This is a genomic window from Mycolicibacterium sp. lyk4-40-TYG-92 (genome assembly GCF_030209435.1).
GTDB lineage: Bacteria > Actinomycetota > Actinomycetes > Mycobacteriales > Mycobacteriaceae > Mycobacterium.
In genome coordinates, this window is the sequence record NZ_JARVRX010000013.1 from 1 (window position 1) to 199,700 (window position 199,700).

A 199,700-nucleotide genomic window follows, 5' to 3' on the forward strand; every position below is an offset into this window, starting at 1 on the left:
GCGCGGCCGGTGGCGTGCTGCTGCGTCCGTTCGCTCGCCTGATCGCCAAGACGGGTGACTCGGTGACCACTTACGGCGAACCTTGGAACATGAACTAGGCCAGATCGCCAGCGCCTAGGGCTTATGCTTGGCGCCGACGACGCATTCGGGGCGGCGTCGACAGACCAGACCACCTGGTTCTGTCGACGCCGCCCTGCGTCTTTTGTCAGGACAATCAAGCCCAGAAAGTGGGAATCATGAAGGCATTCAGTCGGGTGCTGGTGGCAGCGGTCGCGGCGACCTCGTCGCTGTTTTTGGGCGCGGGTACGTCCCATGCGGGTCTCGACAACGAGCTGAGTCTGGTCGACGGCCAGGATCGGACGCTGACGGTGCAGCAGTGGGACACGTTCCTCAATGGTGTGTTCCCTCTTGACCGCAACCGGCTGACGCGTGAGTGGTTCCATTCGGGCCGGGCGAAGTACAACTGCGCCGGAAAGGGCTGCGACGAGTTCGCGGGCACCTTGGAGCTGGGTTACCAGATCGGTTTCCCGTGGTCGCTGGGTGTGGGTATCAACTTCAGCTACACCACGCCGAACATCCTGCTGGATGACGTCAACCCGACCACGTTCGTCGGTGGTGGCGGCGGCATCATCACGCCGAACCTGTTCCCGGGTGTGTCGATCTCGGCGGACCTGGGCAACGGTCCGGGTATCCAGGAAGTGGCGACGTTCTCGGTGGACGTGTCGGGCCCGGCGGGCTCGGTCGCGGTCTCGAACGCGCACGGCACCGTGACCGGCGCGGCCGGTGGCGTGCTGCTGCGTCCGTTCGCTCGCCTGATCGCCAAGACGGGTGACTCGGTGACTACCTACGGCGAACCCTGGAATATGAACTAGGCCTGAAAAGGGTATGAGTAGGAGCGCACAGCCCTTCTGCTGAGCGCCAACGACGTACTTTGGGGCGGCGTTGACAGACCGAAATGGTCCGTCAACGCCGCCCCGTCGTTTTGCCGGGCATTGACAGTGAAGAGCAAGCCCGGGAGTGGAGAAATTGACGGCGTTCGGTCGCGTGTTGATGGCAGTGTTGGTCGTGGTCTCGGCCTTGTTCCTGGCAACGGGTACGTCGCACGCCGGGGTGGACAATGAGCTGAGCCTGGTCGACGGCCAGGACCGGACGTTGACGGTGCAGCAGTGCGACACGTTCCTCAATGGCGTGTTCCCCCTCGACCGCAACCGGCTGACGCGGGAGTGGTTCCATTCGGGCCGGGCCAAGTACAACTGCAACGGTCCGGGGTGCGACGAGTTCGTCGGCGCGTTGGAGCTGGGTTACCAGATCGGTTTCCCGTGGTCGCTGGGCGTGGGTATAAATTTCAGTTACCAGACGCCGAACATCTTGCTGGACAACGTAACTCCGGCGACGCTGACGGGCCAGGGGTGGGGCGGCATCATCACGCCGAACCTGTTTCCGGGCGTGACGATCTCCGCAGATCTGGGCAACGGCCCGGGCATCCAGGAAGTCACGACGTTCTCTGTGAATGTGTCGGGCCCGGCGGGTGCGGTCGCGGTCTCGAATGCCCACGGCACCGTGACCGGCGCGGCCGGCGGCGTGCTGCTGCGGCCCTTCGCGCGGTTGGTCTCCGAGACGGGCGATTCGGTGACCACTTACGGCGAACCGTGGAACATGAACTGATCCAAGCGGTTCCAACCGCCCTACGACGAAGCACCCGGCCAACTTGACCGGGTGTTTCGTCGTGTCGGCTACTGCGTGCTATCGGTTGCCTTCGTGGCAGCCGTATCGGTTGCCTTGTTGTCGAGCAGGTCGCGGATCTGCTTCAGCAACTCCACTTCCTCCTTGATCGCGTCTTCCTTGGCGGCCCGGAACTTGCTGTACGGCAGCACGACGACGAAGTAGATGACGGCGGCGACCAGGACAAAGTTGATCGTCGCGCTCAGGACGGCATTCCAGTCCATGTAGTTGTCGCCGAGTAGGTGGACGCGCAGGATCCCGTACGAGTGATCGCCACCGGCCCCGATGCTGGAGATCAGCGGCTGGATGACCTGGTCGGTGAATGCCTTCACCAGCGTGGTGAACGCGGCGCCGATGACGACGGCGACCGCCAGATCGACGATGTTCCCCTGGGCGAGGAACGCTTTGAAGCCCTTCAGCATGACTGCCCTCCCTGTGATGCATCCTGTACCCACGAACGGTAAGACTGACCTGGGCTTTGCGCAGCAGTCGGCGGCATCCCGATCGCAACAGATGCGATCCGGTGACGAAATCGAAATTGGCCGCGGGGCAAATATCCGTCAGTGCAGGGTGACGGTGATGGCCCGGTGCAGAGCCGCCCCGGCGACGGCGTTGGCGCTGTGCCGCGGCAGGGCGACGAGTACGACGCGTTCGTCGGCGCTCGTCGGTGACTTGCGGCGTTCGGACACCAGCACCACCCGGGCGTCGCTGGCGATCACCTCGGCCGGGGACTGATCGGCCGCCGCGCCGGTGTTCTCCGGCCCGGCGAGGACGTCGACCACGTCGCCGGCGCGCAGTAGGTCCGGGAGCGCGGCGTCGGCCAGATGCAGGGGCACCATGCGGGCGTCGGGCCCGGCGGCGGCCACCGTGAGCCGGGATCCGAGTAGCCGCACGTCGGTGATGACCTCGCCGCGGCGCGCCGGGGCGGCCAGAGTCGAGCCGACCGCGGCGCTCGATTCACGCAATGCGCCGTCGGGAACGCTTGGCGCGGAACGCGATTCGACGAGGACGTCGTCGGCCGTCAAGGCCGCGCCGGGGGACAGGTCGTGCTTGGCGACGACGACGGCGACCTGTCCGTCCCGAGGGTCGGGCCGAAATTCGATGACGGCGGCGAGGACCACCAACAATCCTGCGGCCACGCGGCGTGCGGCCGTGGTTCTGGCCCAATCGGGCCGCAGCTTCTGTATCAGCCGGCCGAGCAACGGCGCGTCGAGCGAATCCCCCATGCCCGTAACGGTAGGGATTCTGCGCCGGAAGCACAGGCCGGAAGGTTTCCGGCCTGTGGATAACTCAGCTGGACGCGGCGGCGGCCGGCGCGGCCGACTTCGTGCTGCTGCTGCTCGACGAGGACGAGGAGGACGAGTCCGACGAACCGGAGCTCGACTCGCTCTTGGCCGGCGCGGCTGCGGTGCTGGAGCTCTTCGAATCGCGGCTGTCGGTGCGGTAGAAGCCGCTGCCCTTGAAGACCACGCCGACGGAACCGAACAGCTTGCGCAGCCGGCCATGGCACTTCGGGCATTCGGTCAGCGCGTCATCGCTGAATGCCTGCACCGCGTCGAACCGGTTGTCGCACTCGGTACACGCGTAGGAATATGTCGGCACGTAAACCTCCGAGGTCGTCAAACTTGTTAGCACTCTACCGGCTTAAGTGCCAAAACAGCTATTCGGTACCGGGCATTCCCCGGCCGACTCGCGCAGTGGCCTGGTGCCAGGGTCAATCGCGTCCGGGACGACGGCGGCACACATAGCATTGTGTGCATGACTCGCATCATCGCCAAGGGTGGCTGTGACAACCCGGACTGCACCTGTGAAAACTGCAACTGTGGATCGGGCTGTACCTGCGGCAAGGACTGATTTTCTCCCGCAGCTTTAAATTCCCAGCGTGACGAGGCCCGTCCGCGGGGTCAGGGCATGCGTCATCGCGATGTCGTGCGGCTCGGCGGGGATTGCCGGCAGCAGGTCGTCGTCGTACACCACCGCCACGCGCAGTGCGTCCGGCGCGGCCAACGACAGGGACCGGTCGTAGAAGCCGGCGCCGCGGCCGAGGCGGACGCCCGCACGGTCGACGCCGAGCGCAGGGACCAGGATCACACCGGCCTGCCGGATGGCGTCGGGCGGCAGATGCGGCGTGGCCGGTTCGAGCAGCCCGAATGACGCTTCCGTGAGGTGCCCGGAGCGATACCAGCCCCAGCTCAGCGGGGTATCGACGTGGGTCACCGGCAACAACACGCGGGCGCCGGCGTCGACCAGTGCGTCGAGCATCGCCGGGGAACCCGGTTCGGTGCCGATCGGCACATATGCGCACACCACGACGCCAGGGCGCACCAATTCGGGCGCCCGGCGCGCGAGGGCTTCGGCGTCCGCCAGCCTCTGCTCCGGTGTCAGGGCACGACGCCGGCGCAGGATGGCGCCGCGCAGCTCACGCTTTCCGATCTCGGGCCTCACGATGACCACCGTGTCATATTTGCTCGCGTGGTGTTGTACACCTGTCCAGGTAATAGTCACTTCGGCGTTGCCGCTGACCGCGAAAAGGCGAACCTTGGTAGGGCAGATCGTGGCAATGCCGTTATCGTGTGAACAATGACGACACAGACTTCAGTGCCGATGCCGCGTACCGCGGTGGTCCCGGCGGCTGGTCTGGGCACGCGTTTCCTGCCTGCCACCAAGACCGTGCCCAAGGAGTTGCTGCCGGTCGTCGACACCCCCGGCATCGAGCTCGTTGCTGCAGAAGCCGCCGACGCCGGCGGCGAGCGACTGGTCATCGTGACCTCGGAGGGCAAGGACGGCGTCGTTGCGCATTTCGTCGAGGACCTCATCCTCGAAGGAACGCTCGAGGCGCGCGGCAAGCACGTGATGCTCGAGAAGGTCCGGCGCGCGCCCGCCTTGATCAAGGTGGAGTCGGTCGTGCAGGCCGAGCCGCTGGGCCTGGGCCACGCTGTCAGTTGCGTCGAGCCGGTGCTGCTGCCCGACGAGGACGCCATCGCGGTCCTGCTGCCCGACGACCTGGTGCTGCCGACCGGCGTGCTGGTAACCATGGCGAAGGTCCGCGCCAAGCGCGGTGGCTCCGTGTTGTGTGCCATCGAGGTGCCCGAGGACGAGATCAGTGCTTACGGCGTGTTCGACGTCGAGACGGTGCCCGACGCGGCCAACCCGAATGTGCTGCGCGTCAAGGGCATGGTGGAGAAGCCGAAGCGCGAGGACGCCCCGTCGCCGTTCGCCGCGGCCGGCCGGTACATCTTGGACCGCGCGATCTTCGACGCGTTGCGGCGCGTGCAGAAGGGTGTCGGCGGCGAGATCCAGTTGACCGATGCCATCGCGCTCCTCATCGACGACGGCCACCCCGTGCATGTGGTGGTGCATCGCGGGTCCCGACACGACCTGGGAAATCCCGGCGGCTACCTTAAAGCTGCGGTTGACTTTGCGTTGGAACGCGACGACTACGGCCCGGAATTGCGGCGGTGGTTGGTCGAGCGATTGGGTCTTGCCGAGCGCTGAGCGCCTGACACCGGCGGTACGGTTGGCCCGCACGTGCGCGAGCATGTGGTCAGCCACGGTGTAACAGGTATCCAGAAAGGCGAGCTGTGCGTTCGGTTGAGGACCAGCAGGCCCGGGTTGCGGCCGCGGCGGTGGCGCCGCGGCCGGTGCGGGTGGCGATAGCCGAAGCGCAGGGCCTGATGTGCGCCGAAGAAGTGGTCACCGAACGCCCGCTGCCCGGGTTCGATCAAGCCGCCATCGATGGCTATGCCGTGCGCAGCGTCGACGTGATGGGCGCGGATTCCGGCGGCGACGCCGATGTCACCCTGCCCGTGGTCTCGACCGTCGCCGCCGGTGAACGCACTCCCACCCGCCTGCAGCCGCGTCAGGCCGCGCGGGTGCAGACCGGTGCGCCGATACCCACCCTTGCCGACGCGGTGCTGCCGCTGCGCTGGACCGACGGCGGCGAATCGCGCGTGCGGGTCCTGCGCGGTGTGCGGTCCGGCGCCTACGTCCGTCGTACCGGGGACGACGTGCAGCCCGGCGACGTCGCGGTGCGTGCCGGCACCATCATCGGGCCGGCCCAGGTCGGACTGCTGGCGGCGGTGGGCCGCGAACGCGTGCTGGTCCACCCGCGGCCCCGGCTGACGATCATCTCCGTCGGCGGCGAGCTGGTCGACATCTCCCGTACCCCCGGCAACGGCCAGGTCTATGACGTCAACTCCTACGCGCTGGCGGCGGCCGGACGCGATGCCGGCGCCGAGGTGAACCGCGTCGGCATCGTGGATGCCGACCCTAAGGCCCTGCGCGATGTGGTGGAGGGCCAGCTGAGCCGGTCGGAAGTCGTGGTGATCGCGGGCGCTGTCGGTGGCGCGGCCGCCGAGGGCGTGCGCGCGGTGCTCGCCGAGTTGGGGGAGATGGAGGTCGCCCGGATCGCGATGCACCCCGGATCGGTGCAGGGTTTCGGCACGCTCGGGCGCGATGGCGTCCCGGTCTTCCTGCTGCCGGCGAACCCGGTGAGTGCACTGGTGGTGTTCGAGGTGATGGTCCGTCCGTTGATCCGGATGTCGCTGGGCAAGCGGCAGCCGATGCGGCGCGTGGTGCCGGCCCGGACGTTGTCGCCCATCTCATCGGTGGTGGGGCGCAAGGGATTTCTGCGTGGTCAGTTGATGCGTGATCAGGACACCGGCGAATATCTGGTGCAGGCGCTGGGCGGCGCGCCCGGCGCGTCGCATCTGCTGGCCACCCTCGCCGAGGCGAACTGCCTGGTGATCGTGCCCACCGAGGCCGAGCAGATTCGCACGGGCGAATCGGTCGAGGTGGCCTTTCTTGCACAGCGCGGCTGATTCGTGAACCTGCTGCGTTCGAGTGCGATGCATCCTGGCTGGCCGCTGTCGGTCGGCCCCATCCGGGTGCGGGCCGGGGTCGTGCGATTGCGGCCGGTGCGGTTGCGTGACGGTCCGGTGTGGAGCCGGATGCGGCTGACGGACCGCGCTCACCTGGAACCTTGGGAGCCCGTCGGTGAGGTGGATTGGACTGCGCGCCATGCTGTTTCGTCTTGGCCGGCGCTGTGCTCGGGCTTGCGGGCAGAGGCGCGGCGTGGGCGCATGCTGCCGTATGTCATCGAGTTGGACGGTGAGTTCTGCGGTCAGCTGACCATCGGCAACGTGACACACGGAGCGCTGCGGTCGGCGTGGATCGGCTATTGGGTGGCGCGTCAGTTCATCGGTGGTGGGATCGCGACGGGCGCGCTGGCGCTGGGTGTCGACCACGCCTTCGGTCCGGTGGGGCTGCACCGGATCGAGGCGACCGTCCGTCCCGAAAATGGTCCGAGCCGGTCGGTGCTGGCGCGGGTGGGGTTCCGCGAGGAGGGGCTGCTGCAGCGGTATCTGGAAGTCGACGGGGCGTGGCGGGACCATCTGCTGGTCGCTCTGACAGTGGAGGAGATGACGCAATCGGCGTCATCGGCGCTGGTCAGGGACGGCCGAGCGACCTGGGTCTGAGTGATTTGGGCACGATTTCTCGCGGCGGCCGCGGCAAATCGTGCACAAATCGCAAATAGGACTGTGTTGCAGATGTGACATCTGAGACTGATGTGCTTGTAAGTAGCGAATTACAGGTGTGTAATTGACCCTGGCGCGTCGGCTTCGGATGCGCTGGTCACGGACCTAATCTGATGGGGAAAGGAGCCGGCGACATGCCAAGCATCCCCCAATCCCTACTGTGGATATCCCTCGTTGTGTTGTGGTTGTTCGTGTTGGTGCCGATGTTGATCAGCAAGCGCGAGAACGTCCGCCGGACGAGCGATGTCGCATTGGCGACCCGCGTGCTCAACACGAACGGCAACAGCCGGCTGCGACGCCGCAGTGGACCCGCTGCGGGGCACTACAGCGACCCGCACTGGAAGCAGGACGACGATCTCAGCGCGTTCGAAGAGGACTTCGCGCGCAGCGATGCCACCACCGACTCGATCCCGGTCGCCGATCCGGAGGCTGATGCACCGCGTGCGGTGGTGCTCGCCGATGAGGTCGTCGTCGAGGAATCGGAGTACCTCGACGTCGAGGTCGTCGAGATGGACTCCGGTGCGTTGCCGATCGGCGCCTCCGGACGCATGAAAGCCGTTCCTGAGCCCGAAACCCAGCAACAGCCAACGCTTTTCGATGAGGTCGCGACGCCTACCATGGCGATCCGGACCGTCTCCGAAGCCGACTTCGACCCCGAGGAACCGCTCACGGACGAAATGGCGGCAGCAGAGCCCGAGGCAGCGCCTGAGCCGACCACCGACGTGCACGAGGCCGTCGCGGCTGACGAGGAACGGGCCGGGGAAGCGCCCGAGCCTGAGGCCGAAGCCGAGGACGGCACCGAACACGACTACGAGTACGTCGACGACACCTCGGGCGTCGAGGCGGCATCGGAGGCCGAGCCGAAGCTGGCCGATTCGATGTCCAAGGCGCGCCGTGTCCGGTACGAGTCGAAGGCCGCCGTCGCGGCCGCCGAACGCAAGTACCGCTTCCGTAGCCGCATGCTCTCGGGCATGGCCGTGGCCATCCTGGTCACGGGCGTCGTGGCCTTCACGCTGGCGTCGAGCATGTGGTGGTGGTTCTGCGGCATGGTCAGCGCGGCTTCCGTGCTGTACCTGGCGTACCTGCGCCGTCAGACGCGTATCGAGGAGCAACTGCGGCGCCGTCGCGCCCAGCGGATGATGCGGTCCCGGCACGGCGTGGAGAACACGCAGGACGAGGAGTTCGACGTCGTCCCCTCTCGCTTGCGGCGTCCGGGCGCCGCAGTGCTGGACATCGATGACGAGGATCCGATCTTCGAACACCTGGAATACACCCGGATGGCCAGGGACTACGACCTGCCCCGAGCGGCTGGGCAGTAGCTGGTTTTCATGTGACGGACCGGTGCTGGTAGCCTTTGCTTCCGGTACAAGGGGCTATAGCGCAGTTGGTAGCGCGTCTCGTTCGCATCGAGAAGGTCAGGGGTTCGATTCCCCTTAGCTCCACAGAGATTGAACTGATCTGCTTCTGTCGGATCAGCGAGCGCTCTCGTCGGGGCTGATGCGGCAGTCGGGGATCTCAAGGCAACCTGCGTGGTCGACGATCAAGCCGGCGCCGTCGAGTCTGCGCTGAATCCGTGGAAGTCTCACGCGTGAGCTGGTGCGGGTGCGCGAAATCCGTTCTCTCACGGCGAGACAAATTTGTAGCGATGTCTCAATGGAATGCGCAGCTCCCCGGGGTGCGGGGGCTGGGCGTGCACGCCCGTTCCGTTCGGCGCCTTTCAGCTTCGCTGCGCGGCATTGACCACCCGACCCGTGGTGCCGACCCTGAGAACCATGTTCTCGGGAAAGGTGCGCTGAATCGTGAACTTTCGGCAACGGGCCGTCGGCGGCGCCACGACGATGTTCTCGCCGCTCATCGCGGCCGGACGATTGAACGTGGCCGCGGCAATCGACACCCGTAGACGCGGATATGACGGGTGGACGGGTGCGATCAACACCGCCTACGACCCGTTGGACCCGGTCGTCGCCGCACAACCCCATGCGGCCTACGACGCCTTACACCGAAGCGGGCGTGTGCACTACAACCCGCGCCGGGCGACCTGGATCCTGCACAAGCTCGATGACGTCCGGGCGGCCCTGCGCGACACCGACCGAGTGACGAGCAGTCATGGCGTAACCCGGGTACGGATGGTCGCCGATCTCGTTGTGGTCACGGATGGCGAGCAGCACAGCCGTCTCAGAAAACAGGTTCAGCCGGCGTTCACCAAAGGCGCTCTGGACAGTTGGCGGGCCATCATCGACAAGCTTGCCGCCGACCTCGTCGACGATATGATCAATGCCGGGCCCTGTGATGCCGTCCAGCGGCTGACGATGCCCATGCCGCTCCGGGTGATCGCCGCCATTCTCGGTGTGCCCGAAAGCGATATCGCCGACTTCCGCCGGTGGTCGGACGAAGCCACCCAGATCATCAACTTCACCCCCACGATGAAAGGCGTCTCGGACACGACGCGATCGTTGCGCGCCGCATTCGCGCTACGTCGCTATTTCATGCGCCAACTCGCAGACGGGCACCTCAAGGATTCGGATACCGTCCTCGGTCGCCTGCTGGCGCACAATACCGACGGTGCGTTGACCGACAGCCAGCTGTTCTACATCGCGGTACTGCTGCTGATCGCCGGTAACGAGACCACGACCAACCTCCTCGGCGGAATGCTGCACACCTACGCCCACCACCCAGAGCAATTCGAGATGATCCGCGCCGACCCCGGCCTCATCCCGCAGGCCATCGAAGAACACGTCCGCTACACCAGCCCTATTCAGAATCTCTACCGCTACACCCGGGCTGACTATCAGGTCGGCGATGTCACCATCCCTTCGGGCTCGCGCGTGCTGCTGTCCTTCGGTGCAGCCAACCGCGACCCTCTCGCCTTCGACGAGCCCAACGACTTCCGCGCGGACCGAAACCCCCGCTCCCACGTCGGCTTTGGCTACGGCCCGCACCTATGCCTCGGAGCCCCGCTCGCCCGCATGGAGGCGCAGGCCGTCCTTCGTGAACTCGTCGACCGCGTGTCCGGAGTCTCGCTGGCCGGCCCCACGACCTGGTCGACCAACAGCTCACTGCGCGGTCCCACCCGCCTACCCGTCGTTCTTCACCCGAAGCGCGCTTCATGACCGGCGGGCGCACGCGATCGGAACGATGGGCACTGCTCGCGGGTTCGGCGCTCACCCTGTCCGGCATCGCGCACCTCGCGTGTCCCCGGGCATTCGAATCGGTCAACCGGATGGCTTTCGCCGACCACATCCGACGGCACGTACTGATCAACGGCAGCATCGAAACCGGCCTGGGGCTCTTGCTGCTGAACATCCGAACCCGCCGGGCCGCGGCGCGCGCCACAGTGCTCTATCTGACCTATTTCAACGCCAGCCTGCTGTACCGGCAGAAGTTCGATTCGCCTTAGCCGCAGGAGATTTGGGTTGTTCATGGTGTCGGAGACTCGCCGAGACCCAGCGTCAGCGAGGGTCCGGCGAAGCGCTCCACCAATTCGTATTCGGTTTGTTTGTCCTTGAGGGGCCAGTACCACAGCGCGAACGTGATGCGGATCAGCCATTGCGCGGCCAGCGGGTCATGACGTCCGAGCATCTCTTCGGCCAGTGTGGCGACAAGCGGTGATGCGGTGACAGCCCCGGTGTCGTGATCGGGCCGGATATCTCCCATGATCAGCTTTCCCAGCGGTTCGGCGCGCATGCATTCCAATGCGACGACGACGGCCGTGACGATGCGCTCCGTACCCTCTTTGCCCCTGATGGCGTGCCGGATGGTCGCGATGATCCGATCGGCGAAAAGCGATATGAGGCGCTCGAGGATGACCGCCTTGCCGCCGGCCCGACGGTAGATGGTCGCGGGAGAACAGTGCAGCTTTGCGGCCAGTGCTTCGATCGTGAACGCTTCGAATCCATTGCGCGAGACGAGTTCCGAGGCGGCCGAGAGAATGCGGTCCAGCGCCTCGGCGTTGCGGTCAGCTCCGAGTACCCAGTCCTGTCGTGGCATACCCGCGAGTCTGCATGAGTGCGGATCGAAAGGACATCGGTTCCGGCGCGATGCGACGAGTTTCGTCTTGCACAACCCTGCTCGCCGCGGACGCGCTGGTCGAAGCGGTTTCGGCGTAACGGTGACGGTTGCCGGCCGGTGGGCAGGTGTCAGGTTCTCGCGTGTGCTCGGAGTACGGCCAACCTTTCGCGATACTCCGTTTCGGTGATGTCGCCGTTCGCATATCGAACGGCGAGTATCTGTTGAGCGTCGGGTTCGGCAGGGCCGGAGTAACCGCTTCTTTGGTCGCCACCGGCGACGCGGATGAGCGCGACCATGCCGCCGAGCACCAGCGCCCAGAACAGGAACATGCCGATGGCCATCCCGGCGTAACCCCATCCGCCCATGTCGTGGCCGTACCAGAACATCATGATGCGCCGCTCCTTCCGTTCTGCGGACCATCGTCGCGCAGAGACGGAGCATCTCGCTGGGGCCAAAGGGACAGTGGTGATGGGACTTTCGGCACCCACAGCCGGCCTGACACCGGTCAGGCCATCGTCAGGGCCAGGACTACGCCGAAAACCACGGCGGGCGCCGTCATTCCGGCGAGAAACCGGAGCCCGAACCTACGACCGCCGGCGGTGAACGCCAGCACGGTCTTCACGATCAGGTTGGAGCAGAGTGCGGCCGCTATTGCGAGAAGCGCGGTGTCGGCGGTGATATCGCCCTTGGCGGCCAGGCTCGCGGCGGCGACCGCGCCGGCGTGCGCATCGGCCAGACCCGCGGCGAACGCGGCGAGCACGGTGCCTCCGGCGCCGAACACATCGGCACCCCACCGCCCGACAAGCAGGGCAAGGGTGAGCACCGCGGCCAGGATCAACGCCGGCCGGAGCGCGAAGGGACGGCTCGCGGGTGCCGCGGCGGTGTCCTGTTCTGGGGTCGGATTGTTCTCGGTGTGCCGCCCGGCTCCGCGGTAGACGACGGCGGCAATCGCGACCAGCACGAGGGCGCCGGCAGCGACCGGTGGCCACAGCCGCTGGAGCACTTGGGTGTCGACCACTCCTATCACGATGAGCAGCTGCACGAAGGTGGCCAGGCTGGCCAGCAGAGCGCTGGCCAGGGGCGCGCGGACGCTCGGTGCCGTGCGGCTGAGCCGGGCCATGGACGCCGTTGTCGCGGTCGCCGAGACGAACCCGCCGGCGATACCGGTGATCAGCAGGCCACGCTCGGGGCCGAGCGCTCGAACGCCGATGTAGCCCACCCAGCCGATGCCGGTGAGCAGCACCACGAGGAGCCAGACCTTTTCCGGATTCAGGATGCCGTACGGGCCGAGCCCGCGGTCCGGCAGCAGCGGCAGGACCACGAATGCGACGACGAGAAACTTGATCGCGTCTTCCAGTTCGACCTCGGTCATGATGTCGCGGGCGAATCGGTGGATGCGGTTCTTCGAGACGAGCAGGCCGGCGACAACGACCGCGAGGGCCACAGCAAGCGCCGGCCGGGAATAGGCAAGGGCGCCAAGGAGATAGGCGACGAGTGCGGCTGTGGCCGTGGTCGTTCCCGAGTCTTCCTCGCTGGTTCGGAAGTAGGCGAGTGCGATCAGCGCGCCGACGCCGAGAAATACCGCGACGACGACCCATTGGCCGAAATCCGCGGCGACCGCGCCGGCCAGCGAGAGTAGCGCGAACGAGCGTGACCCGGCGGGGAGCCTGCGGGTGTGACTGTGTTCGCGCTCCAGACCGAGCAGCAGTCCGACGGCGAGGGCTACCAAGAAGGGCTCGATCTGCTGCCAGCTCACGACGGTGCCCGGCTAACGCGCCGACGGGAACTGCGGAGTGCGCTTTTCGCGCAGCGCCGTATAGCCCTCGACCACGTCGGGTCCGAGGAACGTCAACATCTCGTAGGCCGCGGACTGGTCGAAGATGGGGCCGGCGCTGCGGAGCCAGTTGTTGAGCGCGCGCTTGGTGAGCCGGATCGCCTGTTGCGCACCGGTCGCCAGGTTGTCGGCGATCCGGAGCGCTTCGTCCAGAACCTCTTCGCGCGGAAGGGCTTTGGCGACCATCCCGATGCGCTCGGCCTCGACACCGTCGATCATCTCGCCCGTCATGAGGTAGTACTTCGCCTTCGCGGTCCCGGCCAGCAACGGCCAGATGATCGCGGCGTGATCGCCCGCGGCGACACCGAGCTTGACGTGGCCGTCGCCGATCCGGGCGTCCTCGGCGATGATCGCGACATCGGCCAGCAGCGCGGCCACGGCGCCCGCGCCGACCGCGACGCCGTTGATCGCCGACACGATCGGTTTGTCGCAGTTGATCATGTTGTAGACCAGGTCGCTCATCTCACCGAGCATGTGCGAGACGCGGTCGTAATCACCAGCCATGCGTTCGACCATGCCCAGGTCCCCGCCGGCGCTGAATGCCTTTCCCGCGCCGGTGATCACGGCCACCCGGGTTTCCGGATCGGCCGCGACGTCCTTCCAGATGTTGGCCAGCTCGGTGTGCATGCCTTCGTCGGCGGCGTTGTACTTCTCGGGCCGGTCCAGGGTGATCAGCAGGACGCCGTTGTCGCGGCGCGTCAGAGTCAGCTGTCGGTAGTCGTTGAACGCCATGCCGCGAGCCTACGATGGCCGGCGGGCCGCCCGGTTCAGATCGCTCGGCTGACGGGCACGGGCGGCTGGGCGGCACGGGACCAGGCCAGCGGATTCAGGTTCCGGTATGGATCGTCGGCCCTGATCTCCTGCAAGTCGGTCAGGATCTGTTCCAGCGCTTGCTGAGTCGTGGTCTTGACGGTCTCGACCCACCGGGTGTGGTCGGTCGTGCCGGCCGGTGCCGTCGTGCTGATCGGTTCGCCGAACTCCAGGTACATGCGCTGCGGGCGGGGGATCAGTGTCGGCCCGATGCCACGCACCAGCGGCATCGCCATGTCAGACCGTCCGCCCAGCCGTTCGCCGATGGACTGGCTCAGCCGGCCCAGCGTGCTGTCGCGTTCGAAGAGGGGCTCGTAGACGTCGTCGCTGCCGACCAGACCGACCGGCACGATCGGGTAGCCGCTCTCGATGGCGACTCGGGCGAAGCCGCTTCGCCCGTCCCATTTCAGCTGGTATTCCTCGCCCTTGAACTTGGGCATCTCGCGTCCACCGCCGGGGAAGACCAGCACGGTCTCGTTGTGTCGCATCAGCTCTCGCGCGGTGTCGGGGTGGCCGACCACACCGCCGAACGCTGCGACCAGATCGCCGCCGAAGCCCGTCATCTGCCCCAGCGCCCGCTCCGCCAGTGGGCGAACCCGCACACCGAGCTCGCGCCGGGTGTAGTACGGCATCAGCAGTACCTCGGCGAAACCGAACGCGGTGTGATTGCCGACCAACAGGAAACGGCCGTCGCGCGGTAGCCGGTCCAGCCCGGTGACGTACGGCCGGTACAGGTCGAGCAACGGGTCGATCGCGTCGCCTGTGGCACCCAACGCGTTTCGCAGCGCGCGCACGCGTGGGGGCTGGTTCATGATCGCGGCGATCTCGTCGTCCGTGACGGTCGGCCGGCCCTGCGGCGGTCCGAATCCCATCGTGGCTCCCGTCGGTGTCGTGGTGTTGGCACCAACGTACCGAGAGTTTTACTAGATCAGCTAATAAAATCCTGTGAACTTCGCAGGGCGGCACGCTCCTTCGGCGTCGTCGCGCCCCAGATGCCATAGGGCTCATCGGCTTCCAGGGCATGGCCGAGGCAGTCGCCGAGTACAGGGCAGTGCCGACAGATTTGTTTGGCGTGCTCTTCGTGCGCGACCCGACGGGCGCCACGATCGTCGTCGCCGGCGTAGAACACCTCGGCCGGCAGTCCGCGGCAGCGGGCATGCAACTGCCAGTCCCAGGCCGCGGTGGTGGCCGCGCCCCGGGTGTGGGACCCGGGGCGCGGCCGGTGCCGAGTGGTGCGGGACAGGCCGGAAGGGGAGGTGAATGTGTCGCCGCGGCAAGGGGATACCCGCGCCAAGATCATCGGCGGTACTTGCGGTTGAACTTCTCGACGCGGCCCGCGGTGTCCAGGATCTGCCGCTTGCCGGTCCATACCGGATGGGAGTCCGACGTGACGTCGACGACGATGAGGGGGTAGGTGTGAACCCCGTCGGCGGTCTGCCACTCGATGGTCCGGGAGCTCGTGGCGGTGGAGCGCGTCAGGAACGTGCGTCCGGTGGTGGCGTCCTGGAAGACGACGTGGTGGTAGTCGGGGTGAATGCCGGCCTTCATGGGAACCTCCGTCGACCAAGTGAAAATCGTTTTCATTAAGACGTGGCCGACGATACCCGACACCCGGGGGCTTGTCGAAAACAGTTTTCAATAGGCGCCGTCGCAACGGCACCACACGGCATGCCGTCCGCCGGTAACGTTTCCTGCGTGCCGGAAGCGACGACGGATGAACTGGCTTCGTTGGGGTTCTTCGCGAGCTGCCGTCGGGAGGACCTCGACCGGCTGGCACCGCTGTTGCGTCCGCTGACCGCCGAACCGGGCAAGGTGCTGATGACGCAGGGCGAAGTCGCGTCGTCGTTCATCCTGATCAGCGCCGGCAGCGTCCGGGTGACGCACGCCGCATCCGACGGTGAACTCGTCGTCCACAACATCGGCCCGGGCTTGATCGTCGGGGAGATCGCGCTGTTGCGCGGCGGCACCCGCAACGCCACCGTGGTGGTCACCGAACCGCTGGCCGGGTGGATCGGCGGGCATGACGCGCTGACCGCCATGCTCGACGTGCCCTGTATGGCCGAGCGGTTGGTGCGCACGGCGCGGCAGCGGCTCGCGGAGTTCATCACCCCACTTCCGGTGAAACTGAGCGACGGCAGTCAGATGTATCTGCGCCCCGTGCTGCCGGGCGACAATCCGCGGGTGCGCCAGGGGCCCGTCCATTTTTCGACCGAGACCATCTACCGCCGGTTCCAGACGGCCTACCAGCCCAGCCCGGCACTGATGGCCTACCTGTTCGAGGTCGACTATGTGGACCACTTCGTCTGGGTGCTGACCGACGGTGTGGACGGACCGGACGGGCCGATGGTCGCCGACGCGAGATTCGTTCGGCTGCACGAGAATCCGACCGTCGCCGAGGTGGCCTTCATGGTCGGTGACGACTACCAGGGCCGGGGGATCGGGACCTTCCTGATGGATGCGCTGGTGCCCGCCGCCCGGGGCTCGGGCATCGAGCGGTTCGCGGCGCGGGTGCTGTCCGACAACTTTCCGATGCGCAAGATCCTCGAGCATTACGGTGCCACCTGGGAGCGCGACGACCGCAACATGATCGTCACCGAGTTCGATGTCCCGAAACCGGACCAATTGTCGTTGTCGCACAAGCAGTATCGCGAGATCTACACGCTGGCGCAGCAAGTGATCAAGGCGGTCGGCTGATGACGGAATCGCTGTACTCCCGGCGCCCGCTGCTGAACAAGGACACCGCGGTGTGCATCTCGCTGGCTGCCCGGCCCAGCAACATCGGTACGCGCTTCCACAACTATCTCTACAACGAGCTGGGCCTCGACTTCGTCTACAAGGCCTTCACCACGACCGACATCGTCGCGGCTATCGGCGGCGTGCGGGCCCTGGGCATCCGCGGCTGTTCGGTGTCCATGCCGTTCAAAGAAGACGTCATCGCGCTGGTCGACGAGCTGGAAGAGTCGGCGCGGGTGATCAATTCGGTGAACACGATCGTCAACGACGCGGGCCGGCTGACGGCCTGCAACACCGACTACCTGGCCATCGCCCGGCTCATCGACGAGCACGGCCTGGACCCGGCGGCATCGCTGCTCATCCACGGTAGCGGTGGCATGGCCAGCGCGGTGGCGGCGGCCTTCCGGGACAAGGGATTCGAGGCGGGCACCATCGTGGCCCGTAATCCGGAGACGGGCGGCCGGCTCGCCGACCGGCTGGGCTACCGCTATACGGCGGACGCGTCAGGCGGCGCGGACATCGTCGTCAACGTCACTCCGATCGGGATGGCTGGTGGCGCCGAAGCCGACGACCTGTCCTTCGCGCCGGAGGTTATTACCAAGGCGTACACCGTGTTCGACGTGGTCGCGCTGCCGTCGGAGACCCCGCTCGTGCGGGCGGCGCGCGGGGCCGGGGTCGCGGTGATCACCGGCGCCGAGGTCATCGCCCTGCAGGCCGCCGAACAGTTCGAGCGGTACACCGGGGTGCGGCCGACCGCCGAGCAGGTGGCCGCGGCATCGGCGTTCTCCCGCGCCTGACTTCAGGCACGTCAGGGCACGGTGATCTTCATCGACTTGTCGATCGACGACGTCGCATCCATCAGCGGCCCGATGGTCTCCTTGGTGCCGCTGGCGTTGATCTGCAGCACGATCACGCCGTCCTTCGTCGGGATCGCCGCCGTCTTCTGTGCCATCAGCCGCTCCTTGCCGTCCTGGGTGTACATGCCACCCACCTGACATGCCTTGAACCCGGCGAGCGTGGCTTCGCAGTTGGTGCCGGCGTCCTGCCAGTTGTGCAGGTTCTGCAACTCGCCGGGTGCGTACTGCAATACCTCGTCGGCATTGGCGCCGGGCAACTTCGAGATCAGCACGATGATGGTCGGCGGGTCGGCCTTCATCGCGGGGTCATCGAATTTGCTTGCGCTCCAAGCCCATTTCGGCGTCAGAGGACCGGCGTCGACCCAGCCCTGGGGGAGCGGCATGGTCAGGGTCGGGGCCCCGGGGTCGCCGGGATGCAGCTGCTGCTCGGTGATGTTCTTCTCGTGCAGGTAGTCCCGGATGGTCTTCTTCGGGACCGCCGGTGCGCTCGGTGCCGCGGAGGTCGGTGCCGCCGCGGCGCTGGTGCTCGAGGCGCTGCTCGACGTCGACGACGGCGCCGGTTTCGAGTCCGAGTTGCAGGCACTCGCGCCCAGCGCAGTCACAGTCACGGCCAGCGCAACGCCGGCAACCCTCATCGGCAACATTTCCGTCTCCTGTCGTCGGTTGCAGACTACGGGGCGGACGATGCCGCTCGGGTCAGCTTCCGGTGCACCGCCGTGTCCGCAAAAGTCGTATCGGCGTGGCGCCGGACATCGGCCGGGGTCGGCGCGTTCGCCGTGCTATCAACAGCAAATGCGCGCACTCGCGTGGTCGGCAACGGTTCTGCTGTGCGTCGCGTGCGGGTCGACGACCCCGGCGACGCGGCCGACCACCCCGGCGGCCGCGAAACCCGCCGACCCCGCCGCGATCGGCCGGATGCGCCAACACCTGCCCAGAGACCTGCAGGGCTACGAGTTCGGTGCGTTGCCCGTGCCCGCCGCCCCGACGACTTTCTGGGGCATGCCCGCCGGGTCTGCCGCCGACCCGCCGGACTGCGCGGCGCTGGTGGCCGCGCCGGCTGACGGCGTTCGCGGCTGGTCTGCATCGGGACCCGGTGGCATCGTCTACGCGACCGCGGCACCGGCCGTCGCCCCGGCGCCCGAACTCGTCGGCGACTGCCACAGCTGGGCCCTGAGCACCGACCGGGCGCGCGCAGCCGTCGACCTCACCGACGCGCCCCAGGTCGCCGACGCCCGCACTCTGGGCCTGACGGCGCACATCACCACCAGCGTCGAAAACGGCGCGCAAACCCATTCGCACGCAACGACTTTGATCGCGTACGTCGACACGCTGGCGGTTTCGGTCACCGTGGTGACCGATCCCGGGGCCGTCGCGGCACCGCTGCCCGCGGACCTCCCGGCGACGTTGTTGGACGCGGCCGTGCGGTCGGTACGGGGCATTCCGGCCGTGGACGGGTTGGCCCGGTAGATTCGCCACAATGCGCAGAACGGTGCTCGCGGTGGCCTCCGCCGGTCTGGTGGCGGCATGCACGTCCCACTCCCAGGTGGTGGCCGCCGACCCCGATATCACGAAGATCCTCGATCTGAAGGGCACTTTCGGCCCGGACTACCAGGTCAAGACCGTCGCGCCGACGGGCATCGACCCGCGCGCGTTCGCCCCGCAGACCCTGCCACCAGGCCTGAAATTCGAGCCGCCGGACTGCGCGAAGTTCGCCTCCGGCATGGCCGTTTCCCCAGGTGCAAAGGGCAACATGACTGCCGTCACCGCGGAAGGGCAAGGCAACCGGTTCGTCATCCTGGCGGTGGAGACGTCAGAGCCGATCGCCCCGGCTGACCCGGGTGACGGCTGCAAGAAGGTCGCCTTCTCCGGCGCCGGGGTGCGGGGCCTGGTCGAAGAGGTGCCGGTCCCGCCCATCGACGAGGTGAAGACGCTGGGTACCCACCGTTTTCTCGAGACGGTGGCGGGCGGCAAGCCGGCGGCCGGCCAGCTGTACAACTACGTCGCGAGTTTCGGCCGTTTCCTGGTGATCGTCACCGCCAACTCGCTCGTCGTGCCGGACAAGCCTGTCGTGCCGGTGAATACCCAGAAGGCGACGGAGCTGCTGACCAAGTCCGTCGCGAGCGTCCGCGGCCAGTAGTCACCGCACGTTGCGCGGCCGGAACTGGAGGCTGATCCGGGGGCCCGTCGGGCGGGCGGTCTTGGGCACCGCGTGCTCCCAGGTGCGCTGGCAGGACCCGCCCATCACCAGGAGGTCACCGTGGCCCTGTGGCAGCCGGACGCTGGTGCGTCGTCCGCCGGAGGCGGACCGTGACTCGCGGTCGTCGGACGCGGTGGCCGCCCGGGGCCGCAGCGCGAAAACCCTTGTCGCGCCGAGGCTCAGCACCGCGACCATGGTGTCCTCGGTACGGCTGCGCCCGATGGTGTCGCCGTGCCAGGCGACGCTGTCGTTGCCGTCCCGGTACAGGCACAGGCCCACGGTGGTGAAGGGTTCGCCGAGTTCGTGGGCGTAGGCGTCGTTGAGCCGCACCCGCAGCCGCGCCAGCCCCGGATGCGGCGCCCGCTCCTGCGTGAGGTCGTGGAAGCTGACCAGCCGCGGCACGTCGAGCACCTTGTCGTACATCTGGCGCTGCTCGGCGCGCCAGGGAATGGCGGTCAGCAGCTCGTCGAAAAGCGTGTCGGCGCCCGTCAGCCAGCCGGCGCGGACGTCGACCCAGGCGCCGTCGTCGAGCCATCGCCGTTCGGCATGGTCGAACAGCGAACCCTGAACCGCCAAGGACACCCCGCGATCTTATCGCACAGGCGTTCGATACGCGCGGCCGCCACGTGACGATCAAGCGGCGAGGTACGAGCCGCGTTGAGGAGCGTGGCAATCGGCTAGCGCCACGAAGGCAGGACGATCTCCATGTTCCAGGTGGACGGCGAGATCGGCAGGCCGGTCAGGATCGGGTACATCCACGCGAAGTTGGTGATCACCAACGCCACGTAGAAGCACACGACCAGCAGCCCGAGGGTTCGTCGTTCCGGTTCCGTCGATCTCGGATACAGGATGTCGCCGAGGATCAGCGTGATCAGGATGATCAGGAACGGCGCCATGGGCGTCGCGTAGAAGAAGTACATCTGCCGGTCGATGTCGGCGAACCACGGCAGGTATCCCGCGGCGTAGCCGGTGAGAGCGGCGGCGTAGCGCCAGTCGCGTTTGACGAACGTCCGCCACACCGCCCACGCCAGCACCGGCACCGCGATGAACCACATCGCCGGGGTACCGGCCAGCATGACGGCCTTGACGCACGACTGCGCGCCGCAGCCCGGCACGTTGTTGTTGTCGATGGCGTACAGCACCGGCCGCAGCGACATCGGCCAGGTCCACGGCTTGGACTCCCAGGGGTGGTGATTGCCCGCGGCGTTGGTCAGTCCGGAATGGAAGCGGTAGACGTCGTGCGTGTAGTACCAGAGCGAGCGCAGCGTCGCGAACGGCCCGTCGCCGATGTTCCGGCCTTCCATGTGCCGGTCGATCGCGGTCTCCGACGCGAACCACGGTGCATACGACGCCAGGTACACGCCGACGGGGATCAGCGTCAGCGCCCACATCCCCGGCGCGACATCGCGGCGCAGCGTCCCCAGCCAGGGCCGCTGCACGCGGTACGCGCGCCGGGCCGCGACGTCGAAGGCGACGGTCATCAGTCCGAAGAACACCATGTAATAGAGGCCCGACCACTTCACCGCCAGCGCGAGCCCCAGCAGCACCCCGGCGCCGAACCGCCACCAGCGCACACCGAGTCGCGGGCCCCACACCGTCTCGGAGATCCGGCCCTCGGTCATCGCGACGTGCATCCGGGCGCGCACCTGGTCGCGGTCCACGATGAGCGCGCCGAACGCCGCGACGATGAACACCGCCTGATAGACGTCGAGCAGCGCGGTGCGGGCCGAGACGAAGCTGACGCCGTCGGCGATGATCAGCAGCCCGGCGATGCCGCCCAGCAGCGTCGAGCGCGTCATGCGCCGCACGATGCGCGCCACCAGCAGCACCAGGATGACGCCGCACACTGCGCCGGAGAACCGCCAGCCCACGCCGTTGTAGCCGAAGATCCACTCGCCGATGGCCATCAGCTGTTTGGCGACCGGCGGGTGCACCACCAGGCCGTAGCCGGGGTTGTCCTCGACGCCGTTGTTGTGCAGCACCTGCCAGGCCTGCGGCGCGTAGTGCTTCTCGTCGAAGATCGGGGTGCCTGCGTCGGTCGGGGAGCCCAGGTTGAGGAACCGGGTGATGACGGCCAGCGCGGTGATCACCGCGGTCATGGTCCAGCCCCGCAGCCGGTCGGTCGGGCCGAAATCGGCAGCGGGCGTCAGCGGCGCCGGACTGATCACGGGGACCTCGCGCTCGGCGTCGGAGGCGTCGAGAGCGGGGGCGGTCACGTCAGCGAGCTTAGGCTGTCCCGGTGACACCGGTATCTGGTCCGCCCGCGACATCAGTATCTGGTCCGCTCGCGGACGTCGGTCGACTGCTGCTCGCGGCCACTCCACTGGGCCAGCCCGGCGACGCCTCGGCCCGCCTCATCCAGGCGCTCGGGACTGCCGATGTGATCGCCGCCGAGGACACCCGACGGGTGCGTGCCCTGGCCGCGTCGCTGGATGTCAGGCCAGTCGGGCGCGTGGTCAGTTTCTTCGACCAGAACGAGGCGTCGCGGGTCGCGGGACTGGTCGAGTCGATCGCCGCGGGGGAGACCGTGCTGGTGGTCAGCGACGCCGGCATGCCGCTGATCAGCGACCCGGGCTACCGGCTGGTGGCGGCGTGCGCCGAGGCCGGGCTGCCGGTGTCGTGCCTGCCGGGACCATCCGCGGTGACGACGGCGCTGGCGGTGTCCGGGCTGGCATCCGACCGGTTCTGCTTCGAAGGCTTCGCGCCGCGCAAGGGCCGGCGGGCCTGGCTGGCCGGCTTCGCGACGGAGCGACGCACGTGCGTGTTCTTCGAGTCACCGCGCCGGCTGGCCGAGTGCCTGGCCGACGCGGTGTCCGCACTGGGGCCGGACCGGCGCGCCGTGGTGTGCCGCGAGCTGACCAAGACGCACGAGGAGATTCGTCGGGGCACCCTCGCGGAATTGGCCGAGTGGGCCGCCGAGGGAGTGCTCGGCGAGATCACCGTGGTGCTGGCCGGGGCGACGCCGGTGGCGGACATCGAGGCGTTGGTCGCGCTGGTGCAGGAACTGGTCGACGACGGGGCTCGCGTCAAAGACGCCTGCGCCCAGGTGATCGCGGAGAACCCCGGCGCCCCGTCCCGGCGCGACCTCTACGACGCCGTCCTCAAGTCCCGCGACTGACAGTTGTTCCGCGAGCCGAGCCGAGACTGACGGTGGCAGCGGCCTTGTGGAGGCACTCTTCCCATTCGCGGTCCGGATCCGAGTCGGCGGTGATGCCGCCGCCCACGCCCAGGACCGCGGCGCCGTCGGCGTCGAATTCCACCGTGCGGATCGCGACGTTCAGTTCGGTCCCGGCCAGTGGTGACGCCAGACCGACCGTACCGCAATAGATTCCGCGGTCGTAGGGTTCCCACTCGGCCAGGAGTTCGCGGGCGCGGCGTTTCGGCGTCCCGGTCACCGAGGCGGGTGGGAAGGCGGCGTCCAGCACCGCCGCCATCGGGGTCTCGACCGGAACCTGCGCGGCCACCGTCGACACGAGATGCCAGACGCCCGGTGCAGGTTCGACCGCCAGGAGTTGCGGGACCCGGACCGAACCGGTTGTCGCGACGCGGCTCAGATCATTGCGGACGAGGTCGACGATCATGATGTTCTCGGCGACGTCCTTGGCCGACGATGCCAGCTCCGATGGTGGATGATCGAGGGGCAGAGTGCCTTTGATGGGGCTGGAGGTGACGACCTCGCCGCGACGGCTGAGGAACAGCTCAGGGGACAGGGACGCCACCGCGCCCCACGCGCCCGCGACGAAAGCGGCCCGGGCGGGTGCGGTCCGCGCCACCGCGTCGACGAAAAAGTCGATGGGCGAACCGGATAGCTTCCCGGTGAAGCGGGTACAGACGCAGGCCTGATACACCTCGCCTGCGGCGATCGCGTCCAGGCAGGACAGCACTCCGGAGCGGTGGCTGGCGCGGTCGGGCCCACGCCAGTCGATGGCGTAGGGTGCGGGCGCCGCCGGTTCCAGGTCGGCCAGCCACGTGGGAAGCGGTGCCCCGGAGAGGCTTTCGTACCACCAGTGCCCGGCGGCGTCCTGGCGCAGTACCGAGTCCGACCAGCCGCCCGCGGCCGCCGGGATCCGGTTACCGCCGTCCGGATACGAGAGGTAGCCGAACCAGCCTCCGCCGATCACCTCACCGGAACCTGTTGGGGTGTCGAAGACTTCGGTGGCGGACACGGATTCGATGGCGACGCTCGGTGCGATGACGGCCGTCGCGCCGAACCAGTCGCCCAGCAGTGCGGCCGGTGGCGGCAGGCCGCGGCGCGCGGCAGCGTCGGCGACTGCCTTCAAGACCCCCGGGGCGTCACCCAGGTCGGCCAACCGCTCGACTCGCACGCCCCACAGCTTGTCAGACGGTCCGCCGGATCTCCCGCTCGACCAGCACGCCACCGAGCTTCTCGGGGTTGCGCACGGCGTAGAAGTGGCTGATCTTGCCGTCTTCCTCGATCTCGATCAGGATGACGCCCTCGAGCTTTTCGCCGAGGTAGAGCACCAGCGCCGGCGCGTTGTTGTACGTGGCGAGGTCGGCACGCGCCTCGGGATATCCCGATACGCCACGCATGAGTCCCAGCAGGAGTCGCCCGACCTTGTCCGGGCCGTACACCGGCCGCCGGGCGGCACTGACCTTGCCGTCGCTGTCCGCGGTCCACGTGACGTTCGGGGCCAGCAGCGTCATCAGACCGTCCAGATCGCCGGTCGCGGCCGCCGTCAGGAACTGGGTCGTCACCTCCGCGGACTTGGCGGTGTCGGGCGTGTACCGCTTGCGCCGGGCCTGGACATGCTCGCGGGCGCGGTGTGCGACCTGACGCACCGCAGCGCTGGATTTGCCCACGGCGCCGGCGATTTCGTCGTAGTCGAAACCGAAGACTTCCCGTAGTACGAACACGGCCCGTTCGTCGGGGCTCAGCGTCTCGAGAACCACGAGCATCGCCATCGAAACCGACTCGGCGAGAACGACATCCGACGAGGCGTCGCGCTCGTCGAGCAGCAGCGGCTCCGGCAACCACGGGCCGACATACTCCTCGCGGCGCCGCGCACCGGCCCGCAACGTGTTCAGTGCCTGCCGGGTGACCAACTGCGCCAGGTACGACTTGGTGTCCCGCACCGTATCGAGGTCGACCTCGGCCCACCGTAGGTAGCTGTCCTGCAGCACGTCGTCGGATTCCGTTGCCGAGCCCAGGATTTCGTACGCGATGGTGAACAGGAGGGGCCGCAGGTGGGTGAACCGCTCGGCGTGTTCACCCCCTGCGACACTGGCTGAGCCGGTCATGCGTTGACGGTCTCCGCCAGCTGTTCGGCACGCTTGCCGCCCGTGATCACGAATACCGAGCTGGGCTTGCGAGCGGTCCGGCGGATGCCCCACAGCGTGCCCTTGCAGATCGCTTCCTTCAGCTTCGCGGCGACCCGGCCGCCGATGTAGTAATTGGTGGAAGTGTCGTCCTTGCGGGCGATCTGGATGGTCGCCGTGTGCCGACCGAGGCTCACGCACGATCCGACGAACACGGGGTCGAGTGTCTTGGGCTCGGTGCCGGCGATCCGGCTCAACACGGTACCCACCGCCGTCACGGTGAGTGGGCTCGACGCCTGGCAGCTCATCCGCAGCGGCTGACCCGACGGTGCGGCGGCGTCACCGGTTGCGACGATGCGCGCATCGTCGATGCTGGTCATGGTCTCGTCAGTGAGCAGCCGGCCCGATTCATCGGTGCGCAGCCCGCTGGCGGCAGCCAGGTCCGGGGTGCCGAAGCCGGCGGTCCACACCGTGACGGCGCTGCTGATGAAGCGCCCGTCGGCCAGGGTCACCCGGTTGGCGGTGATGGAGCTGACGTCGCCTTCGACGACGGTCACGCCCAGCTTGGTCAGGGCCTTGGCCACCGAACGGCGTGCCGGCTCGCTCAGCGACGGTCCGAGCTTGCTGCCGACCAGCACGACGTTGCGGCCGGCTTCGGCGAATTCGGAAGCCGCCTCGATGCCCGTCAGGCCGGCGCCGATGACCACCAGCGGCGCGGACAGCGGTACGTCCTGCAGCCGGGCTGCCAGGCGCTCGGCCTGCTCGAATTCGGCCAGGGGATAGGCGAATTCGGCTGCACCCGGCACCGACGCCGGCACCGTTCCGGTGCTACCGACGGCGTAGATCAGGTAGTCGTAGTCGAGGGTGTCGCCGGACGCCAGCTCGACGGTGCGGCCCGCGGCGTCGATGCGCGTCGCGGTGTCGACCACCAGGCGCACGTCGTCAGCGAGAAGCGTGTCGTAGCCGACGGTGGCGTTGTAGTTTCCGGCCGCGTGCTGGTGCAGACGGATGCGCTCGACGAACTTGGGTCGCGGGTTCACCAGGGTGACGGCCACGTCGTCGCGCATCCGAACGTGATTGGCCGCCAGCGCGCCGGCGTATCCGCCACCGATGACGACAACGCGGTGGGGCTTCTGGTTTCCGGTCATCACTGCATCTCCTTCGGGGTTGGTTATGCCCTCAAGACACCGGCGGCGCCGAAAACGTGACACCATGTGGCGCAGGTCACACTAGCCTTTGTCGATCCTGCGGCTGTGGCGCAAAAGCCCCCGACTGGCCCACGCCGTCACTGTTCAGGTCAGACCACGCCGAGGGCCGACATCGCGTCGGCGACCCGAATGAACCCGGCGATGTTGGCTCCGGCCAGGTAGCTGCCCGGCTGGCCGTACTCGTCGGCGGTGCTCAGGCAGCGGTCGTGGATGCGGCCCATGATCTCGGCCAACCGCTGCTCGGTCTCCTCGAAGGTCCACGAGTCGCGCGACGCGTTCTGCTGCATTTCCAGCGCGCTGGTGGCGACGCCACCGGCATTGGCGGCCTTGCCGGGCGCGAACGCGACCTTGGCCTCGGTGAACAGCTTGACCGCCTCCGGGGTGCACGGCATGTTTGCGCCCTCGGCGACCACCTGGCAGCCGGACTCGATCAGCGCCTTCGCGTCGTCGCCGACCAATTCGTTCTGCGTGGCACACGGCAGCGCGATGTCGCACGGCAACTGCCAGATCGATTCATTCTCGACGAATCGAGCTGCGCCCCCGCGCATTTCGGCGTACTCGGAGATCCGGCCGCGGCGCACCTCCTTGAGCTCCTTCAACAGCTCGAGGTCGACGCCCTTCTCGTCAACGATGTACCCGCTGGAGTCCGAACAGCCGATGACGGTGCCACCGAGCGCATGGACCTTCTCGATGGCGTAGATCGCGACGTTGCCGGATCCGGACACCACGACCTGCTTGCCGTCGAAGGATTGCCCGGAACTGCGCAGGATTTCGTCGACGAAAAAGACCGTGCCATAGCCGGTGGCCTCGGTGCGGACCTGCGAGCCGCCCCACGTCAGGCCCTTGCCGGTCAGGACGCCGGACTCGTAGCGGTTGGTGATGCGCTTGTACTGGCCGAACAGGTAGCCGATCTCACGGCCGCCGACGCCGATGTCACCGGCGGGGACGTCGGTGTACTCACCGATGTGCCGGTAGAGCTCGGTCATGAAGGACTGACAGAACCGCATCACCTCATTCTTGGAGCGGCCTTTGGGGTCGAAATCCGACCCGCCCTTGCCGCCGCCGATGGGCAGACCTGTCAGTGAGTTTTTGAAAATCTGCTCGAAGCCGAGGAATTTCACGATGCCCAGGTACACCGACGGGTGGAACCGCAGACCACCCTTGAACGGGCCCAGTGCCGAGTTGAACTCGACGCGGAAGCCACGGTTGATCTGCTCGGCACCGGCGTCGTCGATCCACGGCACACGGAAGATGATTTGCCGTTCCGGCTCGAACAGCCGTCTGATGATGGCGGTGTCGGAGTACTCGGGGTGCTTGTCGACGACCGGGCCCAGGCTCGTCAGAACCTCGTAGACGGCTTGGTGGAATTCGATCTCGCCGGCGTTGCGGCGGGTGACTTCCTCGTAGACGTCGTGCAGCCGCTCGTGTAAGCCGTCCTGCGCCATATCTTTTCGTTACTCCTTGGTCTCCGCTTGATAGCGGGGAAATACGCCTTCGGGTGTCGGTAGCACCGTCCCCGGGGCCAGCCGGGTGCCCAGGGCACGGAAGTCCCGTGCCGAGGCGTCCTGCCCGAGAAGATCGAGCAGCTTCCCGCCGGACTCCGGCATCACCGGCTGCACCAGCAGCGCGGCGATCCGGACCGCCTCCAGCGTCGTGTACAGCACCGTGCCGAAGCGGGTCTGGTCCGACTCAGCGGGAGACTTGCGCAGCACCCACGGTTCTTCGGCCGAGAAATAGCGGTTGGCGGCACCCAGCATCTGCCAGATCGCTTCCAGGGCCAGATGCATGGCCGGCACGTCGTAGTGCGCCCGCACCTGCTCGAGCAGCGCGTCGGCCTGCTTCAGCAGCTCCAGGTCGGCGGCGGTGAATTCGCCTGGCTCCGGGACGATTCCGCCGAGGTTCTTGTTCACCATGGACAGCGAGCGCTGAGCCAGGTTGCCCAGTTCGTTGGCCAGGTCGGCATTGATGCGACCGATGATGGCTTCCTCGCTGTAGCTGCCGTCCTGACCGAAGGACACCTCGCGCAGGAAGAAGTAGCGCACCTGATCCAGGCCGAAGGCGTCGATCAGCGCGATGGGGTCCACCACGTTGCCCACCGACTTGCTCATCTTCTCGCCCTTGACGTTGATGAAGCCGTGCGCGAAAACCCGCTCCGGAAGGGCGATCCCGGCCGACATCAGGAACGCCGGCCAGTACACGCTGTGGAACCGGATGATGTCCTTGCCGATCATGTGCAGGTTCGCGGGCCAGTACTTTTGGAAGGTCTGCGACGCCTCGTCCGGAAAGCCCACGCCCGTCAGGTAATTCGTCAACGCGTCGACCCACACGTACATGACGTGCTCGGGGTGGCCGGGGACCGGAACACCCCAGTCGAACGTGGTGCGCGAGATCGACAGGTCCTTGAGCCCGCCAGAGACGAAGCTGACGATCTCGTTGCGTCGCACATCCGGCCCGATGAACTCGGGGTGCGCTTCGTAGTGCGCCAGCAGCCGCTCGGTGTAGGCCGACAGCCGGAAGAAGTAGGTCTGCTCCTCGGTCCACGTGACGGGCGTGCCGGTCTCGATGGCGAACCGGCCGGCCACACCGTCCACGTCACGTACTTCGGTCTCGTCCTCGGCGAAGAAGCGTTCGTCGCGGATGGAGTACCAGCCGGCGTAGGTGCCGAGGTAGATGTCCCCGGCCTCGTTCATCCGTCGCCAGATCTCTTTCGACGCCTCGTAGTGGTCGGCGTCGGAGGTCCGGATGAACCGGTCGAAGGAGATGTTGAGCTTCTCCTGCAGCGCCTGGAACACGTCGGAGTTGCGCCTGGCCAGCTCGGCCGCGGTGATGCCCTCGGCGGCCGCGGCCTCGGCCATCTTCTGGCCGTGGACATCGGTGCCGGTCAGGTAGCGGACGTCGAAGCCGTCGAGCCGCTTGAACCGGGCGATCGCGTCGGTGGCGATGTACTCATACGCGTGCCCGATGTGTGGTGCGCCGTTCGGGTACGCGATGGCGGTGGTGATGTAGAACGGGGCGCCTGGGGTGCGCGTCCCCGCGCCGGGGATGGATTGAGTCATTTGGGTCTCACTTTAGGGTGTCGCTGTGAGCGCTAAACGAGAGAAGCCGCCCGCCCCGGAACCACTGCCCGGCCTGCTCGACGCCCACACCCACCTGGACGCCTGTGGTGCGACCGACGCGGCGAGCATCAAAGAAATCCTGGATCGTGCCGAAGCCGTCGGTGTCGAGAAGGTCGTGACCATCGCCGATGACCTCGAGGCCGCCGAGTGGGCAGTGGGGGCGGCGCACGCCGATCCGCGCGTCTACGCTGCCGTCGCGCTGCACCCGACGCGCGCCAACGCCCTCGATGACCAGGCGAAACGCACCCTGGAACGCCTGGCCGCCGATCCGCGCGTGGTCGCGGTGGGGGAGACCGGCATCGACATGTACTGGCCCGGCAAGCTCGACGGCTGCGCCGACGAAGCGACGCAGCGCGACGCCTTCGCCTGGCACATCGACCTGGCCAAACGCGTCGGCAAGCCGCTGATGATCCACAACCGGGACGGCGACGCCGAGGTCCTCGACGTGCTCAGGTCGGAAGGCGCGCCGGAGACGGTGATCTTCCACTGCTTCTCGTCGGACGCCGCGATGGCGCGGACGTGCGCCGACCACGGCTGGCTCATGAGCTTGTCCGGCACCGTCAGCTTCCGGAACGCGCATGCGCTGCGTGAGGCGGCCGCGATCATCCCGGCGGAGCTGCTGCTCGTCGAAACCGATGCCCCATTCCTGACGCCGCACCCGTTCCGCGGGGCGCCGAACGAGTCGTACTGCCTGCCGTACACGGTCCGTGCACTGGCCGAGATCAGGAATTCTTCAGCGGTCGAAATTGCCGGGGTGACCTCGGAAAACGCTTCGAAAAGCTATGGACTGTATCATTAGTCCAAGTTGCCGCCTCCCGGGCGCGTTCGTTACCGTTCTGTGATTAACCCGGTCGAGGTGGCTTTTATGCGGTCACCGCGGCCGCTGCTCGGGGCCACCTCGGGCCCGAAAGACACGGGATTGACGCCTTGAACGTTCTGAACAAGTTGCATGATGCGCGCTCGCCGATGCTGCGCGGCGTAACCGGGGCTTTCCTTGCCACGCTGACCGTCGCCGGAGGGTTCGCCGTGGCGAACCACAAGACCGTCACCCTCACCATCGACGGCGCACCGATGACGGTGCAGACCATGAAGACCCGCATCGGCGACGTCCTGACCGAGAACGGTTTCTCCGTCGGCGAGCGCGACGACCTGTTCCCCGCGGCCGACCAGGACGTGCACGATGCCGACAACATCGTGCTGCGCCGCAGCCGCCCGCTCGATATTTCGCTGGACGGCCAGGGCACACGTCAGGTGTGGACCACCGCGGCGACCGTGCAGGACGCCCTCAAGCAGCTGTCCATGACCGACACCGCGCCCGTCGCCGCCGACCGCGCCACCCGTGTGCCCCTCGCCGGTATGTCGTTGCCCGTGGTCAGTGCCCGCAACGTGACCATCATCGACGGCGGCGTGCCGCGTCAGGTGCATCTGGCCGCTGCGAACGTGGCCGGGCTGCTGGCCGCCGCCGGCGTGCCGCTGGAGCAGCGCGACACCGTCGTCCCCGCCGCGGCGACCCCGGTGACCGAGGGCATGCAGATCGAGGTGACCCGCATCCGGCTGCAGCAGGTGACCATGGAATCGCCGCTGGCCCCGACCATGAACACGGTGCCCGACCCGGCGCTCAACATGAGCCGCAAGGTGGTCGACGACCCCGGCCAGCCCGGCACCCAGAACGTCACGTTCGCCGTCGCCACCGTCAACGGCGTCGAAACCGGCCGCCTGCCGGTCTCCAATCAGGTGCTGACGCCGGCGCGGGACGGCGTCCTGCGCATCGGCGCGAAGCCCGGTACCGAGGTGCCGCCGGTGACGCAGGGGGCTGCCTGGGATGCGCTCGCGCGATGCGAGTCGACCGGCAACTGGGCCATCAATACCGGCAACGGTTTTTACGGCGGAGTCCAATTTGATCAGAACACCTGGGAGCGGCAGGGCGGTCTGCGTTATGCTGCGAGAGCTGATCTTGCGACACGTGAAGAGCAGATCGCGATTGCTGAAGTGACGCGAGCCCGCCAAGGTTGGGGTGCCTGGCCAGTTTGTAGCGGGAGAATTGGGGCACGATGACGATCCGGCTACTCGGTCGAACCGAAATCCGGCATCTGGCAAAAGAGCTTGATTTCCGGCCGCGTAAGGCCTTCGGACAGAACTTCGTGCACGACGCCAACACGGTGCGCCGCATCGTGTCGGCCTCCGGGGTGAACCGGCAGTCCCACGTCTTGGAGGTGGGCCCGGGCCTGGGTTCTCTGACGCTGGCGCTGCTGGACCGTGGGGCGAAGGTGACAGCCGTCGAGATCGACCCGGTGCTGGCCCGCCAGCTGCCGACCACCATCGCCGAGCACTCTCACAGCGAGATCGCCCGGTTGACGGTGATCAACCGCGACGTGCTCGACCTGATGCCGTCCGACCTCGACGAGCAGCCGACCGCGCTGGTCGCCAACCTGCCGTACAACGTCGCGGTGCCGGCCATCCTGCATCTGCTCTCGGAATTCCCGACCATCCGCACCGTGATGGTGATGGTCCAGGCCGAGGTCGCCGAGCGGCTCGCCGCCGATCCGGGCACCAAGGACTACGGGGTGCCCAGCGCCAAGGTCCGGTTCTTCGGCAACGTCCGGCGCTACGGCATGGTTTCGCCGACGGTGTTCTGGCCCATCCCGCGCGTCTACTCGGGCCTGGTCCGGATCGACCGGTACGAGACGACGGCGTGGCCGACCGACGACAGCTTCCGCTCGCAGGTTTTCGACCTGATCGACATCGCCTTCGCGCAGCGGCGCAAGACCTCGCGCAACGCATTCGCCGAATGGGCGGGTTCGGGCAATGCCTCGGCAGAGCGCCTGCTGGCCGCCAGCATCGATCCGGCACGTCGTGGCGAGACCCTGGCGATCGCCGACTTCGTGCGGCTGCTGCAGCGTTCGGGCGAGCTGGATCGCGAGCAGCGCACCACCACGCCGGAGCCTGAACAGCAGGTCGACGCCACTCACTAGAGGCTGCCGGGCGGGCTTTTCCGCACTTGGTGTTGTGGCCCTCACCGCGGGCGTTACTGTCGTGGCGTGTCTACGTCGGATGGAAACACTGCTTCTGAGTGGGTACCCACAGGCTCGGTGACCGTCCGTGTGCCGGGCAAGGTGAATCTGTACCTCGGCGTGGGGGACTGCCGCGATGACGGCTACCACGAGCTCACCACGGTGTTCCACGCCGTCTCCCTCTTCGACGAGGTGACCGTCCGCACCGCCGACCTGCTGTCGGTGGAGATGTTCGGCGACGGCGCCGAGGGCCTGCCGACGGACCACCGCAACCTCGCCTGGCGGGCCGCGGAACTCATGGCTGAGCATGTCGGCCGTGCGCCCGACGTCGCGATCTCGATCAACAAGTCCATCCCGGTGGCCGGTGGCATGGCCGGCGGCAGCGCCGACGCGGCCGCCGTGCTGGTCGCGATGAACAACCTCTGGGAGCTGGGTGTGCCCCGGCGGGACCTTCACGCGCTGGCGGCCCAGCTCGGCAGCGACGTGCCGTTCGCGCTGCATGGCGGCACCGCGCTGGGCACCGGCCGCGGCGAGCAGCTGGCGACGGTGTTGGCGCGGAGCACCTTCCACTGGGTGCTGGCGTTTGCCGAGGGCGGGCTGTCCACGCCGAAGGTTTTCGCCGAGCTGGACAACCTGCGGGCAGACGGCCGCGAGGGCGGCCCGCTGCCGCTGGACGATCCCGAGCCGTTGCTGACCGCGTTGGCCTCCGGCGATCCGCGAGAGCTGGCGCCGCTGCTGGGCAACGATCTGCAGCCCGCGGCCGTCGGCCTGGACACCGGGCTGCGGCGGACGCTGCGCGCGGGCGTCGAGGCTGGCGCCCTGGCAGGCATCGTGTCCGGTTCCGGGCCCACCTGCGCGTTCCTGTGCGCGTCCGCCGAGGACGCGGTCGAGGTCGGCACCCAGCTCTCCGGCGCCGGCGTCTGCCGGACGATCCGCGTGGCCAGCGGCCCGGTGCACGGCGCGCGAGTGGTGCCGGCGCCCGGCAAGCAGGGCTGATCCCGGTGTGACTCAGCACTCAATTCGGCCAACAGTTTGTTAGCTACTTAAGAGTCTCTTAAGATGATCGATGGTGTATGCCAGCGGCCAGGCGTGGAACGCAATGGTTTCTCTCACCGGCGGTGTCGGTGAGCGGATGCGCAGCGCCGGAGTCATGGCAGCGGAGCCATCGATTCGAGATATAACCGCGGCCGAATTGTGCGTGCGCGCCTCTACAAGTGCGCCCGGCACCGGACGGACTATGGAACGACGGGCAGTGGCGCCTGACCTCAGGAGGTTGTCGTGAGCCGATTTACCGACAAGATGTACTACAACGCCCGTACATCGCAGCGGGGCATGGTCACCGGTGAGCCGCACGAGCCCGTGCGCCACACCTGGGGTGAGGTGCACGAGCGGGCGCGCCGCATCGCCGGTGGCCTGGCAGCGGCCGGCATCGGTCACGGCGACAAGATCGGCGTGCTCGCCGGATTCCCGGTCGAGATCGCCCCGACCGTGCAGGGCATCTGGATGCGCGGCGGCAGCCTCACCATGCTGCACCAGCCGACGCCCCGCACCGACCTGGCCGTCTGGGCTGAAGACACCATGAACGTCATCAGCATGATCGAGGCCAAGGCCGTCATCGTCTCCGAGCCGTTCCTGGTTGCCATCCCCGTGCTGGAGGAGAAGGGCCTGCAGGTCCTCAAGGTCGGTGACCTGCTCGCCGCCGAGCCCATCGACCCCGTCGAGACCGGCGAAGACGACCTCGCGCTGATGCAGCTGACCTCGGGTTCGACCGGGTCGCCCAAGGCCGTGCAGATCACGCACCGCAACATCTACTCCAACGCCGAGGCCATGTTCATCGGCGCCGAGTACGACGTCGACAAGGACGTCATGGTCAGCTGGCTGCCGTGCTTCCACGACATGGGCATGGTCGGCTTCCTCACCATCCCGATGTACTTCGGTGCCGAGCTGGTCAAGGTCACGCCCATGGACTTCCTGCGCGACACCCTGCTGTGGGCCAAGCTCATCGACAAGTACAAGGGCACCATGACGGCGGCCCCGAACTTCGCCTACGCACTGTTCGCCAAGCGGCTGCGCCGCCAGGCCAAGCCGGGCGAATATGACCTCTCCACCCTGCGGTTCGCGCTCTCGGGTGCCGAGCCCGTCGACCCCGCCGACGTCGAGGACCTCATTGACGCCGGCAAGCCCTTCGGCCTGAAGGCCTCGGCCATCCTCCCGGCCTACGGCATGGCCGAAACCTGCCTTGCCGTGTCGTTCTCGCCGTGCAACGCCGGCCTGGTCGTCGACGAGGTCGACGCCGACCTGCTTGCCGCGCTGCGGCGGGCCGTGCCCGCATCCAAGGGCAACACGCGTCGCCTGGCCTCGCTGGGTCCCCTGCTGCGCGACCTCGAGGCCCGCGTCGTCGACGAGGACGGCAATGTCCTGCCCGAGCGCGGTGTCGGCGTCATCCAGCTGCGCGGCGAGTCGGTGACCCCCGGCTACATCACCATGGCCGGCTTCCTGCCGACGCAGGACGAGAACGGCTGGTACGACACCGGCGACCTCGGGTACATCACCGAGGAGCAGAACGTCGTGGTGTGTGGTCGCGTGAAGGACGTCATCATCATGGCGGGCCGCAACATCTACCCGACCGACATCGAGCGGGCCGCGGGCCGCGTCGAGGGTGTGCGCCCGGGCTGTGCCGTGGCGGTGCGGCTCGACGCCGGGCATTCACGCGAAACCTTCGCTGTGGCAGTCGAATCCAACGCCTGGCAGGACCCGGTGGAGGTGCGCCGCATCGAGCATCAGGTGGCGCACGAGGTCGTGACCGAGGTCGACGTGCGGCCGCGCAACGTGGTCGTGCTGGGCCCCGGCACCATTCCGAAGACCCCGTCCGGCAAGCTCCGTCGCGCCAACTCGGTCGAGCTCGTCACCGGCTAGGTCTGCAAACAAGCGTGAAAACCCTTGATCTCCTTGGAGATCAAGGGTTTTTACGTTTTTCGCGCGGGTGGGATTGCTCGCTACGCTGAGCGAAAGCTGTGAACCCCGGGTAATCTCGCCCAAGTATTGACGAGAGGACCGGCGTATTCATGAGGCGTGTGGTTGCGGCGCTGGCGGTGGTGCTCGGCACGGGGGCCATTTCCGCGGTGCCGGCTTGCGCTGACGGCTCAGCTGGCGTGCTCGGGAAGCCGAACAACATGGCCGCTGCGGTCGGTTCCGGTGTGCGGGGCGGCACCATCGTCGGCTTCACCGCGACCGGGCCCGACGTCCATGCCGCCTCTGTCGCGGTGATCGCGGCGTGCAACCGGGCCGGTGCCGACCAGTGCACGAGCGACGAGGTCACCAACGACCGGTTGTGCATCGTCAACGTGCACGCCCCCGCGAGCGGCGTTGTGGCCGGTGGTGCCGGGCCCACGGTCGAGGACGCCCGCCGCGATGCGTTCAACCGGGCGGCGGCCAACAACACCCCTCTTGCTGCGGACTCACCCACGCTGGCCTCGTCCTGCCCGTGAACTGCGGCACTCACGCACCGGTCGTCACGAAATCCGTTGCATGGGTTGGTTCCTCGGTCATTTGGTGACGTTGCTCACCGGCATTTCTCAGACCGCCAGGTCACCGCATTTCGGCTGCTCACAGACATGTGAGTTTGCCCTGAGTTCATGGCGGGGTCACATGGCTGAAACATATAGTCGAACTAACATGCGGGGACAGAAGGCAGGCTGAGAGACAGACGGCCTTCCCCGAAAGTGAGAAGGTGACATGACTCATCAAGGCAAGCGCACGATGGCAGCTCTGCTGGTGGGCCTGGCCTCGGTCAGCGGCATCATGGCGCCCGTTGCAGGTGCCCGCCCGACCTGTCAGGACTCCGGCAGCACGTCGACATGTGAGACGAACGGCAGCGTGGCGATCAAGGCGACCCCGGGCGCCCGCTCATACGACGAAACCCAGAGTTCGCGCGTGGGCGCGCAGGGCCGCCGTAACTGCTACACCGATGCCGTTGACCGGCAACACATCTGCGGATAGTTCTTCGCGAACAATCGCGAAAACCCCCAAATTCGTTGGAATTTGGGGGTTTTCGTGGCTTTTCACCAAGAATGGTTACCAGGCGTGAACGGTGTTCTGTGCCGCCTCGACGCCGTGCTGCAGCAGCAATTCGGTTGCGTCGGCGGCTTGTTCGAGGATGGTGCCCAACTCGGGGCGTTCCTTCGAATTGAAGTTCTCCAGCACGAACGCCGCGGGGTCCTGTCGCCCCGGCGGGCGGCCGACACCGATGCGGACGCGTTGAAAGTCCTTGGTACCCAAGGCGGAAGCCACTGACCTCAGACCGTTGTGGCCGCCCTCGCCGCCGCCGAACTTGAGCCGGATACGGCCGAAGTCGATGTCCAGCTCGTCGTGGAGCACCACGACATCAGCCGGCGCGACGGAATAGAACTTCGCCAAAGGCCCGACGTGCCTACCGGATTCGTTCATGTAGGTGCGCGGCTTGGCGAGCACCACGGACCGGCCTCCCAGCCGGCCCGTGGTGACCTCTGCTCCGGATTTCTTGTGCACCTTGAATCCTGAGCCGATGCGCTCGGCCAGGATGTCGGCAACCAGAAATCCAACGTTGTGCCGCGTTGTTTCGTAGCGCGGCCCAGGATTGCCCAGACCGACCACCAGCAGTGGCTCGGCCAAAGCGGACTACTCCGACTCGGCAGCGGCTTCTTCGGCCGCCGCGCCCTCGGCGGCGGCCTCTTCGCCCGAAGCGGCCTCTTCGCCGGCGCCCTCGGACGCGAGATCCTCAGCGGTCGGCGCCGCGACGACGTTGATGACCAGCACCTCGGGGTCGGTCACCAGCGTGACGCCGTTGGGCAGTTCGACCTGGCCGGCCAGGATCTGGGTACCGGCCTCGATGCCCTCGACCGACACGGTCAGCGACTCGGGGATCGACTGGACGTCGGCCTCGATCTGGATGGTGTTGGTGTCCTGGGCCACCAGGGTGCCGGACTGGGCGTCACCCTCGACGACGATGCTCACGTCGACGGTGACCTTCTCGCCACGCTTCACGACGATCAGGTCGGCGTGCTGGATGTTGCGCTTGATCGGGTGAACGACGACCTGCTTGGTCAGCGCGAGCTCCTCCTTGCCGGCGATGTCGAGGGTCAGCACCGCGTTGGTACCCGAGTTACGCAGCACGGCAGCGTACTCGCGGGCGTTGATCTCGAGATGCTGCGGCTCGGTGCCGTGGCCGTACAGGACGACGGGCACGCGACCTTCGCGACGGGCCAGACGCGAGGCGCCCTTGCCGGTCCGGGTGCGGACCGCAGCGGTCAGATTGTTCGAGGTGGGGGCCGCGTTCTTGGCCATGTGAATTGCTCCTGATGCCGTATCTACTGGGTGGCACGGCCAGGGCTAGCGCGCAAGCGCTGAGGTTCCCGTCGATAACGGTGGCCTGAAATCAGACCGACCCTCGCCGTGATCGTCAGTCAGACTAGCGGAAACGCCCCTTACAGCGGAAATTCAGTGGCGGTGAGCTGGGCGGACAGGTCCCAGAGCGCGGTCGCGGTGCGTGCGGACCGGGCGGCCGGTTTGATCAGCTGGGTGGGGCCGGTCGGCCCGCGCATGCCGAATTTCGGACCGACGAACGTGTTGCCGGGCAGGTCCTGCGACGCCGCGAACAGCGTCTGACGGGCGCCGAAGGACGCGTCGGTCGCCAGCTTGTTGGCCGCGATGAAGATCTTGTCGCCCAATTCGCTGCCGGTCTGGCCCTGCAGGTTGGTGGCCGAATAGCCCGGGTGCGCCGTCAGCGCCCGCACCGGAGACCCGGCGGCCGACAACCGGCGCTGCAGATCCTTGGTGAACAGCAGGTTGGCCAGCTTTGACTGGCCGTAGCTCAGCCACGCCGAGTACGGCCGCGACTTCCAGTTCAGGTCTTTCAGACTGATGTAGCCCAGCAGGTGCAACATCGACGACACCGTCACGACGCGGTCGGTGATCTTGGGCAGCAGCAGATTGGTCAGGGCGAAATGGCCAAGGTGGTTGGTGCCGATCTGGCTCTCGAAACCGTCCTCGGTCACCGAGAAGGGCACCGCCATGATGCCGGCGTTGTTGATCAGGACGTCGACCTCGTCGACACCGGCGGCGAACTCACGCACCGAAGCCAGGCTCTGCAGATCCAGGGGACGGACCTCGACATCGCCGGTCATGCCCGCGGCCGCGGCGTCACCCTTGGCAGTGTTGCGGCAGGCCAGGATGACTTTGGCGCCCACGCGGGCCAGTTCGCGGGCGGTGACCTCGCCGAGGCCGCTGTTGGCACCGGTGACGATGACGGTGCGGCCGGCGAAAGAGGGCAGGTCGGCGGCGGTCCATTCGCTCATGACGGCGAGCTTAGTGCGGCGCGGTTACTTCGGTCCGACGGAGAAGCCCTTGATGATCGCCTCGATGTCGCCGGCCTGGTCCTTGGCCTGTTCGGCGTAGGTGGTGACGGTCAGCTGGATCAGGTAGTGGATACCCGGTCGCGGCGGGGACGGCTGAGCTATGACGATCCGGTTGTAGGACTGCATCCGGCTGTTGTTCAGGTCGTAGCTGCCCTCGATCATCGACGACGGGTAGCCCTGGAAATCCTCGCTGGAGCTGTAGAGCTTCTTGAAGTTGTCGGACAGCAGGGCGTCGGCGTCGGAATGCTTGAGCGCGTCCTTGACGTCGAAGTCGCCGGACAGCTGGAACACCATCAGCATCGCCAGGGGATAGGTGTCGTTCTTGGCGATGGTCACGGTGCCGGGCGAGTAGTTGAGGTTCTTGTAGGCGGTCCAGCCCTGCGGCCGCGGCAGCGCCACCTTGAGGTCGGTGAGCTGGTCGGGAATGACCTGTTTGCTCTGCACGCCGAGCTTGTTCAGGTAGTCGGGGAACGGGATCAGGCTGGCCTTGTCCACCGGAGTCGTGCTGGTGGTCGGCGTCGTCGACCAGATCGACTTGTAATCAGGCGTCTTCGCATCGCATGCGGCGAGGGTCAGGGCAGTCGCAGTGGACAGCAACGCCCCGACGATCCGCTGCAGGATCACAGAATCTCGCGGACCGCGTCGATCGGGCGGGCCAGCCGCGTGCCTTTGTCGGTGACGACGAACGGCCGCTCGATCAGGATCGGGTGCTCGGCCATGGCGTCGAGCAGCTGCGCGTCGCTGGCGTCGGCCAGATTGAGCTCGGTGTAGAGGGCTTCGCGCTTGCGCACCGCGGTGCGGATGTCGATGCCGGCATCCTCGATCATCGCCGCGAGCTCGGCCCGGGTCGGCGGCGTCTTCAGATACTGCACGACCTCGGGCTCAATGCCGTTCTCCCGCAGCAGATCCAGCGTCTTGCGGGAGGTCGAGCACTTCGGGTTGTGGTAAATCCGGGCCATTTAGGCGGATCCGTCGAAAAGGCCGGTGACCGAGCCGTTTTCGAACACCGCGCGGATGGTCGCGGCCACCAGGGGCGCGATCGACAGCACGGTCAGGGCCGGGAACTGCTTGTCCGGCGTGATGGGCAGCGTGTTGGTGACGATGACCTCGCGGGCGCCGCAGTCGGCGAGGCGCTGCGCCGCCGGGTCGGACAACACGCCGTGGGTGGCGGCGATGATGACGTCCTTGGCGCCGTCTTCGCGCAGCAGCTTGACCGCGCCGGCGATGGTGCCACCGGTGTCGATCATGTCATCGGTCAGGATGCAGGTCTTGCCCTTGACCTCACCGACCACGCGGTTGGCCTTGACCTGGTTGGGGACCAGCGGGTCGCGGGTCTTGTGGATGAAGGCCAGCGGGACGCCGCCCAGCGAGTCGGCCCATTTCTCGGCGACGCGCACGCGACCGGAGTCGGGGGAGACCACGACGAGGTCGGAGTCGCCGTACTTGTCACCGATGTAGCCGCACAGCAGCGACTGACCGCGCATGTGGTCCACGGGGCCGTCGAAGAAGCCCTGAATCTGGTCGGTGTGCAGGTCGACCGAGACGATGCGGTCGGCGCCGGCGGTCTTGAGCAGGTCGGCGACCAGGCGGGCCGAGATGGGCTCGCGGCCGCGGTGCTTCTTGTCCTGGCGCGCGTACGGGTAGAACGGCAGGATCGCGGTGATCCGCTTGGCCGACCCGCGCTTGAGCGCGTCGATCATGATGAGCTGTTCCATCAGCCAGTGGTTCAGCGGCGCGGGATGGCTCTGCAGCACGAAGGCGTCGCAGCCACGCACAGATTCGTCGAAGCGGACGAAGATCTCGCCGTTCGCGAAGTCGCGGGAAGTCTGCGGGGTGACCTCGATGCCGAGCTCTTTGGCGACCTGTTCGGCCAGTTCGGGGTGCGCGCGCCCCGAGAAGAGCATCAGATTTTTGCGGTTGTCGGTCCAGTCCGTGGCCACTGTGTGCTGCTTTCGCGGTGGGGGATCGATACGTCGTAATCGTACTTACCGGTAACCCCATCCCGTTGCCGGGTTACCGGATTGCCAACATCAGATGTCGGGATCAGCTTTCGCCGCGTGCTTTTCTGGCCGCTTGCGCGGCCTTCGAGTCGGGACGTTTCCGCTCGACCCAGCCCTCGATGTTGCGCTGCTCACCCTTCGAAACCGCCAGGGCGCCGGGCGGCACGTCCACGCGGACCACGGTGCCGGCGCCGGTGTAGGCGCCGTCGCCGACGCGCACCGGCGCGACGAACATGGTGTCCGAGCCGGTGCGCACGTGCGAACCGATGGTGGTGCGGTTCTTGTTCTCGCCGTCGTAGTTGACGAAGACGCTGGACGCGCCGATGTTGCTGTACTCGCCGATGTCGGCGTCCCCGACGTACGTCAGGTGCGGCACCTTGGTGCCGGTGCCGATCTTCGAGTTCTTCACCTCGACGAACGCGCCGAGTTTGCCGTCAGCACCCAGCTCGGTGCCCGGCCGCAGGTACGCGAACGGCCCGACGGTGGCGCCGGCGCCGATGACGGCCAGCTGTCCGTGGGTGCGGATCACCTTGGCGCCGTCCCCGACCTCCATGTCGGTCAGCGTGGTGTCGGGGCCGATGACGCAGTTGGCGCCGACGTCGGTGGCGCCCAGCAGCTGCGTGCACTGCTTGACGACGGTGTCCCGGCCGATGCTCACGTCGACGTCGATCCAGGTGGTGGCCGGGTCGATGATCGTGACGCCGGCACGCTGGTGCCCGGCGATGATGCGGCGGTTCAGCTCGGCTGCCACCTCGGACAGCTGCACGCGGTCGTTGACGCCGGAGACCTGCGCGCTGTCGTCGACGTGGTGGGCCCGCACGATCTGGCCGTCGCCGCGCACGATCGAGATGGCATCGGTGAGGTAGAGCTCCTGCTGGGCGTTGTCTGCACGCAGCCGGCTGAGTGCCGAGCGTAGGGCTCCCGCGTCGAACGCGTACACGCCGGAGTTCACCTCACGGATGGCGCGCTGGGATTCGGTGGCGTCGGCCTGTTCGACGATGCCGATCACCTCGTGGTCCTGCGTGCGCAGGATGCGGCCGTAGCCCGTCGGGTTGGTGACGGTGGTGGTCAGCACGGTGGCGGCCGCGGTGGCGGTGGCGTGGGTGTCGACGAGGCCCTCGAGGGTGTCGGCGTCGAGCAGCGGCACGTCGCCCGCGGTGACGACGACGGTGCCGGCGAAATCGTCGGGCAGTACCGACAGGCCGCAGCTGACGGCGTGCCCGGTGCCGAGTTGTTCGTCCTGGATGGCAACGGTGACGGTGCGGCCGAGGGCGCCGGCGATCTCGTGCACATGGGCGGTGACGCGCTCGCGTTCCTTGCCGACCACCACGACCAGGTGCGTCGGGTTGACCTTGGCCACGGCATGCAGCGCGTGCGCCAGCATGCTGCGGCCGGCCAGCGTATGCAGGACCTTCGGGATGTCGGAGCGCATCCGGGTGCCCGACCCGGCCGCCAGGACGATGACAGCGGCTTCGCCTCGAGTCACGTACGCCTCTCTCTGCGCGATGTCGCGCTTTGACTGCTTCGCGCTGTGCACTACTTGACTTGCTCCGTCGCCAGGACTCGAACCTGAACTATCTGAACCAAAATCAGAGGTGCTGCCGATTACACCACGACGGATTACTCGCCAGAGACTCTAGTGCAAGCGGATACGCTGGCGAGCATGGCAGCGGCGGAGAACGGAGCGCGCAGCCCTCGTGCGCGCATGACCGGCAGTGAACGCCGTCAGCAGCTCATCGAGATCGCGAAGTCGCTCTTCGCCGAGCGCGGCTACGACGGCACGTCCATCGAGGAGATCGCGCAGCGCGCCAACGTCTCCAAGCCCGTGGTCTACGAACATTTCGGCGGCAAGGAAGGCCTGTATGCCGTCGTCGTCGACCGCGAGATGTCCGCGCTGCTCGACGGCATCACGTCGTCACTGACCAACAACCGGTCCCGGGTGCGGGTCGAGCGGGTGGCGCTGGCGCTGCTCACCTACGTCGAGGAACACACCGACGGCTTCCGCATCCTGATCAGGGATTCGCCGGCGGCCATTACGTCGGGCACCTACTCGACGCTGCTCAACGACGCGGTCAACCAGGTGTCCTCGATCCTGGCCGGCGACTTCTCCCGGCGGGGCCTCGATCCGGAGCTGGCCCCGCTCTATGCGCAGGCGCTCGTCGGCTCGGTGTCGATGTCCGCGCAGTGGTGGCTGGACACCCGCGAACCGAAGAAGGAAGTGGTCGCGGCGCACCTGGTCAATCTGATGTGGAACGGCCTGACGCATCTGGAGTCGGATCCCGAGCTGCACGAGAACTGAGCTCCTGTTCGGCGGACGGGCCTAGCCGCAGTCGCGCAGCAGGAGGTCTGCGGTGGTCTCGCGGCGGATCAGCGGCCGCACCCGTCGGTCGCAGACGGCGATGACCGGTGGCCGCGTCGTCATGGTGAAGTTCGACGCCGTGCTGTGGTGGTAGGCACCGGTGCACGCGGTGGCGAGCAGATCGCCGGGGTGGACGTCGTCGGGCAGGTCCAGATCGTCGGCGATGACGGTGCCGTCGCGGCCGACGACGGTGGCGGGGCGGGTGAGCCCGAGTGGGTGCCGGTTGGCAAGGGCGACAGTGTAATTCGCGACGGGCGCCGAATGCGGGTGGCTGCCGTCGACGGTGACGACGGCGCGGCCGTCGGTGCGGGCCGACACGGACTGCACGCGGTGCAGTGTCACGCCGGCGCGGCCGCTGATCGCCCGGCCGGGTTCGACGACCAGCCGCGGGCGGGGGAACCGGTTGGCGGCGCAGGCGGCGTCGAGGGCGTCTTCCAGGAAATCGGCCAGTGCCGCCACATCGAGTTCGGGTTCCCCGGTCCGGTAGGCGATGGCGTGGCCGCCGCCGATGTTCAGCTCGGTGAGCACGACGCCATGGGCGGCGCGCACATCGGTCATGGTGTCGACGAGTCCGCGCACGGCCTCGACGTAGACCTCCGGTTCGGCGATCTGCGTGCCCAGGTGGCAGTACAGCCCGGCCAACGGCAGTTGCGGGGTGGCCAGCGCCCGCCGGACGATCGGCAGCACGTCGACACCGGGCCGGACCTGCAGCAGGACGGCCTGCCGACGGCGCGCGACGCCGGCCAGGTAGGCCATCTCGATGGGTGAGTCCAGCACGATGCGGCCGACGCCGGCGCCCGCCGCGGTCGCCAGCTCGTCGACCGACTTGCCGCTGCCGTGCACGACGATGCGCGCCGGGTCCACGCCACCGGCGAGGGCCGTGGCCAGCTCGGCGGTCGAACACACCGCGATGCCCAGGCCGGCTTCGTGTACCCAACCGGCAACGGTCCTGGTCAGCAGGGACTGGGCGGCGTAGACGACTTCGACGCCGCGCAACGTGGCGCGGTAGTGCTGGGCCCGCTTGCGGAAGTCGGCCTCATCCAGAACATATGCGGGCGTGCCGAACTCGTCGGCCACGTCGGTGAGCGCGACGGACCCGACGCAAAGACGTCCCAGGGCATCGACCTGGGTGGTCAGCGGCCAGATGGTCGTGTCGATGCGCGGACGCATGGCGCCCCGCAGGGACGGCAGGATGTCGAGCAGTGTCATGGATCCACCCTGCGCCCGGAATCGCCCGGTGAGCTCCGCGTTGACGATCCCTTGACGGGACGGTGCCCAATATTGACGAAGTCCTGCGAACTACAATCGGAGGCATCATGACCTCCCCGGGGCAGCAATCGATCCAAACCCCGTTGGCGGGGCTCGTCCAACTCGCACTCACCGATCCTGGTCTGCAGGAATTGACGCGGCAGGCCGCTGAGGGTGTCGCTGAGCAGGCTCTGGTGGGCCCGGTCAGCGCCCGGCTCCCGGTCGCGGCCGCGCTGGCCGCCGCCGGCCCGGTGCTGGTCGTCACAGCCACCGGTCGCGAGGCCGACGACCTCACCGCCGAACTGCGGGCCGTCCACGGCGATGCCGTGGCGCTGTTCCCGTCGTGGGAGACGCTGCCGCACGAGCGCCTCTCGCCCGGCGTGGACACCGTGGGTGCCCGGCTGACGGTGCTGCGCCGGCTGGCGCTGCCCGACGACGTCCGCCTCGGTCCGCCGCTGCGCGTGGTGGTCACCACGGCCCGGTCCCTGCTGCAGCCGCTGGCCGGCGGGGTGACCGACGCCGAGCCGGTGACGCTGACCATCGGCGGCGAAGCCGACTTCGACGACACCGTGGCGCGGCTCGTCGAGCTGGCTTACACGCGCGTCGACATGGTGGGCAAACGTGGCGAATTCGCTGTCCGCGGAGGCATTCTCGATGTCTTCACGCCGACCGCCGAGCACCCGGTGCGCGTCGAGTTCTGGGGCGACGAGGTCACCGAGATGCGGATGTTCTCGGTGGCCGACCAGCGGTCCATCCCCGAGATCGCGGTCGACACGGTCATCGCGATGCCTTGCCGTGAACTGCTGCTGACCGCGGACGTCCGCGAACGCGCCGCCGAGATCGGGGCGAGCCTGCCCAGCAGCGACAACCAGGTCACCGGCAGCATCGCGGACATGATGGCCAAGCTCGCCGAGGGTATCCCGGTCGACGGCATGGAAGCGCTGCTTCCGGTGCTGCGTCCGGGCGACCTGGCGCTGCTCACCGACCGCCTGCCGGCCGGAGCGCCGCTGTTGATCTGCGATCCGGAGAAGGTGCGCACCCGCGCTGCCGATCTGATCAAGACGGGCCGCGAGTTCCTGGAGGCCTCGTGGTCGGTGGCTGCCGTGGGCGGCGACGCGCCGATTGATGTTGAGCAGCTTGGTGGTTCGGGTTTCCGGGACTTCGTGGAGGTCCGGGAGGCCGCGGCCGCTGGTGGCCACCCGTGGTGGACGCTGAGCCAGCTGGCCAACGAGTCGGCACAGGAGCTCGACATCCGGCCGGCGCCGTCGGCGCGCAGTCAGCAGAGCCTCGAAGAGATCTTCGCGATGCTGCGCGCGCACATCGCCACCGGCGGCCTCGCCGCGGTGGTGACCCCGGGCACCGGTACCGCGCACCGCGTGGTTGAGCAACTCGGTGAATCCGATGTCGCCGCAATGATGTTGGAGCCCGGTGAGGTGCCGAAGCCCGGTGTCGTCGGCGTCCTCAAGGGCCCGCTGCATGACGGTATGGTGCTGGCCGGCGTCAACCTCGTGATCATCACCGAGACCGACCTGACGGGTAACCGGGCGGGCGCCACCGAGGGCAAAAGGCTTGCCGCCAAACGGCGTAACGTCGTCGACCCGCTTGCGTTGACAGCCGGTGACCTGGTGGTGCACGACCAGCACGGCATCGGCAAGTTCGTCGAGATGACCGAGAGGGTGGTCGGTGGCGCCCGGCGCGAATACCTGGTGCTCGAGTACGCGTCCGCAAAACGTGGCGGTGGGTCCGACCGGCTGTACGTGCCGATGGATTCGCTGGACCAGCTGTCCCGCTACGTCGGCGGCGCCGAGCCCACACTGAGCCGGCTCGGCGGCAGCGACTGGACCAACACGAAGACCAAGGCGCGCAAGGCCGTTCGCGAGATCGCCGGCGAGCTGGTGTCGCTGTACGCCAAACGACAGTCCGCGCCGGGGCATGCGTTCGCGCCGGACACCCCGTGGCAGAACGAGATGGAGGACGCATTCGGCTTCACCGAGACCATCGACCAGCTGACCGCCATCACCGAGGTCAAGGCCGACATGGAGAAGCCGGTCCCCATGGACCGCGTCATCTGCGGTGACGTCGGCTACGGCAAGACCGAGATCGCGGTCCGCGCGGCGTTCAAGGCAGTACAGGACGGCAAGCAGGTCGCGGTGTTGGTGCCGACCACACTGCTGGCCGACCAGCATCTGCAGACCTTCACCACCCGCATGGCTGGTTTCCCGGTGACGGTCAAGGGGCTGTCCCGGTTCACCGATCCGGCCGAATCCCGTTTGGTGATCGAGGGTTTGAAGGATGGCTCGGTCGACGTGGTGATCGGCACCCACCGGCTGCTGGCGACCGGTGTCACCTGGAAAGACCTCGGTCTGGTGATCGTCGATGAGGAACAGCGGTTCGGCGTCGAGCACAAGGAGCACATCAAGTCGATGCGCACCCACGTCGACGTGCTCACCATGAGCGCCACCCCGATCCCGCGCACCCTGGAGATGAGCCTGGCCGGCATCCGGGAGATGTCGACCATCCTGACGCCGCCCGAGGAACGCTTCCCGGTGCTGACTTACGTTGGGCCGCATGACGACAAGCAGGTCGCCGCGGCGCTGCGGCGCGAGCTGCTGCGCGACGGGCAGGCGTTCTACATCCACAACCGGGTGAAGTCGATCGACAGCGCCGCCGCCCGCGTGCGCCAACTGGTGCCGGAGGCCCGGGTTGTGGTGGCGCACGGGCAGATGCCCGAGGAACTGCTGGAGAAGACCGTCGAGGGCTTCTGGAATCGCGAGTACGACATCCTGGTGTGCACGACGATCGTCGAGACGGGCCTTGACATTTCGAACGCCAACACGTTGATCGTCGAGCGGGCCGACACTTTCGGCTTGTCGCAGCTGCACCAGCTGCGGGGCCGGGTGGGCCGCAGCCGCGAGCGTGGTTACGCCTATTTCCTGTACCCGCCGGAGGTTCCGCTCACCGAGACCGCCCACGACCGGCTGGCGACCATCGCGCAGAACAACGATCTGGGCGCCGGTATGGCCGTCGCGATGAAGGACCTCGAGATTCGTGGTGCGGGCAACGTGCTCGGCGTCGAGCAGTCCGGACACGTCGCGGGCGTCGGCTTCGACCTGTACGTCCGGCTGGTCGGCGAGGCCGTCGAGGCGTACCGTGCCGCCGTCGACGGGAAAACCATTGCGGCCGTGGAGGAACCGAAGGAGGTGCGGGTCGATCTGCCGATCGACGCCCACCTGCCGCCGGACTACATCGGCAGCGACCGGCTGCGGCTCGAGGCCTACCGCCGGTTGGCCGCGGCGTCCGACCACGCAGCCGTGGCGGCCGTCGTCGAGGAGTTGGTGGATCGCTACGGACCGCTGCCCGAGCCCGCGCAGCGCCTCGTCGCGGTGGCGCGGTTGCGGCTGCTCTGCCGCGAGTACGGCGTCACCGAGGTCACCGCCATCTCCGACTCGACCATCCGCTTGACGCCCCTGACGCTGCTGGACTCCGGGCAGCTGCGGCTGAAGCGGATGTATCCCGGCGCGACGTACCGGGCCACCACGTCGACGGTGCAGATCCCGATCCCGCGGGCCGGTGCCGGGGTCGGCGCGCCGCGTATCCGTGACCTGGAACTGGCCCGCGCCGTGGCCGGATTGCTGCTGGTGCTCGATGGGAAAGCGGCCGGTGAAGTTGATATAACCGACCTGGGAGGTAGCGCATGACTGGCAGCGAGAAGCCGGAGGCGGATCGCGCATGACGGTGGTTCTGGTCGATCCACGTCGCCCCTCCTTGATGCCGATCGACGCGCTGGTGCTGCTCACCGGCGACGTGCAGTACACCGAGGAACTACCGGTCAAGGTGCCGTGGTCGTTGCCGTCGGGCCGGCCGGCCTATGGGGATTCCGACAATCCGGCGCCGGTGCTGTTGTCCTCCGATCCGGAACATCCGCAGGTGCGCGCCCGGCTCGCGGCCGGTGAGAGGCTGATCGCGGTGGACGGTTCGCAGCCGGGAGAGCGGCTCATCGACGCCGTCACGATGATGGACAAGCTGCGTACCAACGGCCCGTGGGAGAGCGAGCAGACACACGACTCGCTGCGCCGGTACCTGCTGGAGGAGACCTACGAGCTGTTCGACGCGGTGCGCGGCGGCAACGCCGACGACGTCCGTGAGGAACTCGGAGATGTGTTGCTGCAGGTGCTGTTTCACGCCCGCATCGCCGAGGACGCACCGCTGCACCCTTTCGGCATCGACGACGTCGCCGACACCCTGATTCGGAAGCTGGGCAACCGCGTGCCGGCAGTGCTTGCCGGACAAGAGATTTCGCTGGAAGACCAGATCGCGCAGTGGGAAGAGCGCAAGGCGCTGGAGAAAGCGGCGCGGACGTCGTGCATGGACGAGGTGCCGACGGCACTGCCGGCGCTCGCTCTGGCGCAGAAGCTGATCGAACGGACCAGCACGGCCGGGCTGCCCGCCGATCTGCTTCCGGCCGGCCTCACCTCGGTGACGCTCGAATCCGGTATCGACGCCGAAAGTGCCCTGCGCACAGTGGCGCTCGAGTTCATTGACACTGTGCGCGAAGCCGAGCGCCGCATCGTCGCCGCCCGCCGCGGCGACGAAGTGGCGGTGGAGTTGGATGCCGCACCGCTGGGTGCGGTGTCAGAGGATGAGTGGCGGGAGCACTGGCCGGTTCAGGCTGACTGAGTCGCGGCCTCATCGATGAGGCCGGCCACGGCGACCGGCTGTGAGGCCAGCGACGCGTGGCCGGCATCCAGCTCGATGATCTTGCGCGGGTTGATCCGCTCGGCCATGCGGCGTTCGTTGTCGGGGTGAATCATGCGGTCCTGTGTGGAGACCTGGTACCACGACGGCTTGACCCGCCAGGCCGGTGCTGTCACGGTGTCGCCGAAAGTCGATGCCAGCGGGGCTTTTTGGGTGACGGCCATGACGAGCGCGTCATCGGCGGACAGGTCCTGACAGAAGCTCTCGTGGAACTTGTCCTGGACGACCCAGAGGTAGCCGTCCGAATCCGGTGCGAGGTTGGCGGCCGCCGCGGGCGGCAGCTCCTGAGTGATCCCGCCGGGGCTCTCCCCGGCGTCCGGCGCAAAGGCCGCGATGTAGACCAGGGCCTTCACATTGGGCAGGTCTCCGGCTTCGGTGATGACTGCGCCACCGTATGAGTGCCCGACCAGGATTACCGGGCCGTCGACCTGACTGACCATCTTGCGGGTGCGTTCGGCGTCGTCGGCCAGCGATGTCAGCGGGTTCTCCACCGCGCGGAGTGAGGTGTACCCGCGTCGGTTCAGTTCGACGATCACATTGGCCCAGTGGGCCGCACCGCCCCAGAATCCGTGGACCAGGACGACTGTTGGTTTTTCGGTCATGCGATGACAGTATTTGGACGATGAGGCAAGTTCAATGACTGAAACGATGCCAAAATTTGCCGATTCACCGTCCCCGGCGGCGGATGCGTTTTCCGAGATCCTCGACACCGTGCGCCTGCGCGGGCAGGACGTCGTCCGTTACGCACCCGGATCCGTGCCGTTCAACATCGCGATGCCTGAGCAACGCCTCCTGCACATCGTCGAGCACGGCGACGTCCGGCTCCGGGTGAGCGGTGGCGGTCCGGTGATCACGCTGCGCGACGGCGACCTGGTGCTGCTGGCCCGGGGTGACCGGCACCAGCTGCAGGCGGGCTCGGGCGTCCCGGTGCGCAACCTCGCTGCCGCCGATCGGTATGCCGACGAAGATGAACTGCCGCAACAGGATTCGCCGCGGTGGGTGACCGGGACGTTCGCGGTCGACGACGCCGTCGCCGATCCAGTGTTGTCGGTGCTGCCCCCGGCCATCGTGGTACCTGGTGGTGGGGTGGACCGGGAGTGGCTTGAGGTCAGCCTGCGCCTGCTGGTGGCAGAGGTCGCGGCGCCGCGGCCCGGTTCGGCCGTGATGATCTCGCGCATCCTGGATCTGCTGTTCATCCACACCCTGCGGGCCTGGTCGCGCGACGCCGCCACGCCGTCGGGATGGCTGACGGCGGCGTTGGATCCGGTACTGGGCCAAGTGCTTTCGGTGGTTCACCAGGATTTGGCGCGGCCGTGGTCGGTCGCTGAACTCGCGCAGATGGCCAACCTGTCGCGGACCGCGTTCGCCGAGCGGTTCACCCGGCTGCTGGGGTGCCCGCCCGCCGGCTACCTCATCGACCGCCGACTCGACCGGGCAGCGCAGTTGTTGCGCACGGATACAGCGTCCGTCGGCGCCATCGCCGCGGCGGTGGGCTACACCTCCGAGGCGGGCTTCAGCCGGGCCTTCGGCCGACGGTTCGGCGCCCCGCCGCTGCGCTGGCGAAACACCGTGGGCCGCGCGGACTGAACCCGGCTTCTGAGGAGTATTCCCCGCTGGGGCCGGGCACGAATGTAACGCCACGGCGGATGTCGGCGCGTTTTTCCGCCGTGGCGTTGCATTGGCGGCAGGCACTGCCGGATCGACCGGATGTTGTCGCCGAGAGGCGGGCACAGCGACTCGTGCCAAGGCCGCCGCCCCAGAACTTGGGATCGGTAGCCGACCCGCCCCGGTGTGATTGCTCCAACGACGCCGACCACGAGCGTCCGAGAAACCTGAGGAAGGAATCACCATGAAGCTCCCCGCCGCCATCGAACAGCACGTCAACCGCTTCGACCGTCAGCAGAGCCTGATCATCGCGATCAGCACGGGCCTGTTGGCCTTCTGGTCGGGTTACCGCGTCGCCTGGTCGCTGTACCTGACCATGACCTACGACTTCCTGTTCGGCTCACTGGTCTTCCAGATCGCGCTGTGGGGCGTCATCGGTGCCGCCGCGGCGATCGCGTCGCTCGCGTTCTACAACCGCTACCGCACCGCCGACGAGCCCGACGCTCAGCCGAGCAGCGTCGACCCCCAGTAATCCGACGAACCATCACGCACACCCGGCGGGCAGGCGAAGATGCCACTGCCGGTGTGTGTGATGTACTCGTTGAGGGCGTCGTTGGTGGACAGCTTGGTCTGCATCGGGATGAACGACTCGGCCGGGTTGCGCACGAAGGCGATGAAGAACAGCCCCGCGTCCAGGTGGCCGAAACCGTCTGAGCCATCAGTGAAGTTGTAGCCCCGGCGCAAAATCTGCGCGCCGTTGTTGGCCTCGGGCGAGGCCAGGCGCACGTGCGAGTCGACGTCGATCAGCGGCGCACCGTCAGCACCCTTGCTGTCGAAGTCCAGCGGGGTGAACTCGTCGGTGTACCCGTTGGGTGCGCCGTTGCCCTTCTGCCGTCCGACCACCCGTTCCTGCTCCAAAAGCGTGGTGCGGTCCCAGGATTCGATGAGCATGCGGATGCGCCGGCTGATCAGATACGAACCGCCCGTCATCCAGGCCGGTCCGTCGCCGTTGCCGACCCAGACGTGCTTGTTGATGGCGGCGGTGTCCTCGGCCTTCAGGTTGTTCGTTCCGTCCTTGAACCCGAACAGGTTTCGCGGCGTGGACTGGTTCCGAGTGGTCGATGACGTGCGGCCGAAGCCGAGCTGCGAGTACCGCACCGCGACGGTGCCGAAGCCCACGCGGGCCAGGTTGCGGATGGCGTGCACCGCGACCTGCGGATCATTGGCGCAGGCCTGTACGACGATGTCGCCGCCACACCGTGCGGGATCGAGCTTCTCGTTGCGGAACTTCGGCAGGTCCACCAGGTGGGCCGGCCGCTGCGCGTCGATGCCGAACCGGTCCTTGCCGTCCTTGCGGAAGAAGCCGGGGCCGAATCCGATCGTCAGGGTCAATGCGGAGGGCGAAAGACCAAGGGCCTCACCGGTATCGGCCGGCGGCGCGTACGGGTTCAGTCCGATGGCGCCGTGTGCGACGGCCTCCTCGCCGAGCGTCATGCGCTCGGCCATCTCCGTCCACTTCTTCAGCATCGCCACGACGTCGGCCTTCTTGTCCGTCGTGACGTCGAAGGTGGCGAAGTGCATCCGGTCTTGCGCGGCGGTGACGATGCCCGCTTGATGGGTGCCGCGGAACGGCACCGGCTTACTCAGGCTGTCCTCGACCACGGCGGCGGACGAGCGGCCGGCGAGCGCGCCGGTGGCGGCGGCGCCGACGACGGCGGCCGTCACCCCGGCGGCGCCGAAGAGCTTGCGCCGGCTGAGCCCACCGGATCCGGTCACGGTCGGCTCAGCGGTCGTCAGTTGGGGCTCACTGCTTGGCGACGACACCCTGCACCTCGCTGACCTCCTTGCTCAAAGCGTCGACGGCGCGCGAAAGTTCTTGCCGCTCGGGCTCGGTCACCTTGTCGTAGAAGATGAAGCCGTCGCCCTGGCGCCACTTGTCCAGCAGCTTCTGGACATTCTCGAAGGCCGCGTCGACGTCCTTGCCGAGCTGCGGGTTGCGCTCGTCGAGGATCGGGTCCACCGACCCGACCGCCGTGCGCGAGCCCTCGATGTTGGCCTGGATGTCCCACAGGTCGGTGTGGCTGAAGATGTCTTCTTCGCCGGTGATCTTGGTCTTGGCGATCTCGTCCAGCAGCTCCTGTGCGCCACCGGCGATCTTGGTGGAGTCGATGGTCCACTTCGGGTCCTTGACGCCGGCATCGAGTTCCTTGACGTCGGCGACCAGCTGGTCGGCCAGGGCGTTGGCGTCAGGCTGCAGTCCGGTGACCCAGAGCTGCTTCTCCAGGACGTGGAAGCCGGTCCACTTGTCGCCCGGTTTCACGTCGGCTTCGCGCAGGTCGATCCGCGGGTCGAGGTCGTCCGGGAAGGACTCGGCGACGGGCTCGATGCGCTCGTAGAAGGTACGGGCCTTCGGGTACTGCGCCTTGGCTCCGGCGACGTCCCCCTTCTTCACGGCGGCGGCGAACGCCTCGGTGGCGGGCACCAGCGAGGTGGTCTGCTCGACGACGTACTTCTTGTAGAAGTCCGCAGCGTCCTTGAACTTGCCGGTGTCATCGATCTTGACGGTGTCGCCGGTGACGGTGAAATCGCCGCGGATGCCGTCACCGACCATGCCGGGCTTGCACGCGGTCTTGTAGGTGCCGGCTTCGGGCAGCTGCACGATCAGCTTGCGCTGCAGGCCGGGGGAGACGTTCTCGATCTCGCCCATGACCTTGTCGCCGGGGCCGTAAACGTAGAACTCGGTGACCTTGGTGCCGTTGTTGGTGACGACGAAGGTGCTGGTGCCCGTCTTGGCCGACGTCGCCGACAGCTTGCAAGCGTCGTCCGAGGCGGTCACGGTGATCTCGCCGGAGGCGGACTTGTTCTCGTCCGACTTGGAGGTGCACGCGGAGACCGCGGTCAGACCGGCGAGCAGGGCGGCAGAAGCGGCCAAGCCGGTCTTGACGTTGAGGGCAGCGAGATTCACTTAGCGGACCTTTCGAGGGTGGCAGCAGGGGCGGGTTTGGCTGCGACAGGTCGCAGGAACAGCGTCAGGACGACCAGGAGGTAGGCCAGCCAGCAGACGAACTGCAGGATCGAGGGGGCGGGGCTGATGTTGAAGACGCCCTGGATCACCTGGCCGTACCAGGACGACCAGTTGAAGGCGCCGGTCATGTCGAAGGCCTTGGCGCTCAGGCCGGGCAGCCATCCGACGGTCTGCAGCGCGTGGATGGCGTACGACAGGATGCCCGCGGCGACGACGACGAGGAATGCGCCGGTGTATTTGAAGAACTTGGCCAGGTTGATGCGCACCGCGCCGGCATACATGCCGTAGGCGACGACGACGGCGATGAGCAAGCCGATCACGAGTCCGGCCAGCGGCCATGCGGTCGACGCATTGGCGTAGCCGACCATGAACAGCGCCGTCTCGACGCCCTCGCGGCCGACGGCCAGGAAGGCCAGAGTGGCGACGGCGATCCCGCCGGTCTCCAGGGCGCGCGCCATGTCGCTGCGCAGCTCGCCGGAGATGGTCGCGGCGGCTTTGCGCATCCACAGCACCATGGTCGTGACGATGATCACCGCCACCAGGGAGGCGACGCCGGCGATGGCCTCGGCCGCCAGGCCGGAGATGGTGTTCTCGCTCAGCTGGATGGACAGGAACACGCCGATGGTCATCGCGATGGCGGCCGCAACGCCGAGCCAGACCCACTTGAGGGCGTCACGGCGGTCGGACTTCACGAGGAAGGCGATGAGGATGGTGACGACAATCGCAGTTTCCAGGCCTTCGCGGAGGCCGATCAGCAAGCTGCCAAAGAGCTGTGAGGAAATGCCGGGGCCCGCGGCGACCAGCGCTGTCGAGACCGCGAAGGTGGTGGTCATCCGCAATCCTTAGATAGACTAAACGGCAACACAGGTTTGCCTTGCCAAAGGAAGGCAAGCCAACCTTATCAGCGGATGCGCGACCGTCGTACCGTCGTGCCGGAAAGCTCGCGCTTCGGGGTGCACTCAGCTCGGCATGCGACGATGACGGACGACGAATCCGTCGACAATCTCTGGGTATAGGGGAGTACCGGTGTTGCGAGTGCGTTGGCTGCGGGCGAGCGCTGTTGTCTCCGCAACGGCGCTCCTGATGGCCTCGAGCTGCTCATTTCAGCCCGGTTACCTGCGCGGAGTGCCTCCGCCACCCGGCCCCGCGGTGCCCCCGATCAACACCCATGTGAAGGGTCGTGGCGCGGACCAGCTGCGCGACTGGGCCGAGCATCTGGCACCTCCCCTCGGCATTCCGGTCATGGCGCTGGAGGCCTACGGGTACGCCGCGCGCGTGGCCGAGGTCGAGAACCCCAAGTGCCACATCGCGTGGACGACGCTGGCCGGCATCGGGATGGTCGAGAGCCACCACGGCACCTACCGCGGCGCGACCATCGCCCCGAACGGTGACGTCACGCCTCCGATCCGCGGCGTGCCACTCGACGGAACCATGAACAACCTGCGGATTCCGGACTCCGACTCCGGAAGCATGGACAGCGACGACGCCGTCGACCGCGCCATGGGGCCCATGCAGTTCATCCCGGACACCTGGCGGTTGTACGGCGTCGACGCCAACAACACCGGCTTCGCCAGTCCCGACAACATCGACGACGCGGCGCTGTCGGCGGCGGGTTATCTCTGCTACCGCGGCAAGGATCTGTCCAGCCCGCACGGCTGGATGGACGCACTGCACGCCTACAACTTGTCCGACGACTACGCGCGCGCCGTGCGGGACTGGGCAACGGCCTATGCCAACGGGCACCAGAGATAGGTGGCCGGATAGCTAGCGGTAGCTGACGCACTTCACGCCCCGGCACCGTTTAGGCTGATGGGCGTTCGCACGAGTCCGTGACGCCAAAGGGAGACCCAAGTGCCAATCATCGAACAGGTCGGAGCCCGCGAGATTCTCGACTCCCGGGGAAATCCGACGGTCGAGGTCGAGGTCGCTCTGACCGATGGAACGTTCGCTCGCGCGGCGGTGCCGTCGGGTGCGTCGACCGGTGAGCACGAGGCTGTCGAACTGCGCGACGGCGGCGCCCGCTACGGCGGCAAGGGCGTCGAGAAGGCCGTCGAGGCCGTGCTCGACGAGATCGCGCCCGCAGTCATCGGCCAGGCCGCCGACGACCAGCGCATCATCGACCAGGCGCTGCTGGACCTCGACGGCACCCCGGACAAGTCGCGCCTGGGCGCCAACGCCATCCTCGGCGTCTCGCTGGCCGCGGCCAAGGCCGCTGCCGACTCCGCCGGCCTGCCGTTGTTCCGCTACATCGGCGGCCCGAACGCCCACATCCTGCCGGTGCCGATGATGAACATCCTCAACGGTGGCGCGCACGCCGACACCGGTGTCGATGTGCAGGAGTTCATGGTCGCGCCCATCGGTGCGCCGACCTTCAAGGAATCGCTGCGCTGGGGCGCCGAGGTCTACCACTCGCTCAAGTCCGTACTCAAGAAGCAGGGCCTGGCGACGGGCCTCGGTGACGAGGGTGGTTTCGCGCCCGACGTCGCCGGCACCCACGCCGCGCTCGAACTGATCAGCACCGCCATCGACGCCACCGGCCTCAAGCTGGGCAGTGACGTGGCGCTGGCGCTCGACGTCGCGGCCACCGAGTTCTACACGGACGGAACGGGTTACGCCTTCGAGAAGCAGACCCGCACCGCCGAACAGATGGCCGAGTTCTACGCGTCGCTGCTCGACTCGTTCCCGCTGGTGTCCATCGAGGACCCGCTGTCCGAGGACGACTGGGACGGCTGGGTGGCGCTGACCACCGCCATCGGTGACCGCGTCCAGCTCGTCGGCGACGACCTCTTCGTCACCAACCCGGAGCGGCTGGAAGAGGGCATCGAGAAGGGTGCCGCCAACGCGCTGCTGGTGAAGGTCAACCAGATCGGCACGCTCACCGAGACGTTGGACGCCGTCGCCCTGGCGCATGCCGCGGGCTACAAGTCGATGATGAGCCACCGCAGCGGCGAGACCGAAGACACCACCATCGCCGACCTGGCCGTGGCGTGCAGTTGTGGTCAGATCAAGACCGGTGCGCCCGCCCGCAGCGAGCGCGTCGCCAAATACAACCAGCTGCTCCGCATCGAGGAGACCCTGGGCGACGCCGCGCGGTACGCCGGCGACCTGGCGTTCCCGCGTTTTGTGGTGGAAGCCAAGTAGTTTCGCAGGCCTGATCTACCGACATGCCCGATCCCAAACGGCGTTCCCCCGCTTCTCGTCCCGCCAAACCTGGCGAGACGAAGCGGGGGCGTGCCGGGGCCGGCACGTCGGCGGCCAAGGCGGGTAACCGGCCAAAGGCCGAGCCGCGGCGCGTCCCGGACAATCTGCCGGTTCCGGTCACCGAGCCCATCCGGCAGGCGTACGCGGAGTCGGTCGAGCACCATGCCGAGCAGCGGCTGGGGTCGGCGGCGCGGCGCGCGGCGATCCTTGCCGTCGTGGTGTGTGTGCTGACCCTGACGATCGCCGGACCGGTGCGCACCTTCTTCGCGCAGCGCACCGAGATGCAGCAGTTGGCCACCGCCGAATCTCAATTACGTTCGCAGATAGCCAATTTGGAGCAGCAGAAGGTGAAGTTGGCCGACCCGGTGTACATCGCCGCGCAGGCCCGTGAGCGGTTGGGCTTCGTGATGCCGGGCGATATCCCGTATCAGGTGCAACTGCCTCCCGGTGCCGTCACGACGCCCGTCGCACCCGCGCCGTCCCCTACCGCGAAGAGCAACCAGCCCTGGTACACCGCGCTGTGGCACACCATCGCCGATCAGCCGCACGGCCTCACGCCGGCACCGGCCGTGGTCCCGCCGGGCCCGGACGGCGTCACCCCGGACGGTGACGTGCCCCCCACCGATGTGCCCGCACCTCAGGCGCCGCCCGGTGGTTGACGCTGCTGATCTGGAAGCCGTTGCGGCCCAACTGGGGCGGGAACCGCGTGGCGTCCTGGAGATCGCCTACCGCTGCCCCAACGGCGAGCCTGGCGTCGTCAAGACCGCGCCGCGGCTGCCCGACGGAACCCCTTTCCCCACTTTGTATTACCTGACGCATCCGGCTCTGACGGCCGCGGCCAGCCGGCTGGAGTCGTCGGGTCTGATGAAGGACATGACCGAGCGTCTCCAGGCCTCCGAGGAGCTGGCTGCGGCGTATCTGCGTGCACACGAATCGTTCCTCGCCGAGCGGGACGCCATCGAGTCGCTGGGCACCACGTTCTCCGGCGGCGGGATGCCCGACCGGGTCAAGTGCCTGCACGTGGTCATGGCGCATTCGCTCGCAAAAGGCCCGGGCCTCAACCCGTTTGGCGATGAGGCGCTGGCGTTGTTGGCAGTCGAACCGGCGATGGCCGGGATTCTGGATCCGAAGGTGTGGGTGTGAGTTCGCGGGTCGCTGCTGTTGACGGTGTGCGGCGGGTCGCCGCGGTGGACTGCGGCACCAACTCGATTCGTCTGCTCATCGCGGACGTCACCGACGGCCGCCTGCGGGACGTGTACCGCGAGATGCGGATCGTCACTCTCGGCGAAGGTGTCGACGCCACAGGTGAATTCGCGCCCGCCGCGCTGGCCCGCACCGAGGCGGCACTGGCCGACTACGTCGAGATGATGCTGACGCACGACGTGACCAAGGTGCGGATGGTCGCCACCTCCGCGGCCCGCGACGCCGGAAACCGCGACGAGTTCTTCGCCATGACGGCACGGCAATTGGGTCGGGTGATGCCGGGCGCCGTGGCCGAGGTGATCACCGGCACCGAGGAAGCCGCATTGTCGTTCCGCGGAGCCGTCGGCGAATTGGACCCGGCCGCAGGACCTTTCGTGGTCGTCGACCTGGGCGGTGGCTCGACGGAAGTGGTGCTCGGCGGGTCCGGCACCGCGGTTGCCGATGTGGTGGCCAGCTTCTCGGCCAACATCGGCTGCGTGCGCCTCACCGAGCGCTGCCTGCACACCGACCCGCCCACCCCCGACGAGGTCGCGGCCGCGCGTGCCGTGGTGCGCGAGAAGCTGTCCGAAGCTTTGGCTGTTGTGCCCATCGAAGGTGCCCGGACGTGGGTCGGTGTGGCCGGCACGTTCACCACGGTGGCCGCCCTGGCGCTGGGGCTACCGGAGTACGACTCCGAAGTAATTCACCTGTCCCGCATCGGAATTCCGGATGTGGTCAAGGTGTGCGATGAGTTGATCGCGATGCCGCGGGCGCAACGCGCCGAACTCGGCCCCATGCACCCGGGCCGCGTGCCGGTGATCGGCGGCGGGTCCGTCGTCGTCGAGGAATTGGCCCGCGAATTCGGTCAGCGGGCGGGGATCACGGAATTGGTGGTCAGCGAGCACGACATCCTGGACGGCATCGCGCTGTCGATCTGACGCCGAGCGTGGGGGTCGAGAATCCTTGTAAACATGCATGATAGACGGTCAGAGATTGTCGCCGTGCCCACCTTCAGCAGCGTTGGACTCCGCGGGCCAAACGGCGAGTTCACCGCCAGGCATGCACACGACGAGCTGCCCTCCAGGGCCACTTATGGTCCAAGCCTCGTAGGCACTATCCGGCTTTACGGTCAAACGTGCGGAGTTGCCGAAAGTTATCGAGAGTGTTCCGTCACTGTCGACGCTCGACTTCGTGATTGCGTCACCGACCAGCTGGGCGAGCGGCCGGAAGGACTCCGCTGGATCCTCCTCGGGTGACAGGTCGATACTCCCGGCAGCAAGCTCCAGTTTGAAGGGCGATTCGATGCGTACAAAGAACTGATGTGATAACTGCAGTCCGACCGTGAATTCGGCTGTGTAGGAGGCAAGTACCTTGCCTTCGAGTTCGAGGTTCATGGTCACCATCCCTTCGGTATCGGATACGAGCCGTCTGGATTCCTGGGGATATGGGTCTCGGCCCGGCTGGCTTTCCATCGAGCGTTATCGGTTGATTGTGTTCGTTAGTGAACTTGACGTATCCGTTGGGGTACCGGGAATCTGCCTTCATCTTCGTCCTGAGGTCATCGAGCGACGTCTTGTATTCGGAGCACGACTGGGCCAGCTCAGCGCAGCTGCCCAGAATTGCATCGGCGGCTTGATGTAGTTCGTCGAGGTCTTTGACGATGTACTCGACCTCAGGGGACTTGGCATCCCGGAACTTCGCAGCGTTACCGCTGAGTGCCTGTACGACTGCCGTCGTGCCTGGACCCGTGGCGAGCTGATTCCAGGCAGTCGATGCCTTGTCGAGCTTGCCGGTATCACCATCGGGCACGGGAATACCTATGTGAGCCGAACAACGAAAATCCCCCTCCGGTGCGTCAAATACGCTCCAAAGGGGGATTGGTGGGACTGGCCTCTACCGCGACACGACATACGTCCTAGTGCGTCGCGTCGGGGCAGAAGTGGTAGCTAGACCTTGCAGTTCGGGCGGTTGTGGCAGTGGTGTCCGTCGCGGCAGGCGTTGCACTGACAGCCACAGGTCGACACGTTCTTGGTGGAAACCTTCATTACTGATCACCCCTGTTTGTCTCGGCTTATCGAGATATGACTACTTCACCATAGTTCGATCGCGGGGCGGAGTGAAGGTTGCCGGACAGACCGACGGCCGGAACCAGTCCTCGTGAGACTGGCTTCCGGCCGTCGGCAGGGGGGTGATTCAGTTGGCTGTGTCGTCCGACGCCTGGACCATCGGGGCGGCGGGAGCGGCAGGTGCACCCAGCTGGCGGGCGACGAAGTCCGCGGCCTGGTTGGCCATGCCGTTGAACTTGTAGGCGCTGTGGGCCGAGCGGTCCATGCCGCCACCGCAGATCGGGTCGCCGGGGGCACACAGCTGGATGGTCTTGCCGGCGTACGCGCCGCCGATGTTGATGGCGGGTGCGGTGCGGTCGGCGACGCTCAGGACGAACGGGCTCGGGGTGCCGAACAGCACGACAGCGGCGACGTGCGACGCGACGGACGCGGGCATCGGGCCGCTGATGCCGGCGGGCAGGACAAATCCGGCCGGGACGCTGCTCATGGTGCTGTAGCCGGCGACGGCCGCGCCCTGCGAGTACCCGCCGATGACGATCTTGGTGGCGGGGCACGAGGCGGCGATCGATTCGATGCGGTTGGTGGCGTCGGCGACGCCGTCGGCGGCGGCACCGAAGTCGAGCGAGGCCGGGTAGTTCACGCCGTAGGCGTCGATGTTGCGGCCGGGCATCCGGGCGTTCAGTGCGTCGACGAAGGCTTGGCCGGTGGCTCCGACGCCGGGGGCTTCGAAGGTGCCGCGGGCGAAGACGACCTCGACGTTGGCACAGGAGTCGTCAGCGGCGTTGGCAGTGGCGACCGGGCCGGCGATGGCGCCGGTGACGATCGTGAAGGCGGCCACGGCGGTCAATGCCACCTTGCCGGCCGCAGTACGAATGGCGCTCATGCTGTTCCCCGTCCTTGAAGTTCCAGTTGCCTGGTATAAGCCGAACGGGCGAGCTGCGATTCCATGCGGTCGTGTGACGTACCGCATACCTAGCGTAACTAAGCATCGGGGATGAACTGCGGGCGCGCATGCGTTAGGTCCGCGCCCGCAGATCTGAGGTGGCGCCCCGGGCTCAGCTACTCGACTTGGCGGTGCTTTTCTTCGGTTTGGCCGCCGCGGGTGCCGCTTCCGGCGCGGTTGCCGTTTCGGGCATCGCGACAGGTGCCGACGGCGTGACCACCGGCCGGCACATCTCGATCGCCTTCTCGGTGTACACGCGGAAGCCGAAGTCCGGGTTGTAGCCGTGGATTTCCGGGGTGTCGAGGTCGCGCAGGAACGTGAGGATCTCGCGGCTGAACACCTGACCTGGCACCAGTACCGGGAAGCCCGGCGGATAGGGCGTCACGAACGTCGCTGAGACGACGTCCACGTCGTTGTCCAACTTCTCGAATACCTCATCGGTGGTCAGGTATTCGCAATTGGTGTCGGTGTAGGACAGGTAGAAGGCGCGGCGCACATCGCCTTCCGGCGTGGGCACGGCGCCGTTGGTCCATGTCACGTCGGAGAACACCGGGTGGAACCCGCTGAAGTTCGGCAGTGACGCCGACGCGGTGGTCAGGCGTCGGACCTTCTGCTCGAACCGGCTGCGCTCGCCGAGGCCCATCTCAGATACCGACTCGTCGAGTTCCGCGGCGATCTTCACCAGCACCTCGACGAGGAAGGCCACCGAACTCCGTGTGGTGCCGATGTTTGTCATGAACAGCACCGTGTTTCGCGACGTCTTGTTGATCTGCACGCCGTGCCGGTCCATCAACTGCTCGCGTTTGAACGTGTCCCCGTCGTAGCCGGTGTGCCCGATGGACAGGGTGATCCGGGACGGGTCCAGTACGAATTCGTCTTTGTCCCAGGCGGTCATCATGTTCTGCAGGCCGGACCGCAGCGGTTGCTCGATGTGGCTGGCGCGGAACTCGTCGGGGATCAGGTCCGAGGTGCGCAGGCACCGCATGTACCGGCTCAGCAACGGGTGGTTGTCGATGGCGTCGCGCAACTGCATGGCGTTCTCGATCTGGCGCTGCACCAGCTCGACGCCCTCCAGTGCCACCTGGCGCCGGCCCAGATCCAGTGACGCCAGAATCTGGTAGTTGGGTGAGGTCGATGTGTGCGCCATGTACGCCTCGTGGAACGCTTCGGCCACCTTCTGCTCGAAGTCCTGGTCGAACACGTGGATCATCGAGCCCTGGCGCAACGAGGTCAGCGTCTTGTGCGTCGACTGCGATGCGTACACCCGCACGCGGGCCTTGGCCGGGTCCGGAGTCAACCGCCGATCGAGCAATTCCTGGTCGGTGGGCGGCTTTTCGATGTCGGCCTTCAACTGCTTCTCGTATGCAGCGGTGTAGGCCGGGTCGGCCAGTTTGTCGCGCAGCCGGCGGGCCGACGCCATGGCCGTGCGGTCCCGGTACACCGGGTGGAACCGCGCGAACGCGAACCACGCTTCGTCCCAAAGGAATACCAGGTCGGGCTTGATGGCCAGGCACTCTTCCATGACCCGCTGCACGTCGTAGACGATGCCGTCGAAGGTGCAGTTGGTCAGTGAGATCATCTTGACACGGTCGAGCTTGCCGGCGTTCTTGAGCGCCAACAACTTTGACTTGATCTCGCGCAGCGGCACCGCACCGTACATGGTGTAGTCGGGCAGCGGGTAGGCCTCGAGGTAGATGACGTGGGCCCCGGCCATCATCATCCCGTAGTGATGCGACTGGTGGCAGTTGCGGTCCAGCAGCACGATGTCGCCGGGGGCCACCAGTGACTGCGTGACGATCTTGTTGGCCGTCGACGTGCCGTTGGTGACGAAGTAGGTGCGCCGCGAACCGTACGTCTCGGCGGCCAGTTGCTGGGCTTCCCGGAGCGGCCCGGTCGGCTCCAGCAGTGAGTCCAGCCCGCCGCAGGTGGCTGATGTCTCGGCCATGAACACGTCCAGCCCGTAGAAGCTGACCATGTCTTTTATCCAGTGCGAGTTGACAATTGACTTGCCCTGGCTGATGGGCAGCGCGTGGAAGACGCCGGTGGGGCGGTGGCTGTACTGCTTGAGCGCGCTGAAGAACGGTGTGCGGTAACGCTCGGCCACCCCCTGCAGGATCGACAGGTGCAGCTCGAGCACACCCTCGCGGGCGTGGAACACGCGGCGGAAGTGGGGACCGAGCCGGCCCGCGATGTCCTCGACCTCGATCTCCGTCATGAGATACAGGTCGAGTTCGGGGCGCAGCTCCTGCAGCGACGACGCGAGAATCTGCGCGCGCTCATCAGGCGACTTATGGTCGTCCAGCACCGCGGACACCTTGGTGTCGACGAACTGTGCAAGCGCCGAGAGGTCACGTTCGGACTGATGGCTGAACCGCCGCCGGATCACGACGGCCTGCAGGTTGACGTTCAGCCGGGCCGCGATCAACGCCTCGTCGCCGCTGGCGACCACGACGAGCTCGTAGACGAACTCATCGTCGGGCCGGCGCCAGCTGCGAACCTCCGCGCGCAGTGCCTGCTCCTGGGCTTCCGTCATCTTCTCGACGATCAGGACCTCGAAATACAGTTGTTCCCGGCGGGTGACGGGCTGCTGCTCCAGCGTGCGTGGGTCGGTGGGGAACATGTCGGTGTCGTCCATGCCGGCGTGGTCGACGTCGCCCGTTCGGTAGGACTCGGTGGTCAGCGCGCGGTTGATGCGGGCCACGGCCTTGGCGAACTTGTCGTAGGCGCCGGCGCCGAACAGCCGCTGCACCTTGGCGAACTGGAGAGATCCCGGGTATGCCCAGTACGGCTCGAGCGGGGTCAGGGTCGCCAGCAGCTCCCCGCAGATGCCGACGTACTTGTCCTTGAGATCACCGACGGTCGTGGTGCGGGTCAGCCGGTCGGCGGCTTCTTCGAGGCGGCACCAGGCATCGCCCCGCAGTTGCCAGACACTGTTGTACGCGCGCGAATTGTCTGCCATTTCCAGCCTTTTCACAGGTGCATTAATGGAGGAGCGTCGCGCTCCAGCCTTGCACCGTAGGTGGCCAAGTCAGGTGAACAGTTGGCAATATCTGCCCGTCGAATTACTCCTGGAAGCGGTAGCCCATGCCGGCCTCGGTCAGCAGGTGCTTGGGGTGTGACGGGTCGACCTCGAGCTTGCGGCGCAGCTGTGCCAGGTACACCCGTAGATAGTGGGTCTCCTTGGCGTAGGCCGGGCCCCACACTTCCTTGAGCAACTCCTCGCGGCCGACCAGCTTCCCGCGGTTGCGCACCAGCATCTCCAGCATGCCCCACTCCGTCGGGGTCAGATGCACCTCGACGCCACTGCGCGTCACCCGCTTGGCCGCCAGATCGACGGTGAACGACGACGTCTCGACGACGGGCTCGTCGGTCTCGGATGCGGCCGCGCCGCGCCGGACCGCGGCGCGCAGCCGGGCCAGGAACTCGTCCATGCCGAACGGTTTGGTGACGTAGTCGTCGGCGCCGGCGTCGAGGGCCTCGACTTTGTCCATGGAGTCGGTACGCGCCGACAGCACGATGACGGGCGCGGTGAGCCAGCCGCGCAGCCCGGCCAGTACGTCGATGCCGGACATGTCGGGCAGGCCGAGGTCCAGGATCACCACGTCGGGCTTGTGTTCGGCGGCCGACCTCAGCGCCTCGGCGCCGGTGGCGGCGACAGAGACGTCGTAGCCGCGCACCGACAGGTTGATGCGCAAGGCACGCAGAATCTGTGGCTCGTCGTCGATGACCAGAACCCGTGTCACACCCGATCCTTTCCGGCGGCCGCCAGGTCCACCACGACGGTCAGCCCGCCGCCGGGGGTGTCGGTGGCCGAGATGGTGCCGCCCATTGCTTCGACAAAGCCGCGCGCCACCGAAAGACCAAGTCCCACACCGGTGCTGTTGTCGTGGTCGCCGAGGCGCTGGAACGGCGCGAACAGTTGCTCCTCGGCGCCGCGGGGGATGCCCGGCCCCTCGTCCACGATGGTGATCAGCACCCGCTCGCCGACCTGCCCGGCGTTCACCCGCACGACGCTGCCCGCCGAGTAGCGCAGCGCGTTGTCGATGAGGTTGACCAGCACCCGCTCCAACAGGCCCGCATCGGCCAGCGCGACGGCATCACCCACTTCGACCTTCACCCGGTCGAGGCCGCGGTTCGCGTAACCGGTTGCCCCCCGGCTGATTCCGAGCAGCGCCCGTTGTACGACCTCTTCCATGTAGACGCGCCGCAGTTCCGGCTTCACGACGCCGGCGGCGAGCCGCGACGAGTCGAGCAGGTTGCCCACCAACGCGGTCAGTTGATCCACCGATTCCTCGACGGTGGCCAGCAGCTCGGCGGTGTCCTCGGGCGAGAAGCCGACGTCCTCACTGCGCAGGCTCGACACCGCAGCCTTGGCCGCGGCCAGCGGGGTGCGCAGGTCGTGGCTGACAGCGCTCAGCAGGGAGCGGCGCAGTTCGTCGGCCTTGGCCAGAGCCTCAGCGCGGCCGGCTTCCTCGGCCAGGGCGCGTTGGCGTACGAGACCCGCCGCCTGCCGGGCCACGGCGCCGAGCACCCGGCGATCGCGCGCCTCGGTCTTGCGGCCCGCCATCAGCAGCCAGTATTCGTCGTCGCTGACCTCGATCGCGGTGTCGGCGGAATCGACTGTCACACAGGGGTCTTTGCCGACGCAGGCGACGATGCCGTCCTCCTCGTGCAGCAGGCTGACGGCCCGTTGCGCGTAAGTCTCGCGGACGCGTTCCAGCAGCGTGGTCAGGTCGGCACCACGGAGCACGCTGCCCGCGAACAGCGCCAGCAGTTCGGCTTCCTGCGAGGCGTGCCGGGCTTCCCTGGACCGTTTGGCGGCGCCGTCGACCAGCGCGGCGACTGCGACCGCGACGGCGAGCAGCACCACGATGGTCAGGGCGCTGTCGGGGTCGGCGATGGTGAAGCTGTACCGCGGCGCGACGAAGAAGTAGTTGAGCAGCAGCCCGGACAGCACCGCCGACAACGCGGCGGGGGCCACACCCCCGAGCAGCGCGACGACCAGCACACCGATGAAGAACACCGCGCTCTCGCCGCCGATATGCAAGAACGGGTCCAGCTGGGTGGTGACCGCGGTGATGATGCCGGGCACGACGATCGCCGCCAGCCACGACGCCAGGTGCCGCTGCCCGCGGGTCGCCGTCGACCAGGACCAGCCCGGCTGGGACTGCTCATGGGTGACCATGTGCACGTCGATCTTGCCGGAGTTCTGGACAGTCTTGGCGCCGATGCCCTCATCGAAGAGCCGGGCCCAGCGCGACCGTCGCGACGTGCCCAGCACCAGCTGGGTGGCGTTCATCTCGCGCGCGAAATCCAGTAGGGCACTGGGCACGTCACCGTCACTGCCGCCGACGACGGTGTGCAGGGTGGCACCGAGGCTGGCCGTCAGCTCGCGCACCTTGCCCATCTGCGGGGCGGAGACGCCCGTCAGACCGTCGCCGCGGACGACGTGCACCACCATCAGTTCGGCGCTGGATTTGGAGGCGATACGTGACGCGCGCCGGACCAGGGTCTCTGATTCGGGTCCTCCGGTGACCGCCACGACAACGCGTTCGCGGGCCTCCCAGGTGTCCGAAATATTGTGCTCGGCGCGGTATTTGGCGAGGGCGGCGTCGACCTGGTCGGCCAACCACAGCAGTGCCAGCTCGCGCAGGGCAGTGAGATTGCCCTGCCGGAAGTAGTTGGACAGCGCCGCGTCGACGCGTTCCGGCGCGTACACGTTGCCGTGGGAGAGCCTGCGGCGCAGGGCTTCCGGTGTGATGTCGACCAGTTCGATCTGGGCGGCACTGCGCACGACGGAGTCCGGCACCGTCTCCTGCTGCTCGATACCGGTGATCTGGGCGACGACGTCGTTCAGGCTCTCCAGGTGCTGGACGTTGACGGTGGAGATGACGGTGATGCCGGCGTCCAGCAGCTCTTCGACGTCCTGCCAGCGTTTGGCGTTCTTGCTGCCGGGCGTATTGCTGTGTGCCAGTTCGTCGACCAGCACCACCTCGGGGTGGCGGGCCAGCACTGCGGGGACATCCAGTTCGGCGAACGTCCCGCCGCGGTAGTCGATGAACCGCGGCGGGATCCGTTCGATGCCTTCCATCGCCTCGGCCGTCTTCTTGCGGCCGTGCGTCTCGACGACGGCCGCGACGACGTCGGTGCCGCGTTCGAGACGACGATGTGCCTCGCCGAGCATCGAGAAGGTCTTGCCCACGCCGGGGGCCGCACCCAGGTAGATGCGTAACTCGCCCCGCTTGTCCGGCGTTTCCATGTGTCCCATTGTCCAGCAGGTCAGCTACTCGACGGGTACTTCTGGTCCAACGCCAGATTGAGTCGCAGGACGTTGACCCGCGGCTCGCCCATGAAACCCAGGGCACGGCCACTTGTGTTGTCCTTCACCAGAGCCCGGACCTGGTCAGCCGAGATGTGTCGGACCTTGGCGATCCGGCTCACCTGCAGGTCGGCGTAGTCGGTCGAGATGTCGGGGTCCAGGCCGCTGCCGCTGGCCGTGACGGCGTCAGCCGGCACCTGCGGGTCGGACGGTGCCGAGCCACGGATCGCGACGATCTGACCTCCGGTGTAATCCTCGCCGTACTTGGCGCATTCGACCCGCATACCCTCGTAGGTCGCAGCGAAGGGCGCCTTCGTCGTCTCGCACGGCTGGTTCACACTGACCACCTTGGTGGGATGCGTGACGTTGCCCGTGGCATCCCGCGGCCCGATAACCGACAGCACCGCGCCCACGCCGTCCGAGGTGCAGAACGGACGTGCACCGGAATTGTGGTCCAGGCCCTCGGTGTCCGCGACGCCGTAGCTCCGCGTGCACACCTGGGTCAGCAAACTGGGCTTGAATCCGGCTTCGCTTGCCGCCTTGCCGGCCTTGAGCTCAGCCGGGTCGGCGGGCGTGTCGACGATGCTCTCCGGGCCGAGATTGCCCGCGCCGCTGGCCATCGGGTCGTACCCGGTGCCGGCATTGGACGGACGGCTCTGGAAATACTGCGGCAGCGCATTGCCTTTGGCGTCGGTGAACAACTGGCCGATCAGGGAGCTGCCGACGACCTTGCCATTGACCGTGACGAGCGAGCCGTCGGCCTTGTCCTTGAGCCCGGGCAGCTGGGCGACGGCCCAGACGAGGACCGGGTAGGCCAGACCGGTGATGACGGTCAGGACCAGCAGTGCGCGCAGGGCGGCACTGTGTACGCGAATCAGGTTGCCGATGTTCATGATTAAGACATCCCCGGGATGAATTGGATGAGCAGGTCGATGAGTTTGATGCCGATGAACGGGGCGATGATGCCACCCAGGCCATAGACGTACAGGTTGCGGCTCAAGAGCTTTGAGGCGCTGCTGGGGGTGTACCGGACACCGCGCAGCGACAGCGGGATCAGCGCGATGATGACGAGGGCGTTGAAGATCACCGCCGACAGGATCGCCGACTGCGGGCTGTGCAGCCGCATGATGTTCAGCAGGTCCAGGCCGGGGAACAGGGCCACGAACATCGCCGGGATGATCGCGAAGTACTTCGCGATGTCGTTGGCGATGGAGAACGTGGTCAGGGCGCCGCGGGTGATGAGCAGCTGCTTGCCGATCTCGACGATCTCGATGAGCTTGGTCGGGTCCGAATCGAGGTCGACCATGTTGCCGGCCTCTTTGGCCGCCGAGGTGCCGGTGTTCATCGCGACGCCGACGTCGGCCTGCGCCAGCGCGGGGGCGTCGTTGGTGCCGTCACCGGTCATCGCGACGAGCTTGCCGCCGGCCTGTTCCTTCTTGATCAGCGCCAGCTTGTCCTCGGGGGTGGCCTCGGCCAGGAAGTCGTCGACCCCGGCCTCATCGGCAATTGCCTTGGCGGTCAACGGGTTGTCGCCGGTGATCATGACGGTGCGGATGCCCATCTTGCGCATCTCGTCGAACCGCTCCCGCATGCCCTGCTTGACGACGTCCTTGAGGTGGATGACGCCCAGTACCTCGGCTCTTCCCGTCGCTTCGCTCGCCCCTGCAGCCTGCCCATTGATGACGCGCCCGACCACCAGCGGCGTACCACCGGCCGCGGAGATGCCGTCGACGATCTCGCCCAATTCGACGGGCACCGCGCCGCCGTGACCGCGAATCCACTCGGCGACGGAGTTGGCCGCGCCCTTGCGCAGCATCTGGCCGTCGTGGAGATCGACGCCCGACATACGCGTCAGTGCGGTGAACTCGACCCAGGTGGCGTCGGTCAGCTCGCCCGGGGTGCGGGCCCGTAGGCCGTGAGCCTGCTTGGCGTACACGACAATTGAGCGACCCTCAGGGGTTTCGTCCGCGAGGCTGGACAGCTGTGCTGCGTCGGCGAGTTGTTCGGCGCTGACGCCGGGCACCGGGAGGAAGCCCGCGGCCTGCCGGTTGCCGAGCGTGATGGTGCCGGTTTTGTCGAGCAGCAGGGTGTTGACATCACCGGCGGCCTCGACGGCACGACCCGACATGGCCAGCACGTTGCGCTGCACCAGCCGGTCCATGCCGGCGATGCCGATCGCCGACAGCAGCGCGCCGATTGTCGTGGGGATCAAGCAGACCAGCAGCGAGACCATCACGATGCCGGTGACGCCGAAGCCGTCGAGCGCCTCGGTATCGGGCACGCCCGGATTGTTGGCCTTCGAGTAGATGGCCAGCGGCTGCAGCGTCGCGACGGCGAACACGAAGATGATCGTCAGCGCGGCCAGCAGGATGTTGAGCGCGATCTCGTTGGGCGTCTTCTGCCGGTTGGCGCCCTCGACCAGAGCGATCATCCGGTCGACGAAGCTCTCGCCCGGCTTCTGGGTTATCTGCACGACGATCCGGTCGGACAGCACCGTGGTGCCGCCGGTGACAGCTGACCGGTCGCCACCCGATTCGCGGATGACGGGTGCGGATTCACCGGTGATCGCCGATTCATCCACGGAGGCAATGCCTTCCACCACGTCACCGTCGCCGGGGATGACCTGCCCGGCCTCGACGACGACGATGTCGCCCTGCTGCAGCAGGGGCGCGGCGACCTCCTCTTCGGTACCGGCATCGCCCGGCGCCCACCCGACCAGCTTGCGGGCCATGGTGTCGGACTTGGTCTTTCGCAGGCTCGCGGCCTGGGCCTTGCCGCGTCCCTCGGCGACCGCTTCGGCGAGGTTGGCGAAAACGACTGTCAGCCAGAGCCAGAACACGATCAGCCAGGCGAACCAGCTGGAGTGCAGGACGGCCAGGACCGTCGACCAGACGGCGCCGACCTCGACGATGAACATCACCGGGTTGCGCCACAGGGTGCGGGGGTCCAGCTTGCGCAGGGCGTCCGGCATGGACTTCCACAGCATCTTCGGGTCGAGCAGGCCGCCCTTGACAGCGGTATCGGACATCAGTGAATTCCTTCAGCGAGGGGGCCGAGCGCCAGCGCCGGCAGGAAGGTCAGGGCGACCAGAATCAGCGTCACGCCGGCGACCATGCCGACGAATTGCGGACGGTGCGTCGGCAGCGTGCCGATGGACGGGGGCGTGCTGCCCTGCTTGGCCAGCGCGCCGGCGAGAGCGAGCACCAGGATCATCGGCAGGAAGCGACCGATCAGCATCGCCAGGCCCAAAGCCGTGTTGTACCAGACCGTATTGACCGACAGGCCGGCAAACGCCGAGCCGTTGTTGTTGGCTGCCGAGGTGAAGGCGTACAGCACCTCGGAAAGGCCGTGCGGGCCCGAATTCAGCATCGCCGCGCGCTCGCCGGGGAGGGCCATGGCAACAGCGGTGCCGGTCAACACGATCAGCGGCGTGACCAGGAAATAGCTTGCCGCCAGCTTGATCTCCCGCGGGGTGATTTTCTTGCCCAGGTATTCGGGAGTGCGTCCGACCATCAGGCCGGCCACGAACACCGTGATCACCGCGAGGATCAACATGCCGTACAGGCCCGACCCGGTACCGCCGGGCGCGACCTCACCAAGCTGCATGTTGAACATCGTCATCAAGCCGCCCAGGGACGTGTACGAGTCGTGGAACGAGTTCACCGCACCGGTGGAGGTCAAGGTGGTGGCGGTGGCGAAGACGGCCGAATTGGCCACGCCGAAGCGCTGTTCCACACCTTCCATCGACGCTCCGATGGCGGTGGGGACGGTGCCGTGGTGCTGGTTCTGGAACACCAGCATGAGGCTGGTGCTGATGACGGCCAGTGTCGCCATCACGGCGACGATCGCGTAGCCCTGCTTGCGACTGTCCACCATCCGGCCGAACGTGCGCGGCAGGGAGAACGAGATCACCAGCAGCAGGAAGATCTCCACCCAGTCGGTCCATGCGTTCGGATTCTCGAACGGGTGGGCCGAGTTGGCGTTGAAGAAACCGCCACCGTTGGTGCCCAGTTCCTTGATCACTTCTTGGCTCGCCACCGGGCCGCCGGTCAGCGTCTGCTGCGCTCCGGCCAGGGTGTCGGCGATCTGGTCGTGCAGGTGAAAGTTCTGGATGGCGCCGCCGGCGATGAGGATCAGCGCGGCAATGACAGCCAGCGGCAACAGGATTCGGATGGTGCCGCGCACCAGGTCGACCCAGAAGTTGCCCAGTTCGGTGGCGTGCCGACGGGCGAACCCGCGCACGAGGGCGACCGCGACGGCCATGCCGACGGCCGCTGACACGAAGTTCTGCACCGACAGCCCGGCCATCTGTACCAGGTGGCCTTGCGTCGTCTCACCCGAGTAGGCCTGCCAGTTGGTGTTGGTGACGAAGCTGACGGCGGTGTTCCACGCCAGGTCGGCCGTCATCGGGGTCGCTGGGTTGTTCAGGTGCAGCGGCAGCACGCCCTGCACCAGCTGGAAAGCGAAGAGGAACAGCAGGGAGACGGCCGAGAAGGCGAGCGCACTGCGGGCGTAGGCGCCCCAGTTCTGCTCGGCCTCCGGGTCGGCGCCGATCATCTTGTAGATGAGACGTTCGGCACGCGAATGCTTTTCGGACGTGTACACGCGGAACATGTAGTCGCCCAACGGCACATGCACGGCGGCGAGCGCGACGATCAGGGACAGCAGGAACGTGATTCCGGCGGCGGTGGTGCTCACTAGAAGCGCTCCGGAAAGAGCAATGCGGCGACCAGGAACAGTGCGATCGCCAGACACAGCACCAGGCCGATGGCGTTGGCGAGGTTCACAGGCGCTCCACCGCCTTCTGGACCAGGCCGAGCAGGGCGAAGATCGCCACCGTCAGCACCACGAACACCACTACAGACATGGGTTCTCCCACACGTAAACGGGTCGCCGGCCCTCGGCGACCTCGTCAGCATCGGCCCGCGGGAGGGGACATCCGGCGATCTTGACGCCTTCTTTACGGCCCGCCCGGCTTCCTTTACGGATTTCCGCATCGAGCGCCGGACGCAGGGCCCGCGCAGCGCGATAAAAGCCTGGTCATGTGATGTTTTACACAGTGCGCTCGGACGGTGCCGGGGCATTTACGGGCAGCCCGGCCGGTAGGAGTCGTAAGCAGTTGATGTCGCGGGCGCGCTCAACCGGCTAACGTGCCAAGCGGTGTGGGGCCGACCACACCAGGAACTCGGGAGGCAGTGGTGATCGACGTCGTCGGTGGAGTGCGGCAGAAGCTGGGCCATCTTGCGGAATCCGCGACCGCGGTACGCCGGCTGTTCGAGACCGGCTTCCTGGATCTCGCGAACCCCGGCGTGATGATCGAGACCGCCAAGAATGCGCCGATATTCGGCCCCCAGGCGACCATGGCCATTCAGGGCGCACGCAAGTATGCGGGTCTGCCGGCATTGGTGGATGAACGCGGCACCTTGACCTACCGCCAGGTGAACGACCAGTCCTGGGCACTGGCCCGCGGCCTGCAGGGCCTGGGCGTGACGGAAGGCTCCGTGGTCGGGCTGCTGTGCCGGGACCATCGTGGCCTGATCCTGGCCATGGTGGCGTGCGGAAAGCTCGGGGCCCGGCTGGTCCTGATGAACACCGGCTTCGCCAAGCCGCAGTTCGCCCAGGTCTGCGAGCGTGAAGGCGTCAAGGTCGTGTTGCACGACAGCGAGTTCCTCGGGCTGCTCGACGCCCTGCCCGCGGACATGCCGCGGGTGTTGACCTGGGTCGACGAGGGCGTCGATGTGCCCGACGCGGCGCAGACGCTCGATGCGATCGTCGCGGCCAACTCCGCTGAGCCGCTGCCGGCGCCGAGCAAGGCGGGTGGCTCGGTGATCCTCACCAGCGGGACGACGGGCCTGCCGAAGGGTGCGCCCCGCAGCTCGGTGTCGCCACTTGCGTCCGCGCAGATCATCGACCGAATTCCGTTCCCGCGCAAGGGAACCATGGTGATCGTCTCGCCGATCTTCCACAGCACCGGCTGGGCCACCTACACCGTCGGTGCCGCGTTGGGGAACAAGGTGGTGACCGCCCGGCGGTTCAACGCCGAACGGACCCTGCAGCTCATCGCCGAGCACAAGGCCGACATGCTCGTCGCGGTGCCGACAATGCTGCACCGGATCGTCGAACTGGGGCCCGAGGTCATCGGCAAGTACGACACGTCGTCGCTGAAAACGATCCTGATCGCCGGGTCCGCGTTGAGTCCGGAACTGTCGAACCGGGTCCAGGACACCTTCGGCGACGTGCTCCACAACCTGTACGGCTCAACCGAATGCGCCATCGCCAGCGTCGCCACCCCGGCCGAGCTGCGACTTGCCCCCGGTACGGCCGGACGGGCGCCGGTGACGTGCGAGGTGGTGCTGTACGACGAGAACGACCGGCGCATCACCGGGAAGAATCGGCGCGGTCGCATCTTCGTCCGCAATGGCGCACCGTTCAGCGGTTACACCGACGGCCGGAGCAAGCAGATCATCGACGGCTACATGTCCAGCGGCGACATGGGGCACTTCGACGATCATGGGCTGTTGTTCGTCGACGGCCGTGACGACGACATGATCGTCTCCGGTGGCGAGAACGTCTTCCCGCAAGAGATCGAAGAACTTCTTGCCGAACGGGACGACATCTATGACGCGGCGGTGGTCGGCGTCGACGACGTGGAGTGGGGAAAGCGCCTGCGCGCCTTCATCGTTTCGCAGCCGGGCGCGACCCAGGACGCCGATGAGATCAAGGCGTTCGTCAAGAACAATCTGGCCCGGCACAAGGTGCCGCGCGACGTCGTGTTCATCGAAGAGCTGCCGCGCAACACCACCGGCAAGCTGCTGCGCCGTGTGCTGATCGAGATGGACGTCTAAGGCGGCAATGCCAACCGAACTCAGTGCCGAGCAGGCGGCTGCCCGGCTGGGGGCAGTCGACACCCTGGGTATCACTCTCGGCCCCGGCCAGCCGCCGGCGATACTGAGGGCGCTCGGCGTACGCCAGGACTGGTCGAATCTGCGGGTGTTCGGCGCGCTGTTGGCTGTTGGTACCGAACTGTTTTCGCGGCCCGGCGTGCACTATGTCTCTGGGTTCTTCGGTCCGATCGAGCGGGCGCTGCGGGACATGGGCGCCGACATCGAGTTCGCCGCCGCGGACTTCCGCCGATTCGCGCCACTGCTGGAGCGCCAGGCACCGCGGGTGATGACGACCGTCGCCACACCACCCGATGCCGACGGGTGGTGCTCGCTGTCGCTGCATGCCGGCGGCACGGTCGCCGAATTGCGCCGGGCCGGCGCGGACCCGAATCGACTTCTCATCGTCGAGGTATCCGACTCGTACCCAAGAACTTTCGGGTATGGCTCGCAGCATCACGCATTGCACGTCGACGAGATCGACGTCCTCGTACGCTCCACTGATGCGCCGCTGGCGCTCCCCGGCGGTGACGTGCCGCCGACCGAAGTCGAGCGGGCGATCGCGCGGCACGCTGTCAGCTTCATCGGTTCGGGCGCGACGCTGCAGACCGGAATCGGCGCAATTCCCAACCAGATTGCCACCTTGCTGGCCGAGGGTGGCGGCAGCGGGTACGGCCTGCACACCGAGATGTTCACCGACGGCTGCATGCATCTGCACCGCGCGGGCAAGATCACCAACACAGGTAAGGGGCAGTACGACGGTGTCAGCGTCACGACGTTCGCGTTCGGGTCGCAGGAGCTCTATTCGTGGCTCGACGGCAATCGCGATGTCGCGTTCCTGCCCGTCGACATCGTCAACTCGCCTGAGGTGATCGCCGCGAACACGGACATGATCTCCATCAATGGTGCTCTCGCAGTGGACATTCAGGGTCAGGTGATCGCCGACACCATCGACGGGGGACAGTTCAGCGGGATTGGTGGCGCCGAGGACTTCGTGGCCGGCGCCGGGCTGGAGTTGTCGGACCGCTCACTCATCTGTCTGCCGTCGACTTTCGTCAAGGACGGCGAGCTGCGGTCGCGGATCGTGCCGTGGTTCGGGCCAGGGGCCGTCATCACCACGCCGCGGCAGCAGGTCGACGTCATCGTCACCGAATACGGGGCCGCGGAACTCGAAGGCAAGACCGTCCGCGAACGCGGTGAGGCACTCGCCGCGATCGCGCACCCGCAGTTCCGGGACGCCTTAATGGCGGCGGCACTGCGCGCCGCGAAGGGACGTTCGCCGGTCGGCTAGTTCGGCGGTGTGCCCGCGTCCGAACGCAATTCGTGATTCACTGCCGCCATGACGAGCAGCGACCAGCCGTGGTGGCTCTCCGCGCCAGTCGCCGAGCTGGCCGCGGTCATCCTGCCGGTGTTCGGGCAGTCGTCGTTCGACAGCGAGCGGGCGGTGATGACCGACGTCGTGTCGTGGCTCCGCACCGGAGCTCGCGCGCCCCGTGGCATGTTCTCCGCGGGCGTCTCCACCCGCGGCGACGTGTTCCAGAACCCCGACCTGCGTGCCGTCGCGGAGGCCATGCAGTTGCTCGAACGCTCGGGTCTGCTGCTTCGGGCTCTGGTCCCGTCGAGCCATTCCAGCTTCGACGTCGGTTTGACGCGTCTTGGGTGGCACGCCGTCCAGACCGGCACGGTCCGGCAGCATCTCGGCCTGGGCGACGCGCCGGCCTGAGGAGACGGCAGGCGACGGAGCAACCCTTGACAATCATATGGGACCGGGGGTCCCATATAACTGATCGGGCAACGGTGCTCGCGTGGGAGGGTGATGTCATGGCAGCTACGAAGATGATCCGCCGGTGGCGTGCCGGCATGGACGTGTGCGACGACGTCGACTACTGCGCGAATCTGGAGACGCTGTCGGCGGGTTCTGTGCGCCGTAACTTCAATCCCTACCTGGACGTTTCGTGGGATTCGCCCGAATTCCGGGTGACGGAGAACGACCCGCGCTGGGTGCTCGCGAAGAGCGACCCCATCGGCATGAGCCCGTGGTATCAGGCACAGCCGCTGGAAAAGCAGATCGCGATCGGCATGTGGCGCCAGGCGAACGTCGCCAAGGCCGGCCAGCAGTTCGAGAGCATGCTGATCCGCGGGCTCCTCAGCTACACGTTCTGGGTGCCCAACGGCAGCCCCGAGTACCGCTATTGCCTTCACGAAGCGATCGAAGAGGGCAACCACACCCTGATGTTCCAGGAGATGGTGAACCACGTCGGCGTGGACGTCCCGGGTCTGCCGCGGTGGATCAAGTGGATCAACTGGGCCTTCCCGCTTTTCGCGAGCCCGATGCCGGCGTTCTTCTTCATGATGGTGCTGTGCGGCGAGGAGCCCATCGATCACATGCAGAAATCGATTCTGCGCGAAGGCAGTGCGATCCATCCGATCATGGAGCGCGTCATGGCGATCCACGTCGCCGAGGAAGCACGGCACATCTCGTTCGCCCACGAGTTCCTGCGCCGGCGGATCCCGGAGATGCGGCCGTTCAACCGTTTTGTGCTGTCGCTGTTCTATCCGCTGGGCTTCCGCTTGGCGGCCTCGCTCATCGCCAAGCCGCCGCGCGTCTTCTGGCGCCAACAAGTCGGTCAAGAAAGAGATCTTCTGGCGGGCACCCGAATCCCGGACGATGCTGCGTGAGTTCTACGGCGATGTGCGCATGCTCGCCGAAGACACCGGCCTGATGAACCCCGTTGCCAAGGTGTTGTGGCGGATGTTTCGGATCGACGGTCCGGCGTCGCGCTACCGCAGCGAGCCGGTGCGGCAGGCCGTGGTCCCGGTGGCCTGACCAGGGCGGCCGTCGCCGCTCGGCGCCGACACAATGTCGGTCTGAGAGCGTCGATAACCGTATATAGCCTCAACGGCGCTCTCAGACCGACGTTGTGTCATCAAAATCTTTTCGTGAGCCATGTCGAAATCCGCCCCACCCGTTCGACGTGTGTGTGAAGGATTGACACAACGACGAAAGGTCAGGCAATGCGCTACATGGGTTTGGTCATCATGGATCCCAACCAGGGTCCGCCGCCGCAGGCACTGATGGACGCGATGGAGGTCTACGTCGGCAAGAACGCCGCGGACGGCATCTATCTCGACGGCGGTGGTCTGGGACAGGGCGAGAACCGCATCGGATACCAGGTCCGCTCCGGCCAGATGAGCACGACCGACGGGCCTTTCACGGAGGGCAAGGAGATCATCGGCGGGTACGCGATGCTGGAGTACCGCAACCACGCCGAGGCCGTCGAGGGCGCCCGGTCCTTCACCGAACTCCACCGGGAACACTGGCCCGAGTGGGAAGGCCGGGTCGAGATGCACTTGATCGAGGGTGCACCTGACCAGGAACCGGGTGCTTGTCCCCGGTAGCCACAACTGAGGCCGTGACCGCCGCCTGGCGTGCCGAATCGGCGCGCCTCGTGGCGGCGCTGGCCCGCATGACCCGCGACATCGACCTCGCGGAGGACGTTGCGCAGGACGCGCTCGTCGCGGCGCTGGAGGAATGGCCCGAGCGCGGCATTCCCGCCAATCCCGCCGCGTGGCTGATGACAGCGGCGAAGCGCCGCGCGATCGATCACATCCGACGCGCTGAGACGTTGCGCCGCAAGACCGAGGAGATCGGTCACCGCCTGGAGGAGGTCGACATGCCCGATTTCGCCGGGCAGGTCGACTTCATCGAGGACGACGTGCTCCGCCTGATGTTCCTGACGTGCCACCCCCAGCTGGCCCCGGCGTCGCGGGCGGCATTGACCCTGCGGCTGGTGTCGGGGCTGAGTACCGCCGAGATCGCCCGTGCTTTCCTGGTGCCGGAATCGACGATGGCACAACGGATCAGCCGGGCGAAGAAGGCTCTCATCGGTGCAGACATGGAGCTGCCGGTGGGGGCCCAGCGCGTCGAACGCCTTGACGACGTGCTGGCCGCCATCTACCTCACCTTCAACGAGGGGTACGTGGCGACCACCGGCGCTGATTGGACGCGCCCGGACCTCTGTTTCGAGGCGATCCGGCTGGCCCGTATGGTCGCCGCCATGGTGCCGGACATCCCGGATTCGCTTGGGCTGCAAGCACTTGTCGAACTTCAGGCGTCGCGGATTCCCGCGCGGGTGGACCGTGACGGTGCGCCGGTGCTGCTCGACGATCAGGACCGGGCGCGGTGGGACCATCTGCTGCGGCGCCGTGGGCTCCAGGTGCTGGCCCGGGCCGAGAAGCTCGCTGAAACAGGCGCGCCCGTCGGGACCTACTTTTTGCAGGCGGCCATCGCCGCGTGCCATGCGCGCGCGATCCGGGCCGAGGACACCGATTGGCAGCGGATCGCCGACCTGTACGACGTGCTGGCACTCGCCGCGCCGGGCCCCGTCGTCGAGGTGAATCGCGCGGTGGCGCATGGGCGCGCCCACGGGCCGGAAACGGGACTGGCGGTGCTCGACGCGCTCGGGCCCGATCCGTTGCCCCGATCACCGCTGCCGCACGCGGTACGCGGAGACCTGTTGGAGCGCATGGGCCGAGCCGCCGAGGCGTCGGCGGCGTTCACACGCGGCGCCGCACTCAGCACCAACGAGGCCGAGCGCTCGCTGCTGCTGCGCCGGGCCGGGCCGGGCCGAATGATCTAGGCCGGTTTCTTCGTCAGATCGGCGTTCTCGTCCTCCTGGATTGCGACGCCGTCCTTCTGAGACGTCGACTCGATGGAGCCGATCGAGGAGTTCAGGTCGGTGATACCGCTGGCGTCGCCGCCCTTGAGTTTGTCGAATGCCGCCTGCACGGTGTCCCCGACCTTGTCGAGCGGCGCGATGATCGCCTTGCACAACGTCGGATCGGCCTGTACGTCAGTCGCCGCGAGTCGCACCTCGCGTTTCACGAACAGCGCGGCGAGGCCGCCCTTGACGAATGCGGTGATGCGGCCGTTGGCGCCTTTCTTGAAGGTGCCGGCCTGGAACGGCTTCCACAACCAGCGGTGGAACGCGCCGAAGGCCAGGCCACTGTGCGCGACGAACTTGGTTTTGGCGAACGACGTGGTGGCCTGCGCCGGGCAGGTCTGCGAGATCGGCGCGGCGTCGCCGGCATCGCCCGACGGATCCGCGGGGATCGATTCCGACGATGACGCATCGTTGCCCGTCGTGGCTTGTTTGTGCCCGCAGCCGCCCACCAGCAGGACGACGGGGATGACCAGGGCCGCGATCAGACGGACCAGCGTGTTCACGAGTTACCTCCAGCAAAGTTGGCTCGGTTCCGGGACCGCGCGAAGCTAGCACTCGAAGCTGGGGGTTTGGTGGCAACTCATCGGGGCGAGGTTGTTGGTTTGGCTCAGCGGAGCCGGTGGAACCCCTGGCATGCAGGAAATGCTGGTTGGGGCAGGCGGTGGGCCAGGATGACCTGCGCCTATCGCGGTTGACCATCGTCAAGCATTGGGTGACGATTAGCTGAAGCGACGGGGTCCTGATCGGGTCGCGTGCTTCGATGTGGGCGGGGGTGAGCAGCCATCTCTGAACTCCTCATGGACCTTCGCGAGGCGATTGACCGAGACGAACTCTCGCTGGTCTATCAGCCGAAATTCGATGCGCGCACGGCCGCCCTCGTCGGGGTGGAGGCGTTGTTGCGGTGGCGCCATCTGGACCGCGGTTTACTGCGGCCCGCCGATTTTCTGCCGTTGGTGCGTGAGCACGGCCTGATGGAACGGGCCACGGGCCTGGTCGTCAACATGGCACTCGACGATGCCCTGCGGTGGTACGCCGCGGGGGCGGAAGTGCCTGTGGCCGTTAACCTTTTCGCGCCGTTGCTGAGCGACTTGAACCTGCCGGACCATCTGTGTCAGGCGTTGGACGACCGCGGGTTGCCGCCGTCGGCGCTCGCGGTCGAGATCACCGAAGACCTGTTCGTCGACAACATGGAAGACACCCGAACGGTGCTGACAGGCCTGCTCGACCGCGGCATCAAGATCGCCCTCGACGATTTCGGCACGGGGTACTCGGCGCTCACCTATCTGTCCGACCTCCCGATCGACGAGATCAAGCTGGACCACGACTTCATCGCGCGGGTGACCGTCGATGAGCGCGCCGCGCTGGTGGTGCGCACCATCATCGACCTTGCGCACAAGCTCGGGTTCGAGATCGTCGCCGAGGGCATCGAGAGCGCCGAATCTGCCGCGCAGCTACGGGATTTCGGGTGCGATGTGCTGCAGGGCTTCTTCCTCAGTCCACCCCTGCAGGCGTCGGAAGTGCTCGGTGTGGTGAGTGCCGGCGCGCGGGCTGCGTTCTAGGTTCTGCACCGGCTTTCGGCGTCCGCCGTCGGGGTCGGGTTCAGTGGCTGGGTGTCCACGTCATAGGTTGATAGCCGCTTGATCACCAAGCCCCTATAGCCCAATTGGCAGAGGCAGCGGACTTAAAATCCGCCAAGTGTCGGTTCGAGTCCGACTGGGGGCACTCGGATGCTCCCGCATGGGTTGCAGTTCCGGCGGCACTTGATCACTTCGGCCGCCTCACCTGAGAAACGAGTACCGCGGTACTCGTGATGGCCGGGCGCCGTCGCGTGATGCTTCCTGGTGAGAGGAGGTGAGCCGCCATGGCGCTACGTCCTCGCCGCTGCTCGCGCCGCGCCGCGGTTGTGTTCGCCCGGGGATGTGCGGTCTCGTTGATGATCCTGTTCGGGGGCGCCGGCGTTGTATTCGCCGACACGGGGTCGACACCGACGACGCCGACGACCGCCCCGCCGACGACAACGGCTTCGCCGACCGCTGCTTCGCCCGCGCTAAAGGCGTTGCCACCGTTGATCGCGGGACCTGCGCCGGCTGCCGACTCAGCTACCCTCGCGCTTTCGCCATCCCACGGGGGCGCAGGAACTCAGGTCACCGCCACCATCACGGGCTTCGATTACTGCCTGGACTCCCCACACCTGCTGTGGGACGGCGGGCCGCTGCCCGCCGGCAGCGGTCTGACGTTCACGGTGCCCGACGGTCCGGCCGGTACGCACCGGGTGACGGCAGTGTGCAGGCTCCTGGATGGGGCCCGCACGGTGGCTCCGGCGTCGTTCACGATAGATGTGACCGAAAAGCCCACCCTCACACTGGACCCCGGGAAAGGGCCCGCCGGCTCGCAGGTGACGGCTACTCCCAAGGGCTTCGGGAGGTGTCTCGAGGCCCCGCATCTCCAGTGGGACGACCAGTCGTTGGCCGCCAAGGTCGTAGACCCTGCCATTGGCAGCCTGGCGTTCACCGTTCCGGATGGCCCCGCAACCGCACACACCGTCACCGCGGTATGCGGGTCCCTGCGCAAATTGCCAGTGGCGGCATCCGCGTCCTTCACAGTGGTCGAAACTCCTAAGCCCACTTTGACTCTGAGCACCCCGAAGGGAACGGCGGGATCGCAATTGACGGCGACGGGTACGGGCTTTGCATGCCCGGACAGCGGCGACGTGCTGTTGTTCTGGGACGGGGACAGGTCTCCGTCGACCAAGGCCTCGCCCTTCACTTTCCGCGTCCCGTTCACCGTTCCCGCGACAGCATCCGCTGGCGAGTACACGGTGCTGGCCGCCTGCGCCGACGATCCCGATGTCGCGGCCAGTCAGCAGTTCACGGTCGCCAGCCCGGTGACGAACCAGGGAACCGCGGCGGCATCGATCTCGCTCGACCCCACGCAAGGACATGAAGGCGATGCGGTGCACGTCGTCGGCTGGCAGTTCACCTGCGCCGACCACGAGGGGACGGTCGCGCTGTCGTGGGACGGTGCCCCGTCGCGATTTGAGGTGGCTGTCGACGGGAACGGCCACTTTGCGACATGGTTTGCCGTCCCATCCGATGCCGCAGTGGGCAGCCACACCGTGCGTGCCTCGTGCAGGGATGAATCAGCTTGGGATACTGGGGATTTCGCCATCGTGACCGTAGGTCTGCCGGTGCCGCCACCCGCTACGACGCCTCCGGTGCCGCCGCCTCCGATTGTCCCGCCACCGCCGCCGCATAAATGGTGGCCCCTCGTGCTGGTCGCCGCCGCTATCGCGGTGCTGCTGCTGGCTGCGGCCGTCCATGTCGGTCGCCGTGCACTTCGAACCCCACAGGTCCGCGTGATCACGCGGCTCGGTGGCCCCGCGGCTGTCACGTTGCGTCAGACACCAGCAGCCGGCGACGCGACCTACGCCGTCCGCGTGGCGGTGCATTCCCAGCCCGATGTCGTGACCTTGAGAGGGGTGGATGATGACCGCGTCCGCATTGACTGAGACGGTGACCGTTCGAGACCTCCTGTACTGCGATGCGGCGGTCGAACCGACTCGGGCGCTGGCCGACTCAGTGCACCAGGGCGGCACCTTCAACAACCTCGTTGCGCGGTTCCCCGGGGTTGCGCCGCTCGTCGAGGGTGAGGTGGCCAGACAGACCGACGAACAGCTCTCGCTGAGCCTGCTCGATCTGGCCGTCGACGGATGGAAGAAGTTCGATGAGCTCGTGGCGGCTGCCCACCGGACGCGCGACAATGCGGCGGCCCGGGAGACCGTGAAGTTGGTGTCGCACAAGATCGAGTTCAGCCACCCGTGGACCGTCCAGGTGTTCGTCAATGGCAATTCGGCCGGCACCGTTGAGGTGGAGTTGACCGTCTGCTTTGACATGGATCTGGTGGTTCTCGTCGTTCAGCAAGGCCGGATCACGGCCGTCGAATCCGGCCGTTGCGCCGTCACCGGGGCGCTGGAGATCGCGCGGACCGAGGTCATCAAACGCCAGGCCCGGTTCGACTTGCGCCTTCGAATCTCCCTCGGCCACGGCCTGATTCTGGCCGGACCCACCGCAGTCGCTGACCAACGGTTGGTAGCCGGCCGCTGACCGGGCCGCGGCTCTGGCAAATCCCCACCACCGCGCGTTTACTGAACCCACGGCGTTTCGGTGGCATCAGGTGGCATCAGCAAGAACCGGAGGTTGCCATGGGCCTTCTCGACGGCAGGGTCGCATTCGTAACCGGAACTGCGCGCGGCATGGGGCGTAATCACGCAATACGGCTCGCTCGTGAAGGGGCGTCTGTGATCGGTATCGACATCGCAGCCGACGTCACGCCCCACTGCGCATGTCCGGGCCCCACTGAGGAGGACCTGCACGAAACCACGCGGCTGGTCGAGGCCGCGGGCGGTAAGTGTGTGATGGCGGTCGCCGACGTCCGCGACTCCACGGCCATGGAAGCGGTACTCAAAGACGGAGTCGACAGGTTCGGTGGACGTCTCGACGTCGTCGTCGCCAATGCCGGCATCAGCACCTGGGCGCGCTTCTGGGAGATGCCGGACGACGAGTGGCAGACGATGCTCGACGTGAATCTCACCGGGGTCTGGCGCACGATGAAAGCGGCCGTCCCGCACATGATTTCAGCGGGCAATGGCGGCTCGATCATCAACATCAGCTCGGTGGCCGGCATCAAGTCGTTGCCGGGCCAGGCGCACTACAGCGCCGCCAAGCATGGTGTGGTCGGACTGACGAAGTCGGCAGCCATCGAGCTCGCGGAATACAAGATCCGGGTGAACTCCATCCACCCTTGGGGCGTCGATACGGTGCTCGCCGCGGACCCCACCGTCGGCGCGTTGCTCACCGACCACCCGAGCTACCTGATGTCCTTCGGCTGCATGCTCAGCGACCCGTTCCCCGCGAGCGTCGACGACATCTCCGACGCGGTGATCTACCTGGCGTCAGATCTATCGCGTGCCGTCACGGCAACACAATTGACTGTCGATATGGGTGCCACGAAGGTCTGATCACTTCTCCCTGGGGCGGGTTCGCTAGTACTCGATCCAATTGGGCCTAAATTTCGCTCTTCGGGCTATGGTGCTGCGCGTTTGGGCGGACGATCGTAGGAGGCGTCAATCAATCACATTCTCAGCCGGCCAAGGCCGAGGCAGTGCCGCCCTGATGGCACGGAGAGAAGGCACCATCATGATGTACGCAGAGCTGGGATTCTCGGCAGTGCTGTTGGTGGTGCTCGGTGGCGCCGGTCGCGCGGCAGCGGCCAGGCTGCGCCGCATCCGCGGAACCGGGGGATCGGGTGGGCGCCGGGAACCGCCGCGAAAAACCGTCGGAACACATTCGGCGGCAAGGGATTACCCGGCCAGTGGCGCGACCAATTCGAAGGGTCTGCGCCTGGCCATCGAACGGTCGCATGCCAGGCGGGTGGAACGCCGCCGCGAGAAGAGGGAATTCCAAGCCTGGCTGGAGATCACCTCGCAACCACTGTGATGACGGACCAAACCCGACGCGAAGTGGTGCGACCGTCCTACGATCGGTCGGTATGACCCGCAACCTCGCGTTGATCTTCGCTTTCGCCGCCGTGGCTCCAGTCGTCTCGGCCATCGCGCCGGCCGCAACCGCCGCACCGTGTCCCGATGTGCAGGTCGTGTTCGCTCGCGGCACCACCGAGGCGCCGGGGCTGGGCAGCGTCGGTCGTCCGTTCGTCGAGGATCTGCGTGCGCGGGTGGCGCCCCGCACCGTTGAGGCGACGCCGGTCGACTACCCGGCGAGCAACGACTTCGCCGTCAGCACGCCTGCCGGCATCGACGCCGCGCGAGCAGTGATCGAGTCCACCGCGGCCAACTGCCCGAAGACCAAGATGGTGCTCGGCGGCTACTCGCAAGGCGCGGCGGTCATCGAAGGAGCCACCAGCGCGGCACCGCAGCTCGCCAGCCGCGTAGCCGCCACCGCACTGTTCGGGGCGCCCCGTACCGGTTTCGCAGGCATGCTCGCCGGCGGACCGCTGCCCGAATTGGCACCGCAGTACGCGGCCAATTCCATCGATCAGTGCGCCGAAGGAGACCCGATCTGCTGGGTAGGCGGCGGCTTCGACGTCGGCGCACACGGTTCCTACGTGCAGTCCGGAAAGGTCACGCAGGCAGCTGATTTTGCGGCCGGCCGGCTCTAGACCGGGGATTGGCGAACGACGCATGCGCTACCGCGCCGTGCTCGATTCCCGGTGCGGCGCGCGCAGTGCTGCAACCTCGTTCCAAGACCAGAAGTATCCAGGATTTCCGCGGCGATTCATATTCGGCATTGGAATGTTTCTCCATTAATAGCTTTACGCAATTAATTGTCTTTGGTGGTTAACTTTCTGTCGTTAAATATCAACATGGAATAACGAATATTTTCGACGTAATTCGGCCCACATGGTGATCAGTGTGAAGTAATTTGCGGGTGCAGGTTACCGATTACTGAGGGGGAGTTATGCAAACGTGTGTCCGGACCGGTATGACCAACGGTGTGGCGCTGATCGGAGCGAGTGCTATCGCGCTGTCACCGCTAGTGGTGGCACCGCAGCAGGTGCACCTGCCAACCGTCCCGGTGTCGAGCCTCGCGACGACGTTGACCGCGTCGGTCAATCCCATCAGCGAATGGGCGCAGGTCCTTACGACAACGTTCAACAACGTTTCGGCCCTCGGCCAGCAGGTGTGGGCCGACCCCGCTCCCATCCTGAAACAGATCATCACCAACCAGCTCGGCTATGCGAACACCATCGCCGCTGACCTGGGCAACGCCGGAAACAGCTTCGTCACTGCCGTGACGGCACTTCCACCAGCTCTCCAGCAGGCAGCTCAACAACTGGCCGCCGGCCAGATCAGCGCTGGCATGCAGACGGCATTCAACGCCGTGCTCGCGCTGGTGATAAACCCCGGCTTCGCGCTGATACAAGGTCAGACGCTCAACATCCCCGGCCAGATTTTGCAGAACGTCACCAACGTCGCGAAGTTAGCCCCCACCCTTCTTGGCACTGTGGGCTTATCTCTGCTCGCCACAGTTTCCGGCGTCGAGAGCGCGTTTGGGGACACCGCGCAGGCGGTGTACGACGGGGTGCGCGCCGGCAATTTCGGGGCGGCTGTGAACGCGATCGTCAACGCCCCCGCCGTGCTCACGAACGCCTTCCTCAACGGATATGCACAGGCAGGGGGACCCTTGGGGGGGATTCTGACCCCGCTCAACGTCGGAATGGGACTTGTCCCCGTGATGGTCGCCATTCGCGGCCTCATCGCACAAGCGCTGGGCGCACCGGTACCAGTCGCGGCGAAGGTGACCGACGTTGGACCGGCCGCACTTCCGTCGGCTGCCTTGTCGGGTGCGGCGGTCACGCTGGGCGCTGAGAAGGTGACGACGCCTGATGCCGCAAAGACCGCAGCGACGAAGGTCGGGGCGACAAAGACCACCCCGACAGAACCCGCCGCGACGGTGCCCGCCGCCGCGCCGGGTGCAGCGGATCCTGCCTCGACTTCGCCCGAGACACCTTCCACCGCAACCGAAACGAAGCCGGATTCAGGCACGACCTCGGGTAGCTCCACCACGCCAAGCGGTGGCACCGACACGACCAGCGGCACCAAGACCGGTACTTCTGGCACGGACGTTGAGCCCACGAAGCCCAGCGGATCGACCGGGAGCGAGACGGGTTCGGGCGGCACCACTACGTCAAACGGCGGCACGACCAGCGGTCCGAAGCCCGGTACACCTGGCAAGTCGACAGACGGTCTGACGAAGGCGATCAACTCCGCGGGGGAAAACCTGAAGTCCTCGCTGAATAAGTTCGGCGCCGGCCTCAAGAACGGTTTCGGTAAGCCCGCCAAGCCCAGTAAGAGTGGTAGCGGCAGCAGCGAGGGCGCAAGCGGTACAGGTGCAAGCAGCGCGGGCGGCAGCAGCAAGTAGCCGCGTCAGTCGTCCAATCGGCCCCTCCTGCAACGACCAGGGAGGGGCCGATTGCTGCCGTCAGGCAGGCCGCTGCGTCAGGGCAAGGTGCGCTTTCGGCTGTCGCATCGCCGTTTTCCGGTGCATGTCCGCGCTATTTCCGCATCCAATATCTTTGCGGAAATAGCTTTCCACTATTCAATTCTCAATTCCGAATAACTAATAACAAATAGCGAATGCGACACGGCGATCGAAACGTATTGAATATGTGCACGGAATTTAATTGTTGGCGAGTTACGTTTTCTTCGCATTACCGCGGCGCGGCACCTCGCCCACGTCGCTACCTTCACCTCTTGGAGATAACTATGCGATCGAATACGTCCATGTTGCGTCGTGCCGGCGCCATTGCTCCGATGGCGCTTGCTGCTGCACTTTGTTTCGCCGGGACGGCGCATGCGGCAGTCTCTGTGAATTGGAGTTGTCAGGCGACGGTTTCGGGCGTCCCTCAGACGTCGAGCATGACAACGTCCGTTACCGGTACTGCGCCCGGTTCGGTAACCGCGGGTTCTCCCGTGGCCATCACCATTGCACCGGGGTCATCGACGGTTCCGACGAACCCAGTTCCCCTTGTCACGGTCGTCAGCATCAGCAACCTGAAGATGCTCATCCCGGTTCCGGCGAACTCGACCTACGTCTCCTCGAGTGCATCCGGCGGCACTTTCCCGGGCTCGACGGCTCTCGTGGGCAGTAATGTCGTGCTCACCGTTCCTGGTCCAATTCCCGGTGGCTCGACGTACACCCCACCTGCGGTCACCATCAACGTGACGGCCAACGCTCCCGGCTCAGTTACCAGCAACTATGCCGGCAACAGCTATGCGAACCCCGGCATGACCTTCACCACTACCTTGAAACCCGCGATTGGTTCCAACTTCAACGCCGCAACCGCCTGCTACCCGAGCCCTTCTCCGACGCTCACCACCACGACCGTCACCTAACTTCTGATGGCGCGCAAGAAATAGCCGACTGCAAGTAGGCGGCGCTGATGGGATCAGGGACAGATTCAGCGCAAGGCCTGGGGAAGTGCAGCGGTGGATGGCCCTCGATTGGGTTGAATGACCAGCCCAGTCGGGGGTCATTGCGATTTCCAGCCGAGCCACGCCGAGAAGTTGAGTTCCACGACCGGCAGGTATCGCCGGCCAAGGCCGTGGCAAAGTTGGCCATCGACGGATCTAGCCAAAGCGTCAATAATTCCATCCGGAACCACTCGGCCGTCGCTATGATCAGGCCCAGTCGCAAAGGACACCTTGGGGGAGGTCTTTCGTCCGATGGCATCTGAACTCGCTCGTATCGCCGCAGATCTGAAGAAAAGACTGGAGTCTTTTCACGGAGCCGTCGATGAATTGGCACACGAACTGATGAGGATGCTCGGCGTCAATCACACGGATCTACGTGCCCTGTTACTCGTTCTCCTCACGGGCGAGAAGGCAACGACGCCGGGCCTTCTGGCCGACCGGCTCGGCCTCACTGCCGCTGGCACCACGATTGTGCTCAACCGCCTGGAAAAGCTGAGCTACGTCACTCGATCGCTACATCCGACCGATCACCGCCGAGTAATCGTGTTGGGCACAGAACTTGCGGCTCGCCGTGTCTCGGAACTCACCGCCCCGCTGCTGGATCAGGGTGGCAAGTTGTTGTTGAGCTACAGCGCGGCGGAGATTGCCTTGATCGTCGGGTTCCTCGCTCGGACGGGCGAACTTCAGCAAGCTCATCTGAAGCGGATGCGTGAATTGGAGCCGTATCCGCATTAGGAGCCGTCGTCGAGCTTCAGAACCGCGACCCGTGCGGCTGGTACAGCCCGGAAACATCACGGAGACAGCCGATTTCGTAGCCGGCCTGGATCGCCCAGCTACCGGGCGTAATCTTCAGGCGACTGCTCGACAATCGGAGGCAAACAATGACCGAAGCACCTCAGACCGCGTTGGAATTGCGGTCATTGGTGACACCGGACGGCATGCTCGAACTCTCGCTGCAAGACGTCGACATCCCCACCCCGGCGGCAGACGAAGTCGTCGTCCGCGTCGAGGCATCACCGGTCAATCCGTCGGATCTGGGCCTGCTGATTCCGGCCGCCGCCGACATGTCGGCGGCGACGGCCGCGGGCACCCCGGAGCGTCCCGTCGTCACCGCGCCGCTACAGCCCGGAGCGCTGGCACAGCTGTCGGTCCGCGTCGGTCAATCACTTCCCGTCGGCAACGAAGGTGCGGGCACCGTCGTGGCAGCGGGGGAGTCGGACGCGGCGCAGGCGCTCCTCGGCAAGGTGGTCGGCATCGCCGGCGGCGCCATGTATTCGCAGTACCGCGTCGTCAAGGCCGCGGCCTGTCTGGTGCTGCCCGACGGTGCGACGGCGAAGGACGGCGCGTCGTCGTTCGTCAACCCGCTGACTGCGCTGGGCATGGTGGAAACCATGCGCCGCGAAGGACATTCGGCGCTGGTGCACACGGCGGCGGCGTCGAACCTGGGCCAGATGCTGGTCAAGATCTGCCTCGCCGACGGGGTGCCGCTGGTCAACATCGTCCGCAAGGCCGAGCAGGAAGAAATCCTGCGGGACTTGGGTGCCGAGTACGTATGCAACTCAGCCGCAACGACTTTCGAGCAGGACCTTGTCGAAGCGCTCAAAGCTACGTCCGCGACACTGGCCTTCGATGCCACCGGTGGCGGCACGCTCGCGAGTCAGATCCTGAACGGCATGGAGCAAGCGGCCAACGCGACCGCGACGCAGTACTCCCGCTACGGGTCGGCCGTCCACAAGCAGGTGTACATCTACGGCTCCTTGGACACGAGCCCGACTGTCCTCACCCGAAACTTCGGCATGGCCTGGGGTGTCGGTGGCTGGCTGCTCACGCCGTTCCTCGCCAGTGCGGGACCGGAGGTCATCGGCAGGCTGCGGGCGCGCGTCGCCGCGGAATTGACCACGACCTTCGCGAGCACCTACACGCAAGAGGTTTCGCTGGCCGGCCTGCTCAAGCCCGAGGCGTTCAACAGCTACCTCAGGAAGGCGACGGGCGAGAAGTTCCTCGTTACTCCTCAGTCGGCGCCGTAGCTGGCAACTGCCTGTCAGGCGCGCTGCAAGACGCGCGTACCGATTGAATCTCAGCTACCTTGCGGCGCATGATCTCCGTCGTCATCCCATGCCGTAATGGTGCCGGAGTTCTCGCAAAGCAGCTGGATGCTCTACTGGCGCAACAAGCCAGCACCGAGTTCGAGATCGTCGTCGCCGACAACGGGTCAACGGACGGCACCGCCGACTTGGTGCGCTCCTACTCGGATCGGCGGATGCGCGTAGTGGATGCCGGTCGGGCACCCGGCGCCAATGTCGCTCGCAACGTCGGGATCACGGCGTCCAAGGGTGAGTACATTCTGCTCACCGACGCTGACGATGTGGTTCACGCGGGATGGATCGAGGCGTATCACCGGGCTTTCATGGGAGGAGCGCAGGCCGTCGGCGGTGGACTTGATCGCATCCTCGCAGACGGCACTCTGTTGGCTCGGGAACGCCGGCTCTACCCGGCGCTCGCCCGCAAGGACGTGTTCGCGAACGGCACGAACTGCGGCTTCACGCGTGAGCTGTTCTCTCGCGTGCACGGCTTCGATGAATCGTTCAGGGGTGGTGCCGATGAGGTCGACTTCTTTTGGCGCGTAGCCGAAGCCGGGTTCATGTTGGAGTTCGTGCCCGATGCTGTCGTGAGCAAGGTTCAGCGCACGGATCTGAAGGCGGCGTTCAGGCAGTATCAGAATTTCGGCCGCGGTGAAGCACGCATGCTGGACAAGTTCCGTCCGTGGTGGCTGGGGCCCGCCGCCGTGGGGGCGGCCGTTCAGTCGATCGTGTGGGGTCTTGCGTGGTTGTCCGGGGTGGCCCGGCGAAAGGCGACGTGCGCACTGGCGTGGAACCTGGGCGCGCTGCAGGAAGCGGTGCAGCTGCTGCGCGTCCGGGCCGTCGGTCGCGTGTAGATCAGGGTCGGCGACCTGACCGTCGCCGAATTTGCTGACGGCCGTCATCACATTGTTGGCACCTACGGTGTGATGGGGCGAGACGGTGGCCGTCGGGTAGTCGCCACGTCAAATTACGGTTTGCTAGAGGTTTGTCATTTGCGTGCCGTCAGACGCGCGACGGTCGTACCCTGCTTGTCAGTTCGATCAAGGCCGGACAACGGCGCCCGGCCACACCGCGATCTGACGCTGGAGTGCCATGACGAAACCACGGCCGCCACTGCAGCCGTTGCCGCCCGTCGCTGCGGGCCAGGTCCATGCGCCGCTCAACCGAGATCGCACCCCGCCGTACAAGATCGCCGGCCTGATCGTGGCCGTTGTCGCCGTCGCGGCGATGACGCTCACGTGGCTCCAGTTCCGCGGCGCCTTCGACACCAAGGCCCAGCTGTACGTGCTGGCCAGTAGGGCCGGACTGTCGATGGACAACGGCTCGAAGGTCACCTACAACGGCGTGCCGATCGGGCGGCTCACGGGCAGCGAGGTGGTGGCCGCCCCCGGCGAGAAGGCCCAAGCAAAACTGATCCTCGACGTCGATCCGCGATACCTCGACGTGCTGCCGCGCAACGTGGACGTCAAGCTGCTCGCCACAACGGTATTCGGCAACAAGTACATCTCCATGACCGCGCCGCCGAACCCGACACCGCAACGCCTCAAGGCCGGCGACACCGTGAACGCCGTGAGCGTCACCACGGAGTTCAACACGCTGTTCGAGACCATCACGGCGATCTCCGAGCAGGTCGACCCGATCAAACTGAACGCGACGCTGGCCGCCGCTGCGCAGGCCCTCGACGGGTTGGGCGACAAGTTCGGTCAGTCACTGGTCAACGGCAACGTCATCCTGGCCGATCTGAACCAGCGGATGCCGTCCATCCGGCATGACAACCGCGCGCTGGCCGATCTCACCGAGGTCTACGCGAACGCGTCCCCGGATCTGTGGGACGGCCTCAAGAACACGGTGACCACCGAGCGCACCTTGAATGATCAGCGCGACAACATCGATCAGGCGCTGATGGCATCGGTCGGGTTCGGCAACACTGGGGGCGACATCTTCGAGCGCGGCGGGCCGTACCTGGTCCGCGGCGCCCAGGATCTGCTGCCGACGGCGCAGGTGCTGGACAAGTACAGTCCCGAGATCGACTGCGGGATAAGGGCTCTGCCGCGCGCGGTGCAGGCCACATCGTTCGCCGTCGGCGGCAACGGCTACTCGCTGATATCGCATACGGCACTCGTCGGTTCGGCGAACCAGTACGTCTACCCGGACAACCTTCCCCGGATCAACGCCCGGGGAGGGCCGATGGGCCGGCCCGGTTGCTGGACGGTCACGCGGGACATCTGGCCCATGCCGTACATGGTGATGGATACCGGCGCGTCGATCGCGCCGTACAACCACTTCGGTCTCGGTTCGCCGTTCGCATCCGAGTACGTCTGGGGTCGTCAGGACGGCGAGAACACCATCAATCCGTGAGCATTGGGGTTCGGCGCAGGGCTATCCTTTATCCAGAGGTGTTCGGCGTGAGAGGGAGAGCATCCGGGTCCAGCAGTGCGGGCAACCAGCGGCTCGTTGACGCCGCCGGTGGTCCGGATGCGTGCCTCGGCATCCACGAGGACAACTTGCAGCGCATGGTCGACCATGCTGTTCGCGAGATATCTGGCGCCAAGTACGCGGGTGTCACGACCGCCGGCTTTCCCGCCCAGTTGGATACCGTCGTCATGACGCATCCGTATGCCGCCGTGGTGGATGCCATTCAGCAGTACCGGCATCAAGGCCCATTCCTGAGCGCGGCGTGGAAGCGCGACGTCCTACGGGTCAACGACCTGGAGTCCGATGATCGCTGGCCGGCCTACCGAAGAGATGTGCTCAGGTCGACGCCTATTCGTTCGCTGCTGTCCTTCCGCCTGTTCACCACGGCGAAATCGGTCGGCGCCTTGATGGTCTACGCCAACGAGCCCAACGCGTTCGACCGGCACGCCGAGCAGATCGGTTATGTGGTGGCCACGCACACCGCGCTGGCGGTCGGCGGCGGGCAGCCGCGCGACCTGGTGCGTCACGTGCTGGACAACTGGGACAAGGTGGCGCAGGCGGAAGCGTTTCTGATGGAGCGCTTTCAGATAGGTCGCGCCGAAGCGTTCCAAATGCTCAAACGTCTGTCGCTGAGCAGCAACGCCGATCTGGTCGGGCTGTCCCAACGAGTGATCGACAAGGCCAGGCAGCTCTGACGATTAACTTCGATCGTCGAGGGGTGCGGTTACAGGACATTCTCGGGACCCACGGCCGCCCACACGATCTTGCCGCCCGGCGTCGGGAGGTTTCCCCATCCGCGAGTCAGCGCCGTCACCATGGCCAGCCCCGATATCTGACTGGTGCCGGCGCGCGCTTCTTCCCGGCGCTGCGCGAGTACGGTACTGGCATCCTCGACCGCCACTGCGACAACTCGGCCGTCGTACTCCACCCGAAGCGTGGGCGCGGAGTCGGTGTGCCGCAACACGTTTTCGACGAAGGCCATGGCGACCGTCGCCGCGACCGGGATCAGCGGGGCGCACGACCATCCGGACAACCAACCGCCGACCAATCGTTGTGCATCGATGATGCTGCTGACGTGCGCAGGAAGGTCGGCACGTGCCCGACGCCTCGGTCGGGGGCGCTCGTCGCCCACCGCCTGCAGCGCTTCCTGCGTTGTGGCGAATGTCGGCACGTAACGCGTGATGCCGCGCTGCCGGATGAGCCGGCGGGCCGCATCGTTGGCGCACACCAGCACGATCGGCACGTCAGGCCAGATCCTCACGTGCCAACGGGCACTTGAGAACACCGACCACGCCGACGCGTCAGGTACGCGCAGCTCACTGACATCGACGATCACCACGCGGGGTTCGTCCACTGCGGCTTTGACCACGCTGTCTCGCAACATGCGATATGACCCACCATCGAGTTCGCCGGTGCAGCGCATCGTGTACTCGCCGCGCCTCCCGAAGACAGGTGCGCTGACTCGCGGTAACTCAGCCACCGGCGCCTGCTCTGGACACCGGGCAACTGGGCGGCACAACCAGAAACGGTGAACGGCGGCTCCGCGTCATCTGACTCTGCGCTTCGCTACCGCCTGTGGAGGCGTCGGTGGCTAGCTGTGCCATGAGGTTTCAACCGTTCCGAGCCAGGGCTTTTCCGTGCCGGAGATCTTCGTACCCGGTCACGCTGGGCTGAAACGATGCGCCGTGGTTTCGGGCTGTGTGGCAGAAATTCGAGGCTGAGTTGCACGTGGCAACGGCAGGAGGTGGCCCTGCGCCCCGCTCGCGCGGTCAGCGCTTGCGGCTGCAGTTCGGCTGGACCGGCTTGGTCGGCCAGGTGCATACGTTGAGGTACGTCTCGGTGCCCATCCCGCCGCCGTCGAACACTCCGTAATTGTCGCCGTGAGTGCCGGTGTAGGTGGCGCCCCCGCCGCCTCCCGGTCCGCCGTCGGACGACACGATGGTGGTGACAGCCCAGCCCTTGCCCTCGAGCGCGGCCTTGTACGCCGTGACGACCTCGGTGGGAGAGCCCGTCACCTTGAAGCTGAGGTGAATTCCGTTATCCGCGACAGGGTCCGGGCCCCAGGTCTGGGCGGTGCCTGCGGGTGTCGGGATCAGCGCCTGCAGCTGGGAGGCGCCGGCCGGTGCCGCGGCCGACGTGCTGGTCGGTGCGGAGCTCGACGATCCTTTGGCGCCGGAGCCGGCTGTGTCGCCGCAGGCTGCCACGAGGCTGATCACAGCCGCAGCGACTGTCACCGAACGAATTGCGTTACCCATGGTCGCTCCCATCCTCGACCGCACCGTAACAACGCGCGACTCGATTATTTGCTGAACAGTCAAATTGGGTGGCGGAGCGTGCCGCACCTACGATGCGAACGTGGTTGGGGAAGGCTGGGTGGCGCACATCCCGAGCGCCACGTACGGCCCGCCGCGGCTGGGCGGCGCCGTCGTTGCGCGCCCGGCGATCACCGAGTTGCTGTCCGCTTCGGACGCCGGGCTGGTTGTCGTGACAGCGCCCGCCGGATACGGCAAGACCACGGCGGTGGCGCTGTGGGACCACTCGGACGCGCGTCCTTTCGCCTGGGTGCGGCTCGACCATCTCGACAACGACCCCGCCCATCTGCTGTTGCATCTGGTGACGGCGGTGGATCAGGTCGCTGCAGTCGATGCCGCCACATTTCAGTACCTCCGCGGCGCCGGCCGGGCCGTGGAAACCCAGTTGGTTCCCGCATCGATTGCTGCGCTCGAGTCCGCCGGACAGATTGTGTTGGTGCTGGACGATATTCATGAACTGACGCACGACGCAGCGGTGTCTGCCCTGCGTGCCCTGGTCCAGCTGGCCCCGGCGTCGACGACGCTGACGTTGATCGGCCGCAGCGCGCCGCCGCTCGACCTGGCGCGGCGCAGGTTAGAGGGTCGCGTGCTCGAGATCGGTACCGAGCAGCTGAAACTCTCCGCGGCAGAAGCCGAGTCGGCGCTCGATTCCGTTGGCGCGCCCGTTGGCCCGTCCGCCGCGCTGGTGATCGAACGCTGTGAAGGCTGGGCCGCCGGCGTGGTCATGGCGGGGATGGCCCTGCGTGACGGCGCGCCCACTGACGTGATCACAGGGCGTCACCGCATGGTGGCGGACTACCTGGTGGAAGAGGTGCTGGGCCGCCTGAATCCGGAGATCGGAACGTTCCTCATCGAGTCGGCGGTGCTCGACCACTTCACCGCAGAGGATCTGAACAGCGTTCTGCAGCGCGGTGATTCGGCCGACATGCTGAACGCGATCCATGCCTCGGGCAACCTGTTCCTGGTCGCACTCGACGAGCAGGGCATCGAGTACCGGTACCACCGGCTGTTCGCCGACCTGCTACGAGAACGGTTGCGTAACCGGGATCCGGCTCGCTTTCGGGATGTGGCCTCGCGGGCAGCAGCCCACTTGGAGCGCGCCGGCGATATCGACGGGGCCCTCGTGCACGCCCTGGCTGCCGACGACCTCGCTCGCGCCGCGGCGCTGGTCGAACGCGATGCCGTGCGTCTCGGATTCGACGGCCGCGCAGGCATCTTGGAGCGCCGGCTGAGCCTGCTCGACGAGCACGTCTTCGCCCATCACCCCGATGCCGCGATCGCCCGTGCCTGGTTCGGACTGACGCTGGGGGACGCCGACCTGATCCAGCGGTCCCTGCTGCTGGCCGCTGCCGCGGACCGTGGTGCGGCCCTGGCAGACGGTGCGCCGTCGGTGAAAGTTGCTGCGGCACTGGTCAGTTCGCTCGTCGGAATCGGCGGGGTGCTCGAGGTGGTCCGTCATGCCGACACCGTCTGCGCCGCGGGCGACCACCTCGTCAACCCGTGGTGGGGCGCTGCCGCGTCGGTCAAAGGCGGCGCGCTGTCGATGGCCGGGGACTCGGAAAATGCCAGGGCAACACTGGAATCGTCGCTTCCGGTCCTCGATGACCTCCCTGGATTCCGGGCCGTGGCGCTGGCGCATCTGGCCCTGCTCGATCTCGACGACGGGGCTTTGCAGTCCGCGGCGCGGCGCAGTGCCCAGGCCCGCGGCATCGTCGATTCCCGCGACCTGTGCGACCTGGTGCCGATGGTGTTGGTGTACGCGGTGGACGGATTGGTGCGCGGCCACCGCGGCGATGTGGCCGGCGCGCGCGACGCGGTACGGGGCGCCGAAAGACTGCTGGACCGGCTGGGGGACCTGGCCGCACGCACCGCGGCACTGGGACATGCGCTCACCGCGGCCACGGCCCTCGAGATCGACGATCCGGAACTGTGGCGGCGACATGTCGACGCGGGGCTGCTGGCCGCCCGGCGGGAACCCGACGCGGCCGCGGTGCACCAGCGCTTGGCGCGCGTTCGGGAATTGCTTGCCGCACATGCGCAGCGCGGGCCGCGGCCATCGCTGACCGCGGCCGAGCTGCGTCTGCTCCCGCACCTGGCGACCCACCTGTCCCTGCAAAAGATCGCCGGCGAACTGCACCTGGGCCGGGAGACCGTGAAGAGCCAGGCCACCGCGATCTACCGCAAGCTGTCGGTGTCGTCGCGCGCCGAGGCGGTGGCCGAGGCGGCGCGCCTCGGCCTGCTCGACCTGCCCTGACCGGTCAGGCCTTGCGGGCCAGGAATCGGGCGAACGGGATCAGCATCGTGAACTCGGCGATCAGCACCACCGTGATCATCACGGTCACCCGCGGATCATCGAAGTTCTGCCCGGCCACCACGAAGGCGGCTGCCGCATTGCGTTGCGCGGTACCCAGCGCGAGCACGGGCCGCGCGGTAGTGCTGAAATATACGAGGCCCCAGCCGATTCCCGCGCAGACGGCGGTGTAGACGATGGCCGCCAGCAGCCCCCGGGTGCCGTAGATGGACAGCACCTCCCGGAAATTGGCGATGATGGTCAGGACGACCACCAGGACCATGCCGATGGTGCTGATCAGCCCGACGGCCGGCCTGATGCGGGCGGCAGTGCCCGCGGACTGCTGCCGCCACAACAGCCCGACCGCCAAGGGGATCAGCATGAGGATCACCAACGAAGACGCGATCGCGAGCGGGTCGACTGCCGAGCCCTTGAGGAACAACGGCAGCACGATCGGCACATACACCACCGTGCTGATCATCAGCAGCACCATCAGACCCACCGTCAAAGCCGTGTCAGCCTTGGCGAATTCGGCGAGCTTGATCAGGAACGGGGCGCCCGCGGCGAGCCCGCACAACAGCAGACCCACGCCCAACGGTTCGTCGAGACCGAAGAGCTGCCAGAGCCCGAGCGCAACCAGCGGCGCGGCCACGAAATTCGCCACGAGGGCCAGGCTCACCACCCGAATATCCTTGAGTGGCGCCAAGATCTGGGCCGGGGTCAGGCTCAGCCCGACGCCGAGGGTGCTGGCCACCACGAAGACGACGACCGCGATGTTGGAACCGCGTGCCGCCAGATCGGCCAGTGTCACATCGTCACCAGATTGCGCCAGAACGACTTCAGGCTGTCGCTGGCGCCGAACAACGTCGTGAAGTGTGTCGAGTCGACCAGCACGATGTCGCCGGCGCGGTCGCCGGACGGCGGCATGTGGATCAGCGCGTTGAATTCGGTGTTGCCCGCGAGGGTGAACGGATGCGGCCGGGTCTGGTCGATCAGCTGCCGGCCCAGGACCTTCAGCTCGGGGCTCTCGGGGGCCGTCAGCTGGTAGTGCGGCAGGTGCGGGTGCAAGGCCAGCGTGGTGACGTCGCGCAGCAGACCGGCGGAATCCAGATCGCGGAAAGCGGTAAGCGGCACAATCTGTTTGGTGCCCTCGACCGTCGCCGGTCGCAGGCCCCAGGTGTTGTGCACCGGGATGTTCAGTCCGGTCAGCAGTGACCGCGCGAATCCGCTGAAATTCTGGACTCGCGGCGTCAGCGGGTCACCGTGGTGCAGGTACTCCATCTGCTGCTGCTCTTTGTCGTCGGTGAAGCCGACGTCGTGGTGCGGGGCCAGCATCAGGCAGGTGCCTTCGCGCCCCAGCCACTGCTGGATGGCGGCGATCTCTTCCGGGGTGGCTTCTTCGTCACCGAGCAGGTGGTCCAGGCCGAAGATCATCAGGGTGTCGGTGTCGTTCAGGATGCGTTCGTCGATCGGCAGTCGGTAGCCGGCCTGGTCGACGCGTTGGAACACCGCTACCGGATGCCCGGTCGCTTCACCGGCGACGTCCTGGAAGGACAGGGAGGAGCGATGGAACAGCTCCAGCGTTCCGTCGACCCCCTGCAAGAACTCCCGCGCGCTGTATTCGACACCTTCGTACGCCGGCCACGTCGCCGCACGGACCTCGGTCATCGTGGAGAACCGGTTGTACAGCAGCGCCGGGTCGCGCTGGGCCTCCCACGGGTAGCTCCACGACCAGTAGATGCTGACGCGCCGGTTGCCATTGTGCGGGCGGGTGATGTGGGCCTGGTTGTAGGTGCGGGCGTAAGAACTCATGATGCTCCTTGCTGTCCGAGTGTCGAGAGATAACGCAGCGCGGCCAGGCCGGGCAGGAAGAAATATGCCCCGCCGCGCAGCGTGGTGAATGCCGGTAAACCCTTGTGCACCTTGCGGATCGGCCGCTTGGGGATCGTGAAGTCCAGAGTGCCGTCCTGGGTGCCACAGATGGGGTCGTGTTCGTTGCCGAGCTCCTGGAACGCGGTGTCGTTGATCCACACGTTCTGGGCGAACTCGAACTGCCGCACCAGGCTGGCGCAGATCAGGAACATCCCGACACCGCGTTCGACACCGTCGTCGGCGACGCCTTCGGGTAGCGCCGGGCCGTAGGTGCCGCTGCGGCGGATCATCCTGCGCCGATTGGGATTCGGCTCGGTGTCGCGAGGGTTGAGCCGACGTGCATGGGAGCCCACCGGGCACCGGTAACCGTGCGGATCCATGGTCGCGTAGTCGAAATCGTTGTTGCGCAGCGGATCCGCGCCGAGTTCCGGATCGTCGTGCTCGGGCGCCAGGACCAGCGGTGCGCCGCTACGCCACCGGCCCATGAACTTCGCGGCCAGCAGCTCCTCGCCCTCCGCATCCTCGGCATTCTGCTGCAGGTAGTCGCGGAAGGTTCCGACATGCTCCTCCAGCCGGCGGTACGCCAGGTAACTGCCGTTGCGTGAGAGCACTTCCAGCGCAGGCTGATTCGATACCAGACCCTCTTCGTCCGGGTAACCGAGGAGGAACTCGCCTGGCGCCAGCGCCCCACCGGCGCCAGGGATCAGCGTCTCACCCGAACCGGCCATCTGCGGCTGCGACACCGGATCGCGGTACCCGAAATGATCGTGGTCGTATTCGAACGGCGCGGTGGCCGCGAGATCGAGATGCGACAGCGACCGCACGCCGGGGCAGCGGGCCAGCAGGGCGTCGTGCTCGCCGACGCACCGCACCCGTTCGTCCTCGTCCCGGGCGAACAGGATGACAATGGCATGCAGGGCGTCGTCCGCGAGCCCGCCTATCCAATGCTCCGGTGCGGCCGCCCCCGTATCACCCAGGATGTCGGCGCGCGCGGCCATGCCCTCGCGGAACTCCGCGGGGAAGGTGGCCAGCGTCTGCTCGTCAAGTCCCAACGCGCGCAAGCCGTTCCAGGTGAACGCGAGGTTCACCCACCGCTTGAAGACGTTGACGGTCTTGCGCACGTCGGTCGCCGACTGCACGAGCGGAACCATCTCGGCCAGCCAGGCCTGCCCGGCTTCGGGGGTGTCGAAAGAGAGGAATTCATACCGACCGGTGAGGTGAGGCGTGCCGGTCAGCATGATGTGCTGGATATCGTCGAAATCGAGTGCTGTCACTGCATCTGGTCCAACATGTCGGAGAACGCGGCCTTGAGCCGCAGGGCTTTCTTGATCTCCACCGCCGTCACGTACGGGTATCCGCCGTACTCCAGGAAGCTCGGCACCTGGTGCTCGCGGACAAACATGATGAACGCCTCGGGGTTGGTCTTCCAGTCGGCTGGGAAGCCCTCGAGGTGGGTGAACGCCGTGGTGATGCCTGTCGAGCTGAACAGCTTGACGGCGTCCTCGGTGTACTTGTCGAAGTCGGTGTCGAAGATGCCCTGGTACTGGAAATGCAGACCCGAACCGACATCGAACAGATTCCACCGGAGGTAGTGCAGCTTCAGCGGGGCCAGGACGTCGGGTTGGGCGGCGACGGCGGCCTCGAGCTGCTTGCCGTAGTCCCGGATCGCCTGTTCATGGCCGTCGAGGACCTTGGCGATGATGTTGAAGCCGTAGCACGCCGGCGTGCGCGGGAAGACCGGCCCGTAGCGACCGCGGGTGAGCTCGAAGTAGCCCTCTTTCGGGATCGCCAGAGCTGCGGGTTGGGTCCAATCGTCATTTCCGTTGTGCGCCATGGCAACGAGATTATGGACGCCGCGCACTTCCGTCGTCCCCCGATTCGGGGGAAATTGACGCGCCGGCGTCGAGGTCCGGTCAGCCGCGGCTGACGGTGTTGGACCGACCCGGATCAGGAATTTCCGGGTTCCCGGAGTGGTAGGTCACGTGGTTGTCCATGCCCGACGTGACGATCTTGTCGGCGGAGTCGACGGACACGGTGTTCTCGATCCCGGAGACCTCGACGGTCGCGCAGTGTCCGGTGATGGTGACGCTGTTGGACACCCCGCTGATGCTGATCGGCCGGTCGTTGCACGCGACGGTGCGGTGGCCGCGCACGCCCGCGACCTGAATGGGCCGGTTGGGATCGTCGGACTGCGGCGGTAGTTCGACCAATCCGGGACCGGACTGCACCGTGGTGCCGTTGACGACGACCGACGATTCGTCGCCGGGTTGCGGCGGCGTCGGGACGGCGACGGAGATGCTGGGCCGTCCGTCGGGGGAGGGCGGGAGATACGTCGTGTGTTTCTTCCCGGTCAGGTTGGTCACGAAGACGATTGCGGCGACGACAGGGCCGACGATGACGGCGAGGACGACGACGCCCAGGATCATGCGGCGCGCCGCGGTTGTCGGCACCCCGGATGGCCACGGTTGCGGCGACGAGCTCTGCTGGGGCCGGTTGTATTGAAAAGGCTGCCGCCGACCGACCGCAGGGGCGCGCGAGGACCACGCTTGGCCGGGCTCCGTCAGCTCCGAGGCTCGTGCCTGATCGTTCATCGCGCGCTCGAGCTCGCGGATGCGGGCTTCTGGATCGTCGTCGCGACTCATGGTTCGATGCTGTCACACCCGGCGAAGTCAACGCCACAGGTAGCGGGTCTTGGGCCGGCCGGTCCCGCCGTATTCGCTTCGGCGCGTGACGGTTCCGTCGTCGGCCAGGCGTTCCAGATAACGCCACGCCGTCACCCGGGCCACCCCGACCGCCTTGGCGGCCTCGTCGGCTGTCAGCCCGTCGGGACTGTCCCGCACCGCGCGGGCGATGTCGTCATTGGTCAGCGTTGCCGCACCTTTCGGGGCCGCGGATTTGTCTGCGCTGGTGCGTAATTCGGCGAGGGCCCGGTCCACCTCGGCCTGGCTTGCCGCGTCCACTCCCGCGGGGAGCGCTGTCCGGTACCGCTGATAGCGATCCAGCCGGTCCCGGAACGCCGCGAAGGTGAACGGCTTCAACAGGTACGCCAGCGCGCCGTGTGCGACGGCGGCGCGCACCATCTCCAGGTCGCGCTCGGAGGTGATGGCGATGATGTCCGGGGCGGGCCGTAGCCCGGACAGTGCCGATGCCAGGCTGATGCCGCTGGCGTCGGGTAGCCCGAGGTCCAGTAGGACCAGGTCGATGGGCTGGTCGGTCGTGGTCGCCCGGGTGGCAGCCTGCATGGCCTCGCGCGCGGTGTGAGCGACCGCTGCGACGGAAAACCCGTCCAGCCGTTCGACATACGTACGGTGCGCCTCGGCGATCAGTGGATCGTCGTCGACGATCAACACGGTGGTCATGCGCCCGCCGCCGGAATCGTCACCGACACCACCGAACCGTAATCGGCATCGGATGACAGCGTGCCCCCGTGCCGCTTGACCACCTGCGCCACCAGGGCGAGGCCCAGCCCGTGCCCCGGCGCCGATTTCGTCGAATAGCCCCGGCGCATGGCGTTTTCGAATGTCTCCGGATCCATGCCGGTGCCGCTGTCGGCCACTCGCATCAGCAGTTCGGAACCCGGCTCGCAGCGCACCGTCACCTCGACCCACGGCTCGTCGCGGTCGCACGCGTCCATCGCGTTGTCGACCAGGTTGCCCAGAACTGTCACCATTTCCGGCCCACTCAGCGGTAGATGTGAAGTGTCCGAGGGCAATTGTGAGTCCACCGTGACGGTGAAGTCGATGCCACGTTCGTGGGCCTGCGCGCTCTTGCCCAGCAGCAACGCCACCAGGGCCGGTTCGTGGACCTCGTTGGAGAGCCGGTCGACGAGGCGCTGGGACAGCTGCAGCTCGTCGGTCGCGAAGGCGACGGCGTCCGACGGGCGGCCCATCTCGACCATGGTGATCACCGTGTGCAGCTTGTTGGCCGCTTCGTGGGCCTGCGCCCGCAACGAGTCGGTGAGGACCTTCAAGGAGCTGAGTTCGCCCAGGGTGCTTTGCAATTCGGTGCGGTCCCGGATCGTCACGACCTCTGAACCCGCGGCGCCGGACACCGGTGACCGGCTGACGACCAGCACCCGGTCGTCGGTCACGTGAACCTCGTCGCGCACACCGGGATCGGCGGCGCGCAGGAACTCCGGCAGATCGGACAGGGCCACCGCGCCCGGAGGCAGGGCCAGCAGGCGCCGCGCCTCGTCGTTGGCCAGCGCCACGCGTCCCTTCTCGAGCACCAGCAGGCCCTCGGACACCGAATGCAGGACGGCGTCGTGGTGCTCGTACATCACGCGCAGCTGGTCCGGCCGCAGCCCGTGGGTCTGACGGAGCAGGCGGCGCCGGATCAGCCAGGTGCCGGCCAGTGAAAGGGCAAGGGCCGCAAGGCTGATCGCCGCGATCACCGGAATCTGGTGGCGCCACTGCGCTGTCAGCGTGGTCTCGGTGATGCCCGCGGCGACCAAGCCCACAATCCGGCCGGAACAGTCCCGCACCGGGGTGATGGTGCGCACCGATCGGCCGAGTGTCCCGGTGTAGAACTCGGTGTGGGTCTGGCCTTTCAGCGCCTGCGCCATGGTGCCGAGGTAGTGGCCGCCGATCTGGCGCGGGTCGGTGTGGGTGAACCGGGTGCCGTCGGGCGCCATGACGGTGATGAAGGCGATGCCAGTCTGGGCGCGAACGGTTTCGGTCACCGGCTGCAGGACGGCCGTGGCGTTGCCCGCCTGGATGGCGGCAGCCGTCGACGGCGCGTCGGCCAGTGCCGTGACGATGCCGGTGAGCAGCTGTTTGGCCGCGGCGTCGTTGGTACGGCGGGACTGCACGACGGCCAGGGCGCTGCCCGCCGCCACCACCAGGATGATGATCACGATCTGCAGGGCGACAATCTGGCCGGCCAGGGACCTGCGCGGCGCCGCCGGCCAACTGCGCATCACTGCGGCCTTTCGTGAATTCCCGTGAACGAAATGAACATATGCGTGACGTGCCTCACGTTCTGGCACAACATCCTTGCAGAAGTTTTCGACAACGAGGCCGGAGGACTGCCCGACATGACTGATCAAGCGCCCCGTCGCGACCGCACCCATTGGCTGTATATCGCCGTGCTCATCGCCGTCGTCGGCGGTGTGGCCGTCGGCCTCATCGCGCCCGGAGTGGGCAAGGACATCGCGGTCCTCGGCACCCTGTTCGTCAACCTGATCAAGATGATGATCACCCCGGTCATCTTCTGCACGATCGTGCTGGGCATCGGCTCGGTGCGCAAAGCCGCGACGGTCGGCAAGATCGGCGGCCTGTCGCTCGGCTACTTCCTCGTGATGTCGACGGTGGCGCTGGCGATAGGGCTGGTTGTCGGCAACCTCCTGAGCCCTGGATCGGGTATGCACCTGTCGGCACAGGCGACCGGCCAGGGCGCGAAGCTGGCCCAGAAGGCGCACGAGGCCGGCGGCCTGATGGATTTCGTCTCGCACATCATTCCCGAGACCCTGCTGTCCGCACTGACCAGCGGAAACGTGCTCCAGGCCCTGTTCATCGCCCTGCTCGTCGGGTTCGCCGTCCAGGCGATGGGCACCGCCGGCGAACCCATCCTGCGGGGCGTTCAGCACCTGCAGAAGCTGGTGTTCCGCGTGCTGATCATGATCCTGTGGCTGGCGCCGATCGGCGCGTTCGGCGCGATGGCCGGCGTCGTTGGCCAGACCGGCTGGCGCGCGGTCACCCAGCTGCTGTCCCTGATGCTCGGCTTCTACGTGACGTGCGTCGTCTTCGTCTTCGGCGTGCTCGGGGTGCTGCTGTGGTCGGTGACCCGGATGTCGATCTTCCGGCTGGTCCGCTACCTGGCGCGCGAATACCTGCTGATCTTCTCGACGTCGTCGTCGGAGTCGGCGTTGCCTCGGCTGATCGCCAAGATGGAGCACCTGGGCGTGGACCGCAGCACCGTCGGCGTCGTGGTGCCGACCGGCTACTCATTCAACCTGGACGGGACGGCGATCTACCTGACCATGGCGGCGCTGTTCATCGCAGACGCGATGGGGCGGCCGATGGCGGTCGGGGAGCAGTTGGCGCTGTTGGTCTTCATGATCGTCGCCTCCAAGGGCGCTGCCGGGGTCACGGGCGCCGGCCTCGCGACGCTGGCCGGTGGCCTGCAGAGTCACCGGCCGGACCTGCTGGACGGCGTCGGCCTGATCGTCGGCATCGACCGGTTCATGTCGGAGGCGCGGGCTGTCACGAACTTCTCGGGCAATGCCGTCGCCACGGTGCTGATCGGCTCGTGGACCGGGACGCTCGACCGGGCAAAGGCCGCAGCCGTGTTGCACGGCGCCGATCCGTTCGACGAACTGACGATGCTCGACTCGGGTGCCGAGCACCCGTCCGGCAACACCGGTGTGACGGCGCTCACATCATGAACAAAATGTGAATTCGTCGATAACAGCGAATCTCGGCGCCCGCGCAGGCGGGCCCGGGAGCTGTTGCGATCTTGGTGGACGGAAGTGGAACTTGAGTTTTATCGTGCAGGTGAGGCGGATGGGATTCTATGCGTTCGTGTCGCGGTGTGATGTATCGCTCACTTTGCCAGGGAATGCCGGGAAACGATGCTTGGAAACCCTCAGGAATGAGGCCGACCTATGTTTGCCCGATTTGAATTCACGCGTTGTTTACGCAGGTCGGAGCGCCGATCACCATTGATAACAAGTGCATAACAATTCACAACATAAGTAACTCCTAAGAGCTTCTGATCAATTCGTGACGAGGCGTCGCTGAAGCCGTCCGGAATGTCGGTGGGGATCACTACACTTCTTGAAAGCAGCGCTCATCCGGGCGCACCCGGACGGGCAATCGACTACCGGCGCGTTGCCGCGCTGGCGGAGGTACCGAAGATCGTGGCAAATAATAACGCTCGTGCAAAAGCCAAGCGGGCCAGCGCCCAGGCGCTGCGCGGAACCATGGACATCGCGCAGGTTGGTCGCGGCACCATCGCCGACATCGCCGAGAGCGCGGGCCAGTTGGTCGCGACCAGCTACGCCGACAACATGGTGTCGCTGATCGAGCCGCGCAGCCGCAGCATCCGCGATATCGCCGTCGACGGTGAGCCGTTCGCGGTCGTCGCCACCGCAGACCGGGCGTACGTCGCCGTGTCCGGTGCCGAGTTCGACGGTGTCGCCGTCATCGACGTCGCCACCGGTGCCGAGCTGGCCGCCTACCCGCTGGCCTCCGGCGTGAGCGCGCTGGCCGTCAGCCCCGACGGCAAGCGCGTGTTCGCGGGCCGTGCCGGCGATGCCTACATCGACGTCGCCGTCATCGACATCACCGCCGAACGCGTCGGCACCATCGAGATCGCCACCGGTGCGGCCATCAGCATCGACGCCCTCGCGGTCGACCACACCGGTCGCCGGCTCTACGTCGCCACCACCGACGAGATCGGCAGCCAGGTGGTCGTCGTCGACACCGAGACCGCGCGCATCCGCAACACCATCGTCATCGGTGCGCCGATCCGCAGCCTGGCGCTCGGCCCGGACAACACTGCCTACGTGCTGACCTCGGACCTGACCGCTCGCGGTGAGGTGCACGTCGTCGACCTGGCCACCGGCCGCGTGACCGGTCGTTTCGCCGTCGGTGACGCTCCGACCCAGCTGGTGCTCGGCGCCGACGGCACTCGCGCCTACGTCGTCGACTACGACCGCGTTGCGGTGTTCTGCACGCAGACCAACGCGGTCGTCGACACCATTGCCGCCGATGTCCAGCCGTCCTGCGTCACCGTCAGCCGTGACGGTTCGCGGCTGTACGTCGCGGACGTCGTCGGCGACGTCACCGCCGTGGCCGTCGAGGCCCCCAAGCCGCTGCTCTACTCGCAGTTCATGGCGACCAAGTCCGTCGCCGTGAACGAGGTACGCGCGCTGGAGCCCGCGACCGTCTAGTCGGAACCAACAAAAACGCCCCCGCCGGCCGGCGGGGGCGTTTTTGGTATCCGGGGGCTAGTGCGTGCCCGTGCAGTCGAGCGACACCGAAATAGTCCTGCTGGTTTGCGGCAGCAGGATGGAGTTGCTGTTGCGGCCCAGGCCGGGACCGACCCAGGGCACCAACTGCGTCGTCTGTTGCGGATTGCGCACACTGGTCACCGTGCACTCCGACACCGGCGCCGTCCCGAGCTTGTCGATCGTGACGACATAGCCCTCGGATTGCAGCCGGTTGATGGTGTCTTGCGCCGATTCGGCCGCGGCCAATCCGGCCGGTGCCAGCATCGTCAGCGCGGCTCCCATCGTCGCCGCGGCCAGCGTCCAATTCGTACGCATCATTTTCTCCTGTCGTGCTTACGCACAATCATCCTCCTACCTGACAGGGTCGGTTAGCATCTCGACATCCCAGCGGCAGCAACTCCAGAGGCGAAATTCACGATGCTCAGTACGATGCAGGACGCCCCGATCACCATCGCCACGATCATGCGGCACGCGATCAGCCAGAATTCCTGTCGGACCATCACCACGGCGCTCGGAGGCGGGCAGTACCGCACGGTGACTTATCGCGAGATCGGCGAGCAGGCGGCCCGGCTGGCCAACGCGTTGCGCGGTCTCGGCATCACCGGGGATCAGCGGGTCGCCACATTCATGTGGAACAACGCCGAGCACACCGTGGCGTACCTGGCCATTCCGTCGATGGGCGCGGTGCTGCACACCCTCAACATCAGGTTGTCCCCGGAACAGATCGCCTACATCGCCAACGAGGCCGAGGATCAGATCGTCATCGCCGATCTCTCGCTGACCGCCCAGCTGGCTCCGGTGCTGCCGCAGATGGGCACAGTGCACACGGTAATCGCGGTCGGCGCAGGGGATTTGGGTCCGCTCGAGGCCGCGTGTTCGGCTGCGGGAAAGACCATGCTGCGCTACGACGAGCTGCTGGCCGGACAACCCGTCGAGTTCGACTGGCCGGATATCGACGAACGGTCCGCGGCGGCGATGTGCTACACCAGCGGCACCACCGGAAATCCGAAAGGTGTTGTCTACAGCCATCGTTCGAGCTTCATTCATGCCATGGCGACATGCACCAACAACGCACTGGGCATCAGCAGCGACGACGTCGCGTTGCCCGTCGTACCGATGTTCCATGCCAACGCCTGGGGATTGCCGTATGCCGCGCTGATGGCCGGCGCCGACCTGGCGATGCCGGACCGGTTCCTCGACGGGGCTTCGCTGATCAATCTGATCGAGACCTGTCGGCCCACCGTCGCCGCGGCCGTGCCGACCATCTGGAACGACGTGCAGAACTGCCTGGAAAAGAATCCGGGACACGACATTTCGTCGCTGCGTCTCGTGGCCTGCGGCGGCTCCGCGGTGCCGGTCTCGCTGATGAAGACGTTCCAGGAGCGCCACGGCGTCTACATCCAACAGCTGTGGGGCATGACGGAGACGTCGCCGATGGCCACGACCGCCAAGCCGCTGCCGCGTGTCTCCGAGGATCAACACTGGGCTACGCGGGCGACGCAGGGCCGGGCGATGTGTGGCGTCGAAGTTCGGGTCGTCGACGACGCCGGTGCCCCGTTGCCCCACGATGGAGAAGCGGTCGGGGAGATCGAGGTTCGGGGGCCGTGGATCACCGGCAGCTACTACCTGGGCTATGACGCGAGCAAGTTCGACAGCGGCTGGCTGCGCACGGGCGATGTCGGGCGCATCGACGACTGCGGGTTCGTCACCCTCACCGACCGGGCCAAGGACGTCATCAAATCCGGTGGTGAATGGATTTCCTCGGTCGAGTTGGAGAACCACCTGATCGCGCACCCCGCGGTGCTGGAGGCTGCCGTGGTCGCGGTGCCCGACGACCGCTGGCAGGAACGTCCGCTGGTCGCCGTGGTGCTGCACGAAGGTGCTTCGGCGACACCTGATGAACTCCGAGAGTTCCTGGCGGACAAGGTAGTTCGCTGGTGGCTGCCCGAGCGGTGGACGTTCATCGATCAGGTGCCGCGCACCAGCGTCGGCAAGTATGACAAGAAGACCATCCGCGCCCGGTACGCCGACGGCGACTACGACGTCGTCACCATCTAGCGGGAGGTGCCCCAGCTCGTGGTCAGGCGCGCACCGCGAGAGTCGACATCAGGTCGGCGAGGCGGTCCGGGCGGTCGATCATCGAGAATGTCCTTGCACCGTCGATGATTTCGAGGCGGGAGTTCGGGATGATGGCCGCCAGCTTCTCGCCGTCACCGACTTCGAAGAACACGTCGTCGGCCGACCAGGCGATGAGCGTCGGCTTGTCGAACTCAGGCAGTCTCTTGGCGACTTCGGTGGTGACCTCGGTCTTGAGGGAGCTGGTGAACACTCGGAGGTCCTCCGCGACAGCGGGTTTGGATTGCGTGTTGTGCACCCACTCCCGGGTCAGCGCGTCGAGGTCGGCGTAGGCGAGCCCGGCGTAGGCGCGCTTGCGGACCAACGGGATCCGGAACACCTGCGAGCCCGCCCGGAACAGCCCCTTCGACTGCGACGCGACAATCAGCGGCTTGAGGATCGGCGGCGGAAAGTGTTCGAACGCATCGCAACTCGTCAGCACCATGGCGCCGATGCGCTCGGGATGGTGAACCGCCACCAACTGCGTGACCACACCGCCGGTGTCATTGCCGACGATGACGACGTCGTCGAGGTCCAAGGCGGCCAGGGTGTCGGCGACGATGCGCGCGACGCCGTGGATGCTCCGGTCGGCCCCAGGGCGCAGCGGTTCGGGATGTGCGCCGAGGGGCCAGGTCGGGGCGATGCAGCGCAGGCCGCGTTCGGCCAGGCGCGCGGCGACACCGCGCCACAGTTGGCCACCCATCATGTATCCGTGCACGAAGACGACGGGCCTGCCGTTCTTCGGTCCGAATTCCTCGAAATGGATGGTTCCGGCGTTAATCTCGATGATCGACATGGATGACTCCTAGCTCGATACGCATTTACAAACAGGCTGTCCGCAACTTACCAACAGGGTGTATGGAAAACAAGAGGCGTACTCAGGAGGAGCGCTCCGCGGCTACCCGCGAAGCGTTGATCGTCGCCGCGCGGCGACTGTGGGGCGAGCGTGGTTATGCCGAGGTGGGCACGCCGGAGATCGCGACGACCGCCGGGGTGACCCGGGGCGCGATGTATCACCAATTCGCCGACAAAGCAGCGCTTTTCCTGGCTGTGGTGGAGGCGGTGGAGCAGGACGTGATGGCCCGGATGGGGGCGATGGTGGCGGCGTCGGGTGCGACGTCACCGGCCGATGCCATACGCGCCGCGGTCGACGCGTGGCTGGAGGTCTCCGGCGACCCGGAGGTGCGCCAACTGGTGCTGCTCGACGCCCCGAGCGTCCTCGGCTGGGCGGGCTTCCGTGACGTCGCCCAGCGCTACAGCCTGGGCATGACGGAGCAGTTGCTCAGTGAGGCCATGAAGGCCGGTCAGCTGACCCGTCAGCCGGTGCGGGCGCTGGCCCACGTGCTGATCGGGGCCCTCGACGAGGCGGCCATGCTCATCGCCACCGCGGACGACCCGAAGAAGGCCCGCCGCGAGACCAGGCAGGTGCTGCGCCGCCTCGTCGACGCCATGTTCGACGGCTAGTTTTCCCGCGAGCTGGGGCGTCCCCAGCTCGCGGGAAGGTGACCTACCGCTCGGCGCGCTGGTAGGCCGTGACGACGGCGGCGCCGCCGAGGCCGATGTTGTGCTGCAGGGCGGCAGTGACGCCGTCGACCTGGCGCTTGTCCGCGGTGCCGCGCAGCTGCCACGTCAGCTCGGAGCACTGGGCCAGGCCCGTCGCTCCGAGCGGGTGACCTTTGGAGATGAGGCCGCCCGACGGGTTCACCACCCAGCGCCCGCCGTAGGTGGTGTCGTTGTTGTCGATCAGGCCCGGAGCTTCGCCCTCGCCGCACAGACCGAGGGCTTCGTACAGCAGGAGCTCGTTGGCGGAGAAGCAGTCGTGCAGCTCGATCACCTGGAAGTCTTCGGGGCCGAGGCCCGACTGGTCGTAAACCTTTTGGGCGGCTTGCACATTCATGTCGTAGCCGATGATGTTGGCGGCGCTGCCGTCGAACGTCGAGGCGAAGTCGGTGGTCATGGCCTGGCCGACGATCTCGACGGCCTGCGACGCCAGGCCGTGCTTGTCGACGAACGCCTCGCTGGCGAGGATCGCCGCGCCGGACCCGTCGGAGGTGGGGGAGCACTGCAGCTTGGTCAGCGGGTCGGAGATCATCTTGGCGGCCAGGATGTCATCGAGCGTGTACTCGTCCTGGAACTGGGCGTACGGGTTGTTGACCGAATGCTTGTGGTTCTTGTAGCCGATCTTCGCGAAATGCTCGGCGGTGGTGCCGTACTTCTTCATGTGCTCACGGCCGGCTGCCCCGAACATCCACGGCGCCACGGGGAAGGCGAACTCGTCGATCTCGGCCAGGGCCTTGACGTGCCGGCCCAGCGGTGATTCACGGTCCTGCGCACCCGCCTGAAGCGAACCCGGCTGCATCTTCTCGAAACCCAGCGCGATGGTGCAGTCGGCGAGGCCGCCGCGGATCGCTTGTGCGGCAAGGTAAAGCGCCGTCGACCCCGTCGAACAGTTGTTGTTGACGTTGACGATCGGGATGCCCGTCATGCCCAGCTCGTACAGGGCGCGCTGGCCGGAGGTCGAGTCGCCGGAGCAGTAGCCGACGTAGCCCTGCTCCACATGGTCGTACGAGATGCCGGCGTCGGCGAGCGCCTTGTTGCCGGACTCGTTGGCCATCTGCGGGTAGTCCCAGCCCTCGCGGCTGCCGGGCTTCTCGAATTTGGTCATGCCGACGCCGACGACGAACACGCGATTCTTGGCCATTGGGTTCCTTTCGTTACTACCTGTAGTTCAGTCACGCGCGGCGCTTTTAGTCAAGACCCCAAAGGTCTGGTCTCCGGCGCCGAGCCGGTGGTATACAACCTAGAACGCGTTCTAGTTCTGGCGGTGCTCGGGAGGTTTCATGGCGTTGCGGGTCGTGCAGTGGGCAACCGGCGGAGTCGGCGTCGCCGCGATCAAAGGCGTGTTGGAACATCCGGACCTGGAGCTCGTCGGCTGTTGGGTGCATTCGGAAGCCAAGAACGGCAAGGACGTTGGTGAGATCATCGGCGTCGAGCCGCTGGGCGTCACGGCGACCAACAACATCGACGACATCCTGGCGCTCGAGGCCGACGCCGTCATCTACGCGCCACTGATGGCCAACCCGGACGAGGTCGCCGCGCTGCTGCGGTCCGGCAAGAACGTGGTGACGCCGGTCGGGTGGGTGTATCCGAGCGAGAAGCAGGGCGCGCCGATGCGGGAAGCCGCGCTAACGGGTGGCGCCACGCTGCACGGCACCGGCATCGCGCCGGGCGGCATCAGTGAGAAGTTCCCGCTGTTGTTCTCGGTCATGTCCACCGGTGTGACTTTCGTTCGGGCCGAAGAGTTCTCGGACCTGCGGACGTACGAGGCGCCGGACGTGCTGCGGCACGTCATGGGTTTCGGTGAGACGCCGGACAAGGCGCTGACCGGGCCGATGCAGAAGCTGCTCGACAGCGGCTTCATTCAAGCCGTGCGGATGTGCGTCGACGAGTTCGGCTTCAACGCCGACCCGAAGATCGTTGCGCGCCAGGAGGTTGCGGTGGCGAGTGCGCCGATCGACTCACCGCTGGGGCCCATCCAGCCCGGACAGGTGGCCGCCCGCAAGTTCCACTGGGAGGCGGTCGTCGACGACGAGGTCGTCGTGCGCGTCACCGTCAACTGGTTCATGGGCGAGGAAAACCTCGACCCGGCATGGGATTTCGGCCCCGAGGGCCAACGCTACGAGATGGAGGTCAAGGGAAATCCGGACTTCACCGTGTCGATCAAGGGCTTTCAGGGACTGGTCGGAGAGGACGGCCCCGAACCCGGCGTCGTCGGCACCGCCGCCCACTGTGTCAACTCCGTGCCCGCGGTGTGTGCCGCGGAACCGGGTATCGCAACCTATCTGGACCTGCCGCTCTTCAGTGCGAAGGCGGCGCCCAGGCTCCGCTGAGCAATAACGTCGCGCTCGTCGGCTGTGAGCGCGCGCAGATGGCACGCCAAATGCGGCGTGTCGGTGTGCAAACACGGCCGCTCGCGGGAATCGGGTGCAGCCAGGGTTGCGCGAGTATCAGGGCTGGATGAGGATCCGGATCGGATTGCCTTCGGCCCGATCGAGTTTCGCGATGCCTTCGGCGACGTCCTCGAGCGGGACGATCTCGCTGATCGACCGGGTGAGGTCGAGGCGGCCGCGGGACACCAGCGTGGCCAGCGTGCCGATGTCGGCGTTCTGGTAGCCCAGGTGCCCGCGCACCTGCTTCTTGGTGAGGTTGAAGAACGACGTCGGGCCGATCGATGGGGCGTCGGCGCTCATCCCGACACCGACGAACCGGCCGCCCACGGTCAGTGCCGCCAGCGCCTGATCGAACGTCGACCCCTTGCCGACGGCGTCGAACGCCACGTCGAGCATCCGGCCGCCGGTGGCCTGACCGATCTGTGCCAACAATTCCGGGTCACGGGCGTCGAACGCGTAGTCCGCACCGACCGCCAGCGCGCGCTCCAGCACTGCCGGGTTGACGTCGACGGCCACGATGGGCGCCGCCCCGACCAACCGGGCCAGCTGCACGATGTGGGTTCCGAGCCCACCGACACCCCAGACGCCGACGGATTCGCCGATGCCCACCTGGCCCGTCCGGACGACGGCGCCGAACGGCGTCGACACCGCGTCGGCCAGGATCGCGGCCTGCTCGAGCGGCACGTTGTCGGGTACGCGCGTCAGCCCGAAGGCCTGCGCGACGGTGTACTCGGCCCAACCTCCGTCATACGCGAATGCCATGAGCCGGATCCGCAGGCAGTTCGACATGTCGCCGCGGAGGCAGTTCACACAGTCCATACACGGCTTGCCGGCGGCGACGACGACGCGGTCGCCCTCGGCCCAGCCGGTGACACCCGGTCCCAGCTTGGCGATGGTGCCCGACGTCTCGTGCCCCTGGGTCACCACCGGCAGCTGCGACGGGAACGTGCCGTTGATGAGGCTGAGGTCGGAGTGGCAGATGCCGCAGTAGGCGACCTTGACGAGGACCTCGCCCGGGCCTGGCTCCGGAACCGGAACATCTTCCACCACAACCTTTTTGGTGTCGGCATAGAACCGTTGGGCCCGCATCGTCGAGGTCATGGCACTCCAGTGGTCAGCATCGATGGTTACGATCGCCATCATGGCGCAGCCTTTGGTGGTCGAGCAATCACGAACTGTCCCCGTTCCGGTGGCCGACGCGTTCAGCGGCACCGCCCCGATTCCGCTCAACGAGCTGTTCTGTCGCTGGTATGGGCCGATCCCGCCGATCAAGGCGGTGCGCGACCAGACCGGCATCTGGGATGCGGTGGGGCAGACCCGCACCATCCTGCTGACCGGTGGCGGCAGCATGGCCGAGACCCTGACCTCGTACGACGAACCGCACTCATTCGGCTACACGCTGTCCGACATCAACGGACCGCTGGCGCCGCTGGTGGGTGGCGTGCAAGGGATGTGGCTTTTCCAAGACGTCTCCGGTGGGCAGAACCCCAGCACCAGGATCACCTGGCGTTGGACCCTGCACCCGCGCAGCGCGCTGACTGCGCCGCTGCTGCCGGTGTTCGGCAAGCTGTGGAAGGGCTACGCCGGCCGATCGCTGGAGCATCTTTCTGACCTCCTGGTGGGATGACGGTGCCACGGCGCGAGCCGAATCCTGTTAGATGAACTAATGACTAAGCGTGCACTCGTTCTGGCTGGTGGCGGCATCGCCGGCATCGCATGGGAGACCGGCATCCTGCAGGGAATCGCCGACGAGGCGCCCGAGATCGCGGCAGCGATGCGGAATTCGGATGTGGTGCTGGGTACGTCGGCGGGCTCGGCGGTCGGTGCTCAGCTGGGCAGCGCGCTGAGCATCGGCGAGCTGTTCGAGCGTCAGGTCGCCGCCGAATCGGCGGAGATCAGTCCGGGTATCGACATCGAGGCCGTCCTGACCGCCTTCGTGGAAGCGATGTCGACGGCCAACGGCAGCCGGGCAGAACAGTTGCAGTGCCTCGGGGCGGCCGCGGCAGCCGCCGAGACCGTCAGCCCGGCGGTGCGCCGCAACGTCATCGAACGCCGATTGCCATCGCACGACTGGCCCGACCATGACCTGCGCATCACCGGCGTGGACATCGACTCGGGCGAGCTGGTGGTCTTCACGCGCGCGTCGGGGGTGTCCCTGGTCGATGCCGTGGAGGCCAGCTGCGCGGTGCCGGCGGCCTGGCCGGTCGTGACCATCGGTGGCCGCCGGTACATGGACGGTGGCATGGGCAGCAGCGTCAACATGATCGCGGTCGAGGATTGTGACACCGCCGTCGTACTGGTTCCGGCTCCGTCGGACTCACCGTCCCCGTTCGGGGCGGGCCCCGGCGCGGACGTCAGGAGCTTCGCGGGCCGCGCCTGCGGCATCTTCGCCGACGGCGAGTCCCTCGCCGCCTTCGGCGCCGATCCGCTGGATCCGGCCTGTCGCATCCCGTCGGCGCAGGCCGGCCGGGCACAAGGTCGCCGGGTGGCGGCAGAGGTCGCCGCGTTCCTGTCCTAGTCGGGGAGATCGAGGGAATCGAGTGCGGCGCAAGCCAATTCGTGGCCGATCTCGATGACCTCGGAGGCCCGGTAGAACTCCAGGCTGCGGCACACCGTGCGTGGCACCTCGATCAACAGATCAGGCGGATAGGCCGCCAAGGTGTGCCGCATCAGCGCGGCCTGCGAGATTTCGATGGTGCGGTTCATGACCTCGAATCCGCCGAGCCGTGGCACGTGCGTGTCCTCCTCGGTCTCGACCTCGGACTCGGCAAGGGCGTCGATGCCGTCGACCGCGTTGCTGAAGCGGCTCAGCACCGATCGTGCGGTGGGCCCGTCGAGCAGGGTGCTCGCTGCGGCCCGGTCGATCAGTGACGTCGTACTGCGCCGCATGCGGTTCAGCAGCTCCGCGGTGGGGCGCGGGGATTCCGCGGTGGGATTCGGATCGCTGGCGTTGAGACTGACGGCGATGGTCAGGTCGGCGTTGACGGCGGCGAGCGGCGCCATGGGCAGGGGGTCGAGGATGCCGCCGTCGGCCAGTAGCCGGCCGTCCAGCAGATAAGGGGCGATGACGCCCGGGATGGCGATGGAGGCCCGGATGGCCGCGTCGATCGGGCCGCGCTGCAGCCAGACCGATTTTCCGGCGATCAGGTCGGTCGAGACGGCGGTGTAGGGGATCGGCAGGCTCTCGATGGTCCGCGGGCCGATGATCTCGCGGACGGCCGCCAGAATCTTCTCGGCGCGGAGCACGCCGGCAGCGGTCAGGGAGGGGTCGAGCAGGCGGAGCACCGCACTCTGTGTGAGAGCGCTGGCCCAGGAGGAGAATTCGTCGAGCTTGTCGGCGGCCTGCAGCGCGCCGACGAGTGCGCCCATGGATGAACCGGAGATACCGACGACGTCGAATCCGCGCTCGCGGAGTGCATCGATGACGCCGATATGTGCGTAACCTCGGGCGCCACCGCTGCCAAGGACCAGTGCGACCCGCATGGCCTTATTTTGGCGTGCGGATCAAGCGGTGGCGAGACGAGGCCGCGTCAGCAGCGGATGCGCGAGAAGAACGCCGCCGAGACGAGCCCGATGATCAGGGCGACCTGCGGCTGTCCGCTGCTCATGGCGAAGAGGATGCCGCTGACGGCGGCCACCGCGATGAGCAGCAGGAGGATGCCCATGAAGAGCACCCGGCGCCCGTTGACCGCGCCACTGTGGACCCGAGCGACCGGTATGTGCTGAGGAGCAACCATTGAGCTCATCCCTTCGACAATGAGTGAGACACCCCATAGTGTGCACCATTGTGTGAGTCAAAGCACAATTACTGACCAGTAGTTGAGAAATACGTCGTGTTCGTTAGCTGATCTCATTGCTTTCGCGACGTTTTGCCTGGTCGGCGAGCAAATTTGTTAGATATGCTTTGTGTTCTGGGAATGTGTTTGCACGCCAATTCCGCGCCTTGCGGGGCGGCGAATTTAATTCGTTGAACTAAGCTAATTAATTTGGCGGCCATGATTGCGGTCAGGGACTTTTCTGGCGCGCCCCTGTCCCTGAGCGCAATCACCGGTTGATCGCAGCGGCGATTGCAGTCGTGTACTGGCCGCAGTGGAACGGGGCCGTGGCCGAGAATCTCGGCCTTGCGCGAGGCGCGGTCCAGCCGATACGCGTCAACTCGCCGCGAGCGACGGTGGCGCGAGCCTGACTGGACGGCGGAAATCCGCGCCGAAATTCGCCGTGTCGTCAGGCTCGGCGGCGGCGTCGACACGCTCGTTGCCCGCGCGGCACGGGCGACGCCGGGTGCGTCAGTTGACGCAGGGGAGCCCGTCGGTGGCGCGCACCGGCGGCCCGGATTCGGGGGTCGGCAGCGTGGTGTCGTAGTTGGACGACTTGGCCGCGGCCATGGACACGCTGTCCAGGGTGTCGGGCACCTGGTAGCCCGGGCCCAGCGTGACGTGGATACGGCCGGCAGGTACCGATGGGTCGGCGCGGACCGCATCGATGCCCAGCAGCTCTGCCAGGTGTTTGGCTTCGGCATCGGTCCCGGCGCCGAAGTCGACGGCCGTCGAACTGAGCTCGCCGTCCTGCGAGCTCTTGGTCTGGCCCATGGAGTATTCGAGGTCGCCCAGGATCTCCGACATCTGCCGGCCCAGGCCCGTGACGTCGGAGCCGTTGATGACGTCGATGATGGCGGTCTTGGCGTTCTTCGACGTCGTACCGGTGCTGTCCGCGGCTTTGTCCAGCGTCGACGGCTCGGTCGACGTGCTGGGTGTCGATGTCGATGTCGGCGCGCCTGCCGGTGGCTTGAGGCCGAAGGCCTTGGCGACCTCAACCTTGATGGCCATGGGGTCGACGATGTTCACGTCCTGGCCGTCGATGTTGTCGTAGCGCACGACGGGCAGCGTCCGGTACTGGACGTTCGCGCCGCCGGCGATCTCGCCCATGCGCTTGAACTGCTCCTGGCCCCAGCCGGCCGACAGCACGACGTCCTTCTGCGCGACGCCGATCAGCTGATTCAGCTTGCCGAGGTCGCTGAATGACCCGTCCTTCTGCAGCTGGTGCATCACCGAGATCAGGAACGCCTGTTGGCGGTGGGTCCGGTCCAGATCGCCGTTGTCCAAGCCATGCCGCTGCCGAACGAACGCGACGGCCTGTGAGGCGTCGAGCAGCTGCCGGCCGGCCGGGAAATCGGCGCCCGAGTAATCGTCGTACACGGGGTGGTTGAGGCAGATCTCGACGCCGCCGAGGCTCTCGGCGATGTCGTAGAAACCGGCGAGGTTGACCTCGGCGAAGTAGTCGATGGGCGCACCGGTCAGGTTGCGGACCGCGGCCAGGGTCGCGGCGCGGCCGGCCTCACGGCTCTTGCGCTCCAGCTCGGCCTGGTCGGTGACGCCCTTGTCCATGAGGTGCTGCATGGCGTTGGCCTTGGTCAGGCCATACGCTTCTTTGATCTTGATGTGGTCGTATCCGGGGATGCCGGTGACCCGCACGTAGTCGTCACGCGGGATCGAGAACGCGACCACGTGGTTGTCGGCGGAGATGTGCGCCAGGATCAGCGTGTTGGTGTTGTAGCCGCCGTTGTCCGAATCCCCGGCGTGCAGCTTGTCGAGCAGCGCCTGCGGCAGGTCGTTGCCCTGCTGATCTTTGCGCGAGTCGAGGCCGATCAACAGGATGTTCATCGCGCCGCCGGTGGACTTCGGCGCGTCCGCCCCGAGCGCGTCGCTGACCGTGATGCCGTGCAGCGCGCCGCGCACCGTCCACCAGCCCAGACCGGTCGCCGCCACCGCCACCGCGGTCACCAGCGCCAGTGCGACGCGGCCGACGGTGTCCCAGCCGACGCGCGCGCTGAGCAGGCTTTGCAGCCGGCTCCGGCGGTGCCGGGCTGGAAGACGGTGACGTGCGGTATCGCTGCGCTGGAGATCGGAGGTGCTCAGGTGCGACCTCGAGGGGATGCGGTCGTGGCGTTCATCTCGGCGGGCCTCGCGGGTACGTGAGGACCGCCGGTCGGATCCGGCGGTCGGAAGTTCGGTGTCACCGCGGCCCGCGTGGATGCGTCAGAGCGATCGGACGGCAGCGTCCCCGATTTTAGGGCACCGCCGCAGACTCAGCGAATCCTCAGTGAACGTTTGGTGATCAGCCGCATTCACCTTTGGAAGCGCTGGTGGCGGCCATGATCACGCCGGCCTGCTGGCCTGCTGTGAGCTCGGTCCACGGGGTGTTGAAGTTACCGGGATCACGTGTTTCCGGTCGTTGCATGAGATTCAGGTACGGCTCGACGAGTGTCGCGGGGTCGGCGTGCTGTGCATCCATCCACACCTTCGCGGCATGGCAGGCCTGGCCGAACTCGGACTCGGTCGCCGCCGACGGGGCGTGGACAGCGGTCGTGACACCGCCCGGGGAGACGGCGACGCCGCCGCCAGGTGCCGGGTTTTCGTGCGACTGCGTGGGCAGCTCGGCGGCAGTGTGGGCTGGGGCAGCCTGCTTGTCCGCACCACAGGCCGTCAGGAACGTCAGTGCGGTGGTCGTGAGCAGCGCTGCCCGGATGACGTTGGTCTGCATGATTGCCAATCTAGATGCGTTGGCATTCAGGATCACCCTGACGCTAACCCTTTCCCGCCGGCCGCGGGCCGTCCACGATGGGGAACATGGCAGTGCAGAACATGCAGAACGCGACGTGTTGTCGGGCTTGAGCCCGGCCTTGTGAGGGCGTGAAGCCCACCGTTCGCTTCTGCATTGGAGTTCCGTCATGTCCGTCCTGACAGATTTTTCTGTTTCTGGTCCTGCCCTCGTCGCCCCGACCCGATTGCGGCTACCCGACCTGCTGCACGCCACCGACCGGTGCGCCGACGACGTCTTGAGTGGCCGCTACGAACGGCTGCTGCCGGCCGACGGTCTGCCCCACGATGAACGCTGGTTCCGCCGGTTGTACGGCGACGACGAACTCGACCTCTGGTTGATCAGCTGGGTCCCGCAGCGCAGCACCGAACTGCACGACCACGGCGGATCGCTCGGCGCGCTGACCGTGGTGTCGGGGGCACTGGAGGAAACCCGGTGGGACGGTCGCGGGCTGCGGCAGCGCACGCTGGAGGCCGGTGACCAGGCCGCGTTCCCGCTGGGCTGGGTCCACGACGTGGTGCGGGCGGGTGCGGACGTGGTGTCGCCGTCGGTTCCCACGCTGAGCGTGCATGCGTATTCGCCACCGCTGACCGCCATGTCGTACTACGACGTCACTGAAAGCCAGAAGCTGCGTCGCGTCTACACCGAACTCACCGACAAGCCCGAGGGGGACTGATGGCAGCCGGGGCGAGCGAAGCAACCGGAGACGTGACCCGGGCGAGCGAAGCGACGGGAAGCACACCCAGCCGCGTCGACGCCATGCTGGCGGCGGCCCGTGAACGGTTGGTCCGGCTGTCCGCCGCCGAAATCCCGGCCGCACTGGCCCGGGGCGCCGTCCTGGTGGACATCAGGCCGGCCGCGCAGCGCGCCATCGAAGGCGAGTTCCCCGGTGCGCTCGTGGTGGAACGCAACGTTCTCGAATGGCGCTGCGACCCGACCAGCGACGCGCGCCTGCCGCAGGCCACGGGCGTCGACGTCGAGTGGGTGGTCCTGTGCTCGCAGGGCTACACCTCGAGCCTGGCCGCCGCGGCGCTACAGGACCTGGGGCTGTACCGGGCCACCGACGTCATCGGTGGCTACCGGGCGCTGGTCGATCAAGGACTGCTCGGTGGGACGGCGGCGTCGGTGCTGCTACGTGCCGGCGCTTGGGTGTAGCAGCGGCCGCAACCGCTCGGTCTTCTCCGGCGTCCACTCCGGCGGCTGTAACACGTCGGCCCAGGCGTTCGCGACATCGCGGATGTAGACGTGGCCGTGGCCGTCCGGGACGTCGACCGCGACGGCCATGTCAGCCGACACCTGCAGGAACGTCACGATCGGCATCCACTCCATCCGCGGCGAGACGTCGCGGCCGCGCGGTTCTTCCAGCCAGTCCGGCCGGGCGAACAGCAGGTCGGGGTTCCACCAGGCGATCGGGTCGGACGCGTGCTGCAGGTACACCACCCGCGGGTGGCCCCAGGTGGCGTTGGACGGACGGTTCAAATCCTCAGGGCGAGAACCGAACCGGGCGTTGAGGCCGTCGTCGTAGATCGGCAGTTTCTCCGGCGAGCCGGCGTCGCGGTAGCGGGTCAGCTCGGTCCAGATGGGGTTGTTGAACGTCGGCCCGGAGAACAACGCGCCGTCGGTGCGGGCCACCAGGTTGTTCACCGCCTGGAACGGGGCCTCGCCGCCGAACGACCCGAGGCTCTCGCCGAACACCACGAGCTTGGGGCGCTTGCCTTCCGGCATCTGGCGCACCAGCGCGTCGACCTCTTCGAAGAGGTCCTGGCCGGCCTCCTGGGCGTTGGCCTTGTCCACGAGGAACGAAATCCAGCTCGGCAGGAACGAATACTGCATCGACACGATCGCGGTGTTGCCGTTGTACATGTATTCCAGGGACGCGGCCTCGGCCTCGTTGATCCAGCCGGTGCCCGTCGTGGTGGCGACGGCGACGACAGCGCGCTCGAGTCCACCGGTGCGCTTGAGTTCCTGCGCGGCCAGCTTCGCCGTCGCCCGGATGCCGGCCGCGGAGTGCAGACCGGCATAGGCGCGAATCGGTTCGATTGCCGTGCGGCCGTTGAACTTCGACAGTTCGTCGACGCTCGGTCCGTTGGCGACGAAAATGCGGCCCTGCCGGCCCAGCGACGACCAGCTGGCCAGGGAGCCCGGCCCACCCGAACGCAATGGCGAGGTGGGAGGCGGGTTGTCGGGATCGTCCTCGTCGTTGGCCGAGGCGAAGGTCTGGTTGATCCACGACATCGCATAGTGGCCGACCACGCCGTTGAACACTTCGACGAACACGGCGAGGACCAGCAGCACCGCCACCACCCCGGACACCCGAGGCGGGGCCACCCGCTCCAGTTGCCGCATCAGGAACTGCACCAATTTGCGGATCAGCTGGCCGATCTCGACGAAAGCGAACAGGAAGACGATCGAATACACCGCCGTCAGCGGGTGGTCCCAGAACTTCATCCGGGGCACGCCCATCATGTCGCGGACCTCGTCCTGCCAGACGTGGAACCAGATGATCGCGAGGACCTGGCCGATGGCGCCGAGCCCGATCAGGATCAGCCACGCCCAGAGCGGCGCCTTGGGACTGCTGTCCTTCGACCGCATGTACCGGACCGTCCAGACGCCGAGCACCCCGAGGCCGTAGCCGCATGCGCCGGCGGCGCCGCTGACGATGCCCTGGAAGAGCGGGCCCCGCGGCAACAGTGACGGCGTCATCGAGAGCCAGATGAAGGCCAGGCCGACCGCGGTACCGAAAAAGGTGTACCGGCGAACCCACCAATCCGAGGGCGGCTCTTCCAGTTTCGCGACGAGTGACTCATCGGCCGACGGCTCGGCTACCGCGACAGCGGCGCCGTCGTCATCGGCGGGATCAGGCGGTTGTGCGGTGTCGGCCACCGATCGACTTTACCGATGCGTGAAGTTCGGCGCGCGCTTCTCGGTGAAGGCCGCCATGCCCTCGGTCTGGTCGTCGGTGGCGAAGGCCGAGTGGAACAGCCGGCGCTCGTACAGCAGGCCCTCTGCCAGCGTGCTCTCGAAGGCGCGGTTGACCGCTTCCTTCGCCATCCGCGATGCCGAAAGTGACATCCCGGCAATGGTTTTGGCGACGGCGTTGGCCTCTTCGAGCAGCTTGTCGGCTGGGACGACGCGCGACACCAGGCCGCAGCGTTCGGCTTCCTCGGCGTCCATGTTGCGGCCGGTGAGGATCAGATCCATCGCCTTGGCCTTGCCCACCGCGCGCGTCAGGCGCTGGCTGCCGCCCATGCCCGGGAGCACGCCCAGTTTGATCTCGGGCTGGCCGAATTTGGCGGTGTCGGCGGCGATCAGCAGGTCGCACATCATGGCGAGCTCACAACCGCCACCGAGGGCGTAACCGGCGACGGCGGCGATGGTGGGGGTGCGGGTCGCGGCGAACTTGTTCCACAGCGCGAAGAAGTCCTGCGAGAACACGTCGGCGAACGTCAGGCTCGCCATCTCCTTGATGTCGGCGCCCGCGGCGAAGGCCTTCTCGCTACCGGTGATGATGATGGCACCGATGCCCGGGTCGGCGTCGAGTTCGGCTGCGGCCGTGGTGACTTCGGCCATCACCTGGCTGTTGAGGGCATTGAGCGCCTTGGGCCGGTTCAGGGTGATGGTGGCGACGCGGTCGTCGCGGGTGACCAGAATGGTTTCGAACGTCTCAGATGTCACTGTGGAATCCTAGAACTAGAAGGTGAGATCGGGGTCGGCGGAGACGAAGTAGGCGTCGACGTCGGCGGCGGTGACGTCCGACAGGCTGGCCGGGGACCACTGCGGGTTGCGGTCCTTGTCGACGAGCTGGGCGCGGATGCCCTCCACGAAGTCGTGGGATTTGTGCGACGCCATCGACACTCGGAATTCCTGCACGAGGGTGTCCTCGAGGGTCGGCAGCTTGGCGGCGCGGCGCACAGCCTCCAGCGTGGCAGACAGTGCGACGGGCGACCGGGTGGCGATCAGCTCGGCGGCGGCGTTGGCTTCGGCGGACTCATGGCCGCGCAGGTTCGCCAAAATCTCCTCGACGGTGGCGGCCGCGTAGCACTCGTCGATCCAATGCTGTTGCGCCAGAAGCTCACTGGCCGGCGGCTCGGCGCCGTACTTCGCGAGCGCCGCGTCGGGTCCCGCGCTGATCACCAGGTCACGGAACGCGGAAAGGTCGGCCTGCGGGACGAAATGATCGGCGAAGCCGAGGGCGATGGCGTCCGCGCCGGAGAAGGGGGCACCGGTGAGTGCGGCGTGCAGACCGATCAGGCCGGGCGCGCGGGACAGCAGATAGGTGCCACCGACGTCGGGGATGAAGCCGATGCCCACCTCGGGCATACCCATCTTCGTCTTCTCGGTGACGACGCGGATGTTGCCGTGCGCGCCGACCCCGACGCCGCCGCCCATCACGATGCCGTCCATCAGTGCGACGTACGGCTTGGGGTAGCGACCGATGTGGGCGTTGAGCACGTATTCGTCGTGCCAGAAGGTCCTGGCGTTGTCGTCCTGGGCCTTCGCGCTGTGATAGAGCGCGATGACGTCGCCGCCCGCGCACAGGCCGCGCTCACCGGCGCCGGTCAGCAGGACCGCGCGGACGCTGTCGTCGTGTTCCCAGGCGTTGAGTGCCTCGGCGAGGCCCGTGACCATCGCGTAGTTGAGCGAGTTGATGGCCTTCGGACGGTTCAGCGTGACGACGCCGACGCCGTTCTCGACATTTACTAGGATATCCTCGTTTTCCGCCACGGTAAGCAATCTAGATCGTCGCGCATCGGCTGCGCCGACCAGGTACCGTTTCACAGTAAGTTCCCAGTTTCTCCGTCTCGCCGGGAACCAACACCCGAACCCGTACGTTGAGTGGGTGTTCGTCAGCAGACGGACCACAGCTTCAGGAGAGGAACCCGACGGTGCGCGAGAGCAGCAACCCGATATTTCGTTCCCTGCCCAAGTCGCAGGGCGGATACGCGCAATTCGGTAGTGGCGCCGCCGCTTATGGTGCCCAGCAGACCATGGCCCAGCCATACACCCAGTACCCGCAGCAGCAGGCCGGCTTCTCGCGCCCGCTGACCATCGACGACGTCGTCACCAAAACCGGCATCACGCTGGCGGTGCTGACGGTCAGTGCGGTCGTTTCGTACTTCACGATCATGTCGAACCTGGCGCTCGCCGGGCCCATCGCCATGATCGGCGCCATCGGCGGTCTGGTGATGGTCCTCATCGCCACGTTCGGCCGTAAGCAGGACAACCCCGGCATCGTCCTCACCTACGCGGTGCTCGAGGGCATGTTCCTCGGTGCCTTCTCGTTCGTCATGGCCAACTTCGCGGTGCAGGGCATCAGTGCCGGCGCCCTGATCAGCCAGGCGGTCCTCGGCACCTTCGGTGTGTTCTTCGGCATGCTCGTCGTCTACAAGACCGGCGCCATCCGCGTCACCCCGAAGTTCACCCGCATGATCGTCGCCGGCATGTTCGGCGTCCTCGCACTGATGCTCGGCAACTTCGTCATCGGCCTGTTCAACGGCGGAGCCGGCATGGGCCTGCGCAACGGTGGCACCCTCGCGATCATCTTCTCGCTCGTCTGCATCGCGCTCGCGGCGTTCAGCTTCCTGCTCGACTTCGACGCTGCCGACCAGATGATCCGCGCCGGTGCGCCGGAGAAGGCGGCGTGGGGCGTCGCGCTCGGCCTGACCGTCACCCTGGTCTGGCTGTACGTGGAAATCCTGCGACTGCTGAGTTACTTCAACAACGACTAGCTCCGTTGACAGAGAAGGGGCGTCCGCTTCGGCGGGCGCCCCTTCTTCGTGTCGTGCTCAGACTGCGCGCGGTTTGACCCGGCCGGCAGCTTCGGCAGCATTGCGGCGCGCGGTCTCGATGTCTGCGGCCCGGGCCAGGGCCACGCCCATCCTGCGGGTGCGGAAGCTCTCCGGCTTGCCGAACAGTCGAATGTCGGTGCCCGGCACCTGCAGGGCCTCATCGACGCCGTCGAAGACGATGCCCTCGGCCTCGACACCGCCGTAGATCACCGCGCTGGCGCCGGGGCTCTTGAGCGACGTGTCCACCGGCAGGCCGAGGATCGCGCGGGCGTGTAGCTCAAACTCGTTCTGCCACTGCGTGATCATGGTTGTCATACCGGTGTCGTGCGGCCGGGGGCTCACCTCGCTGAACCACACCTGGTCGCCCTTGACGAACAATTCGACGCCGAAAACGCCCTGCCCGCCGAGGTTTTCGGTGACCTTGTGCGCGATCTCCTGGGCGTTCGCCAGGGCCGCGGCCGACATCGGGTGAGGCTGCCAGCTCTCGACGTAGTCGCCAGAGACCTGACGGTGGCCGATCGGTTCGCAGAACTGGGTGACGACGGCGCCGTCGGCGCCTGCGTTTTCGCCCGTCGCTTCGCTCGCCCCGACGGCACGGACGGTCAACAGCGTGATCTCGTAATCGAAGTCGACGAAGCCCTCGACGATGATCCGCGTGTTGGTCACGCGCGCCCCGCCCATGGCGTACTCCCAGGCCTTCGCGACGTCGTCCGGACCGTCGAGCTTGCTCTGGCCCTTGCCCGAGCTGCTCATCACGGGCTTGACCACGCAGGGGTAGCCGATGCCGTCATCAATCGCCGCTTGCAACTCCTCGAGGGAGTCGCAGAACTTGTAGGGGCTCGTCGGCACCCCGAGCTCCTCGGCGGCCAGCCGGCGGATGCCTTCGCGGTCCATGGTCAGGCGGGCGGCCCGTGCGGTCGGGATCACCCGCACGACGCCGGCCTCCTCGAGCTCCTGCAGCGCCGGCGTCGCGATGGCCTCGATCTCCGGCACCACGAGGTCCGGCTTCTCGGCCTCGATGAGCGCCTTGAGCTGGTCGGGGTCGGTCATCGAGATGGTCCGCGCGTGGTGGGCCACCTGCTGGCCGGGTGCGTTCTCGTAGCGGTCGACGGCAATGGTCTCGACGCCCAGACGCTGCAACGCGATCAGCACTTCGCGACCGAGTTCGCCCGAGCCGAGCAGCATGACCTTGGTCGCGTTCGGCGACAGTGGTGTTCCGATGGTGATCATCGGGTGCAAATTGTATGGGGCGGGACCGGACTGCGGTTGACCCTGTACTGAGGCCACACGCCACTCGAAGAAATGCGCCATGGATTCAGGGTCAGCGTCCTGATCGCTCGCCGATGCGTTGACCCTGTACTGATGGCCTCGGCTCCTTGCACGAATGCGCCGCAAATACCGGATCAACCCGAGGTTGTGCACAGATCGCAGTTGATCCACACATCACGGCGGCGATGGTCGATGCAGGACTTCTGATGTCGGCGTTGCGCTGGACCGTGATGACGTGAGCAGAGAATCGGACCCATTCATCGGCAGCGAGGCAGTGGCGGCTCAGTCACTCACGCGCTACGAGCTGCGCCGTTATCACCGGGCGATACTGCCGAACATCTACGTGGACAAGCGAATTGATCCGTCGCTCTACCAGCGAACGAAGGCCGCGTGGTTGTGGTCAGGTCGCGAGGCAATCATCGCCGGAAGCGCGGCCGCCGCGGTGCACGGCGCTCGCTGGGTGCCTGAGGACGTTCCGATCGAGCTCATCTATGCCAACACCAGGCCGCCGCGAGGCGTCATCGCCCGCGACGACTGCCTTCTCGACGGCGAGATTCACCGCATCGATGGCATGCTCGTCACTGCACCCCACCGCACGGCATTTGATCTGGGGCGACGGGGGCGCGTTGGTGAGGCAGTTGCCCGACTTGACGCACTCGGGGCCGCGACCGAATTCAGCGTCGAGGACGTCGTGGCACTGGTCGGACAGCATCGGCATGCACGAGGCTTGCGCCAATTGGAGCGCGCTCTGGATCTCTATGACTCTGGCGCGCAGTCGCCGAAGGAATCCTGGCTTCGGCAATTGCTTATCGCGGAGGGTTTTCCGAAGCCTCAGACGCAGATTCCGGTTCCCGGCCCCGATGGTCGTGCCAAATATTTCCTCGACATGGGCTGGGAAGACCTGATGCTCGCTGTCGAGTACGACGGAGAACAGCATGCGGACCAGATCGGCTACGACATAGCGCGCAGCGAATACGTCGCCGCCATCGGGTGGACGGTGGTGAGGGTTGCCGCTGGACATCGCCGTGGCGAGATCGTCGGATGGGTCAATCGTGCATGGGCGCGGGCGCTGTATCGACGAAATCCTGCGGCATTTCTGCCGTCGCGGACTGCGCCGGGGATCTGAATTAGGCCAAGGACTCAGGGTCAACGCCAGCGCACCCCAGAACCACGTCGACCCTGTACCTGGGGCGCAAGTCACTCGAACTTTTGCGCCCTGAGTACAGGGTCAACGCGAGGCGGCGGGACGCCGCGTCAGGAACTTACGAAAGCCGCTCGATGATCATGGCCATACCCTGGCCACCACCGACACACATGGTCTCGATGCCGAACTGCTTGTCGTGGGTCTGCAGGTTGTTGATCAGCGTCGCGGTGATGCGGGCGCCGGTCATGCCGAACGGGTGGCCGAGGGCGATGGCGCCACCGGAGACGTTCAGGCGGTCCTCGTCCATGCCCAGGGCACGGGCCGAGCCCAGCACCTGCACGGCGAAGGCCTCGTTGATCTCGTAGAGGTCGACGTCGCCGATGGCCATGTTGGCGCGGCCGAGGGCCTGCTTGACGGCCTCGATCGGGCCCAGACCCATGATCTCCGGCGACAGGCCCGACACACCGGTCGAGACGATGCGCGCGAGCGGGGTCAGGCCGAGGGCCTTGGCCTTCTCGTCGCTCATGATCACGAGGGCGGCGGCGCCGTCGTTCAACGGGCAGGCGTTACCGGCGGTGATGGTGCCGTTCGGGCGGAACACCGGCTGCAGCTGGCTGATCTTCTCGTAGGTGGTGCCGGCACGCGGGCCGTCATCCTTAGAGACGATGGTGCCGTCGGGCAGGGTGACCGGGACGATCTCGCGCTCGAAGAAGCCGGCGTTGATGGCTTCCTCGGCCTTGTTCTGCGAACGGACGCCCCAGTGGTCCTGGTCCTCACGGCTGATGCCGGTGTGCAGGACGACGTTCTCGGCGGTCTGGCCCATCGCGATGTAGACGTCGGGCAGGACGCCGTCCTCGCGCGGGTCGTGCCACTCGGTGGCGCCTTCGGCCTGCTTGACGGTGCGGGCCTGGGCCTCGTCGAACAGCGAGTTCTTGCTGTTCGGGGCGCCGTCGGCGGCGCCGACGCCGAAGCGGGAGACGGTCTCGACACCGGCCGAGATGAACACGTCGCCCTCGCCGGCCTTGATGGCGTGGAACGCCATGCGGGTGGTCTGCAGCGACGACGAGCAGTAGCGGTTGACGGTGGTGCCCGGCATGAAGTCGTAGCCGAGTTCGACGGCCACGGCGCGGCCGATGTTGTAGGCGGCCTCGCCACCGGGCTGTCCGCAGCCGATCATCAGGTCGGCGACATCGCGCGGGTCGAGCGCGGGCACCTTGTCCAGCGCGGCGCGCACCATCTGGGCGGCGAGGTCGTCGGGCCGCATGGTGGCCAACGAGCCCTTGACGGCGCGGCCGATGGGGGAGCGGGCGGTGGAGACGATGACGGCTTCGGGCATGACGGGCTCCTCAGGATCCAAAAATTCTTCCTGGCGAATTTATCCCGTGACAGGAGCGACGATCGGCGCGGGTACGCCTGTCGTGCGCCGCCAGAGGCGCGACACGTTCGTCAGGCGCGCCAGCACGTTGGTCTCGTCGGTGGTCCGCGAAACCAGCGCCGATGCCGGCGGCGAGTCAGTTGTCCACTCGCCCAACGCTTCACACAATGCGGGGAGCAGCTGCTGAGCGGCCAGCGCGTATCCGGCGGCCGACGGGTGGAACATATCCGAGGAGAAGAGCACCTCCGGCGCCTTGAGGAAATCGGGCGAAAGCAGGTCTGAAAACGGTACCGGCACGCCGCCGAACGCCCGCACCTGTCCGGCCTGGGCCCGGGCCAGCCGGAGGCCGCGATTGCGGGTCACCCAGCGCAGTGGTTGCGGGATGGCGGCGATGGCGCCGAAGTCCGGACACGTGCCGACGACCACAACCGCGCCGCTCGCGCTGAGTCGTTGCACCGCATTGCCGAGGCGGCGTGCCGACTGCCATATCCCGTTGACCGCGGTGATGTCGTTGGCCCCGATCATGATGACCGCGGCGTCCGGTGGCGGGCCGGCCACGAACATGGCGTCGATCTGGCCGGACAGTCCCTTCGAGGTCGCGCCCACGATGGCCTTGGTGGACAACCGGATTCGCTTGCCGGACTGCTGTGCCAGCCCGCGGGCGAGCAGGACGCCGGGCACTTCGTCGGTGTTGTGGCAGCCGTATCCGGTGGCGGTGGAGTCACCGAAGATCATCAAATGCAGGTCGAAAGGGACGCCGCGTTGCCATTTTTCAACGGGGCCGCCACCGGGGCTGTAGACGCCGTCGGCTCTCGGCGGGACGTCCCATGACTTGGGTATGACCCGGCGCGCCTTGGCGGCCTGCCCGGTCAACAGATTTCGCGCTCCGACGTAGAACGAGCCCGTCGAAGCAATGGTGGCTGCGGTCGCCAGAGCGATGGTCGTCCGGCGCGGTGCACGTATGCCCACGGCGACAAGTCTAGGTCGGTTGCGGAGATTCGCAGGTCGATGAACCGCGGATGGCCCGGTCACGTAGTCATATCGACTGCGGCATTATTTCGGCCACTTTGATTGTTGATCTATGTAGCAGTGGCAAGCTAAGTTACGCGGGTTGTCTATAAGTGACGTAAATAACGAAGTGCACCGGAACTACAAAGGCGTAGGAGTGGTGGCGATGACCGCACCGAGCAGGGTTGTCAGAACCCATAGTGTTGCTATAAGTGCTGCTAAGGGGCGGAAACCACGCCGCTATCCGGTCAGCGACGGCGCACCGGTAGAGATCGTCGAGGACGGTCCCAGCCTCGCCGGGCGCCTGATGTCGGTAGCCGCGACACTCGCCATCAAGTCAACTCTGACCATCGGCAGCTACGTCCCGAAGGCCCCCTGGCCGTGGGGAATGGTGGATTTCGTCGCCCGGGTCATGAGGCCCGAGCCGGGTACTGTTCGCGCCACGATCGGTTTGCCGAACTGTACGGCGCACCTGGTCCGCGCCAAGGGCGTGCTGCCGGCCGACGGCCGTCGCAGCGTCATTCTCTACATGCACGGCGGAGCGTTCCTGACCTGTGGCGTGCACACCCACGGCCGCGTGGTCGGCGCGCTGTCGAAGTACGCCGACGCCCCCGTCCTGGTCGTCGACTACCGGATGATCCCGAAGCACTCGATCGGCGAGGCCCTCGAGGACTGCCACGACGCCTACCGGTGGCTGCGCCTGAAGGGCTATGAGCCGGATCAGATCGTGCTGGCCGGGGACTCCGCCGGCGGTTATCTGTCGCTGGCGCTGGCCGAGAAGCTTCAGGAGGAAGGTGAGCTGCCGGCGGCGGTGACGACCATGTCGCCGCTGTTCGAGATCGACAACGAGAGCCGGGCACAGCACCCGAACATGAAGTCCGACGCAATGTTCCCGCCGCATGCGTTCGACGCGCTGATCGAACTCATCGAGCACGCTGCGTCGCGCCACCTCGTCGACGGGAAGCCCGAGGAGATCTACGAGCCGCTCGACCACATCGAGCCCGGCCTGCCGCGCACCCTGATCCACGTGTCCGGCTCCGAGGTGCTGCTCAACGACGCCCGTAAGGCCGCGCACATGCTGGCCGCCAGTGGCGTGCCGGTCGAGGTGCACGTCTGGCCCGGCCAGATGCACGTGTTCCAACTCGCTGCCCCGCTGGTCAAGGAGGCCGACCGCTCGCTGAAGCAGATCGGCGAGTACATCCGCGAGGCAACCTGGTAATCCGGTATGCGCAACCAGGGTGCGGCCTGACACCATGTACCCATGCGCATCGCTCGGCACGTCAGTGAGCTCATCGGCAATACGCCTCTGGTCCAACTGAACTCGGTTGTTCCAGCGGGTTCGGGGGTGGTGGCCGCCAAGATCGAATACCTCAACCCCGGCGGCAGTGCCAAGGACCGCATCGCGGTCAAGATGATCGATGCCGCCGAAGAGGCCGGGCTGCTCAAGCCGGGCGGGACCATCGTCGAACCCACGTCCGGCAACACCGGCGTCGGACTCGCCATCGTCGCGCAGCAGCGGGGCTACAAGTGCATCTTCGTCTGCCCCGACAAGGTCAGTGAGGACAAGCAGAACGTGTTGCGCGCGTACGGCGCCGACGTCGTCGTCTGCCCCACGGCCGTGGCGCCCGACCATCCGGACAGCTACTACAGCGTCTCCAACCGACTGGTCACCGAGATCGACGGCGCCTGGAAGCCCGATCAGTACTCCAACCCGAACGGCCCGGCCAGCCACTACGAGACCACCGGCCCGGAGATCTGGGCCGACACCGACGGGAAGATCACGCATTTCGTGGCGGGCGTCGGTACCGGCGGCACCATCACCGGCACCGGCCGCTACCTCAAGGAGGTCTCGGGCGGCCGGGTGAAGGTCGTCGGCGTCGACCCCGAGGGCTCGGTGTACTCCGGCGGCACCGGCCGGCCGTACCTGGTCGAGGGCGTCGGTGAGGACTTCTGGCCGTCGGCGTACGACCCGAACGTCCCCGACGAGATCATCGCCGTCTCCGACGCCGATTCGTTCGAGATGACGCGGCGCCTGGCGCGCGAAGAGGCCCTGCTGGTCGGTGGGTCGTGCGGCATGGCCGCCGTCGCGGCGATCAAGGTCGCCGAGCGCGAGGGGCCCGACGCCGTCGTCGTCGTACTGCTTCCCGATGGCGGAAGAGGCTATCTGTCAAAGGTTTTCAACGACGAGTGGATGTCGTCGTACGGCTTCCTGCGGACCCGGCTGGACGGCACGCCCGAGGAGCACACCGTGGGCGACGTGCTGCGCGGCAAGTCCGGTGGGCTGCCGGACCTGGTGCACACCCACCCGTCGGAGACGGTGCGCGACGCCATCGGCATCCTGCGCGAGTACGGCGTCTCGCAGATGCCGGTGGTCGGGGCCGAGCCGCCGGTGATGGCCGGTGAGGTGGCGGGCAGTGTGTCCGAACGCGAGTTGCTCTCAGCGGTTTTCGAAGGCCGGGCGAAACTGGCCGACGCGGTCTCGCAGCACATGAGCCCGCCGCTGCCGCTGATCGGCGCCGGCGAGTTGGCGTCCGCGGCGGCCAAGGAACTGCGCGAGGTCGACGCCGTGATGGTCGTCGACGATGGCAAGCCCGTCGGCGTGCTGACGCGGCACGATCTGCTCGGTTTCCTGTCGCAGGGCGGCTCGGCTAAATAGCCGCCTCAGCAGGGCAGATTGACTTATCTTCTCCGATAGGGCGAGACGTTCGTTGCTCGCCGGTTGACCCTTGGAAAGGCCGCAATGACCGAGTACCCGCCCCCGCCGCCCGGGAATTTCCCACCGCCCCCGCCGGGGAACTTCCCGCCGCCTCCGCCGGGCGGCTACCCGCAGGCCGGTGGATATCCGGGCGCCGGCGGCCCCCCGGACAACAACCTGGTGTGGGGCATCCTCGTCACCATCTTCTGCTGCCTGCCCTTCGGCATCGTGTCGATCGTGAAGGCGACACAGGTCAGCGGGTTGTGGGCACAGGGTCGGCCCGACCTGGCACAGGCTGCCGCCGATGACGCCAAGAAGTGGGCCATGTGGGGCGCCATCGCCGGTGCCGTCGTGGCCGTGCTCTACATCATCTTCGTCGTCGTGCTCGGCGCGTTCTCGTTCTCCACGTCGTACCCCGGCTAGTCAGGTCTGAAAGATGCAACACCTGAAGCGGCCCAAGGCGGTTAGTCCGTTCCTTGGGCCGCTCGGTGTTGCGGCCGGCGCCGGCGTCGTGTGTTGCGCGGTGTGGCTGAGCAACCCGACGGTGCCGGGCGGCCTCATCCCGGTCTGCCCCACCAAGGCGCTGTTGGGCATCGACTGCCCCGGCTGCGGCAGCATGCGAATGCTGTATTCGCTGATGCACGGCGACTTTTCGGCTGCGGTGCACTTCAATGCGGTCGGTCTGATCGCTCTGATGTTGCTCGCCTGGTCCTACGGCGCGTGGACCTACGGTCGTGTCGTAGGACGACGAATCACCAGTTGGCAGCATCGTGGTTGGGCCGCTCCGGCTGTTTTGACGGTACTGTGCATTTGGTTTGTTATTCGCAATGTGCCGATAGCGCCGTTCATTTCGTTGTACGTGTAGTTCACGTTGTAACCAGAAACGCCACATCCACATCGCTCGGAGGGACGAAAGATGACGGACCAACCGACGGACGGCACTCCGCCGGACGCCAATAAGCCGACGGAGTACATCCCGCAGCCACCGCCGGGAGGATTCCCCCCGCCGCCGGGAGGCGCTCCGACGGAGTACATTCCGCAGGCACCGCAGGGCGGTGGCTACCCGCCGCCCCCGCAGGGTGGCTACCCGCCGCCTCCGGGCGCAGGATTCCCGCCGCCGCCTCCGGGTGGCTACCCGCCACCGCCGGGGCAAGGTGGCTACCCGCCGCCGGGACAAGGTGGATACGCCCCGCCGGGGCAAGGTGGATACGCTCCGCCCCCGCCCCCGCCGCCGGGTGGTGCCTACCCGCCGCCTCCGCCGCCGCAGGGTGGCTTCGCGCCACCGCCTCCGGGCGGCTACGCGCCGGCCGGTTACCAGTACGGCGCGCCGGGCGGTGCCGCCCCGTTCAGCGTGGGCGACGCGCTGTCGTGGGCGTGGAACAAGTTCACCAAGAACCCGGTGCCGCTGATCGTGTCGGTGTTGGTCTACGGCCTCATCGTCGGTGTGATCGCCGGCATCGTGGAGTTCAGTGCGCTGGGGTTGGCTGAGACCTCGGTCTCGAGCTACTCGTCGGACGACGCCGGCTTCAGCTACTCGTACGACGTCACGTCGCTGGGACCGGCCAGCATCGCCATTCTGGTGCTGGGTTACCTCGTCCTGCTGGTTGTGGCGGCGGCCATCTCGTCGGCGCAGTACGTCGGCCTGCTGGGCATCGCCGACGGACAGCCGACCACTGTCGGGTCGTTCTTCAAGCCGCGCTACATCGGCCCGATGATCGTCCTGACGCTCATCGTCGGTGTGCTCGTCGGCATCGGTTACGTGTTGTGCGTGATCCCCGGTCTGATCGTCGCGCTGTTCGCGATGTTCGCGCACCCGATCCTGGTCGACCGCAACCTGTCGCCGATCGACTCGCTGAAGGCCAGCATCGACATCGTGAAAGCCAATGTCGGACAGGTGATCCTGGTCTGGCTGGTGGCCGGCCTGATCGCCGCGGCCGGAGCGCTCCTCTGCGGCGTCGGCATCCTGGTCTCCGGTCCGGTCGCCTCGCTGATGATCGTGTACACCTACCGTCGTCTCAGCGGTGGTCAGGTCGCCCCGCTGACGCCGTAACGTCGTGTCGTGATCTGTTCGGGGGACGGGGCCGCTGGGTCGCGGCCCCCGAACAGGCATGACGGCAGCACCACACGAGACAGGACGACTTGAACTACACACCATGGTGGGCCCGCGTCGTGGCCAGCCTGATCGACCGGGTTCCCCCGCTGTTCGTCATCATCGTCGGCGGTCTGGTCGAGCGCTCCCAGCGCGTGACGAAATGCCTTGCCGACCAAGCGGACTACAGCATCGGCTCGTACTGCGCCACCGGGAACTCTGTCTCCGGCGTGCTGATCTGGCTGGCCGGAGTCGTCGTCGCCGTGTTGTTCATGGTGTGGAATCACGGCTATCTGCAGGGCACGACGGGCTCCAGCCTGGGTAAGCGGGTGTTGCATTTCCAGGTGATCGACGAAAAGACGGGGGAGCCCGTCGGATTCGGTCGCTCGGTGGTGCGGCAACTGGCCCACGTCGTGGACGCCGTCCCGGTGTTCGCCGGGTACCTGTTCCCGCTATGGGACGGCAAGCGGCAGACCCTGGCCGACAAGATCATGTCGACCGTCTGCGTGTCGGCGCGATGATGGCGTACGCCGCGTGGTGGCGGCGAGCTGCTGCCACCGTCATCGACCTGCTGCCCCTGCTGGTGCTCACCGCGGCCGGTGCGGCACTGGTGTGGTTCACCCGTGACCGGGTGTGCGACACCGATACTTCCGCTTTCGACGGCGGCGCCCAATGCGGCGACGGCTACTCGACGCTCGGCTACGTCAGCCTGGTCGTTACCTGGGCGCTCATGGTCGGCTACCTGGTCTGGAACTTCGGCTACCGCCAGGGGCGCACCGGCGCCAGCCTCGGCAAGACTGCCCTGCACTACAAAGTGATCGGTCAAACCTCGCGGGCACCAATAGGTTTCGGCCGCTCACTGCTCCGGCAGGCGGTGCACCTGGCCGACCTGTCGATCGTCGGCTACCTGTGGCCGCTGTGGGATGCCAAGCGACGGACGTTCGCCGACATGGTCATGGAGACCGTCTGCGTGACACCGCCGCGCACGCGTACTCCGGTCAGCGGAACGCACTGACCCCCGTCAGCGCCTGCCCGATCACCAGCTGGTGCACCTCGGACGTGCCCTCGTAGGTCAGCACCGACTCCAGGTTGTTGGCGTGCCGGATCACCGGGTACTCCAGGGTGATGCCGTTGGCGCCCAACAGGGTTCGGCACTGCCGGGCGATCTTGATGGCTTCGCGCACGTTGTTCAGTTTGCCGACGCTGACCTGCTCGGGCTGGATCTTGCCGGCGTCCTTGAGCCGGCCGAGCTGCAGCGCGAGCAGCTGCGCCTTGCCCAGTTCGACGGCCATGTCCGCGATCTTGGCCTGTGTCAGTTGGTATTCCGCGAGCGTCTTGTCGAAAACCGTTCGTGTGCCGACGTAGTCGAGCGTCGCCTGCAGGCAGTCGCGGGCCGCGCCCACCGCGCCGAACACGATGCCGAACCGCGCCTCCGACAGACAGCTCAGCGGACCGGACAGGCCGCGTGCGCCGGGCAGCCGCGCGGACTCGGGCAACCGGACGTCGTCGAGGCTGAACTCAGAGGTGACCGACGCCCGCAGCGACATCTTGTGCGTCATCTCGCGGGCGCTGAAACCCGGTGTGTCCGTGGGCACCGCGAACCCCAGCACACCTTCCTCGGCGCGGGCCCACACCACCGCGACGTCGGCCACGGATGCGTTGGTGATCCACATCTTCGAGCCGTTGAGCACCCAGTCGTCGCCGTCGCGGCGGGCGGTGGTGCGCATACCGCCGGGGTTGGAGCCGAAGTCCGGCTCGGTGAGACCGAAACAGCCGATCAGGTCACCCGCGGCCATGCCCGGCAGCCACTGCTCGCGCTGCTCTTCGCTGCCCCAGTGATGGATCGCGAACATCGCCAGCGAACCCTGTACCGACACCAGCGAACGGATGCCGCTGTCGACGGCCTCCAGCTCCTGGCACACCAGTCCGTAGGCCGTCGCCGTCGAACCGCTGCAGCCGTACCCGGTGAGGTGCATGCCGAGCAGGCCCAGTTTGCCGACCTCGGCGGCGATCTCGCGCACCGGAACCGAACCGTTCTCGAACCACTCGGCGATGTAGGGACGCAACCGCTGTTCGCCGAACTGGCGCACCATGGTGCGCAACTCGATGTCCTCGGCGCTCAGCAGGTCGTCAGTGCCGAGCAGATTGTCGATCGAGGCTGTCATGGTGCAGTTCTACACCGGGAGTTCGGCGTAAAGCGAGAGCAGGCCCCGGCTACGCTGGTCGCTCAGGGACAGACGGGGTGGACGATGACTGAGCAGGAACAGAACCAGGGCGCGGGCGAGCCGGAGGCTTCGACCCCGGCTTACGGTATGCCGCCGCTCCCGGCCTACGGCACGGAGCCGTACCCGCCTGCGCCGGCGCCCCAGCCGTTCCCGCCGCCGGTCACCGGTTTCCCGGGGCCGGGCTACCCGCCCCAGGTTGGGCCGTATCCGCCTGCGGCGCAGGGGTATCCGGGTATGCCGCCCATGCCGGGGATGATGCCGATGGGCTACGCGCCGGTGCCGAAGACCAACGGGCTGGCCATCGCGTCGTTGGTCTGCTCGCTGCTGGGCCTGGTGACGTGTGCCGGCACCTCGATCCTCGGGGTGATCTTCGGGCACCTGGCCAAGTCGCAGATCAAGCAGAGCGGCGAAGAGGGTGAGGGCATGGCTCTCGCGGGCTTGATCGTCGGCTATATCGGGTTGGCGGTCTTCGCGCTGATCGCAATCTTCTACTTCGGGCTGATCGCGCTCATTCTGGGCAGCAGCGGCAGCACCACCTACTAGACAGGACCCGACCGATGACAAATCCATATCAGCCCGCCGACGGGTCCGGTCAGCAACAACCGGGTGAGCCGCAGTTCGGCGGCTATGAATACCCGGGCTACCCACCGCAACCTGGTTTCCAGCAGCCCGGGTACCCGCCGCCCGGTTACCCGCAGCAGCCGGGCTACCCGCCGCCGGGCTACGGCTATGTGCCGCAGTACGCGGCCGATCCGTCGGCGCCCTGGGGCCGTGATCCCCTGACGGGGCTGCCGCTGTCGGACAAGTCCAAGGTGACCGCCGGCCTGCTGCAGATCCTGTTGGGCGGCTTCGGCGTCGGGCGATTTTATCTCGGCTATACGACCATCGGTGTGCTGCAGCTCGTCGTCTCGTTGGTGACCTGCGGCATCGGCGCCATCTGGCCGCTGATCGACGGCATCATGATCCTGATGGGGAACGTTCCCGACACCCAAGGACGCAAGCTGCGCGACTAGGCTGGCGCGTGTGAGTGAGCAGCGCAGCCAGGCAGACCACTACCGCGCCTACGGGCCGTCCACCCGGGCCATTCATGCCGGGTTCCGGCCGGATCCACAGACCGGCGCCGTCAACACCCCGATCTACGCCAGCTCGACGTTCGCGCAGGACGGCGTGGGCGGGCTGCGCGGCGGATTCGAGTACGCCCGCACCGGCAACCCGACCCGGGCGGCGCTGGAGGCATCGCTGGCGGCGGTCGAGGGCGGGCACTACGGCCGCGCGTTCAGCTCCGGCATGGCTGCCACCGACTGTGCGCTACGTGCCGTCCTGCGTCCGGGCGACCACATCGTCATCCCCGACGACGCCTACGGTGGCACCTTCCGGCTGATCGACAAGGTCTTCACGCAGTGGGGCATCACGCACACGCCGGCGCAGCTGTCGAACCTCGACGAGGTGCGTGCGGCGATCACCTCGAAGACCCGGCTGATCTGGGTGGAGACCCCGACCAACCCGCTGCTGTCCATCGCCGACATCGCGGCCATCGTCCAGATCGGTGCGACGTCAGGCGTGAAGGTGTTGGTGGACAACACCTTTGCCTCACCGGCGCTGCAGCAGCCGCTGGCCCTCGGGGCGGACATCGTGCTGCACTCGACAACCAAATACATCGGCGGGCACTCGGACGTCGTCGGCGGCGCGCTGGTGACCAATGACGAAGAGCTGGACACGAAATTCGCGTTCCTGCAGAACGGCGCCGGTGCGGTGCCGGGCCCGTTCGACGCCTACCTCACCTATCGCGGCCTCAAGACGCTGCCGCTGCGGATGCAGCGGCACTGCGAAAACGCCTTGCGGGTGGCTGAATTCCTCAACGACCACAAGGCCGTCGCGACGGTGCTGTACCCGGGTCTGTCGAGTCATCCGGGTTACGAGGTGGCAGCCAAACAGATGAGTGGCTTCGGCGGCATGGTGTCGGTGCGGCTGCACGGCGGCGAGCAGGCCGCACGCGAATTGTGCTCGCGCACCGAGATTTTCATTCTCGCCGAGTCGCTCGGTGGGGTCGAGTCGCTGATCGAGCATCCGGGCGCCATGACGCACGCGTCCACCGCCGGTTCGCAGCTGGAGGTGCCGAGCGATCTCGTCCGGCTGTCGGTCGGCATCGAGGACGTGGCCGACCTGATCGGGGACCTGGAGCAGGCGCTGGGTTAAACCAGCGCGGCCCGTACCGCGGCGGCCGTGACGGCGAGGTTCACCTCGGCGACACCGGTCTCGTATTCGTTGACCCAGTGGCCGCTGGCGATGTCGCCGGCGCGGGCATGCACCCACCGCCAGCCGCGGTCGTTGAGGCTCATCAGGGAACCCAGACCGTCGACGGTATGCAACAGCGTCACGATGGCCGCCGTCGCCGGTGCGGGCGGCCTGCGGTCGAACAGGGCCGACAGCAGCTCCGCGCGCGCCTGCCCGACGCGCGCCCGGTCCGTCAACGGCAAGGCGTACTGCGTCCGGAACCTGTTGCCGCCCAACGGTTGCCGACGCAGCTGACCGGCGCGCTCGAGCTGGTCGATGATGCTGTCCTCGGTGCCTTTGCGCAGCTTGGACAACGCGGCGGCGGGTCGCTGCGGTCGCTGCCGAAGCAGTTCCAGTGCCGGCTTGGACACCGGGTCGACGGCGTCGTCGCCGGCGAGGGCGACCAGGTGGCCGTCGGGTGCGTTGTCACCTGGCGCGGCGGGCCGAATACGGCACGCCAGCGCCAGGTCCAGCAGGACGGCACCGGACAACACCCGGTGCCGACGTGGTTGATCCAGACCCGGCTGTGCGGACGAATTGTCCAGGAGCAACAGATACAGGTCTTCGGCGATCTGAGCCATGGATGTCAGCTGGTGGCCGGCGGGGTAGCGCCGGCCGTCGCAGGGCTAGGCGTGATAGGGCTCGGCCTTGACCAGCGTGACCTTGACGGTGGCGCCGCTGGGCACCGTGTAGCTGCGCTCTTCGCCGACCTTGGCGTCGATCAGCGCGTGGCCGAGCGGCGAGTTGGGGGAGTACACCTCGAGCTTGCCGTCGGTGACGCCTTCCTGGCGGGTGGCGATGAGGAACGTCTCGGTGTCGTTCTTGTCGTCGTCGTAGTAGACGGTGACGACCGAGCCGGGCAGTGCCACACCGGACTTCTTCGGTGCCTCGCCGACCTTGGCGTTGTTGAGCAGTTCCTGGAGCTGACGGATGCGGGCTTCCTGCTGGCCCTGCTCTTCGCGGGCCGCGTGGTAGCCACCGTTCTCGCGGAGGTCGCCCTCTTCGCGGCGGTCGTTGATTTCGGCAGCGATGACCGGGCGGTTGGCGATCAGCTGATCGAGTTCGGCCTTCAGGCGCTCAAATGCCTCTTCGGTGAGCCAGGTGACCTGGGTATCGGTCATGTCTGCTGCTCTCCTGTCGTTGTAAGCGTGCGTGTATGCCCGGGCGTCGAGTCCGGGGTTGCCCCGTTGCTTGGGGCCGGCGGTGCTGCGATTGCGAGGGCGTCGCTAGGTTCTGGGTCCCCCCTGAAGGTGCCAGCAGGTGCCCGCTAATGCAGCAATACACGGCCCCAGTCGGAACCGTGTACTGAGCAAGCGTACCACTCGGGCGTCTCCGGACGGTCATGATTTCGCAGTTCGGAGTTCGCCGGATGGTTGGTCACCCGGCCGGCATTCAGGGCGCGACGAGGTACGACGGCACGTCGGTGCCGCAGCCGTAGACGTCGCCGACGACCGGCGGTTTTGTGGACTTCACGACCGCCGTCACCTGGACGGTCTTGGCTTCTGACGGCGCGACAAGGATCTCGCGCCGCCCGGTTTCGCTGCCGTCGAGCGCCCTCGCCCGCACGATGCACACCGCCGGCGTGGCCGGGTCCTCGCGGGTGACGGAGATCGTCACCGCCACCGTCTCGTTGTCGACCAGCTTGTAGGTGCTCAATTCACCCTTGACGGGGGACGTCCCCAGGCGCTGGAAACCGACGAAGGCAAGCGCCACACCAGCGACGACGATGACGAGCGTGAGGCCGATCGCGATGCGGCGTCGGGTCAGCCGGGACATGCGCTGCTGCCCGTAGCGGGCGGTCGGACGCTCGATCATGGCTGCTTTGGGTGCCCCATCGGTCGGTTCGGAATGCTTGGACTGGAACTATAGGACCCAGCGGCATGGTTGGACTGCAGCGAGTTGTCCCACCGAGTAGAGACAGTAGGTAAGGCACACGTGAGCGAACTGCGGTTGATGGCGGTGCACGCGCACCCCGACGACGAGTCGAGCAAGGGTGCGGCCACTATGGCCAAGTACGCGGCCAACGGCGCCCGGGTCATGGTCGTGACCCTGACCGGCGGCGAGCGCGGCGACATCCTCAATCCGGCGATGGACCTGCCCGAGGTGCACGGTCGCATCCACGAGGTCCGCCGCGACGAGATGGCCAAGGCCGCCGAGATCCTGGGCGTCGAGCACCACTGGCTGGGGTTCATCGACTCGGGACTGCCCGAGGGGGACCCGCTGCCGCCGCTGCCCGACGGCTGCTTTGCGGTGGTGCCGATCGAGGAGCCCGTCCGCCGGCTGGTGCGGGTCATCCGCGAGTTCCGGCCGCATGTGATGACCACGTACGACGAGAACGGCGGCTACCCGCACCCCGACCACATCCGCACACACCAGGTGTCGATGGCCGCCTACGAAGCGGCCGCCGATCATGTGCAGTTCCCCGACGAGGGCGAACCCTGGAGCATCTCGAAGCTGTACTACGGCCACGGTTTCCTGCGCCGGCGCATGCAGTTGCTGCAGGACGAGTTCGCCAAGCACGGGGAGGTCGGGCCGTTCGAGAAGTGGCTGCAGCACTGGGACCCCGAGCATGATCCGTTCGCCAACCGGGTGACGACCCGCATCGAGTGCGCCGACTACTTCGAGCAGCGGGACCAGGCGCTGCTGGCCCATGCCACGCAGATCGACCCGAACGGCGATTTCTTCCGTGCGCCCATCGAATGGCAGCAGCGGCTGTGGCCGACCGAGGAGTACGAATTGGCCCGATCCAGGGTTCCGGTGACGTTGCCCGAGACCGATCTGTTCACGGGAGTATCACTGTGATTTCTGTACCGCTCACCGTCCTGCTGGCCGACGGCCCGCGCCAGACGGGTCCTGACTTCGGCAAGGCCAGCCCAGCCGGTCTGGTGATCACGCTGATCCTGCTGATCGCCGTGGTGGCCCTGGTCTGGTCGATGAACCGGCACCTGCGCAAGCTGCCCGAGTCCTTCGACCCCGCGCATCCCGAGCCGGATCAGGCGGTCGACGACGGCACCGTCGGCGGCGTGCCGCACGAGGCGCCGGCGAGCGACGCCGGGCCTGACGGCACCACAAAGCCAGAAGCGGGGTAAGACTCCAGGTATGGCTAACACCCTCGGCTCGGCCACCAGCCCCTACCTGCGCCAGCACGCCGACAACCCGGTGCACTGGCAGCAGTGGACGCCGGAGGCGCTGGCCGAGGCCGCGGCCCGGGACGTGCCGATCCTGCTGTCCATCGGCTACGCGGCCTGCCACTGGTGCCACGTGATGGCGCACGAGTCGTTCGAATCCCTCGACGTGGCTGCGGTGGCGAACGACAACTTCGTCTGCATCAAGGTCGACCGGGAGGAACGTCCCGACCTCGACGCCATCTACATGAACGCCACCGTCGCGATGACAGGCCAGGGTGGCTGGCCCATGACGTGCTTCCTGACCCCCGACGGTAGGCCGTTCTTCTGTGGCACCTACTACCCGAAAGACAGCTTCCTGCAGCTGCTTTCGGCGGTGACCGACACCTGGAACAACCGGCGGGCCGAGGTCGAGCAGGCGTCCGACCAGATCGCCGTGGAGCTGCGCAAGATGTCGTCCGGGCTGCCCTCAGGTGGGCCCGTGCCGTCGCCCGAACTGTGCGACCACGCCGTCGCCGCGGTGCTGCGCGACGAGGACCAGGCTCGCGGTGGCTTCGGGCGGGCGCCCAAGTTCCCGCCGTCGGCATTGCTGGAAGCGCTGCTGCGGCACCGTGAACGCACCGGCTCGGGGCTCGACGCGGTGGAACGCACCGCCACCGCGATGGCGCGCGGCGGCATCTACGACCAGTTGGCCGGCGGCTTCGCGCGCTACAGCGTCGACGCCTCCTGGGTGGTGCCGCATTTCGAAAAGATGTTGTACGACAACGCATTGCTGCTGCGGGTGTATGCGCACTGGGCGCGGCTGACCGGAAACCCGTTGGCGCGCAAGGTGGCCGATGAGACGGCACGGTTCATCACCGACGACCTCGGTGCCGGCGGCATGTTCGTCTCGTCGCTGGACGCCGACACCGCCGGGCATGAGGGCCTGACCTACGTGTGGACGCCCGCGGAGCTCGTCGAGGTGCTGGGCGACGACGACGGACTCTGGGCGGCTTCGCTTTTCGAGGTCACCGCGGCCGGGACGTTCGAGCGCGGCAGTTCGGTGCTGCAGCTGCTGGCCGACCCCGACGATGCCGCGCGCTTCGAGCAGGTCCGCGCGAAGTTGATGGCCGTCCGGGAACTGCGGCCGCAGCCTGGCCGGGACGACAAGGTCGTCACTGCCTGGAACGGCTTCGCCATCACGGCGCTCGCGGAGGCGTCCGTCGCACTCGGCAAGCCCGAATTCCTCGACGCGGCAACGGGTTGCGCCCGCCGGATCTTGGATCTGCACCTGGTCGACGGCCGGCTGCGCCGGGCCAGCCTCGGCGGCGTCGTCGGCGACAGTGCCGGGATCCTGGAGGACTACGCGGCGCTGGCGACCGGCCTGTTGACGTTGCACCAGGTGACGGGCGACGACAGTTGGCTGTCGGCCGCGCACGGTCTGCTCGACACCGCGCTGACGCACTTCACCGACCCCGACCGCGGTGGCCGGTGGTTCGACACCGCGGACGATGCCGAGGCCTTGCTGGTACGTCCCGCGGACCCGGTTGACGGCGCGACGCCGGCGGGCGCGTCGTTGGTCGCCGAGGCACTGCTGACGTTCGCGCACCTCGCCGCCGAACCTGAGCGCTACATCAATGCGGCTGCCGCGACATTGGCGGCGGCGACCCCGATCCTCGCCCGCTCGCCACGCGGCGGCGGCCACTGGCTGGCGGTCACCGAAGCGGCCGTTCGCGGCCCCATCCAGATCGCGGTGGCGGCCGCCGGGCCGGACTCGGAATTGCTCAGCGCGGCACGCAGATTCGCGCCCGGCGGCGCCATCGTCGTCGGCGGTGCGGAAGGGTCGTCGGTGCTGCTCGACGGGCGTGGCCGCGTGAACGGTCGGGACGCCGCGTACGTCTGCCGCGGGCAGGTGTGTGACCTTCCGGTGACGACGGCGGGGGACCTCGCCGCTGCCCTCGGTGCGGCCGTGTAGCGTGCGGCGCATGCCCAGCGCTGAGCAGATCACCGAAAACGTCAACCGCTACCTGGACCTCGTCGACGTCGCCGACGCCGACGGGATCGCGGAGCTGTACGCCGTCGATGCCGCCATCGAGGACCCGGTCGGCGGTGAGGTGCACGTCGGCCGTCAGACGATCCACGGCTTCTACTCGAACATCGCGGGCACGAAGAACTCCCACGAGCTGCACACGCTGCGGGTCTGCGGCCACGAGGCCGCGTTCTACTGGAGCCTGACCGTCAACGGCGCCATGCGCATCGACATCATCAGCACCATGAACTTCGACGCCGACGCCAAGATCACGTCCATGAAGGCGTACTGGGGCCCGGCGAACGTCACCCAGCTGTAGCGATCAGAGCACGATTTTCCGCGCCTACCGCAGAAAATCGTGCACCAAATCAGCCGGAAAAGACCGCGAACCACATCGCGATGTAGTGGCAGATGGCCGCCACCGCAGTGCAGGCATGGAAGAACTCGTGGTGCCCGAAGGTGCGGGGCCACGGGTTGGGCCACTTGAGCGCGTAGAGCACGCCGCCGATCGAGTACAGCGCGCCGCCGACGATCAGCAGCACGACCGCCGTGACGCCCGCGCCCTCCAGAATCGGGCCGATGAACCAGGCCGCGACCCAGCCCAACAGGATGTACAACGGCACGCCGAGCCAGCGCGGCGCCGTGGGCCACAGCATCTTGAGAGCGACGCCGGCCAGCGCGCCGCCCCACACGATCCAGAACAACAGCCAGCCGTCGGTTTTGACCGCGAGCAGCGCGAACGGTGTGTAGCTGCCGGCGATGAAGATGAAGATCATCGAGTGGTCGAGGCGCTTCATCCACATCCGGGCGTTCGGAGACTTCCAGTTCACCCGGTGATAGGTGCCGCTGACGGTGAACATCGCGACGATGGTGATGGTGTACAGCAACGTCGCCAGGCCGGCGCGGGTGCCCTGCAGGGCCCACGACACCGAAACCAGTGCGGCACCGGCAATGAACGCGACCACCGCCGAGTACACGTGGATCCAGCCGCGGGCGCGCGGCTTGCCGAAGAACTCGACGACGCTTTCCACCACCACGTCGGGCAGCGAATCCGAGTGGCGCAGCACTGCGGCAGCGCGGTAGGGCTTGGTCAGGTGTGTCGGTGCGTCGGCCGGTTCGGTGGCAGCCGGATCTGTATTGCTCGGAGCGGTCAACGTTCCTCCACTAACAGCCATGGGATACCCAGAAGTCCACAGTAGTCTGGTTTCTCGTGGACATCATTCCTCCGCGCCTCAAGGAACCGGCGTACCGGCTCTATGAGCTGCGGCTGCGCCAGGAGCTTGCGCACTCGAAAGCGCAACTGCCACGCCATATTGCGGTGCTGTGCGACGGAAATCGGCGCTGGGCGCGTGAGGCAGGTCACGACGACGTCAGCTACGGCTACCGCATGGGCGCCGCCAAGATCGCCGAAGTGCTGCGCTGGTGCCAGCAGGCCGGTATCGAGATGGCGACGATCTACCTGCTCTCCACCGAGAACCTGCAGCGTGATCCGCAGGAGCTGGCGCCGCTGATCGAGATCATCACCGATGTGGTCGAAGAGATCTGTGCGCCCGACAAGCACTGGACTGTGCGCACCGTCGGCGACCTGGAATTGCTCGGTGAGGAACCCGCCAAGCGGCTGCGTGACGCCGTCGAGTCGACGGCCGAGCACACCGGCGACGGCTCGTTCCACGTCAACGTCGCCGTCGGTTACGGCGGCCGCCAGGAGATCGCCGATGCGGTACGAACCCTGCTGAGCAAGGAGCTCGCCAACGGCGCGACGGCCGAGGAACTCATCGAGGCGGTGACCGTCGACGGCATCTCCGAGAACCTCTACACCTCGGGCCAGCCCGACCCTGATCTCGTCATTCGCACGTCGGGGGAGCAGCGGCTCAGCGGATTCCTGTTGTGGCAGAGCGCCTATTCGGAGATGTGGTTCACCGACGCGCACTGGCCGGCCTTCCGGCGGGTGGACTTCCTGCGGGCGCTGCGTGACTACACGCTGCGGAACCGCCGCTACGGAAAATAGCGTTCGTGCCAAACTGAAGACATGGCTGCGCTGTCGGCAGTGGTCTTCGCCCTGAGTTGGTGGCTGGGGCTGTACCTGCTCGCGCGCGATCCGCGTAAGCCCATCCTGGCGTGGTCCGCGGTCGGGTTGTGCAGCTTCGCCGTGGTGGTCGCGGTCGACGCGGTGCGGCTGGCCGGCGACGCACCCACAGGCCCGCTCAGTCACATCGAGGCGTATCTGGCCGTACTGCCCGGCATCGCCTGGCTCACCGTGCTGCTCGAGCTGTCCCGGCCCGTCGACTCGGCGCGGAGCCGGTGGGGCTTTGTGGCGGTGGCGACGGTGGCAGCCATCGCGTTGGTCGGAGCCGGGATCTCCGGCGGTGTACACCCGCCGCTGCGGCCCGGGCACTGGGTCATGGTCGGGGCCATCGCGCTGTCGGCGTTCGCTGCACTGGTGCTGGCGGTTCGGCGGCTGCGACGGGGTGCGTCGTCGCGCAAGATCGTGCCGCCCGTGGTGGCGGCGACGTTGTTCTTCGGCCTCGGCAACGCGATTCTGCTGATCCCGCTGGGCCTCCTGCCCAGTTGGCTGGTGCTGGCGTCCGCGGCGTTCGACGTGCTGCTGCTCGGTATCGCGGTGGCGTGGTGGGACGCCTTCGACGAAGGGCAGGCCCTGCGTGCGGGCATGCGCCGCTCGCTGGTCGGCAGCATGGCGGTGTCGGTGCTGTTCGGTGGTCAGGTGCTGATCGGCCTGGCGGTCACCGGCGAGCACCTGGCGCTCATGGTGTTGCTGTTCACGAGCCTCGCGGTGGCGATCGCCATCAATGTGCTGGCCGATCCGTTGTCCGGGCTGCTGGACCGGCTGGCGTTCGCCCGCGAGCCGGACCTGCGAGCCGACCGCGCCGCGCTGCGTCGCACCGAGGCGGCGCTACCGCTGCGCGCGACCAACCCGCTGGACCACGTCGACGACGAGACGTTCGTCCGCCTGACCCGGCGCGCGCTCGGCCACTACGCCGACCTCTCCAAGCTCGTCGCGTCACCGTTGACCACGCTGCCCGTCATCGACGACCGACTGGCCCGGCGCGGCGCACCCGACCAGCCGCTCGAGCGCGCCAACGAGCTCAGAGATTTGCTGGCCGATCGGATCGCAGCGCTCAAACCCCGCGACGGCGGCGACTTCGGCACCACCGAGCAGTGGCGCCACTACAACTCGCTGTACTTCCCGTACGTCGTCGGCGTGCGGGCCTACGCGCAGAACGCCACGGCGGCCGGACTGGACCCGGTAGCGCGCCAGGCGTGGCAGTGGTTCGTCACCGAGGTGCCGCAGCGGTCGCTGCACAACTGGCAGAACGCGGCGGCCCGGGTGATCGCCGCCGACTTGCGCGGCACCCCGGTGTCAACGTTGACCTAGGCTCCTTGCGCCGCTGACCTGCGGTTGGCAGTGCCTGGCAGTAATCGGCGTCGATCTGGCAGCGGGATCTGAGCAGTGTCATGGGTGTCCCACAACCGGCACCGCAAGGAGCGACCGCCATGACCGCAATCAACCCCGGGCTCCACACCCGACCACTGTCCGACAGTTCCGATTCCCTGCTCCGCTTCGCCCTCCGCGTCGACGGCACGCTGTGCTCGCTGACCGGCCTGCTGATGGCGTTCACCGCGGATCCGCTGTCCCGAATGTCGGGCTTGTCGGCGACGTCCGAATGGATCATCGGCGCGGTGTTGGTCGTCTGGGGGTTTGCTCTCTACGTCCTGGCGGCCGTGCCCAGGATTCGGCGCGTCGGCACCGGCGTGCTGATCGGCAACCTGATCGGCACCGTCGCGGTGCTCGGCATCCTGGCGTCCGGAGTGCTCCCGCTGACCGCCGCAGGCAATGTCCTGGTGCTGGCCGTCATGGCAGTGGGCCTGGGCTGCGCCTGGCTGCAGTACCTCGGAGTGCGCCGTCTGGCGTGACTCCCTTCCCGCCGGGCGGGGGCGTCGCTGAAAGAGGTTGCAGTTGACGTCCCCGCGCCGGCCTTCCCCCAGCGATTTGTGCACGACTTTCCGCGCCATCCGCGGACTTTCGTGCACAAATCACCAACCCACGAAAGGAAACCCCATGACCACCCTCACCACCCCCGCCCGCGTCCGCTCCGACCGTCTGCTGCGTCTCGCCCTGCGTGCCGACGCCCTTATCAGCGGCACCGGCGGCGTCATCCTGGCGGCCGCGGCCGGCGCCGTCGCCGTGGAGTCCGGCATCCCGCAGTCGGCCGTCTATGTCCTCGCCACTGTCCTCGTCGTCTACGGCGTCGGCGTCTACGGGCTCTCGACCATGGCGACGGTGCGGCGTCCCGGTATCGCGGTGGCCATCGCCAACGTGGTCTTCACCATTGCCGCGGTGCTGGCGGTGGTCGACGACGTCTGGCCGCTGACAGGGACGGGGGTGGCCATGATGATCGTCAGCGCCGTCTACACGCTGGCAATGGCGGAGCTGCAGTACGCGGGCGTCCGCCGCGCCTGAGCTGCACGCTCACTGCCCGCGAGCGGCCGCAAAATGCACGCCACAGACCGTGTGTCGGCGTACAGACACGGCCGCTCGCGGGAAGTCGGGCTAGAGCTTGCGGAGGCGCAGCCGGTTGATCGAGTGGTCGGCGTCTTTGCGCAGCACCAGCGTGGCGCGGGGCCGGGTCGGCAGGATGTTGTGGATCAGGTTGGGCAGGTTGATGGACTGCCAGATGTCGCGGGCGGCGAAGATGGCCTGCTCGTCGGTCAGTGTCGAGTAGTGGTGGAAGTGCGACTGCGGATTGGCGAAGGCGCCCGCTCGCATCGCAAGGAACCGCGACACGTACCACTGCTCGATGTCCTCGATGCGGGCGTCGACGTACACCGAGAAGTCGAACAGGTCCGAGATCATCAGGGCCGGTCCGGTCTGCAGGACGTTGAGTCCCTCGATGATCAGGATGTCGGGGTGCCGGACGACGACCTTCTCGCCGGGCACGATGTCGTAGATCAGGTGCGAATACACCGGGGCGGACGCCTGGTCGGCGCCCGACTTGACCGCGGTGACGAACCGCATCAGCGCGCGACGGTCGTAGCTTTCGGGAAAGCCCTTGCGGTGCATGATCTTTCGTCGCTGGAGCTCGGCGTTCGGGTAGAGAAAGCCGTCGGTGGTGACGAGGTCGACGCGCGGGTGGTGGCCGAACCGGGCGAGCAGCGCCTGCAGCACACGCGCGGTGGTCGACTTGCCGACGGCGACGCTGCCGGCCACGCCGATGATGAACGGCACCGGGCGGTCGGGATTCTGCTGCGGCTCGCCGAGGAACTCCGCCGTCGCGGCGAAGAGGCGCTGCCGAGCGGCGACCTGCAGGTGGATCAGACGGGCCAGCGGCAGGTAGACCTCTTCGACTTCCAGCAGGTCGAGCTGCTCGCCCATACCGCGCAGGCCCAGCAGTTCATGAGCAGTGAGTTTCAGGGGAGTCGCCATACGCAGCGCGCGCCATTGGCGCCTGTCGAACTCGACGTAGGGACTCGGCTCGCTCGGCCGCGGCATGTGCCCAGTCTTGCAGTCATTGCCGGGCGATGAACGCGGGGGTACCGGCTAACGTGGGCGGGTATGAGCGCTGGGCAGACTCCGATGCCGGTTCCCGACACCGCCGCTGACGGCTTGATCCACGAATATCTGCTGCTCGGTCTGCGGTTCGACCGCATCGAGGAGGGCTACGTCGACTCGTTCACCGGAGACCCGGCGCTGCGCAAGCAGGTTGCCGACGAACCCGCGCCGGACCCCGCGGCGCTGGCCCGGCAGGCCCGCCGGCTGCACGGCGAGGTCGACGGCTCCGGGCTGGACCCGCAGCGTGCGGACTACCTGAAGGCGCATCTGCGGGCCCTGGACTGCGCGGGCCGCAAGTTCGCGGGGGAGGACGTCAGCTTCGTCGACGAGGTCCGGGACTACTTCGATGTCTCCATCGTCAAAGGCGACGAGGACCGGTACCGCGAGGCGCACCGGGCGCTGGATGCGGCGCTGGGCGGCAGCGGCCCGCTGGTCGAACGCATGCAGGCCCACCGATCCGGCGAGGAGATTCCGCCCGAGCGGCTCGAGGAGTGCATCTACGCGTTCTCGTCCGCGCTGCGCGACCGGGTCCGCGCCGACTTTCCGTTGCCGGACAGCGAGACCATCAACTACGAGATCGTCACCGACAAGCCGTGGTCGGGCTTCAACTACTACGAGGGCAATTACCGGTCGACGGTCGCGGTCAACGCCGACCTCAAGCAGCAGATGTCGAACCTGCCGCGGCTCGTCGCGCACGAGTCGTATCCGGGTCACCACACCGAGCACTGCCGTAAGGAAGCCGGCCTCGTGGAGTTGGGCGGCCAGGCCGAGCAGACGATCTTCCTGGTCAACACGCCGCAGTGCCTGATGGCCGAGGGGCTCGCGGACCTGGCGCTGTACGCCGCCATCGGACCGGACTGGGGTGCGTGGGCCGCCGAGATCTACCAGGACCTGGGTCTGCGCTTCGATGGTGAACGCGCAGAGGCGATCTCGACGGCGAGTGCCGCCCTGGCCGACGTCCGCCAGGATGCCGCGCTGATGCTGCACGACGAACACCGCGACGCCGACGACGTGGTCGCCTTCCTGCAGCGGTGGCTGCTGACCAGCCCGGAGCGGGCGCGGCAGTCGATGCGGTTCCTGTCGTCGCCGCTGTGGCGCGCGTACACGTCGACCTATGTCGAGGGGTACCGCCTGCTGCGCGGCTGGCTCGACGCCCGGCCGGCCGACGTCAGCCTCACGGCCCGCTTCGGCCGCCTGCTCGACGAGCCGCTGATCCCGTCGAGCCTGCGCACGGCCTAGTTCTTTGGACGCGAACGTGCGCGTCTGCGGACGACACACCGTGCCGCGTGTGTATTTTGCAAACGCTCGCGGCCGCCGAGCGTGCGCCGGTGGCCGCTTGGGCCGTCAAACCCCCGCCGACTAGGCTGAACGCATGACCGCTGATGCTTCCGTGTCCAAGCCCGGCCTAGGTGCCGGCTACGCCGCCACCGCCAGCGAGGCCTATCAGGCGGCGCTGCGGGTCATCGAACAGGTTGAGCCCCGGATCGCCGACGCGACCCGCAAAGAGCTTGAGGATCAACGCAGTTCGCTGAAGCTGATCGCCAGCGAGAACTACGCTTCGCCGGCCGTGCTGCTGACCATGGGCACCTGGTTCTCCGACAAGTACGCCGAGGGCACCGTCGGGCACCGCTTCTACGCGGCCTGCCAGAACGTCGACACCGTCGAGGCACTGGCCGCCGAGCATGCGCGCGAGCTGTTCGGCGCGCCGTACGCCTACGCGCAGCCGCACTCGGGCATTGATGCCAACCTGGTCGCCTTCTGGGCCATCCTGGCCACCCGCATCGAGGCCCCCGGCCTCGCCGAGCTGGGCGCCAAGCATGTCAACGACTTGTCCGAAGCGGACTGGGAGACGCTGCGCAACAAGCTGGGCAACCAGCGCCTGCTGGGTATGTCGCTGGACACCGGCGGCCACCTGACGCACGGCTTCCGTCCCAACATCTCCGGCAAGATGTTCCACCAGCGCAGCTACGGCACCGACCCGAAGACCGGCCTGATCGACTACGACGCCGTCGCCGCTGCCGCCCGCGAGTTCAAGCCCCTGATCCTGGTGGCCGGCTACTCGGCCTACCCGCGCCGGATCAACTTCGCCAAGATGCGTGAGATCGCCGACGAGGTCGGCGCCACCCTCCTGGTCGACATGGCGCACTTCGCCGGCCTGGTGGCCGGCAAGGTGTTCACCGGCGACGAGGACCCGGTGCCGCACGCCCACGTCACGACCACGACGACGCACAAGTCGCTGCGCGGCCCGCGTGGTGGCCTGGTGCTGGCCACCGAGGAGTACGCCCCGGCCGTCGACAAGGGCTGCCCGATGGTGCTCGGCGGACCGCTGTCGCACGTGATGGCCGCCAAGGCGGTGGCGCTGGCCGAGGCCCGCCAGCCCGAGTTCCAGACCTACGCCCAGAACGTCGCCGATAACGCCAAGGCGCTGGCCGAGGGCTTCCTCAAGCGTGGCGCGACGCTGGTCACCGGCGGCACCGACAACCACCTGGTGCTGCTGGACGTGCAGTCGTTCGGGCTGACGGGCCGGCAGGCCGAGTCCGCGCTGTTGGACGCCGGTGTGGTCACCAACCGCAACTCCATCCCGAACGATCCGAACGGCGCCTGGTACTCGAGCGGCATCCGCTTCGGTACTCCGGCGCTGACCACGCGTGGTTTCGGCGCCGACGAGTTCGACAAGGTGGCCGAGTTGGTGGTGGATGTGCTGTCGAACACTCAGCCGACTGCTGCGTCGAATGGCCCGTCCAAGGCCAAGTACACGCTGGCCGACGGCACCGCCGCCCGTGTCCGTGCGGCCTCGGCCGAGATGCTGGACGCCAACCCGCTGTACCCGGGTCTGACGCTCTGATCCTGGCGCGCTGAGCGTGGGGCCTGTAACCCTGGGATCGTGAGATTTCGGTCATAGGCCCCACCTTCGTCGCGCATTGGTTACGTTTCGGCGGGGCTGATTTCAAAAACATGTGAACTCGGGTTACAGTTACTTTCATGGCTGTGAAACCGGTTGCCAACGCACTGACCCTCGAGCTCGAGCCCGTGGTGGACACCGAGCTGTCCCGGCACCTCGCGACTGAGGAAGCCTGGTACGCCCACGACTACGTGCCGTTCGAGCAGGGCGAGAACTTCGCCTTCCTCGGCGGCACCGACTGGGATGCCTCCGGCGTCACACTGCCCAAGCCGGTCACCGATGCGCTGGAAATCCTGCTCATCACCAAGGACAACCTCGCGGGCTACCACCGTGAGCTGGTTGAACACTTCATCCTCGAGGACAAGTGGGGCCGCTGGCTGGGCCGCTGGACCGCCGAAGAGCACCTGCACGCCATCGCGCTGCGCAATTACCTCGTGGTTACCCGCCAGATCGACCCGACCGCCAACGAGGACGTGCGCGTCGAGCACGTCATGAAGGGCTACCGGGCTGACAAGTTCAGCCAGATCGAGACGCTGGTCTTCATGGCGTTCTTCGAGCGCGCGCACGCCGTCTTCACCCGCAACCTGCAGGCCCAGATCGAGGAGCCCGTGCTGGCCGCCATGGCCGGCCGCATCGCGCGTGACGAAGAGCGGCACGAGGAGTTCTTCGCCAACCTCGTCGCGCACCTGCTGGAGACGCACCGCGACGAGGCCATTGCCGCCATCGCCGCCCGGGCCGCGGGTCTCGAGGTCATCGGCGCGGACATCGACGCCTACCAGGACAAGGTCCAGGTCGTTGCTGACGCCGGCATCTTCGACGCCGCGGCGCTGCGCACCGTCATCTCCGACCGCATCAAGGCGTGGGGGCTGAGCGACGAACCGTCGCTCGCCCAGTTCATCTAGACGTCACAAAAGAGTCACGGCGCGCCAGTGAGCGCGGGGCCGTAGCCGGGAGTACCGTCGCCGGTGATGGCTAGCGAACTGCTCTGCTATCCGGGCGGTACCCGATTAGAGATTGGGACCGGCCCCGGTCCCGGTACCGCTGCGTCCACCGAAGTACTCGTGTGGGGCCGCACGGGCCGAGGAGCGCCACGTGTCTGATTCGCAGGTCCGTACCTACGTGCTCGATACCTCCGTGTTGCTGTCCGATCCCTGGGCATGCACGCGTTTTGCCGAGCACGAAGTGGTTGTCCCCCTGGTGGTCATCAGTGAGCTGGAGGGTAAACGCCACCATCACGAACTGGGCTGGTTCGCCCGGCAGGCACTGCGCATGTTCGACGACTTGCGACTGGAACACGGACGGCTGGATCAGCCGATTCCTGTTGGGACACAAGGCGGGACGCTCCAGGTCGAGCTGAACCACGTCGACCAGTCGGTGCTGCCGACGGGCTTCCGTACCGACACGAACGATCATCGGATCCTGGCCTGCGCCGCCAACCTCGCGGCCGAGGGCAAGCGAGTCACCTTGGTCAGCAAGGACATTCCGCTGCGCGTCAAGGCGGGCGCGGTGGGTCTGCTCGCCGACGAGTACCACGCTCAGGACGTCATCACGTCGGGCTGGACCGGCATGACCGAGATGGACGCCACGCCCGAAGACATCGACATGCTGTTCGCCGACGGCGAGGTCGACCTGCTGGAAGCGCGGGATTTGCCGTGCCACACCGGAATTCGGCTGCTCGGTGGCACGTCGCACGCGCTGGGCCGGGTCAACGCCGAGAAGCGGGTGCAGCTGGTCCGCGGTGATCGCGAAGTGTTCGGCCTCCGGGGAAGGTCAGCCGAACAACGCGTCGCCCTCGATCTGCTGCTCGATGAGTCCGTCGGCATCGTGTCCCTCGGCGGCAAGGCCGGTACCGGCAAGTCGGCGCTGGCCCTGTGCGCCGGCCTGGAGGCGGTGCTCGAGCGCCGTACCCAGCGCAAGGTTGTCGTCTTCCGACCGCTGTATGCCGTTGGCGGACAAGACCTCGGCTACCTGCCGGGCAGCGAGAGCGAGAAGATGGGCCCGTGGGCGCAGGCCGTCTTCGACACCCTGGAAGGCCTGGCCAGCCCGGCCGTGCTGGAAGAGGTGCTGTCCCGCGGCATGCTGGAAGTGCTGCCGCTGACCCACATTCGCGGCCGCTCGCTGCACGACTCGTTCGTCATCGTCGACGAGGCCCAGTCGCTCGAGCGCAACGTGCTGCTGACGGTGCTCTCGCGCCTCGGTTCAGGTTCCCGGGTGGTGCTCACGCACGACGTCGCCCAGCGTGACAACCTGCGCGTCGGCCGGCACGACGGTGTCGCCGCGGTGATCGAGAAGCTCAAGGGCCACCCGCTCTTCGCGCACATCACCCTGATGCGCAGCGAACGCTCGCCGATTGCCGCGCTGGTCACCGAGATGCTCGAGGAGATCACCCCCGGCTCCCTGCCGTGATCTGAGCCGGGCCGCGATTTGTGCACGATTTTCCGCGCCGAACACGGGTTTTCGTGCACAAATCGCGGCGTCGGTAAGGTGATTGGGTGCGACGCGAGAACAAGGCCTGGCCCTATTGGCGAACCGTCCTCGGCGTGTGTGCCGGTGTGACGATCGTCGTGGTCGGGTGTCAGACCGGCAATGTCGCCAAGGCCGACGAAGTCGACTGCAGCAAGTACAAGTGCATCGCGCTCACGTTCGACGACGGTCCCAGCCCGTACACCGACCGGCTGCTGAAGGTCCTGCAGGACAACGACGCGAAGGCGACGTTCTTCGAGATCGGCAACAAGGTCGCCGCGAACCCTGCCGGCGCCAAGCGCGTCGTCGACGCCGGGATGGAACTGGGCAGCCACACCTGGGAGCACCCCAACATGACGACCATCCCGCCGGAGTTCATCGCGGGCCAGTTCAGCAAGGCCAGCGACGCCATCGAGAAGGCCACCGGCCAGCGGCCGAAACTGGTGCGCACGGCGGGTGGCCTGATCAACGACCAGGTGCTCGCCGAGGCCAAGAAGCAGGGCCTGGCCGACATCAACTGGGACGTCATCCCGTTCGACTGGGCCAACGACTCCAACACCGCGGCCACCCGCTACATGCTGATGACGCAGATCAAGCCGAATTCGGTAGTCCTGTTCCACGACACCTACTCATCGACGGTCGACTTGGTGCAGCAGTTCATCCCCGTGCTCAAGGCCAACGGCTACCACCTGGTGACGGTCAGCCACATGATCGGCCACCGCGAACCGGGCACCAGCTACGGCAGCCGGGAGAACGGCCCCCCGGTCAACGATCTGACCGACATCCCGCCGGCCGAGATTCCGACGCTGCCCAACACCCCCTCGCCGCCGCCGATGCCGAACATCCCGATCACCGACATCCCGGGCGCCAATTCCGGCGGCTCGAACAACGGCCAGTAGCTACGCAGTAGGGAAGCGGTCGACGATCGCGTCGACCATCGCCACGAGTTCGGCGACGCGACGCCGCAGCACGTCGAGATGCTTGTCAGCGCCCTGCTTGGCCGCCCGGCGCTCCGTCACCGCGAGTTGCAGGTGCAACTCGGCGAGTTCGTCCTCGAGCAGTTCGATGAACAGCCTGGCCTGCAGGACATCCGCATTGCGCTGGGCCGGTGCTGTCGTCACGAGTTTGAGGACCTCGGCCTGGGGTTGGGGCAGCGGCTCGCCGGCGTGCGTGTGCGGCAGGTGGAAGCGGCCGTGCGTCATGCACGGGACGGCATCCGGCCGGGCACCTCGGTGCGAATCGGTGAGCTCGGCCGCCATCGCAACACAATCGCAAATACACGGGCCGGATCCCGTTTCCCGACAGTATCTGTCCAGTAAGGAGCTGTTCACATTCGCTTCACCAGCGATGTGAGCTGACCCGCGGACCGCACAAAAATGCCCCCTTCCGAAGAAGGGGGCATTTTCGCAGCGAAATTGATCGCCGACTGCTTTGGAGGCTCCTCGCGCTAGCGCTCGTCGCGGACCTTCGCCATGGCCAGCACGTCCAGGCGCTTGTCCAGCTCGGCTTCGGAGAGGTTCTCGCCGATCAGGCCGCGGTCGATGACCGTCTGCCGGATGGTCTTCTTCTCCTTGAGGGCCTCCTTGGCCACCTTGGCGGCTTCCTCGTAGCCGATGGCCGAGTTCAGCGGCGTCACGATCGACGGCGACGACTCCGCCAGCGTGCGCAGGTGGTCCTCGTTGGCGACGAGGCCGTCGATGCACTTGGACGCGAACAGCCGCGAGACGTTGGACAGCAGCGTGAAGGACTCCAGCACGTTGCGGGCCATCATCGGGATGTAGACGTTCAGCTCGAAGGCGCCCGACAGGCCGCCGACGGTGACGGCCGCGTCGTTGCCGATGACCTGCGCGGCAACCTGGGTAACCGCTTCGGGCAGAACAGGATTCACCTTGCCCGGCATGATCGAGCTACCCGGCTGCAGGTCGGGCAGCTGGATTTCGCCGAGGCCGGTCAGCGGGCCGGAGCCCATCCAGCGCACGTCGTTGGCGATCTTGGTGAGCGACACCGCGATGGTCTTGAGCGCACCGGACGCCTCGACGAGTCCGTCGCGGGCGGCCTGGGCCTCGAAAGAGTCTGCGGCGGTGCGCAGTTCGGCGATGCCGGTCTGGTTCACCAGCACGTCGACGACCTTGGCGCCGAAGCCGTCGGGGGCGTTCAGGCCGGTGCCGACGGCGGTGCCACCGATGGCCAGCTCACCCAGGCGGGGCAGCGTCGCCTTGACGCGCTCGATGCCGGCTTCGATCTGGCGGGCGTAGCCACCGAACTCCTGGCCGAGGGTGACGGGCACGGCGTCCATGAGGTGGGTACGGCCGGACTTGACGACGGTGCGCCAGGCGCGGGCCTTGTTGGCCAGCGACTCGTGCAGCACCTCGAGCGCCGGAATCAGGTGGCGTACAGCCGCTTCCGTGGCCGCGATGTGCGTCGCGGTGGGGAAGGTGTCGTTGGAGCTCTGCGACATGTTGACGTGGTCGTTGGGGTGGACCTCGACGCCGCCCCGGGCCGCGATGGAGGCGATGACCTCGTTGGCGTTCATGTTCGAGCTGGTGCCCGAGCCGGTCTGGAACACGTCGATGGGGAACTGGTCGTCGTGCAGCCCGTCGGCAATCTCACCGGCGGCGGCGATGATGGCGTCGGCCTTCTCGGGGTCCAGCAGGCCCAGGTCCTTGTTGACCTGTGCGCAGGCGCCCTTCAGCAGACCCAGCGCGCGGATCTGGGTGCGCTCGAGGCCGCGGAACGAGATCGGGAAGTTCTCCACCGCCCGCTGCGTCTGCGCGCGCCACAGGGCGTTGATCGGCACCCGGACTTCACCCATGGTGTCGTGCTCGATCCGGTACTCGACTTCGACAACGTTGTCGGACATGTGCTCCCTTTGCTTGAGGTGATCGGAAATTACGGCAGGGGGTGTGCGGCGGAGAGGTCTCCGGTGAAGTCCACCGCGGAGTACTCGTTGAGCTTGGACAGCCGGTGGTAGGCCTCGATCATCCGGACGGTGCCCGACTTCGAGCGCATCACGATCGACTGGGTGGTGCAACCGCCGGCGAAGTAGCGCACACCGTTGAGCAGGTCGCCGTCGGTGACGCCGGTGGCGCAGAAGAAGACGTTGTCGCCGGCGACCAGGTCTTCGGTGGTGAGCACGCGCTCGAGGTCGTAGCCGCGGTCCAGGGCACGCTGGCGCTCGTCGTCGTCGGTGGGGGCGAGGACGGCCTGGATCGCGCCGCCCATGCAGCGGATGGCGGCCGCGGCGATGATGCCCTCGGGCGTGCCGCCGATACCGGCCAGGATGTCGGTGCCGGACTCGGGGCGGCAGGCGGAGATGGCGCCGGCGACGTCGCCGTCGGAGATCAGCCGGATGCGGGCGCCGGCCTCGCGGACCTCGCTGATCAGCTGGGCGTGCCGGGGCCGGTCCAGGATGCACACCGTGACGTCGGCGACCGACTCGTTGAGGCGCTTGGCGACCCGGCGGATGTTCTCGCCGATGGGCACGGTGATATCGATGACGTCGGCCGCGTCGGGGCCGACGGCGATCTTGTTCATGTAGAAGACGGCCGACGGGTCGAACATGGTGCCGCGTTCGGAGACGGCCAGCACCGAGATGGCGTTGGGCATGCCCTTGCTCATCAGGGTGGTCCCGTCGACCGGGTCGACGGCGAAGTCGCAGTCCGGACCGTCGCCGTTGCCGACCTCTTCGCCGTTATAGAGCATCGGCGCGTGGTCCTTCTCGCCTTCGCCGATGACCACGACACCGCGCATCGAGACCGAATTGACCAGCTCACGCATGGCGTCGACGGCCGCGCCGTCACCGCCTTCCTTGTCGCCACGGCCGACCCAACGGCCGGCGGCCATGGCGCCGGCTTCGGTCACGCGGACCAGTTCGAGTGCGAGGTTGCGGTCTGGGGCTTCCCGGCGCGAAGGCGTCATGCGCAGATTGTCCCATTAGCCGGTGCGCCCGGGGGAGCTGGGATACTGAGCACCGTGACGTCATCATCCCCGGAACCCGAGGGCCAGCCGCTGTCCGCATCCAAGGCGGTAGCCGAGGGCCAGTCGGTGCCGGTGCCGCGCCCGGCGAAGGACCGGCTGCTGCAGGACGGTCGCGACATGTTCTGGTCCATCGCGCCGCTGGTGGTGGCGTGTATCGCGCTGGCCGGGATGCTCGGCATGTGCTCGTTCGCGCCGCAGGGCCCGGGCAAGGGGCCGGCTCCGCAATACGACGCCCCGGCGGCGCTCAAGGCCGACGCGGCCGCGCTACGCATCCCGATCCGGGTGCCGGAGCTGCCGTCGGGTTGGCACGCCAATTCCGGGTCGCGCGGTGCCATCGAAGCCGGCCGCACCGACCCCGTCACCAAGCAGCCGGCACGCGCGCTGACCTCGAAGGTCGGCTATCTGACCGCCGCCGGCATGTTCGTGGCGCTGGTCCAGAGCAACGCCGATGAGGAGAAGCTGGTGTCGTCGATCCACACCGGCATGTACCCGACCGGTGCGCAGGACGTCGGCGGCGTGCACTGGGTGGTGTACGAGGGCGCGGGCGAAGACCAGCAGGGCACCGAGCCGATCTGGACGGCCAAGCTCGACGGGCCGACCGGCCCGGCGCAGGTCGCGGTCAGTGGTTCGGCGAGTGCGGCGGACTATCGGACTCTGGCTGAGGCGACGCAGAAGGCGCAGCCGCTGCCGTAGCCGGTGGCGTGTGGCGGGCCCGGATCGCGGCGATGAGTCGGCCGAGACGGCCCGGAGCGTGGGGTTCGTCGGGTTCCGGTTCGTTCAACGGAACACCTTTGTAGACGGCGAGATACACGCTGATCGTGGTGACGACGACGATCATCAGCACCGGGCCGATCACCAGGCCCAGGAAACCGAACATCGCGATTCCGGAGAAGACCGACAGCAGCATCAGTGCCGAATCCAGCCGGGCCGCCCGGGGCACCAGGACGGGCCGGAGCACGTTGTCGATGTTCGTGACCACGAGGACGTGGAACAGGATCACGAACAGGCCGCCGCCGACGTTGCCGAACAGCGCCAGCCCGATTCCGAACGGGATGCTGACGACGCCACCGCCCAGCGGGATCACCGACAACGCGCTCAGCAGGATCGCGAAGATGAAGAAGCCGTCGTGGAAGCCGGCGATGTAGATCGAGATCGCGCCCGAGACACCCTGGGCCAGCGCGATGACGAACTGGCCGAGGACCGTGCCGCGCACCATGGCGCCCATCTTGGCCAGGTACAGGTCGGTGACCTCCTCGCCGAGCGGGTTGAGCCGCCGGACCAGCAGAACCAGCTGGTCTCCGTTGGTCAGCAATGAGATGAACACGTAGATGAAGATCACGGCGCCGGCCAGTGCACCGAACAGCCCGCCGGCGGCGTCCTGCAGCACGTTCAGGCCCCACTCGCCGGCGCGCTGCGCGAATGTGATGATCCATTTCTGGAGCGACTCACGCGTCAGCGTCACGTCGTGCAGGAACGGGATTTGCGCCAGCAGATCGTTGACGGCCTGCAGTGAGCGGGTGCCCAGCGCGCCCATGTCGGTGCGGCTCACCCAGTCCGACACATTCCGGATCATGGTGGTGATCTGCGCGATGCCGATGGTGACGGCCGCGGCGATCGGCACGATCACCATGAACAGCGCGGCCAGCAGGGTCAGGGTGGCCGACAGGCCGGTGCTCAGCCGCGTCGACAGCCGCCGGAACAGCGGGGTGAACAGGTAGGCCACCACCCCGGCGACCACGACCAGCATGAACTGCCCGCGCAGGAAGTAGGCGCCGAATCCGACCGCCAGAACCGTCGCGACGGCGAGTGCCCGTTTCTGGGTGACCGTGAAAGCGGTATCCATGACGGTGATTCTGTCGGATCTGTCGCCGGCGGCTACCCCGACGCGAGCTTCAGCAGGTGACTCATGATGTCGGGGTAGCGCTTGAGGTGCGCGCCGCCGTTGAGGTCGAGCACCTCGCCCGTCATCCATGACGACTGCTCCGAGCACAGGAACAGCACGGCGTTCGCGATGTCCTCGGGCGTGCCGGCGCGGCCCAGTGCGGTGTTCTCCACGTACTCGTCGACGACGCCGGGGATCAGTGCCGCGCCCTCGGTCAACGGGGTGTGCACGAAGCCGGGTGCGACGGCGTTGACGCGAATTCCCTTGGGGCCCAATTCCAATGCGGCCACCTCGGTCAGCATCGACAGGCCGGCCTTGGCGGCACTGTAGGCGCTCATGCCGATGGCCGGCTGGCGGCCGTTGAGCGACGAGATGCACACCAGGGACCCGCCCTCGCGCAGCTGTTGGCCGGCGTACTTGGCGACGATGAACGACCCCGTCAGACAGCAGTCGACGACGGCGCGGAAATCGGCGACCGGCATGTCCACGATGAGTCCGAAGGTCGAGAACCCGGCGCAGCTGACCACGGCGTCGAGCTCACCGGCCTGCGCGAAGGCCGCGGCGACCGATGCTTCGTCGGTCACCTCAACTGCGATGGCCGTATGCGTTGCGCCGAGCTCGGCAGCACGGGCGTCGGCGAGCTCGGCGTTGCGGTCGGCGATGACGACGCGATAGCCCTGCGCGGCCAGACCCTGCGCGGAGGCCCAGCCGATACCGGATGCCCCACCGACGATGAGGGCGTTGCGCTGTGTGGTCACTGGTTTCTCCTGGGCGGTGGCCGCTGTCTCATTCGCGAGAAGTGAACAGATTACCTAATTTGTATACACCGGAAGCCGATGTGACTCATCCCCGTGTCGACTGCCTGTGGCCGCCGGGCCGCGGGCCGGTACCGCAGGCAGTAGCTGTCCGCGCAGAGGAACGAACCGCCTTTGATCACCCGGCGCGGTACCGGTGTCCCCGGTTGGTCAGGGTCGTAACTGTCTGCGGCGCAACATGGTTGGCTGTCCCGGGTCGCGCCGTAGAAGTCGGTGGTCCATTCCCAGACGTTGCCCGCCATGTCGAACAGGCCGTAATCGTTGGCGGGGAAGCTGCCGACCTGCGTGGTCTGGCCGTAGCCGGTGTCCGGTAGATACGGGAACTCGCCGTGCCAGAAGTTCGCCAACCGTTGCCCGGGCTGCTCGGGTTCGGGCCCCCAGGTGTAGGTGGCGCGGTCCAGACCGCCGCGGGCCGCGACCTCCCACTGCATCTCGGTGGGCAGCGACAGCCCGGCCCACTCGGCGTATGCCGCGGCGTCCTCGAACGCCACATGGACGACGGGATGCTGCTCGCGGTTCCGCAGCGACGACTTCGGGCCCCGCGGGTGGTTCCAGCACGCGCCCGGCGTCCACGTCCACCACTGGCTGAGATGACGCAGGTCGACGGGTCCGGGGGTGCGCCGGAACACCATGGAGCCCGGCTGCAGATTCTCCACCGGGGCTCCCGGATAGTCGGCGGGGTTCAGCGGGCGTTCGGCGACGGTGACGTACCCGGTGGCTTCGACGAACTCCGCGAAGTCCGCGTTGGTCACCTGATGCGGCTGAATCCAGAAGCCGTCGACCGTGACCTCGCGGGCCGGTGCCTCCTCGGGGTAGTGCGCGTCGGACCCCAGCACCGCCGTATGTCCGGGAATCCAGACCAGGCTCAACTCGGGAACACCTCGGCCCAGTCGTTCCGGATGCTCGCTACGGTCCAGCCCTTGGACTTGGCAAGGTCCAGTACCCGTTCGGCCCCTGCGACGTAATCGAATTCGCGCTCGGCATCGTCGTGGAGCACCAGCAGCCGGAAGCTGCGGGCGTACTCCAGCATCTCGATGTCACCGTTGGAATTGCCCGCGGCGAAGATCGGCCGGCGTCCCGTCCGGCCCCAGATGCGCGCCGGTTTCACCGGGCCGTCGTCGAGGAACTCCGGCTGCGACGTGGTGTACAACTCGCCGTCCTTGTATTGCAGCGCAACCGAACTGCCGACCACGCGCTCCGGCGGGATGCCGTACATGCTGCCGGTGACGGGCCGCATGAAATCCCGTCCGCCGCCGGAGACGACGTAGCAGGTGAACCCGTTCGCCTCCAGGTACCGCAACAACTCGATCATCGGCACGTAGCCGCATTCGGTGTAGGGGCGATCGAGCGTCGGATGCCGGACCGCTGCGAAGAATTCCGTTACCCGTTCGGTGAGCTCGCCGACAGTGATGGCGTCGTTGGCCGAAAGAATGCCGGCGGCAAGAACTTTCAGCTCGCTGTCGTCGCCCTCGTAGTGCTTGGTGACGGCGTCGCCGAACCACTCGAGGTCACCCGCGGCCGCCGCGGCGTACGGCTGCCGGTCCGTCAGGGTCGGGTCTGCGGCGGCCTGCGCGGCCAGCCGGCGCACGAGAAAATCCAGCTGGACGTAGGCCGGCTTCTCGCACCACAGCGTGCCGTCGTTGTCGAAGACCGCGACGCGGTCCTGCGGCGCAACGTAATCCGCACCGTCGGTGGTGACCCGCCCGACGAAGTCGACGATCGCCGACTTCGTCGGGCCGTCGTTCCAGGACGCCAGCATCTAGTCGGCCGCCAGGAACGCTTCGAGTTTCTCGACGATCTGGTCGATGCTGAAGCTGGCCGGTGGGTGCCGCGGCGGGAACTCCTTGAACGTATCGAGGAACGCCGACGCCATCGCCGTCGCGTAGAAGACGAAGAAGTCGCGGCGCAGAAACCATTCGTAGTACGTGTTCGAGGTGATGTCGGCGTACTCGTAGGGGTCGGTGCGTAGGTTGAACAGCTTGGGTACCCGCAGTTCGGTGAACGGCTCGGCCCAGATCCGCAACGTGCCCTGGCACCGTTGTTCGGCGAACACGATTTTCCAGTTCTCGAAGCGCATTGCCACCAGCTGGGCGTCGTCGTTGAAGTAGAAGAACCCACGCCGCGGGCTGTGCTCGACCTCGCCCATCAGATACGGCAGCAGGTTGAAGCCGTCGATGTGCACCTTGTACTCGGTCTCCCCGTCGGCACCGGCCTTGTGTCCCTTCTTGAGCTTCTCGACGATGTCGGGGTCGCCCGCGGCGGCCAGCAGTGTCGGCAGCCAGTCGTGGTGTTGGATGATGTCGTTGGAGACGCTGCCCGCCGCGATCTTTCCCGGCCAGCGGATCATCTCGGGCACCCGGTAGGCGCCCTCCCAGTTGGTGTTCTTCTCGCTGCGGAACGGCGTCGTGCCACCGTCGGGCCAGGTATTGCGGTGTGGGCCGTTGTCGGTGGAGTAGATGACGATGGTGTCGTCGGCGATGCCGAGTTCGTCGAGCACATCCAGCACGGTGCCCACGTTCTTGTCGTGGTCGATCATCGCGTCGTGGTACTCGGACTGCCACCTGCCCGCCTGACCCCTGCTCTCGGGCTTCACGTGCGTGTAGAGGTGCATGTGGGTGAAGTTGCACCAGACGAAGAACGGGGTGTCGGCTTCGTGCTGACGCTTGATGTATTCGACGGTGCGGTCGGCGATGTCGTCGTCGATGGTCTCCATGCGCTTGGCGGTCAGTGGGCCGGTGTCGACGATCGTCTGTTTCCCGACGGGGCCGAACTTCTCGTCGTCGGGCTCGGTCGAGACCTCGTCGATGGCCTTGCAGTCCATGACGCCGCGCGGCAGCGCGAGCTCGTAGAGCCGGGGGAACTGGTCCTTGTGCGGGTAGTCGAACTGCTCGGGTTCCTCCTCCGCGTTGAGGTGGTAGAGGTTGCCGTAGAACTCGTCGAATCCGTGCACGGTCGGCAGGTACTTGTTCATGTCGCCGAAGTGATTCTTGCCGAACTGGCCGGTCGCGTAGCCCAGCGGCTTGAGCAGTTCGGCGATGGTCGGATCCTCTGCGGCCCAACCGATGTCGACGCCAGGCACGCCGACTTTGCTCATCCCGGTGCGGTACACGCTCTGTCCGCTGATGAACGCCGCCCGGCCCGCGGTACAGCTTTGCTCGCCGTAGGAGTCGGTGAAGCGCATGCCCTCGGCGGCGATGCGGTCGATGTTCGGGGTGCGGTAGCCCATCAGCCCGTCGCTGTAACAACTCAGGTTGCTGATGCCGATGTCGTCGCCCCAGATGACCAGGATGTTGGGTTTGCCGTCGGGCATGGCGGAGCTCCTCGATCGAACGGAAATTCCTGTGCCCGTTCGACTTTACGGGTGCGTCGGGCATTCCGGCGGCCGTTCGGCAGGTCGGTGAAATCGGTACTGGTCAACGGGCGGCGGGAGGCGCACGCTTACCTAGGGAAGGTGATCGACATGTACGACAAGGATCTGACCAACAAGTGGCACGTCGAGATCGAGTTCTTCGAAGACGATGTCCACACCCACGCATCCGCACACGCCCGGCTGCGGGACGACACCCTCACGACGACGGGGGATGCCTACCGCAATCCCAAAGATCCGAGTGCGCCGCTCGTCGGCGAGGAGATCGCGGCGGCACGCGCGCTGATCGCACTCGGTACCGACCTGCTCCTGGCGGCGTCGGCCAACATCGAGAAGTCAACACAGCACCCGGTGCACCTCTACCGCTGAGCGCGGCAGAGATCCTCGCGGAGAAACTACTTGGCCTCCGCCGCTTCCATCTGGCGGAAGAGGTCGACGTAGTACGGCATGCATTCCTTCATGGCCTGCTCAGTGTTGAACAGCGGCTCGTAGCCCAGGTCGCGCTTGGCCTTGGCGATCGAGAAGTAGTTGTTCAGGTAGAGGCGCTCCACCGACAGCGGCTCGATCAGCGGCTCGGGCAGCGCGAACCTGAAGTGCAGCCACTGCCACGCCATCATCACGCGGTGCACGAGCTTTCCGGAGACGTAGAACGTGGGCAGCTTGCGGCCGCACGCGGTGATGACGGGACGGGCGAACTCGAACATGTTGAGCGGCTCGCCGTCGTTGATGAAGTACGCCTGCCCGGGTGAGGTGCCGCCGGGCACCAGGTGCTCGCCCGCCAGGATGAAACCGTGGATCAGGTTGTGCACGTAGGAGTTGTCCAGCTTGATGTTCTTGTTGCCCACCAGGACCTTGACGTGGCCGGCGAGGATGTTCTCGAACACCTTGCGGAACATGGTCTGGTCGCCGCGGCCCCAGATGCCGCTGGGCCGGATGGAACACGTGAGCATGCCGTCGACGCCGTTCTGTGACAGCACGAACTTCTCGGCGGCGACCTTGGTCTCGGTGTACAGGTCGTTGAAGCGAGCGGTGTACGGCATGGTCTCGTCGCCGTTCTGGATGTCCTGCCCACCCATGACCACGCTGTTCGATGCGGTGTAGACGAAGCGCTTGACGCCTGCGGCCCGGCCCAGCTGCACCAGGTTCTCGGTACCACCGACGTTCACGCCGAAACTGCGGTTGCGGTACTCGTCGGTGACGGACGCGCCGCCCATCAGATCGATGATCGCCGCGGTGTGGATGATCGTGTCGATATCAGCGACGGCCTTCGACACATCTTCGGGGTTGGTGATGTCGCCGACCAGCGTCTCCAGGTTCGGGTTCTCCGGCAGCGGCGACGGCGCCCGGTCGAAGGACCGGACGTGGTGGCCGCGGCCGAGCAGTTCGGTCACCAGGTTGGCACCGACGAAGCCAGACCCGCCGGTTACCAGAACACGGCCGAGGTCTGTGGTCAGGGAAGCATCACGCATGGTGCAGGAGCATAACTGAAACGTGTTTCAGTTAACAGAGTGCTGCGAAAATTACCGCACTGATCAATTTTCGTCGTCGGCGCCTGAGGCGAGCGCGTCCTCGACCTTCTTGCGGGCGCCGGCCAGGTGCTCTTCGCACCGTTTTGCCAGTTGTTCGCCCCTTTCCCAGAGCTGGAGCGAGGTGTCGAGGTCGAGTCCGCCCGCTTCCAGTTTGCGGACGACCTCGATCAGTTCATCGCGGGCAGCTTCGTAGCCAAGCTGACTAATGTTCGTCATATATTCCTTCGCTCACGGTCGTGACGGCGCCGTCGGCCACCCGGATTCGGAGTCTGGTTCCCGCCGGGGCGTCCTGCGCCGATCGCAGGACGGCACCGGCCGCGGACAGGTTCTGCACCACGGCATAACCGCGGGCCAGCGTCGCGGCCGGTCCGAGCGTGGCCAGCCGGGCCGACAGGTGCCCGACGTGGTCGGTCTCGGTGGCGATGAGCCGCCGGATGTCGCGGCGCGCGGCCGTCACCGCCCGAGTGATCTCCTCGGCGCGGGCGTCCAGTGCCTGCAGTGGCTGCGCCAGGACCGGGCGGCCGCGCAGCTGGCCGATGAAGCGCTCCTCGCGGTGCACCCAGTTGCGCAGGGCCTGCGCGCTGCGCCGGCGCAGGTCGGTCACCAGCGCCTGCTCGGCGGCGGCGTCGGGGACGACGCGTTTGGCGGCGTCGGTCGGGGTGGCCGCCCGCAGATCGGCGACCAGGTCGCACAACGGATTGTCCGGTTCGTGCCCGACGGCGCTGACCACAGGGGTGGTGCAGGCTGCGATCTCGCGGCACAGCGTCTCGTCGGAGAACGGCAGCAGGTCCTCGACGCTGCCGCCGCCGCGCGCGATCACGATGACGTCGACGTGCGGTGCGGCGTCCAGGGCGCGCAGGGCTTCAACGATCTGTGGCACCGCGTTGGTCCCCTGGACCGCCGCGTTGCGGATATCGAAGTGGACTGCGGGCCAACGGCTTTGAGCGACGGTGACGACGTCGTGTTCGGCCGCCGAAGCGCGGCCCGTGATGAGGCCAATGGTGTTGGGCAGGAACGGGATCGGGCGCTTGAGTCGCGGGTCGAACAGGCCCTCGGCATCGAGCAGGCGGCGCAGTCGATCGATGCGGGCCAGCAGCTCACCGATGCCGACGGCGCGAATCTGGCTGATGCGCAACGAGAATGAGCCGTTGCGGGTGTAGAACTGCGGCTTGCCCAGCATGATGACCTGGGTGCCCTCCGACAGGGCGACCGGGGCGTCGTCAATGAGGCCGCGCGGGCAGCTCACCGACAGTGACATGTCGGCGGCCGGGTCGCGCAGCACCATCCACGCCGTCGACTGACGCAGCTTCAACTCGGTGAGCTGGCCCTCGATCCAGATGGTGCCGAGCCGGTCGATGTACTTGGCCACCCGGGTGGACACCGCCCGGACCGGCCATGGATTCTCGGCCGAGTTCGGAATCTCGGCAGCTGTCACCGCATCACTTCGCGGTCGCGCGGGTGATCCTGTTGGCCAGCAGCGTCTGGAACGGCGCGCGGGACTTGGTGTTGTTCTCGTAGGTCAGCAGTGCCTCGAGGTCGTCCACCTTGAGCTGGGGCAGCCGGGCGCGCAGCTGGGCCAGGGTCAGCTCGGCGTAGTCCAGGTCCTCGACGATCGACGGGGTCGCCACGCTCGCGCCGTTGGCGGCGGCACCGTTCGTCGACGGCTTCGGGGCCTCGGCGGCACCCGTGCTGTACAGGGCGAACCGGCCTTCGGTCAGGCGGGCGCCGTCGGGCTGCTCGGTGTCCGCGGCCCCCGGATCGGTAGCACCCGGCTCCAACAGGTCTTCGTCGAAGGTGGCCCATTCCGGCTGCTCGTCCTTGGGCGGGAACCACTGCTCCAGGGTCTCGTCGCCCTTGTTGACCAGTTCGGCCAGGTCCTGCTGCATTTTCATGACCAGCTGGGCGAGCTGACTGGCCAGCGTCATCGGGTAGGTCAGGATGGTGTGGGGGAGCCGAATGGTCTCCTCGAGCGCGGTCGCAGCCGCGCCGACCAGCAGCCGGACTCCGTAGGGCGCAGTAGACATGCCTGCCAGAGTACGGCTGGCTGTGGCCCTGCGGTGATCAGTACCCTTGTGCTATGCCACCGACCATCAATATGGGCATTCCCGGCGCCACCGTTTCGGTCGCCGGAGAAGCTATGAGCAAAACCGGCAAGCGCGTGCTGCTCGCCGAGCCGCGTGGCTACTGCGCCGGCGTGGACCGCGCCGTCGAGACCGTGGAGCGCGCGCTGGAGAAGCACGGCGCTCCGGTGTACGTGCGCCACGAGATCGTGCACAACCGCTACGTGGTGGACACGCTGGCCAAGGCCGGTGCGGTGTTCGTCGAGCAGACCGACGAGGTACCCGAAGGTGCCATCGTGGTGTTCTCGGCCCACGGCGTCGCGCCGACGGTGCACGAGGAGGCCGCGGCCCGCAATCTGCGGACCATCGACGCCACCTGCCCGCTGGTCACCAAGGTGCACAACGAGGCCAAGCGCTTCGCCCGCGACGACTACGACATCCTGTTGGTCGGCCACGAGGGCCACGAAGAGGTCGTCGGCACCGCCGGCGAGGCACCTGAGCACGTGCAGGTCGTCGACAATCCGGACGCTGTCGACAAGGTGACGGTCCGCGATCCGAACAAGGTCATCTGGCTGTCCCAGACCACGCTGTCCGTCGACGAGACCATGGAGACCGTCCGCCGACTGCGGGAGAAGTTCCCGACGCTGCAGGACCCGCCCAGCGACGACATCTGCTACGCCACCCAGAACCGCCAGGTCGCGGTCAAGGCGATGGCCCCGGAGTGCGAGCTCGTGATCGTCGTCGGCTCACGGAACTCGTCCAACTCGGTTCGTCTGGTCGAGGTGGCGCTGAACGCCGGCTCGAACGCCGCCAAGCTGGTCGACTACGCCGAGGACATCGACCCGGGCTGGCTCGAGGGTGTCACGACCGTCGGCGTCACCTCCGGCGCGTCAGTGCCGGAAATCCTGGTGCGCGGCGTGCTCGAGCGCCTCGCGGAATTCGGCTACGACACCGTGCAGCCGGTCACCACCGCCAACGAGACGCTGGTGTTCGCGCTGCCGCGCGAGATTCGTCCGGCCCGGCACTAGCCCTTCGAGCGCAGACGCGGCCGGTCAGTCCCAGTTGTGGGGCTGACGCGGCCGGCGTTCGCGCGGCTCCGGCGCGACGTCGTCGTCAGCACCGCGGTACCGCACCCGGGATACGGGGTGGTGGGCGCCGCTGGGCGGCGCGCTGCGCGACGGACGGGCCGGGGACTGATAGCGATCGCCGGGCTCGTACGGATCGTCGGCGTAGCGACGACGCCGCGGCTCGGCCGCGGACGGGCGCTGTGCCGGCCGCTCGTAGCGGTCCCGCTCCCGTGGCTCCCGGTAGTCGTAGCGCTCCTGCGCGGCGCGGCGCGGCTCACCGGTCGGACGCGGACGACGCCGCGGCTCGTCGGGCACGGCATACGGGTCGGTGGCGGCCGGGCGGGGACGTGCCGGCCGCGGCCGACGCATCTGGCCGGGCACTGGTTCGATCAGCTCGGTGTCGCCGGCCTCCGCCCGAGCGCGGGACGGCCGCGGTGCGCGCTGGGGATCGGCGGCGCTCCGGCGCGGCGAGTCCGTCGCCGAACGACGCGACGAGGTGGCGCGGGTGCGAGAACTGCGCGGCGTCTGGCCCGTCGTCAGCTTGGTGAGCTTGGCCGACAGCGTCGCGGCGAGTCCGGCGGGGGCGACGTCTTCGGCGTCGACCTGACGGCGGCTGCGGCGCGGCTTGGGCTCGGCGACCGACTCCTCCGCGTCGTCCTCCGTGTAGGTCAGGAACTGCGGCAGGACGAACCAACGGACCAGGCCGAGGATCAGAACCGTCGCTGCGGTGAAGAACATCGTCGGAAAACGCTCGATCAGCGGGTACCCGCAGTTGATCAGCAGATCCTTGATGCCGGCGATCTTGTCGCTGTGGAACATGAAGTACGCGCCCGGCACGGCGACGAAAAGGATCAGCGGGGGTTGAATGACCGCGGTGAAAATCCCGGACCGCCGCACGCCGAGCACAGCGAGTACACAGCCGGCCACGTAGCAGAAAGTGAAGAAAGCGCTGAGTTCTTTGTCACCGGTGCCGGCGTCGTAGGCGAAGCCGATCGCGGTGGCTGTGACGGCCAGCACAATGGCTCCCCACCAGGGGATTCCCGGGATGCTGGGCAGCGCCGAGCGGCGATCGAGGGCGGCTTCGGGCCCATGATGCTCTGCTGACACTCCTAGACCGTACCGGCAATCTGGGCCACTGTGCCTGCAGGTGGGCGTTGGGACGGTGTGGCGTCTCCTAAACTAACGAACTCGTGGGTCTGAACCTGGGAATCGTCGGTCTGCCGAACGTCGGGAAGTCGACGTTGTTCAACGCGTTGACACGTAATGACGTGCTCGCGGCTAATTATCCGTTCGCAACGATCGAACCCAACGAGGGTGTCGTGCCGCTGCCCGACCCACGGCTCGACAAGCTCGCCGAGATCTTCGGTTCGGAGAAGACCGTCCCGGCGCCCGTGACGTTCGTGGACATCGCCGGCATCGTCAAGGGTGCGTCCGAGGGCGCGGGCCTGGGCAACAAGTTCCTGGCCAACATCCGCGAGGCCGACGCCATCTGCCAGGTGGTGCGTGCCTTCGCCGACGACGACGTCGTGCACGTCGACGGCCGCGTCGACCCCAAGTCCGACATCGAGGTCATCGAGACCGAACTGATCCTCGCCGACATGCAGACGCTGGAAAAGGCACTGCCGCGGCTGGAGAAGGAAGCCCGCACCAATAAGGACCGCAAGCCGATCCTGGAGGCGGTGGTGGCGGCCCAGGCAGTGTTCGACGAGGGCAACACGCTGTTCTCCACCGGCAAGGACTGGTCGATTCTGCGCGAGCTGAACCTGATGACCGTCAAGCCGTTCCTGTACGTCTTCAACGCCGACGAGTCGGTGCTGACCGACGAGGTCCGCAAGGCCGAGCTGACCGCGATGGTCGCCCCGGCCGAGGCCGTGTTCCTGGACGCCAAGATCGAGGCCGAGCTGCTGGAGCTCGACGACGAGTCCGCCGCCGAGCTGCTGGAGTCCATCGGCCAGACCGAGCGCGGCCTGGATGCGTTGGCGCGCGCCGGTTTTCGGACGCTGAAGCTGCAGACCTACCTGACCGCAGGCCCCAAGGAATCGCGGGCGTGGACCATCCACCAGGGCGATACCGCGCCCAAGGCAGCCGGCGTCATCCACACCGACTTCGAGAAGGGCTTCATCAAGGCCGAGATCGTGGCGTTCGACGACCTCGTCGAAGCCGGCTCGATGGCCGCCGCCAAGGCCGCCGGCAAGGTCCGGATGGAAGGCAAGGACTACGTCATGGTCGATGGCGACGTGGTGGAGTTCCGCTTCAACGTGTAGTGCTCAACAGTGCGTCTAGCGCGGAGAAGGTTGCGATAACAGCCAGGTCTGCCTAGTACATTGGCGGCTGTGAGTGGGGATTGGCGCACCGATCGGGTCGACGAACTTCGGGCATTGATCAAACAAGCCGAACCCGACGTCGTCGAGGAGTCCAAGTGGCGCAAGCCGTCGAACCCTGATGGCGTGCCCACGTTTTCACTGGACGGCCTGATCTGCACGGTGGAGACGTACAAGGACAAGGTCAAGGCGACCTTCGCCAAAGGCGCATCCCTGAAGGACCCGGATCATCTGTTCAACGCGAGTCTCGACGCCGGAGTCCGGCGCGCCATTGATCTGCGCGAGGGCGACGACCTGGACGCAGACGCGTTCAAGGCATTGATTCACGAGGCAGTGAAAGCCAACCGCAGTTAGCGCGCCGGCCGCATTTGTTCAGGCGCTCGACGTCTTTCGGCGAGGTGCCTTCCCGGCAAAGCGAGCTTCCGCCCCACAAGCCACACCATCAACTAGCTCAACTGCCATGCGCAGGGGTCCCAATAGTGCGACCATTCACGCCATGGAGGATTTCCACGATGTCGCCCAAGCAGATCGGCTCCGCGCCGAGCTGTGGCGTCACGTCGAGGAGATTTCGCACCTTCTGGAACTAGCCGAACGTAGAGAACGCCGCTTGTCGGACTGGAGTCACCGGCAGAGCCGTCGACTGCGCGCCGAACTCTACGAAACGCACCACCTCATCGACGCACTCAACCGCCGATTCCCCGAACCCGCTGCGGAGGCCATCTAGAGCCCGCGATGGGCTCAGTTGATGATCTCGCCGCGGCTGTCGGCGTGTACGGCGGCCAGCCGGTCTCGCCACATCTGGAGAGCCTCGGGTGTCAGTCGCGTCCAGTCCGTGACCTCGCTGACGATCCGGAGCGGCGCCCTGGTGCGGTACGACCGCGTGGGATTGCCCGGGAACTTCTTGTCGGTGACGTTGGGATCGTTCTCGAACTCCCCGGTCGGTTCCACCTCGTAGACGCGCGGGGTGCCGTCGCCGGCGGCAAGTTCGGCGGCGAGGCCCGCGCCGTCGCGCAACGCGGTGAAATAGACGTGGTTCATCACGACTTCAGGCCGGTAATTGGACCGGAATCCCGCGGTGAGCTGGTCGCCCACCTGCAAATCGGCTTTCGTGCCATGGAAAAACGGCCCCTCGTCCAATACCTCGCCCATCCACCCAGGCTACAAATGAGCTCAGCGGGATCGCCGAACGACAACGTCACCGCCGCCGCCAGATGCCGCCCGCCGCTCAAAGCGGTGGTGGTGACTGATCTGACATTGCCACCCAAGTTGCTCTGTGAGAACTTGGTAACAGAGCCTTAACGCAGGCTTCCGGACGATGGGTGCCGTACCCGGTATGCGACAAGACGGCCCGGGAGAAGCATCATGTCGTGGCTCGTTCTGGTCCTGTCCGGCGTCCTCGAAGCGGTGTGGGCCACCGCGATGGGCAAGTCCGAGGGGTTCAGCAGGCTCTCGCCCAGCATCGTGTTCGCCGTCGCGCTCACCGCCAGCATGGCTGGGTTGGCGTACGCCATGCGCGACCTGCCGATCGGTACCGCGTACGCCGTCTGGGTGGGAATCGGCGCCGTGCTCACCGTGGTCTACGCGATGGCCACGGGCGACGAGCCGGCGTCGCTGCTCAAGGTGGTGTTCTTGACGGTGATCATCGGCGGCGTCGTCGGCCTCAAGCTCGTGCACTGACCCGCCGACGGCTCACAGCGGCCGCAGTGACTTGATCGTCTTCATCGGGAACCGTGACGACACCCGGTGGATGCCCGGAATGGCGAGCACCTTGCTCGTCAGGAACTGCTCGTATGCGGGCAGATCTGCGACGGCGACGCGCACGAGGTAGTCGGGCGAACCGAACAGCCGATGGAGTTCGAGTACCTGCGGATACCCGGCCATCTTGGCCTCGAACGTTTCGATGCTCTTCATGTCGAAGTCGGTGATCTCGACGTCGAGCAGCACCTCGAAACTCTGGTTCGCGGCGGCGGGTGAGATCAGGGCCTGATAGCCGACGATGACGCCGTCGGCCTCGAGTCGCTGCACCCGCCGCAGGCACGGCCCCGGCGTGAGCCCGACTCGTTCGGCGAGCGCCACATTCGCGATGCGGCCGTCCTCGCGCAGGACATCGATTATTGCTGTGTCGAGACTGTCCATGACCAATTATTGCGCACAGCGGCTCGATGGCGCAGTAAGTGGCAACCATATGTTGCACCGAACCTGGGATCATTGTTCATATGGATGCTCTGGTGGTGACTTCTCGGAAAGCGGAGATCGCCGCGGGTGTGCGGGCGTCGCTCGCAGCCGGCCTCGGCATGTATCCGATCGGCGTCGCGTTCGGCTTGCTGGTCATCCAGGCGGGCCTGCCGTGGTGGGTGGCGCCGGCGCTGTCCATCGCGTGTTTCGCAGGGTCGCTGGAGCTGCTGCTGATCGGCATGATCGTCGCGGTCACCCCGCTGGCGACCATCGCACTGACCGCGTTCCTGGTGAACTTCCGCCACGTCTTCTACGCGTTCACGTTCCCGCTGCACGTCGTGCGGAACCGGTTCGCCCGGGCCTATTCCGTCTACACCCTCGTGGACGAGGCCTACGCGGTGACCGCCGCCAACCCACGCGACTGGACGTCGTGGCGCCTGGTCTCGATGCAGGCCGCGTTCCAAATCTATTGGGTCGGTGGCGGTTTGACGGGCGTTCTGCTCGGCTCGATGCTGCCGGGGCGCATCGAAGGGCTCGAGTTCGCGCTGTGCGCACTGTTCGTCACCCTCACGCTCGACGCCTGCCGATCGCGCGACGGCGTGCCCTCGCTCCTGCTCGCCGCCCTCAGCTTCTCGGTCGCGGTGGTGGTTGCGCCGCACGCGGCGTTGTTCGTCGGGCTGCTGCTGTTCATCGCCACGCTCGTGGCGCGCTACCTCCTGATGCGGTGGCGGGAGCCGGCCGATGCTTGACCTCAAGTACCTCGCGGCCGTCCTGGCGACGGTCTTCGCCATCAATCTGGCCCTGCGTGCGGTGCCGTTCGCGATCCTGCAGCCGCTACGGAAGTCCCGCTTCGTCAACACGATGGCGGCCTGGATGCCGGTCGGCATCGTGGTGATCCTGGCGGCGAGCACCTTCCGCTCGGTCGCCGTCGACGCCGGCCGCTTGGCGTACGCCGCGTTCGCGGTGGCGCTCACCGTGGGCGTCCACCTGCTCGGCGGGCGGCGGACGCTGCTCAGCGTCGGAGCCGGCACGCTCGCTTACGTGCTGCTCGTGAACGCACTCTGAAGACAGCCGATTCGTCGATCCTCTCTGACGGACGAGTGATCGATCTTCCCGCGTCGTCGGGCACTCTCGGTCCGGCAGTTTTGTCGGTGCCCGCCGATAGCCTGCCCGCCATGAAGCTTGTTTCCACCCGCATCATCACCGCCGACGTGCCGAGCCTCGTCGGGTTCTATGAATTGGTGACCGGAGCCGACGCCGTCTGGGCCAACGAGATGTTCGCGGAAATCCCCACGCCGGTCGGCACATTGGCGATCGGCAGCGACAAGACCGTCCCGTTGTTCGGCGCGGGTTCGGCAGAGCCTGCGGCCAACCGGAGCGCCATCATCGAGTTCATCGTGGCCGACGTGGACGCCGAATACGAACGGCTCCGCGACCGGCTGGACGAGGTGGTCACCGAGCCCACCACCATGCCGTGGGGCAACCGGGCGCTGTTGTTCCGCGATCCCGACGGCAATCTGGTCAACCTCTTCACGCCGGTGACCGACGGTGCGAAGGCGAAATTCGAGGTGTAGCTGCCTGTTCGCGGCATAGCATCTGCTGGTGAGCTTCGTCGTCTCGCCGGACGCCTACGGCCGCTACATGGGCCGCTATGCCGAGCCTCTCGCTGGGGTCTTCGGTGCCTTCGCCGGGGTCGCCGCGGGAAACAAGGTGCTCGACGTCGGCTGCGGTCCCGGCGCGCTGACGGCGTACGCGCGGTCGGTCGGAGCCGAGGTCTCGGCGATCGATCCGTCGCCACCATTCGTCGACGCGATGCGTGAGCGTTTCCCCGGCATCGATGTGCGTAGCGGCACGGCAGAGGAATTACCTTACGACGCAGGTACTTTCGATGCCGCGCTGGCACAGTTGGTGGTGCACTTCATGGCGGACCCCGTGGTCGGCGTGAGCCAGATGGCCCGAGTGACTCGGCCCGGCGGCATCGTCGCGGCGTGTGTGTGGGACGGTCCGACCGGCGCGCTGGCGCCGTTCTGGGACGCCGTCCACGTGGTTGACCCCGACGCGCAGGACGAGGCGCTGCTGTCCGGCGCGCACCGGGGACACCTGACCGAGATCTTCGAAGCCGCCGGGCTCCGCGACGTGGCAGAGGACGCCATCACCATCGACGTGGTGCATCCGAGCTTCGAAGAATGGTGGGAGCCGTACACGTTCGGCGTCGGTCCCGCCGGGGACTACGTGCAGCGCCTCGACGATGCGGGACGCGACCGGCTGGAAACCGTTGCGCGCCAACATCTTGGCGACGGACCGTTCACCGTGACGGCCACGGCATGGGCCGCCCGCGGGACGGTCTGACCCGTGTGGCGCAGTCCGTCGGCGCCCGAATCCTTGATCACTGGGTCGATCTGGGAGGCACGCTTTAGACTCAGCCGCTCAGCATCGCACTGCGGGGTGGAGCGCCGATGAAGCAGGACATGTATCGATTCACCACGGATGCGCTGCGTGCCAGCGGCCTCATGACCCCGCTCAGGGTGGTGATCGGTGTGATGTGCATATCAATGACGCCCGTCGTGTGGACGATGCAGTTCAACCCGAACGGACCGCACGGCCTCATTCCCCGACTGATCCAGCTCGTTCTGGGGGGCACGCCGGCGATCGTCGGCATCATGTGGATCGTCGGCGATTGGCCGACATTCCGTCAATCACTGCTGTTCGTGGCGTGGGCCGATATCGCCCTGGCGATCGGCACTGCCTTCAACTCGACGCCCGCAGCACGACTCGACGGCACATTTCACATGGGCCTCATCGGCGTCTACATCGCGTTCATCCTCGGCCCGACGGTGCTGGCGGCACATTGCGCATTCACGCTCGCTGCGATGATCGCACTCTCGGCCTACTGCGTTGCCACCCATCACTCCGGCTGGGGCGATCTGTACATCTTCTTGGCTCCGGCCATCTCATCCGTGATCGTCCTCCCGGTGCTCATCCAGGCCCTGATCGAGGGCGCCCGACGTACGGCTTTGAAAACTTTTCAACACGCGACCCTCGACCCGCTGACCGGACTGAACAATCGACGTGGGATGTACGCCCGCACAGACGAACTGATCCGCAATAACGGATCGGCCATTCTGGTTGCCGCCATCGTGGACCTCGATCGCTTCAAAGGGCTCAACGACGTGCACGGTCACGAAGAGGGCGACCTCGCCCTCAAAGCGGTGGCCCAGGCACTGGCCGCTTGCATGCGACCCGGCGACATCGCCGCCCGGCTGGGCGGCGACGAATTCAGCGCTCTGGCCGTGGTCAACTCCGACGCCGAGGCCACCGAGTTCGTCGACCGTCTCCGTGTCGCGCTCCACGACATCACCGATACCGTCACCGCGAGTGTGGGAATCGTCTGCCGACGTCTACCGCTTCAGGGCAATGTCGACAACGTGCTGCGCCACGCCGACCGCGCCATGTACGAAGCCAAACGGCAAGGCGGGAATCGCGTGGTGCAGTTCGATGTTGCTGACGAGTTCAGTTCGGCGAGCGCCGCCGAACGACACATCACACCGGTAGTCCGGCAACAACCCCGTGGCCGCGATTACCGCTGAACGGCTCTTTCGCCCGGTAGCGGCTCGGCCAGCACCGATCACACAGCGTTCGCATGACGTGCCCTCTTCGGTAGTCCGAGTGCGCGTAGACCCGTGATTCTTCGCGGCCACAGCCAACTTTTGGTTAGCTCGCGTTCTCGTTCGCCACCCAGCGGTCAAGAAATACCGAGCGCCGCGGCAGTCAGATGCCAGAGTCGCTCGGCCGCCAGATCGGGATCGGCGCGCGGTGTGGCCCGGAGCTGTTGGGCGATGCTGTGCCGCAGACCGCCGATGACGAACGCGCCGGCGCTGTCCGCGTCGATGTCGTCGGGTAGTTCACCGGTTTCTTGTCCGTGCCGGATGTTGTCGGACGCGGCCTCGCTCATCGTCTGCAGATGGACCGCTTCGAGTTCGGCGAGTTCGGGGTCCAGCGTCGCGCGGCCGAGCAGGATCGGCGCCAGGTCATCGTCGAAGTGGTAGGCGACGAAACGCCGGGTGCGCTCGCGTTCCCGGATTCCCCAGTCGACGCCGACGGGTAGGTGCGCGTCGGCGATGGCGTGCCGCAGCCCGTGGTAGAAGTCGTCGTAAACCGCTGCGAGAAGCCCACTTTTGGAACCGAAGTGGTGATAGAGGGCGCCGGTACTCAGCTGTGCCCGACGCATCAGCGCGTTCAGTTCAAGCACTCCGTTGCCGCGCACCAGTTCGTCGCGCGCGGCGGTCAGAAGTTGTTGACGTCCGATCGGGGCGCGTGCCATAGTCCAAAACATAACAGAATTCAGTTATGTTTCGGCGGGAGTGGAGCCATGAGCACTGAAGTGTCATCGCTGGCGGACTTGAGCGGCGACCTGGCCGGCACGTACCGCCGAACCGAGAGCGGCGGCGCGACCGTCGACCCAGCGATCGTGGACGCCGACCTCGCCGCGATGGCGCGCGACGGCTACGTGATCCTGCCCGACCTGCTCAGCGCACAGCAGCTCGACGAGATCCGGGAGGCGGTGACGCCGATGCTGGATCTACACGGCCGCAACGGTTTTGAGGGACGGTCAACCCAGCGCATCTACAGCGTGCTGAACAAGACCGCGGCGTGCGACGTCATCGCCGACCACCCGCGCGTGCTCGCCCTGCTGGACCGGATGTTCCTGCCGAACTATCTGTTGTCCATGCTCCAGGTGATCAATATCCTGCCGGGGGAGCAGGCGCAGATGCTGCACACCGACGATGGCTTCTACCCGCTGCCGCGGCCCCGGGCCCCGTTGGGCGCGGCGACCATCTGGGCCATCGACGATTTCACCGCCGACAACGGCGCCACCGACGTCGTCCCCGGCAGTCAGCGCTGGGGTGACCAGTTGCCGGGCGACGACGTCGAACGCCGTCCCGTGGTGATGAAAGCCGGGTCATGCGTGTTCTTCCCGGGCACGCTGTGGCACGGTGGCGGAGCCAACCGCACCGGCCGTCCGCGGCTGGCCGTCACCGCTCAATACTGCGAGCCGTGGCTGCGGCCGCAGGAGGCGTTCACGCTGTCGATGACCAAGGACACCGTGCGACGCGTGTCCGAAGACATCCGGCGGATGCTCGGCTACAGCATCCATCCGCCGTTCATCGGGCAGGTCGACGGTATGCATCCGAAGCGGCTGCTGGACTTGAGCTCCTAAACCGCTGACATCCTCGGCGCACGCACGCCGACCTCAGTTACCGCCGCGAATAGGGCGCCTCGAAAGAGGGGCTCAGTACGGCACGTCGGTATCGCCGGCGGACGTGTCCTTCTCGTCGTGATTCGACTCATGGAAGCCGAAGCTGCCCGGCCCAGGACCCTGGCCCGGAGCCTCGAATTCGTCGCCGCCGTAAGGCACGTCGGGATCCGGCTGAGCTCCGGCGATCGGGGCGAGGCTGACTGCGCCGCCGATCGCGGCAGCGGCGATCCACGATGCAATGAGCGCGCTTTTCATTCGCATGACGACTCCTGGCAGCTTGCCGATTACTGGGAATTCACGCACGAATGCTAGTCCTGCCCGAAGTTCATTGACGGCGATTGAAATTATTCGGGGATTTCTGCCCTGCAGGTCAGGCGAGAATTTCGATCTCGTCGCCCAGCTGGTAGCCCGGCGTCAACGACAGCGAATCACCGCTCCAGAACGATCCGGGATCGAAATAGTTCTCTCGTTTCTCGGTGACCAGCAGACCCATTTCCTCGTACGTGATGGCCACCGTCTCGGCGCAGTAGGCGGTCTCGAGCCCGGTCGCCCGCCGGCGGCTCTTGTCCCGCTGGGCGGATTCGCGAACCTTGCGATGTACCAATGGAATTCCGCGCGTGTAGTCGCTGACCACCGGCGCCCGCCCGCGGAACCATCGTCCCGTCAACCGGGCCGTGGTGGGGAACGCGGTGCCGTCCATGCGGGCCACCACCTTCAGTGCCAGGTCTTCCTGCTCGCGGGTGGCGTACGGCGTCAGCTGGCGCAGCCAGCACCGCTGCCCGTACGCGTACACCCACCGCTCCACGGCGGCGCGCAGATCGTTGAGTTGCACGCCGCGGTGATGGCTGCCGCTCCACATGCATTCGAGTTTGTCGCCGAGTTCGGCGTGCCAGATCAGCGGCGGCAGGTCGTCGATCGCGACCGTCATGCCGACGTGGTTCACGGGGGCGTTGGTGAGCGCCTGGATGGCGCGGTCGGGCTTGGAAGCCCCACGGAACAACCAGATATCGCCGGTCCGGGTCTCGGCCAGCGCCCGCTCCAGTGTCACCGCGTTACCAGTCATCTGGGCAGCTTAGACATTCCCCGCCGCTTCGCTCGTCCATAATCACTGCATGCGTGGCGTGTGGAAGTGGGTTGGCCTGGCCGGTGTCGCGGGCGTGGTCGCCGGTGGCGTGTTGGTCGCGCGCGATCAGCGCAAGCGCGAGTCATACACGGCCGACGACATTCGCGCCCGGCTGCATCAGCGGCTGGCCGAATCCGGTGGCAGCCAGCCCACGGCATAGAGCCGGTGGTCCCCGGCGAAGCCCTTCAGCTCCGCCACCCGGCCGCTGTCGAAACTGATGTCCGCGCAGGAAGCCGAGGCGGACAGGGCATCTCGCACGGCCTTGCTCACGAGTACTTCGCCGCCGTCGGCCTGACTCGCCACCCGCGCGGCCATGGCGACGTTGCGGCCGAAGAGATCGTCGCCGCGGCGCACCGACTTTCCGGTGTGAATCCCGATCCGGACCCGGACGCCGCCCGGCGCCTTCGCCAACTGCTGCTGCATGTCGATGCTGCAGCGCACGGCCTGCTCCGGCTCGGCGAAGGCGATCATGAAACCGTCGCCCTGACTCTTCACGACCAGACCCGACTGCTTCTTGACGCACCGGCCGACCAACTTGTCGTGATGGTCGATCAGTCGCACCCAGGCCCGGTCACCCATGCGCTCGTTGAGCGCTGTCGATCCTTCGATGTCCGAGAACATGATCGCCACGCGGCCGGTCGGCGCCAGCTTGGCCAGGTCCGGCCGCTCCACCTCGGCCCAGCCGGCGAGCTCCTCGATCGATGACCACATCGCACCGCCGAAGCCCTCTTTGTTGATGAGGTTGGCGGTCTGCCACATCGTCTTCACCGCCGCGCGGCCGCCGGCCAGCAGCAGGTTCGTGCGGGGTTCGGACGGCGCGCGCAGCTCCGCGATCTCTTGCCGCGCGGCCCGCAGCCGGGCGCGCGTCACCCGCAACGCGATGGTCTCGACGACAACCACCACGGCGAGCACACAGATGGCGACCAGCGAGATCGTCGAAACCGTCACCGCTCAAGTATCGAGGCGACGGGCCGCGATCGGGTCATTGACGGACGAACTGCACCACCGCGTCGGTGAACGCGTCGTTGTCGTCGCCGGCCGCGGTGTGCCCGGCGTCGGACAGCTCGACGAACTGCGCACCCGGCACCTTCTGCAGGAAGTCCTGCACGCCTTCGGTGCTGACCACGTCGGACAGCTTCCCGCGGATCAGCAGAATCGGGATCTCGAGGCTGATCGCGGCGTGCTCGAGCATCTCGGCGCGCTCGAACGGGTCGTCGCCGGGCGCCGTGAGGAACGCCGGGTCCCAGTGCCAGAACCACTTGCCGTCGCGCAGCCGCAGGTTCTTCTTGAGCCCCTCCACGCTGCGGGGCCGGGTGCGGTGCGGCAGATACGCCGCGACGGCGTCGGCGGCCTCCTCCAGCGAGGCGAAGCCGTCGATGCCGCTGAACATGAAGTCGCGGATGCGTGCGCTGCCGCTCTTCTCGAACCGCGGCACCACGTCGACCAGAACCAGTTTGGTGACCAATTCGGGACCGGCTTCGTGCGCGACCGGCAGGCTGGTCAGGCCGCCCATGCTGGCGCCGATCAGGGCCACCGGCCGGCCGATCTGGTAGATCACCTGCAGGGTGTCGCCGGTCAGCGTCTCGAGCGAGTAGTTGGCGGTGGGGGAGCGGTCGCTGTCGCCGTGCCCGCGGCTGTCCAGTGCGACGACGTGGAAGCCGGCGTCCGCAAGAATCTGGCCGGTGTTCTTCCAGGAGTGCCGGTTCTGACCACCGCCGTGCAGCATCAGGATGGTGGGCTTGTCCGCAGCGATGTCCGCGTCGCGGTTCCACTCGTCGGCGACCAGAGTCAGTTCGTCGATACCGCGGAATCGCACCGTCTGTGGACTGCTGCCGCCATCGGCCGGGGAAGTGCGTTCGTCGGTGCTCACTGGATTCCTCTCGTCACTTCTCCTGCACGTTACCGAGCTGTGCTAACTGAACCGAACAGGACCCTGGTCACCGTGCGGTCTCTAGACTCGGCCGAGGTGTCGCCGCCCGGCCGGGCGCGCGGCGAGAGGAAGGCATATGGCTGACGAGCACGGGCGGCACAGGAATCCCGACGAGGTGGACGACGAGGACGCCGGCGCCCCGGACGTGACCTCCGATGCCGACGACGAGAAACCGGCCATTTCCGACGAGGAAGCCCTCGCTTTCCTGAAACCGGCTGCGCCCAAACGCGATAGCCGCGTGATCGTGGCGCTCGTCGTCGGCGTGTTGGTGGTCGGCGCGCTGGGCGCGGTGGTGACGTGGCTCGGTCAGCGCGAGCTGCAGTTGCGTCGCGACGAGGCCCTGCACCAGATGTACCTCACCGCCGGGAAGCAGGTCGCCGTCAATCTCACGACCATCGACTACCGGCACGTCGACGACGACATCAAGCGGGCGTTGGACACCTCGACCGGCGCCTACTTCGATGACTTCAAACAGCGTTCGACGGCTGTTGTCGACTCGGTGAAACAGCAGCAGTCGGCGTCGGTCGGCACGGTCACCGAGGCCGGCGTGGAGTCGGCGAACGAAACCAGTGGCGTGGTCCTGGTCGCGGTGAAGGTGCACACCGAGGTCGGCAGCGGGCCGCCGCAACGCGACCGCTACTGGCGCGTGCGGCTGACGATGCAGAAGGCGGGCGAGGACGCCAAGGTTTCGAAGGTGGAGCCGATCCAATGAGCAAGCACGGGATGGATGAACCCGAAGAGCCGGCTGAGACGGAGTCGGTCGAAGCCGAGCCGGTGGCGCTTGGTGCTCCTGTGCCGCAGGCGAATTCGCACAAGACCGGCGGCATCGCGTGGGCGCGGGTGACGGCCTACCGGGTCCTGCCGGCGCTGGCGCTGGTGCTCGCGGCCGCCGCCGGCGGACTGTGGTACCTGACCGCCAAGCACAGCAATGAGGCCGAGCGCGCCACGGTGATCAAGGTCGCCAGCGACGGCACGGTCGCCCTGCTGTCGTACCAGCCGGACACGGTCCGTCGACAGCTGACCGACGCCCGCAAGCTGCTCACCACACCGTTCCTGGATGAGTACACGACGCTGACCAAATCGGTGATCCCCGGCGCCGAGCAGCGGCACATCGCGGCGGCCACCTCGGTGCCGGCTGCGGCCGCGGTGTCGGTCGAGGAGAACCATGCCGTGGTGCTGGTGTTCGTCAACCAGACGGTGCGGATCGGTGACCAGGCGCCGTCCAGCACCCCGACGAGCGCGCGGGTGACCCTGGAACGACTGGGGGGCCAGTGGCTGATCGCCAAGTTCGAACCGGTGTGAACCGGATGGCGGCCGCCGACGCCCAGAGTTTCTGGATGTCGGCGAAAATCCCCAACGACATGTTTCTGGTGTGCGGGTTCGACGGTGTGCCCGCCGACCTCGACGCCGCGCTGGCAGCACTACGCCGCAACGTGTCGGCGTGCCCAGAGTTGTTGGTACGCATCGACGATTCGAACGCCTGGCGCTATCCGTCCTGGGTGCGGTGCGACGCCCCGGAGATCCTCGTGCACGAACCCGGGGACCTCACGTGGTCCGGGTGCCTGAGCGCCGTGCGCGCCATGGCCGCGAGTGACCAACTCGACGCCACCGTGCGCGCATGGCGGCTGCACGTCTTCGCCGGCGTCACCGGGATACCGGAGACGGGGGCGGGCACCGTCGTCGTCGTGCAGATGTCGCACGCCCTTGCCGACGGACGGCGCGCGACGGCGCTCATGCGACGAATCTTCGGCCGCGACCAGCCGGTGCCGGCGGTGGTCGAGTCGCGGCTCGGGACGTGGGCACTGCCGTACCTGGCGTGGCGGGCCAGCGCCGCTCATCGTCGGCTCGTGCACGACACGGAGTCGGGTGCTGTTGCCCCACCGGCCGATTCGTGGCCGGTACAGGCGACAAACAATGCGCCGGAGGGCCCCGACGAATTGCGGACGGTGGTCCGTCACCGTACGGATCTGCCCGGCCCGACGGTGACGGTCGGTGTGCTTGCGGCCGTCTCGGAGGCGCTGGCGGCCGAACTGGGCGGCGTCGAGGCGCTGGGGGCCGAGGTGCCCATGGCCAAGACCGGTACCCGTCGCGCCTACAACCATTACGGCAACGTCGGGGTGGCATTGCACCCGCGATTGCCCTTTCACGAGCGGGCGGCGCGGATCGAGGCGGAACTCGCCATGCGGCGGCAGCGGTTCGAGCATCCCGCGGCCGCGGCGAGCGATGCCGCCACCGCGGCGGTGCCGGCACGGTTGCTGCGTTGGGGCACCCAGCAATTCGACGTGCACGCGCGGTCTCCGTCGGCGACGGGCAACACCGTGGTGTCGAGCGTCAACCGTGGCCGGGCCGATCTGACGTTCGGCGGGTGCCCGGTGGTGCTGACCACCGCATGCCCGGCGCTGTCGCCGATGATGGGGCTGACGCACGGCGTCCACGGCATCGGCGACACCGTCACGATCAGCGTGCACGCGTCCCGGTCGGCCTTACCGGATGTCGATTCGTATGTGGAACGGTTGGCAGCGGTTCTCGACGGCGCGGGCTAAGTTCATCGCGTGACTGCTTACGCGTTCTCGATCCTGCTGCTGCGGGTGGTGCTCGGTCTGACGATGGCTGCGCACGGGTACAACAAGTTCTTCGGTGGCGGCCGTATCCCGGGTACCGCCGCCTGGTTCGACAGCATCGGCATGAAGCCCGGCATGCTGCACGCCCGGCTGGCTGCCGGCACCGAAATCCTGGCCGGCCTGGGTCTCGCGGTCGGCTTCCTGACGCCGATCCCTGCCGCGGGGTTCGTGGCGCTCATGGTGGTGGCGGCCTGGACCGTGCACCGCGACAACGGCTTCTTCATCGTGAAATCCGGCTGGGAGTACAACCTGGTGCTGGGTGTCGCGGCCGTGGCGATCGCGGGCACCGGCGCGGGCCGGTACAGCCTGGACTGCTTGTTGTTCCACGGCAGTGGCTTCTACCACCTGCTGCACGGCTGGTGCGGGCTGATCATCGCCGTGGTGCTGGGCCTGGCCGGCGGCATCGGGCAGCTGCTGATCTTCTTCCGCCCGCCCGCCAAAGTCTGAGCGCTGTCGTCGGCCCGGTGCCGGGAGCCGTCTTCTCGGAGCTCCGTGCCTCGGCTACGGCACCAACTGTGGGGATCTGATTCCGTCAGACTAGAACACGTTCTAGTCTGACGGGTATGGGCTTTCTCACGCAGGACACTCCTGTCATCGACTTCGAGGAGTGGAACAAGGGCACCCGCGCGCAGAAGATCGTCCCGATGGCCCGGCACTGGGCCGAGACGGGCTTCGGCACTCCGGTGGCGCTGCACCTGTTCTACGTCGTCAAGATCTGCCTGTACATCCTGGGCGGCTGGCTGATCGCGTTGTCCAGCAAGGGGATCGACGGCTTCACGAACGTCGCGACGTGGTGGACCGAGCCGATCGTCTTCGAGAAGGTCGTGCTCTACACGATGCTGTTCGAGGTGATCGGCCTCGGCTGCGGTTTCGGCCCGCTGAACAACCGCTTCTTCCCGCCGATGGGCTCGATCCTGTACTGGCTGCGGCCGAAGACCATTCGTCTGCCACCGTGGCCCGGCCGCATCCCGCTGACGCGTGGCGATGCCCGGACTCCCGTTGACGTGCTGCTCTACGGCGCGCTGCTGGTCCTGCTCGTCGTCGCCCTCTGCTCCGACGGCACCGGTCCGGTGTTGCCCGGCGCGACCGTCGGCGTGCTCCCGTTGTGGCAGATCTGGGCCATCCTCGGTGTGCTGGCACTGGCGGGACTGCGGGACAAGGTCATCTTCCTGGCCGCCCGCGGCGAGGTGTACGGCTCGTTCACCGTCGCGTTCCTGTTCGCCGGTTACGGCGTCGACCTCATCATCGCCGCCAAGCTCGTGTGCATGGTCATCTGGCTGGGGGCCGCGACGTCCAAGCTCAATCACCACTTCCCGTTCGTCATCTCCACGATGATGAGCAACAACCCCGTGCTGCGGCCGAAGTTCATCAAGCGCGCGTTCTTCGAGCATTTTCCCGACGACCTGCGCCCCGGCCGCCCGTCCCGCTTCATGGCGCACTTCAGCACCTTCATCGAGGGCGGGGTGCCGCTGGTGCTGTTCTTCAGCCACGGCGGCTGGCCGACGTACCTCGCCGCGTTCGTCATGCTGTGCTTCCATTTCGGCATCCTGTCGGCGATCCCGATGGGCGTGCCGCTGGAGTGGAACGTCTTCATGATGTTCTGCGTCGTGACGCTGTTCGTCGGGCACGCCGACATCAGCATCACCGACCTGACGTCGCCGTGGCCGCTCGTGCTGTTCGCGGTCGTCGCGGGCACCGTCGTCGTCGGAAACCTGTTCCCGCGCAAGGTGTCCTTCCTGCCGGGCATGCGGTACTACGCGGGCAACTGGGACACGTCGCTGTGGTGCATCAAGCCGTCGGCGTCGGAGAAGATCGAGAAGAACATCGTCGCGATCGCCGCCATGCCCGCGACGCAGATGGAGCGGTATTACGGCAGCCCGGAGAACGCGCAGATGTACTTGTACATGGGCTATGCGTTCCGCGCCTTCAACACACACGGGCGCGCGCTGTTCACGCTCGCGCACCGCGCGATGGCCGGCCACAACGAGGACGACTACACCCTGACCGACGGCGAGCGGATCGTCTCGACCGCCATCGGCTGGAACTTCGGCGACGGCCACATGTCGAACGAGCAACTGGTCGCGGCGCTGCAGGAGCGCTGCCGGTTCGAGCCGGGTGAGGTGCGGATCGTCATGCTCGACGCGCAGCCCATCCACCGGCAGACGCAGCAGTACCGCCTGGTCGACGCCGCCACCGGCGAGTTCGAGCGGGGCCACGTGAAGGTCAAGGACATGGTCACGCGGCAGCCGTGGGCCGACGACGTACCGGTCTATGACGTGACTAGCGCATGACGTCGCGGACTTTGACGTTCTCCATGCCCGCGAACAGCAGGCTGTTGGCGATGTCGAGGTGTTTGCGCCAATGTGCCTCGGCGGCGGCGCCGTTGCCGGACCGGATGAGCGTCATCAGCCGTTTGTGCGAGCGCATCACGATGTCGTAGTCCGACTTGGACATCGGGCGGTTCTCCCGCATGGCGAACGCGGTGTGGCGCACGGTGATCTCCTGCAGCATGCCGGTGATGATGGTCAGCGTCGCGTTACCGGAAAGCTCGACCATGCGTCGGTAGAAATCGCCTGTGGTCTCGGCCATTCGGCCGGATTCGTAGCCCGACGGGACGTACTCGGCCAGCATCGTGTCGAGCTCGTCGAACGCCGCGGTGTTCCCCGATTCAGCCAGCAGTCGCACCGCGATCGGCGCGATGGCCGACCAGGCCGTCATCACGTCGGCGATCGTCGCGCCGGACAACTCCAGCAGCAGACCGGCCGGCCGCGCCACGATCTCGGGTCCGGGCACGCGGACGCGGGCACCGGTGCGCGAGCCGCGTCGTACCTCCACGAGGCGCTCGGACTCCAGGACGCGAACGGCTTCGCGCAGGGTCGGGCGGCTGACGCCGAAGTGGGCCATGAGCTCGGCCTCGTTGGGCAGGAAGTCGCCCTCCTTGAGCTGGCCGTCGACGACCATGCGGCGCAGGGTGCCGGCCACGAGTTCCGCGGTTTTGGGGGAGCGGATGGGGCCGCTGGCCGAGGATGGCACAGTACGTGCGTCGATCATCGGCGACAACGGCGGAGTCTGCGCCATCTGGGCCCTCCTTGAACCGAATCGCTGGCCTCGTGTTAGGCAACTCAGTAAACCATGTGAGGCGGCGCGCGCCGCTCATTCCGGCAGTTGCCGTTGCCTACCAACTAGTAGGTTGACCTAGTAAACCTTCTGTTCTATGTTCACTGATAAAGCGTGTTTACGGGTGTCAATTCAACGTTGAAGGAGAAGTCCGTGGCTGAAGCAGTCATCGTCGAGGCGGTCCGGTCGCCCATCGGAAAGCGCAACGGCGCCTTGTCGGGTGTGCATCCGGCCGAGCTGTCCGCTCAGGTGCTCAATGGGTTGGTGCAGCGTGCCGGCCTCGACCCCGCGCTCGTCGACGACGTCATCTGGGGCTGCGTCATGCAGGCCGGTGAACAGGCCCTCGACATCGCACGCACCGCGGTGCTGACCGCCGGCTGGCCCGAGACCGTCCCCGGTGTCACCGTCGACCGCCAGTGCGGCTCCAGTCAGCAGTCGGTCCACTTCGCCGCCGCCGGCGTGGTCGCCGGCCACTACGACGTCGTCGTCGCCGGTGGTGTCGAGTCGATGTCGCGCACGCCTATGGGATCGTCGCTCGCCAATGGTGGCCACCCCTACCCGGAGGCCTTCCGCGCCCGCTACGACCAGACGCCGAACCAGGGCACCGGCGCCGAGATGATGGCCGAGAAGTGGGGCCTGTCGCGCACCCAGCTCGACGAGTTCTCGCTGCGGTCGCACGAAAAGGCCGCTGCCGCACAGGATGCCGGCGCTTTCAAGGACCAGATCGTGGCCATCAAGGACCAGGACGGCAATATCGTCTCCGAAGACGGTGGCATCCGGCGCGGCGGCACCGTCGAGTCCATGGCCGCCATCAAGCCGGCCTTCAAGGAAGACGGTGTCATCCACGCCGGTAACTCCTCGCAGATCTCCGACGGCTCGGCCGCGCTGCTGATCATGTCCGCCGAGAAGGCAAAAGAGTTGGGGCTCAAGCCTCTTGCCCGTCTGCATACCGGCGTCCTCGCTGGCGCCGACCCGGTGATGATGCTCAGCGCCCCGATTCCCGCCACCCAGAAGGCGCTGGCCAAGTCCGGCCTGAGCGTGAACGACATCGGCGTCTTCGAGGTCAACGAGGCCTTTGCTCCGGTTCCGATGGCCTGGCTCAAGGACATCGGCGCCGACGAGAACAAGCTGAACCCGAACGGCGGCGCCATCGCCCTCGGCCACCCGCTCGGCGGCTCGGGCGCCCGCATCATGACCACCCTGCTGTACCACATGCGGGACAACGGAATTCAGTACGGCTTCCAGACCATGTGTGAGGGCGGCGGCCAGGCCAACGCCACCATCCTGGAGCTGTTGTGACGTCGGTTTCCATCGAGCCCGGCGCGCTGTCGGAACGGCGCGGCAACGTCCTGTTGATCACGATCAACCGGCCGGACGCACGTAATGCCGTCAACCAGGCCGTCAGCATCGGTGTCGGCGACGCGCTGCAGGCCGCGCAGGACGACCCCGAGATCCGGGCCGTGGTGATCACCGGCTCCGGCGACAAATCATTCTGTGCCGGTGCGGATCTCAAGGCCCTCTCGCGCGGCGAGAACCTCTTCCACCCGGACCACACCGACTGGGGCTTCGCCGGCTACGTCAGCCATTTCATCGACAAGCCCACCATCGCGGCGGTCAACGGCACTGCCCTCGGCGGGGGCACCGAACTGGCGTTGGCGAGTGACCTCGTGATCGCCGGGGAGAGCGCGAAATTCGGTCTGCCGGAGGTGAAACGGGGACTCATCGCCGGCGCCGGCGGCGTGTTCCGGATCGTCGAGCAGCTGCCGCGCAAGGTCGCGCTGGAGCTGATGTTCACCGGCGACCCGATGACGTCGGCCGACGCGCTGCGCTGGGGCCTGATAAACCAGGTGGTGCCCGACGGCACCGTCGTGGACGCGGCTCTGGCTCTGGCGGAACGGATCACGTCCAATGCGCCGCTGGCCGTGCAGGCGAGCAAGCGGGTGGCGTACGGCGCCGACGACGGCGTGGTGACCGGCGAGAAGGACGGCTGGCGACGCACCAACCGGGAGTTCGTGACCCTGCTGCAGTCCGAGGACGCGAAGGAAGGCCCGCTGGCGTTCGCGCAGAAGCGTCAGCCGGTATGGAAAGCCAAGTGACGGAGAAGAAATCGTGAAGCGGACAGTTTTCGAAGAGGAGCACGAGGCGCTCCGGGAATCCACCAGGCAGTACATCGAGCGTGAGCTCGTCCCCAATGCCGAGAAGTGGGAACAGGAGCGCATGGTCGACCGGTCGGCGTACACCGCCGCCGGTAAGTACGGCCTGATCGGGTTCAACATGCCCGAGGAGTACGGCGGCGGCGGGTCGGACGACTTCCGGTTCAACGCCGTCATCGACGAGGAGATCGCCCGTTACGGCGGCCCCGCGCCGGCACTCAGCCTCCAGAATGACGTCGTCGCACCGTATTTCAAGCACCTCGCGAACGACGAGCAGAAGGCACGGTGGATGCCGGGCATCGCCAGCGGCGAGCTGATCCTCGCCGTCGCGATGACCGAGCCCGGTGCCGGCAGCGACCTGGCGGGCATCCGCACGTCCGCCGTCCGCGACGGTGACGACTGGATCATCAACGGCTCCAAGACCTTCATCTCGGCGGGCATCAACAGCGATCTCGTCGTGACGGTCTGTCGCACCGATCCCGAGGCCGGGCACAAGGGCTTCACGTTGCTCGTCGTCGAGCGCGGCATGGAGGGCTTCACCCGCGGCCGCAAGCTGGACAAGATGGGGCTGCACTCGCAGGACACCTCGGAACTGCATTTCGAGAACGTCCGGGTGCCGTCGGCCAACATCCTCGGCCAGGAAGGCCGCGGCTTCTACCACCTGATGCAGAACCTGCCGTCGGAGCGGCTCGGCATCGCGATCTCCGCGATCGCCGGCGCGCGCGAATCCTGGCGCCAGACACTGCAATACGCCAAGGACCGCAAGGCCTTCGGCCAGCCGATCGGCAGCTTCCAGCACAACCGGTTCCTGCTGGCGGAGATGGACACCGAACTCGACGTCTGTGAGCGGTACATCGACCGGTGTCTGGAGGGTGTGCTCGACGGCGACCTGTCGGCGGTCGAGGCGGCCAAGGCCAAGTGGTTCTGCACTGAGACCGCCAAGAAGGTCATCGACGGCTGCGTGCAGCTGCATGGCGGCTACGGCTACATGATGGAGTACCGCGTCGCCCGCGACTACTGCGACGCCCGCATCCAGACCATCTTCGGTGGCACCACCGAGATCATGAAGGACATCATCGGCCGCGACCTGGGTCTCTAGTCGGCACCGCCGACGCGGCCTGTAGGCCCCGCACAAACCAATCGGCGCCCCCGCACAACGTGGTGCAGGGGCGCCGATTTCGTTTGTCTGGCTAGCGTGCAGCCGTCGTCGTGGCCGGGGCCGACGTGGTTGACGCCGGAGCCGACTCAGCGGGGCTCGGAGCCGCAGAGGTCGACGTGGTCGTGGCGGCCGAGGTCGAGGTGGAGGTCTCGCTACCCGCGGCGGTGACCGGGGCCGGGGCGTCCGCCACGTCCAGCACGGTGTCGATCACGTAGATGCGGGCGTTGCTCGCCTCGATGGCGCCGCACACCAGCTTGGCGGTGTCGTTGACCTTGATGTCGCCGCCGTCGCCGGTCACCTTGATCTGGCTGCCCTGCTGCGTCGGACGCTGGCCCTTGACGGTGTCATTGCCCAGCACACCCAGGAACACGTGGTAGTAGTCCAGGCTCGTCAGCGCGGCCGGGTCGGCCTTCAGGGACTCCAGCTTGGCCGGGTCCAGCGCCGCGAAGGCCTCGTTGGTGGGCGCGAACACGACGTACGGGCCGTTGTCCAGCACGCTGGTGATGTTCACGGCGGGGTTCAGGCCGCCGGAGACCGCCGAGTTGAAGGTGCTGATCGCCGGAATGGCAGCCAGCGCCTGGCTCACCGGCTTGGTGGCCAACGTCTTCAGGTCGGGCATGCCGGCCTTGACCTTGTCGCAGCCGGGGCCCTGCGGGTCCACCGTCTTGTTGGTCGGCGGCGGCAGCGGCGGCGGGTCTGCGTAGGCGGACACTGCCAGCGGCAGCGACGCGGTCAGGGCGGCGACGGCCGCGGTTACGCCCAGAAATCTGCTGGTGCGAGTCTTCATGGTTCGGCTCCTCAGCTGTTCATGACGCGCACCCCGCCCGACCGGGGAGACCCCATCCGGGGCGTGGCGCCCGTCGAATGGTAATGGCTGGCGCTGGGAAACAGCAAAATCAGCTACCCGCGGTCCGGTTTGATCGGGCCGCGCTGACCTGCACTTTTCGAACGCTGAAACACAGCAGTGCGGCCACTGCACAGAGGCCCGCCGCCAGTTGAAAGGCCAGGTCATAGTTACCCTGTAGGTCGCGAAGCCAGCCCGCCGCGGCCGCCGCGATCGCGGCGCCGACCTGATGCGCGGCAAACACCCAGCCGAACACCACAGGGGAGCGATCACCGAAGTAGTCGCGGCACAGCGCGATTGTGGGCGGCACCGTGGCAACCCAGTCCAGGCCGTAGAAGACGATGAACACCCAGGTGCCCGGATCGGCGTGCGCAGAAAGCAGCGAAGGCAGCAGCATCAGCGAAATGCCGCGCCCGACGTAATACACAGTGAGCAGGAGCCGCGGATCGACCCGGTCGGTGAGCCAGCCCGAACAGACCGTGCCGGCCACGTCCAGGACGCCGATGGTGGCCAGCAGACCCGCGGCGACCGTCGTGGGCATGCCGTGGTCGCCCGCGGCGGGGATGAAGTGGGTGCCGATCAGCCCGTTGGTGGTCATGCCGCAGATCGCGAAGCTGCCGGCCAGGAGCCAGAACACCGGCACCCGTGCACCGATGACGAGCCCGTCCAATGCGGACCGGAAGCCGTTCGCGGGTGCCGAGGTCGGTGCGGGCGGGTGGTGGCGCATGACGACGAGGACGGGCGCGATGACCGCGAACGCGGCCGCGGCGACGATGAGGCAGGCCCAGCGCCAGCCGTGGCGGGTCGCGACCTCGGCGACCAAGGGCAGGAAGATCAGTTGCCCGGTTGCGCTGGCCGCCGTCAGCACCCCGGTCACCAGGCCGCGGCGTTCGTCGAACCAGCGGGTGGCGACCGTCGCCACGAAGCCCATCGAGATGCACCCCGTGCCGATCCCGACCAATACGCCCCAGCACGCCACCAGCTGCCAGCCGCTCGTCATGCGGACCGACAGCGCCGAACCGGCCGTGATCAACCCCAGCGCCACCGTCAGCACCGGTCGGACGCCGAATCGGTCCATCAGCGCCGCCGCGAAGGGAGCGGTGACCCCGAACAGCGTCATGTTGACCGACATCGCGAGGCCGACGGTGGCGTGCGACCAGCCGAACTCATGGTGCAGCGGCGTCATCAGCACGCCGGGTACGGCCCGGAAACCCGCGGCGGCCAGGATCGCCAGGAAACTGACGGCGGCCACCGCCCATGCGGTTCGGGGCGGCGCCGTGGTCGAGGTGAGCGTCACCGCACCACTCTGGCCGGTGCGCCAGGGCAAGGCCAGTGGCAGAACCGACACGAACCGCACAGATTGCGCCACGCTCCCGGCCCGCGCGGCGCGCGCCCTAAACTCTGCCGCATGTCAGGACCGTTGATTCTTCCCATCCAGGGCCACGCCCCGCAGCTGCATGACGAGTCGTGGGTCGCGCCGACCGCATCGGTACTCGGCCAGGTGACGCTCGCCGCGCGGGTCAGCATCTGGTACAGCACCACGCTGCGTGCCGAGTTCGAGCCCATCGAGATCGGCGAAGGCTCCAACATCCAGGACGGCTGCACGGTGCACGTCGACCCGGGCTTCCCGGTGAAGGTCGGCGCCGGCGTCAGCGTCGGGCACAACGCGGTCCTGCACGGCTGCACCGTGGAGGACGGTGCCCTGGTGGGCATGGGGGCCATTGTGCTCAACGGAGCGACGATCGGCGCCGGCTCACTGGTCGCGGCCGGAACCGTTGTGCCGCAAGGGTTCGTGGTGCCGCCGGGCACCATGATCGCGGGAGTGCCGGGCAAGATCCGCCGCGAGCTGACGGAAGACGAGATCAACCACAACCGCATCAACGGCCAGGTTTACGAGCATCTGCTGACGCTGCATCGCGGCTAGCGTGTAGGGCGGGTATGGAACGCCTATTCACCCTGAATTCAGGGTGAATAGGAATACGCAAGTGGGGCTGGAAGTACTTGGCTTCAATCACGAGGCATTGGTAGCCACGCTGTTTGAAGCCAGGTACCGACCAGCGCCGCGAGACGTCCCTGAGTGCCATAACCGCCGGCAGTTCGTCGCGGTCATTGCACTCAGGGACTTTTCGGCGCCATGGTGAGCCTCCGGCTCCGTGCGGAGCCTTGGACGCAACCCCGAAATCACACGGGGTTCGCGAGTTCGTCGGTCCGCATCTTGCCCGCGGTCCAGGCGATGGCGGTCAGCGCCGCGGGTAGCAGACCGGAGACCAGGAAAATCCATTGCATGCCGACGATCTTCGACAGCGGACCGGCGATCGCGTACGACACCGGCAGGAACACCAGCGAGACGAAAAAGTCGAGGCTCGAGACTCGGCCCAGCATCTCTGTCGGCACCCGTCGCTGCAGCAGCGTCCCCCAGATCACCATGCTGGCGCCGTCCCCGACGCCCACGAAGAACGCAGCTGTCAGCATCAGCGGAAACGACCACGTGGTGCCGACGACGATCAGCGGCATTGCGCCCAGTCCCCAGATCGCCATCATCGCCGTCAGGTAGCGCCGGGGCATCCGGGTGGACGAAACAGCCAGTGCGCCAAAGGCACTACCGAGCCCGAATCCCGCCATGATGAACCCGTACGCCCGCGGGCCGTCGGCGAAGCGTTGCTCGGCGATGAACGGCACCAGTACCTCGATGGGTCCCAAGACCACCAACACGTAGACGCTGGCGACCAACAGCGTCCAGAGCAGCCATGGCGTGCGGGTCATGAACGCGAAACCGTCACGAAGGTCGTGCAGTACGTGCTTGTGGTCGATCGGCTCTTCGCCGGCGACGGCCGCGGGGCGGGTCGCCACGAGTAGCGCCAGCCCGATCGCGAACAACGTCGCGACGGTGGTCGCGCCGATCCACGGGAACGTCAGGCCGACGAGGACGCCGGCTGCGGCCGGGCCGATGGCCTGTTGCAGCACGGGACGCACCATGCCCTCAATGCCGTTGGCCGCCAACAGTTGTTCGGCCGGCAGCAACCGGGGCAGCAGTGCACTGTACGCCGGGAAAAAGAAGGCAACCGCGATGCCGAGGCACGTCGCGGCCACGGCCATGTGCCAAATGCGTAGTGCCCCAGACCAACTGAGGACAGCAATGGTCGACACCACCGCCAGGTTGACGACCTCGACGGTGATGATGATGTTGCGTCGGTTCAGCCGGTCGGCCGCGATGCCACCGACCAGCACGAAGCACACCAGGCCGGTACCCAGGCAGGTCGCCACCAGGGACAGCGCGGCCGGATCGTTGTCCAGCGCGATGACCTGCAGCGCGGCCACGACCGTCCACATGCCCTCGGCGAAGATGGACAGCGAGACGGCCGCGATGAGCAGACGGTATTCGCGGAAACGTAACGGCGCGAACACCCGCCAGCGGTCAGTGGTTCGCGGTTCGGGCGTTTCGACGTCGAACTGGGAACTCACCAGTCCATCGTCCCGCGCCCGTCAAGCGATTTGTGCACGTTGTTGGCCGGTCGGCGCGGAACAACGTGCGCAAATCACCGGCTACACGTCGGAGTACACCGGAAGCCGCCGCTGCTGGAAGGATGCGACGCCCTCCCGGAAGTCAGCGGCGTGCAAAAGCTGGATCTGCCCGGCGGTTTCGCGGGCGAACGTGTTGCCCAGCTCGGTCAGGGTGGCGTCATTGACGGCCTGCTTGGTCTTGCGCAGGGCCACGGCCGGGCCGGACTTGAGCGCCGCCAGCACACGGTCGACCTCGGCGTCGAACTCATCGGCCGCGTGCACCGAGCTCACCAGTCCGGCGGCGAGAGCCTCGGCCGCGGGCAGCTTCTCGGCCAGCAGCGCCATGCGCATCGCCCGGGCGCGGCCGATCGACGCGGCGACCAGGGCCGAGGCGCCGCCGTCGGGCATCAGGCCGATCTTGGTGAACGCCAACAGGAACGACGACTTCTCGGACGCCAGGACGATGTCGCACCCGAGGGCCAGGGATACCCCGACACCGGCGGCGACGCCGTGCACCACCGCGACGGCCGGCTTGGGCAGGTTCACGAGAGCCGCGACCGCGCGGTTGGCGGCGTTCAAGACCGCTGCCGCGTCGAACTGCTTGGCGTCCTGATCCTCGGCGCTCAGGCCCGCGCCGGAGCAGAAGCCGCGACCGGCGCCGCCGAGGCGGACCACCTTGACCTCGGGGTCGGTCGCGGCCTGGAGCACCGCGTCGCCGAGGAGTTCGAGCATTTCCAGCGACAGCGAGTTCAGCGTGTCCGGCCGGTTGAGCGTCACGGACAACACGCCGTCGTCCAAAGCGACAGTCAGGTCAGCGGATCCGGTGTAAGTCATTCAGTACCCCAGTTTCACGGGCGGGCCAGATGCCCGCACTAGACAGACTTCGTTATACAAGTAAGCTATGTCGCGGTCAATAGAACTGGGCTCAAACCGATCGACCAAGAGGTGCATTTAGATGGCTGGACCACTGCAGGGACTGCGCGTTGTCGAGTTGGCCGGCATCGGCCCCGGGCCGCACGCGGCGATGATCCTCGGTGACCTCGGCGCCGACGTCGTGCGGGTGGACCGGCCGAACAAGGCCGCCGGCGTGCCCATGCCGGCCCGCGACACCATGCTGCGCAACCGCCGTTCGGTGTCGGTCGACATGAAGAGCGACGCGGGTCGCGAACTGGTCCTGGGCTTGATCGCCAAGGCCGATGTCCTCATCGAGGGCTTCCGGCCGGGTGTCACCGAGCGGCTGGGCCTGGGGCCCGAGGACTGCGCCAAGGTCAACGAGAAGCTGGTCTATGCGCGGATGACGGGCTGGGGTCAGACCGGCCCGCGTGCCCTGCAGGCCGGCCACGACATCAACTACATCTCGCTGAACGGTCTGCTGCACGCCGTCGGTCGCAAGGGCGAGCGTCCCGTCCCGCCGTTGAACCTCGCCGGTGACTTCGGCGGCGGCTCGATGTTCCTGTTGGTCGGCATCCTCTCCGCCCTGTTCGAGCGGCAGACCTCCGGCAAGGGCCAGGTCGTCGACGCCGCGATGATCGACGGCTCCAGCGTGCTCATGCAGATGATGTGGAGCTTCCGCAGCCAGGGCATGTGGAGCGACGAACGCGGCACCAACATGCTCGACACCGGCGCGCCCTACTACGACACCTACGAGACCTCCGACGGCAAGTACATGGCGGTCGGTGCCATCGAGCCGCAGTTCTACGCCGAGCTGCTGGCCAAGCTGGAGCTGGACCCCGCCGCGCTGCCGGCGCAGCAGGACGTGAGCCGCTGGCCGGAATTGCGCGAGGTCTTCACCACCGCGTTCAAGGCGCAGACGCGGGATCACTGGGCCAAGGTCTTCGAAGGGTCCGATGCCTGCACCACGCCGGTGCTGAGCTTCGCCGAGGTCGAGACCGAGCCGCACATCACCGAGCGCGACACGTTCTTCCGGTTCGCCGACGGCGGCGACAACCTCGAGCCCATGCCGGCGCCGCGGTTCTCCCGCACCGTGCCGACCACGCCGACGCCGCCCCGCGCGCCCGGTGCCGACACCGAGTCGGTCCTGCGCGACTGGGCCTGAGGCGCCCCACCGATTTCCGTAACAAGAAGGGAATTGCATCAATGCAGATCAAAGATTCCGTAGCCGTCGTGACGGGTGGTGCGTCGGGCCTGGGCCTGGCGACCACCAAGCGCCTGCTCGATGCCGGCGGCAGCGTCGTCGTCATCGACCTCAAGGGTGCGGACGTCGTCGCCGAGCTGGGCCCGCGTGCCAAGTTCGTCGCGACCGACGTCACCGACGAGGCCGGCGTCTCGGCGGCGCTGGACGCGGCCGAGGAGATGGGCCCGGTCCGTATCAACGTCAACTGTGCGGGTATCGGCAACGCCATCAAGACCCTGAGCAAGAACGGTGCGTTCCCGCTCGACGGCTTCCGCAAGGTGGTCGAGGTCAACCTGATCGGCACCTTCAACGTCATCCGCCTCGCCGCGGAGCGCATCGCCAAGACCGAGCCGGTCGGCGAGGAGCGCGGCGTCATCATCAACACCGCCTCGGTGGCCGCGTTCGACGGCCAGATCGGTCAGGCCGCATACTCGGCGTCCAAGGGCGGCGTCGTCGGCATGACCCTGCCGATCGCCCGCGACCTGTCGCGTGAGCTGATCCGCGTCTGCACCATCGCCCCGGGCCTGTTCAAGACCCCGCTGCTGGGCTCGCTGCCCGAGGAGGCACAGAAGTCCCTCGGCCAGCAGGTTCCACACCCCGCCCGCCTCGGTGACCCCGACGAGTACGGCGCCCTGGCGCAGCACATCATCGAGAACCCGATGCTCAACGGCGAGGTCATCCGTCTGGATGGCGCGATCCGCATGGCCCCGAGGTGATGAAGCGATGAGCATCCAGACGAAGTTCACCGAGGCCTTCGGTGTCGAGCACCCGATCGCCCAGGGCGGTATGCAGTGGGTCGGTCGCGCGGAACTCGTTGCCGCCGTGGCCAATGCCGGCGGTCTGGGTTTCATCACCGCGCTGACGCAGCCGACACCCGCGGATCTGGCCAATGAGATCGCCAAGACGCGCGACCTGACGGACAAGCCGTTCGGGGTGAACCTGACGATCCTCCCGTCGATCAACCCGCCGCCGTACGACGAGTACCGCAAGGTCATCGTCGATGCCGGCATCAAGATCGTGGAGACCGCCGGCTCCAACCCCGGCCCGCACCTGCCGATGTTCCACGACGCCGGCATCAAGGTGCTGCACAAATGCACCTCGGTCCGCCACGCCGTCAAGGCCCAGAGCCTGGGTGTCGACGGCATCA

205 protein-coding genes, 3 tRNA genes, 2 pseudogenes and 1 riboswitch are annotated in these 199,700 nt (G+C 67.0%); of the genes and pseudogenes, 113 read left to right on the top strand and 97 right to left on the bottom strand.

All coding sequences use genetic code 11. The annotated features are described in order from the left end of the window. From QRN63_RS18750 to mspA (QRN63_RS18760), 3 genes and pseudogenes are all read left to right on the top strand, one after another. Window positions 1–98 (top strand): annotated as a pseudogene (locus QRN63_RS18750) (MspA family porin); the annotation flags it as partial. A gap of 138 nt (window positions 99–236) precedes the next feature. After that, a complete protein-coding gene (gene mspA, locus QRN63_RS18755; protein ID WP_285032213.1) occupies window positions 237–872 on the top strand; it encodes a porin MspA in 636 nt (211 codons plus the stop codon). Window positions 873–1,026: 154 nt separating this feature from the next. After that, entirely contained in the window at window positions 1,027–1,665 is a 639-nt protein-coding gene (gene mspA, locus QRN63_RS18760; protein WP_267316619.1) for a porin MspA, read from the top strand. A 68-nt stretch (window positions 1,666–1,733) separates the two neighbouring features. Here the strand turns inward: mspA (QRN63_RS18760) and mscL are convergent, their stop codons facing one another. From mscL to QRN63_RS18780, 4 genes are all read right to left on the bottom strand, one after another. Further along, the gene (mscL, locus tag QRN63_RS18765; protein ID WP_285032214.1) at window positions 1,734–2,144 is read right to left on the bottom strand and encodes a large-conductance mechanosensitive channel protein MscL; all 411 of its coding nucleotides are present in this window, start codon (window positions 2,142–2,144) and stop codon (window positions 1,734–1,736) included. Window positions 2,145–2,282: 138 nt separating this feature from the next. After that, complete coding sequence (locus QRN63_RS18770) at window positions 2,283–2,948, bottom strand: SAF domain-containing protein (protein ID WP_267315636.1); 666 nt, start codon at window positions 2,946–2,948, stop codon at window positions 2,283–2,285. Window positions 2,949–3,012: 64 nt separating this feature from the next. Next, window positions 3,013–3,324, bottom strand: a complete 312-nt coding sequence (locus QRN63_RS18775; protein ID WP_267315635.1) for an FmdB family zinc ribbon protein — start codon at window positions 3,322–3,324, stop codon at window positions 3,013–3,015. A gap of 267 nt (window positions 3,325–3,591) precedes the next feature. Next, window positions 3,592–4,167: a 5-formyltetrahydrofolate cyclo-ligase gene (locus QRN63_RS18780; protein ID WP_285032215.1), complete on the bottom strand. Its 576-nt coding sequence runs from the start codon at window positions 4,165–4,167 to the stop codon at window positions 3,592–3,594. Between the two features lie 135 nt (window positions 4,168–4,302). Here QRN63_RS18780 and QRN63_RS18785 point away from each other — a divergent pair, with 135 nt between their 5' ends. The 7 genes from QRN63_RS18785 to QRN63_RS18815 all read left to right on the top strand — a co-directional run bounded on the left by QRN63_RS18785 (window position 4,303) and on the right by QRN63_RS18815 (window position 10,656). Continuing rightward, window positions 4,303–5,217: a UTP--glucose-1-phosphate uridylyltransferase gene (locus tag QRN63_RS18785; RefSeq protein ID WP_267315633.1), complete on the top strand. Its 915-nt coding sequence runs from the start codon at window positions 4,303–4,305 to the stop codon at window positions 5,215–5,217. An 86-nt stretch (window positions 5,218–5,303) separates the two neighbouring features. Then, complete coding sequence (gene glp, locus QRN63_RS18790) at window positions 5,304–6,542, top strand: molybdotransferase-like divisome protein Glp (RefSeq protein ID WP_285032216.1); 1,239 nt, start codon at window positions 5,304–5,306, stop codon at window positions 6,540–6,542. A gap of 3 nt (window positions 6,543–6,545) precedes the next feature. Continuing rightward, window positions 6,546–7,199, top strand: coding sequence for a GNAT family N-acetyltransferase (locus tag QRN63_RS18795; protein ID WP_267315631.1), 654 nt, complete (start codon window positions 6,546–6,548; stop codon window positions 7,197–7,199). Between the two features lie 194 nt (window positions 7,200–7,393). Beyond that, window positions 7,394–8,578, top strand: a complete 1,185-nt coding sequence (gene sepX, locus QRN63_RS18800; RefSeq protein WP_285032217.1) for a divisome protein SepX/GlpR — start codon at window positions 7,394–7,396, stop codon at window positions 8,576–8,578. Window positions 8,579–8,628: 50 nt separating this feature from the next. Continuing rightward, window positions 8,629–8,701: transfer RNA gene (locus tag QRN63_RS18805), tRNA-Ala, on the top strand. Window positions 8,702–9,097: 396 nt separating this feature from the next. After that, the gene (locus QRN63_RS18810; protein ID WP_285032340.1) at window positions 9,098–10,369 is read left to right on the top strand and encodes a cytochrome P450; all 1,272 of its coding nucleotides are present in this window, start codon (window positions 9,098–9,100) and stop codon (window positions 10,367–10,369) included. Then, window positions 10,366–10,656, top strand: coding sequence for a DoxX-related protein (locus QRN63_RS18815; RefSeq protein WP_285032219.1), 291 nt, complete (start codon window positions 10,366–10,368; stop codon window positions 10,654–10,656). The genes QRN63_RS18810 and QRN63_RS18815 overlap by 4 nt, the downstream gene beginning before the upstream one ends. 20 nt (window positions 10,657–10,676) lie before the next feature. On the opposite strand, the gene QRN63_RS18820 is transcribed toward QRN63_RS18815, so the two are convergent. The 7 genes from QRN63_RS18820 to QRN63_RS18850 all read right to left on the bottom strand — a co-directional run bounded on the left by QRN63_RS18820 (window position 10,677) and on the right by QRN63_RS18850 (window position 15,459). Continuing rightward, window positions 10,677–11,246 (bottom strand): TetR/AcrR family transcriptional regulator, encoded by a 570-nt coding sequence (locus QRN63_RS18820; RefSeq protein WP_267315546.1) that lies wholly within the window; start codon window positions 11,244–11,246, stop codon window positions 10,677–10,679. A 149-nt stretch (window positions 11,247–11,395) separates the two neighbouring features. Then, window positions 11,396–11,656 carry an SHOCT domain-containing protein gene (locus tag QRN63_RS18825; protein ID WP_285032220.1) on the bottom strand — a complete coding sequence of 87 codons (261 nt, stop codon included), beginning with the start codon at window positions 11,654–11,656 and terminating at the stop codon, window positions 11,396–11,398. A gap of 116 nt (window positions 11,657–11,772) precedes the next feature. Continuing rightward, entirely contained in the window at window positions 11,773–13,023 is a 1,251-nt protein-coding gene (locus tag QRN63_RS18830; protein WP_285032221.1) for an MgtC/SapB family protein, read from the bottom strand. A gap of 12 nt (window positions 13,024–13,035) precedes the next feature. Then, window positions 13,036–13,833 (bottom strand): enoyl-CoA hydratase/isomerase family protein, encoded by a 798-nt coding sequence (locus QRN63_RS18835; protein WP_285032222.1) that lies wholly within the window; start codon window positions 13,831–13,833, stop codon window positions 13,036–13,038. Window positions 13,834–13,868: 35 nt separating this feature from the next. Then, on the bottom strand, window positions 13,869–14,783 hold the full coding sequence (locus QRN63_RS18840; protein ID WP_285032223.1) for a lysophospholipid acyltransferase family protein: 915 nt from the start codon (window positions 14,781–14,783) through the stop codon (window positions 13,869–13,871). A 56-nt stretch (window positions 14,784–14,839) separates the two neighbouring features. Then, a complete protein-coding gene (locus QRN63_RS18845; RefSeq protein WP_285032224.1) occupies window positions 14,840–15,211 on the bottom strand; it encodes a WhiB family transcriptional regulator in 372 nt (123 codons plus the stop codon). Further along, window positions 15,208–15,459: a type B 50S ribosomal protein L31 gene (locus tag QRN63_RS18850; RefSeq protein WP_267315542.1), complete on the bottom strand. Its 252-nt coding sequence runs from the start codon at window positions 15,457–15,459 to the stop codon at window positions 15,208–15,210. Before QRN63_RS18850 ends, QRN63_RS18845 begins: the two co-directional genes overlap by 4 nt. A gap of 120 nt (window positions 15,460–15,579) precedes the next feature. Between QRN63_RS18850 and pat the strand changes: the two genes are divergently transcribed. Both pat and QRN63_RS18860 read left to right on the top strand, forming a co-directional pair. After that, window positions 15,580–16,605 carry an acetyltransferase Pat gene (pat, locus tag QRN63_RS18855; RefSeq protein WP_267315541.1) on the top strand — a complete coding sequence of 342 codons (1,026 nt, stop codon included), beginning with the start codon at window positions 15,580–15,582 and terminating at the stop codon, window positions 16,603–16,605. Beyond that, entirely contained in the window at window positions 16,605–17,441 is an 837-nt protein-coding gene (locus tag QRN63_RS18860; RefSeq protein WP_285032225.1) for a shikimate 5-dehydrogenase, read from the top strand. The genes pat and QRN63_RS18860 overlap by 1 nt, the downstream gene beginning before the upstream one ends. An 11-nt stretch (window positions 17,442–17,452) precedes the next feature. Here the strand turns inward: QRN63_RS18860 and QRN63_RS18865 are convergent, their stop codons facing one another. Further along, window positions 17,453–18,145: an LpqN/LpqT family lipoprotein gene (locus QRN63_RS18865; RefSeq protein ID WP_267315539.1), complete on the bottom strand. Its 693-nt coding sequence runs from the start codon at window positions 18,143–18,145 to the stop codon at window positions 17,453–17,455. 148 nt (window positions 18,146–18,293) lie between these two features. Between QRN63_RS18865 and QRN63_RS18870 the strand changes: the two genes are divergently transcribed. Then, window positions 18,294–18,968, top strand: a complete 675-nt coding sequence (locus QRN63_RS18870; protein ID WP_285032226.1) for a DUF5642 family protein — start codon at window positions 18,294–18,296, stop codon at window positions 18,966–18,968. A gap of 10 nt (window positions 18,969–18,978) precedes the next feature. Continuing rightward, complete coding sequence (locus QRN63_RS18875; protein WP_267315537.1) at window positions 18,979–19,638, top strand: DUF5642 family protein; 660 nt, start codon at window positions 18,979–18,981, stop codon at window positions 19,636–19,638. Here QRN63_RS18875 and QRN63_RS18880 read toward each other — a convergent pair whose 3' ends face one another. Continuing rightward, window positions 19,639–20,280 carry an alpha-ketoglutarate-dependent dioxygenase AlkB gene (locus tag QRN63_RS18880; protein ID WP_285032227.1) on the bottom strand — a complete coding sequence of 214 codons (642 nt, stop codon included), beginning with the start codon at window positions 20,278–20,280 and terminating at the stop codon, window positions 19,639–19,641. A gap of 95 nt (window positions 20,281–20,375) precedes the next feature. Next, window positions 20,376–21,914: a dolichyl-phosphate-mannose--protein mannosyltransferase gene (locus QRN63_RS18885; RefSeq protein WP_267315535.1), complete on the bottom strand. Its 1,539-nt coding sequence runs from the start codon at window positions 21,912–21,914 to the stop codon at window positions 20,376–20,378. A gap of 23 nt (window positions 21,915–21,937) precedes the next feature. On the opposite strand from QRN63_RS18885, the gene rsmI reads away from it, so the two are divergent. Continuing rightward, window positions 21,938–22,816 (top strand): 16S rRNA (cytidine(1402)-2'-O)-methyltransferase, encoded by an 879-nt coding sequence (gene rsmI, locus QRN63_RS18890; protein ID WP_267315534.1) that lies wholly within the window; start codon window positions 21,938–21,940, stop codon window positions 22,814–22,816. On the opposite strand, the gene QRN63_RS18895 is transcribed toward rsmI, so the two are convergent. The 5 genes from QRN63_RS18895 to metG all read right to left on the bottom strand — a co-directional run bounded on the left by QRN63_RS18895 (window position 22,800) and on the right by metG (window position 29,239). Next, window positions 22,800–24,023 carry an aminodeoxychorismate synthase component I gene (locus QRN63_RS18895; RefSeq protein ID WP_285032228.1) on the bottom strand — a complete coding sequence of 408 codons (1,224 nt, stop codon included), beginning with the start codon at window positions 24,021–24,023 and terminating at the stop codon, window positions 22,800–22,802. The genes rsmI and QRN63_RS18895 overlap by 17 nt on opposite strands. Before the next feature lie 13 nt (window positions 24,024–24,036). Next, complete coding sequence (locus QRN63_RS18900; protein ID WP_267315532.1) at window positions 24,037–24,957, bottom strand: RNA polymerase sigma-70 factor; 921 nt, start codon at window positions 24,955–24,957, stop codon at window positions 24,037–24,039. Then, window positions 24,954–26,123 (bottom strand): NAD(P)/FAD-dependent oxidoreductase, encoded by a 1,170-nt coding sequence (locus QRN63_RS18905; RefSeq protein WP_285032229.1) that lies wholly within the window; start codon window positions 26,121–26,123, stop codon window positions 24,954–24,956. The genes QRN63_RS18900 and QRN63_RS18905 overlap by 4 nt, the downstream gene beginning before the upstream one ends. A 149-nt stretch (window positions 26,124–26,272) precedes the next feature. Further along, on the bottom strand, window positions 26,273–27,628 hold the full coding sequence (gdhA, locus tag QRN63_RS18910; RefSeq protein WP_267315530.1) for an NADP-specific glutamate dehydrogenase: 1,356 nt from the start codon (window positions 27,626–27,628) through the stop codon (window positions 26,273–26,275). A gap of 9 nt (window positions 27,629–27,637) precedes the next feature. Next, window positions 27,638–29,239: a methionine--tRNA ligase gene (gene metG, locus QRN63_RS18915; RefSeq protein WP_285032230.1), complete on the bottom strand. Its 1,602-nt coding sequence runs from the start codon at window positions 29,237–29,239 to the stop codon at window positions 27,638–27,640. A 25-nt stretch (window positions 29,240–29,264) separates the two neighbouring features. On the opposite strand from metG, the gene QRN63_RS18920 reads away from it, so the two are divergent. From QRN63_RS18920 to QRN63_RS18950, 7 genes are all read left to right on the top strand, one after another. After that, complete coding sequence (locus QRN63_RS18920; protein WP_285032231.1) at window positions 29,265–30,098, top strand: TatD family hydrolase; 834 nt, start codon at window positions 29,265–29,267, stop codon at window positions 30,096–30,098. Between the two features lie 128 nt (window positions 30,099–30,226). Continuing rightward, on the top strand, window positions 30,227–31,354 hold the full coding sequence (locus QRN63_RS18925) for a resuscitation-promoting factor (protein WP_285032232.1): 1,128 nt from the start codon (window positions 30,227–30,229) through the stop codon (window positions 31,352–31,354). Beyond that, window positions 31,351–32,271, top strand: coding sequence for a 16S rRNA (adenine(1518)-N(6)/adenine(1519)-N(6))-dimethyltransferase RsmA (gene rsmA, locus QRN63_RS18930; protein WP_285032233.1), 921 nt, complete (start codon window positions 31,351–31,353; stop codon window positions 32,269–32,271). The genes QRN63_RS18925 and rsmA overlap by 4 nt, the downstream gene beginning before the upstream one ends. Window positions 32,272–32,337: 66 nt before the next feature. Continuing rightward, window positions 32,338–33,306, top strand: a complete 969-nt coding sequence (locus tag QRN63_RS18935) for a 4-(cytidine 5'-diphospho)-2-C-methyl-D-erythritol kinase (RefSeq protein WP_285032234.1) — start codon at window positions 32,338–32,340, stop codon at window positions 33,304–33,306. A gap of 282 nt (window positions 33,307–33,588) precedes the next feature. After that, window positions 33,589–35,226, top strand: coding sequence for a fatty acyl-AMP ligase (locus QRN63_RS18940; RefSeq protein WP_029104690.1), 1,638 nt, complete (start codon window positions 33,589–33,591; stop codon window positions 35,224–35,226). Between the two features lie 149 nt (window positions 35,227–35,375). Beyond that, window positions 35,376–35,798 (top strand): hypothetical protein, encoded by a 423-nt coding sequence (locus QRN63_RS18945; protein WP_267315524.1) that lies wholly within the window; start codon window positions 35,376–35,378, stop codon window positions 35,796–35,798. 247 nt (window positions 35,799–36,045) lie between these two features. Beyond that, window positions 36,046–36,309, top strand: coding sequence for a hypothetical protein (locus tag QRN63_RS18950; protein ID WP_285032235.1), 264 nt, complete (start codon window positions 36,046–36,048; stop codon window positions 36,307–36,309). A 75-nt stretch (window positions 36,310–36,384) separates the two neighbouring features. Here the strand turns inward: QRN63_RS18950 and pth are convergent, their stop codons facing one another. The 8 genes from pth to QRN63_RS18990 all read right to left on the bottom strand — a co-directional run bounded on the left by pth (window position 36,385) and on the right by QRN63_RS18990 (window position 42,322). Then, on the bottom strand, window positions 36,385–36,960 hold the full coding sequence (pth, locus tag QRN63_RS18955) for an aminoacyl-tRNA hydrolase (RefSeq protein ID WP_267315522.1): 576 nt from the start codon (window positions 36,958–36,960) through the stop codon (window positions 36,385–36,387). A gap of 6 nt (window positions 36,961–36,966) precedes the next feature. Continuing rightward, entirely contained in the window at window positions 36,967–37,632 is a 666-nt protein-coding gene (locus QRN63_RS18960; protein ID WP_285032236.1) for a 50S ribosomal protein L25/general stress protein Ctc, read from the bottom strand. Window positions 37,633–37,772: 140 nt separating this feature from the next. Next, window positions 37,773–38,642, bottom strand: a complete 870-nt coding sequence (locus tag QRN63_RS18965) for an oxidoreductase (protein WP_285032237.1) — start codon at window positions 38,640–38,642, stop codon at window positions 37,773–37,775. A gap of 24 nt (window positions 38,643–38,666) precedes the next feature. Continuing rightward, on the bottom strand, window positions 38,667–39,320 hold the full coding sequence (locus tag QRN63_RS18970; protein WP_410506025.1) for an LpqN/LpqT family lipoprotein: 654 nt from the start codon (window positions 39,318–39,320) through the stop codon (window positions 38,667–38,669). A gap of 2 nt (window positions 39,321–39,322) precedes the next feature. After that, window positions 39,323–39,661: an arsenate reductase (glutaredoxin) gene (arsC, locus tag QRN63_RS18975; protein WP_285032238.1), complete on the bottom strand. Its 339-nt coding sequence runs from the start codon at window positions 39,659–39,661 to the stop codon at window positions 39,323–39,325. Further along, window positions 39,662–40,642 (bottom strand): ribose-phosphate diphosphokinase, encoded by a 981-nt coding sequence (locus QRN63_RS18980; RefSeq protein WP_060999253.1) that lies wholly within the window; start codon window positions 40,640–40,642, stop codon window positions 39,662–39,664. Window positions 40,643–40,745: 103 nt separating this feature from the next. Next, window positions 40,746–42,188, bottom strand: coding sequence for a bifunctional UDP-N-acetylglucosamine diphosphorylase/glucosamine-1-phosphate N-acetyltransferase GlmU (glmU, locus tag QRN63_RS18985; RefSeq protein ID WP_285032239.1), 1,443 nt, complete (start codon window positions 42,186–42,188; stop codon window positions 40,746–40,748). A gap of 62 nt (window positions 42,189–42,250) precedes the next feature. Further along, window positions 42,251–42,322 (bottom strand) — tRNA-Gln (locus tag QRN63_RS18990). Between the two features lie 85 nt (window positions 42,323–42,407). On the opposite strand from QRN63_RS18990, the gene QRN63_RS18995 reads away from it, so the two are divergent. After that, window positions 42,408–43,001, top strand: coding sequence for a TetR/AcrR family transcriptional regulator (locus tag QRN63_RS18995; protein ID WP_020099104.1), 594 nt, complete (start codon window positions 42,408–42,410; stop codon window positions 42,999–43,001). 21 nt (window positions 43,002–43,022) lie between these two features. Here the strand turns inward: QRN63_RS18995 and QRN63_RS19000 are convergent, their stop codons facing one another. After that, window positions 43,023–44,270 carry a diaminopimelate decarboxylase family protein gene (locus QRN63_RS19000; RefSeq protein ID WP_285032240.1) on the bottom strand — a complete coding sequence of 416 codons (1,248 nt, stop codon included), beginning with the start codon at window positions 44,268–44,270 and terminating at the stop codon, window positions 43,023–43,025. A 107-nt stretch (window positions 44,271–44,377) separates the two neighbouring features. Between QRN63_RS19000 and mfd the strand changes: the two genes are divergently transcribed. Together mfd and QRN63_RS19010 are read left to right on the top strand one after the other, a co-directional pair. Further along, a complete protein-coding gene (gene mfd / locus QRN63_RS19005; protein ID WP_285032241.1) occupies window positions 44,378–48,007 on the top strand; it encodes a transcription-repair coupling factor in 3,630 nt (1,209 codons plus the stop codon). Window positions 48,008–48,038: 31 nt separating this feature from the next. Then, window positions 48,039–48,986 (top strand): nucleoside triphosphate pyrophosphohydrolase, encoded by a 948-nt coding sequence (locus tag QRN63_RS19010; protein ID WP_285032242.1) that lies wholly within the window; start codon window positions 48,039–48,041, stop codon window positions 48,984–48,986. Here QRN63_RS19010 and QRN63_RS19015 read toward each other — a convergent pair. Then, window positions 48,974–49,666, bottom strand: coding sequence for an alpha/beta hydrolase (locus QRN63_RS19015; RefSeq protein ID WP_285032243.1), 693 nt, complete (start codon window positions 49,664–49,666; stop codon window positions 48,974–48,976). The two genes, QRN63_RS19010 and QRN63_RS19015, sit on opposite strands and share 13 nt — an antisense overlap. Window positions 49,667–49,700: 34 nt before the next feature. Here QRN63_RS19015 and QRN63_RS19020 point away from each other — a divergent pair, with 34 nt between their 5' ends. Then, on the top strand, window positions 49,701–50,651 hold the full coding sequence (locus QRN63_RS19020) for a cupin domain-containing protein (protein WP_502888161.1): 951 nt from the start codon (window positions 49,701–49,703) through the stop codon (window positions 50,649–50,651). 262 nt (window positions 50,652–50,913) lie between these two features. Further along, on the top strand, window positions 50,914–51,201 hold the full coding sequence (locus QRN63_RS19025; RefSeq protein WP_285032245.1) for a hypothetical protein: 288 nt from the start codon (window positions 50,914–50,916) through the stop codon (window positions 51,199–51,201). Here the strand turns inward: QRN63_RS19025 and efeB are convergent. From efeB to efeU, 3 genes are read right to left on the bottom strand one after another with little or no spacing between them, the layout of a single operon-like run. Next, window positions 51,174–52,493: an iron uptake transporter deferrochelatase/peroxidase subunit gene (gene efeB / locus QRN63_RS19030; protein WP_285032246.1), complete on the bottom strand. Its 1,320-nt coding sequence runs from the start codon at window positions 52,491–52,493 to the stop codon at window positions 51,174–51,176. The genes QRN63_RS19025 and efeB overlap by 28 nt on opposite strands. Then, window positions 52,474–53,634: an iron uptake system protein EfeO gene (gene efeO, locus QRN63_RS19035; protein WP_285032247.1), complete on the bottom strand. Its 1,161-nt coding sequence runs from the start codon at window positions 53,632–53,634 to the stop codon at window positions 52,474–52,476. Before efeO ends, efeB begins: the two co-directional genes overlap by 20 nt. Next, window positions 53,631–54,527, bottom strand: a complete 897-nt coding sequence (gene efeU, locus QRN63_RS19040; protein WP_285032248.1) for an iron uptake transporter permease EfeU — start codon at window positions 54,525–54,527, stop codon at window positions 53,631–53,633. Before efeU ends, efeO begins: the two co-directional genes overlap by 4 nt. Before the next feature lie 250 nt (window positions 54,528–54,777). On the opposite strand from efeU, the gene QRN63_RS19045 reads away from it, so the two are divergent. The 5 genes from QRN63_RS19045 to QRN63_RS19065 all read left to right on the top strand — a co-directional run bounded on the left by QRN63_RS19045 (window position 54,778) and on the right by QRN63_RS19065 (window position 59,015). Then, window positions 54,778–55,446 carry a lytic transglycosylase domain-containing protein gene (locus tag QRN63_RS19045; RefSeq protein ID WP_502888164.1) on the top strand — a complete coding sequence of 223 codons (669 nt, stop codon included), beginning with the start codon at window positions 54,778–54,780 and terminating at the stop codon, window positions 55,444–55,446. A 99-nt stretch (window positions 55,447–55,545) separates the two neighbouring features. Then, window positions 55,546–56,835, top strand: a complete 1,290-nt coding sequence (gene eno, locus QRN63_RS19050; protein WP_285032252.1) for a phosphopyruvate hydratase — start codon at window positions 55,546–55,548, stop codon at window positions 56,833–56,835. Window positions 56,836–56,858: 23 nt separating this feature from the next. Beyond that, a complete protein-coding gene (locus tag QRN63_RS19055) occupies window positions 56,859–57,554 on the top strand; it encodes an FtsB family cell division protein (protein ID WP_285032253.1) in 696 nt (231 codons plus the stop codon). Then, window positions 57,547–58,038 (top strand): DUF501 domain-containing protein, encoded by a 492-nt coding sequence (locus QRN63_RS19060; RefSeq protein WP_267315504.1) that lies wholly within the window; start codon window positions 57,547–57,549, stop codon window positions 58,036–58,038. Before QRN63_RS19055 ends, QRN63_RS19060 begins: the two co-directional genes overlap by 8 nt. Further along, entirely contained in the window at window positions 58,035–59,015 is a 981-nt protein-coding gene (locus tag QRN63_RS19065) for a Ppx/GppA phosphatase family protein (protein WP_285032254.1), read from the top strand. The genes QRN63_RS19060 and QRN63_RS19065 overlap by 4 nt, the downstream gene beginning before the upstream one ends. 48 nt (window positions 59,016–59,063) lie before the next feature. On the opposite strand, the gene QRN63_RS19070 is transcribed toward QRN63_RS19065, so the two are convergent. The 10 genes from QRN63_RS19070 to QRN63_RS19115 form a co-directional block, all read right to left on the bottom strand. Continuing rightward, window positions 59,064–59,471 (bottom strand): DUF6188 family protein, encoded by a 408-nt coding sequence (locus QRN63_RS19070; protein ID WP_285032255.1) that lies wholly within the window; start codon window positions 59,469–59,471, stop codon window positions 59,064–59,066. Window positions 59,472–60,270: 799 nt separating this feature from the next. Next, on the bottom strand, window positions 60,271–61,026 hold the full coding sequence (locus tag QRN63_RS19075) for a cutinase family protein (protein ID WP_267315503.1): 756 nt from the start codon (window positions 61,024–61,026) through the stop codon (window positions 60,271–60,273). 172 nt (window positions 61,027–61,198) lie between these two features. Further along, entirely contained in the window at window positions 61,199–64,045 is a 2,847-nt protein-coding gene (locus QRN63_RS19080) for an aminotransferase class I/II-fold pyridoxal phosphate-dependent enzyme (protein WP_285032256.1), read from the bottom strand. Window positions 64,046–64,148: 103 nt separating this feature from the next. Further along, window positions 64,149–64,829 carry a response regulator gene (locus QRN63_RS19085; protein WP_267315501.1) on the bottom strand — a complete coding sequence of 227 codons (681 nt, stop codon included), beginning with the start codon at window positions 64,827–64,829 and terminating at the stop codon, window positions 64,149–64,151. Beyond that, a complete protein-coding gene (locus QRN63_RS19090) occupies window positions 64,826–67,354 on the bottom strand; it encodes a DUF4118 domain-containing protein (RefSeq protein WP_285032257.1) in 2,529 nt (842 codons plus the stop codon). The genes QRN63_RS19085 and QRN63_RS19090 overlap by 4 nt, the downstream gene beginning before the upstream one ends. Window positions 67,355–67,365: 11 nt before the next feature. Then, on the bottom strand, window positions 67,366–68,298 hold the full coding sequence (locus QRN63_RS19095) for a potassium-transporting ATPase subunit C (protein WP_285032258.1): 933 nt from the start codon (window positions 68,296–68,298) through the stop codon (window positions 67,366–67,368). Between the two features lie 2 nt (window positions 68,299–68,300). Beyond that, on the bottom strand, window positions 68,301–70,433 hold the full coding sequence (gene kdpB, locus QRN63_RS19100) for a potassium-transporting ATPase subunit KdpB (protein WP_285032259.1): 2,133 nt from the start codon (window positions 70,431–70,433) through the stop codon (window positions 68,301–68,303). Beyond that, window positions 70,433–72,103: a potassium-transporting ATPase subunit KdpA gene (kdpA, locus tag QRN63_RS19105; RefSeq protein ID WP_285032260.1), complete on the bottom strand. Its 1,671-nt coding sequence runs from the start codon at window positions 72,101–72,103 to the stop codon at window positions 70,433–70,435. The genes kdpB and kdpA overlap by 1 nt, the downstream gene beginning before the upstream one ends. After that, window positions 72,103–72,192, bottom strand: coding sequence for a potassium-transporting ATPase subunit F (locus tag QRN63_RS19110; protein WP_267315496.1), 90 nt, complete (start codon window positions 72,190–72,192; stop codon window positions 72,103–72,105). The genes kdpA and QRN63_RS19110 overlap by 1 nt, the downstream gene beginning before the upstream one ends. Continuing rightward, window positions 72,189–72,284 carry a potassium-transporting ATPase gene (locus QRN63_RS19115; protein ID WP_267315495.1) on the bottom strand — a complete coding sequence of 32 codons (96 nt, stop codon included), beginning with the start codon at window positions 72,282–72,284 and terminating at the stop codon, window positions 72,189–72,191. Before QRN63_RS19115 ends, QRN63_RS19110 begins: the two co-directional genes overlap by 4 nt. A 319-nt stretch (window positions 72,285–72,603) precedes the next feature. Between QRN63_RS19115 and QRN63_RS19120 the strand changes: the two genes are divergently transcribed. From QRN63_RS19120 to QRN63_RS19145, 6 genes and pseudogenes are all read left to right on the top strand, one after another. Then, window positions 72,604–74,250 carry an acyl-CoA synthetase gene (locus tag QRN63_RS19120; RefSeq protein WP_285032261.1) on the top strand — a complete coding sequence of 549 codons (1,647 nt, stop codon included), beginning with the start codon at window positions 72,604–72,606 and terminating at the stop codon, window positions 74,248–74,250. Window positions 74,251–74,257: 7 nt separating this feature from the next. Further along, the gene (locus QRN63_RS19125; protein ID WP_285032262.1) at window positions 74,258–75,577 is read left to right on the top strand and encodes an acetyl-CoA hydrolase/transferase family protein; all 1,320 of its coding nucleotides are present in this window, start codon (window positions 74,258–74,260) and stop codon (window positions 75,575–75,577) included. 48 nt (window positions 75,578–75,625) lie between these two features. Then, window positions 75,626–76,009, top strand: a complete 384-nt coding sequence (locus QRN63_RS19130; RefSeq protein WP_267315492.1) for a hypothetical protein — start codon at window positions 75,626–75,628, stop codon at window positions 76,007–76,009. Between the two features lie 98 nt (window positions 76,010–76,107). Beyond that, window positions 76,108–77,113, top strand: a pseudogene (locus QRN63_RS19135) (AurF N-oxygenase family protein). A gap of 188 nt (window positions 77,114–77,301) precedes the next feature. Continuing rightward, on the top strand, window positions 77,302–77,685 hold the full coding sequence (locus tag QRN63_RS19140; protein WP_267315490.1) for a YciI family protein: 384 nt from the start codon (window positions 77,302–77,304) through the stop codon (window positions 77,683–77,685). A gap of 14 nt (window positions 77,686–77,699) precedes the next feature. Next, entirely contained in the window at window positions 77,700–78,926 is a 1,227-nt protein-coding gene (locus QRN63_RS19145; RefSeq protein WP_285032263.1) for an RNA polymerase sigma factor, read from the top strand. Here the strand turns inward: QRN63_RS19145 and QRN63_RS19150 are convergent. Further along, entirely contained in the window at window positions 78,923–79,513 is a 591-nt protein-coding gene (locus tag QRN63_RS19150; RefSeq protein WP_285032264.1) for a hypothetical protein, read from the bottom strand. The two genes, QRN63_RS19145 and QRN63_RS19150, sit on opposite strands and share 4 nt — an antisense overlap. 294 nt (window positions 79,514–79,807) lie before the next feature. Here QRN63_RS19150 and QRN63_RS19155 point away from each other — a divergent pair, with 294 nt between their 5' ends. From QRN63_RS19155 to QRN63_RS19220, 14 genes are all read left to right on the top strand, one after another. Then, window positions 79,808–80,569 carry an EAL domain-containing protein gene (locus QRN63_RS19155; RefSeq protein ID WP_285032265.1) on the top strand — a complete coding sequence of 254 codons (762 nt, stop codon included), beginning with the start codon at window positions 79,808–79,810 and terminating at the stop codon, window positions 80,567–80,569. A gap of 89 nt (window positions 80,570–80,658) precedes the next feature. Then, window positions 80,659–80,732: transfer RNA gene (locus tag QRN63_RS19160), tRNA-Leu, on the top strand. A gap of 139 nt (window positions 80,733–80,871) precedes the next feature. Continuing rightward, window positions 80,872–82,518, top strand: coding sequence for a hypothetical protein (locus QRN63_RS19165; protein WP_285032266.1), 1,647 nt, complete (start codon window positions 80,872–80,874; stop codon window positions 82,516–82,518). A gap of 4 nt (window positions 82,519–82,522) precedes the next feature. Then, window positions 82,523–83,113: a hypothetical protein gene (locus QRN63_RS19170; protein WP_285032267.1), complete on the top strand. Its 591-nt coding sequence runs from the start codon at window positions 82,523–82,525 to the stop codon at window positions 83,111–83,113. A 98-nt stretch (window positions 83,114–83,211) separates the two neighbouring features. Continuing rightward, window positions 83,212–84,027: a mycofactocin-coupled SDR family oxidoreductase gene (locus tag QRN63_RS19175; protein WP_285032268.1), complete on the top strand. Its 816-nt coding sequence runs from the start codon at window positions 83,212–83,214 to the stop codon at window positions 84,025–84,027. Window positions 84,028–84,181: 154 nt separating this feature from the next. Next, window positions 84,182–84,505, top strand: a complete 324-nt coding sequence (locus tag QRN63_RS19180) for a hypothetical protein (protein WP_267315479.1) — start codon at window positions 84,182–84,184, stop codon at window positions 84,503–84,505. A 52-nt stretch (window positions 84,506–84,557) separates the two neighbouring features. Continuing rightward, window positions 84,558–85,184: a cutinase family protein gene (locus QRN63_RS19185; RefSeq protein WP_267315478.1), complete on the top strand. Its 627-nt coding sequence runs from the start codon at window positions 84,558–84,560 to the stop codon at window positions 85,182–85,184. Window positions 85,185–85,507: 323 nt separating this feature from the next. Next, window positions 85,508–86,947, top strand: a complete 1,440-nt coding sequence (locus QRN63_RS19190) for a hypothetical protein (RefSeq protein WP_285032269.1) — start codon at window positions 85,508–85,510, stop codon at window positions 86,945–86,947. A gap of 551 nt (window positions 86,948–87,498) precedes the next feature. Then, the gene (locus QRN63_RS19195) at window positions 87,499–87,921 is read left to right on the top strand and encodes a hypothetical protein (RefSeq protein WP_285032270.1); all 423 of its coding nucleotides are present in this window, start codon (window positions 87,499–87,501) and stop codon (window positions 87,919–87,921) included. Window positions 87,922–88,251: 330 nt separating this feature from the next. After that, window positions 88,252–88,734 carry a MarR family winged helix-turn-helix transcriptional regulator gene (locus tag QRN63_RS19200; protein ID WP_267315475.1) on the top strand — a complete coding sequence of 161 codons (483 nt, stop codon included), beginning with the start codon at window positions 88,252–88,254 and terminating at the stop codon, window positions 88,732–88,734. A gap of 146 nt (window positions 88,735–88,880) precedes the next feature. Continuing rightward, the gene (locus tag QRN63_RS19205; protein WP_285032271.1) at window positions 88,881–90,026 is read left to right on the top strand and encodes a zinc-binding dehydrogenase; all 1,146 of its coding nucleotides are present in this window, start codon (window positions 88,881–88,883) and stop codon (window positions 90,024–90,026) included. A gap of 68 nt (window positions 90,027–90,094) precedes the next feature. After that, on the top strand, window positions 90,095–90,934 hold the full coding sequence (locus QRN63_RS19210) for a glycosyltransferase family 2 protein (RefSeq protein ID WP_285032272.1): 840 nt from the start codon (window positions 90,095–90,097) through the stop codon (window positions 90,932–90,934). 238 nt (window positions 90,935–91,172) lie between these two features. Then, on the top strand, window positions 91,173–92,438 hold the full coding sequence (locus tag QRN63_RS19215) for an MCE family protein (RefSeq protein WP_285032273.1): 1,266 nt from the start codon (window positions 91,173–91,175) through the stop codon (window positions 92,436–92,438). A 47-nt stretch (window positions 92,439–92,485) separates the two neighbouring features. Continuing rightward, window positions 92,486–93,190 (top strand): GAF and ANTAR domain-containing protein, encoded by a 705-nt coding sequence (locus QRN63_RS19220; RefSeq protein WP_285032274.1) that lies wholly within the window; start codon window positions 92,486–92,488, stop codon window positions 93,188–93,190. Window positions 93,191–93,219: 29 nt separating this feature from the next. On the opposite strand, the gene QRN63_RS19225 is transcribed toward QRN63_RS19220, so the two are convergent. Both QRN63_RS19225 and QRN63_RS19230 read right to left on the bottom strand, forming a co-directional pair. Continuing rightward, complete coding sequence (locus tag QRN63_RS19225) at window positions 93,220–93,918, bottom strand: STAS domain-containing protein (RefSeq protein ID WP_285032342.1); 699 nt, start codon at window positions 93,916–93,918, stop codon at window positions 93,220–93,222. 346 nt (window positions 93,919–94,264) lie between these two features. Continuing rightward, complete coding sequence (locus QRN63_RS19230; RefSeq protein WP_285032275.1) at window positions 94,265–94,750, bottom strand: hypothetical protein; 486 nt, start codon at window positions 94,748–94,750, stop codon at window positions 94,265–94,267. 100 nt (window positions 94,751–94,850) lie between these two features. On the opposite strand from QRN63_RS19230, the gene QRN63_RS19235 reads away from it, so the two are divergent. After that, a complete protein-coding gene (locus tag QRN63_RS19235; RefSeq protein WP_285032276.1) occupies window positions 94,851–97,061 on the top strand; it encodes a winged helix-turn-helix domain-containing protein in 2,211 nt (736 codons plus the stop codon). Between the two features lie 4 nt (window positions 97,062–97,065). Here QRN63_RS19235 and QRN63_RS19240 read toward each other — a convergent pair whose 3' ends face one another. The 7 genes from QRN63_RS19240 to QRN63_RS19270 form a co-directional block, all read right to left on the bottom strand. After that, entirely contained in the window at window positions 97,066–97,908 is an 843-nt protein-coding gene (locus tag QRN63_RS19240; protein WP_285032277.1) for a bile acid:sodium symporter family protein, read from the bottom strand. Next, on the bottom strand, window positions 97,905–98,909 hold the full coding sequence (locus QRN63_RS19245) for a hypothetical protein (protein ID WP_267315467.1): 1,005 nt from the start codon (window positions 98,907–98,909) through the stop codon (window positions 97,905–97,907). Before QRN63_RS19245 ends, QRN63_RS19240 begins: the two co-directional genes overlap by 4 nt. After that, entirely contained in the window at window positions 98,906–100,243 is a 1,338-nt protein-coding gene (locus QRN63_RS19250; protein ID WP_350224463.1) for a Dyp-type peroxidase, read from the bottom strand. The genes QRN63_RS19245 and QRN63_RS19250 overlap by 4 nt, the downstream gene beginning before the upstream one ends. Continuing rightward, window positions 100,240–100,803 carry a hypothetical protein gene (locus QRN63_RS19255; protein ID WP_285032278.1) on the bottom strand — a complete coding sequence of 188 codons (564 nt, stop codon included), beginning with the start codon at window positions 100,801–100,803 and terminating at the stop codon, window positions 100,240–100,242. Before QRN63_RS19255 ends, QRN63_RS19250 begins: the two co-directional genes overlap by 4 nt. Window positions 100,804–100,882: 79 nt before the next feature. Then, complete coding sequence (locus QRN63_RS19260; RefSeq protein ID WP_285032279.1) at window positions 100,883–101,611, bottom strand: DUF3060 domain-containing protein; 729 nt, start codon at window positions 101,609–101,611, stop codon at window positions 100,883–100,885. A gap of 27 nt (window positions 101,612–101,638) precedes the next feature. Further along, window positions 101,639–102,328: a response regulator gene (locus QRN63_RS19265; RefSeq protein ID WP_285032280.1), complete on the bottom strand. Its 690-nt coding sequence runs from the start codon at window positions 102,326–102,328 to the stop codon at window positions 101,639–101,641. Continuing rightward, window positions 102,325–103,887 carry a sensor histidine kinase gene (locus QRN63_RS19270; RefSeq protein ID WP_285032281.1) on the bottom strand — a complete coding sequence of 521 codons (1,563 nt, stop codon included), beginning with the start codon at window positions 103,885–103,887 and terminating at the stop codon, window positions 102,325–102,327. The genes QRN63_RS19265 and QRN63_RS19270 overlap by 4 nt, the downstream gene beginning before the upstream one ends. 117 nt (window positions 103,888–104,004) lie before the next feature. Between QRN63_RS19270 and QRN63_RS19275 the strand changes: the two genes are divergently transcribed. Both QRN63_RS19275 and QRN63_RS19280 read left to right on the top strand, forming a co-directional pair. Then, the gene (locus QRN63_RS19275) at window positions 104,005–105,354 is read left to right on the top strand and encodes a cation:dicarboxylate symporter family transporter (protein WP_285032282.1); all 1,350 of its coding nucleotides are present in this window, start codon (window positions 104,005–104,007) and stop codon (window positions 105,352–105,354) included. 474 nt (window positions 105,355–105,828) lie between these two features. Next, window positions 105,829–106,863, top strand: a complete 1,035-nt coding sequence (locus tag QRN63_RS19280; protein WP_267315462.1) for an MmpL3/TtfA transport complex stabilizer — start codon at window positions 105,829–105,831, stop codon at window positions 106,861–106,863. Between the two features lie 57 nt (window positions 106,864–106,920). Here the strand turns inward: QRN63_RS19280 and QRN63_RS19285 are convergent, their stop codons facing one another. Then, complete coding sequence (locus QRN63_RS19285; RefSeq protein WP_285032283.1) at window positions 106,921–107,238, bottom strand: hypothetical protein; 318 nt, start codon at window positions 107,236–107,238, stop codon at window positions 106,921–106,923. Window positions 107,239–107,340: 102 nt separating this feature from the next. Between QRN63_RS19285 and QRN63_RS19290 the strand changes: the two genes are divergently transcribed. Continuing rightward, complete coding sequence (locus QRN63_RS19290) at window positions 107,341–108,981, top strand: long-chain fatty acid--CoA ligase (RefSeq protein ID WP_285032284.1); 1,641 nt, start codon at window positions 107,341–107,343, stop codon at window positions 108,979–108,981. A gap of 22 nt (window positions 108,982–109,003) precedes the next feature. Here the strand turns inward: QRN63_RS19290 and QRN63_RS19295 are convergent, their stop codons facing one another. Beyond that, the gene (locus tag QRN63_RS19295; protein ID WP_285032285.1) at window positions 109,004–109,834 is read right to left on the bottom strand and encodes an alpha/beta fold hydrolase; all 831 of its coding nucleotides are present in this window, start codon (window positions 109,832–109,834) and stop codon (window positions 109,004–109,006) included. 62 nt (window positions 109,835–109,896) lie between these two features. Between QRN63_RS19295 and QRN63_RS19300 the strand changes: the two genes are divergently transcribed. Next, complete coding sequence (locus tag QRN63_RS19300; RefSeq protein WP_267315458.1) at window positions 109,897–110,502, top strand: TetR/AcrR family transcriptional regulator; 606 nt, start codon at window positions 109,897–109,899, stop codon at window positions 110,500–110,502. A gap of 43 nt (window positions 110,503–110,545) precedes the next feature. Here QRN63_RS19300 and QRN63_RS19305 read toward each other — a convergent pair whose 3' ends face one another. Continuing rightward, the gene (locus QRN63_RS19305) at window positions 110,546–111,739 is read right to left on the bottom strand and encodes a lipid-transfer protein (RefSeq protein ID WP_285032286.1); all 1,194 of its coding nucleotides are present in this window, start codon (window positions 111,737–111,739) and stop codon (window positions 110,546–110,548) included. Window positions 111,740–111,878: 139 nt separating this feature from the next. On the opposite strand from QRN63_RS19305, the gene QRN63_RS19310 reads away from it, so the two are divergent. Continuing rightward, window positions 111,879–112,928, top strand: coding sequence for an NAD(P)H-dependent amine dehydrogenase family protein (locus QRN63_RS19310; RefSeq protein WP_285032287.1), 1,050 nt, complete (start codon window positions 111,879–111,881; stop codon window positions 112,926–112,928). A 117-nt stretch (window positions 112,929–113,045) separates the two neighbouring features. Here QRN63_RS19310 and QRN63_RS19315 read toward each other — a convergent pair whose 3' ends face one another. Continuing rightward, window positions 113,046–114,089 carry a zinc-binding dehydrogenase gene (locus tag QRN63_RS19315; protein ID WP_285032344.1) on the bottom strand — a complete coding sequence of 348 codons (1,044 nt, stop codon included), beginning with the start codon at window positions 114,087–114,089 and terminating at the stop codon, window positions 113,046–113,048. A 40-nt stretch (window positions 114,090–114,129) separates the two neighbouring features. Between QRN63_RS19315 and QRN63_RS19320 the strand changes: the two genes are divergently transcribed. Further along, entirely contained in the window at window positions 114,130–114,615 is a 486-nt protein-coding gene (locus QRN63_RS19320; RefSeq protein WP_267315455.1) for an SRPBCC family protein, read from the top strand. A 39-nt stretch (window positions 114,616–114,654) separates the two neighbouring features. Continuing rightward, complete coding sequence (locus QRN63_RS19325; RefSeq protein ID WP_285032288.1) at window positions 114,655–115,506, top strand: patatin-like phospholipase family protein; 852 nt, start codon at window positions 114,655–114,657, stop codon at window positions 115,504–115,506. Here QRN63_RS19325 and QRN63_RS19330 read toward each other — a convergent pair. The 4 genes from QRN63_RS19330 to lpqV form a co-directional block, all read right to left on the bottom strand. Then, on the bottom strand, window positions 115,503–116,471 hold the full coding sequence (locus tag QRN63_RS19330) for a patatin-like phospholipase family protein (RefSeq protein WP_267315453.1): 969 nt from the start codon (window positions 116,469–116,471) through the stop codon (window positions 115,503–115,505). The genes QRN63_RS19325 and QRN63_RS19330 overlap by 4 nt on opposite strands. A 47-nt stretch (window positions 116,472–116,518) precedes the next feature. Continuing rightward, window positions 116,519–116,734, bottom strand: coding sequence for a hypothetical protein (locus QRN63_RS19335; protein ID WP_267315452.1), 216 nt, complete (start codon window positions 116,732–116,734; stop codon window positions 116,519–116,521). 540 nt (window positions 116,735–117,274) lie between these two features. Further along, the gene (locus tag QRN63_RS19340) at window positions 117,275–118,903 is read right to left on the bottom strand and encodes an LCP family protein (protein ID WP_410506024.1); all 1,629 of its coding nucleotides are present in this window, start codon (window positions 118,901–118,903) and stop codon (window positions 117,275–117,277) included. Window positions 118,904–119,102: 199 nt separating this feature from the next. Next, window positions 119,103–119,528: a lipoprotein LpqV gene (lpqV, locus tag QRN63_RS19345; protein ID WP_267315451.1), complete on the bottom strand. Its 426-nt coding sequence runs from the start codon at window positions 119,526–119,528 to the stop codon at window positions 119,103–119,105. 187 nt (window positions 119,529–119,715) lie between these two features. On the opposite strand from lpqV, the gene QRN63_RS19350 reads away from it, so the two are divergent. Continuing rightward, complete coding sequence (locus QRN63_RS19350; RefSeq protein ID WP_267315450.1) at window positions 119,716–120,261, top strand: cysteine dioxygenase; 546 nt, start codon at window positions 119,716–119,718, stop codon at window positions 120,259–120,261. Between the two features lie 83 nt (window positions 120,262–120,344). Continuing rightward, window positions 120,345–120,740, top strand: a complete 396-nt coding sequence (locus QRN63_RS19355; protein ID WP_267316610.1) for a rhodanese-like domain-containing protein — start codon at window positions 120,345–120,347, stop codon at window positions 120,738–120,740. Here QRN63_RS19355 and QRN63_RS19360 read toward each other — a convergent pair. Genes QRN63_RS19360 through QRN63_RS19370 form a run of 3 tightly spaced genes read right to left on the bottom strand, consistent with a single transcriptional unit; the run spans window position 120,717 to window position 124,310 of the window. Next, a complete protein-coding gene (locus QRN63_RS19360) occupies window positions 120,717–122,468 on the bottom strand; it encodes an alpha/beta hydrolase (protein WP_502888162.1) in 1,752 nt (583 codons plus the stop codon). The genes QRN63_RS19355 and QRN63_RS19360 overlap by 24 nt on opposite strands. A 9-nt stretch (window positions 122,469–122,477) precedes the next feature. Then, window positions 122,478–123,260: an enoyl-CoA hydratase gene (locus QRN63_RS19365; protein WP_053854339.1), complete on the bottom strand. Its 783-nt coding sequence runs from the start codon at window positions 123,258–123,260 to the stop codon at window positions 122,478–122,480. 15 nt (window positions 123,261–123,275) lie between these two features. After that, complete coding sequence (locus QRN63_RS19370) at window positions 123,276–124,310, bottom strand: enoyl-CoA hydratase/isomerase family protein (RefSeq protein WP_285032289.1); 1,035 nt, start codon at window positions 124,308–124,310, stop codon at window positions 123,276–123,278. Window positions 124,311–124,471: 161 nt separating this feature from the next. Here QRN63_RS19370 and QRN63_RS19375 point away from each other — a divergent pair, with 161 nt between their 5' ends. After that, window positions 124,472–125,314, top strand: a complete 843-nt coding sequence (locus tag QRN63_RS19375) for a Bax inhibitor-1/YccA family protein (RefSeq protein ID WP_267315448.1) — start codon at window positions 124,472–124,474, stop codon at window positions 125,312–125,314. 57 nt (window positions 125,315–125,371) lie between these two features. Here the strand turns inward: QRN63_RS19375 and purT are convergent, their stop codons facing one another. Beyond that, entirely contained in the window at window positions 125,372–126,604 is a 1,233-nt protein-coding gene (gene purT, locus QRN63_RS19380; protein WP_285032290.1) for a formate-dependent phosphoribosylglycinamide formyltransferase, read from the bottom strand. Window positions 126,605–126,878: 274 nt separating this feature from the next. Here purT and QRN63_RS19385 point away from each other — a divergent pair, with 274 nt between their 5' ends. Further along, entirely contained in the window at window positions 126,879–127,769 is an 891-nt protein-coding gene (locus QRN63_RS19385) for an endonuclease domain-containing protein (RefSeq protein WP_267315446.1), read from the top strand. Window positions 127,770–127,905: 136 nt separating this feature from the next. On the opposite strand, the gene QRN63_RS19390 is transcribed toward QRN63_RS19385, so the two are convergent. Together QRN63_RS19390 and QRN63_RS19395 are read right to left on the bottom strand one after the other, a co-directional pair. Further along, window positions 127,906–129,123, bottom strand: a complete 1,218-nt coding sequence (locus QRN63_RS19390) for an acetyl-CoA C-acetyltransferase (RefSeq protein ID WP_138248154.1) — start codon at window positions 129,121–129,123, stop codon at window positions 127,906–127,908. 39 nt (window positions 129,124–129,162) lie between these two features. Then, window positions 129,163–130,131: an SGNH/GDSL hydrolase family protein gene (locus QRN63_RS19395; RefSeq protein ID WP_267315445.1), complete on the bottom strand. Its 969-nt coding sequence runs from the start codon at window positions 130,129–130,131 to the stop codon at window positions 129,163–129,165. 205 nt (window positions 130,132–130,336) lie between these two features. Here QRN63_RS19395 and QRN63_RS19400 point away from each other — a divergent pair, with 205 nt between their 5' ends. From QRN63_RS19400 to QRN63_RS19430, 7 genes are all read left to right on the top strand, one after another. After that, window positions 130,337–131,389 (top strand): alpha/beta hydrolase, encoded by a 1,053-nt coding sequence (locus tag QRN63_RS19400; RefSeq protein ID WP_267315444.1) that lies wholly within the window; start codon window positions 130,337–130,339, stop codon window positions 131,387–131,389. Between the two features lie 42 nt (window positions 131,390–131,431). Next, window positions 131,432–132,826 carry a cystathionine beta-synthase gene (locus QRN63_RS19405; protein WP_267315443.1) on the top strand — a complete coding sequence of 465 codons (1,395 nt, stop codon included), beginning with the start codon at window positions 131,432–131,434 and terminating at the stop codon, window positions 132,824–132,826. 84 nt (window positions 132,827–132,910) lie between these two features. Then, window positions 132,911–133,288 (top strand): CD225/dispanin family protein, encoded by a 378-nt coding sequence (locus QRN63_RS19410; protein ID WP_267315442.1) that lies wholly within the window; start codon window positions 132,911–132,913, stop codon window positions 133,286–133,288. Between the two features lie 13 nt (window positions 133,289–133,301). Beyond that, window positions 133,302–133,730, top strand: a complete 429-nt coding sequence (locus QRN63_RS19415; RefSeq protein WP_267315441.1) for a DUF2752 domain-containing protein — start codon at window positions 133,302–133,304, stop codon at window positions 133,728–133,730. 51 nt (window positions 133,731–133,781) lie between these two features. Further along, window positions 133,782–134,915 carry a YciC family protein gene (locus QRN63_RS19420; RefSeq protein WP_285032292.1) on the top strand — a complete coding sequence of 378 codons (1,134 nt, stop codon included), beginning with the start codon at window positions 133,782–133,784 and terminating at the stop codon, window positions 134,913–134,915. Between the two features lie 89 nt (window positions 134,916–135,004). Further along, window positions 135,005–135,475 (top strand): Rv1078 family RDD domain-containing protein, encoded by a 471-nt coding sequence (locus QRN63_RS19425; protein ID WP_285032293.1) that lies wholly within the window; start codon window positions 135,005–135,007, stop codon window positions 135,473–135,475. Beyond that, the gene (locus tag QRN63_RS19430) at window positions 135,475–135,969 is read left to right on the top strand and encodes an RDD family protein (RefSeq protein WP_285032294.1); all 495 of its coding nucleotides are present in this window, start codon (window positions 135,475–135,477) and stop codon (window positions 135,967–135,969) included. The genes QRN63_RS19425 and QRN63_RS19430 overlap by 1 nt, the downstream gene beginning before the upstream one ends. Here the strand turns inward: QRN63_RS19430 and QRN63_RS19435 are convergent. Next, window positions 135,953–137,119 (bottom strand): acyl-CoA dehydrogenase family protein, encoded by a 1,167-nt coding sequence (locus QRN63_RS19435; RefSeq protein WP_285032295.1) that lies wholly within the window; start codon window positions 137,117–137,119, stop codon window positions 135,953–135,955. The two genes, QRN63_RS19430 and QRN63_RS19435, sit on opposite strands and share 17 nt — an antisense overlap. 84 nt (window positions 137,120–137,203) lie before the next feature. Here QRN63_RS19435 and QRN63_RS19440 point away from each other — a divergent pair, with 84 nt between their 5' ends. From QRN63_RS19440 to QRN63_RS19450, 3 genes are read left to right on the top strand one after another with little or no spacing between them, the layout of a single operon-like run. Beyond that, complete coding sequence (locus tag QRN63_RS19440; RefSeq protein ID WP_285032296.1) at window positions 137,204–137,722, top strand: DUF4190 domain-containing protein; 519 nt, start codon at window positions 137,204–137,206, stop codon at window positions 137,720–137,722. Window positions 137,723–137,736: 14 nt separating this feature from the next. Next, window positions 137,737–138,192, top strand: coding sequence for a TM2 domain-containing protein (locus QRN63_RS19445; protein ID WP_410505994.1), 456 nt, complete (start codon window positions 137,737–137,739; stop codon window positions 138,190–138,192). A 10-nt stretch (window positions 138,193–138,202) separates the two neighbouring features. Beyond that, on the top strand, window positions 138,203–139,375 hold the full coding sequence (locus QRN63_RS19450; RefSeq protein ID WP_267315435.1) for a cystathionine gamma-synthase: 1,173 nt from the start codon (window positions 138,203–138,205) through the stop codon (window positions 139,373–139,375). On the opposite strand, the gene QRN63_RS19455 is transcribed toward QRN63_RS19450, so the two are convergent. The 3 genes from QRN63_RS19455 to QRN63_RS19465 form a co-directional block, all read right to left on the bottom strand. Next, window positions 139,372–140,034, bottom strand: a complete 663-nt coding sequence (locus tag QRN63_RS19455) for a GOLPH3/VPS74 family protein (protein ID WP_285032297.1) — start codon at window positions 140,032–140,034, stop codon at window positions 139,372–139,374. The two genes, QRN63_RS19450 and QRN63_RS19455, sit on opposite strands and share 4 nt — an antisense overlap. A gap of 45 nt (window positions 140,035–140,079) precedes the next feature. Further along, window positions 140,080–140,574, bottom strand: coding sequence for a transcription elongation factor GreA (greA, locus tag QRN63_RS19460; RefSeq protein ID WP_267315433.1), 495 nt, complete (start codon window positions 140,572–140,574; stop codon window positions 140,080–140,082). Window positions 140,575–140,845: 271 nt separating this feature from the next. Beyond that, window positions 140,846–141,268: a DUF4307 domain-containing protein gene (locus tag QRN63_RS19465; RefSeq protein WP_285032298.1), complete on the bottom strand. Its 423-nt coding sequence runs from the start codon at window positions 141,266–141,268 to the stop codon at window positions 140,846–140,848. A gap of 120 nt (window positions 141,269–141,388) precedes the next feature. Between QRN63_RS19465 and mca the strand changes: the two genes are divergently transcribed. Genes mca through QRN63_RS19485 form a run of 4 tightly spaced genes read left to right on the top strand, consistent with a single transcriptional unit; the run spans window position 141,389 to window position 144,905 of the window. Further along, window positions 141,389–142,255, top strand: a complete 867-nt coding sequence (gene mca / locus QRN63_RS19470) for a mycothiol conjugate amidase Mca (protein ID WP_267315431.1) — start codon at window positions 141,389–141,391, stop codon at window positions 142,253–142,255. Next, a complete protein-coding gene (locus QRN63_RS19475; RefSeq protein ID WP_502888163.1) occupies window positions 142,252–142,542 on the top strand; it encodes a hypothetical protein in 291 nt (96 codons plus the stop codon). Before mca ends, QRN63_RS19475 begins: the two co-directional genes overlap by 4 nt. A gap of 10 nt (window positions 142,543–142,552) precedes the next feature. After that, a complete protein-coding gene (locus QRN63_RS19480; RefSeq protein ID WP_285032299.1) occupies window positions 142,553–144,532 on the top strand; it encodes a thioredoxin domain-containing protein in 1,980 nt (659 codons plus the stop codon). A gap of 10 nt (window positions 144,533–144,542) precedes the next feature. Further along, window positions 144,543–144,905, top strand: a complete 363-nt coding sequence (locus tag QRN63_RS19485) for a nuclear transport factor 2 family protein (protein WP_267315429.1) — start codon at window positions 144,543–144,545, stop codon at window positions 144,903–144,905. A gap of 49 nt (window positions 144,906–144,954) precedes the next feature. Here QRN63_RS19485 and trhA read toward each other — a convergent pair whose 3' ends face one another. Next, window positions 144,955–145,680: a PAQR family membrane homeostasis protein TrhA gene (gene trhA / locus QRN63_RS19490; protein WP_410506023.1), complete on the bottom strand. Its 726-nt coding sequence runs from the start codon at window positions 145,678–145,680 to the stop codon at window positions 144,955–144,957. A 116-nt stretch (window positions 145,681–145,796) separates the two neighbouring features. Between trhA and QRN63_RS19495 the strand changes: the two genes are divergently transcribed. From QRN63_RS19495 to QRN63_RS19510, 4 genes are all read left to right on the top strand, one after another. Continuing rightward, window positions 145,797–146,594, top strand: coding sequence for a (2Z,6E)-farnesyl diphosphate synthase (locus tag QRN63_RS19495; RefSeq protein ID WP_226520837.1), 798 nt, complete (start codon window positions 145,797–145,799; stop codon window positions 146,592–146,594). Window positions 146,595–146,615: 21 nt separating this feature from the next. Next, entirely contained in the window at window positions 146,616–147,980 is a 1,365-nt protein-coding gene (locus QRN63_RS19500; RefSeq protein ID WP_285032302.1) for a hypothetical protein, read from the top strand. A gap of 119 nt (window positions 147,981–148,099) precedes the next feature. Then, window positions 148,100–148,519 (top strand): hypothetical protein, encoded by a 420-nt coding sequence (locus tag QRN63_RS19505; RefSeq protein ID WP_285032303.1) that lies wholly within the window; start codon window positions 148,100–148,102, stop codon window positions 148,517–148,519. A 145-nt stretch (window positions 148,520–148,664) separates the two neighbouring features. Beyond that, entirely contained in the window at window positions 148,665–149,066 is a 402-nt protein-coding gene (locus tag QRN63_RS19510; protein WP_285032304.1) for a hypothetical protein, read from the top strand. A 90-nt stretch (window positions 149,067–149,156) separates the two neighbouring features. Here QRN63_RS19510 and coaA read toward each other — a convergent pair whose 3' ends face one another. Further along, window positions 149,157–150,095 carry a type I pantothenate kinase gene (gene coaA / locus QRN63_RS19515; RefSeq protein WP_133425516.1) on the bottom strand — a complete coding sequence of 313 codons (939 nt, stop codon included), beginning with the start codon at window positions 150,093–150,095 and terminating at the stop codon, window positions 149,157–149,159. 63 nt (window positions 150,096–150,158) lie between these two features. On the opposite strand from coaA, the gene QRN63_RS19520 reads away from it, so the two are divergent. The 5 genes from QRN63_RS19520 (at window position 150,159) to QRN63_RS19540 (ending at window position 156,419) form a co-directional block, all read left to right on the top strand. Beyond that, entirely contained in the window at window positions 150,159–151,394 is a 1,236-nt protein-coding gene (locus QRN63_RS19520) for a DUF885 domain-containing protein (protein WP_285032305.1), read from the top strand. A 133-nt stretch (window positions 151,395–151,527) separates the two neighbouring features. Further along, window positions 151,528–153,000: a glycine hydroxymethyltransferase gene (locus QRN63_RS19525; protein ID WP_267315424.1), complete on the top strand. Its 1,473-nt coding sequence runs from the start codon at window positions 151,528–151,530 to the stop codon at window positions 152,998–153,000. A gap of 137 nt (window positions 153,001–153,137) precedes the next feature. Next, window positions 153,138–153,959 carry an acyl-ACP desaturase gene (locus QRN63_RS19530; RefSeq protein WP_267315423.1) on the top strand — a complete coding sequence of 274 codons (822 nt, stop codon included), beginning with the start codon at window positions 153,138–153,140 and terminating at the stop codon, window positions 153,957–153,959. 190 nt (window positions 153,960–154,149) lie between these two features. Continuing rightward, window positions 154,150–155,463, top strand: a complete 1,314-nt coding sequence (gene phoH2 / locus QRN63_RS19535; protein ID WP_267315422.1) for an RNA 5'-3' helicase PhoH2 — start codon at window positions 154,150–154,152, stop codon at window positions 155,461–155,463. An 86-nt stretch (window positions 155,464–155,549) separates the two neighbouring features. Further along, window positions 155,550–156,419, top strand: coding sequence for a polysaccharide deacetylase family protein (locus tag QRN63_RS19540; RefSeq protein WP_267315421.1), 870 nt, complete (start codon window positions 155,550–155,552; stop codon window positions 156,417–156,419). Here QRN63_RS19540 and QRN63_RS19545 read toward each other — a convergent pair whose 3' ends face one another. The 3 genes from QRN63_RS19545 to glpX form a co-directional block, all read right to left on the bottom strand. Beyond that, the gene (locus QRN63_RS19545; protein ID WP_285032306.1) at window positions 156,420–156,779 is read right to left on the bottom strand and encodes a hypothetical protein; all 360 of its coding nucleotides are present in this window, start codon (window positions 156,777–156,779) and stop codon (window positions 156,420–156,422) included. 188 nt (window positions 156,780–156,967) lie between these two features. Further along, window positions 156,968–158,380 (bottom strand): class II fumarate hydratase, encoded by a 1,413-nt coding sequence (locus QRN63_RS19550; RefSeq protein ID WP_267315419.1) that lies wholly within the window; start codon window positions 158,378–158,380, stop codon window positions 156,968–156,970. A gap of 29 nt (window positions 158,381–158,409) precedes the next feature. Further along, window positions 158,410–159,438 (bottom strand): class II fructose-bisphosphatase, encoded by a 1,029-nt coding sequence (glpX, locus tag QRN63_RS19555; protein ID WP_020099221.1) that lies wholly within the window; start codon window positions 159,436–159,438, stop codon window positions 158,410–158,412. Window positions 159,439–159,492: 54 nt separating this feature from the next. Between glpX and QRN63_RS19560 the strand changes: the two genes are divergently transcribed. Continuing rightward, window positions 159,493–160,191, top strand: coding sequence for a DUF4245 domain-containing protein (locus QRN63_RS19560; protein WP_410505992.1), 699 nt, complete (start codon window positions 159,493–159,495; stop codon window positions 160,189–160,191). On the opposite strand, the gene QRN63_RS19565 is transcribed toward QRN63_RS19560, so the two are convergent. The 5 genes from QRN63_RS19565 to QRN63_RS19585 are packed head-to-tail and all read right to left on the bottom strand — an operon-like array spanning window position 160,118 to window position 165,505. Further along, complete coding sequence (locus tag QRN63_RS19565) at window positions 160,118–161,341, bottom strand: AI-2E family transporter (RefSeq protein ID WP_285032307.1); 1,224 nt, start codon at window positions 161,339–161,341, stop codon at window positions 160,118–160,120. The genes QRN63_RS19560 and QRN63_RS19565 overlap by 74 nt on opposite strands. 32 nt (window positions 161,342–161,373) lie before the next feature. Beyond that, entirely contained in the window at window positions 161,374–162,138 is a 765-nt protein-coding gene (locus QRN63_RS19570) for an SDR family NAD(P)-dependent oxidoreductase (RefSeq protein ID WP_285032308.1), read from the bottom strand. A gap of 50 nt (window positions 162,139–162,188) precedes the next feature. Then, complete coding sequence (locus tag QRN63_RS19575) at window positions 162,189–163,064, bottom strand: formylglycine-generating enzyme family protein (RefSeq protein WP_285032309.1); 876 nt, start codon at window positions 163,062–163,064, stop codon at window positions 162,189–162,191. Beyond that, the gene (locus QRN63_RS19580; protein ID WP_285032310.1) at window positions 163,061–163,954 is read right to left on the bottom strand and encodes an HAD family hydrolase; all 894 of its coding nucleotides are present in this window, start codon (window positions 163,952–163,954) and stop codon (window positions 163,061–163,063) included. The genes QRN63_RS19575 and QRN63_RS19580 overlap by 4 nt, the downstream gene beginning before the upstream one ends. Beyond that, entirely contained in the window at window positions 163,955–165,505 is a 1,551-nt protein-coding gene (locus QRN63_RS19585; protein ID WP_285032312.1) for an arylsulfatase, read from the bottom strand. A 150-nt stretch (window positions 165,506–165,655) separates the two neighbouring features. Here QRN63_RS19585 and QRN63_RS19590 point away from each other — a divergent pair, with 150 nt between their 5' ends. After that, the gene (locus QRN63_RS19590) at window positions 165,656–165,931 is read left to right on the top strand and encodes a dsRBD fold-containing protein (protein ID WP_267315395.1); all 276 of its coding nucleotides are present in this window, start codon (window positions 165,656–165,658) and stop codon (window positions 165,929–165,931) included. Between the two features lie 26 nt (window positions 165,932–165,957). Here the strand turns inward: QRN63_RS19590 and QRN63_RS19595 are convergent, their stop codons facing one another. The 4 genes from QRN63_RS19595 to QRN63_RS19610 form a co-directional block, all read right to left on the bottom strand. Further along, entirely contained in the window at window positions 165,958–167,031 is a 1,074-nt protein-coding gene (locus QRN63_RS19595; RefSeq protein ID WP_267315394.1) for a 3-beta-hydroxysteroid dehydrogenase, read from the bottom strand. A gap of 63 nt (window positions 167,032–167,094) precedes the next feature. Beyond that, a complete protein-coding gene (locus QRN63_RS19600) occupies window positions 167,095–167,307 on the bottom strand; it encodes an exodeoxyribonuclease VII small subunit (protein WP_061003281.1) in 213 nt (70 codons plus the stop codon). Continuing rightward, window positions 167,294–168,526: an exodeoxyribonuclease VII large subunit gene (xseA, locus tag QRN63_RS19605; RefSeq protein ID WP_285032314.1), complete on the bottom strand. Its 1,233-nt coding sequence runs from the start codon at window positions 168,524–168,526 to the stop codon at window positions 167,294–167,296. The genes QRN63_RS19600 and xseA overlap by 14 nt, the downstream gene beginning before the upstream one ends. Before the next feature lie 4 nt (window positions 168,527–168,530). Further along, entirely contained in the window at window positions 168,531–169,115 is a 585-nt protein-coding gene (locus QRN63_RS19610; protein WP_285032315.1) for a lipid droplet-associated protein, read from the bottom strand. A 53-nt stretch (window positions 169,116–169,168) separates the two neighbouring features. Between QRN63_RS19610 and QRN63_RS19615 the strand changes: the two genes are divergently transcribed. Beyond that, window positions 169,169–170,179, top strand: coding sequence for a 4-hydroxy-3-methylbut-2-enyl diphosphate reductase (locus tag QRN63_RS19615; protein WP_267315391.1), 1,011 nt, complete (start codon window positions 169,169–169,171; stop codon window positions 170,177–170,179). A gap of 24 nt (window positions 170,180–170,203) precedes the next feature. On the opposite strand, the gene QRN63_RS19620 is transcribed toward QRN63_RS19615, so the two are convergent. Further along, the gene (locus QRN63_RS19620) at window positions 170,204–171,325 is read right to left on the bottom strand and encodes a DUF6542 domain-containing protein (protein WP_285032316.1); all 1,122 of its coding nucleotides are present in this window, start codon (window positions 171,323–171,325) and stop codon (window positions 170,204–170,206) included. A gap of 83 nt (window positions 171,326–171,408) precedes the next feature. Between QRN63_RS19620 and ychF the strand changes: the two genes are divergently transcribed. From ychF to QRN63_RS19635, 3 genes are all read left to right on the top strand, one after another. Then, window positions 171,409–172,482 carry a redox-regulated ATPase YchF gene (ychF, locus tag QRN63_RS19625; protein ID WP_285032317.1) on the top strand — a complete coding sequence of 358 codons (1,074 nt, stop codon included), beginning with the start codon at window positions 171,409–171,411 and terminating at the stop codon, window positions 172,480–172,482. A gap of 69 nt (window positions 172,483–172,551) precedes the next feature. Continuing rightward, window positions 172,552–172,893: a DUF1801 domain-containing protein gene (locus tag QRN63_RS19630; protein ID WP_267315389.1), complete on the top strand. Its 342-nt coding sequence runs from the start codon at window positions 172,552–172,554 to the stop codon at window positions 172,891–172,893. 142 nt (window positions 172,894–173,035) lie between these two features. Further along, entirely contained in the window at window positions 173,036–173,263 is a 228-nt protein-coding gene (locus QRN63_RS19635) for a hypothetical protein (RefSeq protein WP_267315388.1), read from the top strand. Window positions 173,264–173,277: 14 nt separating this feature from the next. On the opposite strand, the gene arr is transcribed toward QRN63_RS19635, so the two are convergent. Then, the gene (gene arr / locus QRN63_RS19640) at window positions 173,278–173,688 is read right to left on the bottom strand and encodes an NAD(+)--rifampin ADP-ribosyltransferase (protein WP_267315387.1); all 411 of its coding nucleotides are present in this window, start codon (window positions 173,686–173,688) and stop codon (window positions 173,278–173,280) included. Window positions 173,689–173,826: 138 nt separating this feature from the next. Continuing rightward, window positions 173,827–173,892, top strand: a riboswitch (guanidine-III (ykkC-III) riboswitch). Window positions 173,893–173,901: 9 nt separating this feature from the next. Between arr and QRN63_RS19645 the strand changes: the two genes are divergently transcribed. Next, window positions 173,902–174,216, top strand: coding sequence for a DMT family transporter (locus QRN63_RS19645; RefSeq protein ID WP_285032318.1), 315 nt, complete (start codon window positions 173,902–173,904; stop codon window positions 174,214–174,216). A gap of 12 nt (window positions 174,217–174,228) precedes the next feature. Here QRN63_RS19645 and QRN63_RS19650 read toward each other — a convergent pair whose 3' ends face one another. Further along, window positions 174,229–174,675 (bottom strand): Lrp/AsnC family transcriptional regulator, encoded by a 447-nt coding sequence (locus tag QRN63_RS19650; protein ID WP_082761909.1) that lies wholly within the window; start codon window positions 174,673–174,675, stop codon window positions 174,229–174,231. Window positions 174,676–174,770: 95 nt separating this feature from the next. Between QRN63_RS19650 and QRN63_RS19655 the strand changes: the two genes are divergently transcribed. The 5 genes from QRN63_RS19655 to QRN63_RS19675 all read left to right on the top strand — a co-directional run bounded on the left by QRN63_RS19655 (window position 174,771) and on the right by QRN63_RS19675 (window position 178,301). After that, on the top strand, window positions 174,771–175,463 hold the full coding sequence (locus QRN63_RS19655; protein WP_350224465.1) for an AzlC family ABC transporter permease: 693 nt from the start codon (window positions 174,771–174,773) through the stop codon (window positions 175,461–175,463). Next, window positions 175,456–175,779 carry a branched-chain amino acid transport AzlD family protein gene (locus QRN63_RS19660; protein WP_285032320.1) on the top strand — a complete coding sequence of 108 codons (324 nt, stop codon included), beginning with the start codon at window positions 175,456–175,458 and terminating at the stop codon, window positions 175,777–175,779. The genes QRN63_RS19655 and QRN63_RS19660 overlap by 8 nt, the downstream gene beginning before the upstream one ends. Before the next feature lie 110 nt (window positions 175,780–175,889). After that, window positions 175,890–176,288, top strand: a complete 399-nt coding sequence (locus QRN63_RS19665) for a VOC family protein (RefSeq protein ID WP_267315382.1) — start codon at window positions 175,890–175,892, stop codon at window positions 176,286–176,288. Window positions 176,289–176,316: 28 nt separating this feature from the next. Continuing rightward, window positions 176,317–177,063 (top strand): class I SAM-dependent methyltransferase, encoded by a 747-nt coding sequence (locus QRN63_RS19670; protein ID WP_267315381.1) that lies wholly within the window; start codon window positions 176,317–176,319, stop codon window positions 177,061–177,063. A 107-nt stretch (window positions 177,064–177,170) separates the two neighbouring features. Then, window positions 177,171–178,301, top strand: coding sequence for a GGDEF domain-containing protein (locus QRN63_RS19675; protein WP_285032321.1), 1,131 nt, complete (start codon window positions 177,171–177,173; stop codon window positions 178,299–178,301). 155 nt (window positions 178,302–178,456) lie between these two features. On the opposite strand, the gene QRN63_RS19680 is transcribed toward QRN63_RS19675, so the two are convergent. Next, window positions 178,457–179,047 carry a TetR/AcrR family transcriptional regulator gene (locus QRN63_RS19680; protein ID WP_502888165.1) on the bottom strand — a complete coding sequence of 197 codons (591 nt, stop codon included), beginning with the start codon at window positions 179,045–179,047 and terminating at the stop codon, window positions 178,457–178,459. Window positions 179,048–179,083: 36 nt separating this feature from the next. Here QRN63_RS19680 and QRN63_RS19685 point away from each other — a divergent pair, with 36 nt between their 5' ends. Next, window positions 179,084–179,932: a phytanoyl-CoA dioxygenase family protein gene (locus tag QRN63_RS19685; protein WP_285032323.1), complete on the top strand. Its 849-nt coding sequence runs from the start codon at window positions 179,084–179,086 to the stop codon at window positions 179,930–179,932. Between the two features lie 72 nt (window positions 179,933–180,004). Here QRN63_RS19685 and QRN63_RS19690 read toward each other — a convergent pair whose 3' ends face one another. Together QRN63_RS19690 and QRN63_RS19695 are read right to left on the bottom strand one after the other, a co-directional pair. Further along, window positions 180,005–180,232 carry a hypothetical protein gene (locus QRN63_RS19690; RefSeq protein WP_285032324.1) on the bottom strand — a complete coding sequence of 76 codons (228 nt, stop codon included), beginning with the start codon at window positions 180,230–180,232 and terminating at the stop codon, window positions 180,005–180,007. Window positions 180,233–180,341: 109 nt separating this feature from the next. Continuing rightward, the gene (locus QRN63_RS19695) at window positions 180,342–181,034 is read right to left on the bottom strand and encodes a guanylate cyclase (protein ID WP_285032325.1); all 693 of its coding nucleotides are present in this window, start codon (window positions 181,032–181,034) and stop codon (window positions 180,342–180,344) included. A gap of 49 nt (window positions 181,035–181,083) precedes the next feature. Between QRN63_RS19695 and QRN63_RS19700 the strand changes: the two genes are divergently transcribed. After that, window positions 181,084–181,254, top strand: coding sequence for a hypothetical protein (locus QRN63_RS19700; RefSeq protein ID WP_090562611.1), 171 nt, complete (start codon window positions 181,084–181,086; stop codon window positions 181,252–181,254). On the opposite strand, the gene QRN63_RS19705 is transcribed toward QRN63_RS19700, so the two are convergent. Together QRN63_RS19705 and QRN63_RS19710 are read right to left on the bottom strand one after the other, a co-directional pair. Further along, a complete protein-coding gene (locus QRN63_RS19705; RefSeq protein WP_285032326.1) occupies window positions 181,212–182,042 on the bottom strand; it encodes an adenylate/guanylate cyclase domain-containing protein in 831 nt (276 codons plus the stop codon). The genes QRN63_RS19700 and QRN63_RS19705 overlap by 43 nt on opposite strands. 34 nt (window positions 182,043–182,076) lie before the next feature. Next, window positions 182,077–182,964, bottom strand: a complete 888-nt coding sequence (locus tag QRN63_RS19710) for an alpha/beta fold hydrolase (RefSeq protein WP_267315374.1) — start codon at window positions 182,962–182,964, stop codon at window positions 182,077–182,079. Between the two features lie 136 nt (window positions 182,965–183,100). On the opposite strand from QRN63_RS19710, the gene QRN63_RS19715 reads away from it, so the two are divergent. The 5 genes from QRN63_RS19715 to QRN63_RS19735 all read left to right on the top strand — a co-directional run bounded on the left by QRN63_RS19715 (window position 183,101) and on the right by QRN63_RS19735 (window position 187,936). Next, on the top strand, window positions 183,101–183,736 hold the full coding sequence (locus QRN63_RS19715; RefSeq protein WP_285032327.1) for an Rv1363c family protein: 636 nt from the start codon (window positions 183,101–183,103) through the stop codon (window positions 183,734–183,736). After that, entirely contained in the window at window positions 183,733–184,326 is a 594-nt protein-coding gene (locus tag QRN63_RS19720) for a hypothetical protein (protein WP_285032328.1), read from the top strand. Before QRN63_RS19715 ends, QRN63_RS19720 begins: the two co-directional genes overlap by 4 nt. A 5-nt stretch (window positions 184,327–184,331) precedes the next feature. After that, complete coding sequence (locus QRN63_RS19725; RefSeq protein ID WP_285032329.1) at window positions 184,332–185,567, top strand: WS/DGAT domain-containing protein; 1,236 nt, start codon at window positions 184,332–184,334, stop codon at window positions 185,565–185,567. A 9-nt stretch (window positions 185,568–185,576) separates the two neighbouring features. Further along, window positions 185,577–186,092, top strand: a complete 516-nt coding sequence (locus tag QRN63_RS19730) for a DoxX family protein (protein WP_267315370.1) — start codon at window positions 185,577–185,579, stop codon at window positions 186,090–186,092. A gap of 116 nt (window positions 186,093–186,208) precedes the next feature. Beyond that, complete coding sequence (locus QRN63_RS19735) at window positions 186,209–187,936, top strand: DUF3556 domain-containing protein (protein ID WP_285032330.1); 1,728 nt, start codon at window positions 186,209–186,211, stop codon at window positions 187,934–187,936. Here QRN63_RS19735 and QRN63_RS19740 read toward each other — a convergent pair. Beyond that, on the bottom strand, window positions 187,926–188,723 hold the full coding sequence (locus QRN63_RS19740; protein ID WP_267315368.1) for a FadR/GntR family transcriptional regulator: 798 nt from the start codon (window positions 188,721–188,723) through the stop codon (window positions 187,926–187,928). The two genes, QRN63_RS19735 and QRN63_RS19740, sit on opposite strands and share 11 nt — an antisense overlap. Window positions 188,724–188,915: 192 nt before the next feature. Here QRN63_RS19740 and QRN63_RS19745 point away from each other — a divergent pair, with 192 nt between their 5' ends. Genes QRN63_RS19745 through QRN63_RS19755 form a run of 3 tightly spaced genes read left to right on the top strand, consistent with a single transcriptional unit; the run spans window position 188,916 to window position 192,014 of the window. Beyond that, a complete protein-coding gene (locus QRN63_RS19745) occupies window positions 188,916–190,061 on the top strand; it encodes a thiolase family protein (RefSeq protein WP_267315367.1) in 1,146 nt (381 codons plus the stop codon). After that, window positions 190,058–190,858, top strand: a complete 801-nt coding sequence (locus tag QRN63_RS19750) for a crotonase/enoyl-CoA hydratase family protein (RefSeq protein ID WP_285032331.1) — start codon at window positions 190,058–190,060, stop codon at window positions 190,856–190,858. Before QRN63_RS19745 ends, QRN63_RS19750 begins: the two co-directional genes overlap by 4 nt. Window positions 190,859–190,871: 13 nt before the next feature. Continuing rightward, window positions 190,872–192,014, top strand: coding sequence for an acyl-CoA dehydrogenase family protein (locus QRN63_RS19755; RefSeq protein WP_285032332.1), 1,143 nt, complete (start codon window positions 190,872–190,874; stop codon window positions 192,012–192,014). Between the two features lie 91 nt (window positions 192,015–192,105). Here QRN63_RS19755 and QRN63_RS19760 read toward each other — a convergent pair whose 3' ends face one another. After that, a complete protein-coding gene (locus tag QRN63_RS19760) occupies window positions 192,106–192,861 on the bottom strand; it encodes a fasciclin domain-containing protein (protein WP_285032333.1) in 756 nt (251 codons plus the stop codon). A gap of 109 nt (window positions 192,862–192,970) precedes the next feature. After that, a complete protein-coding gene (locus QRN63_RS19765; RefSeq protein WP_285032347.1) occupies window positions 192,971–194,215 on the bottom strand; it encodes an MFS transporter in 1,245 nt (414 codons plus the stop codon). Window positions 194,216–194,326: 111 nt separating this feature from the next. Between QRN63_RS19765 and QRN63_RS19770 the strand changes: the two genes are divergently transcribed. Then, a complete protein-coding gene (locus QRN63_RS19770) occupies window positions 194,327–194,842 on the top strand; it encodes a gamma carbonic anhydrase family protein (protein WP_267315363.1) in 516 nt (171 codons plus the stop codon). Between the two features lie 257 nt (window positions 194,843–195,099). On the opposite strand, the gene tet(V) is transcribed toward QRN63_RS19770, so the two are convergent. Together tet(V) and QRN63_RS19780 are read right to left on the bottom strand one after the other, a co-directional pair. Then, window positions 195,100–196,380: a tetracycline efflux MFS transporter Tet(V) gene (gene tet(V) / locus QRN63_RS19775; RefSeq protein ID WP_285032335.1), complete on the bottom strand. Its 1,281-nt coding sequence runs from the start codon at window positions 196,378–196,380 to the stop codon at window positions 195,100–195,102. Window positions 196,381–196,461: 81 nt separating this feature from the next. Continuing rightward, the gene (locus QRN63_RS19780; RefSeq protein WP_267315361.1) at window positions 196,462–197,253 is read right to left on the bottom strand and encodes an enoyl-CoA hydratase; all 792 of its coding nucleotides are present in this window, start codon (window positions 197,251–197,253) and stop codon (window positions 196,462–196,464) included. 121 nt (window positions 197,254–197,374) lie between these two features. Between QRN63_RS19780 and QRN63_RS19785 the strand changes: the two genes are divergently transcribed. The 3 genes from QRN63_RS19785 to QRN63_RS19795 form a co-directional block, all read left to right on the top strand. Next, the gene (locus QRN63_RS19785) at window positions 197,375–198,475 is read left to right on the top strand and encodes a CaiB/BaiF CoA transferase family protein (RefSeq protein WP_285032336.1); all 1,101 of its coding nucleotides are present in this window, start codon (window positions 197,375–197,377) and stop codon (window positions 198,473–198,475) included. 41 nt (window positions 198,476–198,516) lie between these two features. Continuing rightward, window positions 198,517–199,269: a 3-hydroxyacyl-CoA dehydrogenase gene (locus QRN63_RS19790; RefSeq protein WP_267315359.1), complete on the top strand. Its 753-nt coding sequence runs from the start codon at window positions 198,517–198,519 to the stop codon at window positions 199,267–199,269. A 7-nt stretch (window positions 199,270–199,276) separates the two neighbouring features. After that, the coding region (locus tag QRN63_RS19795) for an NAD(P)H-dependent flavin oxidoreductase (protein ID WP_285032337.1) at window positions 199,277–199,700 on the top strand (424 nt) is incomplete at its 3' end.

Bases quoted from the DNA above. Each gene is read 5' to 3' on its own strand.
- QRN63_RS19770 (WP_267315363.1), top strand. From the start codon at position 194,327: ATGTCAGGACCGTTGATTCTTCCCATCCAGGGCCACGCCCCGCAGCTG.
- QRN63_RS19660 (WP_285032320.1), top strand. From the start codon at position 175,456: ATGCTTGACCTCAAGTACCTCGCGGCCGTCCTGGCGACGGTCTTCGCC.
- QRN63_RS19715 (WP_285032327.1), top strand. From the start codon at position 183,101: ATGGCTGACGAGCACGGGCGGCACAGGAATCCCGACGAGGTGGACGAC.
- QRN63_RS19325 (WP_285032288.1), top strand. From the start codon at position 114,655: ATGACTAAGCGTGCACTCGTTCTGGCTGGTGGCGGCATCGCCGGCATC.
- QRN63_RS18945 (WP_267315524.1), top strand. From the start codon at position 35,376: ATGAGGCGTGTGGTTGCGGCGCTGGCGGTGGTGCTCGGCACGGGGGCC.
- QRN63_RS19565 (WP_285032307.1), bottom strand. From the start codon at position 161,341: ATGGATACCGCTTTCACGGTCACCCAGAAACGGGCACTCGCCGTCGCG.
- QRN63_RS19315 (WP_285032344.1), bottom strand. From the start codon at position 114,089: ATGACCTCGACGATGCGGGCCCAACGGTTCTATGCCGACACCAAAAAG.
- QRN63_RS19300 (WP_267315458.1), top strand. From the start codon at position 109,897: ATGGAAAACAAGAGGCGTACTCAGGAGGAGCGCTCCGCGGCTACCCGC.
- QRN63_RS19335 (WP_267315452.1), bottom strand. From the start codon at position 116,734: ATGAGCTCAATGGTTGCTCCTCAGCACATACCGGTCGCTCGGGTCCAC.
- QRN63_RS19700 (WP_090562611.1), top strand. From the start codon at position 181,084: ATGCGTGGCGTGTGGAAGTGGGTTGGCCTGGCCGGTGTCGCGGGCGTG.
- QRN63_RS19735 (WP_285032330.1), top strand. From the start codon at position 186,209: ATGGGCTTTCTCACGCAGGACACTCCTGTCATCGACTTCGAGGAGTGG.
- QRN63_RS18810 (WP_285032340.1), top strand. From the start codon at position 9,098: ATGTTCTCGCCGCTCATCGCGGCCGGACGATTGAACGTGGCCGCGGCA.
- QRN63_RS18820 (WP_267315546.1), bottom strand. From the start codon at position 11,246: ATGCCACGACAGGACTGGGTACTCGGAGCTGACCGCAACGCCGAGGCG.
- QRN63_RS19010 (WP_285032242.1), top strand. From the start codon at position 48,039: ATGACGGTGGTTCTGGTCGATCCACGTCGCCCCTCCTTGATGCCGATC.
- QRN63_RS19075 (WP_267315503.1), bottom strand. From the start codon at position 61,026: ATGAGCGCCATTCGTACTGCGGCCGGCAAGGTGGCATTGACCGCCGTG.
- QRN63_RS18825 (WP_285032220.1), bottom strand. From the start codon at position 11,656: ATGATGTTCTGGTACGGCCACGACATGGGCGGATGGGGTTACGCCGGG.
- QRN63_RS19155 (WP_285032265.1), top strand. From the start codon at position 79,808: ATGGACCTTCGCGAGGCGATTGACCGAGACGAACTCTCGCTGGTCTAT.
- QRN63_RS19080 (WP_285032256.1), bottom strand. From the start codon at position 64,045: ATGGCAGACAATTCGCGCGCGTACAACAGTGTCTGGCAACTGCGGGGC.
- glpX (WP_020099221.1), bottom strand. From the start codon at position 159,438: ATGACGCCTTCGCGCCGGGAAGCCCCAGACCGCAACCTCGCACTCGAA.
- arsC (WP_285032238.1), bottom strand. From the start codon at position 39,661: ATGGCCCGGATTTACCACAACCCGAAGTGCTCGACCTCCCGCAAGACG.
- QRN63_RS19665 (WP_267315382.1), top strand. From the start codon at position 175,890: ATGAAGCTTGTTTCCACCCGCATCATCACCGCCGACGTGCCGAGCCTC.
- QRN63_RS19320 (WP_267315455.1), top strand. From the start codon at position 114,130: ATGGCGCAGCCTTTGGTGGTCGAGCAATCACGAACTGTCCCCGTTCCG.
- QRN63_RS19405 (WP_267315443.1), top strand. From the start codon at position 131,432: ATGCGCATCGCTCGGCACGTCAGTGAGCTCATCGGCAATACGCCTCTG.
- QRN63_RS19225 (WP_285032342.1), bottom strand. From the start codon at position 93,918: ATGCGCTGCACCGGCGAACTCGATGGTGGGTCATATCGCATGTTGCGA.
- QRN63_RS18870 (WP_285032226.1), top strand. From the start codon at position 18,294: ATGCGCGCACTCGCGTGGTCGGCAACGGTTCTGCTGTGCGTCGCGTGC.
- QRN63_RS19675 (WP_285032321.1), top strand. From the start codon at position 177,171: ATGAAGCAGGACATGTATCGATTCACCACGGATGCGCTGCGTGCCAGC.
- QRN63_RS19510 (WP_285032304.1), top strand. From the start codon at position 148,665: ATGACCACCCTCACCACCCCCGCCCGCGTCCGCTCCGACCGTCTGCTG.
- QRN63_RS19685 (WP_285032323.1), top strand. From the start codon at position 179,084: ATGAGCACTGAAGTGTCATCGCTGGCGGACTTGAGCGGCGACCTGGCC.
- QRN63_RS18960 (WP_285032236.1), bottom strand. From the start codon at position 37,632: ATGGCCAAGAACGCGGCCCCCACCTCGAACAATCTGACCGCTGCGGTC.
- QRN63_RS19215 (WP_285032273.1), top strand. From the start codon at position 91,173: ATGACGAAACCACGGCCGCCACTGCAGCCGTTGCCGCCCGTCGCTGCG.
- QRN63_RS19645 (WP_285032318.1), top strand. From the start codon at position 173,902: ATGTCGTGGCTCGTTCTGGTCCTGTCCGGCGTCCTCGAAGCGGTGTGG.
- QRN63_RS19190 (WP_285032269.1), top strand. From the start codon at position 85,508: ATGACCAACGGTGTGGCGCTGATCGGAGCGAGTGCTATCGCGCTGTCA.
- QRN63_RS19530 (WP_267315423.1), top strand. From the start codon at position 153,138: ATGGCTGTGAAACCGGTTGCCAACGCACTGACCCTCGAGCTCGAGCCC.
- QRN63_RS19270 (WP_285032281.1), bottom strand. From the start codon at position 103,887: ATGCGCAGTTGGCCGGCGGCGCCGCGCAGGTCCCTGGCCGGCCAGATT.
- QRN63_RS19205 (WP_285032271.1), top strand. From the start codon at position 88,881: ATGACCGAAGCACCTCAGACCGCGTTGGAATTGCGGTCATTGGTGACA.
- QRN63_RS19785 (WP_285032336.1), top strand. From the start codon at position 197,375: ATGGCTGGACCACTGCAGGGACTGCGCGTTGTCGAGTTGGCCGGCATC.
- QRN63_RS19400 (WP_267315444.1), top strand. From the start codon at position 130,337: ATGACCGCACCGAGCAGGGTTGTCAGAACCCATAGTGTTGCTATAAGT.
- QRN63_RS19760 (WP_285032333.1), bottom strand. From the start codon at position 192,861: ATGAAGACTCGCACCAGCAGATTTCTGGGCGTAACCGCGGCCGTCGCC.
- QRN63_RS19070 (WP_285032255.1), bottom strand. From the start codon at position 59,471: ATGAACCTCGAACTCGAAGGCAAGGTACTTGCCTCCTACACAGCCGAA.
- QRN63_RS19020 (WP_502888161.1), top strand. From the start codon at position 49,701: ATGACTGAAACGATGCCAAAATTTGCCGATTCACCGTCCCCGGCGGCG.
- coaA (WP_133425516.1), bottom strand. From the start codon at position 150,095: ATGCCGCGGCCGAGCGAGCCGAGTCCCTACGTCGAGTTCGACAGGCGC.
- QRN63_RS19635 (WP_267315388.1), top strand. From the start codon at position 173,036: ATGGAGGATTTCCACGATGTCGCCCAAGCAGATCGGCTCCGCGCCGAG.
- QRN63_RS18835 (WP_285032222.1), bottom strand. From the start codon at position 13,833: ATGGCGTTCAACGACTACCGACAGCTGACTCTGACGCGCCGCGACAAC.
- QRN63_RS18815 (WP_285032219.1), top strand. From the start codon at position 10,366: ATGACCGGCGGGCGCACGCGATCGGAACGATGGGCACTGCTCGCGGGT.
- QRN63_RS19185 (WP_267315478.1), top strand. From the start codon at position 84,558: ATGACCCGCAACCTCGCGTTGATCTTCGCTTTCGCCGCCGTGGCTCCA.
- efeU (WP_285032248.1), bottom strand. From the start codon at position 54,527: ATGACCACCACCTTCGCGGTCTCGACAGCGCTGGTCGCCGCGGGCCCC.
- QRN63_RS19595 (WP_267315394.1), bottom strand. From the start codon at position 167,031: ATGCGTGATGCTTCCCTGACCACAGACCTCGGCCGTGTTCTGGTAACC.
- QRN63_RS19180 (WP_267315479.1), top strand. From the start codon at position 84,182: ATGGCACGGAGAGAAGGCACCATCATGATGTACGCAGAGCTGGGATTC.
- QRN63_RS19290 (WP_285032284.1), top strand. From the start codon at position 107,341: ATGCTCAGTACGATGCAGGACGCCCCGATCACCATCGCCACGATCATG.
- mspA (WP_285032213.1), top strand. From the start codon at position 237: ATGAAGGCATTCAGTCGGGTGCTGGTGGCAGCGGTCGCGGCGACCTCG.
- QRN63_RS19520 (WP_285032305.1), top strand. From the start codon at position 150,159: ATGAGCGCTGGGCAGACTCCGATGCCGGTTCCCGACACCGCCGCTGAC.
- QRN63_RS19165 (WP_285032266.1), top strand. From the start codon at position 80,872: ATGGCGCTACGTCCTCGCCGCTGCTCGCGCCGCGCCGCGGTTGTGTTC.
- QRN63_RS19095 (WP_285032258.1), bottom strand. From the start codon at position 68,298: ATGAACATCGGCAACCTGATTCGCGTACACAGTGCCGCCCTGCGCGCA.
- QRN63_RS19580 (WP_285032310.1), bottom strand. From the start codon at position 163,954: ATGCTGGCGTCCTGGAACGACGGCCCGACGAAGTCGGCGATCGTCGAC.
- lpqV (WP_267315451.1), bottom strand. From the start codon at position 119,528: ATGCAGACCAACGTCATCCGGGCAGCGCTGCTCACGACCACCGCACTG.
- metG (WP_285032230.1), bottom strand. From the start codon at position 29,239: ATGACTCAATCCATCCCCGGCGCGGGGACGCGCACCCCAGGCGCCCCG.
- greA (WP_267315433.1), bottom strand. From the start codon at position 140,574: ATGACCGATACCCAGGTCACCTGGCTCACCGAAGAGGCATTTGAGCGC.
- QRN63_RS18840 (WP_285032223.1), bottom strand. From the start codon at position 14,783: ATGGGATTCGGACCGCCGCAGGGCCGGCCGACCGTCACGGACGACGAG.
- QRN63_RS19275 (WP_285032282.1), top strand. From the start codon at position 104,005: ATGACTGATCAAGCGCCCCGTCGCGACCGCACCCATTGGCTGTATATC.
- QRN63_RS19430 (WP_285032294.1), top strand. From the start codon at position 135,475: ATGGCGTACGCCGCGTGGTGGCGGCGAGCTGCTGCCACCGTCATCGAC.
- QRN63_RS19525 (WP_267315424.1), top strand. From the start codon at position 151,528: ATGACCGCTGATGCTTCCGTGTCCAAGCCCGGCCTAGGTGCCGGCTAC.
- QRN63_RS19480 (WP_285032299.1), top strand. From the start codon at position 142,553: ATGGCTAACACCCTCGGCTCGGCCACCAGCCCCTACCTGCGCCAGCAC.
- QRN63_RS19545 (WP_285032306.1), bottom strand. From the start codon at position 156,779: ATGGCGGCCGAGCTCACCGATTCGCACCGAGGTGCCCGGCCGGATGCC.
- QRN63_RS19310 (WP_285032287.1), top strand. From the start codon at position 111,879: ATGGCGTTGCGGGTCGTGCAGTGGGCAACCGGCGGAGTCGGCGTCGCC.
- QRN63_RS19590 (WP_267315395.1), top strand. From the start codon at position 165,656: ATGTACGACAAGGATCTGACCAACAAGTGGCACGTCGAGATCGAGTTC.
- QRN63_RS19550 (WP_267315419.1), bottom strand. From the start codon at position 158,380: ATGTCCGACAACGTTGTCGAAGTCGAGTACCGGATCGAGCACGACACC.
- QRN63_RS19090 (WP_285032257.1), bottom strand. From the start codon at position 67,354: ATGGGACACATGGAAACGCCGGACAAGCGGGGCGAGTTACGCATCTAC.
- QRN63_RS19780 (WP_267315361.1), bottom strand. From the start codon at position 197,253: ATGACTTACACCGGATCCGCTGACCTGACTGTCGCTTTGGACGACGGC.
- QRN63_RS19420 (WP_285032292.1), top strand. From the start codon at position 133,782: ATGACGGACCAACCGACGGACGGCACTCCGCCGGACGCCAATAAGCCG.
- QRN63_RS19725 (WP_285032329.1), top strand. From the start codon at position 184,332: ATGGCGGCCGCCGACGCCCAGAGTTTCTGGATGTCGGCGAAAATCCCC.
- QRN63_RS19505 (WP_285032303.1), top strand. From the start codon at position 148,100: ATGACCGCAATCAACCCCGGGCTCCACACCCGACCACTGTCCGACAGT.
- QRN63_RS19285 (WP_285032283.1), bottom strand. From the start codon at position 107,238: ATGCGTACGAATTGGACGCTGGCCGCGGCGACGATGGGAGCCGCGCTG.
- QRN63_RS19295 (WP_285032285.1), bottom strand. From the start codon at position 109,834: ATGTCGATCATCGAGATTAACGCCGGAACCATCCATTTCGAGGAATTC.
- arr (WP_267315387.1), bottom strand. From the start codon at position 173,688: ATGGGCGAGGTATTGGACGAGGGGCCGTTTTTCCATGGCACGAAAGCC.
- QRN63_RS19140 (WP_267315490.1), top strand. From the start codon at position 77,302: ATGCGCTACATGGGTTTGGTCATCATGGATCCCAACCAGGGTCCGCCG.
- QRN63_RS18850 (WP_267315542.1), bottom strand. From the start codon at position 15,459: ATGAAGGCCGGCATTCACCCCGACTACCACCACGTCGTCTTCCAGGAC.
- QRN63_RS19600 (WP_061003281.1), bottom strand. From the start codon at position 167,307: ATGACGAACATTAGTCAGCTTGGCTACGAAGCTGCCCGCGATGAACTG.
- QRN63_RS19175 (WP_285032268.1), top strand. From the start codon at position 83,212: ATGGGCCTTCTCGACGGCAGGGTCGCATTCGTAACCGGAACTGCGCGC.
- sepX (WP_285032217.1), top strand. From the start codon at position 7,394: ATGCCAAGCATCCCCCAATCCCTACTGTGGATATCCCTCGTTGTGTTG.
- QRN63_RS19210 (WP_285032272.1), top strand. From the start codon at position 90,095: ATGATCTCCGTCGTCATCCCATGCCGTAATGGTGCCGGAGTTCTCGCA.
- QRN63_RS19500 (WP_285032302.1), top strand. From the start codon at position 146,616: ATGGCTGCGCTGTCGGCAGTGGTCTTCGCCCTGAGTTGGTGGCTGGGG.
- QRN63_RS19000 (WP_285032240.1), bottom strand. From the start codon at position 44,270: ATGACACTGCTCGACATCCTGCCGTCCCTGCGGGGCGCCATGCGTCCG.
- QRN63_RS19445 (WP_410505994.1), top strand. From the start codon at position 137,737: ATGACAAATCCATATCAGCCCGCCGACGGGTCCGGTCAGCAACAACCG.
- QRN63_RS19330 (WP_267315453.1), bottom strand. From the start codon at position 116,471: ATGCGGGTCGCACTGGTCCTTGGCAGCGGTGGCGCCCGAGGTTACGCA.
- QRN63_RS19485 (WP_267315429.1), top strand. From the start codon at position 144,543: ATGCCCAGCGCTGAGCAGATCACCGAAAACGTCAACCGCTACCTGGAC.
- QRN63_RS19650 (WP_082761909.1), bottom strand. From the start codon at position 174,675: ATGGACAGTCTCGACACAGCAATAATCGATGTCCTGCGCGAGGACGGC.
- QRN63_RS19255 (WP_285032278.1), bottom strand. From the start codon at position 100,803: ATGGCGCACAACGGAAATGACGATTGGACCCAACCCGCAGCTCTGGCG.
- rsmA (WP_285032233.1), top strand. From the start codon at position 31,351: ATGACGATCCGGCTACTCGGTCGAACCGAAATCCGGCATCTGGCAAAA.
- QRN63_RS19680 (WP_502888165.1), bottom strand. From the start codon at position 179,047: ATGTTTTGGACTATGGCACGCGCCCCGATCGGACGTCAACAACTTCTG.
- QRN63_RS18900 (WP_267315532.1), bottom strand. From the start codon at position 24,957: ATGACCGGCTCAGCCAGTGTCGCAGGGGGTGAACACGCCGAGCGGTTC.
- QRN63_RS19720 (WP_285032328.1), top strand. From the start codon at position 183,733: ATGAGCAAGCACGGGATGGATGAACCCGAAGAGCCGGCTGAGACGGAG.
- mscL (WP_285032214.1), bottom strand. From the start codon at position 2,144: ATGCTGAAGGGCTTCAAAGCGTTCCTCGCCCAGGGGAACATCGTCGAT.
- QRN63_RS18865 (WP_267315539.1), bottom strand. From the start codon at position 18,145: ATGTTGCCGATGAGGGTTGCCGGCGTTGCGCTGGCCGTGACTGTGACT.
- QRN63_RS19435 (WP_285032295.1), bottom strand. From the start codon at position 137,119: ATGACAGCCTCGATCGACAATCTGCTCGGCACTGACGACCTGCTGAGC.
- QRN63_RS19305 (WP_285032286.1), bottom strand. From the start codon at position 111,739: ATGGCCAAGAATCGCGTGTTCGTCGTCGGCGTCGGCATGACCAAATTC.
- QRN63_RS19690 (WP_285032324.1), bottom strand. From the start codon at position 180,232: ATGCGAATGAAAAGCGCGCTCATTGCATCGTGGATCGCCGCTGCCGCG.
- QRN63_RS19045 (WP_502888164.1), top strand. From the start codon at position 54,778: ATGGCCTCGAGCTGCTCATTTCAGCCCGGTTACCTGCGCGGAGTGCCT.
- QRN63_RS19695 (WP_285032325.1), bottom strand. From the start codon at position 181,034: ATGACTGGTAACGCGGTGACACTGGAGCGGGCGCTGGCCGAGACCCGG.
- QRN63_RS19125 (WP_285032262.1), top strand. From the start codon at position 74,258: ATGCCAACCGAACTCAGTGCCGAGCAGGCGGCTGCCCGGCTGGGGGCA.
- QRN63_RS18950 (WP_285032235.1), top strand. From the start codon at position 36,046: ATGACTCATCAAGGCAAGCGCACGATGGCAGCTCTGCTGGTGGGCCTG.
- QRN63_RS19355 (WP_267316610.1), top strand. From the start codon at position 120,345: ATGCTGGCGGCGGCCCGTGAACGGTTGGTCCGGCTGTCCGCCGCCGAA.
- kdpB (WP_285032259.1), bottom strand. From the start codon at position 70,433: ATGTCCGATACCGCTGTCAAGGGCGGCCTGCTCGACCCGAAGATGCTG.
- QRN63_RS18860 (WP_285032225.1), top strand. From the start codon at position 16,605: ATGACGGAATCGCTGTACTCCCGGCGCCCGCTGCTGAACAAGGACACC.
- QRN63_RS19740 (WP_267315368.1), bottom strand. From the start codon at position 188,723: ATGGCGCAGACTCCGCCGTTGTCGCCGATGATCGACGCACGTACTGTG.
- QRN63_RS19230 (WP_285032275.1), bottom strand. From the start codon at position 94,750: ATGGGTAACGCAATTCGTTCGGTGACAGTCGCTGCGGCTGTGATCAGC.
- QRN63_RS19390 (WP_138248154.1), bottom strand. From the start codon at position 129,123: ATGCCCGAAGCCGTCATCGTCTCCACCGCCCGCTCCCCCATCGGCCGC.
- QRN63_RS19610 (WP_285032315.1), bottom strand. From the start codon at position 169,115: ATGTCTACTGCGCCCTACGGAGTCCGGCTGCTGGTCGGCGCGGCTGCG.
- QRN63_RS19415 (WP_267315441.1), top strand. From the start codon at position 133,302: ATGCAACACCTGAAGCGGCCCAAGGCGGTTAGTCCGTTCCTTGGGCCG.
- QRN63_RS19455 (WP_285032297.1), bottom strand. From the start codon at position 140,034: ATGGCTCAGATCGCCGAAGACCTGTATCTGTTGCTCCTGGACAATTCG.
- QRN63_RS19130 (WP_267315492.1), top strand. From the start codon at position 75,626: ATGACGAGCAGCGACCAGCCGTGGTGGCTCTCCGCGCCAGTCGCCGAG.
- QRN63_RS19055 (WP_285032253.1), top strand. From the start codon at position 56,859: ATGCCCGATCCCAAACGGCGTTCCCCCGCTTCTCGTCCCGCCAAACCT.
- QRN63_RS18905 (WP_285032229.1), bottom strand. From the start codon at position 26,123: ATGACCGGAAACCAGAAGCCCCACCGCGTTGTCGTCATCGGTGGCGGA.
- QRN63_RS19790 (WP_267315359.1), top strand. From the start codon at position 198,517: ATGCAGATCAAAGATTCCGTAGCCGTCGTGACGGGTGGTGCGTCGGGC.
- gdhA (WP_267315530.1), bottom strand. From the start codon at position 27,628: ATGGCGCAGGACGGCTTACACGAGCGGCTGCACGACGTCTACGAGGAA.
- QRN63_RS19350 (WP_267315450.1), top strand. From the start codon at position 119,716: ATGTCCGTCCTGACAGATTTTTCTGTTTCTGGTCCTGCCCTCGTCGCC.
- QRN63_RS19015 (WP_285032243.1), bottom strand. From the start codon at position 49,666: ATGACCGAAAAACCAACAGTCGTCCTGGTCCACGGATTCTGGGGCGGT.
- QRN63_RS19245 (WP_267315467.1), bottom strand. From the start codon at position 98,909: ATGAGTTCTTACGCCCGCACCTACAACCAGGCCCACATCACCCGCCCG.
- QRN63_RS19410 (WP_267315442.1), top strand. From the start codon at position 132,911: ATGACCGAGTACCCGCCCCCGCCGCCCGGGAATTTCCCACCGCCCCCG.
- QRN63_RS18845 (WP_285032224.1), bottom strand. From the start codon at position 15,211: ATGATCTTGGCGCGGGTATCCCCTTGCCGCGGCGACACATTCACCTCC.
- purT (WP_285032290.1), bottom strand. From the start codon at position 126,604: ATGATCACCATCGGAACACCACTGTCGCCGAACGCGACCAAGGTCATG.
- QRN63_RS18875 (WP_267315537.1), top strand. From the start codon at position 18,979: ATGCGCAGAACGGTGCTCGCGGTGGCCTCCGCCGGTCTGGTGGCGGCA.
- QRN63_RS19440 (WP_285032296.1), top strand. From the start codon at position 137,204: ATGACTGAGCAGGAACAGAACCAGGGCGCGGGCGAGCCGGAGGCTTCG.
- mfd (WP_285032241.1), top strand. From the start codon at position 44,378: ATGACCTCCCCGGGGCAGCAATCGATCCAAACCCCGTTGGCGGGGCTC.
- QRN63_RS18770 (WP_267315636.1), bottom strand. From the start codon at position 2,948: ATGGGGGATTCGCTCGACGCGCCGTTGCTCGGCCGGCTGATACAGAAG.
- QRN63_RS19265 (WP_285032280.1), bottom strand. From the start codon at position 102,328: ATGACCACCGTGTTGATCGTCGACGACGATCCACTGATCGCCGAGGCG.
- QRN63_RS19200 (WP_267315475.1), top strand. From the start codon at position 88,252: ATGGCATCTGAACTCGCTCGTATCGCCGCAGATCTGAAGAAAAGACTG.
- QRN63_RS19025 (WP_285032245.1), top strand. From the start codon at position 50,914: ATGAAGCTCCCCGCCGCCATCGAACAGCACGTCAACCGCTTCGACCGT.
- QRN63_RS19260 (WP_285032279.1), bottom strand. From the start codon at position 101,611: ATGAGTCGCGACGACGATCCAGAAGCCCGCATCCGCGAGCTCGAGCGC.
- QRN63_RS19615 (WP_267315391.1), top strand. From the start codon at position 169,169: ATGCCACCGACCATCAATATGGGCATTCCCGGCGCCACCGTTTCGGTC.
- QRN63_RS18785 (WP_267315633.1), top strand. From the start codon at position 4,303: ATGACGACACAGACTTCAGTGCCGATGCCGCGTACCGCGGTGGTCCCG.
- QRN63_RS19585 (WP_285032312.1), bottom strand. From the start codon at position 165,505: ATGCCCGACGGCAAACCCAACATCCTGGTCATCTGGGGCGACGACATC.
- QRN63_RS18995 (WP_020099104.1), top strand. From the start codon at position 42,408: ATGACCGGCAGTGAACGCCGTCAGCAGCTCATCGAGATCGCGAAGTCG.
- pat (WP_267315541.1), top strand. From the start codon at position 15,580: ATGCCGTCCGCCGGTAACGTTTCCTGCGTGCCGGAAGCGACGACGGAT.
- QRN63_RS18965 (WP_285032237.1), bottom strand. From the start codon at position 38,642: ATGAGCGAATGGACCGCCGCCGACCTGCCCTCTTTCGCCGGCCGCACC.
- QRN63_RS19465 (WP_285032298.1), bottom strand. From the start codon at position 141,268: ATGATCGAGCGTCCGACCGCCCGCTACGGGCAGCAGCGCATGTCCCGG.